General features: G+C 70.5%; 193 protein-coding genes, 4 tRNA genes, 1 pseudogene and 1 riboswitch (2 of these 199 running past the window's edge). Of the genes and pseudogenes, 69 read left to right on the top strand and 129 right to left on the bottom strand.

Annotation, left to right across the window (positions count from 1 at the left end; translation table 11 throughout):
* The 7 genes from BUQ68_RS05875 to BUQ68_RS23590 form a co-directional block, all read right to left on the bottom strand.
* Window positions 1-1,173, bottom strand: partial view of a glycosyltransferase family protein gene (locus BUQ68_RS05875; protein WP_139315159.1) — the 5' portion only. 399 nt of this gene lie to the left of the window's left edge; only the first 1,173 of its 1,572 coding nucleotides appear in the window; the start codon lies at window positions 1,171-1,173; its stop codon lies off the left edge, out of view.
* A 119-nt stretch (window positions 1,174-1,292) separates the two neighbouring features.
* On the bottom strand, window positions 1,293-3,047 hold the full coding sequence (locus BUQ68_RS05870; RefSeq protein WP_175577742.1) for a GMC oxidoreductase: 1,755 nt from the start codon (window positions 3,045-3,047) through the stop codon (window positions 1,293-1,295).
* A gap of 335 nt (window positions 3,048-3,382) precedes the next feature.
* A tRNA-Phe gene (locus tag BUQ68_RS05865) sits at window positions 3,383-3,458 on the bottom strand.
* Between the two features lie 161 nt (window positions 3,459-3,619).
* Window positions 3,620-3,814: a DNA gyrase inhibitor YacG gene (gene yacG / locus BUQ68_RS05860; protein WP_075214998.1), complete on the bottom strand. Its 195-nt coding sequence runs from the start codon at window positions 3,812-3,814 to the stop codon at window positions 3,620-3,622.
* Window positions 3,815-3,881: 67 nt separating this feature from the next.
* Entirely contained in the window at window positions 3,882-4,508 is a 627-nt protein-coding gene (locus BUQ68_RS05855; RefSeq protein ID WP_075214997.1) for a Maf family nucleotide pyrophosphatase, read from the bottom strand.
* An 82-nt stretch (window positions 4,509-4,590) separates the two neighbouring features.
* On the bottom strand, window positions 4,591-4,809 hold the full coding sequence (infA, locus tag BUQ68_RS05850) for a translation initiation factor IF-1 (protein ID WP_004432473.1): 219 nt from the start codon (window positions 4,807-4,809) through the stop codon (window positions 4,591-4,593).
* Window positions 4,810-5,017: 208 nt separating this feature from the next.
* Window positions 5,018-5,482 (bottom strand): hypothetical protein, encoded by a 465-nt coding sequence (locus BUQ68_RS23590; protein ID WP_210215588.1) that lies wholly within the window; start codon window positions 5,480-5,482, stop codon window positions 5,018-5,020.
* A gap of 84 nt (window positions 5,483-5,566) precedes the next feature.
* Between BUQ68_RS23590 and BUQ68_RS23585 the strand changes: the two genes are divergently transcribed.
* Genes BUQ68_RS23585 through BUQ68_RS05830 form a run of 3 tightly spaced genes read left to right on the top strand, consistent with a single transcriptional unit; the run spans window position 5,567 to window position 8,120 of the window.
* Window positions 5,567-6,073: a PepSY domain-containing protein gene (locus tag BUQ68_RS23585; RefSeq protein WP_075214996.1), complete on the top strand. Its 507-nt coding sequence runs from the start codon at window positions 5,567-5,569 to the stop codon at window positions 6,071-6,073.
* Window positions 6,073-6,747: a response regulator transcription factor gene (locus BUQ68_RS05835; RefSeq protein ID WP_075214995.1), complete on the top strand. Its 675-nt coding sequence runs from the start codon at window positions 6,073-6,075 to the stop codon at window positions 6,745-6,747. Before BUQ68_RS23585 ends, BUQ68_RS05835 begins: the two co-directional genes overlap by 1 nt.
* Window positions 6,744-8,120 (top strand): sensor histidine kinase, encoded by a 1,377-nt coding sequence (locus BUQ68_RS05830; protein WP_083656322.1) that lies wholly within the window; start codon window positions 6,744-6,746, stop codon window positions 8,118-8,120. Before BUQ68_RS05835 ends, BUQ68_RS05830 begins: the two co-directional genes overlap by 4 nt.
* Window positions 8,121-8,153: 33 nt before the next feature.
* Here BUQ68_RS05830 and BUQ68_RS05825 read toward each other — a convergent pair whose 3' ends face one another.
* The 4 genes from BUQ68_RS05825 to BUQ68_RS05810 form a co-directional block, all read right to left on the bottom strand.
* On the bottom strand, window positions 8,154-8,642 hold the full coding sequence (locus BUQ68_RS05825; protein WP_075214994.1) for an arsenate-mycothiol transferase ArsC: 489 nt from the start codon (window positions 8,640-8,642) through the stop codon (window positions 8,154-8,156).
* A gap of 5 nt (window positions 8,643-8,647) precedes the next feature.
* The gene (locus tag BUQ68_RS05820; protein ID WP_075214993.1) at window positions 8,648-9,130 is read right to left on the bottom strand and encodes a UPF0262 family protein; all 483 of its coding nucleotides are present in this window, start codon (window positions 9,128-9,130) and stop codon (window positions 8,648-8,650) included.
* Between the two features lie 418 nt (window positions 9,131-9,548).
* The gene (hisD, locus tag BUQ68_RS05815) at window positions 9,549-10,841 is read right to left on the bottom strand and encodes a histidinol dehydrogenase (protein ID WP_075214992.1); all 1,293 of its coding nucleotides are present in this window, start codon (window positions 10,839-10,841) and stop codon (window positions 9,549-9,551) included.
* Between the two features lie 159 nt (window positions 10,842-11,000).
* Window positions 11,001-11,447, bottom strand: coding sequence for an RbsD/FucU family protein (locus tag BUQ68_RS05810; RefSeq protein ID WP_075214991.1), 447 nt, complete (start codon window positions 11,445-11,447; stop codon window positions 11,001-11,003).
* Window positions 11,448-11,751: 304 nt separating this feature from the next.
* Between BUQ68_RS05810 and BUQ68_RS05805 the strand changes: the two genes are divergently transcribed.
* The 3 genes from BUQ68_RS05805 (at window position 11,752) to BUQ68_RS05795 (ending at window position 19,483) form a co-directional block, all read left to right on the top strand.
* Window positions 11,752-13,665 carry an autotransporter assembly complex protein TamA gene (locus BUQ68_RS05805; protein ID WP_139315158.1) on the top strand — a complete coding sequence of 638 codons (1,914 nt, stop codon included), beginning with the start codon at window positions 11,752-11,754 and terminating at the stop codon, window positions 13,663-13,665.
* A 16-nt stretch (window positions 13,666-13,681) separates the two neighbouring features.
* Complete coding sequence (locus BUQ68_RS05800; protein WP_075214990.1) at window positions 13,682-17,824, top strand: translocation/assembly module TamB domain-containing protein; 4,143 nt, start codon at window positions 13,682-13,684, stop codon at window positions 17,822-17,824.
* Window positions 17,825-18,058: 234 nt separating this feature from the next.
* Window positions 18,059-19,483: a thermonuclease family protein gene (locus tag BUQ68_RS05795; protein WP_075214989.1), complete on the top strand. Its 1,425-nt coding sequence runs from the start codon at window positions 18,059-18,061 to the stop codon at window positions 19,481-19,483.
* Window positions 19,484-19,655: 172 nt separating this feature from the next.
* Here the strand turns inward: BUQ68_RS05795 and BUQ68_RS05790 are convergent, their stop codons facing one another.
* The 3 genes from BUQ68_RS05790 to BUQ68_RS05780 form a co-directional block, all read right to left on the bottom strand.
* The gene (locus BUQ68_RS05790) at window positions 19,656-20,753 is read right to left on the bottom strand and encodes a porin (protein ID WP_139315156.1); all 1,098 of its coding nucleotides are present in this window, start codon (window positions 20,751-20,753) and stop codon (window positions 19,656-19,658) included.
* A gap of 280 nt (window positions 20,754-21,033) precedes the next feature.
* Window positions 21,034-21,423, bottom strand: a complete 390-nt coding sequence (locus BUQ68_RS05785; protein WP_083656319.1) for an ArsR/SmtB family transcription factor — start codon at window positions 21,421-21,423, stop codon at window positions 21,034-21,036.
* A 134-nt stretch (window positions 21,424-21,557) separates the two neighbouring features.
* Entirely contained in the window at window positions 21,558-22,301 is a 744-nt protein-coding gene (locus BUQ68_RS05780) for a winged helix-turn-helix domain-containing protein (RefSeq protein WP_075214987.1), read from the bottom strand.
* Window positions 22,302-22,750: 449 nt separating this feature from the next.
* Between BUQ68_RS05780 and BUQ68_RS05775 the strand changes: the two genes are divergently transcribed.
* Window positions 22,751-22,993 carry a DUF2188 domain-containing protein gene (locus BUQ68_RS05775; protein ID WP_075214986.1) on the top strand — a complete coding sequence of 81 codons (243 nt, stop codon included), beginning with the start codon at window positions 22,751-22,753 and terminating at the stop codon, window positions 22,991-22,993.
* Window positions 22,994-23,081: 88 nt separating this feature from the next.
* On the top strand, window positions 23,082-23,252 hold the full coding sequence (locus tag BUQ68_RS23580) for a hypothetical protein (protein WP_175577740.1): 171 nt from the start codon (window positions 23,082-23,084) through the stop codon (window positions 23,250-23,252).
* A gap of 282 nt (window positions 23,253-23,534) precedes the next feature.
* On the opposite strand, the gene BUQ68_RS05770 is transcribed toward BUQ68_RS23580, so the two are convergent.
* Window positions 23,535-23,609 (bottom strand) — tRNA-Thr (locus BUQ68_RS05770).
* A gap of 629 nt (window positions 23,610-24,238) precedes the next feature.
* Between BUQ68_RS05770 and murA the strand changes: the two genes are divergently transcribed.
* On the top strand, window positions 24,239-25,528 hold the full coding sequence (gene murA, locus BUQ68_RS05765; RefSeq protein ID WP_075214985.1) for a UDP-N-acetylglucosamine 1-carboxyvinyltransferase: 1,290 nt from the start codon (window positions 24,239-24,241) through the stop codon (window positions 25,526-25,528).
* 133 nt (window positions 25,529-25,661) lie between these two features.
* Window positions 25,662-26,099 carry a DUF2948 family protein gene (locus BUQ68_RS05760; RefSeq protein ID WP_075214984.1) on the top strand — a complete coding sequence of 146 codons (438 nt, stop codon included), beginning with the start codon at window positions 25,662-25,664 and terminating at the stop codon, window positions 26,097-26,099.
* 25 nt (window positions 26,100-26,124) lie between these two features.
* Here BUQ68_RS05760 and BUQ68_RS05755 read toward each other — a convergent pair whose 3' ends face one another.
* The 9 genes from BUQ68_RS05755 to BUQ68_RS05715 form a co-directional block, all read right to left on the bottom strand.
* A complete protein-coding gene (locus tag BUQ68_RS05755) occupies window positions 26,125-26,493 on the bottom strand; it encodes a DMT family protein (RefSeq protein WP_075214983.1) in 369 nt (122 codons plus the stop codon).
* A 492-nt stretch (window positions 26,494-26,985) separates the two neighbouring features.
* On the bottom strand, window positions 26,986-28,101 hold the full coding sequence (locus BUQ68_RS05750) for an FAD-binding oxidoreductase (protein ID WP_075214982.1): 1,116 nt from the start codon (window positions 28,099-28,101) through the stop codon (window positions 26,986-26,988).
* 161 nt (window positions 28,102-28,262) lie between these two features.
* On the bottom strand, window positions 28,263-29,519 hold the full coding sequence (locus BUQ68_RS05745; RefSeq protein WP_075214981.1) for an aromatic ring-hydroxylating oxygenase subunit alpha: 1,257 nt from the start codon (window positions 29,517-29,519) through the stop codon (window positions 28,263-28,265).
* A gap of 137 nt (window positions 29,520-29,656) precedes the next feature.
* Entirely contained in the window at window positions 29,657-30,733 is a 1,077-nt protein-coding gene (locus tag BUQ68_RS05740; protein ID WP_095407286.1) for a GlxA family transcriptional regulator, read from the bottom strand.
* A gap of 203 nt (window positions 30,734-30,936) precedes the next feature.
* Window positions 30,937-31,518 (bottom strand): sarcosine oxidase subunit gamma, encoded by a 582-nt coding sequence (locus BUQ68_RS05735; protein WP_075214980.1) that lies wholly within the window; start codon window positions 31,516-31,518, stop codon window positions 30,937-30,939.
* Window positions 31,511-34,513, bottom strand: a complete 3,003-nt coding sequence (locus tag BUQ68_RS05730; RefSeq protein ID WP_075214979.1) for a sarcosine oxidase subunit alpha family protein — start codon at window positions 34,511-34,513, stop codon at window positions 31,511-31,513. Before BUQ68_RS05730 ends, BUQ68_RS05735 begins: the two co-directional genes overlap by 8 nt.
* On the bottom strand, window positions 34,510-34,812 hold the full coding sequence (locus BUQ68_RS05725; RefSeq protein ID WP_075214978.1) for a sarcosine oxidase subunit delta: 303 nt from the start codon (window positions 34,810-34,812) through the stop codon (window positions 34,510-34,512). Before BUQ68_RS05725 ends, BUQ68_RS05730 begins: the two co-directional genes overlap by 4 nt.
* Before the next feature lie 222 nt (window positions 34,813-35,034).
* Window positions 35,035-36,288 carry a sarcosine oxidase subunit beta family protein gene (locus BUQ68_RS05720; RefSeq protein WP_075214977.1) on the bottom strand — a complete coding sequence of 418 codons (1,254 nt, stop codon included), beginning with the start codon at window positions 36,286-36,288 and terminating at the stop codon, window positions 35,035-35,037.
* Window positions 36,289-36,462: 174 nt separating this feature from the next.
* Complete coding sequence (locus BUQ68_RS05715; protein WP_139315155.1) at window positions 36,463-37,191, bottom strand: TetR/AcrR family transcriptional regulator; 729 nt, start codon at window positions 37,189-37,191, stop codon at window positions 36,463-36,465.
* 307 nt (window positions 37,192-37,498) lie between these two features.
* Between BUQ68_RS05715 and BUQ68_RS05710 the strand changes: the two are divergent.
* From BUQ68_RS05710 to BUQ68_RS23575, 3 genes and pseudogenes are all read left to right on the top strand, one after another.
* Window positions 37,499-38,665, top strand: a pseudogene (locus BUQ68_RS05710) (efflux RND transporter periplasmic adaptor subunit); the annotation flags it as partial.
* Window positions 38,666-38,913: 248 nt separating this feature from the next.
* Window positions 38,914-42,045: an efflux RND transporter permease subunit gene (locus BUQ68_RS05705; RefSeq protein WP_083656315.1), complete on the top strand. Its 3,132-nt coding sequence runs from the start codon at window positions 38,914-38,916 to the stop codon at window positions 42,043-42,045.
* 179 nt (window positions 42,046-42,224) lie between these two features.
* Complete coding sequence (locus BUQ68_RS23575) at window positions 42,225-44,174, top strand: GSCFA domain-containing protein (protein ID WP_175577739.1); 1,950 nt, start codon at window positions 42,225-42,227, stop codon at window positions 44,172-44,174.
* A 40-nt stretch (window positions 44,175-44,214) separates the two neighbouring features.
* Here BUQ68_RS23575 and BUQ68_RS05695 read toward each other — a convergent pair whose 3' ends face one another.
* The 5 genes from BUQ68_RS05695 to BUQ68_RS05675 form a co-directional block, all read right to left on the bottom strand.
* On the bottom strand, window positions 44,215-44,589 hold the full coding sequence (locus BUQ68_RS05695; protein ID WP_075214975.1) for a hypothetical protein: 375 nt from the start codon (window positions 44,587-44,589) through the stop codon (window positions 44,215-44,217).
* Between the two features lie 413 nt (window positions 44,590-45,002).
* Window positions 45,003-46,139 (bottom strand): osmoprotectant NAGGN system M42 family peptidase, encoded by a 1,137-nt coding sequence (locus BUQ68_RS05690; RefSeq protein ID WP_075214974.1) that lies wholly within the window; start codon window positions 46,137-46,139, stop codon window positions 45,003-45,005.
* 40 nt (window positions 46,140-46,179) lie between these two features.
* A complete protein-coding gene (gene ngg, locus BUQ68_RS05685; protein WP_083656314.1) occupies window positions 46,180-47,967 on the bottom strand; it encodes an N-acetylglutaminylglutamine synthetase in 1,788 nt (595 codons plus the stop codon).
* A gap of 51 nt (window positions 47,968-48,018) precedes the next feature.
* On the bottom strand, window positions 48,019-49,794 hold the full coding sequence (locus BUQ68_RS05680; protein ID WP_075214973.1) for an N-acetylglutaminylglutamine amidotransferase: 1,776 nt from the start codon (window positions 49,792-49,794) through the stop codon (window positions 48,019-48,021).
* Window positions 49,795-49,908: 114 nt separating this feature from the next.
* Window positions 49,909-50,403, bottom strand: coding sequence for a response regulator (locus tag BUQ68_RS05675; protein ID WP_210215587.1), 495 nt, complete (start codon window positions 50,401-50,403; stop codon window positions 49,909-49,911).
* A gap of 341 nt (window positions 50,404-50,744) precedes the next feature.
* Between BUQ68_RS05675 and hemA the strand changes: the two genes are divergently transcribed.
* The gene (gene hemA / locus BUQ68_RS05670) at window positions 50,745-52,025 is read left to right on the top strand and encodes a 5-aminolevulinate synthase (protein WP_075214971.1); all 1,281 of its coding nucleotides are present in this window, start codon (window positions 50,745-50,747) and stop codon (window positions 52,023-52,025) included.
* Window positions 52,026-52,088: 63 nt separating this feature from the next.
* Here hemA and BUQ68_RS05665 read toward each other — a convergent pair whose 3' ends face one another.
* The 7 genes from BUQ68_RS05665 to BUQ68_RS05635 form a co-directional block, all read right to left on the bottom strand.
* A complete protein-coding gene (locus BUQ68_RS05665) occupies window positions 52,089-52,385 on the bottom strand; it encodes a type II toxin-antitoxin system RelE/ParE family toxin (RefSeq protein WP_075214970.1) in 297 nt (98 codons plus the stop codon).
* Entirely contained in the window at window positions 52,382-52,636 is a 255-nt protein-coding gene (locus BUQ68_RS05660) for a type II toxin-antitoxin system ParD family antitoxin (RefSeq protein ID WP_075214969.1), read from the bottom strand. Before BUQ68_RS05660 ends, BUQ68_RS05665 begins: the two co-directional genes overlap by 4 nt.
* Window positions 52,637-52,768: 132 nt before the next feature.
* A complete protein-coding gene (ccoS, locus tag BUQ68_RS05655; RefSeq protein WP_075214968.1) occupies window positions 52,769-52,912 on the bottom strand; it encodes a cbb3-type cytochrome oxidase assembly protein CcoS in 144 nt (47 codons plus the stop codon).
* On the bottom strand, window positions 52,909-55,212 hold the full coding sequence (locus BUQ68_RS05650) for a heavy metal translocating P-type ATPase (RefSeq protein WP_075214967.1): 2,304 nt from the start codon (window positions 55,210-55,212) through the stop codon (window positions 52,909-52,911). The genes ccoS and BUQ68_RS05650 overlap by 4 nt, the downstream gene beginning before the upstream one ends.
* Window positions 55,213-55,338: 126 nt before the next feature.
* Window positions 55,339-55,842, bottom strand: a complete 504-nt coding sequence (locus BUQ68_RS05645; protein WP_075214966.1) for a FixH family protein — start codon at window positions 55,840-55,842, stop codon at window positions 55,339-55,341.
* A gap of 83 nt (window positions 55,843-55,925) precedes the next feature.
* Window positions 55,926-57,377, bottom strand: a complete 1,452-nt coding sequence (ccoG, locus tag BUQ68_RS05640; RefSeq protein WP_075214965.1) for a cytochrome c oxidase accessory protein CcoG — start codon at window positions 57,375-57,377, stop codon at window positions 55,926-55,928.
* Window positions 57,378-57,476: 99 nt separating this feature from the next.
* Window positions 57,477-58,121 carry a LysE family translocator gene (locus BUQ68_RS05635; protein ID WP_075214964.1) on the bottom strand — a complete coding sequence of 215 codons (645 nt, stop codon included), beginning with the start codon at window positions 58,119-58,121 and terminating at the stop codon, window positions 57,477-57,479.
* Between the two features lie 168 nt (window positions 58,122-58,289).
* Here BUQ68_RS05635 and BUQ68_RS05630 point away from each other — a divergent pair, with 168 nt between their 5' ends.
* Together BUQ68_RS05630 and BUQ68_RS05625 are read left to right on the top strand one after the other, a co-directional pair.
* Window positions 58,290-58,919, top strand: a complete 630-nt coding sequence (locus BUQ68_RS05630) for a glutathione S-transferase family protein (RefSeq protein ID WP_075214963.1) — start codon at window positions 58,290-58,292, stop codon at window positions 58,917-58,919.
* A gap of 111 nt (window positions 58,920-59,030) precedes the next feature.
* Entirely contained in the window at window positions 59,031-59,546 is a 516-nt protein-coding gene (locus tag BUQ68_RS05625; protein WP_083656313.1) for a DUF29 domain-containing protein, read from the top strand.
* Between the two features lie 8 nt (window positions 59,547-59,554).
* Here BUQ68_RS05625 and BUQ68_RS05620 read toward each other — a convergent pair whose 3' ends face one another.
* From BUQ68_RS05620 to BUQ68_RS05595, 6 genes are all read right to left on the bottom strand, one after another.
* Entirely contained in the window at window positions 59,555-59,926 is a 372-nt protein-coding gene (locus tag BUQ68_RS05620) for a bleomycin resistance protein (protein ID WP_075214961.1), read from the bottom strand.
* 112 nt (window positions 59,927-60,038) lie between these two features.
* Entirely contained in the window at window positions 60,039-60,908 is an 870-nt protein-coding gene (gene ccoP, locus BUQ68_RS05615) for a cytochrome-c oxidase, cbb3-type subunit III (RefSeq protein ID WP_075214960.1), read from the bottom strand.
* A 3-nt stretch (window positions 60,909-60,911) separates the two neighbouring features.
* Window positions 60,912-61,061, bottom strand: coding sequence for a cbb3-type cytochrome oxidase subunit 3 (locus BUQ68_RS05610; protein ID WP_075214959.1), 150 nt, complete (start codon window positions 61,059-61,061; stop codon window positions 60,912-60,914).
* Window positions 61,062-61,073: 12 nt separating this feature from the next.
* Entirely contained in the window at window positions 61,074-61,802 is a 729-nt protein-coding gene (gene ccoO / locus BUQ68_RS05605) for a cytochrome-c oxidase, cbb3-type subunit II (RefSeq protein ID WP_075214958.1), read from the bottom strand.
* 14 nt (window positions 61,803-61,816) lie between these two features.
* The gene (ccoN, locus tag BUQ68_RS05600; protein WP_075214957.1) at window positions 61,817-63,445 is read right to left on the bottom strand and encodes a cytochrome-c oxidase, cbb3-type subunit I; all 1,629 of its coding nucleotides are present in this window, start codon (window positions 63,443-63,445) and stop codon (window positions 61,817-61,819) included.
* Window positions 63,446-63,718: 273 nt separating this feature from the next.
* The gene (locus BUQ68_RS05595; RefSeq protein WP_083656312.1) at window positions 63,719-64,855 is read right to left on the bottom strand and encodes an AbrB family transcriptional regulator; all 1,137 of its coding nucleotides are present in this window, start codon (window positions 64,853-64,855) and stop codon (window positions 63,719-63,721) included.
* 135 nt (window positions 64,856-64,990) lie between these two features.
* On the opposite strand from BUQ68_RS05595, the gene hemN reads away from it, so the two are divergent.
* Window positions 64,991-66,355 carry an oxygen-independent coproporphyrinogen III oxidase gene (gene hemN / locus BUQ68_RS05590; RefSeq protein WP_075214956.1) on the top strand — a complete coding sequence of 455 codons (1,365 nt, stop codon included), beginning with the start codon at window positions 64,991-64,993 and terminating at the stop codon, window positions 66,353-66,355.
* A 215-nt stretch (window positions 66,356-66,570) separates the two neighbouring features.
* Here hemN and BUQ68_RS05585 read toward each other — a convergent pair whose 3' ends face one another.
* From BUQ68_RS05585 to mscL, 6 genes are all read right to left on the bottom strand, one after another.
* On the bottom strand, window positions 66,571-67,305 hold the full coding sequence (locus BUQ68_RS05585; RefSeq protein WP_083656340.1) for a Crp/Fnr family transcriptional regulator: 735 nt from the start codon (window positions 67,303-67,305) through the stop codon (window positions 66,571-66,573).
* Between the two features lie 397 nt (window positions 67,306-67,702).
* Window positions 67,703-68,044, bottom strand: a complete 342-nt coding sequence (locus BUQ68_RS05580) for a response regulator (protein WP_210215586.1) — start codon at window positions 68,042-68,044, stop codon at window positions 67,703-67,705.
* Window positions 68,045-68,118: 74 nt separating this feature from the next.
* Complete coding sequence (locus BUQ68_RS05575; protein WP_075214955.1) at window positions 68,119-68,745, bottom strand: response regulator transcription factor; 627 nt, start codon at window positions 68,743-68,745, stop codon at window positions 68,119-68,121.
* 2 nt (window positions 68,746-68,747) lie between these two features.
* The gene (locus BUQ68_RS05570) at window positions 68,748-69,935 is read right to left on the bottom strand and encodes a two-component system sensor histidine kinase NtrB (protein ID WP_075214954.1); all 1,188 of its coding nucleotides are present in this window, start codon (window positions 69,933-69,935) and stop codon (window positions 68,748-68,750) included.
* 56 nt (window positions 69,936-69,991) lie between these two features.
* A complete protein-coding gene (locus BUQ68_RS05565) occupies window positions 69,992-71,203 on the bottom strand; it encodes a pyridoxal phosphate-dependent aminotransferase (RefSeq protein WP_075214953.1) in 1,212 nt (403 codons plus the stop codon).
* An 89-nt stretch (window positions 71,204-71,292) separates the two neighbouring features.
* The gene (mscL, locus tag BUQ68_RS05560) at window positions 71,293-71,706 is read right to left on the bottom strand and encodes a large conductance mechanosensitive channel protein MscL (RefSeq protein ID WP_075214952.1); all 414 of its coding nucleotides are present in this window, start codon (window positions 71,704-71,706) and stop codon (window positions 71,293-71,295) included.
* A 265-nt stretch (window positions 71,707-71,971) separates the two neighbouring features.
* On the opposite strand from mscL, the gene BUQ68_RS05555 reads away from it, so the two are divergent.
* Window positions 71,972-75,484 carry a hybrid sensor histidine kinase/response regulator gene (locus BUQ68_RS05555; RefSeq protein ID WP_075214951.1) on the top strand — a complete coding sequence of 1,171 codons (3,513 nt, stop codon included), beginning with the start codon at window positions 71,972-71,974 and terminating at the stop codon, window positions 75,482-75,484.
* A 433-nt stretch (window positions 75,485-75,917) separates the two neighbouring features.
* On the opposite strand, the gene BUQ68_RS05550 is transcribed toward BUQ68_RS05555, so the two are convergent.
* The 6 genes from BUQ68_RS05550 to BUQ68_RS05525 form a co-directional block, all read right to left on the bottom strand.
* The gene (locus BUQ68_RS05550) at window positions 75,918-76,583 is read right to left on the bottom strand and encodes a response regulator (RefSeq protein WP_075214950.1); all 666 of its coding nucleotides are present in this window, start codon (window positions 76,581-76,583) and stop codon (window positions 75,918-75,920) included.
* 251 nt (window positions 76,584-76,834) lie between these two features.
* The gene (locus BUQ68_RS05545; protein ID WP_075214949.1) at window positions 76,835-77,377 is read right to left on the bottom strand and encodes a hypothetical protein; all 543 of its coding nucleotides are present in this window, start codon (window positions 77,375-77,377) and stop codon (window positions 76,835-76,837) included.
* A 157-nt stretch (window positions 77,378-77,534) separates the two neighbouring features.
* On the bottom strand, window positions 77,535-79,745 hold the full coding sequence (locus tag BUQ68_RS05540; RefSeq protein WP_075214948.1) for a 3-hydroxyacyl-CoA dehydrogenase NAD-binding domain-containing protein: 2,211 nt from the start codon (window positions 79,743-79,745) through the stop codon (window positions 77,535-77,537).
* A 238-nt stretch (window positions 79,746-79,983) separates the two neighbouring features.
* On the bottom strand, window positions 79,984-81,192 hold the full coding sequence (locus tag BUQ68_RS05535; RefSeq protein ID WP_075214947.1) for an acetyl-CoA C-acetyltransferase: 1,209 nt from the start codon (window positions 81,190-81,192) through the stop codon (window positions 79,984-79,986).
* A 284-nt stretch (window positions 81,193-81,476) separates the two neighbouring features.
* Window positions 81,477-83,270, bottom strand: a complete 1,794-nt coding sequence (locus tag BUQ68_RS05530) for an acyl-CoA dehydrogenase C-terminal domain-containing protein (protein WP_075214946.1) — start codon at window positions 83,268-83,270, stop codon at window positions 81,477-81,479.
* Between the two features lie 135 nt (window positions 83,271-83,405).
* Complete coding sequence (locus BUQ68_RS05525) at window positions 83,406-83,789, bottom strand: MerR family transcriptional regulator (RefSeq protein ID WP_095407294.1); 384 nt, start codon at window positions 83,787-83,789, stop codon at window positions 83,406-83,408.
* Between the two features lie 607 nt (window positions 83,790-84,396).
* Here BUQ68_RS05525 and BUQ68_RS05520 point away from each other — a divergent pair.
* The 3 genes from BUQ68_RS05520 to BUQ68_RS05510 all read left to right on the top strand — a co-directional run bounded on the left by BUQ68_RS05520 (window position 84,397) and on the right by BUQ68_RS05510 (window position 90,452).
* On the top strand, window positions 84,397-88,476 hold the full coding sequence (locus BUQ68_RS05520) for a peptidoglycan-binding protein (RefSeq protein WP_075214944.1): 4,080 nt from the start codon (window positions 84,397-84,399) through the stop codon (window positions 88,474-88,476).
* A 255-nt stretch (window positions 88,477-88,731) separates the two neighbouring features.
* On the top strand, window positions 88,732-89,661 hold the full coding sequence (locus BUQ68_RS05515; protein WP_075214943.1) for a sulfite exporter TauE/SafE family protein: 930 nt from the start codon (window positions 88,732-88,734) through the stop codon (window positions 89,659-89,661).
* Entirely contained in the window at window positions 89,658-90,452 is a 795-nt protein-coding gene (locus tag BUQ68_RS05510; protein WP_075214942.1) for a TIGR02186 family protein, read from the top strand. Before BUQ68_RS05515 ends, BUQ68_RS05510 begins: the two co-directional genes overlap by 4 nt.
* A 20-nt stretch (window positions 90,453-90,472) precedes the next feature.
* Here BUQ68_RS05510 and pdeM read toward each other — a convergent pair whose 3' ends face one another.
* Window positions 90,473-91,192 (bottom strand): ligase-associated DNA damage response endonuclease PdeM, encoded by a 720-nt coding sequence (pdeM, locus tag BUQ68_RS05505; protein ID WP_245293169.1) that lies wholly within the window; start codon window positions 91,190-91,192, stop codon window positions 90,473-90,475.
* Window positions 91,193-91,416: 224 nt separating this feature from the next.
* Between pdeM and BUQ68_RS05500 the strand changes: the two genes are divergently transcribed.
* Window positions 91,417-92,610 (top strand): pilus assembly protein TadG-related protein, encoded by a 1,194-nt coding sequence (locus BUQ68_RS05500; RefSeq protein WP_075214941.1) that lies wholly within the window; start codon window positions 91,417-91,419, stop codon window positions 92,608-92,610.
* 38 nt (window positions 92,611-92,648) lie between these two features.
* Here the strand turns inward: BUQ68_RS05500 and BUQ68_RS05495 are convergent, their stop codons facing one another.
* From BUQ68_RS05495 to BUQ68_RS05485, 3 genes are all read right to left on the bottom strand, one after another.
* Window positions 92,649-95,150: a ligase-associated DNA damage response DEXH box helicase gene (locus BUQ68_RS05495; protein WP_075214940.1), complete on the bottom strand. Its 2,502-nt coding sequence runs from the start codon at window positions 95,148-95,150 to the stop codon at window positions 92,649-92,651.
* Window positions 95,151-95,231: 81 nt separating this feature from the next.
* Complete coding sequence (locus tag BUQ68_RS05490; RefSeq protein ID WP_075214939.1) at window positions 95,232-96,230, bottom strand: class I SAM-dependent DNA methyltransferase; 999 nt, start codon at window positions 96,228-96,230, stop codon at window positions 95,232-95,234.
* 223 nt (window positions 96,231-96,453) lie between these two features.
* Window positions 96,454-96,867 carry a tellurite resistance TerB family protein gene (locus tag BUQ68_RS05485; protein WP_075214938.1) on the bottom strand — a complete coding sequence of 138 codons (414 nt, stop codon included), beginning with the start codon at window positions 96,865-96,867 and terminating at the stop codon, window positions 96,454-96,456.
* A gap of 194 nt (window positions 96,868-97,061) precedes the next feature.
* On the opposite strand from BUQ68_RS05485, the gene BUQ68_RS05480 reads away from it, so the two are divergent.
* A complete protein-coding gene (locus BUQ68_RS05480; RefSeq protein ID WP_075214937.1) occupies window positions 97,062-98,726 on the top strand; it encodes a lysine--tRNA ligase in 1,665 nt (554 codons plus the stop codon).
* A gap of 435 nt (window positions 98,727-99,161) precedes the next feature.
* Here BUQ68_RS05480 and BUQ68_RS05475 read toward each other — a convergent pair whose 3' ends face one another.
* Together BUQ68_RS05475 and BUQ68_RS23025 are read right to left on the bottom strand one after the other, a co-directional pair.
* A complete protein-coding gene (locus BUQ68_RS05475) occupies window positions 99,162-99,920 on the bottom strand; it encodes a thermonuclease family protein (protein WP_075214936.1) in 759 nt (252 codons plus the stop codon).
* Window positions 99,920-100,576: a helix-turn-helix transcriptional regulator gene (locus BUQ68_RS23025; RefSeq protein WP_075214935.1), complete on the bottom strand. Its 657-nt coding sequence runs from the start codon at window positions 100,574-100,576 to the stop codon at window positions 99,920-99,922. The genes BUQ68_RS05475 and BUQ68_RS23025 overlap by 1 nt, the downstream gene beginning before the upstream one ends.
* 299 nt (window positions 100,577-100,875) lie before the next feature.
* Between BUQ68_RS23025 and BUQ68_RS05465 the strand changes: the two genes are divergently transcribed.
* Window positions 100,876-101,226 (top strand): DUF952 domain-containing protein, encoded by a 351-nt coding sequence (locus BUQ68_RS05465; protein ID WP_075214934.1) that lies wholly within the window; start codon window positions 100,876-100,878, stop codon window positions 101,224-101,226.
* Window positions 101,223-102,320 (top strand): quinone-dependent dihydroorotate dehydrogenase, encoded by a 1,098-nt coding sequence (locus tag BUQ68_RS05460; protein WP_075214933.1) that lies wholly within the window; start codon window positions 101,223-101,225, stop codon window positions 102,318-102,320. Before BUQ68_RS05465 ends, BUQ68_RS05460 begins: the two co-directional genes overlap by 4 nt.
* Window positions 102,321-102,429: 109 nt before the next feature.
* Here the strand turns inward: BUQ68_RS05460 and BUQ68_RS05455 are convergent, their stop codons facing one another.
* Window positions 102,430-103,035, bottom strand: coding sequence for a c-type cytochrome (locus BUQ68_RS05455; RefSeq protein WP_075214932.1), 606 nt, complete (start codon window positions 103,033-103,035; stop codon window positions 102,430-102,432).
* A gap of 242 nt (window positions 103,036-103,277) precedes the next feature.
* Here BUQ68_RS05455 and BUQ68_RS05450 point away from each other — a divergent pair, with 242 nt between their 5' ends.
* Window positions 103,278-104,039, top strand: a complete 762-nt coding sequence (locus tag BUQ68_RS05450) for a 3-deoxy-manno-octulosonate cytidylyltransferase (RefSeq protein WP_075214931.1) — start codon at window positions 103,278-103,280, stop codon at window positions 104,037-104,039.
* Window positions 104,040-104,160: 121 nt separating this feature from the next.
* The gene (locus BUQ68_RS05445) at window positions 104,161-105,051 is read left to right on the top strand and encodes a prephenate dehydratase (protein ID WP_245293168.1); all 891 of its coding nucleotides are present in this window, start codon (window positions 104,161-104,163) and stop codon (window positions 105,049-105,051) included.
* Between the two features lie 26 nt (window positions 105,052-105,077).
* Here BUQ68_RS05445 and nudC read toward each other — a convergent pair whose 3' ends face one another.
* Genes nudC through BUQ68_RS05430 form a run of 3 tightly spaced genes read right to left on the bottom strand, consistent with a single transcriptional unit; the run spans window position 105,078 to window position 107,899 of the window.
* Window positions 105,078-106,031: an NAD(+) diphosphatase gene (gene nudC / locus BUQ68_RS05440; RefSeq protein WP_083656310.1), complete on the bottom strand. Its 954-nt coding sequence runs from the start codon at window positions 106,029-106,031 to the stop codon at window positions 105,078-105,080.
* 45 nt (window positions 106,032-106,076) lie between these two features.
* Window positions 106,077-106,529, bottom strand: a complete 453-nt coding sequence (locus tag BUQ68_RS05435) for an HIT domain-containing protein (RefSeq protein ID WP_075214929.1) — start codon at window positions 106,527-106,529, stop codon at window positions 106,077-106,079.
* A gap of 47 nt (window positions 106,530-106,576) precedes the next feature.
* Window positions 106,577-107,899: an MATE family efflux transporter gene (locus BUQ68_RS05430; protein WP_075214928.1), complete on the bottom strand. Its 1,323-nt coding sequence runs from the start codon at window positions 107,897-107,899 to the stop codon at window positions 106,577-106,579.
* Window positions 107,900-108,040: 141 nt separating this feature from the next.
* On the opposite strand from BUQ68_RS05430, the gene BUQ68_RS05425 reads away from it, so the two are divergent.
* A complete protein-coding gene (locus BUQ68_RS05425; RefSeq protein ID WP_075214927.1) occupies window positions 108,041-108,940 on the top strand; it encodes a histone deacetylase family protein in 900 nt (299 codons plus the stop codon).
* Between the two features lie 23 nt (window positions 108,941-108,963).
* On the opposite strand, the gene BUQ68_RS05420 is transcribed toward BUQ68_RS05425, so the two are convergent.
* Window positions 108,964-109,230: a DUF6460 domain-containing protein gene (locus tag BUQ68_RS05420; protein WP_075214926.1), complete on the bottom strand. Its 267-nt coding sequence runs from the start codon at window positions 109,228-109,230 to the stop codon at window positions 108,964-108,966.
* A 130-nt stretch (window positions 109,231-109,360) separates the two neighbouring features.
* The gene (gene apaG, locus BUQ68_RS05415; protein ID WP_075214925.1) at window positions 109,361-109,753 is read right to left on the bottom strand and encodes a Co2+/Mg2+ efflux protein ApaG; all 393 of its coding nucleotides are present in this window, start codon (window positions 109,751-109,753) and stop codon (window positions 109,361-109,363) included.
* Between the two features lie 178 nt (window positions 109,754-109,931).
* On the opposite strand from apaG, the gene BUQ68_RS05410 reads away from it, so the two are divergent.
* Window positions 109,932-110,537, top strand: a complete 606-nt coding sequence (locus BUQ68_RS05410) for a CDP-alcohol phosphatidyltransferase family protein (RefSeq protein ID WP_075214924.1) — start codon at window positions 109,932-109,934, stop codon at window positions 110,535-110,537.
* Between the two features lie 12 nt (window positions 110,538-110,549).
* Here the strand turns inward: BUQ68_RS05410 and BUQ68_RS05405 are convergent, their stop codons facing one another.
* Window positions 110,550-111,761 (bottom strand): O-succinylhomoserine sulfhydrylase, encoded by a 1,212-nt coding sequence (locus tag BUQ68_RS05405; RefSeq protein ID WP_075214923.1) that lies wholly within the window; start codon window positions 111,759-111,761, stop codon window positions 110,550-110,552.
* Between the two features lie 92 nt (window positions 111,762-111,853).
* Window positions 111,854-111,933: riboswitch (SAM riboswitch) on the bottom strand.
* 374 nt (window positions 111,934-112,307) lie between these two features.
* Here BUQ68_RS05405 and BUQ68_RS05400 point away from each other — a divergent pair.
* The 3 genes from BUQ68_RS05400 to trhA all read left to right on the top strand — a co-directional run bounded on the left by BUQ68_RS05400 (window position 112,308) and on the right by trhA (window position 113,815).
* The gene (locus BUQ68_RS05400; RefSeq protein ID WP_075214922.1) at window positions 112,308-112,517 is read left to right on the top strand and encodes a cold-shock protein; all 210 of its coding nucleotides are present in this window, start codon (window positions 112,308-112,310) and stop codon (window positions 112,515-112,517) included.
* Window positions 112,518-112,613: 96 nt separating this feature from the next.
* Window positions 112,614-112,829, top strand: coding sequence for a hypothetical protein (locus BUQ68_RS05395; protein ID WP_075214921.1), 216 nt, complete (start codon window positions 112,614-112,616; stop codon window positions 112,827-112,829).
* Window positions 112,830-113,164: 335 nt separating this feature from the next.
* Window positions 113,165-113,815, top strand: a complete 651-nt coding sequence (gene trhA / locus BUQ68_RS05390; RefSeq protein ID WP_075214920.1) for a PAQR family membrane homeostasis protein TrhA — start codon at window positions 113,165-113,167, stop codon at window positions 113,813-113,815.
* A gap of 143 nt (window positions 113,816-113,958) precedes the next feature.
* Here the strand turns inward: trhA and BUQ68_RS05385 are convergent, their stop codons facing one another.
* Entirely contained in the window at window positions 113,959-114,321 is a 363-nt protein-coding gene (locus BUQ68_RS05385; protein ID WP_075214919.1) for a hypothetical protein, read from the bottom strand.
* Between the two features lie 421 nt (window positions 114,322-114,742).
* Window positions 114,743-116,386, bottom strand: a complete 1,644-nt coding sequence (locus BUQ68_RS05380; RefSeq protein ID WP_075214918.1) for a cisplatin damage response ATP-dependent DNA ligase — start codon at window positions 116,384-116,386, stop codon at window positions 114,743-114,745.
* A gap of 108 nt (window positions 116,387-116,494) precedes the next feature.
* Between BUQ68_RS05380 and BUQ68_RS05375 the strand changes: the two genes are divergently transcribed.
* Complete coding sequence (locus tag BUQ68_RS05375; protein ID WP_175577738.1) at window positions 116,495-117,010, top strand: GNAT family N-acetyltransferase; 516 nt, start codon at window positions 116,495-116,497, stop codon at window positions 117,008-117,010.
* Window positions 117,011-117,132: 122 nt separating this feature from the next.
* Here the strand turns inward: BUQ68_RS05375 and BUQ68_RS05370 are convergent, their stop codons facing one another.
* Window positions 117,133-118,170, bottom strand: coding sequence for a ligase-associated DNA damage response exonuclease (locus tag BUQ68_RS05370; protein WP_075214916.1), 1,038 nt, complete (start codon window positions 118,168-118,170; stop codon window positions 117,133-117,135).
* Between the two features lie 164 nt (window positions 118,171-118,334).
* Here BUQ68_RS05370 and BUQ68_RS05365 point away from each other — a divergent pair, with 164 nt between their 5' ends.
* A complete protein-coding gene (locus tag BUQ68_RS05365; protein ID WP_075215120.1) occupies window positions 118,335-119,486 on the top strand; it encodes a 2'-deoxycytidine 5'-triphosphate deaminase in 1,152 nt (383 codons plus the stop codon).
* A 79-nt stretch (window positions 119,487-119,565) separates the two neighbouring features.
* Window positions 119,566-119,639 (top strand) — tRNA-Gly (locus tag BUQ68_RS05360).
* A 36-nt stretch (window positions 119,640-119,675) separates the two neighbouring features.
* Here BUQ68_RS05360 and BUQ68_RS05355 read toward each other — a convergent pair.
* A complete protein-coding gene (locus BUQ68_RS05355; RefSeq protein WP_175577737.1) occupies window positions 119,676-121,385 on the bottom strand; it encodes a glycosyltransferase in 1,710 nt (569 codons plus the stop codon).
* A 303-nt stretch (window positions 121,386-121,688) separates the two neighbouring features.
* Here BUQ68_RS05355 and BUQ68_RS05350 point away from each other — a divergent pair, with 303 nt between their 5' ends.
* Window positions 121,689-122,474 carry a transporter substrate-binding domain-containing protein gene (locus tag BUQ68_RS05350; RefSeq protein WP_175577736.1) on the top strand — a complete coding sequence of 262 codons (786 nt, stop codon included), beginning with the start codon at window positions 121,689-121,691 and terminating at the stop codon, window positions 122,472-122,474.
* 192 nt (window positions 122,475-122,666) lie between these two features.
* Here the strand turns inward: BUQ68_RS05350 and phnN are convergent, their stop codons facing one another.
* From phnN to phnG, 10 genes are all read right to left on the bottom strand, one after another.
* Window positions 122,667-123,221, bottom strand: coding sequence for a phosphonate metabolism protein/1,5-bisphosphokinase (PRPP-forming) PhnN (gene phnN / locus BUQ68_RS05345; protein WP_075214913.1), 555 nt, complete (start codon window positions 123,219-123,221; stop codon window positions 122,667-122,669).
* Entirely contained in the window at window positions 123,218-124,357 is a 1,140-nt protein-coding gene (locus BUQ68_RS05340; RefSeq protein WP_075214912.1) for an alpha-D-ribose 1-methylphosphonate 5-triphosphate diphosphatase, read from the bottom strand. The genes phnN and BUQ68_RS05340 overlap by 4 nt, the downstream gene beginning before the upstream one ends.
* A gap of 55 nt (window positions 124,358-124,412) precedes the next feature.
* Complete coding sequence (locus tag BUQ68_RS05335; RefSeq protein WP_075214911.1) at window positions 124,413-125,099, bottom strand: DUF1045 domain-containing protein; 687 nt, start codon at window positions 125,097-125,099, stop codon at window positions 124,413-124,415.
* Window positions 125,100-125,204: 105 nt separating this feature from the next.
* Window positions 125,205-125,864 (bottom strand): DapH/DapD/GlmU-related protein, encoded by a 660-nt coding sequence (locus tag BUQ68_RS05330; protein ID WP_075214910.1) that lies wholly within the window; start codon window positions 125,862-125,864, stop codon window positions 125,205-125,207.
* A 58-nt stretch (window positions 125,865-125,922) separates the two neighbouring features.
* Window positions 125,923-126,621: a phosphonate C-P lyase system protein PhnL gene (phnL, locus tag BUQ68_RS05325; RefSeq protein WP_075214909.1), complete on the bottom strand. Its 699-nt coding sequence runs from the start codon at window positions 126,619-126,621 to the stop codon at window positions 125,923-125,925.
* Window positions 126,622-126,631: 10 nt separating this feature from the next.
* Window positions 126,632-127,423 (bottom strand): phosphonate C-P lyase system protein PhnK, encoded by a 792-nt coding sequence (gene phnK / locus BUQ68_RS05320; protein WP_075215119.1) that lies wholly within the window; start codon window positions 127,421-127,423, stop codon window positions 126,632-126,634.
* 14 nt (window positions 127,424-127,437) lie between these two features.
* Window positions 127,438-128,298, bottom strand: coding sequence for an alpha-D-ribose 1-methylphosphonate 5-phosphate C-P-lyase PhnJ (locus BUQ68_RS05315; RefSeq protein WP_075215118.1), 861 nt, complete (start codon window positions 128,296-128,298; stop codon window positions 127,438-127,440).
* Between the two features lie 245 nt (window positions 128,299-128,543).
* The gene (locus BUQ68_RS05310; RefSeq protein WP_075214908.1) at window positions 128,544-129,626 is read right to left on the bottom strand and encodes a carbon-phosphorus lyase complex subunit; all 1,083 of its coding nucleotides are present in this window, start codon (window positions 129,624-129,626) and stop codon (window positions 128,544-128,546) included.
* A gap of 4 nt (window positions 129,627-129,630) precedes the next feature.
* Window positions 129,631-130,245 (bottom strand): phosphonate C-P lyase system protein PhnH, encoded by a 615-nt coding sequence (phnH, locus tag BUQ68_RS05305; protein WP_075214907.1) that lies wholly within the window; start codon window positions 130,243-130,245, stop codon window positions 129,631-129,633.
* A complete protein-coding gene (gene phnG, locus BUQ68_RS05300; protein WP_075214906.1) occupies window positions 130,245-130,712 on the bottom strand; it encodes a phosphonate C-P lyase system protein PhnG in 468 nt (155 codons plus the stop codon). Before phnG ends, phnH begins: the two co-directional genes overlap by 1 nt.
* Before the next feature lie 546 nt (window positions 130,713-131,258).
* Between phnG and phnF the strand changes: the two genes are divergently transcribed.
* Together phnF and BUQ68_RS05290 are read left to right on the top strand one after the other, a co-directional pair.
* On the top strand, window positions 131,259-132,062 hold the full coding sequence (gene phnF, locus BUQ68_RS05295; RefSeq protein WP_075214905.1) for a phosphonate metabolism transcriptional regulator PhnF: 804 nt from the start codon (window positions 131,259-131,261) through the stop codon (window positions 132,060-132,062).
* Between the two features lie 123 nt (window positions 132,063-132,185).
* Complete coding sequence (locus BUQ68_RS05290) at window positions 132,186-133,127, top strand: 2-hydroxyacid dehydrogenase (protein WP_075214904.1); 942 nt, start codon at window positions 132,186-132,188, stop codon at window positions 133,125-133,127.
* A gap of 141 nt (window positions 133,128-133,268) precedes the next feature.
* On the opposite strand, the gene wrbA is transcribed toward BUQ68_RS05290, so the two are convergent.
* On the bottom strand, window positions 133,269-133,868 hold the full coding sequence (wrbA, locus tag BUQ68_RS05285) for an NAD(P)H:quinone oxidoreductase (RefSeq protein ID WP_075214903.1): 600 nt from the start codon (window positions 133,866-133,868) through the stop codon (window positions 133,269-133,271).
* Between the two features lie 409 nt (window positions 133,869-134,277).
* Between wrbA and BUQ68_RS05280 the strand changes: the two genes are divergently transcribed.
* Both BUQ68_RS05280 and BUQ68_RS05275 read left to right on the top strand, forming a co-directional pair.
* Window positions 134,278-135,330, top strand: coding sequence for a sugar phosphate isomerase/epimerase family protein (locus tag BUQ68_RS05280; RefSeq protein WP_075215117.1), 1,053 nt, complete (start codon window positions 134,278-134,280; stop codon window positions 135,328-135,330).
* 32 nt (window positions 135,331-135,362) lie between these two features.
* The gene (locus BUQ68_RS05275) at window positions 135,363-136,535 is read left to right on the top strand and encodes a Gfo/Idh/MocA family protein (protein ID WP_075214902.1); all 1,173 of its coding nucleotides are present in this window, start codon (window positions 135,363-135,365) and stop codon (window positions 136,533-136,535) included.
* Between the two features lie 161 nt (window positions 136,536-136,696).
* Here BUQ68_RS05275 and betB read toward each other — a convergent pair whose 3' ends face one another.
* The 4 genes from betB to BUQ68_RS05255 all read right to left on the bottom strand — a co-directional run bounded on the left by betB (window position 136,697) and on the right by BUQ68_RS05255 (window position 141,726).
* The gene (gene betB / locus BUQ68_RS05270; protein ID WP_075214901.1) at window positions 136,697-138,160 is read right to left on the bottom strand and encodes a betaine-aldehyde dehydrogenase; all 1,464 of its coding nucleotides are present in this window, start codon (window positions 138,158-138,160) and stop codon (window positions 136,697-136,699) included.
* Between the two features lie 305 nt (window positions 138,161-138,465).
* Complete coding sequence (gene choV / locus BUQ68_RS05265) at window positions 138,466-139,536, bottom strand: choline ABC transporter ATP-binding protein (RefSeq protein WP_075214900.1); 1,071 nt, start codon at window positions 139,534-139,536, stop codon at window positions 138,466-138,468.
* Window positions 139,533-140,588: a choline ABC transporter permease subunit gene (gene choW, locus BUQ68_RS05260; protein WP_245293167.1), complete on the bottom strand. Its 1,056-nt coding sequence runs from the start codon at window positions 140,586-140,588 to the stop codon at window positions 139,533-139,535. Before choW ends, choV begins: the two co-directional genes overlap by 4 nt.
* Before the next feature lie 196 nt (window positions 140,589-140,784).
* Window positions 140,785-141,726: a choline ABC transporter substrate-binding protein gene (locus tag BUQ68_RS05255; protein ID WP_075214899.1), complete on the bottom strand. Its 942-nt coding sequence runs from the start codon at window positions 141,724-141,726 to the stop codon at window positions 140,785-140,787.
* A 384-nt stretch (window positions 141,727-142,110) separates the two neighbouring features.
* Between BUQ68_RS05255 and betI the strand changes: the two genes are divergently transcribed.
* From betI to BUQ68_RS05240, 3 genes are all read left to right on the top strand, one after another.
* Entirely contained in the window at window positions 142,111-142,695 is a 585-nt protein-coding gene (gene betI, locus BUQ68_RS05250) for a transcriptional regulator BetI (protein WP_075214898.1), read from the top strand.
* Window positions 142,688-144,343: a choline dehydrogenase gene (gene betA / locus BUQ68_RS05245; protein WP_075214897.1), complete on the top strand. Its 1,656-nt coding sequence runs from the start codon at window positions 142,688-142,690 to the stop codon at window positions 144,341-144,343. Before betI ends, betA begins: the two co-directional genes overlap by 8 nt.
* A 150-nt stretch (window positions 144,344-144,493) precedes the next feature.
* On the top strand, window positions 144,494-145,891 hold the full coding sequence (locus tag BUQ68_RS05240; RefSeq protein WP_075214896.1) for an MFS transporter: 1,398 nt from the start codon (window positions 144,494-144,496) through the stop codon (window positions 145,889-145,891).
* Window positions 145,892-146,002: 111 nt separating this feature from the next.
* Here the strand turns inward: BUQ68_RS05240 and BUQ68_RS05235 are convergent, their stop codons facing one another.
* The 12 genes from BUQ68_RS05235 to rpmH form a co-directional block, all read right to left on the bottom strand.
* The gene (locus BUQ68_RS05235) at window positions 146,003-146,596 is read right to left on the bottom strand and encodes a hypothetical protein (protein WP_075214895.1); all 594 of its coding nucleotides are present in this window, start codon (window positions 146,594-146,596) and stop codon (window positions 146,003-146,005) included.
* A 5-nt stretch (window positions 146,597-146,601) separates the two neighbouring features.
* Window positions 146,602-147,804 carry a succinyl-diaminopimelate desuccinylase gene (dapE, locus tag BUQ68_RS05230; RefSeq protein ID WP_075214894.1) on the bottom strand — a complete coding sequence of 401 codons (1,203 nt, stop codon included), beginning with the start codon at window positions 147,802-147,804 and terminating at the stop codon, window positions 146,602-146,604.
* 109 nt (window positions 147,805-147,913) lie between these two features.
* Window positions 147,914-148,771, bottom strand: coding sequence for a 2,3,4,5-tetrahydropyridine-2,6-dicarboxylate N-succinyltransferase (gene dapD, locus BUQ68_RS05225; protein WP_075214893.1), 858 nt, complete (start codon window positions 148,769-148,771; stop codon window positions 147,914-147,916).
* A gap of 486 nt (window positions 148,772-149,257) precedes the next feature.
* A complete protein-coding gene (locus BUQ68_RS05220) occupies window positions 149,258-149,959 on the bottom strand; it encodes a pyrimidine 5'-nucleotidase (RefSeq protein WP_075215116.1) in 702 nt (233 codons plus the stop codon).
* A gap of 213 nt (window positions 149,960-150,172) precedes the next feature.
* Window positions 150,173-151,045: an acetylglutamate kinase gene (argB, locus tag BUQ68_RS05215; RefSeq protein WP_075215115.1), complete on the bottom strand. Its 873-nt coding sequence runs from the start codon at window positions 151,043-151,045 to the stop codon at window positions 150,173-150,175.
* A 198-nt stretch (window positions 151,046-151,243) separates the two neighbouring features.
* Window positions 151,244-152,509 (bottom strand): peptide antibiotic transporter SbmA, encoded by a 1,266-nt coding sequence (sbmA, locus tag BUQ68_RS05210; protein WP_075214892.1) that lies wholly within the window; start codon window positions 152,507-152,509, stop codon window positions 151,244-151,246.
* 720 nt (window positions 152,510-153,229) lie between these two features.
* On the bottom strand, window positions 153,230-154,819 hold the full coding sequence (locus BUQ68_RS05205; protein ID WP_075214891.1) for a gamma-glutamyltransferase family protein: 1,590 nt from the start codon (window positions 154,817-154,819) through the stop codon (window positions 153,230-153,232).
* Window positions 154,820-154,839: 20 nt separating this feature from the next.
* Window positions 154,840-155,679 (bottom strand): sulfite exporter TauE/SafE family protein, encoded by an 840-nt coding sequence (locus tag BUQ68_RS05200; protein ID WP_075214890.1) that lies wholly within the window; start codon window positions 155,677-155,679, stop codon window positions 154,840-154,842.
* Window positions 155,680-155,787: 108 nt separating this feature from the next.
* Window positions 155,788-156,396, bottom strand: coding sequence for a ribosome biogenesis GTP-binding protein YihA/YsxC (gene yihA / locus BUQ68_RS05195; RefSeq protein ID WP_280949694.1), 609 nt, complete (start codon window positions 156,394-156,396; stop codon window positions 155,788-155,790).
* A 74-nt stretch (window positions 156,397-156,470) separates the two neighbouring features.
* A complete protein-coding gene (gene yidC / locus BUQ68_RS05190) occupies window positions 156,471-158,294 on the bottom strand; it encodes a membrane protein insertase YidC (RefSeq protein ID WP_075214889.1) in 1,824 nt (607 codons plus the stop codon).
* Window positions 158,287-158,856, bottom strand: a complete 570-nt coding sequence (gene rnpA, locus BUQ68_RS24525) for a ribonuclease P protein component (protein ID WP_083656338.1) — start codon at window positions 158,854-158,856, stop codon at window positions 158,287-158,289. Before rnpA ends, yidC begins: the two co-directional genes overlap by 8 nt.
* Before the next feature lie 70 nt (window positions 158,857-158,926).
* A complete protein-coding gene (rpmH, locus tag BUQ68_RS05180) occupies window positions 158,927-159,061 on the bottom strand; it encodes a 50S ribosomal protein L34 (RefSeq protein WP_075214887.1) in 135 nt (44 codons plus the stop codon).
* A gap of 435 nt (window positions 159,062-159,496) precedes the next feature.
* Between rpmH and BUQ68_RS05175 the strand changes: the two genes are divergently transcribed.
* The 5 genes from BUQ68_RS05175 (at window position 159,497) to BUQ68_RS05155 (ending at window position 165,241) form a co-directional block, all read left to right on the top strand.
* Entirely contained in the window at window positions 159,497-160,372 is an 876-nt protein-coding gene (locus tag BUQ68_RS05175; protein ID WP_083656307.1) for a TVP38/TMEM64 family protein, read from the top strand.
* A complete protein-coding gene (locus tag BUQ68_RS05170; protein WP_075214886.1) occupies window positions 160,372-161,844 on the top strand; it encodes a dihydrolipoyl dehydrogenase family protein in 1,473 nt (490 codons plus the stop codon). Before BUQ68_RS05175 ends, BUQ68_RS05170 begins: the two co-directional genes overlap by 1 nt.
* Before the next feature lie 46 nt (window positions 161,845-161,890).
* Window positions 161,891-163,408: a sensor histidine kinase gene (locus BUQ68_RS05165; RefSeq protein ID WP_083656306.1), complete on the top strand. Its 1,518-nt coding sequence runs from the start codon at window positions 161,891-161,893 to the stop codon at window positions 163,406-163,408.
* A 227-nt stretch (window positions 163,409-163,635) separates the two neighbouring features.
* Window positions 163,636-163,712, top strand: a tRNA-Arg gene (locus BUQ68_RS05160).
* Between the two features lie 443 nt (window positions 163,713-164,155).
* Entirely contained in the window at window positions 164,156-165,241 is a 1,086-nt protein-coding gene (locus BUQ68_RS05155) for a MerR family transcriptional regulator (protein ID WP_075214885.1), read from the top strand.
* A 356-nt stretch (window positions 165,242-165,597) separates the two neighbouring features.
* Here the strand turns inward: BUQ68_RS05155 and BUQ68_RS05150 are convergent, their stop codons facing one another.
* Entirely contained in the window at window positions 165,598-166,068 is a 471-nt protein-coding gene (locus BUQ68_RS05150; RefSeq protein ID WP_075214884.1) for a RidA family protein, read from the bottom strand.
* Between the two features lie 85 nt (window positions 166,069-166,153).
* Between BUQ68_RS05150 and BUQ68_RS05145 the strand changes: the two genes are divergently transcribed.
* Window positions 166,154-166,873, top strand: coding sequence for a helix-turn-helix transcriptional regulator (locus BUQ68_RS05145; RefSeq protein ID WP_075214883.1), 720 nt, complete (start codon window positions 166,154-166,156; stop codon window positions 166,871-166,873).
* 152 nt (window positions 166,874-167,025) lie between these two features.
* Here BUQ68_RS05145 and BUQ68_RS05140 read toward each other — a convergent pair whose 3' ends face one another.
* Both BUQ68_RS05140 and BUQ68_RS05135 read right to left on the bottom strand, forming a co-directional pair.
* Window positions 167,026-168,729, bottom strand: a complete 1,704-nt coding sequence (locus tag BUQ68_RS05140) for a diguanylate cyclase (protein WP_083656305.1) — start codon at window positions 168,727-168,729, stop codon at window positions 167,026-167,028.
* A 204-nt stretch (window positions 168,730-168,933) separates the two neighbouring features.
* Window positions 168,934-169,659 carry a DUF4386 family protein gene (locus tag BUQ68_RS05135; protein ID WP_075214881.1) on the bottom strand — a complete coding sequence of 242 codons (726 nt, stop codon included), beginning with the start codon at window positions 169,657-169,659 and terminating at the stop codon, window positions 168,934-168,936.
* 220 nt (window positions 169,660-169,879) lie between these two features.
* Between BUQ68_RS05135 and BUQ68_RS05130 the strand changes: the two genes are divergently transcribed.
* The 3 genes from BUQ68_RS05130 (at window position 169,880) to BUQ68_RS05120 (ending at window position 172,209) form a co-directional block, all read left to right on the top strand.
* Window positions 169,880-170,548 carry a TetR/AcrR family transcriptional regulator gene (locus BUQ68_RS05130; RefSeq protein WP_075214880.1) on the top strand — a complete coding sequence of 223 codons (669 nt, stop codon included), beginning with the start codon at window positions 169,880-169,882 and terminating at the stop codon, window positions 170,546-170,548.
* A gap of 180 nt (window positions 170,549-170,728) precedes the next feature.
* The gene (locus BUQ68_RS05125; protein ID WP_075214879.1) at window positions 170,729-171,223 is read left to right on the top strand and encodes a hypothetical protein; all 495 of its coding nucleotides are present in this window, start codon (window positions 170,729-170,731) and stop codon (window positions 171,221-171,223) included.
* 275 nt (window positions 171,224-171,498) lie between these two features.
* Window positions 171,499-172,209: a L,D-transpeptidase gene (locus BUQ68_RS05120; protein ID WP_075214878.1), complete on the top strand. Its 711-nt coding sequence runs from the start codon at window positions 171,499-171,501 to the stop codon at window positions 172,207-172,209.
* Between the two features lie 104 nt (window positions 172,210-172,313).
* Here BUQ68_RS05120 and BUQ68_RS05115 read toward each other — a convergent pair whose 3' ends face one another.
* On the bottom strand, window positions 172,314-173,192 hold the full coding sequence (locus BUQ68_RS05115; protein ID WP_245293178.1) for an alpha/beta fold hydrolase: 879 nt from the start codon (window positions 173,190-173,192) through the stop codon (window positions 172,314-172,316).
* Window positions 173,193-173,348: 156 nt separating this feature from the next.
* On the opposite strand from BUQ68_RS05115, the gene BUQ68_RS05110 reads away from it, so the two are divergent.
* From BUQ68_RS05110 to BUQ68_RS05100, 3 genes are all read left to right on the top strand, one after another.
* Window positions 173,349-174,320 (top strand): GlxA family transcriptional regulator, encoded by a 972-nt coding sequence (locus BUQ68_RS05110; protein WP_075214877.1) that lies wholly within the window; start codon window positions 173,349-173,351, stop codon window positions 174,318-174,320.
* 227 nt (window positions 174,321-174,547) lie between these two features.
* Window positions 174,548-174,688, top strand: coding sequence for a DUF1127 domain-containing protein (locus BUQ68_RS05105; protein WP_083656304.1), 141 nt, complete (start codon window positions 174,548-174,550; stop codon window positions 174,686-174,688).
* 149 nt (window positions 174,689-174,837) lie between these two features.
* Window positions 174,838-176,748, top strand: coding sequence for a PAS domain-containing sensor histidine kinase (locus tag BUQ68_RS05100; protein WP_075214876.1), 1,911 nt, complete (start codon window positions 174,838-174,840; stop codon window positions 176,746-176,748).
* 139 nt (window positions 176,749-176,887) lie between these two features.
* Here BUQ68_RS05100 and BUQ68_RS05095 read toward each other — a convergent pair whose 3' ends face one another.
* Complete coding sequence (locus BUQ68_RS05095; protein ID WP_175577733.1) at window positions 176,888-177,589, bottom strand: response regulator transcription factor; 702 nt, start codon at window positions 177,587-177,589, stop codon at window positions 176,888-176,890.
* Window positions 177,590-177,672: 83 nt separating this feature from the next.
* On the opposite strand from BUQ68_RS05095, the gene BUQ68_RS05090 reads away from it, so the two are divergent.
* Both BUQ68_RS05090 and BUQ68_RS05085 read left to right on the top strand, forming a co-directional pair.
* The gene (locus BUQ68_RS05090) at window positions 177,673-178,422 is read left to right on the top strand and encodes a response regulator (RefSeq protein ID WP_245293166.1); all 750 of its coding nucleotides are present in this window, start codon (window positions 177,673-177,675) and stop codon (window positions 178,420-178,422) included.
* Between the two features lie 114 nt (window positions 178,423-178,536).
* Window positions 178,537-178,953 carry a globin family protein gene (locus BUQ68_RS05085; RefSeq protein WP_075214874.1) on the top strand — a complete coding sequence of 139 codons (417 nt, stop codon included), beginning with the start codon at window positions 178,537-178,539 and terminating at the stop codon, window positions 178,951-178,953.
* Between the two features lie 83 nt (window positions 178,954-179,036).
* On the opposite strand, the gene BUQ68_RS05080 is transcribed toward BUQ68_RS05085, so the two are convergent.
* Both BUQ68_RS05080 and BUQ68_RS05075 read right to left on the bottom strand, forming a co-directional pair.
* The gene (locus BUQ68_RS05080) at window positions 179,037-179,675 is read right to left on the bottom strand and encodes an FMN-binding negative transcriptional regulator (protein WP_075214873.1); all 639 of its coding nucleotides are present in this window, start codon (window positions 179,673-179,675) and stop codon (window positions 179,037-179,039) included.
* 163 nt (window positions 179,676-179,838) lie between these two features.
* The gene (locus BUQ68_RS05075) at window positions 179,839-181,074 is read right to left on the bottom strand and encodes a helix-turn-helix transcriptional regulator (protein ID WP_075214872.1); all 1,236 of its coding nucleotides are present in this window, start codon (window positions 181,072-181,074) and stop codon (window positions 179,839-179,841) included.
* A gap of 211 nt (window positions 181,075-181,285) precedes the next feature.
* Here BUQ68_RS05075 and BUQ68_RS05070 point away from each other — a divergent pair, with 211 nt between their 5' ends.
* The gene (locus BUQ68_RS05070) at window positions 181,286-182,698 is read left to right on the top strand and encodes a S8 family serine peptidase (RefSeq protein ID WP_075214871.1); all 1,413 of its coding nucleotides are present in this window, start codon (window positions 181,286-181,288) and stop codon (window positions 182,696-182,698) included.
* A 77-nt stretch (window positions 182,699-182,775) separates the two neighbouring features.
* Entirely contained in the window at window positions 182,776-183,015 is a 240-nt protein-coding gene (locus BUQ68_RS05065; RefSeq protein ID WP_075214870.1) for a hypothetical protein, read from the top strand.
* A 36-nt stretch (window positions 183,016-183,051) separates the two neighbouring features.
* Here BUQ68_RS05065 and BUQ68_RS05060 read toward each other — a convergent pair whose 3' ends face one another.
* The 13 genes from BUQ68_RS05060 to BUQ68_RS05000 form a co-directional block, all read right to left on the bottom strand.
* Complete coding sequence (locus BUQ68_RS05060; protein ID WP_075214869.1) at window positions 183,052-184,374, bottom strand: trypsin-like serine peptidase; 1,323 nt, start codon at window positions 184,372-184,374, stop codon at window positions 183,052-183,054.
* On the bottom strand, window positions 184,371-186,680 hold the full coding sequence (locus BUQ68_RS05055; protein WP_075214868.1) for a S8 family serine peptidase: 2,310 nt from the start codon (window positions 186,678-186,680) through the stop codon (window positions 184,371-184,373). The genes BUQ68_RS05060 and BUQ68_RS05055 overlap by 4 nt, the downstream gene beginning before the upstream one ends.
* Before the next feature lie 11 nt (window positions 186,681-186,691).
* Window positions 186,692-187,798 (bottom strand): zinc metalloprotease, encoded by a 1,107-nt coding sequence (locus tag BUQ68_RS05050; protein ID WP_075214867.1) that lies wholly within the window; start codon window positions 187,796-187,798, stop codon window positions 186,692-186,694.
* A gap of 81 nt (window positions 187,799-187,879) precedes the next feature.
* Window positions 187,880-189,790: a di-heme-cytochrome C peroxidase gene (locus BUQ68_RS05045; RefSeq protein ID WP_139315154.1), complete on the bottom strand. Its 1,911-nt coding sequence runs from the start codon at window positions 189,788-189,790 to the stop codon at window positions 187,880-187,882.
* Window positions 189,791-190,113: 323 nt separating this feature from the next.
* A complete protein-coding gene (locus BUQ68_RS05040; protein WP_075214865.1) occupies window positions 190,114-192,246 on the bottom strand; it encodes a 3'-5' exonuclease in 2,133 nt (710 codons plus the stop codon).
* The gene (locus BUQ68_RS05035) at window positions 192,239-192,670 is read right to left on the bottom strand and encodes a response regulator (RefSeq protein WP_075214864.1); all 432 of its coding nucleotides are present in this window, start codon (window positions 192,668-192,670) and stop codon (window positions 192,239-192,241) included. The genes BUQ68_RS05040 and BUQ68_RS05035 overlap by 8 nt, the downstream gene beginning before the upstream one ends.
* Before the next feature lie 111 nt (window positions 192,671-192,781).
* A complete protein-coding gene (locus BUQ68_RS05030; protein ID WP_075214863.1) occupies window positions 192,782-193,327 on the bottom strand; it encodes a hypothetical protein in 546 nt (181 codons plus the stop codon).
* 105 nt (window positions 193,328-193,432) lie between these two features.
* Complete coding sequence (locus BUQ68_RS05025) at window positions 193,433-195,313, bottom strand: DUF294 nucleotidyltransferase-like domain-containing protein (protein WP_075214862.1); 1,881 nt, start codon at window positions 195,311-195,313, stop codon at window positions 193,433-193,435.
* Between the two features lie 119 nt (window positions 195,314-195,432).
* Complete coding sequence (locus BUQ68_RS05020) at window positions 195,433-197,208, bottom strand: sodium:solute symporter family protein (RefSeq protein ID WP_075214861.1); 1,776 nt, start codon at window positions 197,206-197,208, stop codon at window positions 195,433-195,435.
* Window positions 197,209-197,226: 18 nt separating this feature from the next.
* Window positions 197,227-197,514: a DUF4212 domain-containing protein gene (locus BUQ68_RS05015; protein WP_075214860.1), complete on the bottom strand. Its 288-nt coding sequence runs from the start codon at window positions 197,512-197,514 to the stop codon at window positions 197,227-197,229.
* Between the two features lie 330 nt (window positions 197,515-197,844).
* Window positions 197,845-200,412, bottom strand: a complete 2,568-nt coding sequence (locus tag BUQ68_RS05010; RefSeq protein ID WP_075214859.1) for a membrane-bound PQQ-dependent dehydrogenase, glucose/quinate/shikimate family — start codon at window positions 200,410-200,412, stop codon at window positions 197,845-197,847.
* Between the two features lie 194 nt (window positions 200,413-200,606).
* Entirely contained in the window at window positions 200,607-201,224 is a 618-nt protein-coding gene (locus BUQ68_RS05005) for a TetR/AcrR family transcriptional regulator (protein ID WP_075214858.1), read from the bottom strand.
* A complete protein-coding gene (locus tag BUQ68_RS05000; protein WP_075214857.1) occupies window positions 201,196-202,017 on the bottom strand; it encodes an SDR family NAD(P)-dependent oxidoreductase in 822 nt (273 codons plus the stop codon). Before BUQ68_RS05000 ends, BUQ68_RS05005 begins: the two co-directional genes overlap by 29 nt.
* Window positions 202,018-202,171: 154 nt before the next feature.
* On the opposite strand from BUQ68_RS05000, the gene BUQ68_RS23965 reads away from it, so the two are divergent.
* The gene (locus BUQ68_RS23965) at window positions 202,172-202,591 is read left to right on the top strand and encodes a hypothetical protein (protein WP_075214856.1); all 420 of its coding nucleotides are present in this window, start codon (window positions 202,172-202,174) and stop codon (window positions 202,589-202,591) included.
* Between the two features lie 32 nt (window positions 202,592-202,623).
* Here the strand turns inward: BUQ68_RS23965 and BUQ68_RS04990 are convergent, their stop codons facing one another.
* The 4 genes from BUQ68_RS04990 to BUQ68_RS04975 all read right to left on the bottom strand — a co-directional run bounded on the left by BUQ68_RS04990 (window position 202,624) and on the right by BUQ68_RS04975 (window position 207,002).
* Window positions 202,624-202,944, bottom strand: a complete 321-nt coding sequence (locus BUQ68_RS04990; protein WP_075214855.1) for a hypothetical protein — start codon at window positions 202,942-202,944, stop codon at window positions 202,624-202,626.
* A 133-nt stretch (window positions 202,945-203,077) separates the two neighbouring features.
* Window positions 203,078-204,943, bottom strand: a complete 1,866-nt coding sequence (gene recQ / locus BUQ68_RS04985) for a DNA helicase RecQ (RefSeq protein WP_075214854.1) — start codon at window positions 204,941-204,943, stop codon at window positions 203,078-203,080.
* Between the two features lie 232 nt (window positions 204,944-205,175).
* Entirely contained in the window at window positions 205,176-205,877 is a 702-nt protein-coding gene (locus BUQ68_RS04980) for a sulfite oxidase-like oxidoreductase (protein WP_075214853.1), read from the bottom strand.
* A gap of 117 nt (window positions 205,878-205,994) precedes the next feature.
* Window positions 205,995-207,002 (bottom strand): LLM class flavin-dependent oxidoreductase, encoded by a 1,008-nt coding sequence (locus BUQ68_RS04975; RefSeq protein WP_075214852.1) that lies wholly within the window; start codon window positions 207,000-207,002, stop codon window positions 205,995-205,997.
* 303 nt (window positions 207,003-207,305) lie between these two features.
* Here BUQ68_RS04975 and BUQ68_RS04970 point away from each other — a divergent pair, with 303 nt between their 5' ends.
* From BUQ68_RS04970 to BUQ68_RS04960, 3 genes are all read left to right on the top strand, one after another.
* On the top strand, window positions 207,306-207,896 hold the full coding sequence (locus BUQ68_RS04970; protein ID WP_075214851.1) for a TetR/AcrR family transcriptional regulator: 591 nt from the start codon (window positions 207,306-207,308) through the stop codon (window positions 207,894-207,896).
* Window positions 207,897-207,997: 101 nt separating this feature from the next.
* Window positions 207,998-208,777, top strand: a complete 780-nt coding sequence (locus BUQ68_RS04965) for an SDR family NAD(P)-dependent oxidoreductase (protein WP_075214850.1) — start codon at window positions 207,998-208,000, stop codon at window positions 208,775-208,777.
* Window positions 208,778-208,939: 162 nt separating this feature from the next.
* On the top strand, window positions 208,940-211,045 hold the full coding sequence (locus tag BUQ68_RS04960) for an elongation factor G (protein WP_083656302.1): 2,106 nt from the start codon (window positions 208,940-208,942) through the stop codon (window positions 211,043-211,045).
* 100 nt (window positions 211,046-211,145) lie between these two features.
* On the opposite strand, the gene BUQ68_RS04955 is transcribed toward BUQ68_RS04960, so the two are convergent.
* Window positions 211,146-211,862 carry a phosphatase PAP2 family protein gene (locus tag BUQ68_RS04955; protein ID WP_075214849.1) on the bottom strand — a complete coding sequence of 239 codons (717 nt, stop codon included), beginning with the start codon at window positions 211,860-211,862 and terminating at the stop codon, window positions 211,146-211,148.
* A gap of 159 nt (window positions 211,863-212,021) precedes the next feature.
* On the opposite strand from BUQ68_RS04955, the gene BUQ68_RS04950 reads away from it, so the two are divergent.
* From BUQ68_RS04950 to BUQ68_RS04935, 4 genes are read left to right on the top strand one after another with little or no spacing between them, the layout of a single operon-like run.
* Window positions 212,022-213,629, top strand: coding sequence for a carboxyl transferase domain-containing protein (locus BUQ68_RS04950; protein WP_075214848.1), 1,608 nt, complete (start codon window positions 212,022-212,024; stop codon window positions 213,627-213,629).
* The gene (locus tag BUQ68_RS04945; RefSeq protein ID WP_075214847.1) at window positions 213,626-214,399 is read left to right on the top strand and encodes an enoyl-CoA hydratase-related protein; all 774 of its coding nucleotides are present in this window, start codon (window positions 213,626-213,628) and stop codon (window positions 214,397-214,399) included. The genes BUQ68_RS04950 and BUQ68_RS04945 overlap by 4 nt, the downstream gene beginning before the upstream one ends.
* Window positions 214,400-214,402: 3 nt before the next feature.
* Complete coding sequence (locus BUQ68_RS04940; protein ID WP_075214846.1) at window positions 214,403-216,388, top strand: acetyl/propionyl/methylcrotonyl-CoA carboxylase subunit alpha; 1,986 nt, start codon at window positions 214,403-214,405, stop codon at window positions 216,386-216,388.
* Complete coding sequence (locus tag BUQ68_RS04935) at window positions 216,385-217,281, top strand: hydroxymethylglutaryl-CoA lyase (protein WP_075214845.1); 897 nt, start codon at window positions 216,385-216,387, stop codon at window positions 217,279-217,281. The genes BUQ68_RS04940 and BUQ68_RS04935 overlap by 4 nt, the downstream gene beginning before the upstream one ends.
* A 19-nt stretch (window positions 217,282-217,300) precedes the next feature.
* Here the strand turns inward: BUQ68_RS04935 and BUQ68_RS04930 are convergent, their stop codons facing one another.
* From BUQ68_RS04930 to BUQ68_RS04905, 6 genes are all read right to left on the bottom strand, one after another.
* Window positions 217,301-220,783 carry an indolepyruvate ferredoxin oxidoreductase family protein gene (locus BUQ68_RS04930; protein ID WP_075214844.1) on the bottom strand — a complete coding sequence of 1,161 codons (3,483 nt, stop codon included), beginning with the start codon at window positions 220,781-220,783 and terminating at the stop codon, window positions 217,301-217,303.
* 118 nt (window positions 220,784-220,901) lie between these two features.
* Window positions 220,902-222,068 carry an isovaleryl-CoA dehydrogenase gene (locus BUQ68_RS04925; protein ID WP_075214843.1) on the bottom strand — a complete coding sequence of 389 codons (1,167 nt, stop codon included), beginning with the start codon at window positions 222,066-222,068 and terminating at the stop codon, window positions 220,902-220,904.
* Between the two features lie 146 nt (window positions 222,069-222,214).
* Window positions 222,215-223,147, bottom strand: coding sequence for a phosphatidate cytidylyltransferase (locus BUQ68_RS04920; RefSeq protein ID WP_075214842.1), 933 nt, complete (start codon window positions 223,145-223,147; stop codon window positions 222,215-222,217).
* On the bottom strand, window positions 223,144-223,833 hold the full coding sequence (locus BUQ68_RS04915; RefSeq protein WP_075214841.1) for a lysophospholipid acyltransferase family protein: 690 nt from the start codon (window positions 223,831-223,833) through the stop codon (window positions 223,144-223,146). The genes BUQ68_RS04920 and BUQ68_RS04915 overlap by 4 nt, the downstream gene beginning before the upstream one ends.
* Entirely contained in the window at window positions 223,830-224,438 is a 609-nt protein-coding gene (locus BUQ68_RS04910; RefSeq protein ID WP_075214840.1) for a CDP-alcohol phosphatidyltransferase family protein, read from the bottom strand. The genes BUQ68_RS04915 and BUQ68_RS04910 overlap by 4 nt, the downstream gene beginning before the upstream one ends.
* A gap of 168 nt (window positions 224,439-224,606) precedes the next feature.
* A complete protein-coding gene (locus BUQ68_RS04905) occupies window positions 224,607-224,906 on the bottom strand; it encodes a hypothetical protein (RefSeq protein ID WP_075214839.1) in 300 nt (99 codons plus the stop codon).
* Window positions 224,907-225,068: 162 nt separating this feature from the next.
* Here BUQ68_RS04905 and BUQ68_RS04900 point away from each other — a divergent pair, with 162 nt between their 5' ends.
* Entirely contained in the window at window positions 225,069-225,851 is a 783-nt protein-coding gene (locus BUQ68_RS04900) for a response regulator (protein ID WP_075214838.1), read from the top strand.
* Window positions 225,848-226,452, top strand: partial view of a hybrid sensor histidine kinase/response regulator gene (locus BUQ68_RS04895; protein WP_083656301.1) — the start only. It continues 1,486 nt past the right edge of the window; the window shows 605 of its 2,091 coding nt (coding positions 1-605); the start codon lies at window positions 225,848-225,850; its stop codon lies off the right edge, out of view. Before BUQ68_RS04900 ends, BUQ68_RS04895 begins: the two co-directional genes overlap by 4 nt.

The following is a 226,452-nucleotide window of genomic DNA, read 5'->3' as shown; positions in this document are numbered from 1 at the left end:
GTCCGGATCGTTGAACGTGATGTCCTCCGTGGAGAGGGCGACGTCGTCGCTGCCCATCACGGCGGACAGGCTGGCGACCGGATAGGGCCGCCAGCTCAGCACCGGCAGCCGCCGCATGGCCGCCTCCAGCATTGATGTCTGCGACGCGAACGGGGTGCTGTCCACATAGAGGTCGGCGGCGGCCATGTAGGGGGCGAGATCGACCTGCACGCCGAGCGCCCGCATCCGCCCGCCGAACGGTCGGAGACGGTCGGCGAGCACCGGATCGTCCGCCGCCGGCCCGACCAGGAGCATGTGGACGTCCGGGTCGGCGTCGAACAGCGGCCGGTGCAGCGTGAAGAAGCAGGCGTGGGCGTTCGGCTTCAGCTTTCCCGCCGACGCCACCGTCAGGGTGATCCGGGCGGAGGCGGGCAGGCCCAGCCGCTCGCGCGCCTGCGCCTTCGTCATCGTGGGCGCCGGCGCCTCCGCCGGCAGGGGGAGCGGCAGGAGCACGTCCCGCTCCGCCGCGAAGCCGCGCCGGGCCCGGCAGAGGCGGCTGCCGGATTCGCGAAAGTTGATCACCGCGTCGCTGATCGCCTCGCCGAGCCAAAAGACGTGATCTGCATGATTGAAGAAGGCGATCGGCGGACGCTCCGTCCAGCCCGCGAACGCAAGGCTGGGCACCACGTCGTGCGGATGGATGTGGAGCACCACGAGCAGTGCGTCCGAAGCGAGCGCGCGGAGCTGTCGCGCCATCCCGAACAGGCTGCTCGACCCGCTGAGCACCGACAGCCGGCCGCCCGAGGCGGCGACGGAGGCGGCGAGCGCGTCCGGCACGGGCGTCAGCTGATGGGTCATCGCCACATGGTGGACGTGATCCACATCCGCGTCGACCCAGCGCTGGAGCGCCTTGGTGTGCCCGCCGATCCGATAGGCCTCCGTCACCACATGCAGGATCGACGGCTTCCGGCCGAGCGGCCCTGGAGCCTTTCGGACGGGGTTCTGCCGTTGAACCAGCCAGGCCGACACAGCCCCGAGCACCGCCTCGGCGCGTGGCGACTGGAACAAGCCGGGGTGCCGGGTGGTCGCCGCATTGGCGGCCATCCGCACCCGGACGGCAGCGCCGAGCCGGTCGCGCCGTTTCAGCCGCGCTTCCGCATCGTCGAGAAGCACGGCAAACCGGTCGTCGGCCAATCCGGGCGCCCCGGATAGCCCCACGCCCGCCGCCACGGGTGTCTCATCGGCAGGCGGGGGCGGAGCATCGATCGATGTCACAGGTGCGGACTCGGGGTCGGCCGGTGGAACGGCGTGTCTCAATCATCAGAAAACGGTCGAGGCAGCCCCGCGTCGAGATGGGATTTAGGCGAATATGACGTCTGCGGGTCTGCCCGCTGTCCGTCGGTCGTCGCTTCTATTGCCTTTCCAGCATCTTCTGTCAGGTCCCTTCTATAAAGCCGCCGCAACCGATCGGCAATGCGAAGGGAGATCGCCACGACGGTCAACGTGGGATTGGCATAGCCACCGGTGGGAAACACACTGCTGCTCGCGATGTAGAGGTTGTCGGTTCCGTGCACGCGGCAATTCGTGTCGACCACGCCGTCCCGTGCGGATCGGCTCATCCGCGTGAGCCCCATCCAATGGCCCGTGGTCGAACTGACGACGCTCGGCCCGGCGCCATCTTTGTGGATGGCGAATGTCCCGAGACCCGCTCCGGCCAGAGCGTCGGCGAAGATCTGCTGCCCTCGCATGATCTTGTCCTGATCGCTCTGGTGCCATTGCCAGTCGATCGTGAGCCGGCGCAGTCCCGTCGCGTCGCGTTCGGACCCCAGCATGACCCTGTTGTCGCGATGCGGCGCCTGTTCGGCGACATGGAGGATCTGAAAGCGATCGAAGCGTGCCCGTTGTCGCGCCGGCAGCTTCGACCAGCCGCCGCGCGCCAGGTTCGCCGTGGGCGAGACCACGCGGCTGAACAGCCGGCGCGCAATGCCGTCGATCCCGACGGCACCGGCCACCAGATCCCAAGCGGCCGGCAGGCGCCGGTCTCGAATGGCCCCGCGCAGGCGGATGGCCGCCTGGAAGCCTGCGACCTGCCGGGCGTTCATGGTTTCCGACACCTGCCAGCCGTTCCGGCGCGGCAGGAAGATCATGCTCATGTTGAGGAGAGATTCGCGGCGGAGCGCCGCGTCGGACAGCTTGAGATGCCCCATGACCGGCGCGGCACCGATCGTCCGTAGATCGTAGAGGGCCATTCGGTCGATCAGCTTGCGGTCCGACGGGAAGAATTCGCCGCCGTTCAGCAGTGGATGATCGATGAAGTACCGCCCCACGTTCTCGGCGGCAGGGCCGATCGACAGGCTCGCATCGGCGATGGAGGAGAGCAGAAGCTGGGTGCTTCCGAGGCCGCCCCCGGCAAGAATGAACTGATCCGCGACGATGCGCCGTTTGCGGCCATCCCGGTCCACCGCAACGGCCGACCGCACGCGGGTGTCACCAGACGGGGTCTCCAGCGACGTGACCGTATGATGCGTCAGGATGCGAACGTCCTCGGACTTCTCCAGGGTCGCCCGATGATCGTTCGTGAACACTTGACCGTCCCCGAACATGTACATGGCGGTGTCGACCGAGCCATCGGCGACAGGAAGGTCGGGCGTGTCCGGGCCGGACCAGGGCTCCAAATCGAAGGAATCCGACGGCAGACCGAAGATCCTGGGGGCTTGCCTGTAGAAGGCGTTGAGGTCTGAAAAGTTGATGGGCCAGCCGGTATCGGCGAGCCCCGGCCTCGGCTCGAAATCGGCCGGCGTCAGAGGTGCCAGTCGGACGCCGCGATAACTTCGGCCCGTATCGACGAGCCATGCGTTGGCATTCCCGCCGAATTGGCGCGTGTTGTACGCGCAGTCCACGGTTCCGAACCGCAGACCGGTTTCGGTGCGGCCGATCTCCTGGGCTTGAGGGTCGTACAGGGTGCCGCCGGTTTCGACCAGGATGATCTTCAGGCCACACCCGATCAGGTGCAAGGCGCACGCAATGGCCGCAGGCCCTGCGCCGACGATGCAGATATCGGCGAACAAGGCCTCCAAGGCCGCAATCGCTAGCGTTACCATCCGCGGACCGATCCTGGCCAATGTGTAGTTTCAACGAACTGTATCAAACCCCAGACCGTTGAGAAACATTCCTCGCCCCCCCGGAGCACCCAGGCCCGGTTCGAAGGATCCACATTGCTTTCCGCCCAGTAAACGAGCGCACGCGTTTGCCAGATGTGTAATCAAGCTGGCACCGCGGCACTCAAATGATTTACCGGTGCCGTAAACGCCACCTGGAAACTCTAAACGCCTCGCAGAACGCGCGCGAAACTACGCTCTTTCAACGAGGTCAGCACTGGGTTTGACTGTTTTGGAGGCTGAAGTGGTGCCCGGGGGCGGAATCGAACCACCGACACTGCGATTTTCAGTCGCATGCTCTACCAACTGAGCTACCCGGGCGCCGGACCTGTGCGGGGTTTGGTGGGCCCGCCGGCGAACGAGGGGCCTTATAGAAGGCCCCGCCGGGCCTGTCCAGAGGCTTCGATCATGAAAACGTCACGGCTCGTCAAGGGGATCGGGCGGGGCGCGGCGGACGGCGGCCGGGGGGCGGCGGCGGGACGTCAGCGCGGGTCGTCGTCGTCGTCGCCGGGGCCGTCGTCGGCGGCGGACGGAATGGCGTAGGCGCCGCTCAGCCAGCGGTGGAGGTCCACGTCGCGGCAGCGCTTGGAACAGAAGGGCCGGAAGGCCGGCTCGGTGGGCTTGCCGCAGGTGGGGCATTTGCCGCCGATCCGGACGGGCACGGGGTCGTTGGTCATGGGCAAGACCTTTCGGGATGCCGCTTCGGGGGCGCCGGCTGGCTCAAACCCGGTGCGCCGGAGCCGTTCAGACGTCCACGCCCGCGGGCCAGGTGGCCTGGACCGGGTAGCCGGCGCTGTCGAGGAGGGCGGTGGTCTCGAAGAGGGGCAGGCCCACCACCGCGTGGTAGGAGCCGATCAGGCGCACCACGAAGGCGCCGGCGCGGCCCTGGATGGCGTAGCCGCCGGCCTTGCCCTGCCATTCGCCGCTCGCCAGATAGGCGTCCATCTCGGCGGTGGACAGGCGCTTGAAGCGCACGCGGGTGTCGACCAGCTTCTCGCGGACGCCGCGCGGGCCGACGAGGCAGACGGCGGTGAACACCCGGTGGGTGCGCCCGGAGAGGAGCGCCAGGCAGTCCTCCGCCTCGGCGAAGGTCTCCGCCTTCGGCAGGATGCGGCGGCCGACGCTCACCACCGTGTCGGCGGCAAGGACGAGCAGGGGCGCGCCGGAGGGATCCGGCTCGGCCCGGTTGGCGGCGACCTCGGCCTTGGTACGGGCGAGGCGCCGTGCGAGCGAGCGGGGCAGTTCGCGCTTGTCGGGGGATTCGTCGATGTCGGCCGGCATCAGCCGGTCCGGCGCGATGCCGACCTGGGCCAGCAGGCTGACGCGCCGCGGGCTGCCGGAGGCGAGCACCAGGAGAGGACGGTCGGTCATCGGACGCCTTGCGAGCCCGCACCGCGCGGAGGCGGCGGTGTCCGCCGAACGGTGCGCCGCATGGGCGCGCCCCTTCGGCCGGTCACTTGAAGCGGTAGGTGATGCGGCCCTTGGTGAGGTCGTACGGGGTCATCTCGACAAGAACCTTGTCGCCTGCCAGCACGCGGATGCGGTTCTTGCGCATGCGGCCGGCCGTGTGCGCGATGATCTCGTGCTCATTCTCGAGCTTCACCCGGAAGGTGGCGTTCGGCAGCAGTTCGGTGACGATGCCCGGAAATTCCAGGACTTCTTCCTTGGTCATGCGGTGTTCGATCCGATCGGGGACATGAAGTGTGGGCGGATAACTATCCGATCGGCGCGCGGAAGGAAACAGCGAGCATGCTGCCGTCTGGACCCGGCCGTCGTCATGCCCGCCGGACGCGGGACGCCCGGGTCTCGGCGGCTCGTGGCCGCACCCCGGCCCGCCGTGCCGGCACCGTCGAAGGCCGGCCGGCGGGCGCGGGCGGACGTCAGAGGTCGATCGAGCGGAAGGGGCTCATGAGGATGGGCAGGAGGCCGTCGTCGCGGCCGACGCGGCGGTCGTCGTCGTCATCGTCGCGGTCGTCGTCGTCATAGCGATCGTCGTCGTAGCGATCGTCGTCCCGGTCGTCGTCGTCGCGATCGTCGTCGTCGTCGCGGTCACGGCTGTCGTCATCGTCGTCGCGGTCGCCGCCGCGATCGTCCCCGTCGTCGTCATCGCCGTCGTCGTCGCCATCATCGTCGCCGTCGTCGTCGACGAGGAGGACGCGGGCGAGCGGGTCGCCGGCGACGATCGCGGCGGTGACTTCGGTGCCGGAGACGAACGGCGCGGCGGCGCGCGGCGCGGCGGGCATCGCCTGGACCGATCCGGCAAGGACCAGGACGGCGGCGGACGTGAGCAGAAGCGTCTTCATGGCGAGCGTTTCCCTTTCGGTTTCGGCCACGGCTGCGGCCATGAACCCGTTCTAGCGAGCGTTCCCCCTTGCCATCCTGACGGGGCTCGTCAGGTTGTTGTCAGGTTTCCCGCTCTAGGCTCAGCCATGCTTCTCATCACTCGCGTCCGCCCGCTCCTCATCGCCTGCCTGCTGGCGCTCGCGCTCGCGTGCACCGCCGCCGGCCCCACACCGGCGTTCGCGGACGACGACGGCGGCTCGGACTCGTCGGACGGGGACGACGGGGGGGATGACGATGGGGACGATGACGACGGAGATGATGACGACGACGGGGATGACGATGACGACCGTGGCGGCGACGATGACGGGGGCGACGGGGGCGGGCGGGACGGGGGCGAGCGGTCGGGCGGCTGGCGGGCGCTGTCGCAGGACGAGGCGCGCGCCGCGGTCGCCCGGGGGGACCTCGTTCCGCTGACGCGCATCCTCGGAACGGTGGCGGCGGCCCGGCCGGGCCAGGTGGTCTCGGTCGACCTTCTCGGGCACCGGGACGGGATGCGCATCTACGACATCGTGGTGGTCACCCGCGGCAACGACTTCTACCGGGTGCTGGTGGACGCGCGCCGCAACCGGATCCTGGAGACGAGGCGACGCTGATGCGCATCCTGGTGGTGGAGGACGAGGCGGCGATCGCCGAGGCGGTGGCCTCGGCCCTGAGGGCGGCCGGCTACGTGGTGGATTGGGCGCGCGACGGCGAGACCGCCTGGTTCCGCGCCGACACGGAGGACTATGACGGGGTGGTGCTGGACCTCGGCCTGCCGAAGCTCGACGGGCTGTCGGTGCTGCGCCGGCTGCGCGGCGGCGGGTCCGCCGTGCCCGTGGTGGTGCTCACCGCACGCGGCAACTGGATGGAACGGGTGGAGGGGATCGACGCGGGTGCGGACGACTATCTGCCGAAGCCCTTCCAGGTGGAGGAACTGCTCGCCCGCCTCGGCGCCGTGCTCCGGCGCACCAAGGGTTACGCCTCCCCGCTGATCGAGGTGGGCCGCCTGACCCTGGAGACGCGCCGGCGGATCGCCGTGGTGGACGGCCGGCAGGTGGAGCTTTCGGCGCTGGAGTTCCGGCTGGTGCGCTATCTCGCCCACAACCGCGGCCGGGTGGTGAGCCAGGGCGAGTTGGCCGAGCACGTCTACGAGAGCGACCGGGAGCCGGACAGCAACGCCCTGGAGGTGCTGATCGGCCGGCTGCGCCGCAAGATCGGCGCGGACCTGATCGCCACCCGGCGCGGCCAGGGCTACATCATGGACGCGGTCGCGGGGGACAAGGGGTGAAGCGGCCGGCCTTCGGGACTCTCCTCGACGCCCGCTCCCTGAAGGTCCGCCTGATGGTGCTGGCGGCCCTGTCGATCGGGCTGGTGCTGGCGGCCTCCGGCGTGCTTCTCACCTACCTCTTCGAGCAGCATATCCAGCGCCGGGTCGCGGCCGAACTGGAGGTGCGCTGGAACGAGATCGCCGGCGCCCTCACCCTCGACGCGGCGGACCGGATGACGCTTTCCCGCGAGCCGGCGGACCCGCTCTACCGGCAGCCCGGATCCGGCACCTACTGGCAGATCGACGCGCCGGGCCAGCCGCCCCTTCGCTCCCGCTCGCTCTGGGACGAGGCTCTGGCGCTGCCGGCGGACATGGGGATGGAGGCCGAGGCCGAGGCGGTGGCGGTGGAGGGCCCGGAGGCGGGCTCGGCGCTCTACGCGCTCGTCCGGCCGGTGCGGCTGATCGGCGCCGGCGGCCCGGTGCCGGCCCGCCTCGCCGTGGCGGTGGACCAGCGGGAGATCGCGGCGCTGTCGGAGGACTACGCGGCCGACCTGATGCGCGGGCTCCTGGTGATCGCGGCGGTGCTCCTGGTCGTGGCGCTCCTCCAGGCGCTGCTCGGGCTCGCGCCCCTGACGGCGCTCCGCCGCTCGGTGGCGGCGATCCGGGCCGGCACCCGGGCGCGCATGGGCGGCGGCTTCGTGACGGAGATCCAGCCGCTCGCCGACGACCTCGACCGGCTGCTCGACTGGCGCGACCAGGCGGTGGAGCGGGCGCGCGACCGGGCCGGCGCCCTCGCCCACGGCTTCAAGACGCCGCTCACCATCCTGTCGCTGGAGGCGCGCAAGCTGGACGCCGCCGGAGAGAGCACCCACGCGGCGGTGCTGCGCGACCAGGTGGAGGCCATGCGCCGGGTGGTGGAACGCGAGCTGGCGCGGGCGCGGATCCGCGGCGGCCAGGGCGGCACGGCGCTCGGCGGCGGTCCGGCCACGGCGCTCGCGCCGCTGGTGGCCGGCCTCGTGGCGACCATCCGCCGCCTGCCGCACGCGGACGCCATCGCCTTCGAGGTGGCGGTGCCGCCGGGGCTCGGTGTGCGGGCGGACCGCAACGACCTCGGCGAGGTGATCGGCAACCTCCTCGACAATGCCCGCAAGTTCGCGGACGGCACGGTCCGGGTGACGGCCGTTGCGGTCGACGGGGCCGTGACGGTGAGCGTGGAGGACGACGGGCCCGGCTTCGGCGCCCCGGCCGGCGACGGGCGCAACGACGACGGCTCCGGCCTTGGCCTTGCGATCGTGGAGGACGTGCTCGCCGCCTACGGGGCGAGCCTCAGCCGGGAGCGGCGGGACGGCTTCACCCGGCTCGCCTTCACGCTGCCGGCGGCCCCGGCGGGATAGAGGCGGACCGGCGCGGGGACCGGCGCCGGGGGGTCATTCGTGGTCCGGGTCCTTGGGTCCGGGCTTGTCGCCGATGCCGATCATGGGCTTCCAGTCGAGCCGTTCCTTGATGCGCTTCTCAAGGGTGTCGCGGACGGTCCGATAGGCGGCGAGGATCTGCTCGCGCGAGCCGCCGGTGAGGGTCGGGTCGGCGGTCGGCCAGTATTCGGCGTCGAGGCTGTAGTAGCGCGTGAGTTCCAGCGCCTTGTGGTGCGCCTCCGGGGCGAGCGAGATCACGAGGTCAAAGCTCGTGTCCTCCAGCTCCTCGAAGGTGTGCGGCTTGTGGCGGCGGATATCGAGGCCGATCTCGTCCATGACGGCGACGGCGAACGGGTCCGGGTCGCCGCGGCGCACGCCGGCGGAACGGACATAGATCTGGTTGGGGAAGAGATGGCGCGCGATAGCGGCCGCCATCGGCGAGCGCACGGCATTGAACGAGCAGGCGAACAGGACGGCGCCGGGGCGGGTCCGCTCCTCCGACACGCCGGTCAGCCTTTCCAGTGCAGCACGCTGATCAGCGTGAACAGGCGGCGGGCGGTGTCCATGTCGACCGAGATCTTGCCGGTGAGCCGCTCCATGAGCAGGCGCGAGCCCTCGTTGTGGAGGCCCCGCCGGCCCATGTCGATCGCCTCGATATGGCTGGGACTGGCCGTGCGGATCGCCTGGTAATAGCTGTCGCAGATCATGAAATAGTCCTTCACGACCCGCCGGAACGGCGTCAGCGACAGGATGTGGGTGATGACCGCGCCGCCGTCCGGGGTGGTCACCTCGAACACCAGCTTGCGGTCCACGATGGCAAGCCTCAAGGCGAACGTCTCCGGCCCGTGACCCTCGGGCTCGAACACGTTCTCCTCCAGGAGATCGTAGATGGCGACTTTGCGCTCGTGTTCAACGTCCGCCGAGGACCGCCCGATGCTGTCCTCGTCGAGCACCACGGACACGAGCTTGCCGCGCGGCGTCTTCTGTCTCACGTAGCCCCTCGCCTCCCCTCGCGGCACCGCCCCCCGGACGCCGCCCCGCTTACAGGCGAGTGGTCTAGCACGCGGGGGGTTAAGGCGCGATGGCGCGCGTGGACACGGGGCGCGGGCGCGAGTCCAAAGGATGACGGGGGGAGCGCGAGTGGGTCCCGTCCTGCGTCGACGTGCTGTCGGCTCGGCGCGGTTACCCGCCAGCGGTAGGTCGTCATCCCGGCGAAAGCCGGGATCCAGCCGACGGCGGGCGGGTCTGTGCCGGCGCGGATGATGGCGCCGACCGTTGGATCCCGGCCTTCGCCGGGATGACGGTGGCTGGAGGGATGACGGGTGGCTGGAGGGATGACGGGTGGCTGGAGGGTTGACGGGGGCTGGAGGGTTGACGGTGGCTGGAGGGTTGACGGTTCGGTCTACCGCCTCAGAGGTTGAGGCGGATGGCGACGCTGCGGGCGTGGGCGCCGAGGCCTTCGGCTTCGGCGAGGGCGATGGCGGCTGGGCCGAGGGCGCGGAGCTGGTCGGGGCCGCACTTCAGGAGGGAGGTGCGCTTCATGAAGTCGAGCACGCCGAGCCCGGAGGAGAAGCGGGCCGAGCGGGCGGTGGGCAGCACGTGGTTGGAGCCGCCCACATAGTCGCCGATCACCTCCGGCGTGTGGCGGCCGATGAAGATGGCGCCGGCGTTGCGCACCCGCGCCACCATGGGTTCCGGGTCGGCGACGGCGATCTCCAGGTGCTCGGCGGCGATGCGGTCGACGAGCGGAATGCAGCCGGCGAGATCGCGGACGAGGATGACCGCGCCGTAGTCGCGCCAGGAGGCGCGGGCGGTCTCGGCGCGCGGCAGCACGGCGAGCTGGCGTTCCACCGCCGCCTCCACGGCGTCGGCGAAGGCGGCGTCGTCGGTGATCAGGATGCTCTGGGCGGCGGTGTCGTGCTCGGCCTGGGCGAGGAGGTCGGCGGCGAGCCAGTCCGGATCGTTGTCCCGGTCGGCGACGATCAGCACCTCCGACGGGCCGGCGATCATGTCGATGCCGACGGTGCCGAACACCCGCCGCTTGGCGGCCGCCACATAGGCGTTGCCGGGGCCGACGATCTTGGCGACCGGCCGGATGGTCTCGGTGCCGTAGGCGAGCGCCGCGACGGCCTGGGCGCCGCCGACCCGGTAGATCTCGTCCACCCCGGCAAGGCGGGCGGCGACGAGCACCAGCGGGTTGAGATTCCCGTCCGGCGTCGGCACCACCATGACCACGCGGTCGACGCCGGCGACCTTGGCCGGCACGGCGTTCATCAGCACCGACGACGGATAGCTCGCCGTGCCGCCCGGCACGTAGAGGCCGACCGCCTCGATGGCGGTCCAGCGGGCGCCGAGTTCGACGCCGATCGGGTCGACGTAGCGGCTGTCGGCGGGCTTCTGGCGGGCGTGGTGCGCCTCGATCCGGTCGCGGGCGAGCGTCAGCGCCTCCAAGGTGGCCGGATCAACGCCGGCGACGGCCGCGTCCACCTCGGCGGCGGAGATGCGCAGGCCGAGGGCCGCGGCGTCGAACCGGTCGAGGGTGGCGGTCCAGGCGACGAGGGCGGCGTCGCCCTTGGCCTTGACGTCGTCCAGGATGGCGCGGACGCGCTGGTCCACGTCCTCGGAGACTTCCCGCTTGGTGGTCAGGAAGGCGGCGAAACGGGCTTCGAAATCGGCTTCGCGGTCGTCGAGACGGATCGCCACCGGCGGTACTCCCAAAGGTCGGGCGCTCGGGCCCGAAACAGGTGCGCAACAGGCTCGAGGCGGGCGGCGGAAGAGCGGCCGCCCGTCGTCATCGCCCCTTCTAGCGCAGGCGGCGGCGGGACGGAACGGCGTCGACGCCGCGCTGCCAGCGGCAAAGGATCAGGTGAAGATCACGCCTTTCTTCAGGATGAAGCAGCCGTAGGGGCGGGTCTCGCCGGTCTGCACCACCGCATAGGTCTCGCGCGCGGCGTCGTAGAAGGCGAATCGCTCGATCGAGCCGAGCGTCACCGGCCGGCCTTCCGCCGCCGCGGCGAGACCGGCGACCTCCTGGTGGACCTCCAGCACCGTGTCGGGCTCGCCGACCACCTGCATGTGGCGGATCGGCGCGTCCACGAAGGTGTCGAGCGGAAAGAGCGACAGGATGGCCTCCATCACCGGGCCGGTCTGGGCCATGGGAAGCTCGACCAGCTGGCCGGTGACCGTGTGGGCGGCCACCGAGGCGGCGGGGAAGTTGCGGTCGGCGACCACCAGTTCGTCGCCATGGCCCATGGCGGCGATGATGCGCAGGAGGTCGGGCGTGAGGAGGGGGGAAAGGCCCTTCAGCATGGTGCGGTGTTCCGTTCTGTCTGCGGCCCTTGCGGCGCTCCGTTGGCGTGCCGGAGGGGCAAGGAAAGGGTGGGTGTGCCGGATCGGCACGATTCGGCACGGCGGCCGGTCCGGTCGCCTCCGGGGCACAGGATTAGCGCCGCCGCGGACGCGGTCCAGCCTCCGTCGTCGGGACAGGTACCGTTTATAAATTGTTTCGCGTAGGATCCGGCCAGGGGGCAGCTCCACGACGAGTAACAAGGGTACGGGAGCGCAGATGCGGCAAGGCAGGGACCGTTGGCCGGCGCCAGGACGCCGGAGGTTGATGCATGGCGGGACCGCCAAGGCGTTGACCGGGATCATGATGGTGGCGGCAGGCAGTGCCGCGCTGGGGTCGGCGACGCCGGCCGCGGCCTTCGAGATCTTCGGATTCCGCTTCTTCGAGGACGATCCGGAGCCGCTATCGCCGGACGCGCAACCCTATGCGGTGGACGTGACCGTGGCGGTGGAGGACGAGGATCTGGCCGAACGGCTGCGGACCTCGTCGCTGCTCTACGCCGAGCGGGACCAGGACCCGCCGCCCTCGACGGCCTCCTTCCTGTCGCGCGTTCGGGCCGAGTACGGCCGCATCGTCGCCGGCCTCTACGCGGAAGGGTATTACGGCGGCACGGTGGAGATCACCGTGGACGGCCGCGATCCGGAGACCATCGACCCGGACGCCGGCCTGCCCAATCCGGCGCCGGTCGCCATCCGCATCGACCCCGGCCCGCGCTTCGCCTTCGGGCGGGTGGCGTTGGACGGGCGCGCGCCGCCGACCACCGACCCGAAGGACCAGCCGGAGCAGACGCCCGAATCGCTCGGCCTGATCCCGGGCGCTCTCGCGCGCTCGGGCATCGTGCTCTCCTCCGAATCGGCCCTCGTGGACGCCTGGCGCGAGCAGGGCTACCCGAAGGCGCGCATCGCCAACCGCGACGCCATCGCCGACCACCCGATGAACACGCTGGACGTCCGCATCGCGGTGGAGAGCGGTCCGCGCGCGGTCTACGGGCCGGTGGGCGTGACCGGCACGGCCCGCATGGATCCGGCCTTCGTCGCCTACATGACCAACCTCAAGGAAGGCGAGGAGTACGACCCGGACGACATCGAGAAGGCGCAGAAGCAGCTTCGCCGGCTCGGCGTCTTCTCCTCGGCGCGGATCGTGGAGGGCGACACCGTGGGTCCGGACGGCCGGCTGCCGCTGACCGCCAACGTGGCCGAGCGGCCGCTGCGGGTGATCGGCGGCGGCGCGAGCTATTCGACCGTGGACGGCGCCGGCCTGGAAGCCTACTGGGAGCACCGCAACCTGTTCGGCCAGGCGGAGAAGTTCCGCCTGGACGGGCGCGTCGGCGGCATCGCGTCGGCCGACCCGGAGGACTTCTCCTATCAGGCCGCCGCCACCTTCCTGAAGCCCGGCGTGCTGACGCCGCTGACCGACCTGACGGCGGAGCTCTTGGCCAAGCGCGAGCCGCTAGACGCCTACACGGAGACGAGCGTCCGGGCGCGCGTCGGCCTGGCGCACGAGTTCTTCGAGGGGCTGACCGGTACGATCGCGGCGAACGTCGAGGTGGCTGAGATCGAGGACGAGCTCGACACCCGCCAGTTCGTGCTGGCGAGCCTGCCGGGCACGCTGACCTATGACGGGCGCGACGACGAGTTCAACCCGACCACCGGCTTTCGGGCGACCCTCGGGCTGGAGCCCTTCTACGAGTTCAACTACGGCAATCCGGGCCTTGTGGCGGACCTGGAAGGCTCCGCCTACCTGTCGGTGACCGGCGACGACACGTTGGTGATCGCCGCCCGCGCGGCCGTCGGCAGCGTGATCGGGCCGCCGCGGGACGAGATCCCAGCGAGCCGCTTGTTCTTCGTCGGCGGCGGCGGGTCGGTGCGCGGCTACGAGTACCGGTCCGTCGGGCCGGAGGTGAACGGCGAGACCGTCGGCGGCCGCTCCTATGTGGAGGCGTCGCTGGAGGTGCGGGCGAAAGTGACCGAGTCGATCGGCATCGTGCCCTTCGTGGACGTGGGCAGTGCCTTCGCATCGGCGCTGCCGGACTTTTCCGAGGACCTGAAGGTCGGCGCCGGCATCGGCGTGCGCTACGACACCGGCATCGGGCCGATCCGGGTGGACGCGGCGGTGCCGCTGAACCCGGACGACGACGACCCGGCGTTCGCCGTCTACATCGGCCTCGGCCAATCCTTCTGAGCGTGGGAGCGCTTTCATGACCATCCTCAGCCGCCTCGGCACGCTCGCCATCCTGCTGGTCGCCGCCCTCGTGGGCGCCGTCTTCCTCACCACCGCCGGCGCCCAGGAGGACGCCGAGGCGGAGAAGAGCCGCTTCGTGCGCTTCGTGGAGGACCAGATCTCCACGCCGGACCGGCGCATCTCCATCGGGCCGATCGACGGGGTGCTCTCCTCCGACGCGCGCATCGCCTACATCGCGGTCTCCGACCCGCAAGGCGAGTGGCTGCGGATCGAGAACGTGCACCTGGTGTGGAGTCGGCTGGCGCTGCTGCGCGGGCGTCTCGACATCGACCTCCTTGAGGCGGACCGGATCGTGCTCAGCCGCACGCCGGCCGCCGACGAGACGCCGGATCCGGCTGCAGGCGCCGGCTTCCAGGTGCCGACACTGCCGGTGGAGGTGGTGATCGACCGGCTGGCGGTGCCGCAGGTGGAACTCGGCGCGCCGGTGCTCGGCGAGGCGACGACCCTCTCGGTGGACGGCGCCATCGCGCTGGAAGGCGGCGCGCTCGACACCAACCTCGCCATCGTGCGGCAGGACGGGCCGGGCGGGCGCTTCGCGCTGGACGCCGCCTACGCCAACGAGAGCACCGTGCTCGAGCTCGACTTCAGCCTGGACGAGCCGGCCGGCGGGGTGGTGGCGACCCTCCTTGCCATTCCGGAGCGCCCGGCGCTCGCCTTCCGCATCGCCGGCTCCGGTCCGCTCGACGCGTTTTCGGCCGACATCACGCTCGCGGCGAACGGCGAGCAGTTGATCGCCGGCCGCACCACGCTTGCCGGCGTCGAGGGCGGCACGCGGCTCGTCACCGACATCCAGGGCCAGCTCGCCCCGCTGGTGCCGGCGGCCTACCAGGACTATGTGCGCGGCGCCTCCACGCTCGCCATCGATGCGGTGCGGGCGGAGACGGGCGCGGTGGAGCTTTCGCGCCTCGATCTTGCGTCGGGCGTCCTCAGCTTCGCGGCGAACGGCGCGCTCGCGCCCGACGGCTTTCCGACGCGCCTCGCCGTCACCGGGCGGGTGGGCGAGGAGAACGGCGAGACGGTGATCATCCCCGGCGCGGCCGGGCAGATCGCCAACGGCCGCTTCGACGTCTCCTTCGGCGGAACCGACGAGGCCTGGTCGGCCGTGTTCGACGTGGCGGGCTTCCGCAGCGGCGGCTTCACGGCCGGGCAGGCCCTGGTGGAGGCGCGCGGCACGGCCCGCAACCTGCAGGATCCGGCAGCCCGGTCGCTGACCTTCGACGTGACCGGCGGCCTTCGGGAGATCACCGCGGAGGACCCGGCGATCGCCCGGGCGGTGGGCGAGGCGGTCGACATCGCCGCGCGAGGGTCCTGGGCGGCCGGTGAAGTCGTCACGCTGGAGACGGCGCGCGTCGCCAACCCGAACGCGACCGCCACGGTGACCGGCACGGCCGACGCGGACAGCTTCGACGGCCGCTACACCCTGGAGGCGGCGGACCTTTCGGCCTTTTCCGGGGTCGCCGGCCAGGATCTCGCGGGCGGCACAACCCTTGCGGCGACCGGCTCCATCGCGCTCGTCGGCGGCGGCTTCGACCTCCAACTCGACGGCACAGGCCGGGACCTTGCGGTCGGCATACCGGCGGCGGACGCGCTGCTGGCCGGTGAGACGGTGGTGGGCGGCGGCGTGGTGCGCGACACGGCCGGCCTTCGCTTCGACAACCTCCGCGTCGCCAACCGGCAGGCGGAGATCCACCTCGACGGCGCCTACGACTATGCCGCCGCCGACCTGCACCTGACCGCCCGTGTGGCCAACCTCGGCCTCGTGGCCGAGGGCGTGACCGGGCCGGCGGCGCTCGACGCCCGGCTGACCGGCTCCGGCCTCGCGCCCGACTTGCAGGCGGTGGTGTTCGCCGACGCGCTCGACCTTGCCGGCACGCCGCTGACCGACGCCGAGGCGCGCTTCGAGGGCACGCTCGAGGGCGCGCTCCTCAACGGCGACCTGACGGTGGTCGGCCGTCTCGCCGACGTGGCGATCGACGTCACCGCCGGGATCGCCAGCCTGCAGGACGGCACCCGCCGGCTTCAGGACCTGGTGGCGACGGCCGGCGAGACCCGCGCGACCGGCACGGTGACCCTGCAGCCGGACGGCCTTGCCACCGGCGAGGTGTCCGTGGTGTCGCCGGACGTGTCGGTCATCGCGCCGCTCGCGCTTCTCGACGCCTCCGGCGCGGTGGACGCCGCCGTGACGCTCACGGCGGACACCGGCGAGCAGAACGCCGTTGTCCGATCGACCGCCCGTGAGTTGATCGTGGAGACGGTGCGGATCGGATCCGCCACCGTGGACGCGACGCTGGAGGATCTTCTGGACCGACCGGTGGTGGCCGGGCGCGCCGAGGCGTCCGCCATCCGCGTCGCGGGCGTGACCATCGAAACGGTGACCGCCACGGCGAGCCGGGCAGCCGACGGCGAGGCCTTCACGGTGGACGCCGCCGCCCGGCTGAACGGCGGCCGGGTCACCGTGGCCGGCACCGTGGGCGAGGCGCTGCAGTTGCGGGCCGAGCTCGCGTCCCTGCCCGTGTCGCTCGCCAACGCCTTTGCGCCCGACCTCGAGGCCGAAGGCGCTCTCTCCGGCACGGCGGACGTGACCGGGACGTTCGCGGCGCCGGTGGTGGCCTTCCGGGCAACCGGCTCCGGCCTCAGCGCCGCGCCGCTCCGCTCCGCCGGCGTGCCGCCGCTGACGCTTGCGGCCGACGGTCGTTTCGCCGACCAGACCGTGACGTTCGACGCGACGGTGGGCGGCGGCGGCGGCATCGACCTGACGGCGACCGGGACCGTGCCGCTCCAGGGCGCCGGCCTCAGCATCACGGCCAACGGCACCGCGCCGCTCGGCCTTGCCAACACGCTGCTCGCCGAGCGCGGGACGCGGGTGACCGGGACGGCACGGATCGACGTCGCCGTCACGGGCAGCGTGGCGGCGCCGGCGATCGCCGGCACGGTGACGGTGGACGACGCCAGCCTCATCGATCCGGAGACGCAGAACCGGCTCACCGGCCTCGACGCCACCGTGCGCTTCACCGGCGAGGAGGCCGTGATCGAGCGCCTTTCGGCGGCGACGCCGCGGGGCGGCGCGATCACCGGGACCGGCCGCATCGGCCTTGGCGGCGATCAGCCGGTGGACATCGCCCTGACCCTCGCCAACGCGCACTATTCGGTCGGCGACCTCGTCTCCGGCGAGGCGAGCGGGACCGTGTCGCTAACGGGCGCGCTCGGCGGGGCGGCGACCCTCGGCGGGCGCATCGTGCTCAACCGGACGGAGGTGACGGTGCCGGAGACCCTGCCGGGCTCGGCGACACTCCTCGACGTGCGGCACCGACTGCCGCCGCCGAACGTGCGCCGCACCCTGGAGCGGGCGCGGTTGACGACCGAGACGCGCCGGGCGGGCGCTCAGGCGACCGGCGGTGGCGGCATCCGGCTGGATCTCACGGTGGACGCGCCGGCCCGCATCTTCGTGCGCGGCCGCGGTCTCGACGCGGAGCTCGGCGGCAGCGTGCGGCTGACCGGGCCGGTCAACGCCATCGAACCGGTGGGCAGCTTCACCATGCGGCGCGGGCGGCTGGACGTGATCGGCCAGCGCATCACCTTCGACCGGGGCGAGATCACGCTCGTGGGCGACCTCGATCCGCTGATCGACTTCTCAGCCACCACGCGGACCAACCAGATCAGCGTGACGGCCTCGGTGACGGGCCAGGTGTCGGATCCGCAGATCTTGCTCTCCTCCAGCCCGGAGCTGCCGCAGGACGAAATCCTCGCCCAGTTCCTGTTCGGCCGGTCGCTGGACGAGCTGTCCCCCTTCCAGATCGCCCGGCTCGCGGCGGCTGTGGCCCAGCTCTCCGGCGGCGGGTCCGGACCGGATCTCCTCGGCCAGTTGCGCGCCTCAACCGGTCTCGACGACCTCGACGTGGTGACGGACGAATCGGGCAACGCGGCCGTCCAGGCCGGCCGCTACATCGGCGAGAACATCTACGTGGGGGTGACCGCCGGTGCCGGCGGCCAGACACGCCTGTCGGTGAACCTCGACATCACTGACGAGGTGAAGGCGCGGGCCGAGGTGGGCGCCGATGCCGGGTCGCGGGTCGGCGTCTACTACGAGAAGGAGTACTGACGCCAAGGCGACCGCTCGTTTGCGGCCCGGCAAGTCAGGTGACTCGCGCTTCGGTTGCGGCGTTCTCGGCATCTTTTACGGCAGAGTTGCCGGTGCCGATGGACCATGCAGGGTCTTTTGCATTAAATGGAGCGTGCTGAATTATTTATGCGTGCGAGTGCCGGCCGGCGCATGCGGCTGGATGGGGGTTGGGTGATGGCACGGTATGGAAGCGGACCGATCCTGGGGCCTCTGGTGGCCGGCCTGACCGTGACGGTCGGCGGCATTGCGGCGGTCGCCGTCCTGCTGGACGTCCCGGTGACCGCCGAGACCGGCCCGGCGGACGGGCTCGCGCGCCCGCAGCCAACCCTTCAGGCGATGATCGACCCTGGCGCCGTGGCGACCCCGAATACCGCGACCGATGCGTCCGAAGCGGATGCCGCGTCCGCCGTGGAAGCCAAGCCGGTGAAGCTGCGGCCCGCCGGCCCGCTCGCGAGCGACCGCCCGGTGCGCCAGATCATGCCGCTCGGCAGCGGGGCCGACCATGGCGTGGTGGTGGCCGACCCGCGGGTTCCGCGTCCGCCGTCGGCCGATACGCCCCCTCCCCCGCCGCCGAGCGCGCCCGCCGTCGTGGAGGCCCAAACGCCCGCGATCGCCGCTGCGTCGTCTTCCGCTGCCGAACAGACCGACGCCGGACAGGCCCCCGACGAATTGGCGGCCGTGGCGACCGACGACAGTCCCGTGCCGCGGCCCCGGCCGCCTGAGGCCGAGCCGGTCGAGGTGGCGACCGCGGAACCGCCGCCGGCCGAGACGGATGCCGCCGAGGCGACCGACGACGCGGCGCCGCGGATCGAGGACTTGATCGAGGCCGCCCACGCGGTTGCCGCCGAGGCTCCGAAGCCGGCGGCCGACCTTGCCCCGGCGGACGTCGCGCTTGCCGGTGCGTCCATCAGCACGCTGGCGACGAGCCTCTCCGCGCCGACCGCGGACAGCGGATCGACGCTTGCGGCGGCATCGCCGCAGCCGCTCGTGCCACCGCGCCCCGTTGAGGAGGCGCCGGCGCCTGTTCCGGCAGCGGCAGCGCCGCCAGCGGCGGCTCCCGCCGAATCGCCTGCCGCGCCCGTGGAGGTCGCCGCCGTGGCGCCGCCCGAACCGGCCGCCGCGCCGGTGCCGCCGCCCCCCACGCAGGCCGAGCTCGCGCCGCCGGTGCCGGTGGAGAACGGCCAGACCTTCGCCCGCGTCGTGGTCCGCGACGCCCGTACACTGTTCGCCACGACGAACACGGGGGCCGTCACCTACAGCCTTCAATACGTGAAAGCGCCCGAGTTCTCCGAGACCTGCAAGTCCGGCGACACCGTCTGGCGCTGCGGCGCGTTCGCCCGCGCGGCGCTCTCGTCGCGAATCGGGCAGACGGAGGTGACCTGCGGCAAGGCCGGCGGGTCGTCCATCACCCCCGGCCGGATTTCGGCCGTGTGCGTTTCCGGCGGCGTCGACATGGCGCTCTGGCTGGTGAACGAGGGCCTGGCCGTCCCGGCGGACGGCGCGCCGGAGGCCTACCGCGATGCCGCCGCGAACGCCCGCAAGGCGGGCCGCGGCCTCTGGGGCGACACGGCCCCGGCCGGTGCCGCCACGGTAAAGGGCATCTCCACCGCCGCCGCCTTCCAGGTGCCGGCCGAGTAGCGGCCGGGATCCTTTTCCCGTGGCGATGACCCGCGCCCCGCCAGCGCCTCGCTTCGGGCGGGCGCGTATCTCCGTGCGCGTGAGTCCCGGCTAGCTGAAGACCGAATCCTCGTCGCAAACGAAAAAGGCCCGGCTTGCGCCGGGCCTTCTCGTCGGTCAGACCGGAAGGGTCTTACCAGGTGCGGGACAGCTGGATGATGGCGGTGACGTCTTCGTCGTCGCCGTCTTCGTCGCTGTCGCTGTAGGACACTTCGCCGGTGAGGACGAGGCCGGAGACGACGGTGTAGTCGACGCCGATGTTCGCGCCGATATCGTCTTCAGAGTCGTCTTCGATGTCGTAGCGGATACCGGCATAGATGGTGGCCGCGTCGGAGACCGCGAAGGACGCAGCGGCGCCGAGGATGAAGGCCTCGACCGCGCCGGTGTCGACGTAGGCGGCGCTCAGGCGAGCGTCGAAGCCGTCGGCGATGGTCAGGTCGCCGGTCAGCTTTGCGCCGAAGGCGTCGTCGGTGTCCTGCGGAGCGTAGAAGACCGAGAGGTCGACGCTGCCCCAGGGCTGGCCGGCGATGCCGATGGCGGCCTGGATCTCCAGGTCCTCTTCATCGTCGGCGGTCACGCGCAGGTCTTCGTCGGTCTGAGTGAGGAGCGAGGCACCGGCGTAGAAGCCGCCGCCCAGATCGTCGGCGAGCACCGTGATCTGGATGGTGTCGTCGAAGCCGCCCTGGGCGAAGTCGTTGATACCATACAGGATGTCGGCGTTGTAGAGATCGCCGGCGAGGCCGACGGTCAGGTAGCCGAGCTGGATGAAGGCGTTTTCCACGTTGGTGGTGCGGCCGTCACCGGCGCCCAGGCGGAAGAACGACCGCAGCTGGCCGTACTCGGTCATGGTGCGGGCGTCGAAGTCGACACGGCCGTCAGCGCGGAACTGGACGGTCTCGTCTTCGAAGTCAGCCGTGACGCGGAAGCGCACGCGGCCGGAGATGTCCAGGCAGGTCTCGGTGCCCGGGATGTAGAAGAAGCCCTTGCCGAAGGTGTCGCACACCTTCACGTAGTCGACGGCCGCAGGAACCGGTTCACCCGGCAGGTCCGCGGCCTGAGCGCCCGAAACGGCCATCAGGCCAGCGGCGGTGCCCAGTAGAATAGCCCTAAGCGTCATCGTCGAAGTCTCCAGTTTTCGGCAGCCGTCTCGAGCATCACCAAGTTTTTGAGCGACTCGATCGGACAAGATCTGCGCCGCACGTTCCGAACGGCCTTTATTCGCGTCGGTCACCTGATCTCAAGAACTGATGCCGTGCGATCGACAAGGGCATATTCTGTCGGACAACCAAATCTATCAATGAAAACGAATGTAAAGGAATGTAAAGCGACTTATCTTGTTGCTGCAATACAACACAGGCGCCGGGCGGGTCGGAATCGTTAAAAGCTTTTTACTTTTAAGACGATGCACGAGGAGACGAAAAACGCCGGCGAGACGGTTGGACGTCTGCCGGCGCGCGCGTCCGCCCGGCGAGGACGGACGGCTAGACCTGTGGGGACGATGTGGGGCGGACTCAGCCGGCGAGCGCGGCCGAACTGTCGGCGGCGGCGGGCACGGCCGGCAGGGCGGCCGGGGGCAGAACGCCGAAGCTCTGGCCGATCTGGGCGTAGAGATCCTGCAGCTTCGGCCGGTTGAGCCGGTAGCGAATGATTCGGCCCTCGCGGCGGGATTTCACCAGCCCCTGCTTCTTCAGAACGGCGAGCTGCTGGGAGACGTTCGGTTGGCTCACGCCGGTCGCGTCGCAGATCTCCGTGACGCTGAGATCCTGGTCCGCCAGAAGCTCGATGATGAAGATCCGCTTGTCCGCAGTGAAGGCCTTCAGGGCCGTGCTGAGAAAGCGGGACCGGCGCTCCATGCGGCGCAGATCCGTCTTGTTCAGGCTCTTGGCGGCGCAGACCGACATCGCTTTCAAATCCTCGCGGGTCACGGGCGGCCGCAGCGGCCACGGTCATTGCGGGTCAGGGGCGGCACCCGACGGCTTTGGAGCCCTTGCGCGGTCGCAAGTCGCTCAGGGCCTTTCAAGAGGTTCGGTGCCGGTCAGCCGGCGGCTTCCACATGGTCGACGAGCCCCGCCGCCTCCGCCTCGGCCACCAGCCGCACCCCGCCGAGACGGGACGAGTCGATGCGCACCGCCAGTCCGGCATCGCGCAGCTTGCGGCGAATGTTGGAGATGTGGACGTCGATCCGCCGGTCGTACTTGTCGTAGGGCTTGCGGAACACGTACTCGGAGATCTCGTCCTTGCCGACGGCCTGTCCCGGGCGATCGGAGAGGAGCACCAGGATGCGCGTCTCGGCTTCCGTCAGGCGGACGCCCCGGTCGGCCGACATGTGGATCTGCCGCCGAGCCGGATCGAACACCGTGTCGGCGATCCGAACCGGCCGGCTGCCGCTGCGGGCCCGCTCCAGGAAGTAGGCGCACTGGAGGCAGAGATGGTGGTAGTCCACCGGGCGGACGAAGACGACCGCCGCGCCCTTCCGATAGAGGTCGTCGACCGCCTCCGGATCGGCCTCCGCCAGAACCACGATGGTGCGCCGGACCGCCGCGCAGCGATTGAACGCCTGGTAGCCGCCACAGCCCCCATCGGACTTCAGCCCGCCGAGCACGATGAGGTCGGCATCGAGGGCGCTGTCGGGGACAGGTGCGACCAGCGGATTGATCAGCGACACCGTGATGCCGCGTGCCGCCAGCATGTCGGAGAGAATTCGGTAGTCGCCGTCCTCCGACAGGATCAGCACGTCCGGGGTGTCACGGGTCGCGGTGTTCAGCACGGTGTGCGTCAATCTCGCTCGTTCGGGACGGTCGGCACGGGGACGACAGACGGATCCGGAGCGAGTCCAACGCCGCCCCCACGACGTTTTAGATCACGAAAAAATTATATGTACGGCGCGAGATGTATGTCAAACCTTACGATGTAAAGAGGCGTGAAGACAGCACCGCAGGACAGTTTTTCCATAAGGGAAACCCACAGGTTTTCCAGGCACATAAGCGAGTATGTGGCCGCCGGAATTGTGGGCCGGACCGTTGCGGCCCCACAGCGGCGATCTCACGCGAACGTGAGACAATCCGGCAAGAGGATGTCATCTTCGGCGTGGGTGTCGGCGGTGCGGCGAAACACCGGTCCGGAGCGCTCGGAACAGGTTCGCGCGCCCTGCCGTTGACCCGCCGACCGGGGGGACAAACCCTTCAGTCCACGAATCGAATCGACAAGAACGACAGGGAGAGACGGACCATGGCCGACCTTCACTACCATGTGGTGGAACACATGGGCGGCTGGGCCTATCGGCTCGGCGACAGCTTCTCGGAGACCTTCGACACGCGCGACGACGCCTTCCAGGCAGCCAAGGCGGCAGCGGCGCACCAGCACGCGCCCGGCGACGACACCGCGATTCTCTACCAGGATGCCGATGGCCGCTGGAAGCGCGAATGGGCGCGCGGCGATGATCGGCCGGACCCGGACGTGGTCCTGGACTAAGACGGACCGAGGCGGCCGGACGCGGGCGGAACGGCTGCGGCGGACCGCCCGTTTCCCGGGGGGCGAGATCGAACGAGGAGGCCCGCTGATGTCCGACACCCCCACCCCGCCCTCTGCCGGAGACGAGGCCACGCCCGGCACGCCCGGCACCGGCGAGAACGTCTGCCCGGACTGTCGCGGCAGCGGCCGTCTGAATGAGGCCCCCTGCCCGACCTGCGACGGAACGGGCGTCGTCACGGAAGGCATCGGCGGCGGCTGACGCCGCCGCCCGGTCAGCCCCGGCCCGTGGAGGTACAGCCGACGCGATGCTCGCGATCCGCCGGACACGCGGGCGCGCGTCGCGGCTCGGTGAGCCGCACCAAAGTCATAAGTCCTGCATGGCGACGCGCCGGGACCGCCTCTCGCCGCCTTGAAGGGTGAAGCTTCCGTGTCGGCAAACCATAGCCGTCCGGCCCAAAGGCAGGACATGCCGGAGCAAGACAACGTCCGGAAAACGGGCCCTGAGACTTTCAGAACCGGAACGAGAAAAAGCGGGGGAAAATGGTGCTGCCAGAGAGGATTGAACTCTCGACCTCTCCCTTACCAAGGGAGTGCTCTACCACTGAGCTACGGCAGCGCCGGACGCGACGGCCTTCAAGCCGGTCGTCGTTTGCGGGTGCACCTCTGCCATAGTTCGACAGGGCGTGCAAGCCCTCCTTGGCCGGTTTCGACGCACCCCCTTCGAGGTGCAGTGTGGCGTCGCTGCACCGCACGGGCGGCGTTCGGCCGGGGAACGGGGGTTTTGGCCTTGCGGGTCCGCCCGAACGGCGCCAATGGTGGCGCGAACGATCGGGTGACAGTCGGATGACGGATGGCTCTTCGCACGCCGGTTCCGAGCGCGACCGCCGGTTGGCGGAGGCGCTGAGGGCTAATCTGCGCCGTCGGAAGGCCCAGGCGAAGAGCCGGCGCGCCGGTGATGCGGATGGCCGGGCCGGGCTCGCCGCACCTGAAACCGGGTGGTCGGCGGATCGTCCGGCCTCCGACGCCGAAAAACCAGCGACGCCGGTGGACGCGCCCGCCTTGCAAGCGCCAGAATCAGCGGATGATTCGGGGGACCGAAACGGGGATTGAGCGGCCCGAACGCGGGTCAGGCGGTCGGGACAGGCGGCCGAGGGCGCCACGGATGTCGCGGGCTCCCGACGATGCCGCCGCCGAGGGCCGCCTCTGACGATTTTAGCCGGCCGTGGCCGGCAGACGGGGATACGCATGGACAAGATCAGGATCGTCGGCGGCAACGCGCTCACCGGCACCATTCCCATCTCGGGCGCCAAGAACGCGGCGCTGCCGCTGATGATCGCCAGTCTCCTGACCGACGAGACCCTGACGCTGGAGAACGTGCCGCGGCTGGCGGACGTGAACCTGCTCACCCGCATCCTGGTGAACCACGGCGTCGACTATGCCCTCAACGGCAAGCGCGCCGGCGAGGACGCGCTCACCGGCCAGACCGTCAGCCTGACGGCCCGGTCGATCACCGACACCACGGCGCCCTACGACCTCGTCTCCAAGATGCGGGCGAGCTTCTGGGTGATCGGTCCGCTGCTCGCCCGCATGCACGGCTGCCGAGTTTCCCTGCCGGGCGGCTGCGCCATCGGCACCCGGCCGGTGGACCTCTTCCTGATGGGCCTTGCCGACCTCGGCGCCGACATCGAGGTGGACGCCGGCTACGTGGTGGCCAAGGCGCCGAACGGCCTCAAGGGCGGCCGCGTGGTGTTCCCGAAGGTGTCCGTCGGCGCCACCCACACGCTGATGATGGCCGCCACCCTCGCCCGCGGCGAGACGGTGCTGGAGAACGCCGCCCGCGAGCCGGAGGTCGTGGACCTTGCCCGCTGCCTGACCGCCATGGGCGCCCGGATCGAGGGCGCCGGCACCTCCACCATCCGCATCGACGGCGTCGACCGCCTGCGCGGCGCCCGCCACCGGGTGGTGTCGGACCGCATCGAGGCGGGCACCTACGCCATGGCGGTGGCGATGACGGGGGGCGACGTGCTCCTGGAGGGCGCCGAGGCGGACCTTCTCGCCGGCCCGCTCGACACGCTCCGCCAGGTGGGCGCTGAGATCAGCCAGACCAACCGCGGCATCCGGGTGAAGCGCAACGGCCACGGCATCCACGCCGCCGACGTGGAGACGCAGCCGTTCCCGGGCTTTCCGACCGACCTGCAGGCGCAGTTCATGGCGCTGATGACCCGCGCCAAGGGCACGTCGCGGATCACCGAGACCATCTTCGAGAACCGCTTCATGCACGTGCAGGAGCTCGCCCGCTTCGGTGCCCGCATCCACCTGGACGGCCAGGTTGCGACGGTGGAGGGCGTGGAGCGGCTGACCGGCGCGCCGGTGATGGCGACGGACCTTCGCGCGTCCGTGTCGCTCGTCATCGCGGGATTGGCGGCGGAAGGCGAGACCATCGTCAACCGCGTCTACCACCTCGACCGCGGCTTCGAGCGGCTGGAGGAGAAGATCGGCCGGTGCGGCGCGGTGGTGGAGCGCATCAGCGGCTGAGCGGGCCGCACGCTCTTCGGCCGGCGGTCGCGCACCGCCGGAACCCAAGATGTTCCAACCGGTTGCGCCAGCGGCACCCGCACCTTATCTGCGGGCAGTCGCTCAATGACGCTCCTGCCGGAGGACCCTTGCCGTGTCCGAGTTCCTGAAGCTTGCCGCCCTCGACGAAGAGGACCTGAAGGTCGTGTCCGCCCACGTGCAGGACGCGGTGCTGCGGATCGGTGACGTGGACTACCGGCCGAAGGAGAAGCGCGTCCTCGTGCAGTTGAACCGCTTCGTCTGGGAGAAGCTGGACGAGACGGCGAAGACCTTCGAGCGGCGGCGCGCCTGCCTGCACTTTGCCCGCGTCGAGGCCGTGAAGGCGACGCGCATCCGCCAGGACGCCAAGGACGCGGTGCTGGAACTCCTCACCATCCGCTTCGAGCCGGGCGAGACGCCCGCCGGTCACGTCCACCTGGAGTTCGCCGGCGGCGGCTGCATCCGCCTCGACGTGGAGTGCATCGAGATGAGCCTCACCGACCTCGGCGCCGCCTGGGCCACCGCCAGCGTGCCGGCGCACCAGCTGGACTGAGCGTCCGCTCCACCGGCGGGGCGGGTCAGTGCCCCGCGCCGATCGGCCCGCGGAAGATGAAGGCGGCGCCGGCGGCAATGAGGGCGAAGCCGATGGCGTGGTTCCAGGTGAAGCTCTCCTTCAGGTAGATGACCGAGAAGGCCACGAAGACCGTCAGGGTGATGACCTCCTGGATGGTCTTCAACTCCGCCGCCGAATAGACCCCGTAGCCGATGCGATTGGCCGGCACGGCGAGGCAATACTCCACGAACGCGATCCCCCACGAGGCGAGCACCACGAGCCAGAGCGGCTTGTCAGTGAATTTCAGGTGCCCGTACCAGGCGAGCGTCATGAAGACGTTGGACGCCACGAGGAGGAGGATGGGCAGGATCTGCGGGGACAGGAGAGCGGGCATGGAATCGGGTGTCCGGTGATGAGGGCCGGCTGGTTGTAGCGGGGGCATGGCGGAAAGGGGATGGGGGAGGAAGCCTCGTCACGTCATTCGTGGATGCGTTCGCGGGTCCGGTGGCAGGTGTGTCCGGCTTCAAGATTCGCGCCTCCCCTTCCTCCGGGGCGTCACCCCCGGCGAAAGCCGGGGCCCAGCGACGATGGGATCGTCTCGGCGGCGCGGGGGCGGATGGGACGGTTGGATCCCGGCGTTCGCCGGGATGACGGTTGGCGGATGAGGGGATGGGCCGTCTTTCGTGGCCGCCGCGCCCCGCCCGCATGCCACGCCCCGGCTTTCCCCAAGGCGTCACCCCGGCGGAAGCCGGGGCCCAGCCGACGATGGGATCGTCTCGGAGGCGCGGGGGTGGACGGGACGGTTGGATCCCGGCGTGCGTCGGGATGACGGTTGGCGGGGCGGAGGAGTTTGGAGGCGGAGGCGTCCACTCCCCAATCCCTGTGCTCAGCGGTCGATGACGAGGTCGCTGGTCGGCTTGGAGCAGCAGGGGAGGATCATGCCGGCGTCGATTTCGCGCTGGCGGATGCCGCCCTTGTGGGACATCTCCACCGTGCCGGAGACGAGCTTCGACTTGCAGGTGCCGCAAAGCCCGGCCGTGCAGGAGGCCGGCAGGCGGATGCCGGCCTCGCGGGCGGTGGCGAGCACGAACTGGTCGGCGCGCACCGTCACGGTCTGGCCGATCTTCTGGAAGGTCACCTGATAGGACGGCACCGTCGCGGGCGTCGCCTCGGCGGCGATCACCGCCTCGGCCACGGCCGGCTGCTCGGCCGACAGGGTGGCGAAGTCGAAGCTCTCCTGGTGCCAGGCCGCCTCCGGCAGGCCGAGACCGGCGAGCACGCCCCGCGCCGCCTTCATGAACGGATCCGGCCCGCAGCAATAGACCTGCCGGGTCGCGGCGTCCGGCACCACAAGGCGGAGGTAGTCGGCGGAGAGGCGGCCGAGCGGACCGGCCCAGCCCGGCTCACCGTCGGCGCGCTCGGGCAGGTGAACCACCCGGAAGCCCGGCAGGCGGGCGGCGATCAGGTCGAGTTCGGTCCGGAAGATGATGTCCTTGGGCGTACGCGCGGCGTGGAGGAAGACCACGTCCACCGGCCGGCCGAGGTCCGCGAAGGCCCGGCTCATGGCCATCAGGGGCGTGATGCCGGAGCCGCCGGAGAGGAACAGATACCTCTCCGCCGGAGCCGCCTCGGCGCAGGTGAATTCGCCCATGGGGCCGACGGCGCGCACGATCATGCCCGGCTTCAGCGTGTCGTGCAGATGGTTCGACACCGGGCCACCGGGCACCCGCTTGACGGTGATCGACACCGTGTGCGGGCGGAGCGGCGAGGAGGCGAGCGTGTAGCAGCGGTTCACCGTCTCGCCGCCGATCTCCACGTCGAAGGTCAGGAACTGGCCGGGCTTGTAGGCGAAGCGGCGCGGCTCCGGCGCGGCGAAGACAAAGGTCTTGACGTCGTGCGTCTCGTCGATCGCGGCGACGCAGACGAGGCGGTCGTCGACCTCCGCGTCCCAGACGGGAAGGTCGGCGGCAAGGTGCGGGACGAGGTCGACGGGGGTTGCCATGCGGGGGGGCGGACTCGGGGGCGGGAGAAGAGGATGGGAGGCGGACTTGGGCATCGGCCGGCGCGGCCAAGCCCTCTCCCCCTTGGGAAGGAAGAGGGCCAGCCGGCCGATCGATGGCGCCGGCGGTCGGACGGCGGACCGGGAGGGCGCTCGCCGCTGCCTCAGCCCAGGTAAGCGGAGAGGCGGCCGGTGTACCAGGCGGCGAACTTCTCCACCAAGCCTTCCGTGAAGGGCGAATAGGGGCCGGGCTCGTAGGCGGGGCTGCGGACGCCGGAATGCTGGATGCCGACGAGGTCGCCGTCCTGCGCGTTGGTGGCGATCCACACCTCGGTGAGGCGCTGAAGGTCGTAGTCGACGCCCTCCACCGCGTCCTTGTGGACCAGCCACTTGGTGCGGAGCAGCGTGCGGTCCGGCGACAGCGGGATCACCGAGAAGGTGACGATGTGGTCGGCCATGAAATGGTGCCAGCTGTTCGGCTGGGTCCAGAAGGAGAGGCCGCCCATCTTCGGGTTGGTGAGCGTGCCGAGCAGCTTCTTCGAGGCCGCTTTGGTGTCCATGGTCTGGCTCTCGCCGGCCCGGTCGATGGGCAGGCGCTCGGTGCGGAAGCCCGTCACGCGGTCGGCCAGGTGCTCGATCTCCTTCGACGGGAAGCCGGAGCCCTCCCATTCGCCGTGGAGGTCGGTGACCATGCAGGCGTAGCGGTCCGCCTCCTTGGCCTTGGCGGCGTCCATGGAGTCCGGCGCGAAGCCGAAGCCGTATTCGAACAACGGCACGGTCAATTCCGGATGATTGCCCGCGCAGTGATAGCACTCGCGGTTGTTCTCCATGGTGATCTTCCAGTTGCCTTCCTCGATGAGGTCGGTCTGGTGGGCCACCTTGGTGTCGCGGATGGCATGCGGGGCGAGATAGGGGCCCATGGCGGCGGCCATCTCGTCGATGTCGGTCGGCGGGTTGTCGGCGAGGCAGATGAAGAGCAGTCCCTCCACCGACTTCACGTGCACGGGCTTCAGGCCGTGGCAGGCGGTGTCGAAGTCCGGGCCCATGTGCTCGGCGTGGAGGAGCGGGCCGTCCAGGTCGTAGGTCCAGGCGTGGTACTTGCAGACGAGCTTGCCGACCGTGGTCTTCGAGTCGTGCACCAGCCGGGCGCCCCGGTGGCGGCAGACGTTGTGGAAGGCGCGGATCACGCCGTCGTCGCCGCGCACGATGAGGATGGAGGCGCGGTCGATGTCGACCACCATGACGTCGCCCTCGAAGGGCACGTCGGGCTCGACGCCCACGTAGATCCAGTGCCGGAAGAAGATCGCCTCGATGTCGAGGTCGAAGATTTCGGCGCTGGTGTAGAAGGGCGCCTCCAGGCTGTAGCCGGGGCGGCGGCGGGCGAGGAGGGCGCGCGGGGATTCGGGGCTGCGGTCGAGCATCAGACGGGTCTCCCGCCGGGGCCTCGCAACGGAGGGGCCGGCGCATCCAAGGCATTTGCGCACGACGGCCGGACGGCGACTTGTCGGAATGCGACATGGCTGTCGCGTTCCTTCCGACATGCCGCGCCGGCCAAGGGCTATTCGAACAGGCGTGTGCCCGCCATCTCCATGCCGAACCGGCCTGCGGCGACCGCGATGGCGGTCTCGTCCTCGCCGGCCATGGGCGGCTTGCCCTTCAGCCGGATGTCGGACGGGGTCACGCCGTGCAGCGCCTTGAAGTGGCGCGAGAAGTGGGCGCAGTCGGAGAACCCGGCTTCGAGCGCGATATCGGTGACGGAGCGCTCGGTGTTGTCCAGGAGCCAGCGGGCGTACTTCAGCCGGAGCGACCGGTAGAAGGCCGCCGGCCGCATGCCGAGCACCGCCTGGAACAGCCGCTCCAGCTGGCGGGTGGAGAGCTGCAGCCGCGTGGCGATGTCGGCGATCAGCAGCGGATCGGCCAGATGCTGCTCCATCAGGAGCAACGCGCGGCGCACGCGCTCGTCCGCGATGGTGTCGGCGAGCGGCGGGTGCGGCTGGGCGGCGGTGCCCGGGCGAGCCTGCTCCAGCACCATGATCTGGCGGCTCTTCTGGGCGACGGCGCGGCCGAGCGAGCGCTCCACCACGTAGGAGGCGAGATCCGCCACGGATCCGCCGCCGGGGCAGGTGATGCGGTCGCCGTCCACCACGAACAGCCGGTCCGCGACCGGGTGGTGGTGCGGGAACTCGTTGAGGAAGTCCTGGTAGTGGTACCAGTTCACGCAGATCCGCCGCCCGGTCATCAGCCCGGCGCGGGCGAGGATGAAGGATCCGGTGCAGAGGCCCACCAGCGTGACGCCGGCCCGCGCGGCCTGGCGCAGGTAGTCCATGGTGGCGTCGTCCACCTGCTTGCCGGCGTGCAGGATGCCGCCGACGACGCAGATGTAGTCGAACCGCTTCGGATCGATGAAGCCGGACGTGCGCGATACCGAGACACCGCACGAGGCGCGCACCGGGTCGGGCCGGGAGCCCATGATGGTCCACTGGCAGTTGATCGGCCGCGACAGGTCGCCCTCGTCGGCGGCAAGCCGAAGCTGGTCCACGAAGAGCGAGAAGGCCGAGAGCGTGAAGTTCTCCGCCAGGATGAAACCGACACTCAACCGCGGCCGTCCCGGCGGCACGGCGGGTCCGGTGGGCATGCGCTGACGTCCATCGCGCATCTGCATGAAAACCTCCCGATCCGGCCCGGCGAAGGTCGCGCACCCCCGTGTTTTGTTGTTCGCGCGCATCCTGCGGCCGACACCGCTTCACTGATGATACCGACAGTTCACTCCCAAGATAGTCTTTTTATGGGCGCGGTTCGTCTATCCGGCAAAGAAACCCTGAAGACGTCAGCAGTCCCTTATTCGAACTCGCGGCGGGCCTCGTTCAGGAAGCCGACGACCCACTCGGCAAAGGTGCGCCAGCATTCCAGCCGGAAGCTTTCCGGGCCGGTGCGCCACAGCACCACCTCCACCTTGCCGAGAATAGTGCGGCTGACCGTGCCGACAGGGAAGGCGGAAAGAGACAAGTCGCGCGGGCAGCCGTGGTTGAGCACATAGGCGGCGCGCGGTCCGGAGACCGTCAGCGCCACGTTGCGATGGCTGACGTCCACGATGGCGTGCGGCACGCCCGCGAGCGCCTGCTCCAGGGTCGGGGCGAGCGTGGCGGCCTCCGCCTCGGGAGCGATCACCAGCCACTCGTCCGGACCGAGCCAGAAGGCGGCGCGGCCGCCGCCCTCGGCGGACTGGCAGACGCCGGTGGGCAGAGGGAAGCCGAGCGCGGCGGCGGCGGCCTCGGCGACCCCCGGCCGGCCGCGGACGGCAAGGCGGGTGGCCGGCGGCAGCGGCTCCAGGGCGCAGGCCGCCGCGGCCTTGGAGGCCAGCGGCAGGCCGTCGAAGACGGAGCGGCGGAGCGCCGGCTCCTTCAGGGCGATGTCAGCCATTGAGCCGCGCTCCTTCCTGGTCGTAGAAGACGGGCGCCACCACCTTGGCGGCGATCACCCGGTCCGGCATCGGGATGTAGATCGTCTCGCCCATGCGCGCCCGGCCGCCCTTCACCATGGCGAGGGCGATGGAGCGGTCGAGGGTGGGGCTCTCGTAGGCCGAGGTCACATGGCCGATCATGCGGGCCGGCACCTCGAACACCGGGTCCGCGACGATCTGGGCGCCCTCCTCCAGCACGGTCGCCGGATCCTCGGTGAGGAGGCCGACCAGCTGCTTGCGGTCCGCCGCCCCCATGGCGGGCCGGGCCAGGGCGCGCTTTCCGACGAAGTCGGGCTTAGCCTTGCCGATCGCCCAGCCGAGGCCGACGTCGTCCGGCCCGGCCGTGCCGTCTGTCTCCTGGCCGACGATGATGTAGCCCTTCTCGGCCCGGGCCACGTGCATGGCCTCGGTGCCGTAGGGGGTGATGCCGTAGGCCTGCCCGGCCTCGTACACCGCCTGCCACACGGCGGCGCCATGGTCGGCCGGCACGTTGATCTCGTAGCCGAGCTCGCCCGTGAAGGAGACCCGGAAGAGCCGCGCCGGCACGCCGCAGACCCGGCATTCCACCACGCTCATGTGCGGCAAGGCGGCGTCGGAGAGGTCGACGCCCTCCACGAGCGCCGCGATCACGTCGCGCGCCTTCGGCCCCTGCACGGCGGTCACGGCCCACTGCTCTGTGATCGAGGTCAGCCACACCGCAAGGTGCGGGAACTCGGTCTGGAGGTAGTCCTCCATGTGGTTGAGGACGCGCGGAGCGCCGCCGGTGGTGGTCGTCACGTGGAAGCGGTCGGCGGCGAGCCGGCCGATCACGCCGTCGTCCATTACGAAGCCGTCCTCACGCAGCATCACGCCGTAGCGGCAGCGGCCGACGCCGAGCTTCGCCCAGGCGTTGGTGTAGAGCATTTCCATGAAGGCGGCCGCGTCCGGCCCGACCACCTCGATCTTGCCGAGGGTGGAGGCATCGAACATGCCGACCGAGGACCGCATGGCCTTCACCTCGCGGCGGACGGCGGCGTGCTGGTCCTCGCCGGGGCGCGGATACCACCAGGCGCGCTTCCACTGGCCGACATTCTCGAACGGCGCACCCTTCTCCACCGCGAAGCTGTGGCTCGGGGTCTTGCGCACCGGATCGAACAGGTCGCCCCGCGAGGCGCCGGCGAACGAGCCGAAGGTGACGGGCGTGTAGGGCGCCCGGAAGGTGGTGAGGCCGATCTGCGGGATCGGCGCCTTGATCGCCTCGGATACGATGCCGAGGGCGTTCATGTTGGACGTCTTGCCCTGGTCGGTCGCCATGCCGGTGGTGGTGTAGCGCTTCACGTGCTCGATGGAGCGCAGGCCCTCGCGGGTGGCGAGCTTCAGGTCCTTGGCGGTGACGTCGTTCTGGAAGTCCACGAAGGCCTTCACGGCCGACGGGTTGCGGCTGTGCGGCACGGCGCCGAGATGGCCGCCGGTCACCGGGTGGGTGCCGTCGACCGGGAAGGCGCGGCTCGCCGGGGCGCGGACGCGAGTGGCGCGCGCGGCGCTCTCGCCGGCCGCGTAGCCGTCGGCGAGAACGGCGGCAAGGTCGAACACGCCGTTGCAGCCGCCGGCGGAGCGCTCCTTCTCCACCGAGACGGACGGTACGTAGGCCTGAAGGCCCTCGTCGAAGCGCAGCTTGCCGCGCGACTGGGAGAAGAGATGCACGGTCGGCGTCCAGCCGCCCGACATCAGGAGCGCGTCGCAGGCGACCGGTTCCGGCGCGTGGGCGCCGCCCCGGCCGTCGAGTCGGGAGAGATGGGCGACGCGAACCCGCAGGCGGCCGCGGGTTCCAGTGACGGCGGTGCCGGCCTCCACCCGGATGCCGGCGGCGCGCACTGCGTCCACCAGCGGGCCGATCGGCATCGGCCGGAGGTCCGCCACGACGGCGACGTCGATGCCGTGCGCCTTCAGGTCCAGCGCCGTGCGGTAGGCGCTGTCGCAGGCGGTGGCGATCACCACGCGCTTGCCGACCGAGGCGGCCCAGCGGTTGGCGTAGGCGCGGGCGGCGTCGGCGAGGAGAATGCCCGGCCGGTCGTTCTCCGGGAAGACGAGCGGGCGCTCGATGGCGCCGGTGGCGAGCACCACCTCGCCGGCGCGCACCTGCCAGAGCCGCTCGCGCGGCAGCTTCGGGTCCGGGTTGGCGTAGTGATCGGTAACGCGTTCCAGGAGACCCAGCATGTTGTGCGGATAGTAGCCGAAGGCGGTGGTGCGGGTGAGCACCTGGACGCCCTTGGCCTCCAGCGCCGCCAGCGTCTCGGCCACCCAGGCCGCGGCGGGGCGGCCCTCGATGGTGGCGGTCACGTCGTGGAGGAGGGATCCGCCGACCTCCGGCTGCTCGTCGGCGAGCATCACCCGCCGGCCGCTCTCGGCGGCGGCAAGGGCGGCCGCGAGGCCGGCCGGTCCGGCGCCGACCACGAGCACGTCCACGTGGGCGTAGACCTGGGTGTAGCGGTCCGCGTCCGGCGCGGTCGGCGCCTTGCCGAGGCCCGCCATGGACCGGATCTTCGGCTCGTAGACCGTCTTCCAGAAGGACTTCGGCCACATGAAGGTCTTGTAGTAGAAGCCCGCCGGCAGAAAGCGGGAGAAAAGGTCGTTCACCGCGCCCGCGTCGAAGCGCAGCGACGGCCAGCGATTCTGGCTCTCCGCCACCAGGCCGTCGTGGAGTTCGACGACGGGCGCGCGGAGGTTGGGGGTGTAGCGGTCCTGGCTCGCGCCGACGCCGACGAGGGCGTTCGGCTCGTCCGGCCCGGCGGTGAGGAAGCCGCGCGGCCGGTGGTACTTGAACGAGCGGCCCATCAGGTGGACGCCGCCGGCGATCAGCGCCGAGGCGAGGGTGTCGCCTTCAAAGCCGGTGTAGGCGGCGCCGTCGAAGGTGAAGCGGAGCGGCTTCGACCGGTCGATCCGGCCGCCGGTGGCGAGGCGGAAGGGCGCGCTCATCGGACGGCTTCCTTCTTGAGGGCGTCGAGGTCCGGCCGGGGCTCGCCGGCCTTGTAGGTGGTCACGAAAAAGTCCGACACGGTGTCGCGCACCGCGTTGAAGAAGCGCCCGCAGCCGTGCACGTGGCGCCAGCGCTCCACGGTGAGACCCTTCGGGTTGGTGCGCATGTAGAGCCGGTCGGCGACCGTCTGGTCGTCGAGCGCCTCCGTGGCGGCCGGCCGGGCCACGTGCCCCTCGCCGCCATAGCGGAATTCGAGCTCCGGGCGGTCGCCGCAGATGGGACAGCGGATGATCAGCATGGGCGGGCTCCGGGGGATGGGGCAGTGGCGTGAGAACGGGCGAAGGTGGCGGTGGCACCCCTCACCCCAACCCTCTCCCACAAGGGGAGAGGGGGCGCCGGAACGGCCGGCAACGCGAGACGGTCAGCGGCTCGCAAGCCGTTGGCCGCCCCCTCTCCCCTTGTGGGAGAGGGTTGGGGAGAGGGGGGAACCGCCGCGTTGAATGTCACCATCCCCTCCCCCTCAATGCGCCACCGCCGCCGCGGCCGCCTCGTCGATGAGGGTGCCGTCGCGGAAGCGGTCGAGGGTGAACGGGGCGTTGATGCGGTGGGGCTCGCCGGTGGCGATGGTGTGGGCGAACACGTTGCCGGAGCCGGGGGTCGCCTTGAAGCCGCCGGTGCCCCAGCCGCAGTTGACGAAGAGGCCGGGCACCGCCGTCTTCGACAGGATGGGCGAGCGGTCCGGCGTCACGTCGACGATGCCGCCCCAGTTGCGCAGCATGCGCATGCGCCGGAACATGGGGAAGAGCTCGCAGATGGCGTCGAGCGTGTGCTCGGTGATGTGGAGCGCGCCGCGCTGGGAATAGCTGGTGTAGGCGTCGGTGCCGGCGCCGATGACGAGCTCGCCCTTGTCGGACTGGGAGATGTAGGCGTGGATGGTGTTGGACATCACCACGCAGGTGAAGGTGGGCTTCACCGGCTCCGACACCAACGCCTGCAGCGGATAGGATTCCAGCGGCATGCGCACGTCGGCCATGGACATGACCACGGACGTGTGGCCGGCGGCGACCACGCCGACCTTGCGGGTCTTCACCGTGCCCTTGGTGGTCTCCACCGCCTCGATGGCGCCGGTGGCGTCGCGGCGGATGGCGGTGACCTCGCAGTTCTGGATGATGTCGACGCCCATGGCGTCGGCCGCCCGGGCATAGCCCCAGGCGACGGCGTCGTGGCGCGCGGTTCCGCCGCGCCGCTGCAGGGCGCCGCCCATGATCGGATAGCGGATGTTGTCGGAAATGTTCAGCTCGGGGCAGAAGGCCTTGCAGGCCTCCGGGTCCAGCCATTCGTTGTCGACGCCGTTCAGCCGGTTGGCGTGGATGTGGCGCTTGGCGGATTGCACGTCGTGCACCGTGTGGGCGAGCATCATCACGCCGCGCGCCGAGTACATGACGTTGTAGTTGAGCGCCTGGGAGAGGTCGTCCCAGAGCTTCACCGCGTGGTCGTAGAGGGCGGCGCTCTCGTCGAAGAGATAGTTGGAACGGATGATGGTGGTGTTGCGGCCGGTGTTGCCGCCACCGATCCAGCCCTTCTCCAGCACCGCCACGTTGGTGATGCCGTGCTCCTTGGCCAGATAATAGGCCGTGGCGAGCCCGTGCCCGCCGCCGCCGATGATCACCACGTCGTAGGCCGGCTTCAGCGCCGGCTGGCGCCAGAGAGGCTCCCAGCTCTGGTGACCGCCGAAGGCTCTGCGCAGGAGCTGGAGGGCCGAATAGGTCTGCATGGCGGGACCACCGTCGCTGTCGGATACGTGCGGTGGATCATTCGCCCGAAAGCCGGGAAACCGAAAGCAGGGAGACGGCGGCAGGGTTGAACGTTTGCGACAGGGATGTCGGGTCGGTGCGGCCGACGCCGCTGCCGGCGCGTCCGCGCCATCCGGGCGCCGCCTGAAACGGCCCTATTCGGCGTCCCTCCAAGCCTCGCCGGTCCCCGCCGGAACGCAGGCGCCGAGGAGGTCCTCCAGCCGCTGCAGCACCGCCGCGCGCTCGTCGCCGGTCAGCGGGTTGGTTTCGAACAGGTCGGCGGTCTTCATGCCCTCCACCGCCAGGAAGGCGATCAGCGAGAGGCACGGGTCGCCGGCGGTCCGGAACCGGTCCGCCAGCGCGCGGTTGCGGGCGCGGAGCGGATCGAGAAGGTCCGGGTTCTCGGCGATGGCGGCGAGGAAGCCGGACGGCGGCCGGGCCTTGCAGGTGAGATCGGCGGCGGCCGCGGCCACGAAGGCGCAGGCTGCCCGGTTCGGCGCATCGCCGAGGGCGGCCTCCGCGTCGGCGCGGCGGATGTCCAGTTCGATGATGTGGCTGGCGACAAGGGCCTTCAGGAGATCGGTCTTGGTGGGGAAATTGTAGAGCAGACCGCCCTTGGAGATGCCGGCGCGCTCCGCGACCGCCTCCAGCGACAGGTGGGACGCACCGACTTCGCCGATGAGATCCACCGCCGCCGCCACGATGCGATCGCGCGAGGACGGCCGCCCGCGGCCCTTCGCCGGTGCCGGGGCCGTGGCGACATCCTCCGCGGTCGTCGCCGCGCCGGCCGAAGCCCGCGCACGCGCCTTGCCGCGCGTCCGGGTGTCGCCGCCCGCCAGGGAGTCGACGGAACCGGCCGCCTGAGCGTCAGCGGAAAGGTCCACCACAGCGTCAGCGGGAGCGCCCGCTTGAGCGTCAGCGGAACCGGTGACGGCGCCCGCACGTTTCTGTTCACCGCGAATTGAAGCCAACAGGGTTTCCTAAACTGATTTTGCTTATGCAATCTGCAGGAACGCAGATTGACAGAACCGTCCGGACGGTACAGTTATTACCCCACAAGCGCAAGCCCCGGCCGGACCTCCCCCAAGGTCCCGTCCGGCGGCGGCGCGCTTCCATTGTCGTCCTCGGGGTTTGTCGTCCCGAAGGATTCCTCCGGCCGCGCGCCGTCACGGGCGCGTACGGGACATACGCATGATCAAACGTTTCATCATCGCCATCGTGCTGCTCGCCATCGTCAGCGGCGGCATCGTCGGCTTCAATATGTTTCGCGCCCAGATGATCGGCGACTTCTTCGCCAATATGCCGCAGCAGACCATCACGGTTTCGACCATGACGGTGGAGCCGGTCCGCTGGGAGCCGGGCATCGAGGCCGTCGGCACGGTCGTCGCCCGCAACGGCGTCGACGTGGCCAGCCAGACGAGCGGCGTCGTGGACGAGATCCTCTTCGGCGCCAACGATCGGGTGGAAGCCGGCCAGGTGCTGGTGCGCATCCAGTCGGACGTGGAACAGGCCGAGCTGATCGCCGCCCGCGCCGCCGTGAACCGCGACCAGCAGAGCCTGGACCGGGCGCGCGCGCTCGCCAACCGGGGCGTCAACTCGACCGCCACGCTCGAAGAGGCGCAGGCCCAGCTCGACACCTCCCGCTCCACGCTGGAGCGGCTTCAGGCCGTCCTCAACCAGAAGGACATCAAGGCGCCGTTCGCCGGCACCATGGGCATCCCGCGCATCGACATCGGCGAGTACATCTCCGCCGGCTCGGTGATCGCGACCCTCCAGGACCTCGACACCATGAAGGTGGACTTCACGGTGCCGGAGCAGCAGCTGCCGTCCATCTCCATCGGCCAGCCGGCGGTGTTCGGCCTCACCCAGGCCAACCTCAACTATGCCGGCGAGATCACCGGCATCGACCCGAAGATCGACCCGGCGTCGCGGCTCGTCTCCGTGCAGGCGCAGGTGGACAATTCCGACGGGCGGCTGCGGCCGGGCCAGTTCATCAACGTGCGCGTCCAGCTGCCGGCCGAAGACAACGTCATCGCCCTGCCCCAGTCGGCGGTGGTGATCTCGCTCTACGGCTCCTACGTCTACGTGGTGCGCGAGGAGGCCCCGAAGCCGGCGGCCGAGGCGAGCGGTGCGGCTGGCGCGGCTGATGCCGGTGCGACCGGCGCCGCGAATGCCAACGAGGCGGCCGGTGAGGCCAAGCCCGTCGCCCGCCAGGTGTTCGTCACCACCGGCCGGCGCAACGGCGGCCAGATCGAGGTGACCAGCGGCGTGGAGCCGGGCCTCCAGGTAATCACCGCCGGCCAGAACCGCCTTTCGAGCGGCAGCCCGGTGGTCGTCGACAACACCATCGACCCGTCCAAGCCCGGCCAGACCCAGGTGACGGCGCCCGGCGCGGAGCCGGCGGCGACCGATCCGGCCGCGACCGGCACCGAAGCCTCGGCCGCCGGCACGGCCGGCCCGGGCAGCGGCGCGCCCGGCACCGCCAACGGGGCGGCCTCCGGCACGCCCGGTTCGGAGGGCACCGGCGGCGCTTCGGCCGCCGGGACTGCCACCGGCCAGACCGGTACGGGCAGCACGTCCGCCGCCGGCAGCGGGAGCTAAGCGCCATGAACTTCTCGGAAATCTTCATCCGTCGGCCGGTGCTGTCGATCGTCCTCAGCCTGTTGATCCTGCTTGTCGGGATCCAGGGCATCCTCAACATGTCCATCCGGCAGTATCCGGAGGTGGAAGAGACGGTGATCACCGTCACCACCATCTATCCGGGCGCCTCGCCGGACCTCATGCAGGGCTTCATCACGACGCCGGTCGCCAAGTCGGTGTCGTCGGCGGAAGGCGTCGACTACGTCACGTCGTCGAGCCGGCAGGGCCAGTCCACCGTGTCGGTGCACATGCGCCTCAACACCAATCCGGACGCCGCCCTCACGGAAGTCACCGCGAAGGTTCAGCAGGTGCGCGGCACCTTGCCGACCGAGGCGGAGGATCCGGTGATCGTCAAGGGCACCGGGCAGCAGTTCGCGCTCATGTACCTGGCCATCCAGTCGGAGAACATGAACGCCCGCGAGATCACCGAATTCATCAACCGGGTGATCCAGCCGCGCCTTTCCACGGTGGAGGGCGTCGCCGACGCCCAGATCCTCGGCGGCCAGGAGTTCGCCATGCGGGTCTGGATCGACCCGGTGCGGCTCGCCTCCCGCGAGGTGACGGCCAACGAGGTGCTGGCCGCCATCCAGGCGTCCAACTTCCTGTCGGCCCCCGGCAAGACCAAGAACGAGTACGTCGCCTACCAGATCGAGACCGAGACGACGCTGCAGTCGCCGGAGGCGTTCGGCGCCCTGCCGATCCGCTCCAACGGCGACGAGGTGGTGCGCCTGCGCGATGTCGCCACGGTGGAGCTCGGCGCCGAGAATTCGGAAGTCTACGTCCGCTTCAACGGCCTGCAGGGCGTCTTCATCGGCGTCTTCCCAACCCCGTCGGCAAATCCGCTCGACACCGCCGCCGCGGTGGCGGCCGAACTGCCGGCGATCCAGGAGACGCTGCCGCAGGGCACCAACATCTCGCTCGTCTACGACAGCACCGAAGCCATCTCGGCCTCGATCGAGGAGGTGTTCAAGACCATCGCCGAGGCGGTGCTCATCGTCATCGGCGTGATCCTGCTCTTCCTCGGGTCGTTCCGCTCGGTGGTGATCCCCATCGTCACCATCCCGCTGTCGCTGATCGGCGTCTGCTTCCTCCTCTACGGCCTCGACTATTCGCTGAACACGCTGACGCTGCTCGCCATGGTGCTGGCCATCGGCCTTGTGGTGGATGACGCCATCGTGGTGGTGGAGAACATCCACCGGCACATCGAGGAGGGCATGAAGCCCCTCTCCGCCGCCATCACCGGCATGCGGGAGATCTTCGGCCCGGTGGTCGCCATGACCATCACGCTGGCGGCGGTCTACGCGCCGATCGGCTTCACCCAGGGCCTCACCGGCTCGCTCTTCCGCGAGTTCGCCTTCACGCTCGCCGGCGCGGTGATCATCTCCGGCTTCGTGGCGGTGACCCTCTCGCCGATGATGTCGGCGCGGCTCCTGAAGCACGGCAACGCCTCCTGGTTCCAGCGCACGGTGGACCGCACCTTCGACCGGCTCGCCAACTGGTACGGCCGCCGGCTGGACGGCTCCCTCCTCTACCGGCCGGTGACTCTCCTGGTGGTCGCCGTCCTTCTCGGCACGTCGGTCTTCCTCTTCCTCAACACGTCGTCCGAACTGGCGCCGGAGGAGGATTCGGGGGCCGTGTTCAGCCTCGTGACCGGGCCGCAGTACGCGACCGCCGAGTACACCGCCATGTACGCCCGGCAGATCGACGATCTCGCCAAGAACGTGCCCGAGCTGGAGGCCCGCTTCCAGATCGTCGGCGGCGACAGCGCCAACTCCGGCTTCGCCGGCTTCGTGATGAAGCCGTGGGGCGAGCGCGAGCGCAGCCAGCAGGAGATCCAGCAGGAGCTCCAGGGCATCGTCAACACGTCGGCCGGCCTGCAGGCCTTCGTGTTCGCCCTGCCGTCCCTGCCGGGCTCCGGCGGCGGCCTGCCGGTGCAGGTGGTGCTGCAGTCGACCAACGAGGCCGAGCGCGTCTACGAACTCGCCGAGGAGATCAAGAACCGGGCGACGGAGAGCGGCCTCTTCATCGTGGTGCAGAACTCCCTGTCGTTCGAGACACCCACCGTGCGCCTCGTGATCGACCGGGACCGCGCCGCCGCCCTCGGCGTCACGGTGTCGGAGATCGGCTCCACGCTGAACATCCTGGTCGGCGAGGGGTCCGTGTCGAAGTTCGACCGGGACGCGAGGGCCTACGACATCATCCCGCAGGTGCCGCAGCAGTATCGGCTCAACCCGGAAAGCCTCGGCGACTTCTTCGTCCGCAGCCAGTCGGGTTCCATGGTGCCGCTGTCGGCGGTGGTGCGCATCTCCACGGAGGCGTCGGCGCCGGCGATCGAGCAGTTCAACCAGCTGAACTCCTCGACCCTGTCGGCCCTGCCGCGGCCGGGCGTCACCACCGGTGCGGCGCTCCAGGAGATCCAGCGGATCGCCACGGAGGTGATGCCGGACGGCTACTTCCTGGAGTACGCCGGCCAGTCGCGCCTGGAGGTGGAGGCGGGCAACACCCTGCTCGTCGCCTTCGGCCTTGCGGTGCTGATCATCTACCTGGTGCTCGCCGCCCAGTTCGAGAGCTTCCGCGACCCCTTCATCATCCTGATGTCGGTGCCGCTGTCGGTGTTCGGCGCCATGGTGCCGCTCAACCTCGGGCTCGGGACGCTGAACATCTACACCCAGGTGGGTCTCATCACCCTTGTCGGGCTGATCACCAAGCACGGCATCCTGATGGTGGAGTTCGCCAACCAGCTCCGCGAGGAACGCGGCTACACCCGCCGCGAAGCCATCGTGGAATCGGCCCGGGTGCGCCTGCGGCCCATCCTGATGACCACCGCCGCCATGGTGCTCGGCGTCGTCCCGCTGATCCTCGCCGACGGTGCCGGTGCTGCCGCCCGCTACTCCATCGGCCTCGTCATCGCCACCGGCATGTCGGTCGGAACGCTGTTCACCCTCTTCGTGGTGCCGATGTTCTACACCTACATCTCCGAGAGCGACGAGCGCCATGCCGCCAAGGAGGCCCGCAAGGCCGCCGCGGAGGGCCGCGTGGACGACGGCCACGCCCCCGAGGGCCACGGCACCCACGGCCAGCCCATGCCGGCCGAGTGACCGCCGGCAGGACCTGATCGACATCAGACGCAAGCGGCGCGGGAGAAATCCCGCGCCGTATCCGTTGCGCGGGTCTCACGGCTTGCTGGAAAGCGATCAGGAATTTAGATCTATGAACGTATTCGGCATTCGATCCGGCAGCGAGCCCGCGGCCCGGCGAAAGCGCCGCGAGGATGGACATGTCGAGGATCTACGTCATCGGTAACTGCCAGGCGGGTGTCCTTGCCGACGTGGTCCGCATCATGCGTCCGGAGGCGACGGTGGAGGCGATCGCCGGGTCGAAGAGTTTCAACCTGCTCGCCGAGATCGCCCGTCCCGGGCCGGACGACATGTTCTTCCTCCAAGGCAGGAAGTCGAACTACGAACGCTTCCTGATGGACAACCTCGACGGGTTCGCCGCCTTCCCCAACAAGGTACGCTACCCGAAGCTCTTCTTCACGGCCTTCCACCCGGACTTCGTCTTCGCCAACGCGGGCGAGGTGCGCGTCGCCTCCGCCATCGGCGGCATCACGTCGGCCATCGCCCTGTTCGCCTGGCAGAACGGCTTCACGGTCGACCAGACGGTGAAGCTGTTCCGGGGCGAGACCTACGACGCCCTCGGCTATTTCGACCACTGGGACCCGTCCGCGGAGCACCTTCTGGCGTCCGCCGCGACGCTCGGCCTTTCGCTGGAGGACGAGATCCGCCAGTGGCGCGCGACCGGCTGCTTCCTGCACTGCCCGAACCATCCCAAGCCCATCGTCATGGCCGGCATGGCGCGCCAGATGTTCAAAACGCTCGGCTGGACGCCGGCCGTCGCCTATCCGGAGTATGTCGCCCAGGATCACCTGGTGAAGAACCTGGTCTGGCCGCTCTATCCGGAGATCGGTGAGCGGTTCGGCCTGCCGGGCCACATGATCTTCAAGATGCCGGACGGCAAGGTGACGAAGGAGAACCGGGGCCTCCTGCCCCTGGATACCTTCATCGAGAAGAGCTTCGCCCTGATGGAGCCGCTGCACGACCGGGCGATCCAGTGCGACCGGTTGGGCGATCCGCGCCTTCGCGTTCTCCTGAAGATGCGCGACGGCGGCGGCAAGCCTCCGGCTGGCGACAACCCCTACCGGGGCATCAAGGACCACCAACGCTGGAAGACGGCCGTCGCCAATCCGCCGGCGGATGCGGTCGATCCGGTCGTGCGGACCGGCTTCACGCTCGGTCGTGACACCCGGGTGGCGACGGCGGGCAGTTGCTTCGCCCAGCACATCGCCCGGGCCCTCAAGGGCAGCGGCTACAGCTATTTCAACGCCGAGCGCAGCGACGGCCTCGCCGAGGCGGAGGCGCTCGCGCGCAATTTCGGCATCTTCTCGGCGCGCTACGGCAACATCTACACCGCCCGGCAGCTCGTGCAGCTGTTCGACCGCTCGGAAGGCACCTTCGTGCCCGCCGAGCCGGCTTGGCTGCGCCGCGACGGCCGTTATGTGGATCCCTTCCGCCCGCAGGTGGAGCCGGACGGCTTTGCCACCGAGGCGGACGTCGCGGCCGCGCGCGACCGGCATCTGGCGATCGTCCGCCGCCTCTGGCGGGAGCTGGAGGTGTTCGTGTTCACGCTGGGTCTCACCGAGGCCTGGTGCTCGACGGTGGACGGGGCGGTGTTTCCCCTGGCGCCCGGCGTCGCCGGCGGCGCGTTCGATCCGGCTGTCCATGCCTTCCACAACTTCACCGCCGCGGAAGTGGAGGCGGACCTGCTGGTCTTCGTGGCGAAGCTGTGGACGGTCAATCCGGCGGCGAGGATCATCCTCACCGTGTCACCGGTGCCGCTGATCGCCACCTACGAGGACCGGCACGCCCTCACTTCCACGACCTACAGCAAGGCCGTGCTGCGGGTCGCCGCCGATGCGGTGGCCGCGCGGGAGCCGGGCGTCGATTATTTTCCGTCCTACGAGATCGTGACCGGCGCCCACGCGCGCGGCGCCTATTTCGAGAGCGACCTGCGCTCGGTCACCGACGCGGGCGTCGACCACGTGATGCGGACCTTCCTGCGGCACTACGGGGAAGCACCGGACCTCTCGGGCATCCGGCGCGAACAGGCGCAGAACCAGGACATCGTGTGCGACGAGGAGATGATCGAGCAGTCGCTCTTCGCACGCTGAAGGCCGAGTGGTCGCTCGACCGCCAGTGGGCGTCGGTTCGTCAGAGCGCGGCGAAGTCCGCCTTGGCGAGAGCGGCTTCGGTGAGGCGGGCACCAAGGGGGCGGACGCTGCCGGCGCCGGTGCCGCAGGCGATCGAATGGCCGGCGGTGACCTCCGCGGTCTCGGCCGCGCCGAGCGTCACGTCGACGATGTCGGTGACCCCGGGACGGGCCTCGCCGATCACCATCATGACCGCACAGAGCCCCGCCGACGCGAAGGCGACGTCCGCCACCCCGTCCGGCAGGACGGCGGCCGGGATCGGCTGGGCGGCCGGCGGCAGGAAGGACGTGCCGCCGATGGACGCGATGCCGGCGGCGGTCGAAAAGACGAAAATTCCGGCAGCCGCAAGGGCCGCCACACGCGGTGCGACGATCATGGCTCAGGTTCCGGGGGTTGGCACCCGGCTCCGCTCAAAGGCGTTGAAAACGAACGGCGATGGAAACGGCTGGACGTAAGAACAGGCTACGAAGAATGTCTTGCTCGATGCTTATCATCATCTCACAAACATGCGGCTTTGCCAGCCACCAAAAGGATGACTGGTTAACTTGGCGGTTCAAGTAAATGACAGATGAGCGCGGATCCGACCGTGCTGTCTCGGTGGATGCGACGGGATGGCGCGCACACCGAAAGGTAAAGCGAGCGCCCTGCCCCGGGACAGGCGGGTGAACGCACCGCCAACGCCGAAGGGTGGCTGCATTCCTGGCCGACCGAAGGCCGTCCACGGCGAGAGCAGCGCCAGCCAGACAGCGCGCGACAGCTGCCCACGCTCCCGAAGGAACGCCGTACAGCCTAGATGCGCACCGTGGCGTCGGCTTCGTCGGTCGGCTGCGAGGTGAAGCCGCGGGCGCCGCCGATGGGTTCGGCGTCGCGAGGGATCTCGACCGGGCTCGACACGTAGGCGGTGATGAGTTCGGCCACGGAGCGGAGCGCGTGCATGTGCGTGCGCTCCCAGCCGTGCGAGGCGTCGACCCCGAAGGTGATCAGCGCCGTGCGGACGTCCGCGCCCGCCTCCACCGCCGAGGCACTGTCGGAGCGGTAGTAGCGGAACACGTCCGTCTGGTGGCGGATGTCCTCCTCCACGCAGAGCCGGATCAGCTTGCGGGTCAGGTGGTAGTCGAACGGGCCGGTCTGGTCGGCGACCGCCACCGTGACGCCGAACTCCTCGGAGGACTGGCCGGGTGCCACCGTGCCGTTGTCGATCGCCACCAGCGAGGCGATGTCGTGGGTGAGCACCGACGAGCCGCCGACGCCCACCTCCTCGGAAATGGAGAAGAGGAAGAAGGTATCGACCGCCGGGGCCACCCCGCCGGTCTTCAGGGCCAGCATGGCGGCCAACATCGCCGCTACACCGGCCTTGTCGTCCAGATGTCGCGACGCGATGTAGCCGTTCGGCACGAACTCCGGCTGCGGGTCGATGGCCACGAAGTCGCCGACCGCGATGCCGAGCCGCTTCAGGTCGCCCGGGCCGCGGCAGAGCGCGTCCACCCGCAGTTCCACGTGCGACCAGCCGACCGGCGCCGTGTCCACCGCTTCGTTGAAGGTGTGGCCCGACGCCTTCAGCGGCAGGATGGTGCCCCGGTAGCTGCCCTTGTCGGTGAAGAGCGTGGTGCGGGCGCCTTCGGCGAACCGGGCCGACCAGTGGCCGATCGGAACCAGCTCCAGCCGCCCGTTCTCCTTCAGCTGCTTCACCTGCGCGCCGAGCGTGTCCACGTGGCCGATTACGGCGCGCGCGCCCCGATGGGTCTCGCCCTTCAGGGTCGCCCGGATGGCGCCCCGGCGGGTGACCTCCACCGGATAGCCGAGGGTCTCGATCTCGGCGGAAACCCAGCGGACCACCTGGTCGGTGTAGCCGCTGGGGCTCGGGATGGCGAGGAGGTCGGCGAGGCGGTCGCGGAGGTAACCGGTGTCGATGGCGAGGCGCGGCATTGGAGGGTGGTCGTCCAGGCGAGGGAAACGGGGCGGCGTATCAGCCGTTGCGGGCACGCTGCTGCACATTGCGCACCGGCGCCGGCACGGTCTGCGGGAAGAGAAGGTCGACGAAGCGCTCCGCCGTCGGCTGCGGCTCGTGGTTGGCCAGCCCCGGCCGCTCGTTCGCCTCCACGAAGGCATAGAAGGGCTTGTCCGGCGCCTCCACCAGGAAGTCGATGCCGGCGACCGGGATCGGGATCGCCCGCGCGGCCTTCACCGCCGCCTCCACCAGCACCGGGTGCACGATGTCGGTGACGTCGTGGATGGTGCCGCCGGTGTGGAGGTTCGCGGTCCGGCGGACCACCACCTCGCGGCCCTCCGGCAGGACGTCGTCGAGGCCGAAGCCGGCCTTCTCCACGCAGCGCCCGGTCTCGCCGTCGAGCGGGATGTGCGATTCGCCCCCGGTGGCTGCCGCGCGGCGGCGGCTCTGCGCCTCGATCAGCGCCCGCACGGTCGACTTGCCGTCGCCGATCACGCGGGGCGGGCGGCGAAGGGCGGCGGCCACCACCTTGTAGTCGATCACCACCAGGCGAAGATCCTCGCCGGTCACGCATTCCTCGATGAGCACCCGGTCGCAGACGGTGCGGGCGACCCGCACCGCCTCCTCCAGCTGGTCCGGCGTCTCCACGCCGACCGCGATGCCGCGGCCCTGCTCGCCGCGGGCGGGCTTGACCACCACGCTGCCGACCCGGTCGAGGAAGGCGGCACGCTCGGCCGGGTCGTCGGTTTCGGTCTGGGCGGGCACATGAAGCCCGGCCCGCTCCATCACCCGGCGGGTGACGGCCTTGTCGTCGCAGATCGACATGGCGACCGCCGAGGTGAGCTCCGACAGGCTCTCGCGGCAGTGGATCGACCGGCCGCCGTAGTGCAGGCGGAAGAAGCCGCCTTCGGCGTCGGTCACCTCCACGGCGATGCCGCGCCGGCGCGCCTCGTCGATGATGATGCGCGCGTAGGGGTTCAGCGCCGCGTCCGGCATCGGCCCCACATAGAGGCGCTCGTTGAAGGAGTTGCGACGCTTCAGGGTGTAGAGGGGCACCCGGCGGAAGCCGATCTTCTCGTAGAGGGCGATCGCCTCGGCGTTGTTGTGCAGCACCGAGAGATCCATGTAGGCGGCGCCCAGCGCCTTGAACCGGCCGGCGAGATGATGGACGAGCGCGGCGCCAATGCCAGGCACCGTCGCCTGCGGATCCACCGCCAGGCACCAGAGCGACGACCCCGTCTCCCGGTCTCCGAACGCCTGCACGTGGTCGACGCCCATCACGGTCCCGACCACCGCCCCGGAGGCGGCATCCTCGGCGAGAAGCACGCGGACGACCCGGCTCTCCTTGGTGCGCTCGAACCAGTCGGGCGGGATCTGCACCATGCCGCGGGCGGCGTAGATCCGGTTCACCTCGATGGCGTCCTCCCGGTTGGCCACCGGCCGGATGGCGAAGCCGCGGACCGACTTGCGGCTGCCCCGGTAGGTGGGCAGGTCCAGCCGGAAGGTGTGGGACGGATCCAGGAACAGCTCCTGCGGGGCCGCGGCGAGCGCCACGTGGGGGTCGCGGATGTAGAAGGCGATGTCGCGCCGGTCCGGACCCTCCTCCTCCATAGCGGCGGCAAGCACGGCGGGATCGTCGAAGGTCTGGCCGAACAGGAGCCGGCCCCAGCCGCAATCCACCACCGCGTTGTGGCCGGTCTCGCCGCCGCCCTCTCCCTCGCCGATCGGCGGCAGGAAGGACTGGGCGCGCAACCGCCGGAAGCGGTGGGCGACGGCTCCGCGTCCGCGGGAAACGAGGCTGGTCATCGTCTTGGGTCTCCAGGTCGGTCGTCGGCGGCGGCGTGGGATCGCCAGGGCTCAGCCGGCAAGCTGCGTCTGCAGCCAGAGTTCCAGGGTGGCGACCTGCCAGAGGGAGGAGCCGCCGAGCGGCGTGATGGCGCTTTTCGGGTCGGCGAGGAGGGCGTCCACCGCGCCTTTGCGGAAGAGGCCCCGCTCGCGCGCCGCGCGGGAGTGGAGCGCGTCGCGGACCATCTCCAGCACCGGGCCTTCGATGTATTTCAGCGCCGGCACGGGGAAATAGCCCTTCGGCCGGTCGATGACCTCGCGCGGGATGACCTTGCGGCCGACCGCCTTCAGCACCTTCTTGCCGCCGTCGCCGAGCTTGGCCGAACCCGGGATGCGGGCCGCGAGTTCCACGAGCTCGTGGTCGAGGAAGGGCACGCGGGCCTCCAGCGACGACGCCATGGTCATGTTGTCGACCCGCTTCACCGGGTCGTCGACCAGCATGACCGTGCTGTCGATGTGGAGCGCCTTGTCCACCGGATCAGGGCTGTCCACAGCCGCCATGTGACGAGCGACGAAGGCGGCGGCCTCCGGGTCGGCGAGCATGCCCGGTTCGAGCAGGGCCTCCAGATCCGCGCGGCTCCGGTCGCCGAACACGCCCATGTAGTCGGACGCGACGGCGTTGGAGCCTGCGAGCTTCGGATACCAGTGGTAGCCGGCGAACACCTCGTCCGCCCCCTGCCCGCTCTGCACCACGGTCACGTGCCGGGCGACCTCGCGGGAGAGGAGGAAGAAGCCCACGTTGTCGTAGGAGACCATCGGCTCCGACATGGCGCGGAACACGTCCGGCAGCGCGCCGAGGAGGTCGGACGAGGGCACGAAGATCTTGGTGTGGTCGGTGCCGTAGTGGCGGGCGATGAGGTCCGACCACTTGAACTCGTCGCCCTCGAAATCGTCCACGGTCTCGAAGCCGACGGAGAAGGTCTTCAGGCCCTGCTGGCCCGCTTCGGCGAGGAGGCCGACGATCAGGCTGGAATCGAGCCCGCCGGAGAGGAGCACGCCGACCGGCACATCCGCCACCATGCGCCGGTCCACCGCCTTGCGGAGGGCGGCGAGCACCAGCTCCTCCCACTCCGCTTGCGGACGGCGCACGTCCGCTTCGGTGCGGGCGAAGGAGAGCCGCCAGTAGGTGTGGTCCTCCACCCGGCCGTCGCGCTCGTAGACGCGGACCGTCGCCGGCGGCAGCTTCCGCACGCCCTTCAGCATGGTGTAGGGCGGCGGCACCACCGCATGGAAGGTCATGTAGAACTCGAGCGCCACCGGATCGATGTTCGTGTCCACCTCGCCGGCGGCCACCAGGGCGGGCAGCGTGGAGGCGAAGCGCAGGCGGCCCGGCGTCTCGGCGAGATAGAGCGGCTTGATGCCGAACCGGTCGCGGACGAGCGCGACGCGCCCGGTCTCGCGCTCGTGGATGGCGAAGGCGAACATGCCGTGGAAATGCTTCGGCGCGTCGATGCCCCAGGCTGCCCAGGCCTTCAGGATCACCTCCGTGTCGCCGCCGGTCACGAACCGGTGGCCGAGGCCTTCCAGTTCGGCGCGCAGCTCACGATAGTTGTAGATGCAGCCGTTGAACGCGATGGTGAGGCCGAGTTCGGCGTCCTGCATCGGCTGGGCCGAGCGCTCGCTGAGGTCGATGATGGAGAGCCGCCGATGGCCGAAGGCGACGCGCCCGTGGGCGATGACGCCGGTCCCGTCGGGGCCGCGCTCTACCATGCACGCACCCATGCGCGCGAGAGCCGCGACATCGGCGTCGCGACCGTCGAAGGTCACCTCTCCGGACAATCCACACATTGCGCTTCGCCGTCTCCATGGTTCGGGAACACATGGGACGGAATGCCCGGGCGGCGTGATGGTTCCCACAAAGCTGAAGCTTGATCCGCCGTGAAACGGGCGTTCGCGGCGCCGTCAGGCGGCGTTCGTCTCGCCGGGCTTCACCTGCCAGATGTTCTGGCGGTTGCGGATCTCGCGCGGGGCGGGGCCGAAATAGGTGGGCGTCTTCACGAAGTCGCGCGGCGACAGGATGACGCTCTGGATCCGCTGGTAGAGCGACTTGGCCGAGATCGGCTTGCAGAGAAGCTCGTGGATGCCGAGCCGGCGCGCTTCGATGATGCGGCTGCGCTCGGTGTGGCCGGTCACCATGATGATGGGGATGTAGGCGAACGGGTTCGACGGCGAGCGGATCATGCGCACCATGTCGGCGCCGTCCAGGATGGGCATCACCCAGTCGAGGATGAGGATGTCCGGATTGGCCCGGTCCATGGCCTCCAGGCCCGACGCCCCGTCTTCCGCCTCCACGATGCGGCGCGCGCCGAACCCCTGCAGCATGGTGCGCAGGATGGTTCGCATGTAGGCGCTATCTTCCACGACCAGGAAGGTCAGGGACGACAGATCGAGTTGCACGGGCAACGCTCCTTGACTGGCCTTGAACCCTGCCATCCAATCGTGAACATCGGGTTAGGTCGAAGCGTCCTGCGGCTGCGGCGGATTGCGTCGATGCGCCGAACCGTGACGGATATGACGAGGCTGCTAACCGTTTGGTCATAGGTGGCAGTTGACAGTCGGCTCCTGCGGCCCGTAGACGCGGTTTGGTTGACGCCGATCAAGGCGGGCGTATGTAAAGTCTGGTTCTCTGCGGTTTCCGGCGTGCCAATGGGTCTCGCGCGTCGGCGTTCAAAACGACTTTCGACAGCGGACCGGGGCCTGTATAAGTACGGGCGCGACCGGGGGGTACGGATCGGATCATGGATTACACCACATTCTTCCAAGACGCGGTGCGGGCCCTCAAGGACGAGAAGCGCTACCGCGTCTTCGCCGACCTGGAGCGCATTGCCGGCCGCTTTCCCCACGCCCACTGGCACCACGGCGACGAGACCCGCGACATCGTCGTGTGGTGCTCCAACGATTATCTGGGCATGGGTCAGCACCCGACCGTGATCGGCGCCATGACCGAGACGGCCGCCCGCATGGGCGCCGGCGCCGGCGGCACCCGCAACATCTCCGGCACCAACCACCCGCTGGTGCAGTTGGAAGCCGAGCTTGCCGACCTGCACGGCAAAGAGGCGGCGCTCGTCTTCACCTCCGGCTACGTCTCCAACGAGGCGGCCATCTCCACCATCGCCCGCCTGCTGCCGGACTGCCTGATCCTCTCCGACCAGCTCAACCACGCCTCCATGATCCACGGCGTGCGCTCCTCCGGCGCCGCCAAGCAGGTCTGGCGCCACAACGACCTCGGCCACCTGGAGGATCTCCTCAAGGCAGCGGGTCATGAGCGCGCCAAGCTGATCGTGTTCGAGAGCGTCTATTCGATGGACGGCGACGTGGCGCCGATCGAGCGCATCGCCGACCTCGCCGACAAGTACAACGCCTACACCTATATCGACGAGGTGCACGCGGTCGGCATGTACGGCCCGCGCGGCGCCGGCATCTGCGAGCGCGACGGCGTGATGGACCGCATCGACGTCATCGAGGGCACCCTCGCCAAGGCCTACGGCACCATGGGCGGTTACATCGCCGGTACCTCGGCTCTCGTCGACGCGGTGCGCTCCTACGCGCCCGGCTTCATCTTCACCACCGCCCTGCCGCCCGGCCTCTGCGCCGCCGCCGCCGCCTCCATTCGCCATCTGAAGGCGAGCCAGGCCGAGCGCGAGGCGCACCAGCGCCAGGCCGGCCGCACCAAGGCCGTTCTCGCCGCCGCCGGCCTGCCGGTGATGCCGAGCGAGACCCACATCGTGCCGGTGCTCGTCGGCAATCCGGACCTCTGCAAGCAGGCGTCCGACATCCTTCTGGAAAAGCACGGCATCTACATCCAGCCGATCAACTATCCGACGGTGCCGCGCGGCACCGAGCGGCTGCGCATCACGCCGACGCCCTACCACCACGACGGCCTCGTCGACCATCTGGCCGAAGCCCTGGTGGACGTGTGGCAGACCCTCGGCCTGCCCCTCAACACCCCGCAGACCGTGGCCGACGAGGACGACGGCGTGGTAATCCGCCGCCAGATCTTCCGCGCGGCGGGCGGCTGAGCGCGTCACACGCGTGACCGAGGAAAAGGCGCCCACTGTGGCGCCTTTTTTCGTTGGGACGGTTCATGTAATAACGCCGCGAAGCCTGCGTCGGGCACCGTGAATGACCCGGATTATGTCGACGCCCTTTTGCGTCGGAACATAGTAGATCAGGTATTCGCCAACGGGATGGTACCGCACGCGTCGCCCGAGCCGCGGCTGTTCAGGGCCAATTCGTGGATGAGCCGCGATTATCTGGAAGCACGTGTTGATCTTGTCGACAAATTGGGTCGCAGCGATTGGATCATCGGCTGCGATCCAGTCCCAGATCGCGTCGAGATCGCGGTTCGCACTTCGGCGGACCCTGACGCTGCTGGTCATTCCGCAGCGGATCGACCTTCAAGACGTGCGTGAGCACGTTTCAAAAAAGCCTCCTGATCCCATTCCCCATCATCTTCGCTCGCCTCGCCCTCGGCGATTAGGCGACGAAGTTCGGTCAAGTCCGGATCGGCGTCAGCTAGAGCCCCGAGAGCGGCAGCGACGACCGCTTCCACGGTGGGATGCTGGCCGCTCTCGACAAAATGGCGCGCAATGTCCTCCGAGAGATCATCAAGGGTTACGGTGCGGGCCATCGGCGGCTCCCGTCCAGGTTGGCATTCTCAATGCTAGCGCGGCAGCGGCGCGGCAACAAGGCGACTGCACCAAATGGACACCGGGAAAGTGACGAGCACGCTGGTCGACGCGGCCAGTCCCCTCCTCCTCCCTCACAGATCGTCGTCCTGGATCGCCCGCCAGGCGGCGCCGTCCAGGTCCTCGTACTGGTTGGTGCGCAACGACCAGAGGAAGCCCACGAGGCCGAGGAGGCCGAGGGTGAGGGCGATGGGGACGAGGTAGAGGAGGATGCTCATCGACGGGATCCTTCGGTGAGGGCCGGCGCCGGGCACGCAGCCGGGGCGGCGGGGCGGATCTCCGGCGGCTTGGCGATGCGGCGGAGGCGGAGGGCGTTCAGCGTCACGATCAGCGACGAGCCCGACATGGCGAGCGCGGCGACGAGCGGCGTCACGTGGCCGGCGACGGCGATCGGCACCGCGAACGCGTTGTAGACGACCGCGATCCAGAGGTTCTGCGCCATCAGCGCCCGCGCCGCCCGCGCCACCTCCAGGGCGACCCGGACCGGCGCCAGCCGCTCGCCGAGGAAGACCGCGTCGGCGGCCGCCTGGGCGAGATGGGCGCCGCTCACCGGCGAGAGGGACACATGGGCGGCGGCGAGCGACGGCGCGTCGTTGAGGCCGTCGCCCACCATCAGCACCGTGCGGCCCTCCGCCTTCAGCGCCTCCAGGCGGGCGATCTTCGCCGCCGGGGTCACCTCGGCCAGATAGCGCTCCACGTGGAGCACGCGGGCGACCTCCGCCACAGCCTCCGACCGGTCGCCGGAGAGGATCTCCACGGCGCAGCCGAGCTTGCGGAGTGCCGCAACCGTCAGCACCGCGTCGGCGCGCAGCGTCTGGGCGAGGGCGAACACCACCGGCTCGGCGGTGCCCTCCCGATAGGCGATGAAGGACGCGGTGGGGTTGAGGCTGCGGGCCATCAGGCGGCGGGCCTGGGAGACGGCGCAGAAATCCAGGCTGCCGAGCCGCACGGCGCGCCCGTCGACCTCCGCCTCCACACCCTCGCCCGGGTGCTCGACGACCCGCTCGGCGGGCTTCACCGCGCCGCCGGCCTTGGCGAGCGCACGGGCGAGCGGATGGCGGCTCGCCAGCGCCACGGTGGCGGCCCGGCGGAACACGTCCTTGTCCACCACGTCGGGTCCGACGAGGGTGGGTTCCGGCGTCGTCAGCGTGCCGGTCTTGTCGAACACCACCGTGTCCACCGAGGCGAGCCGCTCGATGGCGTCGCCGGCGTTGAGGAGCACGCCGTTGCGGAAGAGGCGCCCGGCCGCCACCACCTGCACTGCCGGAATGGCGAGCGCGAGGGCGCACGGGCAGGTGATGATGAGCACCGCGATGGCGATCACGAGGCTGTCGTTCCACGGCAGGCCGGCGAGCATCCAGCCGACAAAGGTGAGCGCCGCGGCCGAATGGACGACGGGCGCGTAGAGCCGGGCCGCCCGGTCCGCCAGCCGCAGCCGGGCCGACTTGGCGCTCTCCGCCTCCCCGATCAGCCGCTCGATCTCGGCCACCAGCGTGCCTTCGGCGGCGGCGGTGACGTCCACCACCAGGCTGCCGAAGCCGTTCACCGTGCCGGCGTGCACCATGTCGCCGGGCGTCACCTTGGCGGGCAACGTCTCGCCGGTGACGAGGCTGGTGTCGATCTCCGAGGCACCGGTCTCCACCCGGCCGTCCACCGGCACCTTCTCGCCGGGGCGCACCAGCACCCGGTCGCCCGGGCGGATGCGCGACAGCGGCAGTTCCACGAGGCTGCCGTCCGGCTCGATCCGCACGGCGCTGTCGGCCTTGAGGACGGCGAGCGTCTCCGCCTCGATGGCGGTGCGCCGGCGCATGGCCTCGTCCAGATAGCGGCCGAGCAGCAGGAAGAAGAGCAGCATCAGCGCCGAATCGAAGAAGGCTTCGGTTTGGTGGGTGAGCGTGTTGACGATGGAGAGCGCCATGGCGAGCGTCACCCCGATGGCGATCGGCACGTCCATGTTCACCGCGCGCCGGCGGATCGCCTGGAAGGCGCTGCCGTAGAAGGGCGCGCCCGCGTAGGCGACGCACGGGATGGCGATCAGCGCCGACATGAAATGGAAGAAGTCGCGCGTCTCCGGCGTGATGTCGGTGACGTTGCCCGACCAGACGGAGACCGACATCAGCATCACGTTCATGGCGCCGAAGCCGGCGACGCCGAGGCAGCGCAGGAGCCGCCGGCTCTCGTCGGACGGGCGCGCCAGGCCGGCCGGGTCGAACGGCCGCGCCGGATAGTGGATCGCCTCCATGCGGGCCAGGATGGCGTCCGGGTTCGCCGCGGACGGGTCGTAGATCACCGCCACGCGCCGGTTGGCGAGGTTGACGCGCGCGCCGTGGACGCCCGGCATCCGGATCAGCCCGCGCTCGATGTCGCCCATGCAGGCCGCGCAGGTGATGCCCTCCACGGCGAGCGTCAGCCGGCGCCGGCCGTCCGGCTCGGCGGTGGTGAAGGCCTCCCAGTCGCGGCGCGGGGCGGCGACCGTGGCGGCGGCAGCGAGGACGGGCGGGGTGGCGAGCGTCGACATCGACCTTCGGGCCTTCTCAAGCAGGGTTCGGGACCAGGGCTCGGCGAGGGTGGCATGAAGGCCCCGGACGGTGCCCGGGGCCGATGATGCGGGCCGGCGGTCGCGCCGTCGGCGGTATGCGCTGGATCAGGGCGCCAGGAAGACGGGGTTGCGGCTGCGGAACAGGCGCTCGCCGTCGCGGCTTGCCTCCAGCACCAGGAGCCAGCGGCCGGACCCGACCTCCGGAACCGTGGCCGCGTAGGACCCGCCGGCGACTTCGGCGAGGGCGATCTGCCGGTCGTGGTTGGAGGCGGTCGGGTGCTGCATCTCGGCGGTGACCGTGAGGCCGCGCTCCGGCCGGCCGTCGGCGCCGAGGAACGTGGCGGTCACGGCCGCGCCGCCGTCGGCCGCCAGAGCCTTCACGTCCACCGACCAGTGCCGGGCGGTCTGCGCCCGGGCGGCGTCCACCTCGGCGGCATACTGCTGGCCGGCCTTGTACGAACTCGCGACCTCCAACCCGGGGAAGGAGGTGAGCGCATAGTAGATCAGGACCGCGTTGGCCGCGAAGATGACGGCGAAGAAGCCCACCATCCAGGCCAGCATGCGGGCGCCGGTGAAAGGTCGATCGGCGGAGACGGTGCGAGCGGACATGAGAAGGGTCTTTCCAGGCGAAGGGAACGGGACGGGGCCGGTCGGCGCGCCCCTTTCCAAGGAGCGCGCCGACCGCCGTTTCGTCAGGGCAGCTTGAAGAAGTCGCGCGCGGTGGCGGTGGCGCCGCTGGCGATGTCGACGATGCGGAAGGTCACCGTGGTGGAGTCCTCCGTCACGCTGCCGGACGGCACCGCCAGGTGCACCCGCACCTCGCGGGTGGTGTCCGGCGGTACGGAGACGAGCGGCGCGCCGTTGACCCGCTCCTCAACGCCCACCGCGTCGATCACCGACCCGTTCGGCAGGCCTTCCACCGCCAAGGTGAAGGAGCGCGGCTCCGTCCGCTTGTTGAAGAGGCGCACCGTGTAGCCGTTGCGCACGCCGCCGTCGGAGAGGCGCACCGCGATCGGGTTGCGGTCGTGCAGCACGTTCACGTCCTCGAACGACCGGGTGGCGAGACCGTAGAGCATCACCGCGCCGACCAGCGCCATCACGGCCACGTAGAGCACCGTGCGCGGCCGAACGATGCGGTAGATCGGCGGCTTGCCGGCTTCGCGCCGGGCGGTGTTCATGTCGGTGTCGTAGCCGATGAGGCCCGGCTCGCGGCCGACCTTCTCCATCATGGTGTCGCAGGCGTCGATGCAGAGGCCGCACTGGATGCAGCCGAGCTGGCTGCCGTCGCGGATGTCGACGCCGGTCGGGCAGGCGTGCACGCAGGCGAAGCAGTCGATGCAGTCGCCCGCCTTCTCGCCGGCGGTCCGCATCTTCTCCGCGTGCTTCACGGAGGTGCGCGGCTCGCCCCGGTCGGCCCGGTAGGTGACGTTGAGCGCCCATTCGTCCGTCAGCGCCGCCTGGATGCGCGGCCAGGGGCACATGTAGAGGCAGACCTGCTCGCGCATGTGGCCGGCGAGCGTGTAGGTGGTGAAGGTCAGGATGCCGATCCAAACGTAGACGGCCAGCGGCGCGGTGCCGATCATCATCTGCCAGACGAGCGTCGGCGCGTCGGCGAAGTAGAGCACCCAGGCGCCGCCGGTCCACCAGGCGATGAAGAGCCAGCCGGCGTGCTTTGCGGTGCGGCGGACGGCCTTGTCGACGCTCCACGGCGCCTTGTCGAGGAGGATGCGGTCGCGCCGGTCGCCTTCTGTGACCCGCTCCACCCAGAGGAAGAGGTCCGTCCACACCGTCTGCGGGCAGAGGTAGCCGCACCAGACGCGTCCGGCGACGGCGTTCATCAGGAAGAGCGTGACGGCCGCCAGCACCAGGAGCCCGGTGATGTAGTAGACCTCCTGCGGCCAGATCTCGATGAAGAAGAAATAGGCGCGGCGGCCTTCAAGGTCGATCAGAACGGCCTGATCGGGCGCGTTCGGTCCGCGGTCCCAGCGCACGAACGGCAGAAAATAGTAGATGCCGAGCGTGATGAAGAGCACCGCCCACTTGATCGTGCGCAGGCGCCCGTGCACCGCCGCCGGATAGATCTTCTTCGCCGACGCATAGAGGACGTCGCCCGAAGCTTCGGCCTCCTTGTTGTGGACCGTCATGTCACCAGCACTCCTCGTCGCGGACCGAGGCATTTCCGTCCACCCCGGCCCGCAGGATGGCACTTTGACCGGTCTCGGCGGACGCGGCATTGATTCTGGTCAAGGGCCGGGCGGTGCGGTCCGGCTTTCCAGGACGAGCGCGATGGCGGCGACGACGAAGAGCACGCCGGCAATACGCGCGGACCAGGTGATGAGTCCTGGCCGGGTGGCCATCGCCGACCCGGCTCTCGCGGCACCGATCGCGACTGCGCCGTAGACGCCGACCTGGACGACGGCCGTGAGCAGGCCGAGCACGATCGCCTGACGCCAGATCGGTCCGAACGCGGGCTGGAGAAACTGCGGATAGACGGAAAACACGAAGAGATAGGCCTTCGGGTTCAAGAGGCAGGTCGTCAGGCCCTGGACGAAGACCACGCTTGGCCGGCGAAGTGCGACCCGGCCGACCGGTCCGAGGGTGATGGTGCTGCGGACGAGGGAGATGCCGATCCAGGCCATGTAGGCGGCGCCCGCGTAGAGCACGATCGGCAGGAGCGCCGGCATCCAGCGGGCGAGCACGCCGACGCCCATCGCGCCGAAAGCGGTATGCACGGCGCCCCCGGCCGTGATCCCTCCGGTGGCGGCGAAGCCCAGACGACGTCCGCCGGTGATCGCATTCGCCATAACGAATACCATGTCCATGCCGGGGATCACGATGATCCCGAGCAACAGCACGAAGAAGAGGGCAAGCGTGTCGGTGTAGGTCATTGGGGTCTCCGCACCCTCCGGATCGCCGGTCCGACCGGACCGACGCGAGGCGTTCAGCAGATCATCCCGTGCAGCTGACAGAAGAAGTCAGCAGTCTGCAGCGCCACGCTCGACCGTCCCGACCCGCTCTGTCATCCTCCCGGTCCAAGTATCCTGAGGAGGGATCCGATGACCGACACGCTCGTGCTCTACACCAACCCCATGTCGCGCGGCCGGATCGCCCGCTGGATGCTGGAGGAGACCGGGGTGGACTACCGGACGGAGATCGTGCCCTTCGGTCCGCCCATGAAGACGGACGCCTACCGGGCCACCAACCCGCTCGGCAAGGTGCCGGCGATCGTGCACGGCGACGCCGTGGTGACCGAGTGCGCGGCCATCTGCGCCTATCTGGCGGACGCCTTTCCGGACGCCGGCCTCGCGCCGGCGCCGTCGGCCCGCGCGGACTACTACCGCTGGCTCTTCTTCGCGGCGGGCCCCTTGGAGCAGGCCATCGTCAACCGCGCCCTCGGCGTCGAGGTGCCGCCGGAAAGGCGCGGCATGGTGGGATACGGCAGCTTCGCCACCATGATGGACACGCTGGAGATGGCCGTGACCCGCCACGCCTTCGTGGCGGGCGACCGGTTCAGCGCCGCCGACGTCTACGTGGGCTCGCACATCCTCTGGGGCCTCGGCTTCGGCAGCATCGAAGCGCGCCCGGCGTTCGAGGCCTACGGGGCGCGCATGAAGGAGCGGCCGGCACACCAGAGGGCCACCGCCCTCGACGACGCGGCGACGACCGCCGCCGCACCGCCGTCCTGAGCGGATCGACCGGCGCCGCCATGGCGTATCTGCCCACGGAAGGACCGACGGCGGAGCAGTCCTGCGCCGACGTCGGTGGGAACAAGGCTTGCAGGCAGCCCATCAAGCCGTATGATTCCGGCATCGCCTGGAGGGTGCATGTCCCGATCGGCTTCCTATGACGATGATGTCTTTCTCTGGAGCGCGGAACAGGCGCGTCTGATCCGCGCGCTCAAGGCGGGCCGGCGCGACCTTCCCAATGCTCTCGACCTGGACAACATCGCCGAGGAGATCGAATCCGTGGGTCGATCCGACCTGCATACGGTCCAGAGCCTCCTCGTCCAGATCTTCGCCCACCTGATCAAACTTGCCGATCGCGGCCTCGGCCATGGATCCGCCGAACACTGGTCCGCCGAGATCCTGGCCTTGCAGCGTCAGATCCATCGGCGCTGCACACCCGGGATGCGGCAGCACATCGATCTTCAGGCCCTTTGGCAGGACGCCAGAGAGGACGCGGCCCAGCTTGCGGACCTTGCCGGTGCGCCCGAGCCCGCGTCAGGCGAGACCTGTCCCTTCTCGCTCGACGACATGCGGGATACGGCGTTCTCGATCCGCGCCGCCGTGGACCGGATCCGGCCGCCGGCCTGAGCGGATCGTCAGCTTTCACCCTCAAGCGGGATCCGGCCGAACCGAAGCAGGTTGCCGTGCGGGTCGTGGATGGTGAATTCCTTCATGTCCCACGGCCGGACGGTGAAGGCGCTCAACCGCGGCACGCCGCGGGCGGCGAACTCCGCGTGGAGCGTGTCCACCGCGCCGCCGCGGATGTAGACGGCGGTCCGCTCGCAGAGCGACCGGTCGTCGGTCTTCCAGAAGTGGAGCTCGATGGGATCGCGGCGGACGATCAGATAGGCGTCGTCCGCGTAAACCGTCTGGTCGAACCCGAGTTTGCCGCCGTAGAAGGCGTGCGTCTCGGCAAGATCGAGGGACGGCAGGATCGGGAGGACTTCGGGATCGGGCCTGGTCGTCACGCGATGGTCTCCGCCTCGCCGAACGATGAGACCGCCGGCGGGCGAACTATGGAAAGAAAGGCGGCGGGGCACAACCCCGCCGCCTTCCCAATGCTTCAGGTCCCGTCCGTGGTCAGGCGCCGCCGCCGAGGGCGTGCACGTAGACGGCGAGCGACTTGATGGTGACCGGGTCGAGACGCCCCGCCCAGGCCGGCATCACGCCGCGCCGGGCATTGGTGATAGTCTCCACCACCGTCGCCTCGTCCGAGCCGTAGAGCCAGATGGCGTCGGCAAGGTTGGGCGCGCCCATTTCCTGCATGCCCTCGCCCTTCTCGCCGTGGCAACTGGCGCAGTTCTCCACGAAGAGCGTCTCGCCGGCGGCAAGATCCGCCCCTTCGGGCGCCGGCAGGCCGGAGAGCGACAGCACATAGGCGGCGACCGTCTTGATCTGGTCGCGTTCCAAGAGCCCGTCCCGCCCGAAGGCCGGCATGTCGGAGATGCGCGTCTCCTCATGGGTGGATCGGATGCCGACCCGCAGCGTCTCGTGGATGGTGTCGAGCGAACCGCCCCACAGCCAGTCGTCGTCCTGCAGGTTCGGGTAGCCCTTGGCACCGGTCGCGCCCGAGCCGTGGCACGGGGCGCAGTTGTCGCCGAAGGCCGCCTTGCCGTTCGCCATGGCGAACTCCAGGAGCTTCGGGTCGTTCTGGATCGTCTCCAGCGGCGCGTCCAGGAGACCCTGGCCGGCGGCGATCCGGGTCGCGGCACCCTCGGCGACGGCGTTGAGCGCCGCTTCCCGCTGGGAGTAGCCGAGCAGGCCGGTGGTGTAGCCGGTCAGCGTCGGCCACGCCGGATAGAGCAGGAAGTAGCCGAACGACCAGACGATGCAGATGTAGAAGAGATAGAGCCACCACTTCGGCAGCGGATTGTTCAGTTCCTTGATGCCGTCCCACTCGTGACCGGTGGTGGTCACGCCGGAGACGTGATCGACGTCGTGCTGAGCCATGGCTCAATCCTCCCGGAGCGGGATGTGCGCGGCCTGGTCGAAGGTGGCTTTGGCCCGGGGCCGCAGCGCGTAGACGAGGACGGCGAGGAAGAGAAGAAAGAAGTAGACGAGCCCGCCCTGTTGGGCGACGGCGGCGATGGTTTCGTAGGACATCCTCGTCTCCCCTCAGCGCAGGTTGGCTTTGTTGTCGTAGACGGTGAAGTCCACGAACGTGCCGAGGTGCTGGAGATAGGCGACCAGCGCGTCCATCTCGGTGACCTTCGAGGGATCGCCGTCGAAGTCGCGCACCACGGACTTCGGATAGCGCTCCAGGAAGGCGTCCACGTCGCCGTCCGGGTCGAGCTGCGCATGGAGGTCCAGGCGCGCGTTGACCACGTGCTCTTCCGTGTAGGGCACGCCCTCCATGCTGAGCACCTTCAGGTCGTCCGCGATGCGATCGGCCTTCAGTTCGGTCATCAGGAAGGGGTAGCCCGGCATGATGGAGGCCGGCACCACCTGGCGCGGGTCCACCAGATGGGCCACGTGCCATTCGTCGGAATACTTGCCGCCGACGCGGGCAAGATCCGGACCCGTGCGCTTGGAGCCCCACTGGAAGGGCCGGTCGTACTGGCTCTCCGCGGCGAGGGAGAAGTGGCCGTAGCGCTCGATCTCGTCGCGCATGGGCCGCACCATCTGGCTGTGGCAGAGGTAGCAGCCCTCGCGGACGTATATGTTGCGGCCGGCCAGTTCCAGCGGGGTGTAGGGCCTGACGCCCTCCACCGTCTCGATGGTGCTCTTCAGGTAGAAGAGCGGGACGATCTCCACGAGGCCGCCGATGGCGACCACCACGAGGACGCCCACGGTGAGAAGAATGGAGTTCTTCTCGAAGACTGCGTGCTTGTCGAACAGGGACATGGGTCTTGCCTCCGTCACTCGGCCGGAGCCAGCGACACCCGGCCACCGGCGGCTTCTTCAGCCTCGCCGAAGCGGATGGTCATGTAGATGTTGTAGGCCATGATCAGCCCGCCCAAGAGGAAGAGCACGCCGCCGAGAGCCCGGATGAGGTAGTAGGGATGCATCGCCTCCACGGTCTCGATGAACGAGTACTGGAGGAAGCCGAGCTCGGTGTAGGCGCGCCACATCAGGCCCTGCATGATGCCCGCCACCCACATCGCCGAGATGTAGAGGACGATGCCGAGGGTCGACACCCAGAAGTGCCAGTCGACGAGCTTCAGCGAGTAGAGCTGCTTGCGGTTCCAGAGCCACGGCACGAGGCAGTAGATGGCGCCGAAGGAGATGTAGGCGACCCAGCCGAGCGCGCCGGAATGCACGTGGCCGATGGTCCAGTCGGTGTAGTGGCTGAGGCTGTTGACCGCCTTCACGGACATCAGCGGGCCTTCGAAGGTGGACATGCCGTAGAAGGCGATGGACACCACCATCATGCGCAGGACCGGGTCGGTTCTGAGCTTGTCCCAGGCGCCCGAGAGCGTCATCAGGCCGTTGATCATGCCGCCCCAGGAGGGCATCCACAGCATGATCGAGAAGGTCATGCCGAGGGTGGAGGCCCATTCCGGCAGTGCCGTGTAGTGCAGATGGTGCGGACCTGCCCAGATGTAGAGGAAGATCAGCGCCCAGAAGTGCACGATCGACAGGCGGTAGGAGTAGACCGGCCGGTTCGCCTGCTTCGGCACGAAGTAGTACATGATGGCGAGGAAACCGGCGGTCAGGAAGAAGCCGACCGCGTTGTGGCCGTACCACCACTGCACCATGGCGTCCTGGACGCCCGCCCAGACGATGTACGACTTGATGCCGTAGATCGACACCGGAATGGTGGCGTTGTTGACGACATGCAGCATGGCGATGGTGACGATGAAGGCGAGGTAGAACCAGTTCGCCACGTAGATGTGCGGCTCCTTGCGCTTCCAGAGCGTCGCCAGGAAGGCCAGGAGATAGACCACCCAGACGATGGTCAGCCACAGGTCCGCATACCACTCCGGCTCGGCGTATTCCTTGCCCTGGGTGGCGCCGAACAGGTAGCCCGTGCCGGCGATCACGATGAAGGCGTTGTAGCCGAGGATGATGAACCAGGGCGTGATCTTGCCCGGCATGCGCGCCCGGCAGGTGCGCTGCACCACGTAGAAGGACGTGGCGAGGAGCACGTTGCCGCCGAAGGCGAAGATCACCGCGGAGGTGTGCAGCGGCCGCAGCCGGCCGAACGTGGTCCACGGCAGGTCGAGGTTCAGCGCCGGATAGGCCAGCTGGGTGGCGATGATGACGCCGACCAGGAAGCCCGCAATGCCCCAGAAGAGCGCCGCGATCGTGCCGAACTTCACCGGGCCGAAGTTGTAGTTCGGCTTGCCGTCGATCTCCTGCGGGGCCAGTGCGCCCTTGTCGTCCAGGTAGCTCTTGACGATGAAGAACACACCGGCGGCCGAGAACACGGCGCCGAGAAAGGCGTGAAAGCCCATCACAGGGTCCACCGCCTTGCCGGCGATCAGCAGGCAGACGAAGGATAGAAGCCCCAGGAAGACGGCATATCCGCCTTCCTCGAGCGACATGAGAGGCGTGGACCTCTGCGCTGTCATGATTGTCGCCCCTTTTATCTTAAGGTCGAAACGAACGATCCCACCGGGCGGAAGACCCGGTTGTTCGACGGTGACCCTAGGCAGGCGCGGATCGGCAGGCCTTGACTCAAATCAACGGCCGCGGCGGCGTTGGTTTGAAGCCCTCGTTTTTCAAGGGTTTGAGGGCGCGCCTTCGCATTCCTACAGACCCGGTCGGTCGGGCGTGTGGGCTTGCCGTGCGTGGAGGATGCGGAGGACGCGGAGGGTTCAGACGCTGCGGGCGCTGCGCTGGTCCCAGTCGGCGCCGAGCACGAAGCGGGCGAACAGCGGCACCACCACCGTCATGGCGACGAAGCGGGCGAGATGGTGGGCCGCCACGAAGGCCGGGTCGACGCCGAGCACGAAGGCGAGGATCACCATCGCCTCCAGCCCGCCCGGCGCGAAGGCGATCAGCACCTGGCCGAGGCCGAGGCCGGCGAGTTCGGCGACGAGGATCGCGCCGGCGAGCGAAGCGGCGAACGCCACCGCGAAGGAACCGACGCCGATGGCGATGGTGCTGATCACGAGGCGAAGCGACGTGCCGGCGAAGCGAAGGCCGAGGAAGGCGCCGAGCGCCACGAAAGCCGGCAATTGAACGGCCGCCGGCAGTTGCCCCTCCACAAGCCCGATCCCGTGCAGGAGGCTGCTCGCCACGAAGGCGCCGATGAGAACGCCGGCGGGGATGCGGGCAAGCACCGCGAGCGCCGAGCCGACGACCCCTCCGACCGCGAGGAGGACAAGCGACATGAGGTCATCCGTCACCGCCCCGTCGAGCGGCGCGCCGGTCGGCGCCTCGAACGAGGTGACCAGCACCGGCAGCACGGCCACCAGCATGAAGAGCCGCATGGACTGGGAGAGCGCCACCTTGCGCATGTCCGCGTTGCTCACCTCGGCGGTGGCGAGCGTCATGGTGAGCGCGCCCGGGATGGCGGCGAAATAGGCGGTCGCCGGATCCCAGCCCGCCACTTTCCTCAGGAAGCCGTAGCTGGCGAGCGTCACCGCCGCGACCGTGCCGGCGAGCCCGATCAGGCTGATCGGCCAGGCGCTCATCTGGTCGAGGATGTCGGGTGTGACGCCGGCGCCCATGGAGACGCCGAGGATCATGTAGACGAGGTCGCGGAGCCGGTTCGGCACCGTGGCGTCCAACCCGGCGAGCGCGGCGGCGCCGGTGAACACCATGGCGCCGGAAAGCCAGGCGGCCGGCAGGCCGAGCGCCGCGAAGACCGCCCCGCCAAGCGCTCCGAGGACGAACAGGAGGGCGAGCGCGCCCGGCGACTTGGGATCGATCCGCGACAGCGGTGCCCTCCCGCCGTTGGCCTTGGCGTGCAACGGGGTCCGGTCCGACGTCTCGTCAGGCGGCGTCATCGGCGGCCACCCGGGCCGGCGGCGGAAACGTGCGGGCGGTTGGATACTTCGGCCGGCGGTCGCCGCGTGCGTCGAGGACGACGGATTTGACCTTCATCAAAGCGGACCGTCTGGAAACCGACGATCCTCCGCTTCATGAACGCACCTGTCATCACGTCCGTCTCGCTCTCAGAGCTCGCGCGCCGCACCGTGCCACGGTACACCTCGTATCCGACGGCACCCCACTTCTCAACGCAAGTGGACGCGGAAATCCATGCCGCATGGCTGATGCGCGCCGGGAGCCGGGACGATGCCGTGTCACTTTATGTGCACGTGCCCTTCTGCCGGTCGATCTGCCACTATTGCGGCTGCACCACCAAGGCCTCCCGCAAGGACGCGCCGATCCGCGCCTACGCGGAGACGCTGCGCCGGGAGATCGCGCTCGTGGCCGAGTTCACCGGCCCGGTGGCGGTGTCGCATATCCACTGGGGCGGCGGGACGCCGAACCTCCTGCCGGCCGACTGCTTCGAGGACGTGGTGGAGGATATCCACCGCCATTTCCGGGTGCGCGACGACGTGGAGCACGCCATCGAGCTCGACCCCCGCCATGTCAGCCGCGAAGGCGCCCGCCGCCTGATGGCCGCCGGCGTCACCCGCGCCAGCCTCGGCGTCCAGGATCTCGACCCCGGCGTGCAGGCCGCAATCGGCCGGCTGCAGCCGCTGGAGGTGGTGGAAGCCGCCTATGTGGCGCTTCGCACCGCCGGCATCCACGACATCAACTTCGACCTGATGTACGGCCTGCCCGGCCAAACCCTGGAGACCATCCGGGCCACCGCCATGAACGCCGCCGGTCTCGCCCCGAGCCGCATCGCGCTCTTCGGCTATGCGCACGTGCCCTGGTTCAAGGCCAATCAGGCGCTGATCGACGAGGCGCTGCTGCCGAACACGGAGGCGCGCATCGACCTTGCCCGGGTGGCGCGGGAGACCATCGACGCCTTCGGCTACGAGGCGATCGGCATCGACCATTTCGCCCGGCCGGACGACCCGCTGACCCTTGCCCGCGACGCCGGCACGCTCCGCCGCAACTTCCAGGGCTACACCACCGATGCGGCCGAGACCCTGATCGGGTTCGGCGCCTCCTCCATCGGCCGGACTCCGGAGGGCTATGCCCAGAACGCGCCCGACACCGCTTCCTGGACCCGGGCCATCGAGGCCGGGCATCTGGCCACCGTGCGCGGCCGGGCCTTCGCGGGCGACGACCTGATGCGCGGCCGGGTGATCGAGGCGCTGCTCTCCCTCTTCCAGGTGGACCTTGCGGCGATTGCCGCCGGGTTCGGCGCCGAGCCGACCGCGTTCACCGCCGACCTTCAGACGCTGCGGCCGCTCGCCGATGCGGGCTGGGTCACGATCGACGGCTGGACCGTTCGCATCGACCGCCAGCCGACCGAGATCGCCCGCGTGGTGGCGAGCGCCTTCGACGCCTACCTCGGCCACGGCGGCCGCCATTCGGTGGCGGTCTGACCGCGGACCGTCCAGGCCCGCGCAGCCGTGTCGATCCACGGCTGTCAGCCATGGTGGTTCCAGAAAACAAAATGCGCTCCAACCCGGACTTGAGACCCACGGGCGGAGCGCAAGGCGGCCTCTCCGAGGAGGCGGCGGACCACGTGGGAGGAGGAGCGTGGTCCGGGGAAGGGAGACGCCGAAGCCCTTGGCGGGGATCCGGCCGGGCGGAAAACTCAGTGCATCCCGGTCAGTTTGCAGACGCGGCAGACGCTCGCCATATGGATGTGGTCGTTCCTCTCGATGGAGATGATGCCGCGCCGCTTCATGTCGGAGAGCACCCGGCTCACGGTCTCGATGGTGAGGCCCAGATAGTCGGCGATCTCCTGGCGGGTCATGCGCAGCACCACGGTCTGGTCGTCATGACCGACCGCCGGGCCGACGCAGCCGACCACGCCGCGCTTCGGCACGAAGCGCATCAGGAAGCTCGCGACTCGCTCCTGGGCGGACTTGCGGCCGAGGAGGACGGTGTGGGAGTGCAGCGATTCGATCCGCGTCATCAGGCAGCGGTTGACGTGGGTCTGCAGGGCGCCCGAGCCCTCGATGTCGCGGCGGTCGAGCACGCGAACCTCGGCGGCGGTGAGGGTCTCGGCGGAACAGTCGTGCAGGCCCGTCATGGAGAGGCCGAACAGGTCGCCCGCGCTGACGATGTCCACCACCTGGCGGCGACCGTCGTTGATCAGCCGGTAGAGCATCACCTGGCCGGACACCACCTCGTAGATGTGGTTGGCGGCGTCGTCTTCGTGGAACAGGATCTCGTGCGCGCCCAGCGTCTCCAACCGGGCGCGGGAGGATGCCAGGAACTCGGTCCAGGCGGTATCGGGCGGAAGAGGCCGCCGGCGCGTTCCGGCGTAACGGCCGGTGCCCAGCTGGCGCGGTGTATCCGCGACCTCGACGGCCGCGGCAGTCATCTTCGGATCCAGATACATTATCCCTCCTCGGAGCCATGGAAGCGGCCCGCTCGTGGAGCCGAACCGACCGACCCGCCCCGTCCGTCCACGGGATTTGCGGTTCCGCGTCGCCCGGCCGATCGGCCAGGGGGGACGCCGAGGCGGCTTCAAGGTCCGTCCGACCTGGCGCCGCGTCTTGAGGTTCTGCTCTGGGAAGGACGTTAACCGGTAGCTGGAGAACCGGAAATTCGGACCCGTACGTAAGACGGTTTGCGTAAGCACTTGCCCTCGGATGACCGTCAACCTCGTTGTAAGTATTTACTGAATCGAGATTGTGGTTAGCCGCGCACGCGCACGGGACGACCTGTCGCCAAAGCCCATGGCAGCAGGTGCGCCGTGCCGACGGTTCATTCGCACCTCAACCGGCGATCGCCTCGAACCAGTCGGCCGCAGGAGGCTTGCGGAGCACCGGCACCGGGTTCAGGCCGCGCATCTCCCGTTCGATCACCCGGGAGGACTTGCCCGAGATGGCGACGAGGCGCGGCGGGTCGGCCCTGTCGCCGAGGTGGCGGAGCAGGGCAGCACCGCTCATGCCGGGCAGGCCGAGGTCGATCACCACCGTGTCGTCGCCGTTCGGCGGGCCCGCCTTCAGGAAGGCCTCCGCCGATCCGTAGGCGCGGACGTCGAACCCCGCCGCGGCGAGCAGCCCTTTGAGGGCATCCGCCACCGAGGGATCGTCTTCTACGATGAAGTAAGTCACGACGCGCTCCGAACCGCGGCCGTCCGAGGGAGGAGGCCACGCTCCTGCAAGATGCGCCTTTACGAGCCGCGCCGTTATCCGTTTTCGCCCGTATTAGCAGTCAGCACGATCCGCACCAGGTCGGCTGCGTTGCGCGCGCCGAGTTTTTCCATGATGCGGGCGCGGTGGACCTCGATCGTCCGCGGAGAAATGCCGAGCCGCCGACCGGCTTCCTTGTTGGAGGCGCCGGCAGTGATCTCCTTCAGCACGTCCTGCTCGCGGGGCGTCAAGAGATCCGATCCGGGAAACTGCGGATGCGCTTCGGTCTTGCCGGCGCGGGCGGCGGCGGCCGCGATCGCGTCCCGCACCCGGGTCACCACCGTGTCGGCATCGAACGGCTTCTCGATAAAGTCGATGGCGCCGAGCTTGATGGCGCTCACCGCCATCGGGATGTCGCCCTGGCCGGAGATCACGAACACGGGCGCCGGAAAGGTGCCGACGTCGAGGGCCTTCAGAACGTCGAGGCCCGAGCGACCCGGCATGTGCACATCAAGGAGCACGCAGGCCGGTTTCTCGCCCCGCACGGCTTCCAGAAAGTCGTCCCCGTTCTCGAAGGAGCGCGCTTGGAAGCCCTCGAGATCGAACACGACGGTCAGCGCATCCCGGATCGACGCATCGTCGTCCACGATGTAGATGGTGTCCGTCGTCGTCGCATCATCCATGATCAACCGTCCCCTGGGTTCGTCGCCTGGTCGTGCCGATCGCCGGTCGGCAGGCTGAGGGTGAAGATCGCACCCCGGCCGTCGCCCCCCGGCACTACGCTGAGGTCCCCGCCGTGGTTCTGCGCGATGGACCTTGAGATGGCGAGCCCAAGGCCCATGCCGGTCTTCTTGGTGGTCGAGAAGGTGCGGAAGAGCGTCGCCGCGGTTTCGGCCGAGATGCCGGCGCCGCTGTCCTCCACCTCTACCACCGCCGCGCGGTCGGTGTCCTTCACCCGAACCTCGACCCACTTGTCGGCGCTGTCCTTGGCCACCTCCACGGCGTTCCGCAGGAGGTTGAGCACGATCTGCTGGATCTGGATCGGGTCGGCCTCCACCTCCACCGCCCCGGCGGGAACCACCCGGCGGATGGTCACGGTGGACCCCTGCGCCACGAAGGCGGTGAGGTCGATCGCCTCCTCCACCACGTCCACGAGGTCGATGCGGCTGCGTTCCGGATCGCGCTTCTCCACCATCTGGCGCATCCGCTGGATGATGCCGCCGGCCCGCTCGGCCTCGTTCAGCGCCTTTTCCATGATGGTGCGGATCTGCTCCGGCCGCAGCGGCTTGCCGCTGTCGACCCGTGTCTGGCGCATCACCGCCTGGAGATAGAGCATCAGCGCCGTCAGCGGCTGGTTGAGCTCGTGCGCCATGGCGGCGCCCATCTCGTCCATGGCGGAGAGGCGCGTCATGTGCATGATCTGCGCCTGCAGCTGCGACAGGCGTTGCTCGGTCTGCTTGCGCGGCCGGAGGTCGCGCAGGATGCCGATGAACTGACGGCCCTCGGTGGTGGGCGCCTCGCCGACGGAAAGCTCCACCGGGAAGATGGTGCCGTCGGAATGCATGCCGGCCACCTCGCGGCCGATGCCGATGATCTTGCGCTCGCCGGTTTTGCGATAGTGGCTGATGTAGCGATCGTGCTCCACTGCATAGCTCGGCGGCATGATCATCTTGACGTTCTGGCCGATCACCTCGGCGGCCGTGTGGCCGAACATCTGCTCGCAGCTCTTGTTGAACGCCAGGATGGTGCCGCGTTCGTCGATCACCACGATCCCGTCCGCCGCCGTGTCGAGCACGCTGGCGAACCGGGCCTCGGATACGGGCGCGCGCTCGGGCTGCGGGTCGATGTCGGACGAAGGCGCGCCGGTGTGCATGAGGCGGGGCGTGGTCCCTGGCGGTTGGCTCGACACGTCGGTAAGCGGCGCCGGCATCATAGCATTTGTTTCGAGCCGTCCAACCAATGCTTCAGGCGGTCGGCCGCCAATCGCAGGCGTTCCTCGCCGCGGGCAACGCAGATCCGCATGTAGCCCGCGCCAGCGCCGCCGAAGGCCGTGCCCGGCGCGATGCCGACGTTCGCCTCGTCGACGAGGCGAAGGCCGAGACGGCGGGTGTCAGGCTCGCCGTCGATGGCGAAGAACAGGTAGAAGGCCCCGTCGGGCCGGGCGAAGCGCACCCGCCCGGTGGACGCGAGCGTGTCGGCCACCAGGTTGACGCCGCGCCGCGCCCGCTCCACCTGGTGGGCGACGAAGCTTTCCCCCTGGCCGAGCGCCGCGATTCCGGCGCGCTGCATGAAGACGGCGGTTCCGGACGAGGAATACTGGATCAGGTTCACGAAGGTGCCGACCAGCGTCGGGGGAAGCTCCAGCCAGCCGATGCGCCATCCGGTCATCGCCCAGTTCTTGGAGAAGGTGTTCACGAACACCACCCGGTCGGTCTCGTCGATGATCTCGTGGAAGGACGGCGCCATCGGGCCGTCGGCGCCATAGTAGAAGCGGCCGTAGATCTCGTCGGCGACGATCCAGAAGCCGTGCTTGCGGGAGAGGTCGAGCAGCGCCTTCAGCGTCGCCCGGTCGGCGGTCCAGCCGGTCGGGTTGGACGGCGAGTTGACGAAGAGGAGCTTCGTGCGCGGCGTCACCGCCGCCTCCAGCCGGTCGAGGTCCAGCACCCAGCCGTCGTTGCCGAGGCTCATCGGCACCTCCACCGGGGTGGCGCCGCGCACCCGCGTGGCCCCGTCGAAGTTCGGCCAGGCCGGGGTCGGGATCAGCACCTCGTCGCCCGGGCCGGTGAAGGCCGCGACGGCGAGCTGGATCGCATGCATGCCGCCGTTCGTCACCACGAATCGATCCGGCGAGAAGGGCTTGCCGAAGAGCCCGCCATACATCCGGTCGTGATAGGCGGCGAGCGCCTGGCGCAGGTCGTCGATGCCGGTCTGCTTGGTGTAGAAAGTTTCGCCCGCGGCGAGCGAACGGGTGGCGGCGTCCGCCACGAAGGGCGGCGTCGGTAGGTCGCCCTCGCCGGCCCAGAGCGGCACGATGCCGGGCTTGTCGAACCCGTGGACCATCACCTCCACGATGCCGCTTGGCGGCGCCGCCAGCGCCTCCTTGGAGAGAGCGGCTTCGAAACGCGGGGAAAGGGTCGTCAAGGGGCGTCTCCCGTTGTGTGCATCGCCCCTTGTGATAGCCGGGCGCGGCGCAAAGGCATAGCCCCGCGCCACCCCCGCACTTCGTCAGTTCAGCGTCGCGCCAGAAGGTCGCGGATCTCCGTCAAGAGCGCCACGTCCGGCGGCGTCGGCGTCGCCTCGGGGGCGGCCGCCTGCTTGCGCTTCAGCCGGTTCATGCCCTTCACCACCATGAAGAGCACGAAGGCGATGATCAGGAAGTTGATCGTCAAGGTGATGAAATTGCCGTAGGCGACCGTCGCGCCGGCCTTGCGGGCGGCGTCCAGGTTGTTCTCCACCGGGGCGCCGGCGAGCTGCACGTAGAGATTGGTGAAATCGATGCCGCCGGTGATCACGCCGATGACCGGCATCAGCAGGTCCGCCACGATCGAGTTCACGAGGCCGCCGAAGGCCCCGCCGATGATGACGCCGATGGCGAGGTCCACCATGTTGCCCCGAAGGGCGAATTCACGAAATTCGTTGAGCATGTCCCATGCCTTGCAGGAGACGGCCTGGCCCCGTGCCGCGCCGTACGGCGGGAAGACTGCCCGGCATAACTCCAAACGCAAGCATATGATTAACGCGATGTATAAGCGAAACGATGGGAGGTCGCAGGGGCTCGGCCGCCTCGGCCGTCCTCATCCGTCTTCTCGCGCATGGACAAGCGACGGCCGCCTGTGCGTTGATCCGTCCCATAAGAACAAGCCGGCCGGGTGACGCCCGCGCCCAGCCGGTGGGAGGAACGAGGGCACCATGCTGCAGAGCTCGGTGATCATCACGGTCGCGCTCGCCTACATCGGGCTACTGTTCCTGGTGGCGAGCCTCGGCGACCGGCGTCAGCGCCGCCTGAAGGCGGGCCGCGGCCGGCCGACCATCTATGCCCTGTCGCTCGGCGTCTACTGTACGTCCTGGACCTTCTTCGGCTCGGTCGGCCTCGCCTCCACCAGCGGCTTCGACTTCGTGACCATCTACATCGGTCCGATCGCGGTGTTCGCCCTCGGCTATCCGCTGCTCCGGCGGGTCGTGCAACTGGCCAAGGCCGAGCGCATCACCTCGATCGCCGACTTCCTCGGTGCCCGCTACGGCAAGAGCCAGGCGGTGGCCGCCACCGTGGCCCTCATCGCCATGGTGGCGACCATTCCCTACATCGCGCTGCAGCTGAAAGCCGTGTCGAGTTCGGTGTCGGCGCTCATCAGCATGGACCGGACCGCCCCGCTGGAGGCCATTCCGGTGGTGGGCGACCTTTCGCTCCTCACCGCGCTCTTCATGGCGGCCTTCGCCATCCTGTTCGGCACCCGCCACATCGACGCCACCGAGCACCAGGAAGGCCTGATGCTGGCGGTGGCGCTGGAATCGGCCGTCAAGCTCGTCTGCATGGTGCTCGTCGGTCTTTACGTCACCTACGGCCTCCACGACGGCCCGGCGGACCTCTGGGCGACGGCCGAAGCCTTTGGCGTCTCCGCCCCCTTCCGCACCGAGATGAACGGCGGCAGCCTCGTCGCGCAGACGCTCCTGTCGCTCTTCGCCATCCTCCTCCTGCCGCGCATGTTCCACGTGGCCGTGGTGGAGAACAACGCCGCCTCCGAGCTGCGCCGCTCGGTGTGGATGTTTCCGCTCTACCTGATCGTCATCAACCTCTTCGTGGTGCCGATCGCCCTCGCGGGCCTCATCGCCTTCGGCCCCTCCGTCAGCGGCGACCTCTTCGTGCTCGCCCTGCCGATGCACGCGGGCAACGGCTTCATGACGCTCGCCGCCTTCATCGGCGGCCTGTCGGCGGCGACCGCCATGGTGATCGTCGCCTGCGTGGCGCTCTCCATCATGATCTCCAACGACCTCGTCATCCCCTTCCTGCTCCGCCAGCGCCCGGACGAGGCGCTCACCCGCGCCGACATGGGGCGCGTGCTTCTCCTGGTGCGGCGGGTCGCCATCCTGGTGGTGATGCTCGGCGGCTACGCCTACTTCCGGATCGCCGGCAATTCGGCGGCGCTCGCCACCATCGGCTTCCTGTCCTTCGCCGCCATCGCCCAGCTGGCGCCGGCCTTCCTGCTCGGCCTGATCTGGCGGCGGGCCACGGCGCGCGGCGCCATCGCCGGCATGGCGGCGGGCTTCGGCCTCTGGGTCTACACCCTCCTCGTCCCGGCCCTCGCCGACGCCGGCCTCGTCGACACCACGCTCCTTGAAAGCGGCCTCTTCGGCATGACGATGCTGCGGCCGGAATCGCTCTTCAACATCACCTTCGAGCCCTTCACCCACGGGGTGTTCTGGAGCCTGACGGTGAACGCCATCACTACGGTGTTCGTCTCCCTCACCCGAGAGCCGACGCCGATCGAGCGCGTGCAGGCCGCGATCTTCGTGCCGAGCGCCTTCTCGCCCGCCCCGTCCTACCGGCTCTGGCGCACCGCCGTCACCGTGGACGACCTGCGCACCACCGTCGCCCGCTACATCGGCGAGGAGCGGTCGCAGCGCTCGTTCAGTCGCTACGCGCGCGAGAACATGACCACCCTGGAGCCGTTGAAGCCGGCCGGCATCGACCTCGTCCGCTTCGCCGAGCAGCTGCTCGCGAGCGCCATCGGCGCCGCGTCCGCCCGGCTGGTGCTGACGCTTCTCCTGAAGCGGCGCGATCCCTCCACCAAGGCGGCCATGAAGCTTCTCGACGATGCGTCCGAGGCGATCCAGTATTCCCGCGACCTGATGCAGACCGCCCTCGACCAGGTGGCCCAGGGCATCGGCGTGTTCGACAAGGACCTGCGGCTGATCTGCTGGAACCGGCGCTTCCGCGACCTTCTCGACCTGCCGGCCGAGTTCGGCCAGGTCGGCACCGCCCTCGTGGAGATCCTGCGCTACAACGCCGAGCGCGGCCTGTTCGGCCCCGGCCTGCCCCAGGCCATCGTGGACGACCGGCTCGACCGCTTCGTGCGCCGCCTCGCCACCGTGCAGGAGACCCTGCAGCCGTCCGGCACCGTCCTGGAGGTGCGCTCCTCGCCCATGCCGGACGGCGGCATCGTGCTCACCGCCACCGACATCACCGAACGGGTGGAGGGCGAGCGCGCCCTTGCCCGCGCCAACGAGAGCCTGGAGCGGCGGGTGCGCGAGCGCACCGAGGCGCTGACCGCCGCCAACGAGGCCCTCGCCCTCGCAAAATCCGCCGCCGACGAGGCCAATCTCGGCAAGACGCGCTTCCTCGCCGCCGCCAGCCACGACATCCTGCAGCCGCTGAACGCCGCCCGCCTCTACACCACCACCCTGGTGGAGCGCGCCGCGCCGCTGCCGCTTTCAAGCCTTGCCAGCAACATCGACGCCTCGCTGGAGAGCGTGGAGGAGATCCTCGGCGCCGTCCTCGACATCTCGCGCCTGGACACCGGCGCCCTCAAGCCGGAGATCACCCTGTTCCGGATCGACGAGATCCTGAAGCCGCTCGCCCGCGAGTTCGAGCCGCTCGCCCGCGACAAGGGCCTCGACCTTCGCGTGGTGGCGTCGAGCGCCACGGTCCGCTCCGACCGGCGACTGCTGCGCCGCGTTCTGCAGAACCTCATCTCCAATGCCATCAAGTATACCGAGCACGGCCGGGTGCTGGTCGGCTGCCGGCGCCGCGACGGGCGGCTCGTCGTCACCGTCCGGGACACCGGCATCGGCATTCCGCTCTCCCAGCAGCAGGTCATCTTCGAGGAGTTCCACCGGCTCGACGCCGGCGCCCGGGTGGCGCGCGGCCTCGGGCTCGGCCTCTCCATCGTGGAGCGCATCGCCCGGGTGCTCGGCCACGAGGTGACGGTCACCTCCGCCGCCGGCGCCGGCGCGTGCTTCACCGTGGACCTGCCCCAGGCGCCCGCCGTGCCGCTCGCAGCTCCGCGCGATGAGCAGATCCGTCCGCCGCCGACCGACCTCGCCGGCCTCCACGTGGTCTGCATCGACAACGAGCCGCGCATCCTCGACGGCATGCGCGCGCTCCTGGAGGGCTGGGGCTGCCGGGTCACCTGTGCGCCCGGCCCCAAGGAGGCGGCGCTGGCCCTCAAGGACGAGAAGGAGCCGCCGGGTCTCTTCCTGGTGGACTACCATTTGGACGAGGGCACCGGCGTCGAGGCGGTCGTGCGGCTGCGCTGGCGCTTCGGCGAGACCATCCCGGCCGCCCTCATCACCGCCAACCGCTCCCCAGGCCTCAAGACCGAGGCCGCCGGCAAGGACATCGCCGTTCTCTTCAAACCCGTCAAACCCGCCGCCCTCCGCGCCCTCCTCGCCCAACACCAGGCCATGCGCGCCGCCGCGGAATGACGGGCGGGACGGGGACGGGGGAAGGTATGGCGGGGAGATGCGGCCGTGCGGGCGGCGAGAAACGCGACGCGCACAAGATGCCAGTGCCAAAGGTGAGCCGTCATCCCGGCGAAAGCCGGGATCCAGCCGACGGCGGGACCATCGCGCCGACGCAGCCCATGGCGCAGACGGTTGGATCCCGGCGTCCGCCGGGATGACGGCTGCGGGTGGATAGGGGCTGGTGGATAGGAACCGCGCCCCATTCCCCCACCCTCCTCCGTCGTCATGGTCCGCGAAGGCGGACCACCCACGCATTGAGGGCGTCAGGAAAGCGTGGCTGGTCCGCTTTCGCGGACCATGACGAGGAAGGGGGGTAGAGGTGCGCGAAAACGGGCAAAGGCAGGACAGGGCTTGCCACCAACCCGGCCCACCAAGCCCCCTCCCTCAGCCCCCTTCACCCCGTCGGGCTCAGCGCCTGCCACTGCCCCGTCTCGATGCGCGAGGCGGTGATCACCGCCTGGGTGCGGCTTTCCACCCCGAGCTTCTGTAGGATGGCCGACACGTGGGCCTTCACGGTCGCTTCCGACACCGAGAGCTCGTAGGCGATCTGCTTGTTGAGGAGGCCTTCCGACAGCATCATCAGCACTCGCACCTGCTGCGGTGTGAGGGACGCGAGGCGCGCCGTAACGTCGGAGTTCTCGTCGCGGCTGCCGACGTCCACGTCCGGCGGCGTCCAGACGCCGCCCTCGATCACCCGCGCGATGGCGCCGCGGATGGTCTCGATGGCGAGCGACTTCGGGATGAAGCCCGAGGCGCCGATCTCCATGCAGCGGCGGATGGCGACCGGATCCTCGTTGGCCGAGACCACGATCACCGGCACCGACGGGAACTGGGCCCTGAGGAAGAGGAGCCCGGAGAAGCCCCGGACGCCCGGCATGTTGAGGTCGAGGAGGACCAGGTCCACATCCTCGTCCTCGGCCAGCGCCGCCGACATCTCGTCGACCGACCCGGTTTCCAGGATGACGACCCCGTCGAACATCCCTTCGAGCGCCTGCCTCAAGGCGCCGCGGAACAGCGGGTGGTCGTCGGCGATCAGGAATCGATAGCGAGCGTGCTCCATTGGATCCATCCCCCCTCGGAAATGACGGGAGCCTTCTCGCACCAAGGGCGGCGACACGGCCCGCGGATCCTTCAGGAGACGCACGGTGGGCGGCAGCCGATCACGGTGACCTGTGCTCTTCCGTTCTCGTGAAACCTTACCGACACCGACAGGGGCACATCAAGCACCACCATCCGTATGTCCTATGAACATATAGATGATATCTTGCTTGTCACCCATACGGAGCTTTACGGCCTCGTCCGCCAATCGGGTCAGGTTCGACCCGGTGATTCATACTCCTGTTTCAGCTCCTCAACGAGCCCGAAGAAACGCCGCATCGCTTCGCCGGAAAAGTCCAGGAAGCGGTCGAGTTCCTTCTCCTCGTCGGGGCCGAACCAAGGCTCCGCCTTCGGGGCGACGCCGGCGGAGCGCTCCAGCTCCGCAACGCGGGCCTCCAGCCGGCGCCTGTCCGCCTGCAGCCGCTCGATCTCCTCCTCGTAGGCGGTCCGGTCGTCCGGCACCAGCGTGCAGGTCCAGCGGTCGTTGCGGTCGCCGCAGAGCGAGACCTGGCCGGTACGCCGGTCGATCTTCAGGTGGTCGCCCGTGGCCGGCACGAAGGCGAAGCCGTCCTCCTCGCCGACGGTGGTGGACGGGGTGGTGGCAGTCCCTTCCAGGGTGCCGCCAGTCCGGGGCGGCGGGGCCGGCGCGTCGAACCGCTCCGCCGGAGCCTGCTGGGCGCCGGCGACGGGAATGGCGATGGCCGCTGCGAGACCGGCGAAGAGACCGGCGGCCAGGATCAGGGGGCGGGCGGGCATGGGACGCCTCCATGGAGTTGAATGCGCACTGTCGCACATCATAACGGCGATCGGGTGGCGGACCATAGGCCCACCGCCGTCACGGCCGCCCGGATCGCACGGACAAGGGCGCCGGCTTGCCGCCGACGCCCTCCCCGAACCCGCATGCCGCTGACGGTCAGGCGGCCGCCTTTTCGCCCCGTTCCGGCGCGAAGCGGCCGTAGAAGGTCTCGCCGCGTTCGGCCATGTCGCGCAGAAGCGCAGGCGCGGCGAAGCGCGGGCCGTGCTTCTCGGCAAGATCGTCCACCAGGGCGACGAAGGCCTTGGCGCCCATGCCGTCGATCCACGACAGCGTGCCGCCGGTGAAGGGCGCGAAGCCGAAGCCGAGGATGGAGCCGACGTCCGCCTCGCGCACGTCCGTCACCACACCCTCCTCCACACAGCGCGCCGCCTCCAGCGCCTGCACGGCAAGCAGCCGGTGCTTCAATTCGGCCACGTCGAACGCCTCGGCGGGCTTGGCCGGGCCGACGATCTCCGAAATCCCCTTCCAGAGGGTCTTCTTGCCGCCCTCCGGGTAATCGTAGAAGCCCATGCCGTTCTTGCGGCCGAGCCGGCCGCGTTCCACAACCATGCCGTGAAGCAGCCTATCCTGCGCCGGGTGGACGGCGGCCTCGCCGAGGTCCTTTTTGGCCGCCTGGACGATCTTCCAGGCCAGGTCCACCGCCACCTCGTCGTTGAGCGACAGGGGGCCGACCGGCATGCCGGCAAGGCGCGCCACCGTCTCCACCATGGCCGGGGGCACGCCCTCGGTCAGCATCAGGTGGCTTTCCAGCATGTAGTTGGTCACGCACCGGTTGGCGTAGAAGCCGCGCGAGTCGTTGACGACGATCGGCGTCTTCTTGATCGCTTTCACGAAGTCGAGGGCGAGCGCCACAGCCTTGTCGCCGGTGTTGCGGCCGCGGATCACCTCCACCAGCATCATCTTGTCGACCGGCGAGAAGAAGTGGATGCCGACGAAGTCCTCCGCGCGGTGCCAGGACGGGGCGAGCGAGGAGATCGGCAAGGTGGAGGTGTTGGAGGCGAACACCGTTCCTTCGGGCAGCACCGCCTTCACACGCGCCATCGCTTCGGTCTTCACCGCCCGGTCCTCGAACACGGCCTCGACCACCAGATCGCAGCCGGCGAGCGCCGCATAGTCGGCCGTGGCGGTGATGCGGGCAAGGAGCGCGTCCTTCTCCGCCGCCGTCGCCCGGCCCTTCTTCACCCGGTCGGAGATCAGCTTGTCGGAATGGGCGCGGCCCTTGTCGGCGCTCTCCTGGTCGCGGTCCACCAGCACCACGTCGAGGCCGGCGGCGGCGGAGACGTAGGCGATACCCGCCCCCATGAAGCCGGCGCCGATGACGCCGACGCGCGTGAGCGTCGACTTCGGCACAGCGGCCGGCCGGCGGGCGCCCTTGTTCAGCTCCTGCATGGAGACGAACAGGGAGCGGATCATGGCCGCCGCCTCCTTGGTGGTCAGAACGTGGGCGAAGTGCCGGGCCTCCACGCGGAGCGCGAGATCCATCGGCAGTTGCAGGCCCTCGAAGCAGACGGTCAGGATGGCGCGCGCGGCCGGGTAGTTGTCGTGGGTCTCGCGTCGATAGATGGCGTTCGCCGCCGGCCAGAACTGGAAGCCCTGGGGCGAATAGGGCTTGGCGGCCTTGAAGCCGTCCTTGTCCCACGGCTTCTTCGGGTCGAGCCCGTCGCGGATCATCGTCTTGGCGGCCTCCAGAAGGCCCTCCGCCGGCACCACCTTGTCGACCAGCTTCATGGCGAGCGCCTTCTTCGGGCTCAGCGTCTGGCCCTGCAGCAGCATGGTGAGGCCCGCCTGCGGGTCGGTCATGCGCATCACCCGCTGGGTGCCGCCGGCACCGGGGAAGATGCCCACCTTCACCTCCGGCAGCGCCAGCTTCACGCTCTCCGCGTCCGCCACCACGCGGGCGTGGCAGGCGAGCGCCAGCTCGAACGCGCCGCCCATGCAGGTGCCGTTGACGGCCGCCACCCACGGCTTGCCGCCGGTCTCCAGCCGCCGATAAAGGCGCGACATCAGCGATGCCTTGTCGAGAAGCTCGGCCGCCGCGCCCTCCGGATCGCGGGCGCGCATGCCATGGAAGGCGGCGAGCAGCCCCTCCAGCATCTTGAGGTCCGCCCCGCCGGAAAAACTGCCGGCCTTGCCGGAGGTCACCACCGCGCCCTTGACCGCGTCGTCCGAAATCACGCGGTCGATGATCCGTCCAAGCTCGTCCATCACCGCCATGGTGAAGACGTTCATGGACTTCTCCGGGCTGTCCCAGGTGACCGTCAGGATGCCGTCGCCGTCGAGATCGGTGGTGAAGTGGATGTCGCTCATGCTCGTCGTCTCCTCCCTGTGGCGCGGGAGCCGAAGGGCTCGACCGGCCGGAATTCCGGTTATCTCAGGTGCGCGAACGGGCGCCGCCCTTCCTCGTCATGGTCCGCGCAGGCGGACCACCCACGCATCGTAAGCGCGGTGCCAATGCCTGGGTGGTCCGGCTGAACCGGACCATGACGAGCGCGGCGCAACACCCCCGTCATCGCCCACTTCCAGCGCACAACCCGCGCGTCTGCCCTCACACCCGCTCGATGATCGTCGCCGTGCCCATACCCGCCCCGATGCAGAGCGTGACGAGCGCGGTGTTGAGGTCGCGCCGCTCCAGTTCGTCCAGCACCGTGCCGAGGATCATGGCGCCGGTCGCGCCAAGCGGATGGCCGAGCGCGATGGCGCCGCCGGCGACGTTCACCTTGCCGTGGTCGAGGTCGAACGCCTGCAGGTAGCGCAGCACCACCGCGGCGAAGGCCTCGTTCACCTCGAAGAGGTCGATGTCGGCGACCGTCATACCGGCGCGCTTCAGCACCTTCTCGGTCACGTCCACCGGGCCGGTGAGCATCAGCGCCGGGTCGGAGCCGATGTTGGCGAAGGCACGGATGCGGGCCCGCGGCTTCAGCCCCGCCGCCGATCCGGCCGCCTCGGAGCCGATCAGCACCGCCGCCGCCCCGTCCACGATGCCCGAGGAATTACCCGCGTGGTGCACGTGCTCCACCCGCTCCACGTCCGGATGGGCCTGCACGGCCACCGCGTCGAAGCCGCCCATCTCGCCCATGATGGCGAACGAGGGCTTCAGCGCGCCGAGGCTCTGCATGTCCGTGCCGGGTCGCATGTGCTCGTCGCGGGCAAGGATGGTGAGGCCGTTGACGTCCTTTACCGGTACCACCGAGCGGGCGAAGGCGCCCGCCTCCCAGCTCGCCGCCGCCCGGCGCTGGCTCTCCACCGCGTAGGCGTCCACGTCGTCGCGGGAGAAGCCGTACTTGGTGGCGATCAGGTCGGCCGAAACGCCCTGCGGCATGAAGTAGGCGGGCAGCGCCACCGCCGGATCCACCGGCCAGGCGCCGCCGGCCGAGCCGATGCCGACCCGGCTCATGGATTCCACGCCGCCGGCCACCACCATGTCGTGCTGGCCGGCCATGATCTGGCCGGCGCCGAAGTTCACCGCGTCGAGCCCGGAGGCGCAGAAGCGGTTGATCTGGATGCCCGGCACGTGGTCGCCATAGTCGGCGGCGAACACCGCCGCGCGGGCGACGTCGCCGCCCGCCTCGCCGACCGGATCGACGCAGCCGAGCACCACGTCGTCGACGTGGCGCGTGTCCAGCCCGTTCCGATCACGCAGGGCCTCCAGCGCCGCCGCGGCAAGCCGGACCGTCGACACCTCGTGCAGCGATCCGTCCACCTTGCCCCGCCCCCGGGGCGTGCGGACATGATCGTAGATGAAAGCCTCGGCCATGGTCGTCCTCCACTGCGCCGCGCTGGTGGCGGCATCGTCTTGTTTCTCTGCGTCGGGCGGGGGCGCGAGAGCGCTCTTCGCGGTCGGCGACGGAGCCGACACCCCTCTCTCCCACTCTCTCCCTCAAGGGGAGAGAGGGCTCGTCGGTGGTTCAGGCCGGAACTGGCGGGCCGATGTATCCTCACCCTCTCCCCGTACTCCACGCAAACCCTCTCCCCTTGAGGGAGAGGGTAGGGTGAGGGGTGGAACCTCCGCCGCTGGCCGCCCGTCGTCTCAACATCCCCTCAGAACGCCTCCGCCGGCAGCGCCATCACGGCCTCGCTGCCCGCCTGGATGCGGGCGAGGTGCGCCCCTGTCTCCGGCATCACGCGCTCCATGAAGAAGCGCGCGGTCACCCGCTTGGCCTCCAGGAAGGCCGGGTCGCCGTCGCCGGCCGCCAGCTTGGCCTTCGCCGCCGCGGCCATGCGCAGCCACATGGCACCCATCACCACGAGGCCCATCAGGTGCATGTAGTCGGTGGAGCCGGCGCCGGCGTTGTCTGGGTTCTTCAGGCCGTTCATCATGAACCACATGGTGGCCTTCTGCAGGTCGTCCATGCCGGCCTTGAGGCCCTTGGCGAGCGGCGCGAGATCCGGATCCGGCCCATGCGCGGCCACGAGTTCGGCGCAGTCCTTGAAGAAGGCCGTGATCGCCCGGCCGCCGTCCTTCGGCAGCTTGCGGCCGACGAGGTCGAGGGCCTGGATGCCGTTGGCGCCCTCGTAGATCATGGCGATCCGGGCGTCGCGGACGAACTGCTCCATGCCCCACTCGGCCACGTAGCCGTGGCCGCCGAACATCTGCTGGGCCATCACGGCACACTCGAAGCCCTTGTCGGTGAGCACGCCCTTCACCACCGGCGTCATCAGGCCGAGATAGTCGTCCGCCGCCTGCCGCTCCGCCGGGTCGGCCGAGCGGTGGGCGAGGTCGGACATCAGCGCCGTGTGGAGCATCAGCGCCCGGCCGGCCTCGTTGATCGCCCGGATGGTCAGCAGCGTGCGGCGCACGTCCGGATGCACGATGATCGGGTCCGCCGCCCGCTCCGGCGCCTTCGGGCCGGTGAGGGAGCGGCCCTGGATGCGGTCCTTGGCGTAGGCGGCGGCATTCTGGTAGGCCACCTCGCCCTGGCTGAGGCCCTGCACGCCGACGCCGAGGCGCGCCTCGTTCATCATCGTGAACATGGCCTTCAGGCCCTTGTGTTCCTCGCCCACCAGCCAGCCGGTCGCCCCGTCGTAGTTCATCACGCAGGTAGCGTTGCCGTGGATGCCCATCTTCTCCTCCAGCGACCCGCAGGATACGGCGTTCGCCGCGCCGGGCTCGCCGGCCGCGTCCGGGATGCGCTTCGGCACCACGAAGAGCGAGATGCCCTTCACGCCCTCCGGCGCGCCCTCGATGCGGGCGAGCACCAGGTGGACGATGTTGTCGGTGAGGTCGTGTTCGCCGGCGGAGATGAAGATCTTGGTGCCGGTGATGGCGTAGCTGCCGTCGCCGTTCGGCACCGCCTTGGTGCGCAGGAGACCGAGGTCCGTGCCGCAGTGCGGCTCGGTGAGGTTCATGGTGCCGGTCCAGGTGCCGGCGATCATCTTCGGCAGATAGACCGCCTTCTGCTCGTCGGTGCCGTGCAGCGTGATGGCCGCGATGGCGCCTTGGGTCAGGCCCGGGTACATGCCGAACGCCATGTTGGCGGACGACACATACTCGCTCACCGCGGCCGCCAGCGTGTACGGCAGGCCCTGGCCGCCGAAAGCCGGGTCCGCCGCCAGCCCCGTCCAGCCCGCGCCCGCATAGGTCTCGTAGGCGGCCTTGAAGCCCTTCGGCGTCGACACCCGGCCGTCGTCGTGGCGCACGCAGCCGTCCCGGTCACCCACTCGGTTCAACGGCTGCAGCACCTCGGCGGCGAACTTGCCCGCCTCGGTCAAGATGGCTTCCACCACGTCCGGGGAGGCGTCGGCGAAGCCAGGCAGGTTGGCGTGCCGTTCCATCCCGAACACGTCGTTGAGAAGGAACAGCGTGTCTTCCACCGGGGCGCGGTAGCTCGGCATGGTGCGGGTCTCCCTGGCATCGTCATGGCCGGGGCGGCGCTCGTCCCGCCCCGTTCGTTGGCATGAGGACCACTAGACCTTACGTTTGCGTAAAGGTCAACTCCCTTCGACGTGATCGGGCCCGCCGTACACCCGTCACCGCTGGCCGGCCGCCTCCTTCTCCTTCAGAAGCCCGGACACCACCGAGGTTGTCCGCCGCAGCTCGGTCAGCGCCTGCTCGATGTCCTTCTTCTGCTGCTCCAGCACGGCGATCTGCTCGTTGAAGCGGCCGAGCGCCACGCGCAACTGCGTCACCTGCCCGTCGCGGAGGTCGTAAAGGTCGAGCATGTCCTTGATCTCGGTCAGCGAGAAGCCGACCCGCTTGCCCATCAGGACGAGTTTCAGCCGCGCCCGGTCGCGCCGCGAATAGAGCCGGTTCAGCCCGTCGCGCTTGGGGTTGAGGAGGTTCTTGTCCTCGTAGAAGCGCAGCGTGCGGAGCGTCACACCGAACTCGCGGGCAAGATCGCCGATGGTGAACATGCCGGACTTGGACGCGTCGCCGTCGTCCGAATCGAAGTCGTCCACGTCGATGTCCGAGGACTGGGCATAGGCGGCGGATTGGTCGATCGCCATGAGGTCTGGTCCTGTCTCTGCTATTCTGTGCGCGGGCGATCCCCGCGGGAGTTCATATGCGCGGGCAAAGCCCGCGAGAGAGGGTTCCTGTGCGCGGAAGGCATGGCCCTACGCCGCCACCTTCCGTCAACGTCAGGTGCAAGATGACATCGCCTTGCCGCCGCGGCAACTCTCCCCGGGGCGGAAACGCGACGCGATAGTCGCCGCAACCCCGCCCGCCCGGCTTGTTTCGGGTGCGCGCGCGATCCCCGACACCCCGCATGAAACCGTCCCGTGACGTCGCGCCCGCCCTGGCCCGGCTGCCACAAGGCGTTCGAAAAAGACAGAATTTCAGCACATGTATGAAGTGCGCGACCCGGATTCCGACGCTCCGTTAACCGGCTGTTTACCGTATCCGCAGAGATTCGAATGCATCAGCCACGGAAGGTGAGACTCTGTTCACGTCCCTCTTCCGGAGGCGGAGGTGCCGCGGCTCTGCTCGCTGGCGGCGCTCCGACGGATGGGAGAGGCAGGCATGACATCGCGATCCGCTTCGCGCCAGGCACACGCATTCGGTGGCGGGCGGGACGACGACACGCTGCCGGGGCTCTCGGCCGGTCCGGAACGGGTCGACTTCGGCGCGGGCGAGCGGACGACTGGTGCCGTGGAGGTGGGCCGTGGCGAACGGGGCGACGAGCAGATCGGCCGTATCCTTCAATCTCTCGACAAGCTGGGGGCCCGCATCAAGGCCATGTCGGCCGAACCGGCGGATGCCGTCCGCAGCCATGATCCCGGTGGCGAGGTGGTGTCCATGAGCGAACCCCAGAGCGCCCCGCGCGGCCCGGTCCCCGAGCGGCGCCAGCGCGTCAATCCTTCGCTGGAGCTGCAGCGCGCCGTGGAGCAGATCGTGCGCAAGCGCGACGCCATCGACCGCGCCGCCGCGCCCGCCCGTCCCGAACCGGCCCCGCGCGCCCGTCTGCCGGACCCCGGCCCTGCCGCCGCCACCCTGCCGCCCGTGGCCGCCCATCCAGCCGATTCAGCCGCCCTCGACGGCATGCGCGAGGAGATCCGCGCCCTTCGCGCCGCCATGGCGGACCTTGCTCCCGCGGCCCCGCTCGCCCGGCTGGAAGGGCTCTACGACAGCATCGTCGCCAAGCTCGACGGCATGCAGGACCTGATCGGCGATCCGCGCGTGCTCACCCACATGATCGACAGCCTCGCGGAGGTGCGCCGCACCCTTGCCGACGCCCCGAAGGCCGGCGACGTGCGCGCCCTCGCCACCGAGGTCGAAGCCCTTGCCGCCAAGCTGGAAGGCCTCTCCGGCACCGGCACCGGTACCGGCCGCGAGGCCCTTGAGGAACTGGAATACCACCTCGCCCAGCTCGCCACCGCCGTCGTCGACCTCGACGTGCGCGGCGCCGTCAACCAGGTTGAGGATCGTCTCGCCGACGTGCTCGGCCGAATCGCCGCTGTGGAGGGCCGGCTGCCGGACGGCGGCACGCTCGAAGAACTCGCCCGCGGCCTCGACCGCCAAGGCACCGCCCTCGCCCAAGTCCAGCAGAAGGTGGAGCAGATCCCCCGCGTCGCCTTCGCGGTGGAGCGCCAGTCGGCGGCCTTCGACGAGATGGCCGGCACGCTCGCCATCCTGCCGCGGCTTTCCGACGAGGTGTCCGACATCCGCCAGGCGGTGGCCGACGGAGCCGCCCGCACCGGCGAGGGCACGGCCGCCGTCCTGGAGCGCTTCGACGCTCTCAACCGCCGCCTCGACGAAGCCGGCCCCGTTCTCGACCCGGAGGTCGTTGCCGGTATCGGCCAGCGGCTCGACGATCTCGCCGGCCATCTCGCCCGCCTCGACGGCCCTGCCGACACCGCCGCGCTTGCCCAGATCGAGGGTCGACTCGGCGAGCTCGCCGACACGATCGACCGGCGCCTCGCCGCCCTCTCCGGCGACCTCGACGCTCGCCTCGCCCACCAGTTCACCGCCGCCGTCGAGCGCATCGAAGCGGAGGTCTCCCGCAACGCCGACGGCGACCGCCTCGCCGGAATCGAGACGGCCATCGGCCGGCTGGCCGACAGCCTCGGCGCGGGTCCGATCGCCGACGTGGAAAGCCTCGTCGACGAAATCGCGCGCCTTCGCGCCGAGCTGACCGACCTGCCGGCGGTGTCGATGGTCGGCGTGGAGGCGGAGATCCGCACCCTCGCCAACCGCGTCGATGCGCTCGCCCGCCCGTCCGCCGACGCCCGCGCCTTCGAGCGTCTGGAGACCCGCCTCGCCGACATGATGGCGCGGCTCGACGACCGCCCGAACGGTCTCGACGGGATGGCCGACGCCCTCGGCCGCATCGAGGCCGCTCTCGGCCGTACCGCCGAGGCAGCCCCGGCTGGACGCTCGGCCGGCGAGCTTGACGCCGTCCGCCAGACCGCCGACGCCCTCGACCAGTTGAAGACCGACCTCGGCGGCTTCCTCGGCGAGTTGCAGGCCGCCGGCCGCCGCGACCGCGACCTTCTCGCCTCCATGAACGAGACGCTGGAGCGCCTCGTTGCCGCCAGCCGCCAGCCCGCGCCAGTCGTGATGCCGACCGCCGCCGTGACGCCGGTGGCGGCCCACACGGTCGCACCGATCTCCGTCTCGCCGGCCGCTCCCGCCCCGTCCGCCCCCGTCTTCGCACCGCGTGCGGCCGACGAACCGAACGCGGACCCCGCCGTCTATCCGCTCGGGGAGGACGACCTCCAGCCGACCCCCGGCGTGGCCAATCCGGACAGCTTCGAGAGCACCCTCGGCCTTGTCCGCCGCGCCGCGCCGGAGCAGCGCCCGATCGCCGTCGACATGGACTCGCCCCTCGACCGAATGCCGCCGCCGGCCGAATCCCGCGCGTCGTCGCGCCTCGACGCGGCGCCGGAGCCGCAGAGCTGGGACGAGATCGAGCGCACGCTCGCCGAAACCCTCGGCCGCCGCGGTGGCCGTCGCACCGTCGACCGGCCCCACGAGCCGATCGCCGTCGAGGCCGTGCTCCCCGACGAGGCGGAACCCGCGGAGCCGCTGGCCGACGCGGACCGTCCGCTGGAGCCCGGCTCGGGCAAGCCGTCGGCGCCGCCGCGCGCCGCCGCGCCCGCCGCCGACGAGGCCGCCCGGCCGAAGGCCGAGCCGTCGAAGGCCGATTTCATCGCCGCCGCCCGCCGCGCCGCCCAGGCGGCGACGCCGCCCCGCCCCGAACCGGCGGGCCCCCGTCCGGTTGCCGGCATGCCCGAGACGGGCGAACGCGCCGGCGGTCTCGTCGGCGTCCTCAAGACGCATCGGCGCAAGCTGCTGATCGCCGCCGCCGGCCTCGTCGCGGTGGTGATCGCGGCGCGCCTCGTGGTCGGCTTCCTCTCCGATGCGCCGGAGGTGGCGCCGGTCGACGTGTCCGCGCCGCTCGACGACGTCGGCACCGGCGATCCGATGGTCGATCTCTCCACCGCCGCCAAGGCCGAGCTCGCCGAGCTTGCCGCGGGCGCGGGCGAGACGCTTCCGACGCCCGAAGGCACGCCGCCCGCCGTCGCGCCCATTCCGCCGGCCGCCATGCCGGATTCGGTTGCCGTGCAGCCGGCCCCGCTCGGCCCGGCCGGCAGCTTCGACCGCACCGCGTCGACGGAGCCGTCCGCTTCTGCCACCGATCCGGCGCCCGCAGCCGAAACCGCCGCCATCGACCCGCCGCCGGCCGCCGACGAGATCGTCGACGTGGAGGCGGCCGCGACGCCGTCGCCGGTCGCCGCCGTGCCCCTGCCGCCGGAGGCCGTCGGCTCGCTGGCGCTCCGCCAGGCGGCCGCCGGGGGCAATCCGGTGGCCCAGTTCGAGGTGGGCGCCCGCTACACGGACGGCCGCGGCGTCGCCCAGGATCTTGCCGAGGCCGCAGTCTGGTACGAGCGCGCCGCCGCCTCCGGTCTGGCGCCGGCCCAGTACCGGCTCGGCAGCCTCTATGAGAAGGGCCAGGGCGTCGCCCGCGACGTCAAGACGGCGGAACGCTGGTACCGCAGCGCCGCCGAGGCGGGCAACGCCAAGGCCATGCACAACCTCGCCGTCCTCAACGCCGAGGGCAGCCTCGGCGCGCCCGACTACACCGCCGCCGCCCGCTGGTTCGAGGCCGCCGCCGATCTCGGCGTGCGCGACAGCCAGTACAACCTCGGCATCCTCTATGCCCGCGGCCTCGGCGTCGCCCGCGACCTCACCGCCTCCTACAAGTGGTTCGCCATCGCGGCGACCGCCGGCGACGTGGACGCCGCCAAGAAGCGCGACGACGTCGCCCAGGTGCTCGACAAGGACAGTCTCGCCCGCTCGCGGCTGGCGGTTGAGACCTGGTCGGCCCGTACGCCCGACCCGCAAGCCAACGAGATCCGGATCGAGGACAGCACCTGGAGCCAGGTGCCGGAAAACACCGCCTCCGTCACCACGGCGGATCCGATCGCCACCGCCCAGCGCCTCCTCGCCGCCCGCGGCTACAACGTCGGCCCCGCCGACGGCAAGCTCGGCCAGCGCACCCGCGACGCGGTGACGGCCTTCCAGGCCTCCAAGGGCTTGCCGGCCACCGGCGTCATCGACACCACGCTTCTCCGCGCCCTCGCCGAGCAGGAGATCTGATGCGACCGGTCGGGCGGATCCGCCCGGCCGGCCACGCCCACTCCCCCGTCGCCGCGCGACGGAAAGCCAGCCACGGCGTGAAAAGCGGACCCGTGATTGCCGCAATCTATGGCTAGGTCGGGACGGCCGCGCTTCCAACCGCGCCGGACGACCGGGCGTTTTGCCCGGATGCAACACTTGATCCATCGTTTTCGGGCATGGTGACGGCTCTTCCGGTCGGCACCCCTGCCAGGCATCGCGCGCGAGTCCGCCTTCGTGGAACTCTATCTGCCCATCGCCGAACTCCCGATGAACGTCTTCATGCTGGTCGGCATGGGGGCGGCGGTGGGCTTCCTGTCCGGCATGTTCGGCGTCGGCGGCGGATTTCTTCTCACGCCGCTCCTCATCTTCTCCGGCATTCCGCCGGCGGTGGCGGTCGCCACCGTGTCGAGCCAGATCGTCGCCTCGTCCACGTCCGGCGCCCTGTCCTATTTCCGCCGCAAGGCGGTGGACGTGAAGCTCGGCAGCTATCTCCTGGTGTCCGGCGTCTTCGGCTCGTATCTCGGCGTCATGGCCTTCACGCGCCTGCGCGAACTCGGCCAGCTCGACCTTGTCATCGCGCTCTCCTACGTCACCCTCCTCAGCACCATCGGCGCCCTGATGCTCACCGAGGCGCTCCGCGCCATCGCGGCCCAGCGCTCCGGCAAGCCGCTGCCGGTCAAGCGCCCGTCTACCCAAGGGTGGATGCAGCGGCTGCCGCTGAAGGTGCGCTTCTCCCGGTCCAAGCTGGTGGTCTCGGCCATCCCGGTCGCCTGCCTCGGCCTGATCATCGGCTTCCTCGGCGCCCTCCTCGGCATCGGCGGCGGCTTCATCATGGTGCCGGCGCTCATCTACCTTTTGAAGGTGCCGACCGCCATCGTGATCGGCACCACCTTGATGCAGACCCTCGGGTCCATGGCCTTCGCCACCATCGCCCAGGCCTCCACCAACCAGACCGTGGACGTGGTGCTCGGCCTCTGCCTGATGATCGGCGGCGTGATCGGCGCCCAATTCGGCGCGGAGGTCGGCCAGAAGCTGCGCGGCGAGACCCTCCGGGCGCTGCTCGGCCTCCTCGTCCTCTCCGTCGGTCTGCGCTTCGCCGTCGATCTGGTGCTGACGCCGGACGACCTCTACTCCCTCTCCTTCCCGACCGGAGAGCAGCTGTGAGGTGCGGGGTCGCGGCCCTCGCGGGCCCGTTCGCCCTTCTCCTCCTGCTCGCGGCGGCCCTCGTGTCCACCGGCCCGGCCGCGCGCGCCTACGAGCTCGTCACCGCCCTCTCCAACGACCGGGTGTCGATCACCTCCAACTTCACCGGCGCCAACGTGGTCGTGTTCGGCACCATCGAGCGCGACTCCCAGTCGGTGTCCCGCCCGTCCGGGTTCGACGTGGTGGTGACGCTTGCGGGTCCGCTCACCTCCATGGTCACCCGGCGCAAGGACCGCACCTTCGGTGTCTGGATCAACGCGGAATCTCAGCGCATGCGGCTGGTGCCCTCCTTCATGGCGATCCGCTCCGACCATGCGCTTGAGGAGATCGCCCAGGACAGCCTCAGGGCGCGCCTGGGGCTCGGGCTCGACATGCTGCCCATCAACGCCCAGACGTCGCTGTCGCCGCCCGCCCGCAATCCGTTCGAGTCCGCCTTCGTGCGACTGATGGAGGAGAGCGGCCTCTACAGCCAGATCGACGGGAGCGTGGAATTCCTCAGCGCCCAGCTGTTCCGCGCCACCATCGCGCTGCCGGCCAACGTGCCGGTCGGCGTCTACACGGCGCGGGTCTATCTCTTCAGCGACGGCGCGCTCCTCCACAGCACCGAGGACGAACTCGTCATCGGCAAGGTGGGCTTCGAGCAGTACATGACCACCTACGCGCACCGCCACGGCCTGCTCTACGGCATCGGCACGGTGCTGATCGCCTGCCTTACCGGCTGGCTTGCCGGCATCCTGTTCCGCCGCGACTGATTGGTCGTGCGCCGCGGAAATCAGTCCGGCAACAGGCTTGCGCCGCGCACCGGATAGACGCGCTCCTCGCCGATCATCCAGGCGATCAGCCGCGACCGTTCGAACAACCCCAGATAAGCCCGGTCGAGCACGTTGAGCCCGCCCGTGTAGGCGCCGAATGCCGGCAGGATGCAGCGCTCCCCGTCGGTGGCGAAGGCGCGCCGCCGAAGCGACCGGCCGCGCACGCCCACCCGGGCGCACGGATGCAGATGGCCCGCCACCTCGCCGGGCTCGCCGCCGACGGACGGCTCGTGACGGAACACCACCGGCCCGATCGCCACCAGGTCGCAGGCGCTGCCGCCGAGCAGCTTCGGCGGCTCCGGGTCGTGGTTGCCCGTCACCCACAGCCAGTCGGCCGACCGGGTCAGCGCGCGGATCCGCTCCCCATCGCCCGCCATCAGCCGGCCTTCCGCCGTCCGGTCGTGGAAGCTGTCGCCAAGGGCGATCACCCGGCGGGGCGCCAGCCGCCGCACCACCGCCTCCAGCGCCGTCACGGTCGCGCGGGTGTCGTAGGGCGGCAGGAAGTGGCCGCGGGTCGCCGCGGACGAGCCCTTCTCCAGGTGGAGGTCGGCCACCACCAGCGTCTCCTCCGCCGGCCAGAACAGAGCCCCGGACGCGTCGAGGCGCACGGCCGCGCCGGCGAGGCGCACGAGGCCGTCACGGGTCAGCACGGGCAGGTCCTCGGCCAGGAGGGCGGTCAACGATGAAGTCTCTCCGGCTGTTAGGCGTGGCCTCGAACCGAGGTCCGCAAAGGGCGCCAGCCGCCTTTGAATCAGGTTCCCGCCGATTCGGGAATCCCGTAGCCGGTCACAATCGGTCGCAGTTTTCGCGTATAAGTTGCTGCACTTTAGCAAGTTGCGTTAGCTTCGTGTTCTCATTTGTATGCGAGGTTCGTTAAATGACAAATTTTGTGCGGGACGCTCTCATGGCTCTTGGTCGGCTAAAGGCGGCAGTCAATGACCGTACTGGCGGAATCGCGCCGTTTTTCGCCCTCCTGCTCGTCCCGCTCCTCGGCAGCCTCGGCGCGGCGATCGACTATGGCGCCGCGGTCGGCGTCCGCGACCGGATGCAGGAGGCGTTGGACATCGCCGTCCTGGAAGGCGCCCGCGTGGCGAAGGGTGGCGCCGGCACGGACACCGTCCGCGGCAAGGCCGAGACATCCTTCGACCAGAACATCGTGGGCGTGGGGCTCACCGACATCACCCGCTCGTTCACACCCAGCAGCGGCCTCGTCGCCGGCGTGGCGACCGCCACCCAGGACACCAGCTTCATCGGAATCCTCGGCATCGAGACCATCGACATCCAGGTCACCGCCCAGGCCGCCTACTCCGGCAGCGGCCCCTGCATCTACATCATGGCGGCCACCGCCTCCCAGGCGCTCCTCATGAACGGCGGCGCCCACGTGACCGCCAAGGGCTGCGAGGTGCACGTCCACTCCACCGGCAATCCGGCCGCAATGTTCAACTCCAACACCACCCTCGACACCGCCAAGACCTGCATCAAGAGCACCAAGATCACCAAGAACGGCGGCACGCAGACCAATCTCAGCACCGGCTGCGCCGCCGCCGCCAACCCCTACGCGGGAACGATCCCGGCCCCCAGTTCAGCCACCTGCACCTACAACGGCACCAACTACAACGGCGGCACCATCACGCTCTGGCCCGGCGTCTACTGCGGCGGCATCAACTTCAACGGCACCAGCGACATCACCCTGCAGCCCGGCACCTACGTCATCAAGAACGGCGACTGGAACGTCAACGGCGGCAAGATGCGCGGCGACGGCGTCACCATCTATTATGCCGGCACGGCGAAGATCCAGTTCAACAGCGGCATGGACATCGACCTGAAGGCGCCGACCTCCGGCACCTACAAGGACATCCTGTTCGCCGAGAACGAGGCGAACAGCCTGTCGTCCCTGGTGTTCAACTCCTCCATCCGCGAGCGCTTCCAGGGCATCATGCACCTGCCGCGGCGAAACGTGACCTTCAACGCCAAGTCCGACGTGCAGGGCGAGAAGTTCGTGCTCGTGGTCAACACGCTCATCCTCAACACGGTCACCTGGTCGCTCTCGCCGATGAGCGGCGGCGGTGGCGGCGACGGGGTCTATCTCGCCCACTGACGGCCCGACCCGGCAGGCGCGGCTTCGCACCGGCCCGCTCAGCCCATCGCCTCGGCGATCAGATCGTCGGCCGCCTCGCGCAGCAGCGCCTCCTCGCCCTCGCCGCCCGCCACGCGCTCGCGGCCGATCTCCAGCATCACCGGCACGGCGAGCGGCGAGATCACGTCGAGCCGCTTGTGGACGATCTGGCCCTTGATGCGGGCGAGCATCTGGGAAAGCCGCGCGATGTCGAGGAGGCCCCCCGCCGCGTCCGCCCAGGTCGCCCGCATCAGGATGTGGTCGGGCTCGTGGGCGCGCAGCACGTCGTAGATGAGGTCGGTGGAGACCGTCACCTGCCGGCCCGACTTCTCCTCCCCCGGATGCTTCTTCTCCACGAGGCCGGAAATGAGCGCGCAGGCCCGGAACGTGCGCTTCAACAGGTAGCTGTCGGCCATCCAGGCGTCGAGGTCGTCGCCCAGCATGTCCTCGTCGAACAGCGCCCGCACGCTTGGCCGGCCCAGGGCGAACAGGTGGCCGAGGTCCTCCAGGCCCCACACGGCCACGCAATAATCCGTCGCCACGAAGCCGAGCGGCTTGGCGCCCATCCGGTCGAGGCGGCGGGTGAGCAGCATGCCCAGGGTCTGGTGGGCGAGCCGCCCCTCGAACGGATAGGCCACCATGTAGTGCCGGTTCGACCGCGGGAAGGTCTCCACCAGGAGTTCCTCCCGCTTCGGGATCACCGACTTCAACTGCTGGATCGCCAGCCATTCGGCCACCTGGGTCGGCAGCGTCTTCCAGGCCTCCGGGTCGCCCAGCATCCGCCGCACCCCGTCGGCCAGGAAAGTGGAGAGCGGGAACTTGCCGCCCGCATAGACCGGGATCTTCGCCTCGTTGGTCTTCGAGCGCGAGACGATCACCTCGTTCTCGCGGATGCCCTCGTAGCGCAGCACCTCCCCGGCGAAGAGGAAGGTGTCGCCGGGGCTCATGGTCTCGCAGAAATACTCCTCGATCTCGCCGAGCACCCGCCCGCCCATCACCGGGCCGGTGCCGCGCGCCTTGCCGCCGAGCCGCACCTTCAGAAGCGGCGCCTCGATGATGGTGCCAACGTTGAGCCGGTACTGCTGGGCGTGGCGCGGGTGGGTCAGACGCCACGTGCCGTCCGCCGTCTGGCGGATCTTGGCATAACGCTCGTAGGCCCGGAGCGCGTAGCCGCCGGTCGCCACGAAATCCACCACCCGGTCGAACGTCTCCCGGTCGAGGTCGCGGTAAGGGTAGGCCGAGACGACCTCCAAGTGGAAGTCCTCCGCCCGGAACGGCCCCGCCACCGCCCGGCCGAGCACGTGCTGGGCGAGCACGTCGAGCGCCCCCGGCCGGATCGGCGGCGTGTCCTGGGCGCCGAGATAGTTGGCGTCGAGCGCCGCCTTGCACTCCATCACCTCGAACCGGTTGGCCGGCACCAGCACGGCCCGCGATGGCTCGTCCATTCGGTGGTTGGCGCGGCCGATCCGCTGGGCGAGCCGGCTCGCCCCCTTGGGCGCCCCCACGTGGACCACGAGATCCACGTCGCCCCAGTCGATGCCGAGGTCGAGCGTGGAGGTGCACACCACCGCCCGCAGGCTCCCCGCCGCCATGGCGGCCTCCACCTTGCGCCGGCGCGAGGCGTCGAGCGAGCCGTGGTGGAGGGCGATCGGCAGGGCGTCGTCGTTGTGGGTCCAGAGTTCGGCGAACAGCATCTCCGCCTGGGAGCGGGTGTTGACGAAGATGAGCGTCATCGTGTGGGCGGCGATCTCGCGCATCACCTCGCCGATGGCGTAGCGCGCCGAATGCCCGGCCCAGGGCACCCGCTCGTCCGTTTCCAGGATGCGGATCTCCGGCCGCGCCCCGCCCGCCACCGTGACGAGATCGGCAAGCACCGTCGGCGCCCCCGGCGCCTGCGGCACCAGCCAGGCGCGGAGGTCATCCGGCTCCGCCACAGTCGCCGACAGGCCCACCGTGCGGATCGCCGGCGCGATGGCCCGGAGCCGGGCGAGGCCGAGCGACAGGAGGTCGCCGCGCTTGGAGGTGACGAGCGCGTGCAATTCGTCGAACACCACCGTCTTCAGGTCCTCGAAGAAGGTCTCGTGGTCGTTGCCGGCGATCAGCAACGCCAGCTGCTCCGGCGTCGTTAGCAGGATGTCCGGCGGCGCCAGCTTCTGGCGCTGGCGCTTGTGGGAGGGCGTGTCGCCGGTCCGCGTCTCCACCGTGATCGGCAGCCCCATTTCGGCGACCGGCCGCTCCAGGTTGCGCTCGATGTCGACCGCGAGCGCCTTTAGCGGCGAGATGTAGAGCGTGTGGATGCCGCGCCGCCGGGTTCCCGGCTTGTGCCGGCCGCGCGCGGCGATCTCCACCAGCGACGGCAGGAAGCCCGCGAGCGTCTTGCCGGCGCCGGTCGGCGCGATCAGGAGGGTCGAGCGCCCGGCGCGCGCATGGTCGAGCAGCGCCAGCTGGTGCGGCCGGGGGCTCCAGCCGCGGGCGGCGAACCAGTCGAGAAACCGGGGCGGCAAGGGATCGGAAACGGACATCGGCCCGGACCATAGGCCGTCGACGCCCGCCGCTCCAGCCTTCATCGCGCGCGCGCTCAACCCGAACGCCCCTCCCCCACCTCAGCCGGCGACGGCCCCGACCCCATCACCGGTGACGATCACCTTCTCCGCCGCCAGCCCCGGCGCCGCGACCATCCCGCGCCGTCCGAGCACCACCAGAAACCCCTCCATCGGCGCGCCCCGGTCCTCGCGCAGCGTCTCGCGGCGAAAGGCCAGCACGGCGAACCCCGTCGCCTCCGCAAGCCCTCGCAGGTAGGTCTCCCCGTGGGCATAGCGCAGGCTTTCCCGCAGCACCACGTCGCCCGTGTCGGCGGCCTCCACCGAGAAGGCGAACAGGCCGTCCGGCGAGAGCCGGCCGGCAACCGCCGAAAACACCGCCTCAAGCGTGCCCACGTAGACGAACACGTCCGCCGCCGTGACGAGGTCAAGCGGCGTTGTTTCCGCGCCGAGATGCGCCGTCACGTCGCCGACCGCCAGACCGTCGTACAGCGCCTTCTCCGCCGCCTTCGCCACCATCTCCGGCGAGAGGTCGACGCCGGAAAGGTGCGCCGTCCGGGCGCGCAGCACCGCGCCCATGAGGCCGGTGCCGCAGCCGAGGTCGAGTGCCCGTCCGAACGCGGGCGCCCCTTCCCCCGCCGGCCGCACCTCGGCGATGAGCGCGCCCAGGCGCCACGGCACCTGGTACTTCAGCGTCTCCACGAGCGCCGCCTCGAACCGGTCCGCGTAGTCGTCGAAGAGGCCGCGCACATAGGCCTCCGGCGGCGTCTCCGGCACCGGCGCCCGGCCGAGCGCGGCCAGGCGCAGCGCCGCGCCGAAGAGATCGTCAGGATCCGCCGCGAGCGCCGCCGTGAGCGCCTCGGCCGCGCCCGCGCCGTCGCCCTTGGCCGTCCGCGCGTCGGCAAGGCCGATCAGCGCCGGCAGCCAACCGGGCGCGCGCTCCAGGGTCTGTTCGTAAAGGTCCGCCGCGGCGCCGTGATCCCCCTCGGCGGCATAGGCGCGGGCATAGGCATAGCGACGGTCGGCCAGAAGGTCGCCGGAGGAGAGCGCTTGGGGTGACAAGGAGGACTCGGAAAACGGAAGCCGATGACGGCGAGCGTGATGCGCCGGCCGACGCTGAACTTCAAGCGGAATCGGCACGAGGTCCGATCCGCGCCACCGCCGGCGCCGCGCGCCTCGACCCCGGCGACGGGTGCGCACCCGCGCCGCATGCCTGATCGCCGCCGCCGGCCGTCTAGCGACGGCGCTTTCCGATCCCGACCGGCAATCGCCGGCGCCGCGCCGCTCAGGCTTGGCGGCGGTAGCGCACCCGCGCCGAATGCTCGATCGCCGCCACGGCGAGCTTCGGCAGCTCGAACCGGTCCTCCAGCATCTGCAGGAACACGAGTTCCTCCTGCCGCACGAGCAGGTCCACCGCCGCCACCTCCACCGCGAGCGCATAGGCGGTCTCGCGAAGGCGTGGCGGGATGGCTTCCGCAACAAGGTCGAGGATCTCGTCCAGCCCGCCCTCGTGGCCGAGATTGCCGACGCAGAGCTCCACCGTACGGGCGAGCGGCCCCTCGTAGGCCTGGAACACCGGCAGGGTCGTCACCAGCCCCCCCAGCTTCTCCATCTCGGCCTCGGTCATGGCATGATCCGCCGCCGAGGTGGTCACCATCACCCAGATCAGCGCGTCCTCGGTGCTCAGCTTGGCGGCCATGGCCGGTCCCGTCCCTTCATTGCAATCGTCGCCCATGTGGGACGGATCGAGGCGAAGCGCAAGCGGGGCGATAGGATTTCGGGTGGCGGCCCTGATGCCCTCCCCCTCCGCCGTTGACGCCGCCCGCCCCCCTTCCTACTGTCGCGCGCCCGCGAAACCCGCGGCTGACCCGAACCCCAAGGCCTTGTTTTCCGATGACCACCTCCGCCGATCCCGTCACCCTTTCCGATCCCGCGCTCCTCGCCGCGGCCGGCCGCTCCAAGGCCTGGCCGTTCGAGGAGGCGAAGAAGATCGTGGCGCGGCTGGAGAAACGCGGCCATCCGGAAAAGGGCGTCATCTTCGAGACCGGCTACGGCCCGTCGGGCCTGCCGCACATCGGCACCTTCGGCGAGGTGGCGCGCACCACCATGGTGCGCCACGCCTTCCGCGTGCTCACCGAGGACCGCATCCCGACGCGACTGCTCTGCTTCTCCGACGACATGGACGGCATGCGCAAGGTGCCGGACAACGTGCCCAACGCGGCGATGCTGCGCGCCCACCTCGGTAAGCCGCTCACCCGCGTGCCCAACCCCTACGACACCGAATGGCCGAGCTTCGGCGACAACAACAACGCCAAGCTGCGCTCCTTCCTGGACACCTTCGGCTTCGACTACGAGTTCATGTCGGCCACCGAGGAGTACGCCAAGGGCACGCTCGACGAGAAGTTGCTCGTCATGCTGGAGCGCTACGACGCCGTGATGGCCATCATGCTGCCGACGCTGCGCGACGAGCGGCGGCGCACCTATTCGCCCTTCCTGCCCGTACACCCGAAGACAGGCGTCGTCATGCAGGTGCCCATCGAGGAGCGCAACGTCGGCCGCGGCACCATCGTGTGGACCGACCCGGACACCGGCGAGCGGTTCGAGACGCCGGTCACCGGCGGCCACGCCAAGGCGCAGTGGAAGCCCGACTGGGCGCTCCGCTGGGCGGCGCTCGGCGTCGATTACGAGATGAGCGGCAAGGATCACATCGACAACGTCAAGACGTCGTCGAAGATCTGCGAAGTGCTCGGCGGCACGCCGCCCGACGGCTTCAACTACGAGCTCTTCCTCGACGAGAACGGCGAGAAGATCTCCAAGTCCAAGGGCAACGGCCTGACCATCGACGAATGGCTCGCCTACGCGTCGCCGGAAAGCCTGGCGCTCTACATGTTCCAGAAGCCGAAGACCGCCAAGCGGCTGTTCTTCGACGTCATCCCGCGCGCGGTCGACGAGTATTTCGCCTTCCTGGACAAGTACCCGGTCCAGGACCCGGACACGAAGCTGCAGAACCCGGTCTGGCACATCCACGCCGGCGCGCCGCCGTCGGAAGGCACGCCGGTCGGCTTCTCCATGCTGTTGAACCTGGTCTCGGCCAGCCACGCCCACACCAAGGCGGCGCTCTGGGGCTACATCTCCCGCCACAGCCCGGGCCTGACGCCGGAGACCAACCCCAAGCTCGACGAGCTCGCCGGCTACGCCATCCGCTACTACGAGGACCGGGTGAAGCCGTCGAAGGTGTTCCGCACCCCCGACGACACCGAGCGCAAGGCCCTCGCCGCCCTGCGCGACGCGCTTTCGGCCCTGCCGAAGGACGCGCCGGCCGAGACCATCCAGGACGCCGTGCTGTCGGTCGCCCGCACGTTCGAGCGCTACCAGGATGCCTCCAAGAAGAGCCCGGACGGTGGCCCCGGCGTCAGCCTCGACTGGTTCGCGGCCCTCTACCAGATCCTGCTCGGCCAGGAGAAGGGCCCCCGCTTCGGCTCCTTCGTCGCCCTCTACGGCCTCGACGAGACCGCCGCCATGATCGACGCGGCGCTGGAGGGGCGGCTGACGGTTTGATCGGAATAGGCGTCCCGGCACTCGCCGGGACGCCGCCCTGACCAGCGCGCGAGCCGGCCTCGCGGGGGGATCGCGCGCTGCCCCTTGGCGCCCGCTAAGCTCGTCCCCCACCCCGCTCGTCATGGTCCGCGCAGGCGGACCACCCACGCATTCCCACCCCCACCAGACCGACCATGCCTGGCTGGTCCGCCTGCGCGGACCATGACGAGCGTGGGCGCATGGCCTGGCGAACGCGTTGCGCGACCGGCGTCCTCTCAGACCGTCATCCCGGCGAACGCCGGGATCCAACCGACAGCGCCCCAATCGCAACGGCGAGGATGACTCCGCCGTCGGCTGGGCCCCGGCTTTCGCCAAGGTGACGGTTGGGGGTAATCGCCAATCCCTTTCGGATCGCGGGTCGAGCTCCACCGACCCCCGCCTTTGTCCCCTCACCCCCTACCCCGCGATCACCCCCAGCGGCGCGCTGCCGAAACGCCCGCGCTTCTTCTCGCGGGCCGTCGCCTGCAGGGGGGCGAGGTCGATGAGGCTTCCGTCCGGGTCGGCCCAGCCGTTCTCCACCAGCCAGGTGGCGAGGTCGCGACTGCCGACCATGCAGCGCGCGACCGGCGCGCGCGGGTCGGTGGCGTCCACCGTGGTGCAGCCGACCGATCGGCCGCCGATCAGGCGCGCGAGCTCCGCACGGGCCTTGGCGCCGCAGCGCCAGATCTGGCCATCGGCGTCCGTGCAGGTGGCGTCGAAACCCGGCACCGTGATGCCGGCGATGGCCACCACCAGGGCGTCGGAGCCCTTCACCGCGCGGAAATGGCCGGCGTCCAGCACCACCACGCGGGCGTAGCGGTCCGCCGGCTGGTCGGTGGCCTTGGCGGTCACGCGCGGTGCCGGCTTCACCCGCATCAGCGGTCCGGTCACGGCCGGCCCCGGCGTCACGCCCACCGGCGTCACGTCGCGCACGGCCGCCAGCGTCTCGGCGACGACCACCGGCGCGTCCCCGTCCGCGGCCACGCCGTCGCCGGCCTCCGCCGGGCGGAGTTCGCCGTTGGCGCTGGCGTCGGCCACGAAGCCGGGCAGCGAATCAAGATCGGGCGGCGCCAGCGTCAGCCACACGAGGCCGAGCATCAGCGCGGTCACCGCCGGCCCGCCGAGTAGCGGCAGGGTCCAGGTCTTCAGAAAAGAGCGCTTCGGCTTCCGACGCATCACTGGCTGACCCACAGGATGCGCAACAGGGAAGCGACGGCCGAACGTTCCACGATCCGTTCCTCTGCGTGGCCCGGCACCTCCAGGTGCAGGGCGGTTTCCGTCACGGACGCCACCTCCCCGACGAGGTCGGCGCCATCCGTCATGCGAACGAGCACCCGGTCACCCGGCATCGGCCCGTCCACCCGCACGACGATCAGCTGGTCGCGGCTCCGATAGAGCGGTCCGGCTGCCGCCGCCGGCACCGGGACAACGTGCGGCATGGCGTCCGGATCCACCGAAAGAGCCGGCGCCGCGGCGGCCGCCCCTCGGATAGTTAACGTTCCATCCCCCGCGTGGCCGTCCGCCGATCCGGCTCCGCCGTCGTCGGCGAACCCCATCGGCGGCGTCTTTGCGGCGGCGCTCGCCGGTCCCGATCGACTCTCCACCGCGATCGCCATGGCGCTGAACTCCTGCAGCGGCGTGTTGGTGGCCTCCAGCACCTTGGCGAGCGATTCGGTGGACGGCCAGCGTTGTCGGCCGTCCACGGCGGTGCGCTTGGATCGGTTGAACGTGGTCGGATCGAGGCCGGCGCGGCGCGCAAGGCCTGACGGCGTCAGTCCGTTCCGGGCTGCCAACCAGTCGATCAGTCCCCAGATCTGGGTATGCGTGAGCATCGTCCATCCATTCCAGCATGCCCCCGGGCCGCAACTCATTGATCCCCCGCGACTCATAGTTTGGAGAACATATCATTGCGAATCTCTGCTGTCGGTCACGATCCGTCGAGCCGGCGCGCCGGCCGGGCGCGCGCAAAGACCAAGACTGTGCACCCTGCCGCCCCGGCGCGGCGGCGGCGGCGCTTGTGCTTGGCCGCCCGCGCCGCTACTCGTCTTAATCGTCGCGCCTTGCGTCGGGCGCTTCGGGCCGTGCGGGCGCCGACCCGACGAGACACCACCCACCGGACAGGGACCATCCGTTGCACGCCCTCATATACAAGATCGCCCCGCGCCCGCTCTTTGCGGCGGCCGAACGCGACGGCCGCTTCACGGGCGCGCCGGTCGATCTCGCCGACGGCTACATCCACTTCTCCACCGCCGAGCAGGTGGCCGAGACCGCCGCCCGCCACTTCGCCGGCCAGACCGACCTGGTGCTCGTCGCCGTCCGCACCGCCGGCCTCGGCGCGGCGCTCGTCTACGAGCCGTCCCGCGGCGGCGCGCTCTTCCCGCATCTCTACGGCCCGCTCGACCTTGCCCACGTGGCCTGGGTAAAGCCGCTCCCGCTTGAAGGCGGCGTCCACCGCTTCCCGCCCCTGGAGGAGGGTCCGTGAGCGTTCCGGCCTTCCTCGGCGGCCTCGGCGCGGCTGCGCTCCGCCGCCTCGACCCGGAAACGGCCCACGGCCTCGCCATCCGGGCGCTCGCCCGCGGCCTCGTCCCTCCGGTGACGCACGAGCCCGATCCGAAGCTGGCGGTGCCCTTCTTCGACATGGTGCTGCCGACGCCGATCGGCATGGCGGCCGGTTTCGACAAGAACGCCGAGGTGCCGGACGCGCTCCTGTCCCTCGGCTTCGGCTTCGTGGAGGTCGGCACCATCACGCCGCGCGCCCAGGCCGGCAATCCGCGCCCGCGCATCTTCCGCCTGCCGGAGGACGGCGCGGTGATCAACCGGCTCGGTTTCAACAACGAGGGCCACGGCCCTCCGCTCCGCCGGCTCGCCGGGCGGGTGGGCCGGCCGGGCGTCGTCGGCGTCAACGTCGGCGCCAACAAGGACAGCGACGACCGGGCCGCCGACTATGTGGCCGGCATCGCGGCCTTCGCCGACTGCGCCGCCTATTTCACCATCAACGTGTCGTCGCCCAACACGCCGGGCCTGCGCGACCTGCAGGCCCGCGACGCGCTCGACGACCTGCTCGCCCGCGTTCTGGAGGCTCGCGACACCCTCGCGGACTCCGGCCGGCGCCGGGTTCCGGTGCTCCTGAAGATCGCGCCCGACCTCACCGAGTCGGGGCTCGACGACGTGGCGACGGTGTCGCTCGGGCGCGCCGTGGACGGGCTGGTGATCTCCAACACCACCCTTTCCCGCGCGGGCCTCGCCAGCCCGATCGCGCACGAGACCGGCGGCCTCTCCGGCCGGCCGCTGTTCCGGCGGTCCACCGCGGTGCTCGCCAAGATGCGCCAGCGGGTCGGGCCGGCGCTCCCCATCCTCGGCGTCGGCGGTGTGGCCACCGCCGCGGAGGCCGCCGAGAAGATGGCCGCCGGGGCGACCGCCGTGCAGCTCTACACCGCCTTCATCTACGGCGGATCCGGCCTGCCGGCGGCGATCGCCCGCGACCTTGCGCGCTTCGTGGAGCGTTCGGGCCACGCCTCCGTCACCGCCCTCACCGGCACCCGCACCGCCGAATGGGCCGCCCGCCCGCTCGACTGACGACAGCCGGACGCACGCTCGATTCGAACGCAAAACGCCGGCCCCGAGGGGCCGGCGTTTTACATCGTACGGTCGGTGGCCGATCGCCTGCGCGATCGATCGGACGCCATCAGGGCGTCGGCGCCGGGGCGTCCGGGGGCGTCTCGCCCGGAATCTCGGCGGCGGGCGCCTCGGAGGCGGCCGGCAGCGGCACCGGGTTGTCGGAAAGGCTCTGCAGATAGGCGATCAGGTCCGCCCGGTCCTCGGGCTTGCGCAGGCCGGCGTAGCCCATCTTGGTGCCGGGCACCACTTCCTTCGGGTTGGCGAGGAACGCGTCCAGCTGCTCGAAGTCCCACACGTGCGTGTTGCCGTATTCCACCATGGCGCCCGAATAGCTGTAGCCCTCGTGGGTGCCGGGCTTGCGGTTCACCGTCTCCCAAAGGTTCGGGCCGGTCTTGTTCGGGCCGCCCTTCTCGAAGTCGTGGCAGGAGGCGCAGCCTCTGGAGACCTTCAAGCCGTTCTCCACGGTCGCCGAGGCGAGGCGGACGGCGATCGGCTCCACGGCCGCGACTTCCGCTTCGCCGCCGGCGGCTTCGCCCTCGGCGACCGCCACGTCGAAGCCCGGCGTTTCCGGCGCTTCGCTGCTGTAGATCACGTCGGCGAGCAGGCCCGTGCCCATCGCAAACACCATCGAACCGAGGATGGCGGCGGCTACCTTGTTGAATTCGAGGGACATTCGTCAGCTCCGAAGGGGTGACTTCCGGGGCGTTCCCGGTCGATGCGGACCGGTCGCCCGGACCGCGCCGCCTTGGCTGCCGCACACAAAGGAGGGGTGCGCGCGGACGCCGGGCGTCGCGGTCAAAATCGGCCGGAAACTACAAACTTTCCCGACGTCCTGTCCATACGTATAACGCAGGCTCGGTTGATACTTTCAGTCGACGCCTCCCGCCCTGCGACCCCTCCCGGAATCCCGATCCGATGCCCGCCGCCACCGCCGCCCCGACCCCGTCCAACGCCCTCGTGCTCGTTCCGGCCCGCATGGGATCCACCCGCCTGCCCGGTAAGCCGCTGGCGGACATCGCCGGCGCGCCCATGATCGTCCACGTCTGGCGGCGCGCGGTGGAGGCTGGCATCGGCGATGTGGTGGTCGCCTGCGACGACGAGGCGGTCGCCCGCGTGGTCACCGACGCCGGGGGGCGCGCGGTCATGACGCGCCCCGACCACCCGAGCGGGTCCGACCGCATCTTCGAGGCCATCGGCCATGTGGACCCGGACGGCGCCCACGACGTGATCGTCAACGTCCAGGGCGACCTGCCGACCATCGCGCCCGGCGCCATCCGGGCCTGCTTCGCCCCGCTCGAAGATCCGGCGGTGGACGTCGCCACCCTCGCGGCCCTCATCGAGGCGGCGGACGAGCGGGTGAACCCGAACGTCGTCAAGGTGGTGGGCACCATGCTCGCCCCGGATCGCCTGCGCGCCCTCTACTTCACCCGCGCCACCGCGCCCTGGGGCGACGGCCCGCTCTACCACCACATCGGCCTCTACGCCTACCGCCGGTCGGCGCTTCAGCGCTTCGTCACCCTGCCGCCCTCGCCGCTGGAGGTGCGCGAGCGGCTGGAACAGCTCCGCCTTCTGGAGGCCGGCATGCGTATCGACGTGGCGCTCGTCGACGACGTGCCGCTCGGCGTCGACACGCCGGAGGACCTCCACCGCGCCGCCCGCCTCCTCGCCGCCCGCTGAGCCCGGCGGGGGCCGCCATCAACGTCGGGTTTCCAGCCGCGCGGAACCGGACTAGAAGCACCCAGATCCACACACCGGCCGCCGCGCGGCCGGCACCATTCGCATGAAGGACGTTTCACCCGTGTCCGAGCCGAAGTCCTTGACCATCGCCTTCCAGGGCGAACGTGGCGCCAACTCCCATATCGCGTGCCTGGACGTCTATCCGCAGTCCACGCCGCTCCCCTGCGCCACTTTCGAGGACTGCTTCTCGGCCATGCAGTCGGGCGCCGCCGACCTTGCCATGATCCCGATCGAGAACTCCCTCGCCGGGCGGGTGGCGGACATCCACCACCTGCTACCGTCATCGGGGCTCCACATCGTCGGCGAATACTTCCTCCCCATCCGCTTCCAGCTGATGGCCCCGCGCGGCGCCAGCCTCGACACCATCCGCACGGTGGAGAGCCACGTGCACGCCCTCGGCCAGTGCCGGCGCATTATTCGCGAGCGCAAGCTCGTCGCCCGGGTGGCGGGCGACACCGCCGGCGCCGCGCGCCTCGTCGCCGAGGCGGGCGACCTCAGCCGCGCGGCCCTCGCGCCCCGCTTCGCCGCCGAGATCTACGGCCTCGACATCCTCGCCGAGGACGTGGAGGACGCCGCCCACAACACCACCCGCTTCGTCATCCTGTCGCGCGAGCCCGCCGTGACCCGGCCGGACAACGGGCCGGTGATCACCACCTTCGTGTTCCGGGTGCGCAACATCGCGGCGGCGCTCTACAAGGCGCTCGGGGGCTTCGCCACCAACGGCGTCAACATGACGAAGCTGGAGAGCTACCAGCTGGAGGGCCAGTTCTACGCCTCCCAGTTCTACGCGGACGTGGAAGGACACCCGGAGCAAACCGGCCTGCGCTTCGCGCTGGAGGAGCTCGCCTTCTTCAGCCACGAGGTGCGCATCCTCGGCGCCTACCCGGCCCACCCCTTCCGCGAGAAGATCCGCGAGCCGGACGCCGACAAGGGCCTCCGGCCGGCCGAATAGCCGGTCCGGCCGGCCGAGTAGGCCGCTTAGCCTTCCAGCCAGTCCTCGACCAACAGCCGGGCGATCGCCGTCCGCGGCGGGGTGAATAGCCCGTCCTTGTGGGTGCCGGCCACCATGGCGGCTACCTCCTCGCGGTCGAACCAGCGGCAATCTTCCAGCTCGTCCGTGTCCATGGTGATGGCGGTGGTCTCCGCCGCCGCCTCGCAGCCGATCATCAGCGACGAGGGAAACGGCCAGGGCTGGGACGACCGGTAGGTCACCCGGCCGACGCGCACGCCGGATTCTTCGAAGGTTTCCCGGCGCACCGCGTCCTCGATGGTCTCGCCCGGCTCCAGGAAGCCGGCGAGGCAGGAATAGCTGCCCGGCTTGAATCGCGGCTGCCGGCCGAGCAGGCAGCGCGACCCGTCGGTCACCAGCATGATCACCACCGGGTCGGTGCGCGGGAAATGCTGGGCGCCGCAGTGGGCGCAGTCGCGCCGGTAGCCGGCCGCCGACGGCACCGTCGCCCGGCCGCAGTTGGCGCAGAAGCCGTGCCGCTCGTGCCACACCAGCAGCGACCGGGCCTGGGCGACGGCGCCGAAGAGATCGGCCGTCACCAGCCCCTCCAGGGCCAGACTGCGGAGGTCCGTCAGCGTCAGCCCGTCCTCCGGATCCGCCGGCAGCGTGGCGGCGAAGCGCGGCGCGCCGTCCGGCATCCAGCCGAGGAGCACGCCCTCGTGCAGGTCCGCCCCCAGCCGCTTGGCACGGAGGAGATCGAACAGCGCCGGCTCCGCCGTCGTCGGGTCGAGCACGATGCGCTCGCCGACGAAGAGGAAGCTGCCGGCCCGCACGTCCGCGAGCGCCTCCGCCAGCACCGCCGGATCGCCCCGCTTCTCCGACCGCCGCTCGATCGGATTGACCGCGAACGCGTTCCGGCTGGACCGGTCCCCCGCCCCCCCGGGCCGGCTGCTCGTCTCGTCAGTCCTGGAAGTCGTCGTCATCGTGCCCGCCTCGCCATCGCGAACCACTCCCGTCCCGTCTCGGCTTCAAAGATCCACCGGCTTCAACCCGTCGCCGAGCCGCGCCGCCAGCCGCTCCGCGATATCTCGCGCCGAACTGTCCGAGTAGGGCCGCGCCGGCACCTTTCCCCATACGGGGCCGGGCCATGCCGGATCGGTCTCGAACCGCGCGATCACGTGCACGTGCAGCTGCCGCACCATGTTGCCGAGGGCCGCCACGTTGAGCTTCACCGGGCTCACCGCCGCCTTCAGCGCCTCCGACACCGCCGTCACCTCGTCGAGAAGGGCGATCCGGTCGTCGCGGGACAGGTCGATCAGTTCCACGAGCCCGGCGCGGCGCGGCACCAGCACGAGCCACGGATAGTTGGCGTCGTCCATCAGGAGGAGCCGCGACAGGCCGAGGTCTCCGAGCACCCGCGTGTCCGCCGCAAGGCGAGGGTCGAGCGCGAAGTCAGGCGTCGTGGCGGCGGCCGGGTCCATGGGCGGGCTCCTCAGGCAATGGGCGCGATCGGCGCCGGATCTTCAGTCTAGGCTGGAAAGGTTCGGGCGGAGAGCGGTTTCAGGCGCCACGACAGGGTGATCCCCCGGGCGCCCAGGAAGACCAGCAACGCCAGCCACAGGCCGTGGTTTCCAAGCACCGGGATCGCGACGGCAAGCACCAGAAGATAGACCACCACGGAGGCGAGCATCATGTTGCGCATCTCCCGCGACCAGGTGGCGCCGATGTAGACCCCGTCCATCTGGAAGGCCAGCACGCCGGCGAGCGGCGTCAGTGCCGCCCACGGAAGGAAGGCCCGGGCGGCCTCGCGCACGTCGGGCGCGGTGGTCATGATGTCGATGAAGACGCCGCCGAAGGCCATCAGCAGGCCCGCGGCGACGGCGGCGAACACGAAGCCCCAGGCGATCGTCAGGCGCACCGCCGCCACGAACACATCCCGCCGTCGCGCGCCGACGGCCCGCCCGGCCAGCTGCTCCGCCGCGTTGGCGAGACCGTCGAGGAAGTAGCCGCCGATCAGGAAGAAGTTCATCAGGAGAGCGTTCGCCGCCAGCGTCACGTCGCCGAAGCCGGCGCTGGTGCGGGTGAAGAGCGCGAAGGCGAAGAGGAGCGCGAAGGAGCGCACCATGATGTCGCCGTTGACGGCGATCATGGCGCCGAACCCGGCCCGCCGGAACACGTCCGGCACCGCCGCGGCAAGCCCCTTGCGGCCGATCGCCAGGCACACCGCCACGCCGACCACGCAGGCGACCACCTCCCCGGCGAGCGTCCCGTAGGCGACGCCCTCCACCCCCCAGCCGAGCCCGAGGCCTAGCCAGATCGAGCCGGCGATGTTGATGCCGTTGAGGAGCGTCTGGAGTGCGAGCCCGAGCCCCGCCCGCCCGAGCCCCAGCACCCACCCGAGGATGGCGTAGTTGGCGAGCGCGAACGGCGCCGACAAGATGCGGATGCCGTAGTAGGTCGACGCCGCCTCGGCGACCGCCGCGCTCGGCTCCAGGAAGGCGAGCGCCCCGGCAAGGACCGGCACCGACAGGATGACGAGCGCCACGCCGAGCCCCACCGCCAGAACGAGGGCGCGGAGAAGCACCAGCGCCTGCGCGGGCTTGTCGTCGGCCCCGAGCGCCTGGGCGGTGAGACCCGTGGTGCCGGAGCGCAGGAAGTTGAAGGTGGAGAAGATCACGTCGAAGACGATCGCCCCGACCGCGATGCCGCCGAGGAGCGCCGCCTCGCCGAGCTGTCCCACCACCGCCGTATCCACCGCCCCGACGATCGGCGTCGTCATGAAGGCGAGGGTCATCGGCACCGCGATCCGGAACACGGTGAGGCTGTCGACGCGAAACGCGGGGGCGGTCATGGGGCGATGGGCATCCTGAAGAAAGCGCCTGGAGCCCTACCCCGCCACAGCCGCCCCTGTCCATCGGAAGCTGGCGATTCATGGCGACCGCCGGCCGCGCTCCCTTGCCAACCCCGCCGCCCGTGCCATCTTCTGCCGTCCATGCTGCCGATCGTCCACCACCCCGCCTATCAGGCCGACATCCCGGCCGACCACCGCTTCCCCATGGGCAAGTTCCGCCGGCTGGCCGAGGTGCTGATGGAGGAGCGCCTCGTCGCGCCCGGCGGCTTTCACGTGCCGGAGCCCGCCCCGGCCGCCTGGCTCGCGCTCGCCCATGAGGCGCCCTACGTGGAGGCCGTGCTCGGCGGCATGGTGGCGCCGGCCGTCGCTCGCGAGATCGGCTTTCCGATGACGGAGAGCGTCGCCCTTCGCGCCCGCTGCGCCACCGCGGGCACGGTGCTCGCCGCCCGGCTGGCGCTCGCCCATGGCCTTGCCCTCAACACCGCCGGCGGCAGCCATCACGCCCGGCGCGCGCACGGGGCCGGCTTCTGCGTCTTCAACGACGTGGCGGTGGCCGCCCGGGTGCTCCTCGCCGAAGGACAGGCGGCGCGGGTGCTGGTGATCGACCTCGACGTCCACCAGGGCGACGGCACCGCCGACATCTTCGCCGGCGACGACCGGGTGGTGACCTTCTCGGCCCACGCGGAGAAGAACTATCCCGTCCGCAAGGTGCCATCCACCGTCGACGTGGCTCTCCCGGACGGCCTAGGCGACAGCGGTTATCTCGCCATGCTGGACGACCACCTGGACACGCTGATCGACCGTGCCGCGCCGGACCTCGTCTTCTACAACGCCGGCGTCGATCCGCACGCCGACGACCGGCTCGGCCGCCTCGCCCTCACCGACCGCGGGCTGGAGGCCCGCGACGCCCGGGTGATCGAGGCGGTGCGCGGCCGCGGCCTTCCGCTCGCCGGCGTCATCGGCGGCGGCTACGACACGGACGTGGACCGGCTCGCCCGCCGGCACGCCACCCTGCACCGGGTGGCGGCCCGTTTCGCCTGACGGTTTTCCAACCGGCAGGAAGCTCAGCCGCGGCCGGCGCGGAGCAGCCGGCTGATCAGGAAGATGGGCACCACGATGACGGCGCCGAGCAGAAGGTAGTGCAGCGCCTTCTCGATGGTCTCGAACCCGGTCGCCCACACGTCCTGCACGAAGCGGATCGCGCTGTTGACGAGGTCGAGCGGTTCAAGGCCGATCGCCGCCATCACCACGCCCACCAGGAAGGAGAGGAAGATCAGGCGGACGAGGACGCGGAGCGGGCTGTCGCCGAGAAAACGGGAAAGGGTGGTCATGAAGGCTCCAATAGGGCCGGACCGTCCTTGGGGCGGACGACCGGCAGGCGAGCGAAAGGTGGGGTGCCGCGCGCCGGCCGCAAGCGCCCGCCGGCGAGCCGGGCGGACCGCGGCCCGTTCCCCGTCGCGGTCAGTTCAGCACGCGGGCGATGTCCGGCAGGTCGAGCGAGAACGTCGGCACGGTCACGTCGAACAGTTCGCCTGCGTCCGTGACCATGCGGTAGGTGCCCTCCATGATGCCGCTCGGCGTCGGCAGCGGGCACCCGCTGGTGTAGGCGTAGTCGGCGCCCGGCGGGATGATCGGCTGCTCGCCCACCACCCCCTGGCCGGCCACCTCCCGGCGCGTGCCGTGGGCGTCGGTGATCAGCCACCGCCGCGACAGCAGTTGCACGGTGGTGCGGGACCGGTTTTCGATCTCCACCCGGTAGGACCACACCCAGCGCAATTCGTCCGGATTGGACTCATGGGGCAGGTAGTCCGGATGCACGGTCACGACGATGCCGCGGGTCTCCGCACGGAACATGGCTACATCTCCGCTCGTCCGTCCTCGTCGCCACATAGTCCATCGCAACGCATCCGGCAACAAGGGTGTGAGGCGGCTCATCGCCCAACCGTGATCGGCCCGGCGTTCCGCGGTTCGGCGGCTTCGGCTATGAAGAGCCCTGCCCGCCTTCCCCGACCCACCGGCTCCCGCCCGCGCCATGCTCGACGCCGCCCTCCGCCGCCTGATCGACCCGCCGCTCGACCGGGCCGGCCGCTGGCTTTCCGCGCGCGGCATCGGGGCGGACGCGATCACGCTCGCCGGCTTCGCGCTCGGCGTCGCGGCGGCGGCGGCCATCGCCGTCGGATACCCGCTCGTCGCCGTCCTTCTGATCGCCCTCAACCGGATCGCCGACGGGCTCGACGGCGCCGTCGCCCGCGCCACCGCCAGGACCGATCGCGGCGGCTATCTCGACATCACCCTCGATTTTACCGTCTACGCCCTGGTGCCGCTCGCCTTCGCGGTCGCCGACCCGGCCCGAAACGCGCTCGCCGCCGCCGCTCTCCTTGCCGCCTTCTACGTCAACGGCGCCGCTTTCCTCGCCTTCGCCGCGATGGCGGAAAAGCGCGGGCTCTCCACCCGCGCCCAGGGCGAGAAGTCGCTCTACTATCTGGCGGGTCTTGCCGAAGGGGCGGAGACCATCGCGGTCTTCGCCCTCATGTGCCTCTGGCCAGCCGGCTTTCCGCTGCTCGCCACGGCCTTCGCCGCGCTGACGGCGGCCAGCGCCGCCGCCCGCATCGTCGTCGGCGCCCGCACGCTGCGCTGACCCGTCGGCGCGCTATTCCGCCGCCGCCCGCGCCGCGGACGCATCGAGCGCCGCCGTCAGGTCGGCGATCAGGTCGTCCACGTGCTCCAGCCCGACCGACAGGCGCAAAAGCCCGGCGTTGATGCCGAGCTCCTGGCGCGCGTCCTCGCTGAGGCGCTGGTGGGTGGTGGTCGACGGGTGGGTGATCAGGCTCTTAGCGTCGCCGAGGTTGTTGGAGATCTTCACGATCCGAAGCGCGTTAGCGGTCCGGAAGGCCGCCGGCTTGCCGCCCTTCACTTCGAACGCCACCAGGGTGGAGCCGCGCTGCATCTGGCGGGCGATGATGTCCGCCTGCGGATGATCCGGATCGCCCGGATAGATCACCTTCGCTACCGCCGGATGCGCCTTCAGCGCCCGGGCGATCGCTTCCGCCGTGGCGGTCTGCCGCTCCACCCGCACCGACAGGGTCTCCAGTCCCTTCAGAAGCACCCAGGCGTTGAACGGGCTGATCGACGGGCCGGTCTGGCGAATGAAGACCTGCAGGTGCTTGTCCAGGAAGTCCTTGGAACAAAGCACCACGCCGCCGAGGCAGCGGCCCTGGCCGTCGATGTGCTTGGTCGCCGAATAGACCACCACGTCCGCCCCGAGCGTCAGCGGCTTCTGCCAGATCGGCGTGGCGAACACGTTGTCGACCACCAGCCGCGCGCCGGCCGCGTGGGCGATCGCCGCCACCGCCTCGATGTCCACCACTTCCAGCGTCGGGTTGGTCGGGCTCTCCAGGAAGAACACCTTCGTCTCCGGCCGCGCCGCCGCCTTCCAGGCGTCGAGGTCGCGGCCGTCCACCAGCGTGCAGGCGATGCCGAAGCGCGGGCAGAGGTCCTCCACCACGTAGCGGCAGGAGCCGAACAACGCCTTGGCGGCCACCACATGGTCGCCGGCGGACAGTTGGCAGAGCATGGCCGCCGTCACCGCCGCCATGCCGGTCGCCGTGGCGCGCGCCACCTCGGCGCCCTCCATAAGCGCCATGCGCTCCTCGAACATGGTCACGGTCGGGTTGGAGAAGCGCGAATATTGGTAGCCCGGCTCCAGGTTCAGGAAGCGCGCCTCGGCCTGCTCGGCGCTGTCATAGACATAGCCCTGGGTGAGGAAGAGCGCCTCGGACGTCTCGCCGAAGGGCGAGCGGAGCGTGCCGCCGTGGACGAGGGCGGTGTCGGGGTGCCAGCGTTGGTTGGAGTCGGCGGTCATCGGTCGTCCCTAGCGTGTAGGCGTCGTCATCGGGTGGGATCGAAATACAAAAAAACCCCGGCGGGCCAGATGAAGGCCGAGCCGGGGTCGCAATGACGTCCGTCCCGGCCTTTTAGCATCCTTGTTTAACGTGGCGGCAAGCCGGCCGGCTCAAAAAACCACGGGTATCTGGCATCGATAGTCCGGAAAAGCGTAGCCGTCAACCCAACCGCCGCGGCGTTTCCAAGGGCCGGGCCGGACCCGCCGGGCCCTCGTGTCGCTTTTTTTGACCCCCGTCGTGAAGGCCTCAAAGCGGCGGATCTCCGCGGTTGCCGGATGCCCCCACACGGCAGCGCCAAGGCCCCTCGGCCGGATTTCGCTGGCAACGGCCTTGTTCTTACGGGCAAACCAGCCCATATTGGCGTCATCGATTTGGCCAGACGATCGGCCTGTTCGCCCTATCGGGGCGACCGTTCTGAACGACCCTCCAAAATCGGCATCCACGTGCGGGCCGCGTCAAACCGGTCTCGTGCATTCTATTGAACGTTCTATCCGAAAGGGATCGTCATGAACGTCGGTACTGTCAAGTGGTTCAACGCGACCAAGGGCTTCGGTTTCATCCAGCCGGACAACGGCGGCCCGGACGTGTTCGTCCACATCTCCGCCGTCGAGCGCTCGGGCCTCACCGGCCTCGGCGAAGGCCAGCGCGTCAGCTTCGAAGTCGTCAAGGACCGTCGCACCGGCAAGTCCGCTGCTGACAACCTGAAGGCCGCCTGAACGGCGCCTGATGACTTTTTGCGGCGCCAAGGCGTCGCAGCGACACCCCGCGGCGGCGATGCCGCCGTGGGGCAATAAGAAAGACCAAGGAAAATAATGAAGTTCGAATATATGCCCGCGTCCGTCCGAGAGACGACGGAGGGCCCGCGGTTCCGGATCGGCCGTCTCACGGTCACCGAACAGAGCGGCAAGCGGGACGTGACGTCCCTGATCGACGCCAGCTACGACTATGCATCGCCGCGGGAACTCCGCTGGCATCTGGCCGATCGCTTTCGTCTCCCCGCCAAGCACGTCCTCCTCCAGGCGGCCTGACCGCCCGCCGGCCCGTCCCGACCTGTCTCCGACAGTGTCCCTGACAGGCCGGCCCCACCGTCCCGGCCGCCTCCCTCGCAGCCCCCGGTCTCACCGGCGGCGCGCGCGGAGGGCGGCCTTCGTTTCTTGTCCGCTGGCGCCGGATCGCCTCCACCGCTCGGCCGACACCCGCCTTCCCTCCCCCCACTATTTCTCGAAGGTGCCGTTGCGGCACCCCCCAACGGCGGCTTGAGCCCCTCGGGCGGATCAGGCACGCTTGACGGCGTGGGCGTCGTCGGGCCGGGCAAAGCCGGATCCGACGTCGGGGGGGCGCGACGGGCAGGAGCCGACCGCCGATGATGGACTGGACCTACACCCGGGGCGAGCGCATCGCCGACGCGGTGGTGCACGCGATCGGCCTCGGGCTCGCCACCATCGGGGCCGCCCTCCTTCTCGCGCACACGACGACAACCGGCGGCGTATCGGACACGGTGGTCGCCGGCATCTACATCACCGGCCTCATCGCCGCGCTCAGCGCGTCCTTCCTCTACAACCACTGGCCGGTGTCGCCGCTGAAGTGGATCTTCCGGCGCTTCGACCACTCGGCCATCTTCCTGCTGATCGCCGCCACCTACACGCCCTTCCTGGCGCAGTTGCCCTATGGACCCGTGTCGGTGTCGCTGGCGGTCGGCGTCTGGGGCGCGGCGCTCGCCGGCATCGCCCTCAAGGTCGGCCTGCCCGGCCGTTACGACCGGCTGACCATCCTTCTCTATCTCGCCACCGGCTGGAGCGGCATCCTGGCCCTTCCATCGCTGGCCGAAGCCCTGCCGGAGCTCACCTTGGCTCTCATCATCGCCGGTGGCGTCGTCTACTCGGCCGGCGTGATCTTCCACGTGTGGGAGAGCCTGAAATTCCAGAACGCCATCTGGCATGGCTTCGTGGTCACCGGCGCCGGCATCCACTACTGGGCGGTGTTCCACTGCCTGGTGGTCGAACGCACCGCCTGAGGCATACCGAACCGGGTTCCCCTGAAACGACGGAAGGGCGCCGACCGCAACTCCGGTCGGCGCCCTTTCGGCATGTCGGCCCGCAGGGAACGAGCGGGACGAACGGGCTCCTGGAAGCCACCCTCACGGGCGGCGTCAGCGGCTCAGAGGCGGCTGATGCTCTCCACGTAGCGGTCGCGGGTGGAGTTGGCCGGATCCCAGGACGGCGTCACGGCGAGGACGCCGCTGTCGTTGGTGGAGATCGCCGAGCCGGCGTTCGAGACGGCATTCGCACGGGCCTCGACTTCGCGGTCACGGCTGGAGTTGGCCGGATCCCAGGACGGGGTGACGGCGAGGACACCGCTGTCGTTGGTGGAGATCGCCGAGCCGCTCGTCGGGGCGGAATTGGCGAGGCTCTCAACGTAATTGTCGCGGGTGGAGTTCGCCGGATCCCACGGAGCCGCGAAGGCAGCCGAAGAAACCGTAAGAGCACCGATCAGGGTGGCAGCGAAAAAGCTCTTGGTCATGATTGATCTCCATTTGAAATCGCACGAACATCCGAAAACCATGGAGCGTTGTGCGGTGGTTCGACTTGGCTTTTCTTGTCCGGATGCGATTGTTCCGCGTCCGATGAGCCAGAGATAGATCTTGTTTTCTGAATGCAAAAGGTGCCTGTCGCTGAACTATCCGTGACGGTTTTCGTGAACGCTCACAAACGGTTCGCCCCGTCTTCACGGCGCCGCGACCGCCTCCGTGAGCGGCCTGAAGCCCCGTCCGGCAAGCGGTCATCTGCGCCAATGGCTTGGCTTCAGCGCACGCTTCACGGGCCGGACCGCGGCGGGACGGCCCACCGCTCTCCGCCGTCGGTTGCGTGATCGATGGGCCGCAGCCTTTCACGCGTGTGTGACACGCCTTGGCCCTTGGCGCGGCCCGAACGGGTTTGCCGGATCACCCCTCCGGCAGGAGCGCCAGCAAGGTCTGAAGCGTGTCCGCCTCGGCCGGCCGCTTGTCCCAGCGCAAGCGCGCCACCCGGGGAAAGCGCATGGCGACGCCGGACTTGTGCCGGGTCGAGCGGTTCAGCCCCTCGAACGCAACCTCGATGACGAGGCCCGTCTCCGCCGTGTGCGTCACCTCCCGCACCGGCCCGAACCGGTTGACCGTGTTGGTGCGCACGAACTTGTCGATGGTCTTCAGTTCCTCGTCGGTAAAGCCGAAGTAGGCCTTGCCCACCGGCACCAGTTCGCGCCCGTCCGCCGCCTCGCGCCAGACCCCGAAGGTGTAGTCCGAATAGAAGGACGAGCGCTTGCCGTGGCCGCGCTGGGCATACATCAGCACCGCGTCCACGTTGAAGGGGTCTCGCTTCCACTTGAACCACTCGCCCTTCGGCCGGCCGGGCACGTAAGGGGCGAGCGCGCGCTTGATCATCACCCCTTCCACCGCGTCCGCGTCACCGCCCGCCCCGTGCGTCGCCGGGTCGGCCCGGGCGGCCGCAAGCTCGTCCCAGCTGGCGAACGGGATCATGGGCGAGAGATCGATCAGCGGGTCGCCGAGCCGGGCGACGAACGCCTCCAGCCGGGCGCGTCGTTCATCGAACGGCAACGCCCGCAGGTCCTCGCCGCCCTCCGCCAGAAGGTCGTAGGCCCGGATCGCCGCCGGCATGTCGGCGAGAAGCTTCGGCGTAACGGTCTTCCGGTTCAGCCGCTGCTGCAGCGTGGCGAACGGCTGCACCCGCCCGTCGATCACCACCAGGAGTTCGCCGTCGATCGCCCCGTCGAACGCCAGCCGCTCCAGAAGGTCTGGAAATGTCTGGGAGATGTCGTCGCCGGAGCGCGAGAAGAGCCGTGCCACCGGCCGCCCGTCCTCGCCAAGGCCGGCCGCCGCCTGCACGCGGATGCCGTCCCACTTCCATTCGGCCCGGAACAGCGCCGGGTCGTTTCCCTCCACGTCGCGCTCCTCCAGGGCGTGCGCCAGCATGGGAGGCCGGAACGGCGCCGGGTCCACCGACGACGGCCGCGCGCCGCGCCCCTCGATCCAGGCGAACAGATCGCCGTAGGGCGGCTCCAGCCCGTGCCAGACCTCCTCTACCTCGTCCGGTTCGCGCCCGCCGAGCCGGGCGAGCGCCGTCTTGGCGAGCCGGGCGGAGACGCCGATCCGGAGCGCCCCGGTGATCAGCTTCAGGAGCGCGAACCGCCCTGCCTCGTCCAGCCGGTCGAGCCAGCCGGCGATCAGGCGCGGGATCTCCAGCCGCGACGCCGCGCGCAGCGTCTCCACCACCTCGGCGATCCCCGGCGGCGGCAGATTGGACCGCGCGCCCGGCCCCGGCCCCGGCCACATCAGCGCCACCGTCTCGGAGAGATCGCCTACGTAGTCGTAGGAGAGCGCGAACAGCACCGGGTCGGTCCGCTCGGCGATCAGCGCGCGGACGAGGTTCGGCTTGGCGTGCGGAAAGTCCAGCCCGCCCGTCAGCGCCGCCAGCGCGTACCCCCGATCCGGATCCGGCGCCTCCGCCAGATAGGCCCGGACAAGCGCGATCTTGGCATTGCGGCGGGGCTCGTAGGCGAGCCGGTCGACAAGGGCGGCGAAGCGGTTCATGACACCGCAACGTAGCGCCGGCTAGGCTGGTTGCCGAGGGGGTGCGCGCCCGCACCGGCCGATCCTCCACCGTGCATGCCGTCCACCCGTTTCGCCGAAGGTCGTCCGATGTCCGTGCCCACCGTTCGCCCTGCCGTGCCTGCCGACCAGCCCGCCCTGGAGGCCATGCTTCGCGAGATCTACGCCTACTTCGGCTCGCTGGAGGACGACGCCTTGCCGGAACCGGCGCTGATCGCCGCGTCGGCGCAAGACATGTCCGCGATGACGGCCGTCTCGTTCGGACCGAACCGCTTCTGCGACTGTCTGATCGCGACCGACGACACCGGTCCGGTCGGCTACCTCGCCCACCATCGGGGCCTCTTCGAAGGCCGCGGCGCCCTCTTCGTCGCCGGCCTCTTCGTCCGACGCGCCGTGCGCGGCGCCGGCATCGGCTCCGCCTTGATGGCCGAAGCCGAGGCGATCGCCCGCAGCTCTGGCGCTACCGCGCTGGTGTGGACCGTCTGGCACCGCAACGCCGCCGCGATCGGCTTCTACCATCGCCTCGGCGCGCGCCTCTACGTGGACGACCTCGTCATGTGGAAGACGGTCGACAAGACACCCCAATCCTCCACCACCCCAGGCTGAGCCCAGCCGCCCCGCGCTCACTCCGTCTCGCCGAGTTCCCGCTTCATGGCCTCGAGGGCAGCACTCCAGACGTCATTGTCGGCTCCGACGAACACGGCTTCGCCTTGACCCATTGCCATAACTCACAGCCCTTCCGACTCCGTCGCCGCGCCTTCCCCTTCCTCCTCGTCCCCATAGCCGATCAGGTTCAGCGGCCGGCCGCGGATGCCGTTCTCGCCGCACCAGTGCACCAGCGCGTCCTCCTGGCCGTGGGTCACCCACACCTCCTCGGCCTCGGTGTCGAGAATGGTTTCGCAGAGGTCGTCCCAGTCGGAGTGGTCGGAGATGATCAGCGGCAGCTCCGCCCCCCGCTGCCGGGCGCGCGCCCGCACCCGCATCCAGCCGGACGCGAAGGCCGTCACCGGGTCGGCGAAGCGGCGGGCCCAGAGGTCCTTGGTGGCGGACGGCGGGCAGAGCACGATCCGGCCTTCCAGGTCCTTCTTCGCCCGTCCGGCGACGCCCTCCAGCGGCCCGAGGTCGATGCCCTGCTCGCCGTAGAAGCGGCAGAGCCGGTCGAGCCCGCCGTGGATCAGGATGGGCGCATCATACCCCGCCGCGCGGATCTCGGCGATCACGCGCTGCGCCTTGCCGAGCGCGTAGGCCCCGACCAGGTGCGTGCGCTCTGGGAACAGCCGGTGGCTGTCGAGCAGCTTTACCACCTCGCCGGCCGCCGCCGGGTGGCGGAACACCGGCAGCGCGAAGGTCGCCTCGGTGATGAAGGCGTGGCAGCGCACCGGCTCGAACGCCGTCGCCGTTGGATCCGCCTGGCGCTTGTAGTCGCCCGAGACCACCAGCCGGAACCCCTTCCACTCGATCAGGATCTGCGCAGAGCCGAGCACGTGCCCGGCCGGATAGACAGTCACGTCCACCGCCCCCACCCGCACCGTCTCGCCGTAATCGATCGGCTGGCGCGCCTCTGTGAAGCCCTCGCCGTAGCGCACCGCCATGATGGCCAGCGTCTCCGGCGTTGCCAGCACCGCCCGGTGGCCGGCACGCGCATGGTCCGAATGGCCGTGGGTGATCACCGCCCGCGCCACCGGTCGCACGGGGTCGACGTGAAAGCCGCCCGGCGGGCAGTAGAGGCCGGCGGCGTCGAGGGTGAGGAGATCTTCGGCGCGCATGAGGGTGAACGTAGGGCGGACGCGACGTTGCCGGTAGGGCAGATCGGTCGCGGCCCGTGACGAAGACGCCTGGATTGTCTATGACCACACCAAAGACCGGCCTCCCGGCGATCGGGACGGCCGAACGGTCCGCCTTGGTGGACCCAGACGATCGGGCGGACGCCATGACGAGACCTGATACCGGCACCGAGCCGGCCCTTCGCAGCCACACCGGTCTCGTCACGGCCGGCCGCAGCGCCACGGGCATCCTGCCGGCCCACCGCATCGACGACCTGATCGGCCGCCAGTCGATCCAGTCCTCCCACCCCTACGACGCCGACCAGGTGCAGCCGGCGAGCCTCGACCTGCGGCTCGGCCCGGTCGCCCATCGGCTGCGGGCGAGCTTCCTGCCCGGCCCGCACGCGCGCGTCACCGACAAGCTCGACCGCCTGAAGCTCCACACCATCGACCTCACCGACGGCGCGGTGCTGGAGACCGGCTGCGTCTACCTGGTGCCCGTCCTGGAACGGCTCGCCCTGCCGCACGACGTGGCCGCCTCGGCCAACCCGAAGAGCTCCACCGGCCGGCTCGACGTGTTCACCCGCGTCATCACCGACCACGGCGCCGCCTTCGACACCATCGCGCCCGGATACCGCGGCCCGCTCTTCGTAGAGATTTCCCCGCGCACCTTCCCGGTGCTCGTCCGCCTCGGCTCGCGCCTTACCCAGGTCCGCTTCCGCTGCGGCGATGCGCGCCTTTCCGACGAGGACCTCGCCGTCCTCCACGCCGAGACGCCCCTCGTCGACACCGACCCCGCCGTCTTCGAGAACGGCCTCACCCTCTCCATCGACCTGATGCGCGAGGGTCCCGGCTCCCTCGTCGGCTACCGGGCCAAGCGCCATTCCGCCGTCATCGACATGGACGCCAAGGCGGCCCATGACGTGCTCGACTTCTGGGAGCCCATCCGCCAGCGCGGCGAGCCCTCGCTCGTACTCGACCCGGACGAGTTCTACATCCTCGTCTCCCGCGAGGCCGTGCACGTGCCGCCCATGACCGCCGCCGAGATGGTGGCGATCGACCCGCTGGTGGGCGAGTTCCGCGTCCACTATGCCGGCTTCTTCGACCCCGGCTTCGGCCACGCGCCGGCCGGCGGCGGCGGGGCGCGCGCGGTCCTGGAAGTGCGCAGCCACGAGGTGCCCTTCATCCTCGACCATGGCCAGACCATCGGCCGCCTCGTCTACGAGCGCATGCTGGAGCCGCCCCAGACCCTCTACGGCCAGGGCATCGGCTCCCACTACCAGGCCCAGGGCCTCAAGCTCTCCAAGCACTTCCGCTGAAAGCACCGCCGCCGACCCCGTGTGCCCGCGCCGATCCGGCTTGACAGCCGACCCCCGGTCTTGCGATGGATGACGCGTCGCGGGTGTAGTTCAATGGTAGAACGGCAGCTTCCCAAGCTGCATACGAGGGTTCGATTCCCTTCACCCGCTCCACCCGCCTCGCCACCCCCGAACGCCTGCCCCGCCCGGTCACGCCTTCTCGACGGGCCGCGACCGATGCGTCGTCTTCGCCCAATAGTGCGGCTTGAAGATCAGCTCGAACAGCGCCTTCCAGGCGGCGATCGACACCAGCATCCACTGCACCGGCAGGGCGAAAGTCCACGGTAGGAGGTCCGGCCGGCCGATCGCCCGCACGGCACGCCGGGCAATCACGAAGGCCGCCCCGTAGCCGACCAGGATGGCGAAGCCCGCAAGGCCGAGGAGCACGGCGCCGATCGCGCCGCCGAGGTCCGGCACCGGCTTCACGCCGGCAAGATGCAGCCCGTAGGCCACCATGCCGAGCGGATGCACCAGCGGCGCCATCACCTGAGTGAAGGCCGTCGCGTGGAAAAGCGCCGCCGCCTTGAAGCCGCATTCGCGGACAAGGTCGCCGGGCCGGCGGCTGTGCACCAGCCAGGTGATCATCCAGCCCTTCAGCCAGCGCGTGCGTTGGGGCAGCCAGTCGGCGAACCGGTCCGGCGACTCCTCCCGCGTGTGGGACGCCAGCACGTCGCTCCGGAAGCCGAACCGCTGCAGCCGGATGCCGAGATCCGCGTCCTCGGTGACGTTGTAGGGATCCCACCCCCGGCAGACGAGCAGCGCCTTCCGCTTGATGTGGTTGGAGGTGCCGCCGAGCGGCAGCGGCGCCCCCTGGCGGGCGAGCCAGGGCAGCATGCCGGAGAAGAGGGCCGCGTAGTCGATGGCGAACAGCTTCTGGATCAGCCGGTCGTCGCCGTCGATCCGCAGTTCCCCCTGCACGCAGGCGACGGACGGCCCGCCACCCACCAGGTGCGCCGCCGCCTTCAGCAACTGGTCGGGCGCCGGCCGGTCCTCCGCGTCGAACACCGCGACGAGATCGCCGCGCGCGAAGGCAAGCCCGTAGGCGAGCGCCCGCGGCTTGGTGCGCGGCCGTCCCGGCGGCACCACCAGAATGTCCACATGCGGTGCCGTGAAGCCGGCCTCCGCGGCCGCCCGGGTCTCCGCGTCGTCCGCCTCCAGCAGCACCAGCACCTCCAGCCGGTCGCGCGGATAGGCGAGCCGGTCGAGCGCCGCCGCTAGGGTCGGCACCATGCCGGCCTCCCGGTAGAGGCACACCATCACCGTGTAGAAGGGCAATGCCGCCGGCGGCAACGGCGGAGCGGCCTCCGGCGCCGCCACCGGCCGCATGTTGACGGCCACCATCAGCCGCAGACCCGCCGTCACGTGGAAGACCAGCGCCGAGGTCACGAAGATCGCCCAGGGCAGGACACTCGGCCCGCTCACAAGACCATAGGCGAGCGCCAAGATCCCGATGGAGAGCGCGGTCCGAAACGCTATGGATGGCGCGGTGCTCGCGGAGAGCTGCGGCTCCTCCCGGGCGAGAATCCCGCGCACCCGCGCTTCCGTTCGAACGGCCACCGCCGCGCGAAGCGCCGTCCGCAGCCGGCGCGGCGTCGTCACCGCCAGTGCATCCGGCCAGCCGTTCCGGCCCTCGCCACCCGCCAGATCGTCCAGATGCCGCGCCAGTTGGGTCGGCGGCGGCGCCAGCACGGTCAGCACCGCGCCGTCCGGCAGGCGAAGCCGCGCGGCGCCGACCCGCGCCGCGGCGTGGGCGGTCAGCCCGTCGCGGGAGACCGGTTCGGCGCTCGCCGGAAGGAGGATGAAGCGCGCGCCCACCTCTGCGCACGCCGCCGCATAGGCGAGGTCGTCCGATCGCGGCACGGAGTCGGGCCCGTCCGTGCCGACCCTTGCCCCGTTCGCGCACCCACCGGCCGGCGGCACCATCCCGCGGTCCGCCCCGCCCGCGCCGACGCCATTCAATTCGGGCCCGCTTTGCTCTACCGTCGTCATGACCCTCGTACACCGGTGGTCGGACACGCATGGAGAGGCGTTCGCCGCCGTCGGCGGACGGCGGGCGTGGATGAGCCGAAAGGCCATCAGGATGAGAGGAGCGCACCGGATATGCAGCGGCGCCGACGCCCGTTTTATCGATCATTGATTTTTTTATCAATGATTTTTTCTATTTTGGCGAGCAATGCGGTTGCGGAAGGCCACGCCGTTGACGCTCTGCCGCGCTTCCTCGCCGAGGCGCCGGCCGCCGACGTCGCCAAGCCGCCGGCGATCCGCTTCGTCACCACGGACGACTTCCCGCCCTTCAACTTCCTCGACGGCTCCGGCCGGCTCGGCGGCTACAACGTGGAACTCGCCCGTGCGCTCTGCGCGCGCCTCGCCGTGCCCTGCACCGTCCAGGTCCGGCCCTTTCCGCTCCTGGTCGACGCGCTTCTGACCAATGCCGCCGACGCCGTGATCGCCGGCCTCAAGGACACCGGCGATCTCCGCACCTACGTCATCCATTCGGAAAGCTACCTGCGGCTGCCCGCGCGCTTCGTCATGCGCCGCGACGCGGTGCGCCCGGCCACGCCGGAGGGCCTCCGCGGTGCCACCGTCGCCGTGCGGGCCGGCACGCGAACCCGGGATTTCCTGGCGGACTTCTTCATCAACACCCGCCTGCGCGAGACCGCCTCCGACGCCGAGGCGCTCGACCTTTTGGCTGCCGGCACGGTGGACGCCGTGTTCGCCAGCGGCCTCGGCGCCTCCTTCTGGCTCGCCGGCCCGGAATCGCGCCAGTGCTGCCGCTTCGCGGACGGCGCCTTCACCGAACCCGCCTACATGGGCAAGGGCCTCACCATCGCGGTCGCCAAGGAGAACATCGGCCTCAAACGCCTGATCGACTCCACCCTCCGCAGCCTGGAAGCCGACGGCACCCTCGCCGACCTCCACCTGAAGTTTTTTCCTGTGGGGCTTTACTGAGCGGGCGCCGACCCATGGTCAGGTCGGTTCAAAAAAACGCGTAGGTGGTCCGCCTCCGCGGACCATGACGGCGGAACGTGAGGTGTATGGGCCGCGTGTTCGGAAGCGCAGGCGCTCCAACCCCTCCATCGTCATGGTCCGCGAAGGCGGACCACCCACGCTTTCCACCCTCAACCCGACCGCCCCGTCCCCTCAAAGCCCCCGCAGCACCCCCACCGCCGCGTCCACCGCCGCCTCCAGCGCCCCGCCGTTGTCGATCGACACCACGTCCGGCCCGGTCACGCCCGCATCGCCGCGGGCGAGGCGGGCTTCGATCTCCGCGTCGCTCTCGCGTCCCCGGGCCTTCAGCCGGGCGGCCAGCACGGCCGGCGGGGCGGTGATCTCCAGCACCCGAAAACGGGGGAAGCGGGCGCGGGCGGCGGGAAGGACCGCGCGGGAGAGGTTGGCGATCACCACGGCGCCGTCGTCCGCCATCCGGCCGTAGGCGGCCGGGATGCCATAGCCGAGGCCGTGGGCCTGCCAGGAGAGCACGTAGGCGCCGCCGGCCGCGGCGGCGGCAAAGCCCGCCGGGTCCAGGCAGTCGTGGTCCTCGCCGCCGTTCGGGTCGCGCGTGACCACCCGGCGCACGAACACGAAGCGGGCCTCGTCCGTCAGCCGGTCGCGCACCCGGCCCATCACCGTGTCCTTGCCGGCGCCGGAGGGACCGACGACGGCCACGAAGGCGCCGGGCCGCCGGTCGGTGGTCATGACACCCGCCGCCCCTCGCGCCAGACGGAGCGCACCAGCGGCACCTCGTGGTCGAGGTTCACCTGCACGAGGTCGGCCCGCCGGCCCGCCTCGATCACGCCCCGGTCGGTGAGGCCGGCGGCCTCGGCCGGGTTGCGGGTGATGGTGGCGATCGCCTCCGGCACGCCGACTCCCGGCACGTCGTCCGCCACCATGAAGGCGGCGTGGAGGAGCGAGAAGGGCACGTAGTCCGACGACAGGATGTCGAGAAGGCCGTGCTCCATCAGCGTGCGGGCGGCGATGTTGCCCGAGTGGGAGCCGCCGCGCACCACGTTCGGCGCGCCCATGAGAATCTTGAGGCCCCCGTCGCGGGCGGCCCTGGCGGCCTCCATGGTGGTCGGGAACTCGGCGATGGTCACCCCGTGGGCGAGGCTCTCGGCCACGTGGGCGGCGGTGGCGTCGTCGTGGCTGGCGAGCACGATGCCGGCGGCGCGGCAGCGCTCGGCGATCTCCATCCGATGCGGGTCGGAGAACTGCGCCGCCTGCCCGACGCGCCGGTCGATCATGGCGAGGAAGGCCTCGTCCGACATGCCGGTCTTGCCCTGGTAGTAGATCCGGTAGTGGTCGAGCGAGGTGAACTGGCGCTGGCCGGGCGTGTGGTCCATCAACGAGGCGAGCTTCACCCGGCTGTCCGTCTCGAACAGGCGAAACACCTCCAGGGTGTCCGGCGCCGCCACTTCGCAGCGCAGGTGGATGAAGTGGTCGGCCCGGAGCCGGTCGCCCGCGACGCCGGCCTCGATGGCGTCGGCGAGCCGGCGCATGTCCTCGCCGGTGAGTTCCGCGTCATAGTCCATGCCGACCCGAAGGGCGTCGAACACGGTGGTGATGCCGGAGGCCGCCACCTGGGCGTCGTGCGCCTGCACGGAGGCGAGAGGGTTCCAGCGCACCTTGGGGCGCGGCGCGTAGTGGTTCTCCAGGTGATCGGTGTGGAGTTCCACGATGCCGGGGATCAGCCAGTCGCCCTCGAGGTCGGCGCCGCCGGCGGCGCGCCCTTCGGCGACTTCGGAGATCCGCCCGTCGCGGATGACGACGGTGCCGTCGATCACGCGGTCGGCGAGAACGACGCGGGCGTTGGTGAAGACGGTTTCGGCGGCCATCGGACGGTCTTTCAGGGACGGATCGGGAGGAAGAGAGCGAAACGAGACGTGGGGATCAGCCGCCCTCGAACAGGCGGAAGCGCTCCACAGTGAAGGGCCCGCCGCCCGGCGGCTCCACGAAGAGCGCCAGCCGGTCGAACAGAATGGGCGCGTCGAGGAGCGGGGCGAACATCGCTTCGGCACCGGCCAGGAGCGCGTCACCCTCCGGCCCGTGCACCCGCTGGGAGAGGGTCATGTGGAAGCGGAAGGTGTCGAAGACGTACGGATAGCCCCAGGCCATCAGGTGCGCCTCCTGGCGCGGCGTCAGCCCGGCCTTCCGGCGCTTCTCCACCTCGGCCACAGTCTGCGGGCGGCGGAACGGCTCGAAGGCGGTGACGCAGTCGTCGGCGAGTGCCTGCAGGGCCTCCGACGGCCCGTCCGGTACAATGGCGATGAAGCCCTCGATCCGGCGGACGGCAAGCCGCGCCTCAAACGGCGCGCGGGCGGCCGCGAAGGCGTCGAAGGCGGCCGTGAGGTCGGCCTCGCGGGTGCCGGGCTTCAGCGCGAACGGCGGCTTCAAGGTGGCGTGGAAGCCGTAGCGGCGCGGATCGGTGGTCAGAAGCCGCTGCGTCTCCGGGTCGATCCCCGCCACCGGGGGCTGCTCCAGCGCCGCCCCCGCGACCGCGTCGCGGCCAAGCCAGCGCGCCCCCGCCTTGGCGAGCGGCGTCTCCGGCGCGGGCGCGAAATAGACGGCGTAGCGCATGTATCTCCCCTGGTCCCTTTCGGCGTCGGACCGGCCCCTGGTTATCCGCTTCGCCCGCCGGCCGGAAGGGCCGTTCGCGTCGAAGGGCCGTGCCGGCACCGTCTCCTAGGCTGCCGTCGTGTCGCCACCGTGACGGTCGGCGCCAGCTGGATCGTACCGGTCGCAGAAGCCCGCCACGTCCGTGCCCCGGAAGTCGGCGAGCCGCTCAAGCACCGTCTCCACCGGCCAGTCCCACCAGGCGATCCGCGCCATCCGCGCCGCGATCGCCCGGGAGAACCGCTCGCGGATCGGCTTGGCCGGCACGCCGCCCACCACCGTGTAGGGCGCCACGTCACGGCTCACCACCGCGCCGGCGGCGAGCACCGCCCCGTCGCCCACGGTCACGCCCGGCAACACCGTCACCGCGTGGCCGATCCAGACGTCGTGGCCGATGGTCACCCGCGCCGCCCGCCGGTCGGCGAAGAAGCCGTGGTCGCGCGTCAGCGTGGTGTCGTAATACTCCGGCGTATAGGTCAGGCGATGCTGCGTCGGCCGGTCCATCGGGTGGTTGGGCGCGCCGATCCGCACCCGGTCGGCGATGGCGCAATACTTGCCGATGGTGGCATCCGCCACGTCGCAGAGCTCGCCGAGATAGCTCATGTCGCCGACGGTGGCGTAGGAGACACTGGAGCTCGCAAGGATCTCGCAGCGCGCGCCGATCACCGCCTCGCGCAGGCGCACGCTCGGGTGGACGAAGGTTTCCGCCAGCTTGGCCGTCGATGTCATGGGGCGTCTCCCTCAGGCCTTCGCGGCCTTGTTTCTCAGGTCGCCGCGGCCTTCTTTTTCAGGCCGCCGCGCGGAAGGCCATCACGTCCACCACTCGGTCCGCCACCGCGGCCCGCACCTCCTCGTCGTGGAAGATGCCGAGCATGGCCACACCCTGTTTCTTCTTCTCGCGGATGAGGTCCACCACCACCGCCCGGTTGGCGGCGTCAAGGGAGGCGGTCGGCTCGTCGAGGAGGAGCACCGGATGATCCGTCACGAAGCCGCGGGCAACGTTCACCCGCTGCTGCTCGCCGCCGGAGAAGGTGGCCGGCGGCAGCGTGTAGAGCCGCTCCGGCACGTTCAGCCGGGCGAGCAGCTCGCGGGCCCGCGACCGCGCCAGCGCCCGGTCGATGCCCCTCGCCACCAGCGGCTCGGCCACCACGTCGAGAGCCGAGACGCGCGGCACGACGCGGAGGAACTGGCTCACATAGCCGATGGTGGTCTGACGCAGCCGCACGATGCGGCGCGGGTCGGCGCTCGCCACGTCGACGAGGCGCTCCCCGTCGCGCACCAGGATCTGGCCGCCGTCGGCGCCGTAATTGCCGTAGACCATCTTCAGGATCGAGCTCTTGCCCGCCCCCGAAGGTCCGCCGAGGACGACGCATTCGCCCGCGTCGACGGAGAAGTCGACGCCCTGCACGACGGGCAGCTGCACGCCGCCCTGAAGGTGCATCACGAAGGACTTGGAGAGACCGGAGACGACGATGCGCGTGGCCATGGTTCTGTCCTCAGACCTGCAGGATGGAGGAGACGAGGAGCTGGGTGTAGGGCTCGCGCGGATCGTCCAGCACCCGGTCGGTCAGACCGTGCTCGATCACCGTGCCGTCCTTCATCACCAGCATGCGGTCCGACAGCAGCCGGGCGACGGCAAGGTCGTGGGTCACCACCACGGCGGCGAGGCCGAGGTCGGCAACGAGCTGGCGCAAAAGATCGAGGAGACGCGCTTGAACCGACACGTCGAGGCCGCCGGTCGGCTCGTCCATGAAGACGAGGCGCGGCCGCGTGACCAGGTTGCGGGCGATCTGCAGCCGCTGGCGCATACCGCCGGAGAAGGACCGCGGCTCGTCGTCGATCCGGTCGGCGGCGATCTCCACCCGGGCGAGCCAGTCGAGCGCCGTCGCCCGGATGGTGCCGTAGTGCCGGTCGCCGATGGCCATCAGCCGCTCGCCCACGTTGGCGCCGGCCGAGACGGTCATGCGCAGCCCTTCGGCCGGGTTCTGGTGCACGAAGCCCCAGTCGGTGCGGGCGAGCAGCCGCCGCTCCGCCTCGGTGAGGCCGAAGAGGCTCCTGAGCCGGCCGTCCCGCATGCGGAACTCCACCGAGCCGGCGGTCGGCGTCAGCCGGCCGGCGAGGCAGTTGAGGAGCGTGGTCTTGCCCGACCCGCTCTCGCCCACCACGGCCACCACCTCGCCCGGATAGACGTCGAGGCTCACGTCCCGGCAGCCGAGCCGGGCGCCGTAGTAGTGCGACAGGCGCGACACCTTGAGGAGCGGGCGCTCCGTCTCGGCGTCCGGCAGCATGGCGACGGCGGACATCAAAGAGCCTCCCCGGACAGCGCGCCCCGGTGCCCGGCGGCGCGGCGCTCCTCGCAATGGTCGGTGTCGGAGCAGACGAACATGCGCCCGCCCCGGTCGTCGAGAATCACCTCGTCCAGGTAGACGCCCTCGGCGGCGCAGAGCGCGCAGGGCTGGCTGAAGCTCTGGATGCGGAAGGGATGGTCCTCGAAGTCGAGGCTGACCACGTCCGTGTGCGGCGGCACCGCGTAGATGCGCTTCTCGCGGCCCGCGCCGAAGAGCTGCAGCGCCTTGGAGCGGTGCATTTTCGGGTTGTCGAACTTCGGCGTCGGCGACGGATCCATGATGTAGCGCCCCTCCACCTTCACCGGGTAGGCGAAGGTGGTGGCGATATGGCCGTGCCGGGCAATGTCCTCGTAGAGCTTCACGTGCATGAGGCCATACTCCTCCAGCCCGTGCAGCTTGCGCGTCTCGGTCTCGCGCGGTTCCAGGTAGCGCAGCGGCTCCGGGATCGGCACCTGGTAGACCAGGATCTGGTGCGCCTCCAGGGTCCGCTCCGGGATGCGGTGGCGGGTCTGGATCACCGTCGCCTCGCCGGTCCGGGTGGTGGTGGCGACGCCCGCGGTCTTCTGGAAGAAGCCGCGGATCGCCACCGCGTTGGTGGTGTCGTCCGCCCCCTGGTCGATCACCTTCAGCACATCATCCGGCCCGATCACCGCCGCCGTCACCTGCACGCCACCGGTGCCCCAGCCGTAGGGCATGGGCATCTCGCGGGAGGCGAACGGCACCTGATAGCCCGGAATGGCAATCCCTTTCAGGATCGCCCGGCGGATCATCCGCTTGGTCTGCTCGTCGAGGTAGGCGAAGGAGTAGGTCGGCAGGGTGGCGTCGTCGTCGAGGACGGCGCCGAGCGCCCCCTCGCGCGGAGGTTCCCCCCCACTCCCACTCTCCCCCTCGAGGGGGGAGAGGGCTCCGTCGAGGTCGGCCGTCTCGGACCCGCCCTCTCCCAACCCGCCAACCGGCCCTCTCCCCCCTTGAGGGGGAGAGTTGGAGAGGGGGGTGAACCCCGCCGCCGGGTCACTCACAACCACCCGGGGCAGCCCCGCCTCGTTGACGTCCACATCCATCATTCCGCGGCCTCCTGCAGGGCGGCGATCTCCGCGCGCATGCGGCGGATCAGGTCCAGTTCGGCCTGGAAGTCCACGTAGTGGGGCAGCTTCAGGTGCTCCACGAACCCGGTGGACTGCACGTTGTCCGCGTGAGAGAGCACGAACTCCTCGTCCTGGGCAGGCGCCACCCGGTCCTCGCCGAGTTCGCCCGCCCGGAGCGCCCGGTCGACCAGCGACATGGCCATGGCCTTGCGCTCCTGGTGGCCGAACACGAGGCCGTAGCCGCGGGTGAAGGCGGGCGGCACCTTGGCGGAGCCCTTGAACTGGGTCACCATCTGGCACTCGGTCACCGTGATGCGGCCGATCGCGACGGAAAAGCCGAGTTCCGGCACGTCGATCTCCACCTCCACCTCGCCGAGCCGGATCTCGCCGACGAACGGGTGGGTGCGGCCGTAGCCGCGCTGGGTGGAGTATCCGAGCGCCAGGAGAAAGCCCTCGTCGCCGCGGGCGAGCGCCTGCAGGCGAAGGTCCCGGTCGGCCGGAAAGCTCAGCGGCTCCCGCGTCAGGTCGCCCACCGGCACGTCCGCCTCTGCCGGATCGGGCTCGATCAGCCCCTCGTCGTTGAGAAGATCCGTCACCCGCGGCATGGCGCCGGTCGTCTCGTCGCGCCGCGCCGGGTCCGGCAGGTCCGGATCGCCGGCGAGCAGCGGATCGAGCAGGCGGTGGGTGTAGTCGAAGGTCGGCCCCAGACACTGGCCGCCCGGCAGGTCCTTAAAGGTGGCCGAGATGCGCCGACGCACCCGCATGGTCGCCGTCTCCACCGGATGGGAGAAGCCGAAGCGCGGCAGCGTGGTGCGGTAGGCGCGAAGGAGGAAGATGGCCTCGATCAGGTCGCCGCGCGCCTGCTTGACGGCGAGAGCGGCAAGGTCCCGGTCGTAGAGCGATCCCTCGGCCATCACCCGGTCGACCGCGAGCGACAGCTGCTCGGCGATCTGCGCCAGCGTGAGCGAGGGCACCTGACGGTCGCCCCGGCGCGTGTGGGCGAGCAGGCGATGGGCGGCGGCGATCGCCTGTTCGCCTCCCTTGACGGCAACATACATGGCGTCACTCCGTGGGGGCGAGGCGGGTGGAGCGGGGCAGGCCGGCCACAAGGCCGCCCGCGACGAAGACCACGTCCACCCCGCGCGGGAAGAGCGCCCGGTTGGCGGCCCACTGGTCTTGGAAGCCGGCCCGCTCGGGTAGCGCGCGGAAGCGGCGGGGCGCCTCGAAGCCCGGGCCGGTCAGAAGCGGCGCGCTGGGGTCCGTGTCGAACCGGTCGACGGCGATCACCAGCGTGGTGGAGCGATCCGGATACTCAGCCGTGCCTTGGGCGAAGGCGGCGAGCGGCGGCAGCCGCAGCGGATCCACCACCAGGGCGAAGGCCGCGTCCATCGGCTCCGCCGCCACCGGCGCCCCGGTGTGGAAGGCGAGCCAGGCGCGCACCGGCTGAGAGGCGGCGAGCGCCGGGTCGAGCCAGACCGGCGTGTCCGGGTCGAGGAGGGTCAGCGCCACCGCGCCGAGGCCGGGCGGCAGCGGCGCCGGCGGCGCGGCCTCCACCGGCAGCGGCAGCGGGCGCGCCGGTTCGGCGAGCGCTGCCATCAGCACGCGGAACACCGCCTGGGTCTGGAACACCGGGCGGGCGAATCCGCCTTCCAGGGCTTCCGCCGTGACAGCCGCCATCAGTCGTCTCCCCGCACAAGGGTGAAGAAGTCCACCCGCGTCGCCGCGGTTTCGGCCTCCACGGCCGCGTCGTCCTCGGCCAGGCGCCGGCGCGCCGGGGCGATCACGGCGGCCTCCACCAGCGGGCGGGTGTCCGGCCGCTGCCAGAGCGCGTCGAACACCGCCACCAGACGCGCCTGCACCCGGTCGCGGCCGAGCACGTGGCCGGTGCCAATGGTGCCGTCGCCGAGCTTCACCGTGCAGCGGGTCACAGTGGTCTCGCCGAGGTTGAACGGCCGTCCGCCGCCGCCCATGCGGCCGCGCACCATGACGAGGCCGGTCTCCGGCGCGCGCATCTCGTAGACGTCCGGCTTGTCGGCAAGCCCGGTCCAGGCGTCGGCAAGCTGGGCGCGGCTCATGCGGGCGAGCACCGCCAGCGCGGCGCGCCGCGCGTCCGTCTCGCCCGGTGGATCCATGGCCATGCTCATGCGGCAGCCTCCGTTCCTGTCGCGTCCCGTCCCGGACGCGCGTCGATTGGTCTATACATCTATACCACTCGACATACACCTTGGATACCCCGTCCCGGTGACATCCGAATGACGGGGTCCGACTCACCCGAGAAAGGGTGGATGGTCCGGCTGAACACTGAACCGGACCATGACGAGGGCGCGCGCCGACGGCGAAGTCTGGACAGCCAACCTCAATCCAGGTCGTCACCCCGGCGAAAGCCGGGGCCCAACCGTCATCTGCTCCAGCCGCGACGGTCCAACTCTCCCGCCGTCGGCTGGATTTCGGCTTTCGCCGGGATGACGGCGAGGCCCGCTCTCGCGCGCATCCAGGACGATCCCGACCGCTCCCGACCCTCCCGCCCGCCGTCAGGGCCGGTTCCGCCGGACCATCCACGCATTTGCGACCCCTCACCCCGCGCATCGCCACGCCACCATCACCGCCCGGCCCGCGGGTGATTATGACAAATTGCTATGCAAGAGTGACGGCCACACTTTCGAATCGAACCATGGGGACACGACGGCGCGATGACGGACGGAATGGAGCGCGGCGGGGGTATTGCGCTCTGGCGGCAGATCGCGGAGCTGATCCGCAGCGAGATCGCGGCTGGCACCCACGGACCTGGCGAACGGCTGCCGCCGGAGGCGGACCTTGCCGCCCGGTTCGGCGTCAACCGGCACACGCTCCGGCGCGCCATGGCGGTGCTCGCCGAGGAGAACGTGGTGCGCATCGACCAAGGCCGCGGCACCTTCGTCCAGTCCGGCCGCCTAAGCTACCCGATCCGCCGCCGCACCCGCTTCTCCGAGATCGTCTCAGCCCAGGCGCGCGAGCCATCCGGCCGTATGATCGGCCACCGGCTGGAGCCCGCCGACGAGCGGGTCGCCGAGCGGCTGAAGGTGCCGGCCGGCACGCCGCTCCACCGGGTGGAGACCCTGTCGGTCGCCGACGGCGTGCCCATCTCGCTTGCCGATCACTGGATCCCGGCGGACCGCTTCCCCCGTCTCGTGGAGGTCTACGCGGAGACCGGCTCCTTCACCAAGGTGCTGGCCGCCCACGGCGTCACCGACTACACCCGCCGGTCCACCCGCGTCTCGGCCCGCGTCGCCGAGCCGGCGGAGGCTCAGCGGCTCGGCCTTGCGGCCGGGGCGGCGGTGCTCGTCACCGAGAACATCGACGTGGACGCCGCCGGCCTGCCGGTGCAGACCTCCGTCACGCTCTTCGCCGGCGACCGCATCGAACTGGTGATCGACCAGGCCGGTGATCAAGGCACGGAGCAGGGTGCGGACTTGGCCACCGAGCCCGAACCGCCTCCTGCCGCCGACCCCGCCTAGGCATCGCCGGATCCCGGGTCATGCATCCGGCCGAACCGGCTTGAGCCGACCCCGCGCATGGGGCAAGGTCGCGCCTTCCCGTCAAGGACCGGTCGCGGTCGAGACATCCAAGGAGCGTGGCGTATGACGATCGTGGTGGCGACCGCGGGCTGGTCCCCGACCGAGTGGATCGACGGCCTCCATGCCATCGATCCGGCGCGCGACGTGGTCGCGCCCGAGGCGATGACCGATCCGGCGGCGGTGGACTACGCCCTCGTCTGGAAGCCCGAGCCCGGCTATCTGGCCGGCCTGCCGAACCTCAAGGTGATCTTCTCCCTCGGCGCCGGCGTCGACCATCTGACCTCCGACCCGGCCCTGCCGGACCTGCCGGTGGTGCGCATCGTCGACCCGGACCTCACCCGCCGCATGACCGAGTGGGTGGTGCTGCAGGTGCTGCTCCACCACCGCCAGCAGCGCGCCTACGACGCCCAGCAGCAGGCGAAGACCTGGAAGTCGCTGCGCCAATGGTCGGCGGCGGAGGTGCGCGTCGGCATCATGGGCCTCGGCGTGCTCGGCCTCGACGCCGCCCGCGCGCTCGCGTCCTTCGGCTTCCCGCTCGCCGCCTGGAGCCGCTCGCCGAAGACCGAGCCCGGCATCGACTGCTATTCCGGCGAGGCGGGCTTGGCTCCCTTCCTCGCCCGCACCGACATCCTGGTGGTGCTCCTGCCCCTTACCGACGACACCCGCGGCATCCTCGACGCCCGCCTCGTCGACGGGCTCGCCAAGGACGGCCCGCTCGGCGGCCCGGTGATCGTCAACGCCGGCCGCGGCGGCCTGCAGGTGGAGGACGACCTCGTCGCCGCCCTCAACGACGGCCGCCTCGCTGGCGCCAGCCTCGACGTGTTCGTCACCGAGCCGCTGCCGGCGACGAGCCCGCTCTGGCACGCCCCCAACCTCACCCTCACCCCGCACGTGGCCGCCGAAAGCGACCCGCGCGCGCTCTGCCGCTACGTGCTCGGCCAGATCCAGGCATTCGAGCGCGGCGAGCCCTTGCAGAACCTCGTCGACCGCACCCGCGGCTACTGACACCAAGCCCGAAACAGCAACGGGCGCGCCCCTCGGTCGAGGGACGCGCCCGCCTTGTCCGGCCGGTGGGGGGCGACTCAGCCGAACAGCTTGGAAGCCCCGTTCGGCGTCAGCCGAACAGCTTGGCAGCCCCGTTCGGCGTCAGCCGAACAGCTTGGCAGCAATGTCGGCGACAAACTTGCCCTGGAAGCGGGCGCCGTCGAGCTCGTTCGCGCTCGGCTGACGCGAGCCGTCGCCGCCGGCGAGCGTGCTGGCGCCGTAGGGCGAACCGCCGGTGATCTCGTCCATCCGCATCTGCCCGGCGAACGCGTAGGGAAGGCCGGCGATCAGCATGCCGTGGTGCAGGAGCACCGTGTGCATGGAGGTCAGCGTGGTCTCCTGGCCGCCGTGCTGGGTGGCCGTGGAGGTGAAGGCCGCGCCCACCTTGCCTACCAGCTTGCCCTGCGCCCAGAGCGCGCCGGTCTGGTCGAGGAAATTCTTCATCTGGGCGGCCATGTTGCCGTAGCGGGTCGGCGAGCCGATGATGATAGCGTCGTAGTGTTCGAGCTCGTTCGGGGTGGCGATCGGGGCCACCTGCTCGGTCTTGTAGTGGGCGGCGGCGGCGACGTCCGGCGGCGCCAGCTCGGGCACGCGCTTCACGTCCACGGTGGCGCCGGTCGAACGGGCGCCTTCGGCCACCGCGTTCGCCATCTGCTCCACATGCCCCCAGGTCGAATAATAGAGTACCAGAACCTTGGCCATCGGAAGTCCCATCCTCGGTCGTCGCGGGTGGAGGCGCCGGTTCGGCGGCCTCGTCAGCCCCACATATGCACTTCTCCGAACGCCTCCGGGCGCCCCTGAACAGACTGTTGCCGAAACCCTGAACAGTGGCGGCGGAACGCGGCCGCATCCGCGTTTCCGGGTGAACCGGCTCGCGCCCGCACGGGTTCCCCGCCGCTATCGGTAAGGGTCCCCGAAAGCGATGGCACGACGCGCGCGCGGCCGATTGGACCCCCTTGCGGCGGCTTGTCTGAAACGGCCGGATCTGCCATCGTTCGCTTCAATGTAATCGGTTACTTCAGCCGTTACCCCCCTGCCGGGGCATCGGCGCGAGAGCCGCAAGTCAAGGGCGCCGCCAGACGGACGCCCACCGGGAGGAGGCGCGATGACCATGAAGACCATCAAGGGGCCGGCGATTTTTCTCGCCCAGTTTGCCGGCGACAAGCCGCCGTTCAATTCGCTCGACGCCATCTGCGGCTGGGCCGCCGGTCTCGGCTTCAAGGGCGTGCAGATCCCCTCGTGGGACGCCCGCCTGTTCGACCTCAAGAAGGCGTCCGAATCGAAGACCTATTGCGACGAGATCGCCGGCGTGGTCGCCCGCCACGGCATGGTCATCACGGAGCTTTCCACTCACCTGCAGGGCCAGCTCGTCGCCGTCCACCCGGCCTATGACGCCGCCTTCGACGGCTTCGCGGCGCCGGAGGTGCGCGGCAACCCGGCCGCCCGCCAGGCCTGGGCGGTGGACCAGGTGAAGCGCGCCGCCGTCGCCTCACGCCACCTCGGCCTCAACGCCCATGCCACCTTCTCCGGCGCGCTCGCCTGGCCCTATGTCTACCCCTGGCCGCAGCGCCCCGCCGGCCTGGTGGAGACCGCCTTCGACGAACTCGCCGCCCGCTGGCGGCCCATCCTCGACGTCTTCGAGGAGAACGGCGTCGACGTCGCTTACGAGATCCACCCGGGCGAGGACCTCCACGACGGCGCCACCTTCGAGATGTTCCTGGAGCGCGTCGGCAACCACCCGCGCGCCAACATGCTCTACGACCCGTCGCACTATGTGCTGCAGGCGCTCGACTATGTGGCGAACATCGACATCTACCACGCGCGCATCAAGGCCTTCCACGTGAAGGACGCTGAGCTCAACCCCACCGGCCGCATCGGCGTCTACGGCGGCTACCAGAGCTGGGCCGACCGGGCCGGTCGCTTCCGCTCGCCGGGCGACGGGCAGGTGGACTTCGGCGCCATCTTCTCCAAGCTCACCCGCTACGGCTTCGAGGGCTGGGCGGTGCTGGAATGGGAGTGCGCCCTGAAGCACCCGGAGGACGGCGCCCGCGAGGGGGCGGACTTCATCAAGCGCCACATCATCCGCGTCACCGAGCACGCCTTCGACGACTTCGCCGGCGCCGGCACGGACGAGGCCGCCAACCGTCGCATGCTCGGGCTCTGAGCGCCCAGACCCGCCTGCCAAGGAGCATACCCATGAGCACCGACCAGAGCCCGTCCGATACGGGTCCCATCCGCCTCGGCATGGTAGGCGGCGGCCAGGGTGCCTTCATCGGCGCCGTCCACCGCATCGCCGCCCGCCTCGACGGGGACTTCCAGCTCGTCGCCGGCGCGCTGTCGTCCGATCCGGAGCGCGCGCGCCTCTCCGCCCTCGACCTCGGCCTCTCGCCGGAGCGGGCCTACACGTCTTACGAGGGCATGGCGCGGGTGGAGAGCCGGCTGAAGGACGGCATCGAGGCCGTCGCCATAGTGACACCCAACCACATGCACTTCCCGGCCGCCAAGACCTTCCTGGAGGCCGGCATCCACGTCATCTGCGACAAGCCGCTGACCGCCACCATGGACAACGCGGTGGCCCTGGTCGACGTGGCGAAGGCGTCCGGCAAGCTCTTCATCCTCACCCACAACTACACCGGCTATCCGATGGTGCGGCAGGCCCGCGCCATGGTGGCCGAGGGCCTGATCGGCCGCGTGCGCGTGATCCAGGCGGAATACGCCCAAGGCTGGCTCGCCACCAAGGTGGAGGACGAGGGCTCCAAGCAGGCTGCCTGGCGGGTGGACCCGGCGAAGTCCGGCGCCGGCGGCTGCATCGGCGACATCGGCACCCACGCCTACAACCTCGCCGCCTTCGTCACCGGCCTGGAGCTGGAAGCCGTCGCCGCCGACCTCACCACCTTCGTGGAGGGCCGCCGGCTCGACGACAACGTGGCCATCCTCACCCGCTGGTCCGATGGTGCCCGCGGCATGCTGTGGGCGAGCCAGGTGGCCGTCGGCAACGAGAACGCCCTCAGTCTGCGGGTCTACGGCGACAAGGGCGGGCTTGAGTGGCGCCAGGAAGACCCGAACCAGCTCTGGTACACGCCGCTCGGCGCGGAGAAGCGCCTCATCACCCGCGGCGGCGCCGGCGCCGGCCCGGCCGCCGCCCGCGTCACCCGCACGCCCTTCGGTCACCCGGAAGGCTATCTGGAAGGCTTCGCCAACATCTACCAGGAAGCCGCCCGCGCCATCCGCGCCGCCCGCACCGGCGCCGCCCCAGGCGAGGAGGTGATCTACCCCACCGTCGAGGACGGCCTCAAAGGCATGCGCTTCATCGACGCCTCCGTCCGCTCCTCCGCCGCCGGCGGCGCCTGGACGGCAGTGGAGCGGTAAGACGCGGGACCGACGAAGGGTTGGCCGGTCCGGCCTTCGCGGACCATGACGATCGAAGCGGGGGCGGAGAAGCGAAGGCCTGTCCAGCGACTTCGGCGTCGCGGAAGACAGGCCTTGTCCGCTCCAAGCGGATCGCGAAATTGTTGGAGGCGCCCCTCCCCTCAGTACGGCGCTTCCACGTCCCCCATCGCCACGTAGACGCTCTTCACCTGCGTGTAGGCGTCGAGCGCGGCGCGGCCGTTTTCGCGGCCGAGGCCGGATTGCTTCATGCCGCCGAAGGGCATTTCGACGGGGGTGAGGTTGTAGGTGTTGATCCAAGTGGTGCCGGCCTTCAGGGCGGCGATCACCCGGTGGGCGCGGGTGAGGTCGGCGGTGAAGACGCCGGCGGCGAGGCCGAAGGGGGTGTCGTTGGCGCGGGCGATCACCTCGTCCTCGGTGTCGAAGTCGAGGACGGCCATCACCGGGCCGAAGATCTCCTCGCGGGCGATGCGCATGGTGTCGGTCACGTCGGCGAAGACGGTGGGCTCCACCCAGGCGCCGGCCTCGAAACCCTGCAGCTTCGGCACGCCGCCGCCGACTAGGAGGCGCGCGCCCTCGGCTTTGCCGATCTCCAGGTAGGAGAGGACCTTCTCCCGGTGGACGTGGCTGACGAGCGGGCCGAGGTGGGTCTCCTCGTCGAGCGGGTCGCCGAGGCGGATGGCCTTGGTGCGGGCGACGAGGCGGTCGAGGAAGCGGTCCTTCAGGCCCTTCTGGACGAAGACGCGGGTGCCGTTGGAGCAGATCTGCCCGGTGGAATAGAAGTTGGCCAGCATGGCGGCCGAGACCGCGTTCTCCAGATGGGCGTCGTCGAAGACGACCAGCGGTGACTTGCCGCCGAGCTCCAGCGTTACGTGCTTCAGCGTCTCGGCGGCGTCGGCCATCACCTTGCGGCCGGTATCGCTCTCGCCCGTGAGCGACACCTTGGCGATGCCCGGGTGGCGGACGAGCAGGCGGCCTGTGTCGCCATAGCCCTGGACCACGTTGTAGACGCCGTCCGGCAGGCCCGCCTCCTTCAGGATCTCGGCAAGCTTCAGCGCCGAAAGCGGCGTCGTTTCGGCCGGCTTGAAGATGACCGCGTTGCCGGCTGCGAGCGCCGGGGCGGCCTTCCAGCAGGCGATCTGGATCGGGTAGTTCCACGCCCCGATGGCGGCGACGACGCCGAGCGGCTCACGCCGCGTGTAGACGAAGGCCGTTCCGAGGTCGACCGTGGTGCCTTCCACCGACGCGGCGAGGCCGCCGAAATACTCCAGGCAGTCGGCGCCCGAGGCGGCGTCGGCGACGAGGGTTTCCTGCAGGGCCTTGCCGGTGTCGAGGGTCTCCAGGACGGAGAGTTCGCGATTGCGCGCGCGGAGGATGTCGGCGGCCCGGCGCAGGATCCGGCCCCGCTCGCGCCCGGGCAGACGCGCCCATGCGGCCTGCGCGCGCGTGGCCGCGGCAACGGCGGCGTCGACGGTTGCGGCCGTGGCGGCGGTGAGGCGGGCGATCGGCTCGCCGGTGGCGGGGTAGCGGGAGACGATCTCGGCGCCGGCGGGATCGTCCACGTAGGCGCCGTCGATGAAGTGGGAGGCGGGGGGCTGGGCGCGCATTCGGGCGGTCCTTGGGGGGGTATGGGTGTGGGTGGTGCGAGCGGGGTGGTGGGGTGGAGGTTCTCCCCTCTCCCACAAGGGGAGAGGAGACGGCGGGCGTTGGCGGTTCACCCCTCTCCCCAACCCTCTCCCTCAAGGGGAGAGGGGGTGCGTCGAGGATGGGGAGACGGGGGCGCCTGATCCTCTGTCGGGCCCCCTCCACCCTGGTGGGGGAGGGTTGGGGAGAGGGGGGAGTCACGGGCACAACGGCCGATGCTCCTCCTCAGAACTTGCGGGCGCGACGGTGGAAAGCGACACCGTCCCCTCTACTTCCTCAGGATCCCGCGCAGGATGTCCTCGTCGTCGATGGTGCCGACGAGGGTGCCGGCGTCTTCCACCAGAAGGGCCTGGCCGGTGGTGAGGCGGGCGGCCATGACGGCCTTGATGGGGAGGGTGGCGGGGGCGATCGCCGGGCGGCCGGCGAAGATGCGGTCGTCGGGCAGGCGCGGGGTGTCGGCGGGGGCGATGAGGCCAGCGGCGGGGCGCATCACGTCGGCGGCGCGGAGCACGTTCAAGGGGTTCATGTGGGCGACGAACTCGGCCACGTAGGGCGTGGCGGGCTTCAGCATGATCTCCTGCGGCGTGCCCACCTGGATGACCCGGCCGCCCGCCATGATGACGATGCGGTTGCCGAGCTTCATGGCCTCGTCGAGGTCGTGGCTGACGAAGAGGATGGTGCGCTTCAGGTTGCGCTGGAACTCCAGGAGTTCGTCCTGCAGCTTGTCGCGGATCAGGGGGTCGAGGGCGGAGAAGGGTTCGTCCATCAGGAGGATGGGCGCTTCCGTCGCGAAGGCGCGGGCGAGGCCGACGCGCTGCTGCATGCCCCCGGAAAGTTCGCGCACCTGCTTGTCGGCCCAGTTGGTGAGATGGACGAGGTCGAGCTGGGCCTTCACGCGCTTCTCGGTGACGGCCTTGTCGACGCCGGCAAGCTCCAGGCCGAGGGCGACGTTCTCCGCTACCGTGCGCCAGGGCAGGAGGCCGAACTGCTGGAACACCATGGCGACGCGGCTGCGGCGCACACGGCGGAGCGTGGCGGCGTCGCAGGTGGAGACGTCCACCCGGCCGTCGCCGTCGGCGACCTCCACGCTGCCGCGCGAGACCGTGTTGAGACCGTTCACCGCCCGGATGAGGGTGGACTTGCCGGAGCCGGACAGCCCCATGAGGACGACGATCTCGCCCTCGGAGACGTCGAACGAGGCGTTCATGACGCCGACGATCTGGCCGGTCTCCCGGTTGATGTCGGCGACCGGGCGGCCGGCGTCGATCAGCGGGAAGGCCTTGGCCGGCTCGGACCCGAAGACGATGTCGACGGCCTTGAAGGAGACGGCGGTGGTCATCGGCCGGCCCCCTTGGCGCCGCCGGCGCGCTGGTCGGCCCGGCAGAGCCGGTCGAGCACGATGGCGATCAGCACGATGGCGAGCCCCGCGGTGAAGCCCATGGCGATGTTGACCGAGTTGAGCGCCCGAAGGACCGGCACGCCGAGGCCGTCGGCGCCGACAAGGGCGGCGATCACCACCATGGAGAGGGAGAGCATGATGGTCTGGGTGAGACCGGCGAGAATCTGCGGCAGGGCGTAGGGGATCTCCACCTTGACGAGCCGCTGCCAGGGGGTGGCGCCGAAGCTGTCGGCGGCCTCCACGAGGGCCGTCGGCGTGGAGGCGACGCCGAGCTGGGTGAGGCGGATCGGCGCCGGCAGGGCGAAGATCACCGTGGCGATGAGGCCCGGCACCATGCCGAGGCCGAACAGGATGAGCGCCGGGATGAGATAGACGAAGGTCGGGATGGTCTGCATCAGGTCGAGCACCGGCCGGAGCGCGGAGGCGAGCCAGGGCCGGCGGGCGGAGGCGATGCCGATGGGCACGCCGATGGCCATGCAGACGAAGGCGGAGGCGAGCACCAGGGCGAGCGTCTCGGTCGTCTCGTCCCAGTAGCCCTGGTTGCCGATGAAGAGGAGCGAGCCGACCGTAAAGGCCGCGAGCGGGAGCGAGCGGTGGAGCGCGTGGGCGAGCGCGCCGGCAAAGGCGATCACCAGGAAGGGCGTGAAGGAGGCGGCGGCGTCCTCCACGGCCTCCGGCCAGGCGGCGACCGCGCCGGCGCCCGGCACGAGGCCGACGATCATCTGGGCGACGAGGAGCGCGACGGCGGCGACGGCGAGCCGGGCCGCGACCGGCGGTCGGCTGCGGGCGAGGACGAGGGCCAGGACGGCGACGAGGATGGCGAGGGCGACCAACGGGCCGGACACCTGGAGGACGGCCAGGATGGCGTCGATCACCGCCTCCAGGCCGACCGCGATGGTGTCGAAGAGGCCGCTGGCGTTCGTGGTGAGCCAGTCGACGAGGGCCTTCGCCCAGGGGCCGACGGGGATCTTGATGGCGCTGAGATACTCCATCGGCGGATGGTTCTCCCGGGGAGGATCAGGGTCGGCGGGACCGGCGGAAGGCGGGCGGGCGGGAGCGAGCGGCAGGCGGGATCGGCACGCTCGATCCGGCTTCGGAAGGCGACCGTCCGGCCATGAGGGACCATCCGCGGCGGCCGCGGATGGTCCGGACCGGGGGCGGCGCGGACGGGGTCCGCGCCGGGGCGGGTCAGCCGCCGATCTCGGCCTTCACGGCCGCGAGGGCGTCGCCGCCGTCGAGCGTGGTGACGCCGGCGAGCCAGGGCTCCACGGCGGCGGGGTTCTTGGCGAGCCAGGCCTTGGCGGCCGCGTTCGGCTCGGCGCCCTCGTCCAGGATGGCGCCCATGATCTCGTTCTCCATCTCCAGCGAGAAGACGAGCTGCGAGACGAACTTGCCGACGTTCGGGCACTCGGCCACAAAGCCCTTGCGCACGTTGGTGTAGATGGTGGCGCCGCCGTAGTCCGGGCCGAAGCTGTCGTCGCCGCCGGCCAGATAGGCGATCGGGAAGTTGGCGTTCATCGGATGCGGCGCCCAGCCGAGGAAGACGATGGGCTCCTCCGCCTTCACGGCGCGGGCCACCTGGGCGAGCATGCCCTGCTCGGAGCTCTCCACCAGTTCGAAGCCGTCGAGGCCGTGCTTCTTCTCCTCCAGGAGGCCGAGGATCAGGCGGTTGCCGTCGTTGCCGGGCTCGATGCCGTAGATCTTGCCGTCGAGCTGGTCCTTGAACTTCACGATGTCGTCGAAGGTCTTCAGGCCGGCGTCGAAGGCGTACTGCGGCACGGCGAGGGTGTACTTGGCGCCGGTCAGGTTGGCGCCGAGCACCTCCACGGTGCCCTTCTCCACGTAGGGGGCGCGGTCGGCCTCCATGGAGGGCTGCCAGTTGCCGAGGAAGACGTCGATGTCCTTGTTCTCCAGCGACGCGTAGGTGACCGGCACGGAGAGCACCTTGACCTCCGGCGTGTAGCCCATCGCGTCCAGAACCACCGAGGCGACGGCGGTGGTGGCGGTGATGTCGGTCCAGCCGACGTCGGAGAAGCGCACGGTGTGGCAGGCTTCCGGATCGGCGGCGAGCGCGGGCGCCGCGCCGAGGAGGAGCGCCAAAGCGGCGACGGCGGATTTGGTTTTGTACATGTGTGACTCCCTGTTCCCACGTCGATGGCGGACGCCCGTCCCAGCAGAGACGCGCCCTTTGCGGCCCCCTCGAAGACCAAAGCCACCCGCCCTTATGGCTGGGCGGTGCGGTGGTGCGCGCTGGGCGGAAGGGGCGAAAAGGGTCGTCGCGACCGCTCCGCCCGCCCCGCCCAAGCGCCATTCGGTTCTCTTCGTGACGTCATCCAAACACCGTACGTGGCTCTACGCAAGTTTTTGTTGATTGATGGCTCAATCAAAAATACGCTTTCCCCACACCGACCCGCCCGGTGTCGGAAACGGCGGTCTGCGGCGGCGGATGGGTGCAAACGGCGGCGGCGGCGCGATACCCCTCCCGTCGTCCGCGCCAGGCAAGGACAGCATGCGATGCCCAAGATCGGGATGGAGCCGGTGCGCCGGCGGGCGCTCATCACGGCTGCGATCGAGGCCATCCACGACCGTGGCATGGCGGGGCTGACCATGGGCGACATCGCCAAGCGGGCGGGCGTCTCCTCGGCGCTGGCGCACCACTATTTCGGCTCCAAGGACCACCTCTTGATCGCCACCATGCGCCATCTGCTCGACGAGCTCGGCGAGGAGTTCCGCCGAAGGCTCGCCGAGGCGAACACCCCGGAGGCGCGCATCGACGCCATCATCGAGGGCAATTTCGCGCCCTGCCAGTTCCAGCCGACGGTGATCTCCGCCTGGCTCGCCTTCTACATGCAGGCCCAGCACGACGCGGAGGCCATGCGGCTCTTGAAGGTCTACCTCAGGCGGCTGGAGTCCAACCTCGTCGCCGGCCTCGGCGCCATGCTGCCGCCGGCGGTCGCCCGCGACACGGCGCGCGGGGCGGCCGCCATGATCGACGGGCTGTGGCTGCGCGCGGCGCTAAAGGCCACCGACGTTCCGGCGGAGGAGGCGATCCGCCTCGTCCGTGACTATGTCTCCTCCACGGTGAAGCGCCATGCTTGAAGCGGATTTCGTGATCGTCGGCTCCGGATCGGCGGGGAGCGCCCTTGCGGCGCGCCTGTCGGAGGACGGCAAGGCCAGCGTGCTGGTGCTGGAATTCGGCGGCACCGACGCCGGCCCCTTCATCCAGATGCCGGCCGCCCTTTCCTATCCGATGAACATGCCGATCTACGACTGGGGCTTCCAGGCCGAGCCGGAGCCGGCGCTCGGCGGGCGGGCGCTGGCGACGCCGCGCGGCAAGGTGATCGGCGGGTCCTCGTCGATCAACGGCATGGTCTATGTGCGCGGCCACGCCCGCGACTTCGACACCTGGGAGGCGATGGGCGCGCGGGGCTGGGGCTTTGCCGACGTGCTGCCCTACTTCCAGCGGATGGAGACCGCCCACGGCGGCGACGAGGGCTGGCGCGGCACCAAGGGCCCCGTGCACGTGACGCGCGGCACCCGCCGGAATCCGCTCTACAAGGCCTTCGTGGACGCTGGCGTGGAGATCGGCTTCGCCCCGACCGACGACTACAACGGCTTCCGCCAGGAGGGCTTCGGCCCGATGGAGATGACCGTCTGGAAGGGCAAGCGCTGGTCGGCGGCGGACGCCTACCTGAAGCCGGCGCTGAAGCGGGAGAACGTGGCGCTGAGCACCCGTACCTTCGCCCGTCGCATCCTGTTCGAAGGCAAGCGCGCGGTCGGCGTGGAGGTGGAGCGCGGCGGCCGGATCGAGGTGGTGCGCGCCCGCCGCGAGGTGATCCTGGCGGCGTCCTCGATCAACTCGCCGAAGCTGCTCCTCCTTTCCGGCATCGGCCCGGCGGAGGAATTGAAGCGGCACGGCATCGCGGTGCTGGCCGATCGGCAGGGCGTGGGCAGGAACCTGCAGGACCACCTGGAGTGCTACATCCAGCAGGAGGCGACCCAGCCGATCACCCTCAACGGGCACCTGAACCTCTTCGCCAAGGGGCGGATCGGCCTGGAATGGCTGCTCACCCGCAAGGGCCTCGGCGCGACCAACCACTTCGAGGCCTGCGCCTTCGTGCGCTCCAAGGCCGGCGTCGATTATCCGGACATCCAGTTCCACTTCCTGCCGGCGGCCATCCGCTACGACGGCAAGGCCCCGTCGGCCGGCCACGGCTTCCAGGTGCACGTGGGGCCGATGCGGTCGACGTCGCGCGGGGCGGTGACGCTGAAGAGCCACGACCCGCGCCAGAAGCCGGTGATCCGCTTCAACTACATGTCGACGGACGAGGACTGGGCGGACTTCCGGACCGCCATCCGGATGGCCCGCGAGGTGTTCGCCGCCAAGGCCTTCGCGCCCTACCGGGGCCGCGAGATCGCGCCGGGCGACGCCGCCCAGTCGGACGAGGCGATCGACGACTTCGTGCGTGAGCACGTGGAGAGCGCCTACCACCCGTGCGGCACCTGCCGCATGGGCGCCCCGGACGACCCGGGCGCGGTGGTGGACCCGACCGGGAGGGTGATCGGCGTGGAGGGCCTCCGGGTCGCCGACAGCTCCATCTTCCCGCAGATCACCAACGGCAACCTCAACGCGCCCTCCATGATGGCCGGCGAGAAGATCGCCGACCACGTGCTCGGCCGCGCGCCCCTGCCCCGCGCCAACCACGAACCATGGATCCACCCGCGCTGGCAGACCGAGCAGCGCTGAAGCCGGAAAAGCCGGACCAAGCTTGAGCTGTTGCGGCTTGACGGGGCCGCGCCGAACGATCACCGCTGATGCGCCGCCCCGGCAGACGGGCGGGCGACGCGGTCCCGGTCTACCGGGGCGGCGCCGACGGTGACGGGAGGCGGGCGCACAATGGCGGAGGTGGAAGCGGGCCGGTGGGCCGAACTGGCGTCGCCGCGCCACCTGTCGGCGACGGTGACGCTCTGCCTTGGCGTGGTGCTGTTCGCCTTCAACGAATTCATCGTCACCACCGCCATGCCGTCGGCCGTGGCGGAGGTCGGCGGGGTGGAACTGATCTCCTGGTCGCTCACCGTTCACCTGGTGCTCTCCATCGTGGGCGGCGCCGCTGCGGCGGTGGTGAAGATCCGCTTCGGCGCCCGGTCGGCGCTGGTCGGCGGCGCCCTCGTCTTCCTGGCCGGCTCGGTGGGCGTGGCGGCGGCGGGCGACATGCCGACTATCCTCCTCGGCCGCGCCGTGCAGGGCTTCGGCGACGGGCTGATCGCGGCGCTCTGCTACACCCTGATCCCGGACCTTTTTCCATCCCGGCTGATGCCGAAGGTGTTCGGCGCCGAGGCGCTGATGTGGGCGCTGGCGGCCTTCGGCGGTCCGGTGCTCGCCGGCCTTCTCACCGAGTGGATCTCCTGGCGGGCGGCGTTTCTCGCCAACGTGCCGATGGCGGTCGTCTTCATCCTGCTGGTGCTCTCCGTGGTGCCGCGGACGACCGGGGACGCGGGCGTGCGTGCGGTGCCGCTAGTGCGGCTGATCGGGATCGGCTGCGGCATCATGCTGGTGTCGGTGGCGGCGATCGTTGCCGGGGCGTTGCCGGCCGCCGCGCTCGTGGCGGCGGCGCTCGCCCTCCTCGCCCTGATGGTGCGCCGCGACCGGACGAGCGCGGTGCCGCTCTTTCCCGCCGACGCCTTCACGGCGCGCCCGCCGGTCGGACCGGGGCTCTGGGTGGTGCTCCTGATGCCGGTGGCCCAGGCCTTTGTGGCGGTCTACCTGGTGATCAGCCTGCAGGCGGTGTGGGGCTACGGCCCGCTCGCCGCCGGCCTCTTCGGCGGCGCCATGGCGCTCTCCTGGAGCGCGGTCGCCCTCGTCGTGGCGACGGTTTCGGCGGGCACCTGGCAGCGGACGGCGATCCGGCTCGGCCCGGTGGTCCAGACCGCGGGCCTTGCCCTGGTGGCGACGGGCTTCGCGACCGACCAGCCGCTTGCCGTGTTCGCCGGCCAGATGGCGGCGGGCGCCGGTTTCGGCGTGAGTTGGGCCTTCCTCAGCCAGACCGTGATGGACGGGGCCGGCGACAAGGACCGGGCGCGGGCCTCCGCCCTCCTGCCGACCCTCCATTCGGCCGGCTACGCCCTCGGCGGCGCCATGGCGGGCCTCACCGCCAACTCGCTCGGCTACGCGGGTGCCACGACGCCGGAGGCCGTGCGGGCGATCTGCCAGGTGCTGTTCGCCACCGCGCTCGTCTTCTCCGCCGCATCCATCCCGATGGCCTGGCGTGTGGCCGGCAGCCGGGCGCCGGACTGACAGGCGGCGCGCCGGTGACACCAGGCTCTTTACGGCCCGACCGGCCGACGTCCGTCCGGGCTTGCCTGCGCTCGTAACGTCCCGACAGGTCAGGACTTTACGAGCTTGGTATCAGAGACCGCTGATGCCCGTGACCAGGGTGCGAATGGCGAGCCCGCTGACGTAATCGAGGGCGACGAGGCCGATGGAGAAGCCGACCGGGCCGGCGATGGCGATGCGGGTGACCATGTACTGGTAGCGGAGCACCACGCCGAGGGCGAAAAGGCCGAAGAAGGACGTGGCTTCCGGCCCGATCAGGCCGAGCACGTGAAGAAGGCTCGGGATGGTGATGGGCACCACGGCGACGAGGCTCGACCAGTTGAGCGCCACCACCAGCGGCACGTAGCGCCGGGTGAGGCCGAGCGGCCGGGCGAGGAGCGCGAGCACGATCGGGTAGTCGACCCAGTCGAGCGCGACAGCCGCCAGCCGGGATAGAACGAACGGGCCGGCCGGGAAGGTCTCGTCCGACATAGGCGTCTGGCTGAGGATGAACAGCCGTTCCGAGGCGATCAGGATGCCGACGGCCGGCAACAGGAGCAGGATGACGGCAAAGGAGCGCCAGAAGCCGTCGAACGTGACGTCGAGTTGCCGAAGCCCCGCCGGATCGCCGCGGAACAGCGCCCAGGCGGCGGAGGTGGAGCGGGCGATCTCGTCGGAGGACAGCATGGGGGTCAGCGGACCTCGAAATACCGGTTGAGGAAAACGCGGTAGATGCGGGCGAGTGCATGGAGGTCGGCTGTCGCCACACGCTCGTCGACCTGGTGCATGGTCTGGCCGACAAGACCGAACTCCACCACCGGGCAATGGTTCTTGATGAAGCGCGCGTCCGAGGTGCCGCCGCCGGTGGAGAGCGCCGGCCGCCGCCCGGTGACCGCCTCCACGGCGTCCGACAGGCCGTCGATCAGGTCGGGCGAATGGGTGAGGAAGACGTCCGACACGGTGGTCTCGAAGGCGATTTCGAAGGCCGGCGGCGGCGCGTCCGGCGCGCGGAGCAGCGTTCCGGCGGCGGCGGCCTGGGCGCGGCGGGTGATTTCGGCCTTGAGGGTGTCGGCGGTCCACAGGTCGTTGTGGCGCACGTTGAAGGCGACGCGGACGGACGCCGGAATGACGTTGAAGGCCGGGTTGCCGGTCTCCACCGCCACGACCTCCAGGTTGGACGGCTGGAAGCGCTCCGTGCCGGCGTCGAGCGGCGGATCCATCAGGGCGGCGAGGAAGGCCGGCAGGGCGCGGAGCGGGTTGTCGGCAAGGTGCGGATAGGCCACGTGGCCCTGGGTGCCGCGGATGGTGAGGACGCCGGAGAGCGAGCCGCGCCGGCCGACCTTGATGGCGTCGCCGAGCCGCTCCGGGTTGGTGGGCTCGCCGACGATGCAAGCGGAGAAGCGCTCGCCGCGGGCGGCCGCCCAGTCGAGGAGCTTCACCGTGCCGTTGACCGCGGGACCCTCCTCGTCGCCGGTGATGAGGAAGGAGAGGCGGCCGCCGAAGCCCGGACCGCGCTCGGCGACGAAGTCGAGGGCGGCGGCGGCGAAGGCCGCGATGCCGCCCTTCATGTCGACCGCGCCGCGCCCGTAGAGGACGCCGTCCGCCACGGTGCCGGCGAACGGGTCGTGGGTCCAGCGGGCGGTGTCGCCGGGCGGCACCACGTCGGTGTGGCCGGCGAACACCAGATGCCGGTTGCCGGTGCCGACGGCGGCGAAGAGGTTCTCCACGTCGGGCGTGCCGGGGGCGGTGAAGACCGGGCGCTCCACGGCAAAGCCCGCCGGGGCGAGCAGCCGCTCCAGGGTGGCGAGCGCGCCGCCTTCCTGCGGCGTGACGGACGGGCAGCGGAGGAGGTCGCGCGCGATGGCGACCGGGTCGGCGGGGGGCGTGACGGTCATGGTGTCCCGGTGTAGCGCCGGGATGGAGCAAGGGTCAATCCAGGAGACCCGGAAGTCCGGCCGGCGGAGGCGACCGGTGAGGGCCGCCGCTGCCGGCGCGCGTCCGGGATCAGTCGCGCAGGAGTTCGTTGATGGAGGTCTTGGAGCGGGTCTGCTCGTCCACGCGCTTGACGATGACGGCGCAGTAGAGGCCCGGGCCGGCGGCGCCGTTCGGCAGCGGCTTGCCGGGCAGCGTGCCGGAGACCACCACCGAATAGGGCGGCACGCGGCCGACGAAGACCTCGCCGGTGGCCCGGTCGATGATCTTCGTCGAAGCACCGATGTAGACGCCCATGGAGAGCACCGAGCCGCGGCCGACCACCACGCCCTCGACCACCTCGGAACGGGCGCCGATGAAGCAGTCGTCCTCGATGATGGTCGGGCCGGCCTGCATGGGCTCCAAGACGCCGCCGATGCCGACGCCGCCGGAGAGGTGCACGTTCTTGCCGATCTGGGCGCACGAGCCGACCGTCACCCAGGTGTCCACCATGGTGCCGCTGTCCACATGGGCGCCGAGGTTCACGAAAGACGGCATCAGGATGACGTTCGGCGCGATGTAGGCGGAGCGGCGCACCACGGCGCCCGGCACGGCGCGAAAGCCCGCGGCCTCGAAGGCGGCGGCGTCCATGCCGTCGAACTTCGACGGCACCTTGTCCCACCAGGAGGCGCCGCCGGGCGCACCGGAGATCAGCCCCATGGGGGTGAGCCGGAAGGAGAGGAGCACGGCCTTCTTCAGGAACTGGTTGACCACCCAGTCGTCGCCGACCTTCTCGGCGACCCGCGCCTTGCCGCTGTCGAGGAGCGCCAGCGCGGTCTCCACCGCCCCGCGGACGGGGCCTTTCGTCTCCACGCCGATCGACGCCCGGTCCTCCCAGGCGGCCTCCAGGGTGGCGGCGAGATCGGCATATGTGCTGGCGGCGCTGGTCATGGCGGGGTCCCCGAAGTGCCCTGAAGGAATGCGGGCCGGACCGTAGTGAAAAGCGCGCGCGGATGCAACGCGGCGGGTTGGTCGGAGGGTGGATGGGGGTGGGGCGCCAGGAAGCTGGTCGCGAGATCCTCCGTCATCGTCATGGTCCGCGCAGGCGGACCACCCACGCATAAGGGGGAATGCGGGGGCGCTGATCGAGAAATCGCGTGCTACGGCCAAAGCGTGGGTGGTCCGCCTTCGCGGACCATGACGATCGCGCATGAGGGCAGCCGATCGTGCCCGCGGGCAACCGCGCGGCGAGCCGCTCCCTTCGCTCACGCCCGTCATCCCGGCGCACGCCGGGATCCAACCGACTGCCGCATCATCCGTCCGGTCGCAGGTCCACCGCTGTCGGCTGGATCCCGACTTTCGTCGGGATGACGGTGGAGGGTGCAGACAATGGCGCGGGCTGGGGCGAGCGGCGACGGACGTGCGCGCGCCCTCCCCTCACGCCTCCAGAGCGCCGACGACGGCGGTGACGAAGCCGGGGAGGTTGTCGGTGACGAATTCCACGTGGGGCTCGTCGTCGCCCTCCAGCTCCCAGGCCTCGCGGAACACCTCGCGGGTGCCCTGCGGGACGACGAGGACGGTGCGCATGCCGAGGGCATGCGGGACCTTCAGGTTGCGCGACAGGTCCTCGAACATGGCGGCGCGGGCGGGGGAGACGCCGGTTGCCTGGATGAAGAGGTCGTAGGCCTCCCGGTTGGGCTTCGGCAGGAGGCCGGCGGAGACGATGTCGAAGATGTCGTCGAAGTGGGCGGCGACGCCGAGGCGGGCGGCGGTCTTCTCCGCGTGGGCGCGCGAGCCGTTGGTGAAAATGAACTTCTTGCCGGGCAGCCGGGTGAGCGCGGCTTCGAGCGCCGGGTCCGGCGTCAGCACCGAGTGGTCGATGTCGTGCACGTAGTCGAGGAAGTCGTCCGGCGCGATGCCGCGTTCCTGCATCAGGCCGCGCAACGTCGTGCCGTAGCGCCGGTAGTAGTCCTTCTGGACCGTGTTGGCGGCCTCCGGCGAGATGTCGAGGAGCTTCGCCACGAAGTCGCGGATCCGGACGTCTACCTGGGCGAACAGGTTGCTGTGGGCCGGATAGAGCGTGTTGTCGAGGTCGAACACCCAGGCTTCGACGCCCTTGAAGGTGCGCAGGTCGTGCAGATGGACGTGGCGGCCCTCCGGGGTCGGCGGGCGGGCGGCGGGCGCGGCGTCTGACACGGGGAGCGGTTCCTCAATCTCCTGCGGGAGAGGAGTATATAGGCACGACCGTGAACAAAGGAACCGCGTGCCCGCCGACGGCGGGGATTTCCATCCCGGCCGGCGGAACGGCGCGCCCCGGCGGACGGGGCGGCGCGTCGGGTCCGGCGGCTTCGCTCAGCGGGTGATGAGCGTGCCGGCGCCGGTCCAGGTGAAGATCTCCAGGAGCACCGAGTGGGCCGTCTTGCCGTTGACGATCACCACCCCTTCGACGCCGCGGGCGAGCGCGTCGATGCAGGTCTCCACCTTTGGGATCATGCCGCCGGAGATGGTGCCGTCGGCGATCAGGGCGCGGGCGTCGGCGACCGATAGCTCCTTGATCAGCCGGCCGCTCTTGTCGAGAACGCCGGGCACGTCGGTGAGGAAAAGGAGCCGGGTGGCGCCGAGCGCGCCCGCGATGGCGCCGGCGAAGGTGTCGGCGTTGACGTTGTAGGTCTCGCCGTCCTCGCCCTGGCTGACCGGGGCGATCACCGGGATCAGTTCGTCCTGCACCACCATGTGGAGCACGGCCGGGTTGACGGTCTTCGGCTCGCCGACGAAGCCGAGGTCGAGGATCTTCTCGATGTTGCTGTCCGGGTCGCGCATGGTGCGGGTCGCCTTCTCGGCGATCACCATGTTGCCGTCCTTGCCGCAGAGGCCGATGGCATGGCCGCCCTCCGCGTTGATGGCCGCCACGATGCCCTTGTTGATGGAGCCGGCGAGGACCATCTCGACGATCTCCACCGTGGCCTTGTCGGTGACGCGAAGGCCGGCCTGGAACTCGGACTTGATGCCGAGCTTCTGCAGCATGGCGCCGATCTGCGGCCCGCCGCCGTGCACCACGATGGGCTTCATGCCCGACTGCTTCAGAAGCACGATGTCGCGGGCGAAGGCGCGCGACAGGGCCTCGTCGCCCATGGCGTGGCCGCCGTACTTCACCACGATGGTCTTGTCGTCGTAGCGCTGCATGAAGGGCAGCGCCTCGGAGATGATGCGGGCGCGGGAGACCATGGCCTCCTCGCTGAGCGCGGCATCGGGGGCCTCCGCGCTGAGCGCGGGATCGGGCTCGCCGGTCGTGGTCATGGGTCGGACGCCTTCGGGCATGGGGATGCGGGGTCGGCGGCCCGTATAGCGGATAAGCGGCCCCGCCTCAATGCAGGAGACGGGGCGAGCCTTCCAAGGGCTCAGCGGTCCGTGCCCGCCCTGCCCTCAGTCGAGCACGGCCTCGCCAGCCGCCTGGCGCTTCAGATACTCCTGGTCGATCTCCGGCAGCGGCTCGTGGTGGATGGCCGCCTCGAAAGCGCGCAGGCGCTTGTAGACGGAGAGAAGCTCCACGATCGTCGTCCAGGAGGTGACCAGATACTGGAAAGATGAGCGGACCTGACCGAAGGCGCGGATGATCTGCTGCATGGTGCCGAGCGTGATCACCCCCGCCACGATGGTGGGGCCGAGAAGCACGAAGGCGATGATCGCGTCGGTCTGCAGGTAGGCGTAGCGGGCGACGTTGAAGTAGAGATAGTGGAAGTAGAGCCGGTAGTAGTTGCGCCGCACGGCGCCGAACAGCTCCTGGATGGTGGGTGGGCGGGCGCGGTCGGCGTTGTCCTCGCCGTAGACGAGTTCCTTGCGATAGGCCGCCTCGGTGCGCTGGTTCTTGAACTCCAGGCCCGGCAGCTTGATGCCGACGACGGCGAGGAAGAAGGTGCCGAACAGCGACCAGAGGATCGCCGCCCAGACGAGCGGCTGCGGCACCGGGCCGATCAGCGGCAGTTCGGTGATGCTGGCCGAGAGGGTCATCAGGAGCGGCAGGAAGGCGATCAGCGTCATCACGCTGTCGAGGAGGTTGACGCCGAGCCCCTCCATAGTGAGGGAGAAGCGCATGGTGTCCTCCTGCACGCGCTGGGACGCGCCCTCCACGTGCCGGAGCCTCGACCAGTGGCTCATGTAGTAGTCGTTCATCGCCGTGCGCCAGCGGAAGATCCAGTGGCTGACGAAGAAGGCCGTCAGCACCGCGACCGTGATGGCGATGAGGGCGATCTCCAGGAAGGTGGAGACGCCGAGGTAGAACTCCGTGATCGTCACCGGCCGCGCCTTCGTGAGCGCCGCCTGGACGAGGTCGTAGAAGACGCCGAACCAGTTGTTGATGGCGACGCTCACCTGCACCTGGAAATAGGTGACGAACATTATGAGCGCGGAGCCGAGCACCGACCAGCGCCACCACGGATGCGGCGCATAGATCCGCCACGCCCCGGCGAAGATCAGAACGGCGACAGTGTAGTAGATGTAGAACCAGAGAAAGCCGTCCGACACGAACACCCAGACGCCAAGGGCGCCGGCGTCGAAATCTGGCGGATCGGCGAGGCCGATCAGCGCGCCGAGGTCGTCGCCGACCGTGTACCAGACCAGCATGGCCACGAAGGTCCAGGCCAGGAGCGAGAGGAAGAAGACCCGCGGCTGCGGAAAGAAGGACACGAACACGGGATGCGCGACTCCTGGTCAGCCGGACGCCGGATCCGCACGATCACCCGCCGCGCGCGGCGGGGTCGGGACGGTGGGAAAGGGATGGGCATGCGCGCCTCCGCGGCGGGGAAACCGCGCGGACAGCAGCGGCACCGTGCATGAGGGGGTCAGGCCGGTCAAGCGGGGGCGCGGGGTGGGAATCGGGAGTTCGGCTGTTGGGGAGGGCGGGGAGGATCCGGCCGGTCACGGTGCCATGCCCTGTGTGCCATCCACCGCCATCGTCTTGGTCCGCGTCAGGCGGACCAGCCACGCATCCCGGCGGTTGGTGGTGGGGAGAAAGCGTGGGTGGTCCGGCTGAACGGACCGTGACGAGGGACGCATGCGCTGCCCGACTTGGTGGAGGTCGTCACCCCGGCGAACGCCGGGGCCCAACCGTCCGCACCCTCACCCGCACCGGTTCCATCGCCCCCGCCGTCGGCTGGATCCCGGCGTCCGCCGGGATGACGGTCGCGCGCCGGAACCGCAACACCGCCTGCGCCCCCGAGGCCTATCCTACCCTCCTCCCCACTCTCCTCCATCGTCATGGTCCGCTTCTGGCGGACCAGCCACGCATTCCGTCGGTTGGTGGTGGGGAAAAAGCGGGGGTGGTCCGGCTGAACCGGACCATGACGAGGGAGGAGGCGGGGGGACCGGAAGGCGCCGGCCCATCCGACGGGACCGCCCCGTTCCCCCCTCCCCTCACCAGGCGGCGACGGCGCCGTCGCTGCGGGGGTCGGTGGCGCCTTCCAGGGTGCCGTCGGGATGGCGGACAAGGGCGCCGGCGTGGCCCATGGCGGAGGTGAAGGCGGGCAGGAGGTCGAGGTCGTGGCCGGCGGCGCGGAGAGCGTCGACGAGGGCCGGGTCGAAGCGGTCTTCCAGGACGAGGTTGGCCATGTCGTCGCCCCAGGTCTTGCCAAGCCGCCAGCGCGGCGCGGTGACGGCCTGCTGCAGGCCCATGCCGAAGCGGGCGTAGCGGGTGAAGACAGCCGCCTGGGTCTGCGGCTGGCCCTCGCCGCCCATGGTGCCGAAGACCATGTGGCGGCCGTCGTCGAACACCGCCATGGCCGGGTTGAGAGTGTGGAAGGGCTGGCGGCCGGGCGCGAGGCCGCGCGGACCGTCGCCGGCCAGCGAAAAGGCCGAGCCGCGGTTCTGCCAGATGATGCCGGTCTCCGGCAGCACGCAGCCGGAGCCGAACTCGTAGTAGATGGACTGGATGAAGGAGACCGAGCGACCCTCGCCGTCGATGACGCCCATCCAGACCGTATCGCCCTTCGCCGCCCCTTCCGGCCAGGGGGCGGCCTTCTCGCGGTTGATGCGCATGCCCCGCATGGCGAGCGCGCCGTCGGTGAGGAAGGCCTCCGGGTCAACGGTCATGACGCTCGGGCAGCCGATGTGGCTGTCGCGGACGAGGAAGGCCTGCTTGGTGGCCTCGATCAGACCGTGGATGTGGTCGAACCCCTCCCCTTCGGTGACGCCGAGCCGGTCGAACAGGGCGAGGATCATCAAGGAGGAGAGGCCCTGGGTGGGCGGGCGCTGGTTGTAGAGCCGGGCGCCCGTGATGGCGACGGTCAGCGGCTCCTGGCGGATCGCCTGATGGCGGGCGAGGTCGCTGGCCGTGATGGGCGAGCCGACGGCCTCCAGGTCCGCCGCGATGGCGCGGGCGAGCGGCCCCCGGTAGAAGCCGTCGAGACCGTCGCGGGCGAGCCGGCGCAGGGTCTCGGCCATGGCGGGCTGCTTCAGGACGGCGCCTTCGGCGGGCACGGCGCCGTCCGGCAGGTAGACGGCCGCGTAGCCGGGCTGGCCCTCCAGTTCCCCGCGCTTTTCGGCGGTGAGCTGGCTATGGGTGTCGGTGACGAGGATGCCGGTCTCCGCGTACCAGGCGGCAGGCTCCAGCAGCGCTTCCAGCGGCAGCGGGTCCTGCCAGTGGGCGGTGGCGGCGAGCGCCTCCATCCAGCCGGAGACGGTGCCGGCGATCGTGTTGGCGGCGAGCGGGCCGCGGGCCGGGATCGCCGAGAGACCGCGCGACCGGTAGAGCTCCGGCGTCACCGCCTCGCCGGCCCGGCCGGCGGCGTCGATGGAGATCGGGGCGTGGCCGGGCTCGGCGATCAGCCAGAAGCCGTCGCCGCCGATGTGGGTCATGTGCGGGTAGACGACGGCGAGCGTCGCCGCCACCGCGACGGCCGCCTCCACGGCGGTGCCGCCGGCCTTCAGGACGTCGAGCCCGGCCTGTGAGGCGAGGTGATGCGGCGCGGTGACCATGCCGCGGCGGGAACGGGGCGTCTGCAACATGGGGCGTGGTCTCCGGGGGATCAGCCGAGCGAGGAGGCCAGCATGCGCAGGCCGGTGAGGAAGAGGAAGACCGCGAAGGCGAGCCGGAGCCGGCCGGTCGGCAGCGCGTGGGCGGCGCGGGCGCCGTAGGGGGCGAGCGCCATCGACGTCGGCAGGATGAGCGCGAGGCCGAGAAGGTTCACGTAGCCGAACGAGAAGGGCGGCAGGTCCTCCGCGCCGAGGCCGCCGACCACGAAGCCGATGGTGCCCGGCACGCCGATGAGGAAGCCGATCGCCGCCGCGGTGCCGACCGCCCGGTGGATCGGGTAGTTGAAGAGCGTGAGGGTCGGCACCGACAAGGTGCCGCCGCCGATGCCCATCATGGCCGACACCATGCCGATGCCGGCGGCGATGACCTGTTCCACGACGCCGCGCGGCGGGTGGTCGGACACGCGCCAGTGCGGCTTGGAGAAGCCCATGTGGAAGGACACGATGAGCGCCACCGTGCCGAACACGGCGGTGAGCGCCAGGCCCTTGACCGAGGCGGCGAGCAGGGTGCCGGCGACGACGCCGAGGATGATGGCGACTGCCCAGCGCTTCAGCATGGGCACGTCCACCGCGCCCTTGCGCCAATGCGCCCGCATGGACATGGCCGACGTGGCGATGATGGTGGAGAGCGAGGTGCCGACCGCCACGTGCATCTTCACGTCCTCGTCCACCCCGAGGAGGGTGAAGACGTAGAAGAGAACCGGCACGATGACGATGCCGCCGCCGACGCCGAGGAGGCCGGCGACGAAGCCCGCAAGGGCGCCGGTGACGAGGAGGGAGGCGGCGAGGAGGACGATCTCGGTGAGATCGATCGAGGCGAGGACACTCTGCATAGGGCGTCCGTTACCCGGTTTCGTCCGACTTGGGAAGGCGGACGGACCTTCCGGCAGGAGCCGGACGCAGAGGGCGTCGACCGGTCGCGGCCGGGCGCCGGCGTTGGGTCAGGCGAGGATCGCCGCGATGGCGGCGCGCAGGTCGTCGAGGCCGGCGCCCTTCTCGCTCGACGTGGCGATCACCTCCGGATAGGCGGCCGGGCGCTTGCGGATGGCCTCGATGGTGGCGGCCAGCACCGTCGCGGTGCCGCCGGGCTTCAGCTTGTCGGTCTTGGTCAGCACCACCTGGTAGGACACGGCCGCCTTGTCGAGGAGGGTCATCACCTCCTCGTCGTTCTTCTTCACGCCGTGGCGGGCGTCGATGAGGACGTAGACCCGGCGGAGATTCGGGCGGCCGCGCAGATACGCGCGGATAAGGTCGTTCCAGACGTCCACCTTGTCCTTGGGGGCCTCCGCGTAGCCGTAGCCCGGCATGTCCACGAGGGCGAGACCGGCGTCGCGCTCGGGCACGAAGAGGTTGAGCTCCTGGGTGCGGCCGGGCGTGTTGGACGTGCGGGCGAGGCCGCTCTGACCGGTGAGGGCGTTGATGAGGCTCGACTTGCCGACGTTGGAGCGGCCCGCGAAGGCGACCTCCAGGCCGCCGGTGGCGAACGGCAGGTCGGCCACCGTCGCCATGCCGCGCACGAAGCGCCAGGGCCGCGCGAACAGGAGGCGGATCGCCTCCTGCCGGTCGGCGTCGACGGGGCTCGCGGGGGGCGGCCCCTCGGCGTCGGCGGGAGCGTTCACCGGGCTCACCCGCTCGCCGGCTTCTTGCGGGAGAAGGTGGTCTTGATGTTGTCCCAGAGTTCGATTTTCACGCCCTGGCGATGCATGATGTAGGACTGCTGCGCCACCGAGAGGGTGTTGTTCCAGGCCCAGTAGATCACGAGGCCGGCCGGGAAGGACGCCAGCATGAAGGTGAAGATGAGCGGCATCCAGGTGAACACCGCCGCCTGCGCCGGATCCGGCGGGGTCGGGTTCAGCTTCATCTGCACGAACATGGTGATGCCCATGATGATGGGCCACACGCCGACCATCAGGAACAGCGGCGGATCCCACGGGATGAGGCCGAACAGGTTGAACAGCGAGGTCGGATCCGGAGCGCTCAGGTCGTTGATCCAGCCGAAGAAGGGCGCGTGCCGCATCTCGATGGTGACGAACAGCACCTTGTAGAGCGCGAAGAACACCGGGATCTGCACCAGGATGGGAAGACAGCCGGCCAGCGGGTTGATCTTCTCCCGCTTGTACAGCTCCATCATGGCCTGCTGCTGCTTCATCTTGTCGTCTTTGAAGCGATCGCGAAGCTCCAGCATCTCCGGCTGGATCTTCTTCATGTTGCTCATCGAGACGTAGGACTTGTTCGCGAGCGGGAAGAAGATGCCCTTGATCAGCACGGTGACGAGCAGGATGGCGACGCCGAAGTTGCCGACCAGCATGAAGAGGGTGTCGATGAGGTAGAACATGGGCTTGGTCAGGAAGTAGAACCAGCCCCAGTCGATCATCAGGTCGAAGTTGCGGATGCCGAGGTCCGACGCGTAGGCGTCGATGCGCTTGGTCTCCTTGGCGCCGGCGAAGAGGCGCACGTCGGTGGTGGCGGTGGCGCCCGGCGCGACGGTGAGCGGATCGCGCAGGTAGTCGGCCTGGTAGGCGTCCGCCGGGCCGGCGCGGGTATGGAGGAAGCGCGGCTGGAAGCTGCCCTCGCCGGCCGGGATGAGGGCGGTCGCCCAGTATTTGTCAGTGATGCCGAGCCAGCCGTCGGCGACCGGCGGCGGCTTGATGGCGCCGTCCTCGGCGAGCTCCGAATAGTCGACCTCGCGCAGGCCCTCCTCGCCGAAGACGCCGATGAGGCCCTCGTGGAGGATGTAGTTGCCGGCGACGCTCGGCGCGCCGTGGCGCATGACAAAGCCGTAGGGGTAGACGGTGGCGGCGGCGGAGCCGGCGTTCACCACCTCGTCCTTCACCTCGAACATGGAGTGGGTGTCGACCGAGATGGTGCGCCGGAAGGTGATGCCCTGGCCGTTGTCGAAGGTGAGGACGAGCGGCGTCTCGGGCGTCAGCGTGGCGCCGGCAGGCGCGGTCCAGACCGTTTCGGCGCCCGGCACCACGGTGGCGTCACCGGCCGGGGCGACGAAGCCGAACTCGGCGAAATAGGCGTCCGGCGCACCGGCGGGCGACAGGAGCGTGACGTTCGGCGACTCGCGGTCGACGCTGACCCGGTAGCCCTTGAGGCTGAGGTCGTCGATCCGGCCGCCCTTCAGGCTGACGCTGCCGAAGATTTCCGGGGTGTCGAGCGGCACGCGCGGGGCGGCGGCGAGCGCCTCGGCGCGGCTGGCGAAGGCGGCCGGACCGGTGGTCGCCACGGTTCCGGCCGCCGGGGTGCCGCCCGCCGCCGGCGCGCCGTCCGCCGTCGGCGCCACGCCCTGGGCGGCGCCCTGGGTGGCGGCCTCGTTGGCGAGGCGGGCCTGTTCGGCGATCCGGGCCTGCTCCAGCTGCGGGCCGGCGACGAAATACTGCCAGCCGATCAGCACGAGGGCCGACAGGACCACGGCCAGGATCATGTTGCGAGTGTCACCCATGGTGCGGTCTCTTCTGTTCGCGGCGCGAACGATGCTCGTCGGACCCGTCGCGCGGCCGGGACGCACTTCTGATGGCGCCGACCACATCGGCGACCAGTTCATCGAACGGCTGGTCGAGCGCGGCGCGGCGGCCGACCAGCACATAATCGGTCCCCGACCGCGCCGCCAGAGCCCCGTGCAGGCGCACGGCCTCCTTCAGGCGGCGGCGGATCCGGTTTCGCACCACGGCGTTGCCGATCTTCTTGGTGACGGTGAAGCCGAACCGGGCCGGCTGAGCCGCCCCGGACGGCAAGGCGCCCGCCCCGGCCCGGGGCTTCTCCGCCTCGACGGCGACGGCCGCCGGCTCAACGGAGAGCATGCTGCGCGCCGGGGCCGCGGGACCGCCGTTCGGGCGGTCGGTCGCGCGCGGATCCGACGCCCGGCCGTCCGGCGCGGACCCATCGGAGGCGCGCGCGTCGACCGGCGGGCGCTGCGGGGCGCTCTGCAGCAAAAAGCCGCGCCGGGGCGTGCGAGCACCCCGGGCGACCTCCAGATACTCTTTGCGCTTCGTCAACCTCAGCATGGTCTCGGTCGGCCGCCGGGCAGGCCTGCCCGCCGGCATCGGCCGGACCAGGCCGCCGCCCTTCGCCGGATCAGGCCGACAGGCGCTTGCGGCCGCGGGCGCGGCGACGGGCGATCACCTTGCGACCGCCGGTCGTCTCCATGCGGGCGCGGAAGCCGTGACGACGCTTGCGCACGAGCTTGGAGGGTTGGTAAGTCCGCTTCATGGCTGCTATCCGCCGGGAGGCGGTCCTTCCTGTCTGGTGGCGCGTCCATGCGGGCGCCCCGATGACGGGGGCAGCCGCGCCGGTCGCGCTCCTCGGTTGTCCGATGAACCCACGGGGTCCGATAACGCGGTGGTCGGTTGAACGTGGGTCGGTCCACGCGACCACGCGAGGCGAGCCCCGCGGGGGCGCCGACGCCGTACCCGATCGTTGCGGGCTTATACGGGAGGCGGTTCGGCCCGTCAACGGCGGCACGATCGGCGTGTCAGGCACGGTCGCACCCGGTCGGCGCCCGCTGAAGCGGCCGGGGCCGTCGCCGGGCCGGCCGCCCGCACGGCCGCTTCAAGTCGCCGTGACAGGGAACGCGAGGTGCTTGCCCGCACCGCGCCCGGCCGGCAAGGTCGATCCCATGACCAATCCATCCAGACGCGAAACGTCATGCTGATGACAGTGGGCTCCCCGCCCAGCTCCGGGCCCGGCCGAGGGCCGCAGAGTCGGCCGAGCGCCGGCGACGGCCTGCGCGACGGCGTCGGTTCGCCGGCTGGCGCGCGGCCGGCACCTCGGCGCAAGGCGGCGGCGATCGCCCGGCGCCTCGCCCCGCTGGCGATCCTGGCGGCGGTGGCCTTTGTCGGCTGGCGCATGGGCGCTCTCCACCATTTCACCGTGGAGGGTTTCCTGGAACGCCGGGAGGCGCTGGCCGCGGCCGTGGTCGACGACTATTGGCAGGCGCTCGGCGGCTTCGTCCTTCTTTATGTGGTCGTGGTGGCTCTGTCGGTGCCGGGCGCCCTCATTCTCACGCTCAGCGCCGGCTTCCTGTTCGGGCCCGTGGTCGGCGGCGCCGCGGCCGTGGCGGGCGCGACCGTCGGATCGACCCTTCTCTTCCTGATCGCCCGGACCGCCGTCGGCGACCTGATCCGTCTGCGGCTCGGCGGCCGGCTGGCCCCCTTCGCGGAGGGCTTTCGGCGCGACGCGTTCAACTATCTCCTGTTCCTCCGCCTCGCTCCGGTGGCACCCTTCTGGCTGGTCAACCTGGTGCCGGCCTTCCTCGGGGTGTCGCTCCGCACCTTCGTCGCCGCCACCGCCATCGGCATCGTGCCGGCCACCTTCGCCTTCGCGACGGTCGGCTCCGGGCTCGACAAGGTGCTGGCCGCCCAGGCGGAGGCCAAGGCGGACTGTCTGGCCGCCGGCACCTGCAAGCTGGATCTCGACGTGTCCGCCCTCGTCACCCCGCATCTCCTCGCCGCCCTGGCGGCGCTGGCGGTGATCGCCCTCGTTCCCATCGCGGTGCGGCGCTTCCGCAGGCAGGAGCCCTGATGAGCACGGTCGCCCTTTCTCAAGGTGCCGGCTCCGTCGCGATCGACGCGGCGGCGGTGCTTGAACCGGACCTCTGCGTCATCGGTGCCGGCTCGGCGGGCCTCAGCCTCACGGCCGCGGCGCGGGCGCTCGACCTTTCTGTGGTGCTGGTGGAGCGCCACCGGATGGGCGGCGACTGCCTCAACACGGGCTGCGTGCCCTCCAAGGCGCTGATCGCCGCCGCCCGGCACGCCCACGCCATCCGCACCGCCGCCGCCTTCGGGGTGACGGCGGGCGCGCCGGAGGTGGACGCCGCGGCGGTGCGCGCGCACGTGCGGTCGGTGATCGACGGCATCGCGCCGCACGATTCGGTCGCGCGCTTTGAACGGCTCGGCGCCACGGTGATCAGCGCCGAGGCCCGCTTCACCGGACCGGACACGCTGGTGGCCGGCGGACGGACGGTGAAGGCGAAGCGCTTCGTGGTCGCCACCGGGTCGCGGCCGCAGCTGCCGCCGGTGCCCGGCCTCGACCAGGTGCCGGTGCTGACCAACGAGAGCGTGTTCGACCTCGACGCCCTCCCCCGCCGGCTGGTGGTGATCGGCGGCGGGCCGATCGGCCTGGAGCTCGCCCAGGCCTTCCGCCGGCTCGGCGCGGCGGTGACGGTGCTGACCCGCGGCGAGATCCTCTCTCGCGACGACCGGGAGGCGGTGGCCGTGGTGCGGGCGCGGCTTCTCGCCGAGGGCGTGGACATCGTGGAACACGCCGTCGTGGACCGGGTGGCCACTGTTCCGGACGGCGCCACGGTGACCGTGACCGTCGGCGGCGCGACGCGGCAGGTGGCGGCGAGCCACATCCTGGTGGCGGCCGGCCGGGCGCCGGTGACGGACGGGCTCGGCCTTGAAGACGCGGGTGTCGAGACGACGCCCAAGGGCATCACGGTGACGCCGGCGCTGCGGACCACCAACTGGCGCATCTATGCGATCGGCGACGTGGCGGGCTCTTTCCAGTTCACCCACTGGGCGAGCCACCAGGCCGGCCAGGTGCTGCGCACCATCCTGACCCGCCTGCCCCAGAAGGAGGCGACCGGATCGGTGATCTGGGCCACCTACACGGACCCGGAGATCGCCCACGTGGGGCTTTCCGAAGCCGAGGCGCGGCGGCGCCACCGGACCGTGCGGGTGCTGCGCGCGCCCTATCTGGAGAACGACCGGGCCCGGACCGACCGGGACACGGAGGGGTTCGTCAAGATCATCACCGGGGCCGGCGGCCGCATTCTGGGCGCCGAACTGGTGGGTCCGGGCGCCGGGGAGACCGCGTCCCTCTTCGCGCTCGCCCTTGCCGGGCGGTTGAAGGTCTCCCATCTCGCCGGAATGATCGCGCCCTATCCGACGCTTGCGGAGGTGGCGAAACGAGCGGCTGTGACATCCTACGCGGATACGGCTAAACATCCGTTTGTGCGCCGCGTGATCCGGCTGCTCCGGGCCACCCTTTGAGCGCCCGGGGATGACGGGGGAGCGGCGAAGGCCGGGAGCGACGGGAATGAGCGAGGGCGCCGACACCACACAAGCCGCTCTGGCCGCGGGCGCCGCGGATCCGGCGCGCGCGGCCGACGGTGCGCCGGCGCTGACGAAGAAACCCCGCGGGCGGTTCGGCCTCTCCTCCAAGCTCCTGATCCTCACCGTGCTTTTCGTCATGCTGGGCGAGGTGCTGATCTACGTTCCGTCGATCGCCAATTTCCACAAGACCGAGATCGAGGACCGGCTGAAGACCGCCACCATCGCCGCCCGGGCGCTGACCACCACGGGGGCCGGCGATCTGCCGGCGGACCTGCAGTCGGGGCTTCTGCGCGATCTCGACGCCTACGCGCTCGCCGTGCGGGTCGGCGGCATGAAGCGGCTGCTCGCCATGTCGTCCATGCCGCCGCCGGTCGCCCGCGAGATCGACGTGGCCGCGCTCACCCCGTGGGACGCGATCCGGGAGGGCTTCGAGACCCTGCTCGTCGGCCACAACCGGACGATCCGGGCGCTCGGCCCCTATCAGGGCGACGGCGAAATCGAGGTGGTGTTCGCCGAGACCGGGCTGAAGAAGGCGATGCTCGCCTATTCGCGCAACATCCTCATCCTGTCGCTGGTGATCTCGGGCGTCTCCGCCATCCTGGTCTACGTGAGCCTGCGCCGGCTGTTCGTGCGGCCGATGCAGCGGCTCGGCGGCGCCGTCGCCCGCTGGGCGGCGGACCCGGAGGACCCCTCGCGCATCATCGTGCCGTCGGGCCGGCGCGACGAGATCGGCGAGGCGGAGGTGGAGCTTGCCGCCATGCAGCGCCACCTGCAGGACGTGCTGAAGCAGCAGCGGCGGCTCGCCGAGCTTGGCCTCGCGGTGTCCAAGATCAACCACGACCTGCGCAATCTGCTCGCCAGCGCGCAGCTGATGTCCGACCGGCTCGTCAGCCTGCCGGACCCGACGGTGCAGCGCTTCGCGCCGAAGCTGCTCGCCTCGCTGGACCGGGCGATCAGCTACTGTCAGGCGGTGCTCGCCTACGGCAAGGCCCAGGAGGCGCCGCCGGCCCGCCGGCTGATCGCGCTGCAGCGGCTGACCGCCGACGTCGGCGACGTCACGGGCGTCGCCAGCCACGCCACCATCGAGTGGGTGAACCACGTGGCGCCCGACCTGGAGGTGGACGCGGACCCGGATCAGCTGTTCCGCGTGCTCCTCAACCTCGTGCGCAACGCCGCCCAGGCGCTGGAGCAGAGCGGCGACGAGGCCCTTGTCAAGCGCCTGTCGGTCGCCGCCGAGCGCACCGGCGCGGTGGTGCGCATCACCGTGCGGGACACCGGCCCGGGCGTGCCCGCGCGGGTGCGCGAGACGCTGTTCAAGCCGTTCCAGAGCTCCACCCGCCGCGGCGGCACGGGGCTTGGCCTTGCCATCGCGGCCGAACTGGTTCGTGCCCACGGCGGCCACATCGCGCTCGCCGACGAGGCGCCGGGCGCGGTGTTCGAGATCGAGATCCCGGATCGCCCGGTGCCCCTCGGCGAGGTCCGCCGCTCCCGCGCGTCCTGAGGACGGGACGTTCGCCTTTCCGCGAAAATCGCGGCGCGGCCCGCCTGAGTTCTCGGCCCACCGTCTTGTTTCCGCTTACGTTTTTGCTTCGCCGCCAGCTCCTGCCCCGAGCACCGGAGGGTCATCAAAAAGCGCTTGCAATCCCCCCTACGACCGTCTAAACGTTCGGCCTCGCCGGGCAACACCCCGGCCCGCCCCACCGGCCTTCAGGCCGACGGCATCGGCAGGCGCCCGTAGCTCAGCTGGATAGAGCACCAGACTACGAATCTGGGGGTCAGAGGTTCGAATCCTTTCGGGCGCGCCATCTCTTTCAAGACAGGGCAACGACAACCCGGCCGGTCGCTGGTCCTTTGGTCTGATGTGCGCAATGGAGCGGCGTCACCAGCAACCGTTCTCCTGAACCGGACCGCACTCGGGCCGTCAGGAGGGGCGGTGCGGACCCTATGTCCCCATACGCTGTTCACGAAAGCCGCCGGTCGTCAGGCGAAAGGCTGGATCGCCGCCTACATGCTGACGTCCAGCCTCGCCGGTCGCATCCGTTGTGGTGTGAACCTGCGTTTGCGAGCGCGTGCCGGCGCATCTTCGTGACCAGCCGGGTCGCGTCCATCTGTCCGGCTGATGACCCGTCGAGCCATGATGTTGGCTGGCCGACCGCCTGCTGGCTTCTGACCGCCATCCCACCCGATTTCGCTTGAGCCGGACCCTGCGTCATAACCTATCCAGGGCCGTGACCGTGCTGGAGGGCTCATGCGGCAGAAGGATCCGGACCAGGAGACATGGCTGACCGCCGCGCAATGCGCGCGCCGGATCGGGCTGACTGTCCGCGCGTTGCGGGTCTACGAGAAGGCCGGTCTCGTGCGCCCTCGTCGGACGGGAAAGAACTGGCGGCTCTATGGGGCCGACGAGATCGCGCGTCTGAACGAGATCCTGACGCTGAAGCGGCTCGGGCTCAGCCTGAACCAGATCGCACGGCTGCTGGCCGGTCAGGCCACGGACCTGGATCGCATGCTTGCCATGCAGAACGCGACCATCCGGGAACAGCTCGGTCGCGTCCGGCGCAGCCTCACGGTCGTCGAAGCCCTGAGGGCGAAGCTCGCCGCAGGCGACCTGCTTTCCCTCGAGGACCTGCTGAAACTTACGGAGGACACGAACATGACCGACACCTCGTCCGACACCATCGCATGGCGCCGCTACGAACAGGCACGGCCGCGCACCGTGCGGGCGATCGATCCGGCTCTCTACGGCGACTATGGCGGGTTCTATCGTCTCGACATGCTCGCCTACGTCTTCACCGCGAGAGACGGTCGCCTGTTTTCGCGGCTGACCGGTCAGCCGGAGCTCGAGGTCTTTCCCGAAGACGTGGACCGCTTCTTCTACAAGGCGGTGCAGGCGCAGATCACCTTTACCCGCAACGACGACGGTGCCGTCTGCGGGCTGGTCCTCCACCAGAACGGCCACGAACAGGTCGCACCGCGCGTCGAGGAGAGCGTCGCGACGACTCTGGAAGCCACACTTGCCGAACGGGTCCGGGACCAGCGCCCGGCGGACCACGGCAAGGCCCTGCTGACGGACGTCATCGACCAGCACCAGCGCGGCGAGATCGACGGCGACCGTATGGTGCCACTCCTGGCCAGCGCGGCCCGCGAGCAGGCCGCCGTCATCCAGGCGGAACTGGAGCGCCTCGGGCCGCTTCGGGATCTGTCCTTCAAGGGCGTCAGCGCGGACGGCTGGGACGTCTACGACGTCAGCTTCGAGAACGGGAGCCAGGAGTGGAGCTTCGCGCTGGCCGCGGATGGCCGTCTCGGCGGCCTGCTGGTCCGGCCGTCGCTCTGACCGACGCGATCACCCATGCCCGGCGGGGCAGCCCACCCGAAGTTCACCGTCTTGAGCGGCCGGTGCCGCCGACGGGGTGGCGAAGGTCCGCCGAAACAGGGGCGACAGGGGCGGCGCGCGAGCGGCTTTGCCTACTTTCGCGGCGAAAATGACAAGGGCTGCGGCTCCTCATCGCTCAGCCACTCCGGCGCAGAGGCGAAGCCGGGTACACCACGCCGGTGCTGCGTCAGCTGGCCCATGAGGCGCCCGTTGCACCGGACATCAAGGGCGCGCGTCCTGCCTTTTGCGCGCAGAGCCGCAGACCGGGACGGCCGACCGGACGGATCTGCCGTCACGATCGGACTTCCCTCTTGGCGTCAGTCGAGGGCGACGACCGCCTCGACCTCGAAGAGCATCGGGTCGATCGCCAGTTTCGGCACTGAGATCAGCGTTTGCGCAGGCAGCGTCGGGGCGAACATCTGGACCACGGTTTCCGTGAGCACGCCCAGCTTCGACATGTCATGGTCGACGACGAACACGGTCAGCTTGACGACCTGATCCGGCCGGGCGCCGAGGGCTTCGAGGGCGAGCCCGAGATTGGCGTAGGCCTGCTTCACTTGAGTGGCGAAGTCGGGGGACAGCTCGCCCGTGCCGTCAAAGCCGCCCTGCCCGGACACGAATGCGATCCTCTTGCCTGCCGGAATGATGACGGCCGTGCTGTAACCCTTGGGGGTCGGATCACCGAGGCTCGGCGGGTTGACGATAGCGAGGTCATTGGCATGCGCGCCTGTTAAAAGTCCCATGAACAGCACTCCTCCGATCAGCAGATGTTGAAAGCTCGATGACATGATGTCGGTCTCCGACGATTGAGCCGAAGGAGCCTTAGGATCGAACGGTGCCAGAACCTGTCACCGTTTCTGCTATGGTTCCGCCGTGACCATCCGAACCCGCCACGATGCGATCATCCGCATCCTCAGACGCACCACGGTCGCGACCGTCGACACGCTGGCGGTCGAGGTCGGCGTGTCGCGCCGAACCGTTCTGCGGGACATCGGCGCCTTGCGCGATCAGGGCTTCGTCATTCTTTCCGAATGCGGGCCGGGAGGCGGCCTTCAGCTCGAGCCGCGCTCGGTGCAGACCGCTTCGCAGCTCTCCGTCGTCGAGGTGTTCGCCCTCTTGATCAGCGTGGCGACGATGCGCGACGCCCGGACCTTTCCGTTTTCCGATCTGGCCGACACCGGCCTCGCCAAGATCGAGCGCGCCCTGCCGCCGGAAAAGGTCCGCGATCTCCGTGCTCTCCTCGATTGCCTCCACGTCGGACGCTTGTCGCCCTTGCAGGACATCTCGGGCGTGGGTCCGGTCGATCCTGCCTTGCTCCCCGCCTTCGAGCTGGCGTTTCTCCAGCGGCGGCGGCTGCGCTTCGACTACGACGATGCGAAAGGCGTTCGAACCGAGCGCGAGGTCGAACCGCAGGCGATGCTGATCCTCCCGCCGCTCTGGTATCTCGTCGCGTGGGATCCGAGACGGACAGATTTCCGGCATTTCCGGATGGATCGGATCAGCGTGCCCTCGGTCGTGGAGGGCTCGACCTTCCGCAGAAGGCGGGTGCCGTTCGAAGACGACGTGTGCCCCTTTCGGGATCTGAAGGGATGATCCCACGGCGGCCGGTTTGGCCGTCTTCCGGTGTCCACGCGTTAGAGGTCACGCACCCGTGCGCCCACAAACCAAGCCGATGCCCGCAATGGGGCGCGCGCCGGTCAACCATGCCGGCCGTTCTCATTTGATCGGTACGATCCGCGCGACGGTCAGGCGGCGACGACCCGGTTTCGTCCGGCGGCCTTGGCCGCATAGAGGCGCTGGTCGGCGAGGGCGAGCGCCTTGTCGAACGGATCCGACGTCGGCCAAGGCGCGATGCCGAAGCTGATGGTGACGGCAAGGCCCGGCGCCACCGTCGACCAGTCCCATGCCTCGACCGCCCTGCGGACGGCTTCGAGCCGACGCGTGCCGATGCGTGCGTTGAACAGGATCACGAACTCTTCGCCGCCCCAGCGGACGGCGAGATCGCCGTTGCGAACCGATCGGGCCAGAATGCCCCCGACGACGGCCAGCACCTTGTCGCCGATTTGGTGCGAGAAGCGGTCGTTGACCGACTTGAAGTGGTCCACGTCGCCGATCGCGATCGCGTAGGTCTGAAGGCGCGGGTCGGCCCGCAGCGTCGCGATGCGATGCTCCAGCAGGCGCCGGTTGCCGAGCCCGGTCAGCGGATCCTCGTAGGCCGAGCGGGCAAGCTGTTCCCTTTCCGCGGCGAGCGAGGCGTTGGTGCGGGCGAGATGATCCGCCCGGTCCTCCGTTTCGCGCGCGCGTTCGGCGACCTCGTCGACCCGGGACGCCCGCTCTGCCATCTCGAACACGAGAGCGGTCTGGCGATCCCTGTGCCGGCGATCCTCCACGATGGACGTGCGGTAGGCGGCCGCTGCCCCCGCGTGATCGCCGGCGGCCGTGAGCACGTCACCCATGGCATGGTACCAGCCCGAAACCAGGGCGGTCGCGCTTGCCGGAAGCGTTTCCGGTTCGCACTTGGCCAGCAGCGCGCGCGCGAACGCGACGTCGCCGCGCGTCGCTTCGATGACCGCCCAGGCGAAGACGCTCTCCAACGACCAGGACAAGGCGGTGACGTCCTTGTTCGCCAGCGCAAGGACGCTGGATTTCAAGGCTGGATCCGGCTCACCGAGGAGGGCGAGACAGTGCCCGCGGGCGATCGTGAGATCGTTGCGGAGGAGGGGTACGTCGTCGATGACAACGGCGGCTTCGGCAATCCGCTGCAGCACTTGGTCCAGGTCTTCGACGCTGCACGTCCCGCTGTCCGACGTGTCTGTCGATGCGGCGGTCAGAATCGCGTTCGCATAGTAGATTCGCACGAATGCGATGCGAAACGGCGATTGCGCTTCAGGGTCGAGGCTGTCCAGGATCACGATCGCCCGCCGGTAGTCCTCGATCGTGGCGGCATATCTGCCGAGCGTGAAATGGATCTCCCCCACTTTCGTCGCCAAGATGTAGTGCGCATCCGCGGACAGCTCCAGCGGCAGGCTCTTCATCTGGCGAATCAAACCGACGGCGCGGTCGGCGCGATTGAGCGACGCATAGGCGAGGGCCAGCATGCCGATCAGCCGGATCGAGGCCGCGGGGTTGGTGGCGCGCGGGAGCCAGTCCAGGCCCTCCTCGCACCGGGTCACGAGGGTCGGCCAGTCATTGCTACAAGCGTGGCCGCGCGCTAAGGTTGCATAGAAGTCGATCACCAGATCGGCTTTGTCCGCCTTCCTTGCCAGCATAACCCCCAGTTCCGATAACCGGATGGATTCGGGGACGTTGTCGAGGTCCTCTTCCGCAGACGCCTGATCCAGCAGCGACCGAAGGCACAGAGCGGGCCGACCGTCGCTCGAGGCGTCGAGCCGGTCCATGACAGCGACCGATGGCGGGACAGTCGTGTCGGTTTCCATGGCGGGTGTCATGCCGGCTCTCTCAGCAGACCTTGTCTATATCATCGAGTCGGCAGCGGCTCCACGGTTATGTCTGTCAAATCTACCAGCCACTCGTTGACGCTGGATGAACCGAGAGGCTCGATCCTGAATGGCGCCCTTCGTCGTTGCCGCCGGAGCCGCTGCAGCGGCAGACGGCCCGACGCGCTACCTTCGGAATGGGACGATGGTGCCGCTTCAGTGCGCGGCGGCACCGCTGCGGCGGAGACCGGAGAGGCCGAGATGGCCGAGGCCGGTGAGAATCAGCCAGAGCGTCAGACCGAGAAAGCCCGCGATGGTGAAGAGCGAGAAGATGTCCCCGTCCGCGCCGAGGGCGAGCGCCAGCCCCTCGGTGGTGCCGATGGCGATGGTGATCGCCGTCGCAAAACCGATGCCGCCGGTGACGACGCGCCGCTGGCGCCACTGGATCGTTGCGAGCGTCAGCGCGAAGAACACCAGCAGCCACTGGCCGAGATGCTCGCCGACCGCCACGCCGCCATAGGCGTTGAGAATGTCGAAGGTGCCTTCGGCCGCCGATCGGGCGGCCGCATCGCCGGTCGCATGGGCGCGGGCAAGCCCGGGGATCACGAACACCCAGCGCCACAGGCCCATCGCCTGCGCCACGCCGGACGCCGCGCCGGTGATCGCCGCGGCGAGGGCGAGCCGTTCGGAGGCGGCGCGGTTCGCCGGGGCCAGCGAAAGTCCGATCGTCAGGGGCACGAGCAGGAGCGCCGCCCAGGCGAAGGCGTGCCAGGTCAGGATCAGTTCCGCGCCGCCGTCGGCAAAGCGGGCGAGCGCCTCGGCGGCCGGGCGGCGCAGGATGTCCGGGTAGTCGTAGATCGTGGCGAGATGGGCGTAGGGCAGGTTGAAGCCGATGGCCATGGCGATGGCCGAGAGGCCAAGGCCGGTGGAGCGGGTGGTCATGGAACGGGCTTTCACGGGAGGGGAGCGAGGGAAGCTTTCGGCTGGATCAGGCGCGGGGCGAAGGCGGCAAGCCGGCGGCCCGGTATGTCTCCTGTTGGTGACTTATTACGTCACCGACGAGTGACACGTCAAGTCACCGATCGGAGACTTTTGCGGACCCGCGTTGCGCCGAGCTCTTGCCTGGCCTATCACCTGCCGGTGACACCGTCGGAGGCTGGCCATGATCCGCAAGAACGCGCCCGAACCGGCGGCCACCGCTACGGCGGGAGAATCCCTCAAGCCGCGCACGCGGGACCGGAGCGCGACCGAGGCGCGGATCCTGGACGCGGCGCAGGCGATCCTGACGGAGACCGGCCCGGCCGGCTTCGGGGTCAACGCGGTGGCGCGGGCCGCCGGCACCGACAAGCAGCTGATCTATCGCTATTTCGGTGGGCTCGACGGCCTCCTGGAGGCGCTCGGCGACCGCATCGCCGTCTGGTGGCAGCAGGTGATGCGCGACGAGGCGCCCGGCCCGCCGCCGGCGGACTACGCGGCGCTGATCGAGCGCATGACCCTTCGCCTGCTCCATATCCTGCGGACCGAGCCCCTCGCTCTCCAGAGCGCCCTTTGGGAACTCACCGACACCTCCGGCCTCGTCCGCGCGTTGTCGGCCTCCCGGTCGCGCGCGCTCGGGGCCTGGATGGAGACGACGCGGGGCGATCTGAAGCCGCCCGAGGGGGTCGACGCTCCGGCCGTCAACGCGATGATCATCGCCGCACTGAGCTATCTCGTCCTGGCGAGCCGGACATCGGACACGGTGATCGGCCTGCCCACCGACCACCCCGAAACCTGGCGGCGGATCGAGGACGCCGTGACAAAGCTGGTCCGCACCGCCTACGGGAGCGGCTGACCGATGGTTTGTCAGCGCCGAGCCGAAGGACCGGACGCGCCCCGACGCTCGGATGCCGACAGCAAGCGGCCCGACGGGCGCACGGCCGTCGGGATACGGATCCGCGCGCACGTGGCATAAACCATCGTGTGCCAGGATGGGCGTTCAGCAGATTGGAGATCCGGAACGGAGGCGCCGCCCATGACAGACACCGCGTCCACACCAGACATCGCGTCCACACCGCGCGCCACCCTTGGCTGGCTCGGCTTTGCCGTCGGCGCCGCCGCGCTGGTGCTCACGCTGGTGATCGTCTGGGCTGGGCCGTTCGCCCCGCAGCGGAGCCCCGGTGTCGGCATCGGGGAGCTGGCCGCCGATATCGCCCGATCAGCCGCCCGCTCCGTGGCGGGGCAGCCGCAACCGGAGCCGGTGGTGCCCTCGCGGGACATCGACGATCACCTTCACGTGGCGGCTGGCGTCCTTGCGGGCTTTGCGATCGTGCTCGGGGTCGCGGCCTTCGTCCGCCATGAACGGAAGCGCGCCGCCCTGTCGGGGATCGCGCTCGGCGGACTGGCGATCGGCGTCCAACTCTTCACCTACGCGGTCATGCTGATTGTCGTCGGGCTGGTGATCGCGGCAGTCATCTACGCCATGCGCGACGTTTTCGGCGACGTTTTCGGCGGCCTCTTCGGCCCATGACGACGGTTCACCGGCAGGCGACGGACCGTCGACCGTGACCGGCTGCGCTCCGCCGGCGTGACCGTCCTGCCACAGAAGGCGACGGTTCTTGGCTGCCCGCCTGCCAAACAGGGATCCCGCGGGCGCGGGTTCGCGCGGCGGCTTTCGCGCGCACCGCGGCCGGTGACTTGCCAATCCGGCCATGGGACGGCAAGGTTGGCGCGGATCGGGAGGGCTGGTGCGCTCTGTCCCGACGGTGCGCCGGGCTCGTTGCAATGCATGGGAATGATCTGAATATGGCTATGGACGGTGAGATCGCCAACGCTGGCGAGATGGGCTTCGCGGGTCTGCCGGGGCATCGGCCCCAGGGGCTCAACCGCCGATCCTTCCTGATCGGATCCGCCGTCGGTGTGGGCGTGCTCGGGCTCGCCGGGTGCGCATCCAGCGACGCCCTCAGCCGCCGGGAAGCGGCCTTGCTCTACGGGCCGGTGCCCGACGACAAGTTTCCCATCCCGGCCATGGACATCAGCAAGGTCGACCCGAAGTATTTCCGCAAGACGGTTCGCTACGAGTCCAACGAAGCTCCGGGCACGATCATCGTCGATCCGGCCAACTACTATGTCTATCGGATCGAGGGCGGCGGGATGGCCACCCGGTACGGTGCCAACGTGGGCCGTCAGGGATTCCTGTGGAGCGGGAACGCCTATGTGGGCCGCAAGGCGGAATGGCCCACCTGGACCCCGCCGCGGGAGATGATCCAGCGCGAGCCGCGGGCGGCCAAGTACGCCGGCGGCATGCCGGGTGGCCCGGACAACCCGCTCGGCGCGCGCACGCTCTACCTCTACCAGGACGGCGTCTACACGCTCTACACCATCTACGGGTCGCGCTATCCCGAAACGATCGGCACCAACCTGACGAGCGGCTGCACCGGCCTCCTCACCCAGGATATGATCCACCTCTACGATCGCACGGCCGTCGACACCAAGGTGATCGTGCTGCCGTCGTAGGCGAGACCCCAGCCGACCACCCCGGTGAGGCTGGGCGGTCGGTGTTCGAAAGGCGCGGCGAAGGGGGCGGGACGGACCCACCCCCTTCGGGCTCGTGCGGGCGCTCAGGCGCGGATGAAGTCCAGAAGGTCCGGGTTGATCACGTCCGGATGGGTGGCGAAGAGCCCATGGGACAGGCCGGGATAGGTCTTCAGCGTGCCGTTCCGCAGCAAGGTGATCGCCTTGTGGGCCGAATTGGCGATCGGGACGATCTGGTCGTCTTCGCCGTGGATCACCAGGACCGGGATGGTCAGGGCCTTCAGGTCCTCGGTGAAGTCGGTTTCCGAGAAGGCCTTGATGCAGTCGTAGTGGGCCTTGGCGCCGCCCGCCATGCCCTGGCGCCACCAGTTGTCGATCAGACCCTGGCTGACGGTCGCGTCGTCCCGGTTGAAGCCGTAGAAGGGCCCGGTCGGGATGTCGCGGAAGAACTGCGCCCGGTTAGCGACGAGCGCCGCGCGGAACCCGTCGAACACGGTCAGCGGGATGCCGTCCGGGTTGGCGGCCGACTGCACCATCACCGGCGGCACGGCCCCGATGAGGACGGCCTTGGCGATGCGGCCGGCCTCGGCCCGGGCGGCGTAGCGGGCGACTTCACCGCCGCCGGTGGAGTGTCCGATGTGGACCGCGTTCCTGAGATCGAGCGCGCGGGCGAGTTCCACCACGTCGGCGGCGTAGGTGTCCATCTCGTTGCCGGTATCGGTCTGGTCGGACCGGCCGTGCCCGCGCCGGTCGTGGGCGATGACGCGATACCCCTTCTCCAGGAAGTAGAGCATCTGGTTGTCCCAGTCGTCGCCCGACAGCGGCCAGCCGTGGTGGAAGACGATGGGCTGGGCGTCCCGGGGGCCCCAATCCTTGTAGAACAGAGTGGTGCCGTCCTCGGTCTTGATCGTAGCCATGGTGAGGGTTCCTTGGAGTTGAACGCGTGACTTGGGGTTCGGCAGCATCAGGGCGGAGGCGAAGGCCGCCGTCGTGATCGGCATCCGTCCGGCCGGGGTCGACGGTCTCGATGGGCCCCGGCGTTTCGGTATGGACACGCTACGCGCCTTGCCGCAGGAAGGGACGTGGCGGAAACGCAAATATACGAGGCAAAACGGACACTGATGCGACAGGCTGACCTGGTGGCCGAAATCGGCCTGCTGATCTACCCGGACTGCCAGCTGGCGGCGATCCACGGGCTGACCGACCTCTTCCGCATCGCCGGCGAGTGGGCCGGTGAGGTGCCCCGCGCCATGCGCGTGTCGCACTGGCAGGCGACGGACGAAGGCGTCGGCTGCGTCTTCGACAGCCATCCGGGTGCGGACCACCGCCTGACCTATGTGATCGCCCCGCCCAGCATCGTCATGCCGGAGAAGATGGCACCGGCGCCGGTGGCCGCCACGTGGCTGCGCGCCCAGCATTCCGCGGGCGCCACCCTCTGTTCGGTGTGCGCGGGGGCCTTCGTCCTGGCGGAGACCGGGCTGATCGACGGTCGCCGCGCCACCACGCACTGGGCCTTCGCGCGGCAGCTGGCGGAGCGCTTCCCGAAGGTGAACCTCGACGAGAGCCACCTGGTGCTGGACGAGGGCGACATCATGACGGCCGGGGGCATCCTGGCCTGGGCGGACCTCGGCCTGACGCTGGTGGGCCGCCACCTCGGCCCGGCGACCATGCTGGCCACCGCGCGCTTCCTTCTTGTCGACCCGCCGCGCAAGGACCAGCGCCCGTTCGCCCAGTTCGTGCCGCGGTTCCACCATGGCGACGAGGCGATCCGGCATAGCCAGCATGTCATCCATGCGCATGCGGCGACGCTGCAGAGGGTGGCCGGCCTTGCGGACGCCGCCGGGATGACCGAGCGCACCTTCCTCAGGCGCTTCAGCGCCGCCACCGGGTTTACCCCGGTGGAGTATCTGCAGCAGGTTCGCATATCCAAGGCGCGCGAGGCGCTGGAGCGGACGCTGACGCCGGTGGACCGGATCGCCTGGGACGTGGGCTATTCCGATGCGGCCGCCTTCCGCAAGGTGTTCCAGAAGCTGACCGGCCTGCCGCCGGCCGCCTACCGCCAGCAGTTCGGCGTCGCGGTGGACGGATCGTAAAGCGCTTTCCGGCCGGCCGGACCCGGCCGGTCCGCAGGCAACCGGTTCGCGCCGAAAGCCTTCACGCCCGTCCGGCTGCGGTCTTTCCTTCGAAACACATCCCCCGCCGCCGCGACACACGGGCGGAACAGTCTCAGCCGAAAAGTCCCTCCGTCGGCACCGGACCTGACCGGGCCGACCGCCGCCGCCCCCTCGGGCGCCGCCGCGTCACCAGTGAGGGACCTGCCATGAAGACCGTTCGCACCGTCATCAAGTACATCCGTCGCCAGATCGCCGCCAATCACCTGGCGGAGATGGACGACCGCCTGCTCAAGGACATCGGCATCAGCCGTGGCGAGATCGAACGGGCGGTGCGGAGCGGCCGCTGAGCGACCAGCGGCATGCGTCCGCAGCTCCGCCCCTTTCGCCCGAGGCCTGTCGCTTCCCCCTCGAAGCGGCAGGCCTTTTCGCGACATCCCTCGCGCCCCGCCCCGATCGCCGGTACTGTCCATTGGCATCCGTTCGGGAAAGTCGGCGCATGGAACAATCGATCATCTCGACCATGGAACGGGACGCCATCCTTGCCGCCGTGCTCCGGGCCTCGCTCGACTGCGTGATCGTGATCGACGAGCATGGGCATATTCTTGAATTCAACGATGCCGCCGAGGACGTCTTCGGCTGGCCGCGCGACCAGGTCATCGGTCGGCAGATGGGCGACCTCATCGTGCCGCCGCGCCTGCGCGAGGCGCACCGCGCCGGGATGGCGCGCTACCTGCACGAAGGCAATTCAAGGCTCCTGGGGCGCCGCATCGAGATCTTCGCCCAGCGCGCCGACGGCACGGAGTTTCCCGTCGAGCTCGCGATCACGGAGACCCGGGTGTCGGGCCGCCGCCTGTTCGCCGCCAGCATGCGCGATCTGACGGAGCGACGGGCCGCGGAGGCGGCGTTGCGCAACTCCGAGCAGCGGCTCGCCGGCTTCATGGAAAACGCGCCCATCGGCATGTATCTGAAGGACGGCGAAGGCCGCTTCGTGATGGCCAATCCGGAGATGGCCCATGTGTTCGGGCGCCCCGTCGACGACCTGATCGGGCGCCGCTCCGAGGAGATGCTCGGGCCGGAGGAAGGCGCCATGATCCGCGCCAACGACGACCTCGTCCGCAGCACGCGGCGGGCGCTGTCGATCGAGGAGCACCTTCCCGGCCTCGATCGCTATGCCTGGACCCTGGTGGTCCGCTTTCCCATCGAGATCGCGCCCGGCGAACCGGTCTACATCGGCGGCTTCGACATCGACATCACGTCGATCAAGCGCGCCGAGGCGGCGGTGGCGGAGGCGCGCGCGGCGGTCCACCAGAACGAGAAGCTGACGGCGCTCGGCCTTCTTCTCGCCGGCGTCGCCCACGAGCTCAACAACCCGCTCGCCATCCTGGTCGGGCAGTCGACCCTCCTGTCCGAGGACGTGGAGGGGACGCCGCTCGCCGACCGGGCGGCCAAGATCGGCCGGGCCGCGGAGCGCTGCGCCCGGATTGTCAAGACCTTCCTGTCGATCGCCCGGCAGAAGCCGCCGTCGCGGACCGTGGTGGACCTGCAGCAGACGGTCACCCAAGTGGTGGAGCTGCTCGGCTACGCGCTTCGCACCGCCGAGATCGAGGTCGTGGTCAACGGTGCCCGGTCGCCGGCTCTGGTGGACGGCGACCCGGACCAGTTGCACCAGGTGCTGGTGAACCTCCTCGTCAACGCCCAGCAGGCCCTCGCCACCCAGCCGCAGCCCCGCCGGATCGAGATCGGCTTCGACCGCCGGGACGGCATGGTGCTCGTGACCATCGCGGACAACGGGCCGGGCATTCCCCCGGAGGTGCGGGCCCGCATCTTCGAGCCCTTCTTCACCACCAAGGCGGCCGGCCAGGGCACCGGGATCGGGCTCTCCTACAGCTTCGGCACCATCGCGGCCCACGGCGGGAAGCTGGAGCTCCTGCCCGGATCGGACGGCGCCGTGTTCCGGATCGCCCTGCCGGCGGCGTCCGGCGATCGCGCCGTCCGAGCTCCGGACGCGGCCAAGGCGCCGGCGCCGCACCTCGGCGGACACCGCGTGCTGGTTGTCGACGACGAAGCGGATGTGGCCGGCACCATCGTGGGCATCCTCGGGCGGCTCTCCGCCGACGTCCATCACGTGCGGTCGGCAGAGGCGGCGTTCGAGGCCCTGAAGGCGCGCGCGTTCGACGCTGTGGTGTGCGGCTTGCGCCTGCCCGGAATGGACGGCGCGACCTTCCTGGAGACCCTCAAGGCGCATCATCCGGCGATGGCCGACCGCATCGGCTTCATCACCGGCGACACCCTCGGGCCGATGACCCTCGCCTTCCTGGCGAGCAGCGGCCGGCCGGTGCTGACCAAGCCGTTCTCGCGCGAACAGCTGGCCGACGTGGTCGGCCGGCTGGTCGCCGCCGGCACCTGAGGCCGCAAGACCGGGCTCGGGCCGGGATCAAAGGGCGCCGCGACGCCGCGGCGGGACATTTGCGAAACAAACGCCGGTGAGGCTCGTGCGAACGTCGCCCGAGCGGGCACGCCGCCCCAGACCTAGTGGTCACCCCGTGTCAGCCGACGGTCTCGTCGCCCGGCGGCGCCGGACGGGCGGTCGGCAGGAAGGGATCGAACCGGTAGCCATGGCCGCGTATGGTGCTGATCCGTTCGGTGTTGAGCTTGCGCCGCAGCCGCGACACCCGGTTGTCGATCGCCCTGTCGAACACGTCCTCCTCATCGCCCGGGGCGGTGTCGATGAGGAATTGGCGGGTCAGGACCACGCCGGGATGGTCCGCCAGCACCCGCAGGAGCGCGGTCTCGCCCGGTTTCAGCCGATCGATGGCCTTGCCGTCGCGGAGCACGAACTGGTTGGTGAGGTCGACGGTGACCGTCTCCAGGAGCACGAGGCGCCGGCTGGCGCCCTTGTAGCGGGCGAGCAGGCCGGACGCGCGCGCGCCGATCTCGCGGAGCGTGGTCGGTTTCGTCAGGTAGTCGTCGGCGCCCACCTCGAGCGCAACGATCCGCTCGGTCGCGTCGTCAAGCCCGGAGATCACCAGGATCGGAAACGTCTTCTCGGTCGCGATGCGTGCGAGGACGGAGTTGCCGTGCTCGCCCGGCAGGTTCAGGTCGAGGATGACGAGATCCGGCGGGCCGAGATCGCGCGCGAGATCGTCGAAGGCCCGGGCGGACGCGGCCGCGTGGACGTCGTAGCCGAACGCCGACAGATACTCGACGTAGGTATCGGCCAGATCCTTCTCGTCTTCGACAACGAACACGATCGCACGGGCTGGCATATGGTCAACCATGACGAATTGCGGGCGCAAAGGCCTGTCGGCAATGTCGCAAGGAGGAGTGCGCCATGTCAACGATCCCGTCCCCCGAGGACGCCGAGGGGATGCCGGTCCAGACGATCGGCATCGCGGACGACGAGGACGACCTGCGCGAGACGGTCGCCGAATATCTGACCCGCCGCGGCTTCCGGGTCGTGCAGGCTGCTGACGCGGCCGGGTTTCGCGAGCTCTGCGCACAGGAGCACCTGGACCTTGCCATCCTGGACATCCGCATGCCGCACGAGGACGGGCTGTCGCTCGCCCGGTGGCTGCGGGAGCGCTCCGCGATCGGCATCATCTTCGCAACCGCCGCCGACGAGCCGATCGACCGAGTCGTCGGGCTGGAGATCGGCGCCGACGACTACCTGACCAAGCCCTACGAGATGCGCGAACTGCTCGCCCGGGTGCGGTGCATCCTGCGGCGCACGGCCAGCGCCGCGCCGGTGGCGGCCGAGCGCGCGGCAAAACCGGTGGAGGTCATCGCCTTCCAGGGCTTCCAGGCGGACCTGTCGGCGCGCCGCCTGGTCGATCCGTCGGGGCGAACGGTGGATCTCACCGCGGGCGAGTTCGACCTTCTCGCCGTTCTGGCGCAGCGGCCGCGACGCACGCTCTCGCGCGAGCAGATCTCCACGCTCCTCGATCTCGGCGGGATCGAGGTGGGGCGCGGCATCGACATCCGGATCGCGCGCCTGCGCAAGAAGATCGAGGACCGGCCGGATGCCCCGCGCCTGCTGCGCACCGTGCACGGTCAGGGCTATGTGTTCACGCCGGAGGGCTAGATCATTTTCTCTTGGGCGCTCCGCGTCGCCCGTCGAAACACGCCGCGACAAAGGCCGGAAACGTGGCGGCCTGAGGATCGCTCCTGGGAATGAACGACACCAGGGAGAGATATCATGTCGCCGGACCAGATCGAACGGGTTCAATCGAGCTTCGAGGGTCTGAAGCCCTTCGCGCCGCAGGTGGCGCGGGTCTTCTACGCGCATCTGTTCGCCGCCGCGCCCCAGTTACGGTCGATGTTCCACGGCGACATGGACGAACAGGGCCGCAAGCTGATGGCCGTGCTGTCGCTGGCGGTGGCGGGTCTCGATGATCTGCCGTCCCTCCTGCCGGCCGTGCGGGCCCTCGGGGCGCGGCACGTCGGCTACGGGGTGAGGCCGGATCACTACGGCATCGTCGGCACGGCCCTGTTGCGGACGCTGGAGGATGGCCTTGGCGACGCCTTCACGCCCGACATGCGGCAGGCCTGGGCCCTCGCCTACGCGACTCTTGCCGGCGCCATGGTCCAGGAGAGCCACGCCGCGGTCGCCTGAGCGGCCGGCGTCGACGCGGTGGCTGACCCGGGAAAGCTCCTCCTTTTGGTCCGGACACACGCCTTCCGGGGCGGCGATCGACGTCAGCCGTCCTTGGCGTCGGCGGCGGCGTGCATGGCGCGGGCGAGGTCCTCTTCGCCCTTCGCTTCAAGCGCCGCTGCGGCGCCGCGGATGTCGCGCACCTCCTTGTTCTGGCTGAGCTTCGCCTTGCCGACCAGGCGCGTGATGTCGATCTCCAGCGCCACGATGGCCTTCACCATGGCATCCAGATAGTCGCGCGGCGCGTCGCCCATCTTCCAGGGCACGGGCTGACCGGCTTCGTGGCGGTGGGTGAGCCGCGCCACGTTCCGCCGGACCAGACGCTCATCGTCCTGGACCGTCACGGTGCCGTGCGCATGGGCGACGATGTAGTTCCAGGTCGGCACCTGCCGGTGAGCCTCGTGCTTGCTCGGATACCAGGTCGGCGACACGTAGGCCTCGACGGACCGGAACACCACCAGGACCTCGTCGCCGGTTGCGATCTCCTGCCAGACCGGGTTGTTGCGCGCCACGTGGCAGCGAAGCGTGCCGTGCGGACCCGCCGTCCGGTCGAGATCGAACGGGATGTGGTTGGCATCGAGCCCGCCGGTCCCGTGGGTGACGAGGATGCCGAGCGGGTGGCGTTCGATCAGGGCGTGGAGAACGTCCTGGCTGGGTTCTTCGAAATGCGCGGGAACGTACACGGGAGGGCCTCTCCGGCGGGAAAGCGACGGCGTTGGAAGAGACTAGCGCAGCCCCGCCGGCCGCGACACGAGGCCCGGGCCGGATCGGCAATCGGCCGCACCCTGCATCGAACGAAAAAGGAACTTGCGACCCTGACGGGGCGACCACGGGCGGACGGGGACGTCAGGTCGCGGCGCTGCCGCGCTTCTCCGCCGCCGCCTCGCGACCGGTTGCCGCCACCCCGGCCATGTCGACCTCGTCGGCCACCAGCGAGAAGCTGATGTTGGTGGCGAGCCGGATGGCCTGGACCCGGTTGGCGGTCTGCGTCTTGGAGAGGATGGACTTGACCTGCGTGTTCACGGTCTCCACCGAGGTGGAGCGGCGGTCGGAGATCTCGTTGTTGGTGAGGCCCTCGGCCATCATCTGGAACACGCCGGATTCCGCGGCCGTCAGGGCGAACTGGCGCGCCATCAGGGCGGTGTCGATGCTAAAGGCCTGGCTGGTGTCGAGGCTGTAGACGATGTGGCCCTTCAGCTTCGGCTCGCCGAGATCCTCCGCCATGCGCAGCGGCGTGATCTCCAGGCAGAGGGCGTGCTCGCGGCCCTCCAGGCTGCAGAGGATGGCCTCCTTGCGCGGGCGGGCGCCGAACCGGCCGTGGCCGGACAGCGTCTCGGTCAGGTCCGCGGCCCTGCGGGCGCTCGCCTCCGGCACCACGACGAGCTTGCCGCGCGGCGAGCGCCGGTAGACGCCGTAGGTCTCGATCTGGCGCTCGAACTCGGTGTTGGCGAGGACGATCTCGCCGTGGGCGTTGACGATGCAGATGCCGACCCGGAGCCGGTCCAGCGAATGGAGGATCGCGGTCTGGCGTGCCGCCAGCACCGCCATCGGCCGCGCCACGTCGAGCGCCTTGGCGATGTGGGGCAGCACCCGGGCGATCCGCTCGCGCACCTCCGGCGTGCTCGGGTCCGTGTCGGGCGCGAACTGGAGGGCAAAGCGGTCGCGGGTGACGTGGTCCTTGTTGAGGAGCCCGCCCATCCGGTAGCGGATGCCGTAGCGCAGCATCTCCGCCACGTTGGCGCGGGCAAGAAGCGCCGCCTCGGACGGCGCCAGCACGCTGTCGTCGATGAGATCGATGCCGTCCGACTGGCGCGAGCAGCGGGCGAACTCGTCCTGGTCGGCGAGCTCCTGGGCCATGTGCCGGGCGAGATAGCCGTCCACCAGCGCCCGGTCGTAGCGGTCGGAGAAGTAGGGCGCGCGGATGCGGCGGCGGCCGTCCTCCTCCAACAGCTCGAACAGAAAGGCGCCCCGGGCGCCCACATGCGCGGCCACGGCCGTCAGAACGGTCGGCCACCGGTCGGGGTTGACAGCCGTTTCGTAGATGCTGCCGATCAGATGGTCGAGCTGCTGTTGGATATGCATCACCGCATGCCATTTGGGTCCGGCAAGACTATTCGACCTCATAAGAAAGGTGAAGCCCGATCCCCCATGATGGTGATGAGACCGTAGCCGCCCGACCTCTATCGATGAGGCAGTCGAGACGAACCCCTGGCGGGCGTCGAACGACGAGGAAGCACCGCCCCTTCCCTTCGGACAGGGTCGCGTTCTGCTTCCGCTTCACTGGGAGGTTGTGATGAACTCCTTCGACATGACGGACGAGCCGGCCCCGGACTTCACCGGGCGGTACCTGATGGTGGGAACGCCGCACGACGCCAAGGGCACGCTCTCGGCGCTGGCCGACCGGGCCGGGCTGAAGCTGGCGAGCTCGCTGGACTTCGGCGACCAGGGCATAGACGCGGACGCGCTCGGGAGCGGCGACGGCATCTATCTGAACGAGATCGGCGTCACCATCCTGAACGCCGTGGACGCGGAGCAGTTGTCCCGGGTGGCGGCGTCCGACGACGGCGGCGGGGCGATGCTGGAGCCGGAGCGCGTGGTGCACGCCCTGCCGGACTTCGGGGCCTATCTCCGCGGCTACCGCGACGCGGTGAACAACGTCACCGACATCTACGAAGGCATGGCCGGCGAGGCCGCCGAGGGGGAGCCGTCGCCCCTGGAGGCGCTCGCCACCGGCAGCACCTGGGGCCTTCAGAAGACCCGCACCGTGGCGCGCTTTCCCTACATGCAGGTGTCGACCGGCGCCGGCATCCGGGTCGCGGTGCTCGACACCGGCTTCGACCTCGCCCACCCGGACTTCGCCGGCCGGACGGTGGTCGCCCGCAGCTTCATCGCCAACGAGGCGGTGCAGGACCTCAACGGCCACGGCACCCACTGCATCGGCACCGCCTGCGGGCCGAAGGAACCGTCGGATCCGGGGGTCGACCGCTACGGCGTGGCGTTCGCCGCCGACATCTATGTGGGCAAGGTGCTGAGCAACGCCGGCAGCGGCAGTGACGGCGGCATCCTCGCCGGCATCAACTGGGCGATCGCCAACCGTTGCCAGGTGATCAGCATGTCGCTCGGCGCCCGGGCGCTCGGGGCCGGCTTCTCGGCGGTCTACGAGAACGCCGCGGTGGCGGCCCTCAACGCCGGCTGCCTGATCATCGCGGCGGCCGGCAACGACCACGGCGCGCCGGTGAGCCATCCGGCCAACTGCCCGTCCATCATGGCGGTGGGCGCGGTGGACGATCGCCTGGTGAAGGCGCCCTTCTCCAACGTCACCCACTTTCCACCCCAGGGCCGGGTGGACATCGTGGGGCCGGGCGTCGCCGTGTTCTCGTCGCTGCCCGTGGGTCGCGGCCGCTACGGCAGCCTGTCGGGCACCTCGATGGCGACGCCGCACGTGGCCGGCATCGCGGCGCTCTACGCCCAGAACAACCCGCAGATGCGCGGCGCGGCGCTCTGGCAGCGGCTGATCTCCACTGCCCGGCCGCTCAGCGACGAGGCCGCCACCCACGTGGGCGCGGGTCTCGTGCAGGCGCCGGTGGTGAACATCGGCGGACTGCCGCGACCCTTCCCCCGGCCGATCCCGCGGCCCTTCCCGCTGCCGATCCGCCGCCCGACGGAGACCGCGTCCGGCAAGGGCCGGCGGAAGACCGAGGCCTGAGACCCGGCCGAAGCGTCAACGCGCCATCCGCCCGGCCGCTCCAGTGGCCGGGCGCACCCGATCCTGGAGACCTTTCGATGCCCGACAGCATGCCCCCTTCAGCCCGCCGTTTCCTCTGCATCGTCGAGCCCGGGGCCGACCTCGGCGCCGTCGCCGGCCGGATCGCCGCCCAGGGCCTCGTGGTGGAGGAGACGCTCGACCTTCTCGGCACCCTGGTGGTGTCCGGCGACGGCGCCGACCGCCGCCTTCGCGCCATGCCGGAGGTGCTGAGCGTGGAGGAGGAGCGCACCGCCTTCACGCAAGGCGGGGGCCGGTAGCCCGCCGATCGGCCCACGGACGATCGTCCGACCGACTCAGGGTCCGACCGGGGCCGCCGGCGCTGCGGGCGCCGGGTTGTTGTCGACCGGGGCCGTCGGAGCAGCTTCCGGAACCGCCGGGACCGCGGTCGCCCCGGTGATCTCGGCGTGGAGCGACGGATCCGCCGCGGCGATCGCGTCGACGAGGTCGGCGATGCGGACCGCGAAGTTGCCCGGCCCGCGCGCCGGGTCGACGCCCTGGTGGTGCAGGCCGACGAGGCGGCCGGCGGCGTCGAACACCGGGCCGCCCGAACTGCCGCGTTCGGTGGTGCAGAGGTGGCTGAATTCGCTCGTCCGCGAAGGATCCGACCAGCCGGGCACGGCCGCCGCCGCGACCGAGCAGGCGCGGGTGACCGACTTCGCCTCGCAGGCCGGATGGTGGAACACCTGGAGCTCGGCGCCCGAGGCCGGCTCGCCGGGCGCGCCGAGCGACAGCGGCCGCAGCGGCGGCGTCAGCGCCGGGCCGTCGGAGAGGCGGGCGAGACGCAGGACGGCGGCGTCGAGATGCTTGTCCACGTAGGCGACCGTCTGGCAGCCGTACTCGCGGCCGACCGGGTCCCCGTCATAGGAGAGGTCCACGATGCCGCTGCGGCAGGCGCGGGGCTTCGGGCCCGTGGTCCAGTAGGCGCCGTCCGGCATGCCGGCGGCCGCGCCGCAGTGCCAGTTTGTGAGGAAGAGATCCCGTGTCAGGCGCACGCCGCTGCAGCACCAGTTCACCGTCCGCTGGCCGTCCGGCGTCGGGCCGGACCCGATGAAGAGGCCGAGGTGGTCGGCGAGATCGTGGAGCCGGCGCAGCCGATCGGTGGGCGGCTGCAGGGCGGAGAGACGCTCCACCTGGCTGTTCGGCATCGCCGAATAAAAGGTCCTCTGGGCCCGGTCCGGCATGTAGAGCGCCTCCGGCACCTCCGCGACGGCGGTCGGCGAGGCGGTCTCGAACTGCACGCGCGGCGCGGCCGAGGGCAGCCGCACGGTCCAGCAGCCGTTCACGTCCTCGCAGGCCGTCTCGCGCTCATCGAACGTGGAGAGAACCTGGCCGCCGGTCGCCCGGATCACCACGGTCCAGGGCGCGCGGTCCGGGTTGGTGACCTTCAACCTCAGACGGTAATAGCGCGGCGCGTCGAGGGACGGCTTGGTGATCGAGACCGCCTTCCGCGTGGCGTCCAAGCGGGTGTCGAGCGGCTTGAAGTTGACGCCGAACTCCGTGCCGCCGCCAAGGTCGTCCGCCGGGTCGGCCGACGCCGGCGAGGCGGCGGACAGGAGGGCGGCGAGGACGAGGCCGGCGCCGCGGCCCGCGCCGGATGGGCGATGGCGCCTCGTCATTCGCAGAGCTCGAGGGCGTCGCATGCGGCAATCTCCTGGCGTCCGGCGCTGTCCTGACTGAGGAAGAGGTCCTCCAGCCGGTTGGCCGCGACGGCACATTGGGCGCCGGAGGCCTCCGTCACGGCGGCGAGCCGCGCGTCCGGCGTCTTCGGCCAGCGTGGCGGCTCCCGGTGCACGATCCGGCGGCTGAGGAAGGACGTGCTGCCGCCGACCGGATCGCTCACGGACTGGCGCACCAGCGCGCCGTCGACCGCCGTCAGCCGCTGGGTTCCGGGCAGTTCGATGAAGCCGCCGCCGCCCGAATCCCCCGCCTCGGCGCTGACGCCGCCGGTGCACCAGCCGTCGAAGGCGACCGGGCGAACGTCAGTTTCGGCGAGCTTCAGCCAGTCCTTGCGCGGGTCCAGCATGGAGACGGCCGGGTCGACCACGCCGCCCACCACGGTGCGGACGATCTCCGCGTCGTGGGTCGGCCGGGAGGCCAGGATGATGCGCGCCTTCAGGTTTTCCGGCTGGTCCAGGTAGGTGGCGGGGTGGCAGGCGGCCATGCGCGCCGCGAGCCCCGCCACGAAGGCCGCCGCCGAGGAGGTGCCGCCGACCGTGGAGGCGATCTCGGTCTCCGACACGTAGGTCGGCACCGACACGCCGCCCGGCGCCAGCACGCTGACGAAGATGTTGCCCGGCTTGCCGCGGTTGGAGTTGGGCCAGAGCCGCGCCTCGGGCGAGGCGCAGTTCGCGCAGGCGCCCACCACCAGCACGTTGTCGTCGTCGCCGAGGTTCTGCGGGGCGAGCGGCCGCTCCCAGTCGATCTCCAGGCCTTCCACCGGTTCGCCCTCTTCGTCGTCCACCTGCTGGCCGGCCGCCGCCACCAGCAGGAAGGTGCGCGTCAGCACCTCGCGCACGAGGGGATCGAGCAGGCGGGCGTCGTCGTCCGCGAGCGCGGTGTCGAAGGCGCGGGCGCCCGCGTTCCACCGCCAGTAGAGCTTGGCCGCCCGCAGCTCCCGCGGCGACAGGTCGACCTTCGGAAAGGGGATCAGGGGCTTGAACTCGCTGGCGATCAGGAACACCCGCGGGATGCGGATCTCGGACACCTGATCCGTCGCCTCGATGAAGGACTTGATCTCCCGGTTGCTGGTCCCCGGCTGGAACACGAAGGAGCGGATCCGGGCCTCCGGCGCGAGACCCGCGAAGCCGTAGTCGTTGGGGCGGGCCGCCACGATGCTGGCGAGGAGCGTGCCGTGGTCCGTGTCGATTTGGAACGGTCGCGGGGTGCAGGCGGCCGCCGGCGCCGGCGCGCTCTCGGCCGGATCGTCTGAGAAGGACGCCAGGAGGTCCGGGTGGACCTTGATCTGCTGGTCCATGATGGCGACCTCCGGCCGCACGGCGCCGCTGCCGGTGCAGCCGGCCACGTGATCGGTCGCATAGAGGCTGCCGAGCATGTCGGCGTAGAGGCCTTCCGGTCGCGGCGCCGGCCCGGCCCCGCCGCCGCACCAGTGCTTGAAGTGGATGTCCGCCGGATAGGCGTTGTAGCGCCGGGGCTCCTCGCCCGGCGTGGTCGGCTCCACCGAGATGAAGAGGTTCGGGCCGTTGAGTTCGAGACCGAGGTAGCTGGCCGCAAGGCTGGCGTCCTCGTCCGCCACGTCGAACGTCCAGGTGTAGCGCTTCAGAGTGAGCGCATCGATCTGCGGCGCGCCCTCGGCGACCCCGCTCTTGGCCAGCACGTCGGATTCCACCCCGAGGATGCTCGGCGACCAGCCGAGGCTGCGGGTGCGCTGCTCGATCTGCTTGGCCTCGTCCGGCCGGCTCTGGTTGTAGAGGCGGACGATGGCGGATTCGGCCGTCCTGACGTCCGGCAGGTAGATACCGCCCGTGCTGGTGACCCGGTCCGGGTCGATCTCCCGGCCCTTCCGGCGGCTGTAACCGGCGACCGCCTCGAGGAGGTCGCGGGTGCAGAAGACGGACGGCACGGACAGTTCGCTCGCCAGCACGCCGCAGAGCCCGACGGTCTCCGCCGGCAGGTGGAACCTCGCCGGCAGGAGGTCCGACTCCGGGCCGAAGGCGGCGATGACCTTCGCCATCTCCTGCCCGACGAGGCCACCCTCGAACTCGATCGTTACCGTGGCGGCGGGCCGGGCGGCCGGCGCCGCCTCCACCGGCTTGCCGACCGGCAGCGGCGGGCGCGACTCGGCCGCCGTCGACGGGGCGGCCGCGAGGGCTGCGAGGGCCAGGGCGGCGAATGCGACGCGCACACGGGCGAGCAGGCGGACGATCCGGACGGCGGGCGGAATGGCGCGGTCAGGCTGTCGCATCGGGCCCTCCCTCACGGCGTCACGCCGGACCCGTAGTGGATCCGGTGGCCTTCGCGGTCGGCGTCCGAGAAAGCGAGGTCCCGGCTGCCGCCGCCGCCGCAGAAATAGTGCATCACCGACTTCGGATCGTAGGGCGTCAGCGCCTGCCAGGTGCCGTCCTCGCCGGCGCAGCCGATCACCGCGTCGATGTGCTCGTGCCGGTAGCCGAGCACATGGCCGAGCTCGTGCCGGAGGACGCCCCGCCCGGTGAGCGCGCCGGTCAGCTGGAAGTAGCGCGGGAAGATGCGCAGGATCCGCTCCTCGCGCGTGTCGGTCGGAAAGAAGGCCGAGGCGATGATGGGGACCTCGGCGCGCTCGTGGACGACGATGAAGCGAAGCGCGTCCGCGGCGCTGAGGCTCATCACCTCCGACCAGAGGCCGATGCCGTCGTGTTCCGGACGGTGCTCGAAGGCGATGCCGCAGGGCGGGCAGAGAGCGGCCCAGTCGGCGGCGGCCGCCGCCATGTCGGCGACGACGGCCGCGTAGGTCGCCTCGTCCGGGAAGGAGGCGCGCAGCACCGCGTAGCGAAGGGTGCGCTCCGGCGGCGGCCAGCGGGACGGCAGGCCGTCGACCACGTCCGCCTTGAGCTCCAGGTCCGGCGGCGCGCCCGGGTCGGCGTCCGCCCGGCGGAGGTCGTGGAAGCGCTGCAGGCGCCAGGTGTCCACGTCGTCCGCGTCGGCGAGCAGATCGCCTTCCAGGACGAAGAGGTCGCGCGGCGGTCCGAAGGCGGTGCTGAACACCGGCAATCGGGCGCGGAACGCATCGCCGGCGCTGGCGCTGAAGGTGTCGGCGACCGCCGCCTCGACCACCGACCGGAAGGCCGTGACCGGATCCTGAGACGCTTCGCCGGACGTGGCCATCCCCGCGTCAGCGGGCGAAGGACCGTCCGCCGTCGTGGTCGTCACCGGCGTCAAATCCGTCGCGAGCGCCGGAAGCGGGACGGCGAGCGCGGCGAGGAGGAGGGCCTGGACCGCGTGGCGCAGGACGCTGCGCGCGACGACGTTCGCCGGACACCGGACCGCGGGACGGGCGAGGGCGTGGTCGAGGTCCGGCCTCCTCTCTTCACCATGGATCAGCATGCTGGATCGCCTCCCACGACGACACGCGTTCTCCGGCACCCCAGCCCCCGCCCGCACCGGGCGAGGGTCCGGCGGCATCGGTCAGAGCGTCTTCAGATACTCCACGAGGTCCATCCGCTCGACGTCGGTCAGGGCGCCGTTTCCGTAGTCGTGGCCGGCGTTGGAGTTGCCCGGAATGGGCTCGCCGGTCGCCGCGTCCCGCACCCGGAACACGAAGCTGCCGCCGGGGGCTTCCGCATCGGACCGGTAGCCGACCTTGACCGGGTCGAAGGCGATCGAGCCGACGGTGAACACCTCCGGCCGCAGCGGTCCCTCGGGGGCCGGGGCGGGTGCGCCGGTCGGGGCGCGGTTGCGCACGCCGGCGGGCAGCAGGAGGTCGTAGAGCGTCGGCACGGAGCCATTGTGGAGGTAGGGCGCGGTGGCCCAGATCCCGTTGAGCGGCCGCGCCTTGTAGGCCAGGATGGCGTGCTCGGTGGTCAGGCACTGCTCCGCCTGCCGCTTCTTGGCGACGTCCGTGACGCCCGGCAGGTAGTCCACCGCGTCCGGCAGCGCGAAGGCGACGCTCGACCGGCCGCGGCCGCCCGGGAAGACGTCGTCGAACAGGGTGCCGACCAGTTCGTCCACGTTGCCGACCACGCTTCCCACCACCGCGTTCACCAGCATGTCGCGGGTGAAGGCCGTCTCGGGAATGCGCTCGCCCTGGAAGGCGAACACCTTCTGGCCTTCGAAATTGCCCGCCTTGGAGCGGTGCAGGAAAGTGTTGCAGGCCAGGAAGACGTCGGTGTCCACCTTGTCGAGCGGCGTCATCTGCTCCTTCGCCGGGCTGGTGAGATCGTCGAAGGCGAGCGGCTTGTGGCAGCTCTCGCAGCCGAAGCGGGTGAAGAGGTCGCGGCCGCGCGCGGCGCGCTCCCAGTCGATCGGCGGCAGCAGGTCCTCCGGCCAGCGGGGGGACTTCAGTCCAGCGAGCCGGCGCTCCAGGTGGATCAGGTTGGCGACCCGCACGCTCGACGGATAGCCGCGGTAGGCCTTGCCGCGGTCGGTCTCGATGTGGGCGAACACGCCGATCACCTCCGAGGCGTTGCGCACCAGCGAGCCGATGTCGGTGACGTTGCCGAAGAGATCAATCTGAAGGATGTTGTTGGCGATGCCGTTCCACTGGATCTTCGCCTGCTGCGACGTGTTCCAGATGTGCGGATAGCTCGCCGGCGCATCGGCCAGGATGTCGGTCGGCTGCTCGACGCCGAGAACGGTGAGGCTCACCTTGTTGAGGATGTGGCCCTGGGCGTCCAGGCGGCCATGGCCGTAGCGCACCGGCGCGGCGTTCTTGGCCGCGAGGCGCTTCTGCCAGACGATCTGCTCGGTCAGTTGCGCCTCCAGGGCCGCACGGCTCTCCACCGTCAGGCCGGACTTCAGCACGGACCGGGCGAACCGGTCGAACCGGGCGCGGTCGTCCACGGTGGCGACGAGCGCTGCGAGGAGATCCTCCTCCAGTGCCTGGAAGTCGGCGAGGGTCGGCGCGCCGTCGACCCGGAGCCGCTTGTCGCCATAGGCGATCTCGGCGGTGTGGCAGGCCGAGCAGTTCATGCCGACCCAGGGCTTGCGCATGGTGAGCGCGTCGCACGTCGCCGGGAAGGTGTCGCACATGAGATCGGCGGCGCGGGTCTTGTCGAGATCCACCACGAAGCCGACCGGCAGGCCGTCCGGGTTGGCGTCGGTCGCCGGTCGCGGCAGATAGCCAAGCCGCCGCACGTTCGCCTCCGACAGGAAGGGTTCGGCCGGCGCCGCACCGGCGTCCGCCCGCTCCAGCGCCAGCATCCAGCCGAGCGGCAGAAGCCGGGAGCCTTGCGTCTCCCCATACCAGAACGTGCGGTCGGCGTCGGTCCAGCCTTGGTCGAGCCGGCAGACGGATCCGGAGCAGATCGCCCCGGCACTCTCGGCCGCGGCCGAACCAATCAGTAGAATGCTAAGTAAAACAGATCCGATCAAAGACATGGATGATCGAACGATCCGGGCGTCCGGCATTTCCGCCTCCTCCCCTGCAGTCCAAGACCCTGGACCTTGGCCGGAGGATGCGGCCGACATCCATCCCTGTCCATCCCCAATCCTGGGGATGCGCTGGCGTGACATGGAAAGCGGTTGACGAAATCCGCGACCGATCAGATCCGGACGGCGCGCCTTATCGGTCGTGACGCCGAAAACCCGTTTTGCGACAAGCCGTTCACAACCAGAGGGTCAATCTTCGAGACCTGAGTAAAGGCTTAATGGGCAGGGCCGATCCGTCTTGAGGGGCGTCCCACCGTGCGGCGCGCCTCGCCTCACGTGTAGGCCTTCTGCGCCCGGCGGATCGCCACCTGCGCCTCCGACACCCGCACCGCGTCGGCGAGGGTGACCACGCCGGAGGCCTCCAGGAGGTCGAAGAGGGCGAGAAGCACGAGCGCGGTGGCCCGGCTGTCGCCGATCGCCGTGTGGCGCTCCTCATCCGGGATGGTGATGTCGAAACGGGTGGCGAGGGCGTCGAGCGTCAGGCTCTCGGTCGGCCCGAACAGGGCCGCGGCAAGGAGCACCGTGTCGAGCACCGGCGGCTCGAAGGCAAGGCCGAGGCGGGCCGCATGGCGGTTGAGGAAACTCATGTCGAAGGCGGCGTTGTGGGCGCAGAGCACCGCCTCGCCCGTGAAGGCGTGGAAGCGCGGCAGCACCCGGTCGATCGGATCGGCGCCGCGCACCCGGTCGTCGGTGATGCCGTGGACCCACGTGGAGGCGGGCGGAATGGACCGCTTCGGGTCCACGTAGCTGTCGAACACCTCGCCGCGCACCACCCGGCCATTGACGATGCGAACGCCGGCGATCTGCACGATCTCGTCGCCGCCGGACGGCTCCAGCCCCGTCGTCTCCGTGTCGAACACCACGATGGTGAGCGCCTTCAACGGCGTGTCGGCCCGGCGGGGGCTGCCCTCCGGCGCGGAGAGGTCGAAATCATAGACGAGCGGGCGCTCCGGCAGCCGGGCCGCCCGGTCGTCGTGCGCCGGGGCGAGCGCCAGCGGCAGGCGAAGGACGGCGCTGCCCTCCGGGGCGGCGAGGCACCAGAGGTCCGTCTTGTGGCGGCTGAGCACGTCCCGGCCGGTGATCGGCCCGAGCCCGTCGTCGAGCCGCTCGTCGAGCCAGACGGCCAGCACGTCGAGCGGCACCGGATCGCCGGTCCAGGCGAGGTCTACGTGGGCGTGGTGCTCGCCGCGCCGGGTGGCGAGGGTGAAGCGCTCCGTGCGGGCGAACACCGCGATGCGGTTCAACATCCGGTCGAGGAGGTCCACCACCGAGGCGCTGTCGCAGCGCAACCAGAGACTGAGCCCGTCGAGGGTCACGGCGAGGTCGCGCTGCTCGGAGCGCCGGTCGCGGACGAGCGCCAGCAGGGTGGGCGACAGCACGTGGGTCATCGGCCAGGCGCCGGCGAGAAGGTCGTTCGCCGCCGCGTCCAGCTGGTCGAGGCGGGTCGCAAGCGCACCCGCCTCCGTCGGGAAGAGGGCGGCGAAGCGGTCCGCGTCCGGCGTGCCGGGCGGCAGGCGGGCGGCCAGCACCTCGCCGGCGAGCACGAGCGCCGCCACGCGCGAGCGGATGTCCTCAGTCACCTCCTGCAGCAGGCGGTCGCGCCAGACCCCGGCGGACAGCTCGTTGGTGATGTCGGCGACCGTCAGGATGTAGCCGGTCGGCGCCTTGCCGTCGCCGTCGAGGGTCAGCACCATGCGGCAGCGGAGCTGCCGGTTGCGTTCCAGCGTGTGGGTGACCACGAGGGCTGTGAGCCCCTCCGGGTGGTCGTGGTGGCGCCCGGCCTCGAACCGGTTGAGGAGCCGGCCGAGGGCATGGCGGATCGGCTGGGCCGCCACCAGGGCGAGGAGACTGCGGTCGATGCCGAGGTCGCCGGCCACCTGCATAAGCTGCAGCGCCTGCCGGTTGTAGAGGCGGATGCGGTGCTGGAGGGTGCAGATGACGAGCCCCTCTTCCAGATCCCGCAGCACGCTTTCCAGCCGTCCCCGCTGGCGGGCCGCGTCGGAGACGGCGGCGGCCACCGCCGCGTCCGTGCGGGCCCGCTGGGCGGCGATGGCCGCCACCGCCTCCCGGGCCGCGGGCGCGAGGACGCCGAGGTAGCGGCCGACCTTGGCATCCGGCGCGCCGCGGGCACCCGCGTGGACGGCCGCACGGATCTCCGTGGAGAGCACGCCGATCGGCCGCACCACGTTCTCGTCGAACTTCAGCCAGACCCAGGTGGTGAGAAGCAGGATCGGGAAGGCCGCGACGCCGAAGGCGAGCACCAGGTCGGCGACCGCCTCCGGCGGAGCGTGGCGGGCCGCCACCACGCCGGCGGCGGCAAGCGCCGCGACCGCGCCGGCCGCGATCAGGGCGAAGAAGAGGAAGACGCGGAGCCGGAGGCCCCACCGTTCGCCGGGATCAGCCATGATGGACCTCCCCGTCCGGCCGGGCGCTATTCGCCCCGCAGAGCCGCCGGACCCGGTCGAGGAGGTCCGCGCCGGCGAAGGGCTTGGTGAGGATGGCGGCGGCCCCGAGCGCGCCGGCCTTCTCCACCTCCACCGGAGCCGCCCGGCCGACGAGCAGGATCACCGGCAGATGCCGCGTCGCCGGGTCGGCGCGAAGCGCCTCCAGGAGCGGAAAGCCGCCGCCGTCGGCGAGCCGCGTGTCGACCACCGCGACGGCGGCCCCCACCGCGGCGGCAAGCGCCTCGGCGCGCGAGCCGGCCGGGCGGACGACGAAGCCGGCGTCGGCGAGGAGGGCCGTGAGGGCCGCGTCGAGCGGGGCCTCGGCGGCCAGGAGGACGGCCGGTGCCGTCCGGTCCGATGCGGACGTGAGGCTGGGTGCGGACATGCGCTCCGGCTCCCGTGGCGGTCGCGGATCGGAGGGCGGCGGGTCCGGGCGACCGGGCGGCCCCCGCTGCCGTGCCGGTGTCCCACCGGCGGGGTGACGGCGTCGGGACGGCTAGCCGGTCGGCGCCGGCAGGGGCGCGCAGGCGGCGGCGAGCATGGGGTCGTCGGCCGGCAGGGCCTCCCAGTCCACCCCTTGCGGCGTGCCGTCCGCGGCGAAGCGGACGCCCTCGTGCGCGTCGGCCCGGCGGTTGCCGGCGCAATCGAAGAACTGGGGCGCCTTCAGGGTCGGCTGGAAGCGCGTGACGAGCAGGAGATCGACGAGCACCAGATCCGGCACGTCCGGATTGCGCCGGGCGGACGCGCGGTCGATCACCTGGAAGCGCTCGTGGACGGGCAGCACGTAGGTCCAGGGGCGGAGGGGGCTGGTGGCGCTGAACCGGCCGACGACCACGTGGGTCGGCGGCAGGTCGCCCGCCGTGCGGCTGAACCAGGTGGCGTCGTTGTAGACCTGGAAGGCGATCATGGAGGCGCCGATCGCGGTCGGGAAGATCCACTTCGGCAAGGTGAGCTTGAACGTCTTCGTCACGGCGTAGAGCATCAGCCCCACGGTGATGCCGATGAGCAGCGTCCCGAGCGTGTTGAAGAGCGTGAAGGGCATCGCGTTCCGTTTCCCCCTGCCCGCCGGAGGGCGGGCGTGTATTTTTTGCGCCGGTCCGGCGATCCTGTGCGCCCGCCCGGCGGGCGGATGCTGTCCTTTAGCCGCTCAGGAGAGCCCGCGCACCTGGGCAAGCGACGACTGCAGCGCCTTCACCACCGCGAAGGCATCCCGCAGGTGCCCCCGTTCCAGCGCCGACAGCCGGGCCGGCGCCACATAGTTGTCCGGCTTGCCGCCGGCCCGGATCTGCACCGACTGGTGCTCGATGCGGATGTCGGAGATGAGGTCGAAGGCGTCGATCAGGTCGTCCGCCGCGGTGGTGCTGAGCGAGCCGGCCGCCTTGGCGGCGGCGAGCCGCTCGCGGGTGTTGACCACTTCCAGGCCCGCGTCGAGCGCATAGATGCGGGCGAGATCGACGATCGGCACGATGCCGGAGTGCTTCAGGTCGATGGTGTCCTTGTGGTCGCCGCTTCGGATGAGGGCGAGCCCGCGGAAGAGGCCGAGCGGCGGCGTGTGCTTCAGCGAGTTGGCGATCATGTGGGCGCGGAAGATGGAGTTGGCGCGCGCAAGGTCGAGGGTCTGGCGCTGCAGGCCGGCGAACAGCGACGCGGTGCCGTGGATGGGCCGCAGATCGAACATCACCGAGGCGAGCATCTGCGCCATCGGGTCCGGCCGGGCGATCCAGCGGGCGAAGTAGCCGCGCCAGACCGACACCGGCTGCCGCCACTGCGGGTTCGTCGCCATCATGTCGCCCGGACAGTAGACATAGCCGGCCGCGTGGAGCCCGTCGGAGACGAAGCGCGCGAAGGCCTCGAACCAGGCGCCGTGGGCGGCCGGGTCGTAGCTGTCGTCGAGGATGAGGCAGTTGTCCTGGTCGGAGGCGCCGGTCTGCTCGCGCCGGCCCTGCGACCCGCAGGCGAGCCAGAGATAGGGCACCGGCGCGGGCCCGAGCGCGGCCTCGGCGAGGCCGATCAGCCGGCGGGTAAGCGCGTCCGTCACGCTCGTCACCACGGCGGCCACGTGGTGGGCGTCGACCCCGGCGCCGACGAACTGGGCGATCAGCCGCGGCACCCGGGCGGCGATCGCCGGCAGCGCCTCCTTGGTCCGCGCGCGGGCGATGTCGCCGATCACGTGGACGGCGCTCTCCGACTGGCGGCGGACGAGGTCCGTGCGGGTGATGATCCCGACCGGCCGGCCCGCCACGGTCACCGGCAGGTGGCCGATGCGCCGCTCGCTCATGGCCACCATGGCGTCGTGGAGGACGGCGTTGGGCGGGAAGGTCATCGGGTCGGCCGTCATCACGGCGCCGACCGGCGTCTCCGGCGAAAGGCCCGGCGCCACCACCCGGTGGGCGAGGTCGCCGGTGGTCAGGAGCCCGGCGAGAGCCGGCCCGTCGGTGACGAGCACGCAGGAGATGGAGCGCGCGCCCATGGCGGCGGCAGCCTCGCGCACGGTCGCCTCGCGCGGGATGGTGACCGGATCGGGCGTCATCACGGAGCCGAGGAGGGCGGTGAAGAGCGTCCCGGCGGGCGCCGGACCGGCGTCGGCCGGCCGTCGGCGGAGGGGGCCGCGGCCGCGCTGGAACACCTCCCGGTAGGCCGGCTCGGCGGCGACGAGCTGCAGGAAGGGCGCGGCGTCGAGGACGAGGGCCGTCACCGGGGCGGTCGCCACCGCATGGCCGACCGCGGCCGTCTCGTCGAGGATGGAATCGGCGCCAAGGATGCCGCCGACGGCGATGTCCTGCAGCCGCTCGCCCGACGGCGCGGTGACCACCACGGCGCCCGCGACGATCACCAGCACGCGGGCGACCGCGTCGCCGTCCGTCTGCAGCGTGGCGCCGGCCGCGTAACGGGCCGGGGTCATGGCGTCGACGAGGTCGGCCAGAAGACCGGCCGGAAGGAGATCGAGCGGGTGGTGCCGCGCCAGGATGGCGATCGGGTCGCCGCCGGTCGGCTCGGCCGCTGCGGCTGTGGTGGCGGTCGGGTCCATGTCTGCCCCCCCGGAAAGCGGCCCGGCGGCGCGTTTTCGGGCGCCGCGGGACACGAAAAAGGGGCGGGCCTCCGTGCCGGAAACCCGCCCCTCCGTTTGATCAGAGCGTCAGGCGGGGCTCAGTGCCCCGTGGCCGCGCCGGCGCCGCGCGGAATGCGCACCGATTCCACCAGGTCCTGGATGTGCTTCGGCGGGGCTTCGGTCGCGTTGGAGACGACATAGGCCACGGCGAAGTTCACGATCGCGCCCACAGTGCCGAAGGAGGCCGGCGAGATGCCGAACAGCCAGTTGGCGGCGTCGTTCGGCAGGAGGTTGGTGCCCGGCAGGAAGAACATGCCGAGGTAGGTGAACACGTAGCCGACCGTGATGATCAGGCCCGCCAGCATGCCGGCGATGGCACCGGTGCTGTTCACGCGCTTGGAGAAGATGCCCATCATCAGCACCGGGAAGATGGACGCCGCCGCGAGACCGAAGGCGAGCGCCACCGTCTGGGCCGCGAACCCTGGCGGGTTGAGGCCGAGGTAGGTGGCGAGCGCGATCGCTCCCGCCATGGAGATGCGGGCCGCCAGGAGCTCCCCGCTTTCCGAGATGCGCGGGTTGATCACGCTCTTGATCAGGTCGTGGCTGATCGCCGACGCGATGGCGAGCAGGAGACCGGCCGCCGTGGAGAGCGCCGCCGCAAGACCGCCCGCCGCCACGAGAGCGACGACCCAGCCCGGCAGGTTGGCGATTTCCGGGTTAGCCAGCACCAGGATGTCGTTGTTCACGGTCAGCTCGTTGCCGGCCCAGCCGTAGGTCTGGGCGGTTTCGTTGAAGGCCGCGTTCTTGTCGTTGTAGTACTGGATGCGGCCGTCACCGTTCTTGTCCTCGAAGGTGATGAGACCGGTCTGCTCCCAGTTCTTGATCCACTGCGGGCGCTCTTCGTAGGGAAGCGCGCTTTCCACGGTCGAGATCGGGCCGCGGTAGATGGTGTCGATCACGTTGAGGCGGGCCATGGCGCCGACCGCCGGAGCGACCAGGTAGAGCAGCGCGATGAAGACCAGCGCCCAGCCGGCCGACCAGCGGGCGTCCGAGACCTTCGGCACCGTGAAGAAGCGGATGATGACGTGCGGCAGGCCCGCGGTGCCGATCATCAGCGACATGGTGAAGAGGGTCATGTTGAGCAGCGAGCCGCTCTGGGACGTGTAGGCGGAGAAGCCGAGGTCGGTCACCAGCTGGTCGAGCTGCATCAGCAGCGGCTGGCCCGAGGCGGTGTGCTCGGAGAAGAGGCCGAGCGGAGGCACCGGGTTGCCGGTGAGGTTCAGCGAGATGAAGATCGCCGGGATGGTGTAGGCGGTGATGAGCACCACATACTGGGCCACCTGGGTGTAGGTGATGCCCTTCATGCCGCCGAGCACCGCGTAGAAGAACACCACGCCCGAGCCGATGAAGAGGCCGGTTGTGGCGTCCGTCTCCAGGAAGCGGGCGAACGTCACGCCGACGCCCGTCATCTGGCCGATGACGTAGGTCACCGAGATGACGATCAGGCAGACCACAGCCACCACGCGCGCGGTCTGCGAGTAGAACCGGTCGCCGATGAATTCCGGCACCGTGAACTTCCCGAACTTGCGCAGGTAGGGGGCGAGCAGCATGGCGAGCAACACGTAGCCGCCGGTCCAGCCCATCAGGTAGGTGGAGTTGTTGTAGCCGACGGTGGCGATGAGGCCGGCCATCGAAATGAAGGACGCGGCCGACATCCAGTCGGCGGCGGTGGCCATGCCGTTCATGACCGGCGGCACGCCGCCGCCCGCCACGTAGAATTCACCCGTCGATCCGGCCCGGGCGTAGATCGCGATGCCGAAGTACAGCGCGAAGGACAGGCCGACGACGATGTAGTTGAGAATTGTTTGATCCATGATGCACTCCCCCCTCAATCATTTCTCGTCGACGTTGTACTGACGATCGAGCGCGTTCATCCGCCAGGCGTAGAAGAAGATCAGCACCAGGAAGACCAGGATCGAGCCTTGCTGGGCGAACCAGAAGCCGAGGTCGGTGCCGCCGATCTTGATGCCGGAGACCAGCGGGCGCAGCAGGATGCCGAACCCGAAGGACGCGAGCGCCCAGATGACGAGGCAGAGTTTCACGAGATTGAGATTGGCCTGCCAGTAGGCGACGCCCTCCGCCGCCGTGTGGACATTCGCCCGTGTCGTTTCCGATGACATGGTGTCTCCTCCGGTTATTCACCGGCGGCTCCCTCCCGAAGCCGCCGCGTACCGTCGTCGAAGACCGGAAACGGCCTGATCGCGCGGCTCCTCAACCGCACGACGACGCGCCCCCTCCGGCCCCTTCCGACCCCGTTCGCCTGCCTTTGCTTGAGCCTTGGCATGCGCGACGGGCATGATACGGATCGCCGGACGTTACTGTCGGACGCGGTTTATAGACACCTAGACGATGCAGTTAGAACGAAAGTCTAAGACCCCTGTGGATGGCCGAAATCCGCCGGCTGCCGGGCGAGCGGCCGGGCCGGGCGGGGTCCGCAGGATGCCGTACCCTCAGCGCGGCAGCGCGTAGGCGATCACGCTGTCGCCGGCCTTGGTGCCGAGCGAGCCGTGCCCGCCGGCGACCACCAGGAGATATTGGCGGCCATCGGCGCCGAGGTAGCTCATCGGCGTCGCCTGGCCGCCGGCCGGCAGCCGCGCCTGCCAGATCTCGTCGCCGGTCGTCACATCGTAGCCGCGCACGTAGTCGTCGAGCGTGCCGCTGAGGAAGGCGACGCCGCCGGCGGTGATCACCGGGCCGCCGAGGTCCGGCACGCCGAGCGGCAGCGGGATCGGCACCGGGGTGAGGTCGCGGGTGGTGCCGTTCTTGTGCCGGTAGAGGATCTCGCCGGTGGTGAGGTCGGCGGCGGCCACATAGCCCCAGGGCGGCGCCTGGCAGGGGATGCCGAGCGGCGACAGGAAAGGCCCGAGTTCCACCGCGTATGGCGCGCCGAGGTTCTCGTTGAGGGCCGGCAGCGCGCCCTGCGGCGGCGATCCGTCCTGGACGATGAGGGAGGTGTCGCCGCTGCGCGGCACCAGCTTCGAGGTGAAGGCCAGATAGGCGGGCGTGCCGAACACGATCTGCCGCAGCGGGTCCACCGCGACGCCGCCCCAGTTGAAGACGCCGAAGTTGCCGGGGTAGACGAGCGAGCCTTCCAGCGACGGCGGCGTGTAGCGCCCTTCGTAGCGCAGCTGCTTCAGCCGGATGCGGCAGGCCAGCTGGTCGAACGGGGTGGCGCCCCACATGTCGGCGCCGGTGAGCGGCGGCGGGTCGAAGGAGAGCGCCGACACCGGCTGGGTCGGTGCCGTGAAGTCGCCCTCCACGGCACCCTGCGGCGCCGGCACCTCCGTCACCGGCAGCACCGGCTCGCCCGTCCGCCGGTCGAGCACGAAGAGATCGCCCTGCTTGGTCGGCTGGACGAGCGCCGGCACGGTCTCGCCGCCGATGGTGAGGTCGATGAGGCTCGGCTGGGACGGCACGTCATAGTCCCAGAGGTCGTGGTGCACGGTCTGGTAGACCCAGCGCGGCGCGCCGGTGACCAGGTCGAGCGCCACCACGGACGAGCTGAACCGCTCCACCGCTTCGCTCCGGTTGCCGCCGAACTGGTCCGGCGGCTCGTTGCCGAGCGGCACGTAGACGAGCCCGAGCGCCTCGTCGACGCTGGAGATGGACCAGCTGTTGGGCGAGTTCGGCGTGTAGGTCTCGCCCGGCGCCAGCGGCGCGGTCGCCTCCGGGCGGCCGCTGTCGAAGTTCCAGAGGAGCGCGCCGGTGTTCACGTCATAGGCCCGGATCACGCCGGACGGCTCGGCGGTGGACACGTTGTCGAGCACCGTGCCGCCAACGATGATCCGGTCGGCCGTCACCACCACCGGCGAGGTGGAGTAGTAGCCGCCGGGCTTAAGGAAAGGCATGTTCATCCAGAGGTTGATCTGCCCCCGGTTGGCGAAGTCGAGGCAGACGCCCCCGGTCTCCGGGTCGAGGGCGATCAGCCGGCCGTCGGCGGTCGGCATGAAGAGCCTGGCGCCGCACCGGTCCACCGTCCGCTCGGCGTTTTCGGCGCGCGGCAGGCCGAGGGTCTCGGTGAGGTCCTCCGCCGTCCCGGCCGGCACCGGCCCGCCGGCGGCGGGGGCCGCGACGGCGCCGGTGGCGGGTGCCGGACCCGCCGCCCCATTGTCCGCCGCGGGTGCCGCGGCGGTTGCCGGCGGCGGACCGCCGACCGGCCCGGGGTGGTAGGAGAGCCCCCGGCAAGTGAGGTGCTGGAGGGCGAGTTCGCCGCGGATCTCCGGGTCGAAGCGCCAGATTTCCGCGCCGGTGTCGGCGTCGAGCGCGATCACCGCCTGGTGCGGGGTGCAAAGGAAGAGCCGGTCGCCGATCTTCAGCGGGGTGACCTGGAAGGTGGTCTCGGTGGGATCGCCGGGGCCGCGGATGTCGCCGGTGTTGTACTCCCAGACCTTCTCCAGATCGCCCACGTTGGCGGGGGTGATCTGGTCGAGCGGCGACCAGCGCTGGCCGAAGCCGGTGCGCCCGTAGGCGTGCCATTCGCCGGGCGGAATGGTAGCGGCGTCGGTTGCCGGCGCGGGACCGCGCGGGGCCGGCGCGACGCCGGTCACCTGGTGCGGATCGGCAAGCAGCGAGACGGCGGCCGTGCCGAAGGACACCACCAGGGCGAGCGTCAGCGCCAGACCGGGTCCGCGAACGGCGGACGGCGGTCGCGGGTCGCCGATGCGTCCGGACGCCTCGGATCGTCGCACCAGCCCGCGGCGCACCGCCGGCAGCAGCATGAGAAGGCCGAGGATCACCACCAGGTCGCCTCGCGGCGCCAGTTGCCACCAGTCGAGCCCCACCTCGGTGACGGCCCAGCCGAGGGTGCCGAGCAGAACCACCGCGTGGACGACCAGCGCCGCCGGGTTGCGGCGCGATAGGAGCACCGCGACCACGAGGAGGCCGGCGCCGGCAAGGGCGTAGTACCAGGAGCCGCCGAGAGCGATCAGCCAAAGGCCGCCGCCGAGAAGCCCCAGGCCGCTGAGGCCGGTGAAGGCGGCGAGGATGAGCGGCCCGCGGTCGCGCCGTGTGTCTGCCATGGTTCCATCCCCGGCTCGGCTGAAAGGGCGCGCGGGCGACGGCTTCGGGCCGCCGCATCTCCGCGCGTCGGCGGCCGTTGCTGACGGCCGCCCTCGGGTTTGGAACGGGGACACGGGCCAACGGTTCCCGGTGTGAAGCGCAGGCGCTCCGGCCCGTTTCAACGACGGGTGGCCGGTCGTGATCCCGACCGGGCTCAGGTCACCGGCCGGAGAGCGAGACCGAGCCGCCCCATCACGTGCCGCATGATGGGCGCCGCCTCCGGGCGCGGCCCGTCGCCGGCGGGGCCGGAGAGCTTCTTCACCTGCAGGATGCCGGCTAGTCCGTGGAGGCAGGACCAGACGAAGAGCGCGTCGCCGGTGGGGTCGGCCGGACCGGCGTTGACCGGGCGGAGCGCCATGGTGGCGATCCGGTCGCGCAGGAGGTCGAAGGCGTACTGCGCCTTTTCCATCATGGCCGGGTGACGGCCGGGATCGGGCAGCGGCGTGCCGAACATCAGCCGGTATTGGAGCGGATGGCCGAGGGCGTAGTCCATGTAGGCGCGGCCCATGGCCTCCAGGTCGTCGAACGGATCGGCGACGGCCGGCCGCGCCTCCAGGTGGCGGGCGAAATCCTCGTAGGCGCGCGCGATGACCTCGGCGAGGATGTGGTCCCGGCTCTCGAAATGCTTGTAGGGCGCCTGGTGCGAGACGCCGAGCCGGCGCGACACCTCGCGCAGGCTGAGCTTCTCCACCCCCTCGTCGGCGATGATGACGAGCGCCTCGCGGACGCAGGCCTCCTTCAGGTCAGGCGGTCTCTTGTCTGTGTTGGCCATCGGCTCCGGCAGTCATGCCCTTCATGATATGCCCCATGATGGTGGAGCGGAGTGGGCGCGGCAACATGCCGATCCCCCAGCCGAGCAGCCGCGACAGCGGCCCCGGACGTGTGAACCGGCGGCGGCCGAGCGCCTTGAGCGTTTCCCGCGCCACCGTCCGGGCGTCGTCCGTCGCCCCCATGGCCATCCGCGCCCGGTCGGCGAAGCCGGTGCGCACCGGGCCGGGCGCCACCGCCAGAACCGCGATGCCTGAGCGGGCGAGATCGGGCGCCAGGCCCTCCGCCAGCGTCTGGACGAACGCCTTGGTGGCCGCGTAGGTGGCCGAATAGGGCACGCCCTGGAAGGCCACGATGGAAGAAAAGAGCACCAGCCCGCCCTGCCCGCGCGCCGCCATCCGGCCGCCGAACAGGTGACAGACGTCGAGCACCGCCCGGCAGTTGACCGCCAGCATGTCGGCGTCCGACGCGGGATCGGCGTCGAGAAAGCGCCCGGCGCTGCCGTAGCCGGCGGCGGCCACCACCAGGCCGACGTCGAGGCTCTCGGTCGCCGCCGCCAGCGTCCAGAGCGCGTCCGGCGCGGCGAGGTCGAGGGCGAGCACCCGCACGTCCACACCCTGGGTCGCCCGGATCTCGGCCGCAAGCGCGTCGAGCACGGCCTGCCGGCGGGCGACGACCACGAGGTTCTGGCCGCGCGCGGCGAGATCGAGCGCGATCGCCCGACCGATGCCGTCGCTGGCGCCGGTCACCACCGCGTAGGCGCCGAAGCGGGTCGTCCATCCGGGATCCGTCGTCATGCACCAGCCTCCGGCCGTGCCCCGGTCCGCTTCGGCGGAAGGAGCCAGTTGACAGCGTCAACCAAACCATGAAGAGTTGACGCTGTCAACCGTCCCCTGGGCAGCCGGCCGCCGTCGCGGCCCATGGCCGGCGGGTCCGGCAGGAGGGCATCGGATGGTCTACGTTTCGGTCACGGGATTGCGGCTGCGCTCGATCTGGGTCTGGCCGCGGTTCGCCTGGCACGCGGTGCGGTCCATGCGGCAGGCGCAGGCCGCCAAGGGCAACCTCTTCGCCGACGCGCGGCGGATCGACGGCGTCCACCACACGCTCACGGTCTGGACGTCGCGCGACGCCATGCGGGCCTATCTGGTGGCGGGCGCCCACCTTGAGGCGATGAAGGCCTTCGGGGACATCGGCGAGGGCACCACCGCCGGCTATACGGCCGACGGTGTGCCGACCTGGGGGGCGGCACTCGCCGTGCTGGAGGCCGACGGACGGCCGGCCGGCCGCAGCCCCCGCGGTCCGCAGGCGGAGCGCGCGGACACGGCGCCTCCGGATCAGGGTCCGCGTCCGGGAGCCGCCGGCGCCCGCTGAGCGCGCGGCGGCCCGAGGGCGTCGACAGACGATCAGGCGATGAAATCCTCGTCGTCCCCGAGCGCCCGGTCCTCCGCCTGCTGGCGGACCGCCTCCTCCAGGTCGCTGAGGCCGTCCTCGGTCTCGTCGTAGCCGGACGTCTCGTCGATGGCCGTGGTTTCGCTTGCCGGATGGGCGCTGACGTCCATCTGGAGCGCATCGTCGTCCATCAATGTGCCCGGAACCCGGTCGGCCGGGTCGAGCCCGCTGTCGGCCGCCTCGGCGCGCACCAGCGCCTCGTCGGACGGATCGAGTTCGGTCTCATTGGCATAGGGGCTGTCTTCGCCCGGGTTCAGGGTCTGGCGTCCGGCCATGGTGGCGTCCTCGTGTCGGCGCGCCGGCCGGAACGGCCGGACGCTGGGGTCGACAGGGACAACGGCCGGACGGGGCGGAGGTTGCGCGGCCGGCATCGTGCCGGCCATTCCGCCCGGCCTCGCCGCGCGGGGATCAATCCGCCCCCGTCTCCAGGCGCCAGCGCTCCACGGCCTCCAGGAAGATCGCGCCGTAGCGGCGCAGCTTCTCCGCGCCGACGCCGCTGACGGCCGCCATGTCGTCGAGGCTTCGCGGCTTGGCCGCCACCATGGCCCAGAGCGCCGCGTCGCCGAACACGATGTAAGACGGCACCTGCTGCTCGCGGGCGAGCGCGGTGCGACAGGCGCGCAGCCGGTCGAACAGGTCCTGGTCGGGCGAGGCCACCGTCTCCGGCCGCAGGTCGGCGCCCTTGCCGCGGCGGCGGGGCGTCGGCGCGGCGGCCTTGCGCAGCGTCACCGCCGCCTCGCCCTTGAGGAGCGCGCGCGCCGGCTCCAGCACCACCAGCGCCCCGAAGGCGTCGTGGTTGACGCCGACGAAGCCGGCCGACACCAGCTGGCGCAGCACCGACTGCCAGGCCTTGGCGTCGAGCTCGGCGCCGACCCCGAAGGTCTTGATCTCGTCATGGCGGAGTTGCGCCACCTTGTCGGTCCGCTTGCCCCGGAGCACGTCGATCACGTGGCCGGCGCCGAACCGCTGGCCGGTGCGCAGAATGGCCGAGAGCAGCTTCTGCGCCGCCTCGGTGCCATCCCACTGGGCGACGGGGGTGAGGCAGGTGTCGCAGTTCATGCACGGCGCCGGATAGGTCTCGCCGAAATGGCGCAGGATGGCCTGGCGGCGGCAGTCGCAGGTCTCGCAGACGGCGATCAGCGCGTCGAGCTTGCCGCGCTCGATCCGCTTCACCGCGTCGGGCGCGTTGCCCTCGTCGATCATGCGCCGGCGGGTCACCACGTCGCCCATGCCGAACACCATGAAGGCGTCCGAGGGCAGGCCGTCGCGGCCGGCGCGACCGGTCTCCTGGTAGTAGGCCTCGATGCTCGACGGCAGGTCCAGGTGCGCCACATAGCGGACGTCCGGCTTGTCGATGCCCATGCCGAAGGCCACCGTGGCGACGAGGCAGAGCCCCTCCTCCTTCAGGAAGGCATCCTGGTTGGCGGCCCGGACCGACCGGTCGAGGCCCGCGTGATAGGGCAGCGCCCGGATGCCCTTGCCGGAGAGCCATTCCGCGGTCTCTTCCACGGACTTCCGCGACAGCCGGTAGACGATGCCGCTGGCGCCCCGGTGGTTGGCCAGGAAGTCGAGGAGCTGGCGGCGCGGCTCGTCCCGCTCGGCGATGGTGTAGCGGATGTTCGGCCGGTCGAAGGAGGAGAGGAAGATCCGCGCGCCCTCGAGCCTCAGCGAGCGGACGATGTCCTCCTGGGTGCGCGGGTCGGCCGTCGCCGTGAGGGCGATCCGCGGCACGAGAGGGAAGCGCTCGGCGAGGAGGCCGAGCCCGGCATACTCGGGGCGGAAGTCGTGGCCCCACTGGCTGACGCAGTGCGCCTCGTCGATGGCGAAGAGCGCGATCGGCCCGCCGTCGAGGAAGTCGAGGAAGTTCGGGTTGAGGAGCCGCTCCGGCGTCACGTAGAGAAGATCGAGCCGGCCGGCGCGGGCCTCGTCGCGCACGGTGCGGGCCTCCTCCGGGTCGAGCGCGGAGTGGAGCGCGGCCGCCTTGACGCCGGCCTGGCGCAGGCCCGCCACCTGGTCGTGCATCAGCGCCACCAGCGGCGACACCACGATGCCGACGCCCTCCCGGGCGATCGCCGGGATCTGGAAGCAGAGCGACTTGCCCTTGCCGGTCGGGAAGAGCACCAGCGCGTCGCCGCCCGCCGTCACATGGGCGACCACGTCCTCCTGCTGCGGCCGGAAGGACGCAAAGCCGAACACCGCCTTCAGGACGTCCCGCGGATCCCGCGTCCCCGTCGCCGCGGCGGCAGGCAGGCGAACGGCATCGGCAGCGGTCATGAGCGGGCCTTCGGCTATCGGGAGACGGCCGATTGGTAGGGCGCCCGGCACGGCGATGCAAGCACGAGCGCGGGCGAGCGGAAAATCGGAGGCATCGGCCGATACCGCGATTGCCGAGGAAGGAAAGCGTGGGTGGTCCGCCTGCGCGGACCATGACGGTGGCGCAGGAACCAATGGCCGTCATGGTCCGCGCAGGCGGACCACCCACGCATACCCTAACGCCCCCAACCCCTCAGATCCCCGGATCCTCGTCCCCGCCGTCGTCGCTGTAGCGCTGTTCCTGCCACGGGTCGCCGCGGTTGTGGTAGCCGCGGACCTCCCAGAATCCCGGGTGGTCGTCGCCGACGAACTGGATGCGGCTGACCCACTTGGCGCTCTTCCAGAGGTAGAGGTGCGGGATGATCAGCCGCACCGGGCCACCGTGGGCGGTCGTCAGCGGCTTGCCGTCGAACGTGTGGGCGAGGAGCGCGTCGGCGGCGGCGAAGTCCTTCAGGGTGACGTTGGTCGTGTAGCCGTCGTAGGAGTGCAGGATCACGTGGCGCGCATCCGCGGTCGGCCGGACCGCGTCGAGCAGGTCGGTGGTGAGCACGCCGTCGAAGCGGTTGTCGTAGCGCGACCAGGTGGTGACGCAGTGGATGTCGGTGACGACGGTCGACTGCGGCAGCGCCTTGAAGGTCTCGAATGTCCAGTGGCCGCGCGTCTCCACGGCGCCGTCCGCGTCGAGCATCCAGCGGTGGAGCGGCACCTCCGGTTGCAGCCCGAGGTCGAGCACCGGCCAGTCGCGCACCAGGTGCTGGCCGGGCGGCAGGCGCTCGCTCTCCGGCCGCGCCGGGCGGCCGGTGATGAACTTCCGCTCCTCCGCCCAGCGCTGCTTGGTGGTGGTGAGCTTGGTGTCGGGCGGCAGGCCGCCGGCCGGATCGTCCGATGCCGACATCGCGCGGATCTCCTCCTCTGGCGGCCGTCCTTGCCGATGGACGGGCCGGCCCCTTCGTCGAAAAAACAGTCCGCCGCCGCGCGCCGGCCGTCAAGCGCAGCGGCCCCGCCGGCGCGCTCAGGCGGCCGACCGCTCCAGGCCGAGGCCCGCCGCCACGCCGGCGAGGATCTCGTAGGAGGCAAGACGGGCGCCGTGGTCGTGGATGGCGGAAGCCACCATCACCTCGTCGGCGCCGGTCTCGTCGAGGAAGGCCTGGAGCCCGCGCCGCACGGTCTCGGGTCCGCCCACGATCGCGTAGCGCAGCATGCCGGACGCGTGGGCCTTCTCGCGCGGCGTCCAGTAGGCCTCGATGTCGTCGATGGGTGGCTGCAGCCGGCCCCGCGTGCCGCGGATGAGGTTGGTGAAGCTCTGCTGGGCGGAGGTGAACAGCCGGCGCGCCTGCGCGTCGGTCGGCGCCGCCACCACGTTCACGCCCGCCATGGCGTGCGGCCGCTCGGCCTGGTCGGACGGCCGGAAGCCGGACCGGTAGACCCGGAGCGCCTGGAGCAGCGCCTCCGGGGCGAAGTGGGAGGCGAAGGCGTAGGGCAACCCCAGCAGCGCCGCGAGCTGCGCGCCGAACAGGCTGGAGCCGAGGATCCAGAGCGGCACCTTGGTGCCGGCGCCCGGCACGGCGATCAACGCCTGGTCGGGCTGCGGGTCGGCGAGGAGCGCCTTCAACTCCATCACGTCCTCCGGGAAGCGGTCGGCCGACGCCGGATCGCGGCGGAGCGCCCGGAGGGTCCGCTGGTCGGTGCCGGGCGCGCGGCCGAGCCCGAGGTCGATGCGGCCGGGGAAGAGCTCGGCGAGCGTGCCGAACTGCTCGGCGACGACGAGAGGGGCGTGATTCGGCAGCATGATGCCGCCCGCCCCCACTCGGATGGTGGAGGTGCCCGCCGCCACGTGGCCGATGACGACTGCGGTGGCGGCGCTGGCGATCCCCACCATGCCGTGGTGCTCGGCCAGCCAGAACCGCCGATAGCCCCAGGCTTCCGCATGGCGGGCGAGGTCGCGGCTGTTGCGGAGGGCGTCGGCCGGCGTGGCGCCTTCCGGCACGGGGGCGAGGTCGAGGACGGAAAGGGCGGCCATGGGCAAGCGTCCGGTCTGTTGGGAAACGATGGTCCGTTGAGGTCGGTGCCGGCGCCCCTGCACGCAAGGGTCGACACGCCCTTGTGACCGCGACCGCAGGGTCGGGCGAGGACGATCTCTGATGCCGCGATGCTGCGCCCGTCCGCCCTTTGTGGTCAACCCGTCGATCGCGGGCACTACGGCAGGTCCGCATCCGCAGACGGTTCGGCACGCGCGCATCGGCGCCCTTGCGCGGCGCGGCGGGATGGTGAAACAAACGACCGTTCGCCGCCTTGGGGGCCGCGACGGCGCGGGAGGTCACGGGTGGCGCGGACGAGCGGGTCCAACGGGGAGCGGACGGCGGCCCAGATCCGGGAGGCCGGCGTGCGGCTGATCCACCGGCACGGCTTCGAGGCCATGAGCCTGCGCCAGCTCGCCGCCGAGGTCGGCCTGCAGCCGGGCTCGCTCTACAACCATTTCGAGAACAAGCAGGCGCTCCTCTTCGAGATCGTCCGCACCCACATGGAGGAATTGCTCGCCCGCCTTGGCGAAGCGCTCGCCGGGCGCACCGATCCGGTGGAGCGGCTCAAGGCCTTCGCGGCCTTTCACCTCGCCTACCACATGACGCGGCAGCGGCTCGTCTACATCGCCAATAGCGAACTCCGCAGCCTGGAGCCGGACAACCGTGCCGCCGTCGTGGCGCTCCGCGGCCGCTACGAGGACACGGTGGTGGCCATCCTCGCCGACGGTGTCGCGGCCGGCGTCTTCCGCATCGCCGACGTGCGCGTCGCCGCCTACGCCATCATCGCCATGCTGACCGGCGTCTGCGACTGGTACCGCCCGGACGGCCGGCTCGGCCAGGACGAGATCACCCGGCTCTACGTGGACCTCGCCCTGAAGGGCGTCTCCGGCTGAGGGGCGGCGATTCCGTCCGGCCGGAAAGCGGACTAGGATCCGGCCCTCACGCACGAACCGCCGCCGCTCCGACCGGCGGCATGCTGACCCGGAGACCCCGCATGATCGACTTCACCGGCAAGGTGGCCCTCGTCACCGGCACCACCGGCATCGGCCGCGCCGCCGCGCTCCGCCTTGCCGGCCTCGGCGCCAAGGTCCTCGCCGTCGGCATCGACCGGGACGGCAACGGCGCCCTGGCGGCGGACGGCGCGCGGCACGGCCTCGTCGTCCGCCCGGCGGACGTGGCGGATCCGGACCAGGTGTCGGCCGCCGTCGCCGAGGCGGTGGACCGGTTCGGCGGTCTCGACGTGATCGTCAACGCCGCCGCCGTCCACCCCTATGGCGACGCGGTGACGACGTCGCCGGAAACCTTCGCCCGCTGCCTTGCGGTGAACGTCGGCTCCATCCACCTCACCGCCCACTTCGGCGTGCCGCACATGCGCCGGCGCGGCGGCGGCGCGATCGTGAACCTCTCCAGCGTGCAGGGACACGCCTGCCAGCCGGACGTCGCCGCGTATGTGGCGTCCAAGGGCGCCATCCACGCGCTCACCCGCGCCATGGCGCTCGATTTCGCGGCGGACCGCATCCGCGTGGTGTCGGTCAGCCCCGGCTCGGTGCGCACGCCCATCCTGGCGCTCGCCGCCCGCACCTTCGACGGCGAGGCCGCCGACGTGGACGCGGTGTTCGCCCGCTTCGGCGCTGCCCATCCGATCGGCCGCATCGGCGAGCCGGAGGAGATCGCCGACCTCATCGCCTACCTCGCCTCCGACCGGGCCGGCTTCATCACCGGGTCGGACCACGTGATCGACGGCGGCCTGACCGCCGGCATCGGCGTGCGGTAGCCGGCTCCGGCCGCGTGCCGTCGGCGCGCGCCTTCACCGGTTTTCCCTTGCGCTCCCCCGTGTCGAGGAGGACCATCCGTCGTGCACCCGCCCGGCGGGCGACGATCCCGCCGTCCGTCCGGACGAGACGCAGAGAACAAAATGCGTACGGGAGAAAGCACCATGGGAGACGACGGCGGAAGAGGTCCTGGCCCCCACGGCGAAGCCGAAACGCTTCGCGCAGGGGGCATTCGGCCCCGCGACGGGGCCCGTTCGATCGCACTGGTCGGTCCGTTCGGCAGCGGCAAGACCACCCTTCTGGAAGCCATTCTGGCCCGCACCGGCGCGCTCACGCGCCAGGGCAGCGTGACGGCCGGAACCACGGTCGGCGACGCCGCGCCGGAGGCGCGCGCCCACGGCATGAGCGTGGAGCTCAACGTGGCCGAGACCCGCTTCATGGGCGACGACTACGTCTTTCTCGACTGCCCCGGCTCGGCCGAATTCCTCGCCGAGGCGGACGCGGTGCTGCCGGCCGTCGACTGCGCGGTGGTGGTCTGCGAGGCGGATCCGCGCCGGCTCGCCTCGGTCCAGCTCATCCTGAAGCGGCTCGCCGACGCGCGCGTCCCCTATCTCCTCTTCCTCAACAAGATCGACCGCGGCGACGTCGGTGTGCGCGACACCCTCGCCATGCTGCAGCCGGCCTCGCCGGTGCCGCTGGTGCTCCGCCAGATCCCGCTCCGCGACAACGGCCGGCCGGTCGGCTTCATCGATCTGGCGCTGGAGCGCGCCTTCGTGTGGCGCGAGCACGCCCCGAGCGAGATGATCCCGCTCACGGACGACGCCCGGGCGGCGGAGGTCGGCGCCCGCTTCGCCATGCTGGAGCGGCTCGCCGACTATGACGACGACCTGATGGAAAGCCTGATCGCCGACCTGGAGCCACCGCGCGACCGGGTGTTCGAGGACCTGCGCGCCGAACTCGCGGCCGGCCTGATCTCGCCCGTCTTCATCGGCTCGGCGGAGCGCGGCAACGGCATCCTCCGCCTGATGAAGGCGCTCCGCCACGAGGCGCCCGGCCTGGCCGTGCTGACCGCGCGCACCGGCGTCGCCCCCGGCGCCGAGCCGCTGGTGCGGGTGGTGAAGACACTGCACGGCGGCCACGGCGGCAAGCTCTCGCTCGTCCGCGTGCTCGCCGGCACCATCGAGGACGGCACCGTGCTGACCGGACCGGACGGCGTGTCCGACCGGGTGTCCGGCATCTACCGGCTCACCGGCCGGGACGCCGTCAAGCGCGAGGCCGCCGGCCCCGGCGACACGGTGGCGCTCGGCAAGCTGGAGCACGCCCGCACCGGCGACCTGCTCACCGGCGGCCGCGTCCTCGTGGCGGCGCCCGCCCTCGCCCGTCCGGCGCCCGTGATGGCACTCGCCGTCCGGGCCTTGGAACGGCGCGACGAGGTGAAGCTCTCCGCGGCGCTCGCCCGCGCCGCCGAGGAGGATCCGGGCCTTGCCGTGGAGACCGACCCGGACCTCGGCGAGACGCTGCTCCACGGCCAGGGCGAGATGCACCTGCGCGTGGCGCTCGAACGGCTACAGAGCCGCTACGGGCTGAACGTCGCCAGCCAGCCGCCCTCGGTCGCCTACCGGGAGACGATCCGCGGCGCCGTCACCCAGCCCGGCCGGCACAAGAAGCAGTCGGGCGGCCACGGCCAGTTCGGCGACGTGGTGCTGGAGATCGCGCCCCTGCCGCGCGGCAGCGGCAACCGCTTCGCCGAGCGCATCACCGGCGGCGCGGTGCCGCGCCAGTACATCCCGGGCGTCGAGACCGGCGTCATGGACAGCCTGAAGCGCGGGCCGCTCGGCTTTCCGGTGGTGGACGTCGCCGTGACCCTCACGGACGGCAGCTATCACACGGTGGACAGTTCCGACCAGGCCTTCCAGGCGGCCGCCCGCATCGCCATGCGGGACGGGCTCGCCGCCTGCCGGCCGGTGCTGCTGGAGCCGATCGAACGTGTGGAGATCCATTGCCCATCCGAGGCGACGGCGCGGGTGAACGCCATCGTGGCGTCGCGCCGGGGCCAGATCCTCGGCTTCGACGCCCGCGCCGGCTGGCCCGGCTGGGACGTGGTGGAGGCCTTGATGCCGGCGTCGGAGACCGGCGACCTCATCGTCGACCTCCGCTCCGCCACCCAGGGCGTCGCCGGATTCGCCCGACGGTTCGACCACCTGAAGGAGCTGGACGGCCGGGCGGCGGAGACCATCGTCAGCCGCCGTGGCGGCTCCCGGGCGGCCTGAGGCGTCCCGATCCCCCCGGCTGCCGTGCGGCCGGGGGATCGGCAGACCAAGCCGCAACGCGCGCGAAGGTCGAACGAGCCCGACCTTCGCGCGCCCGGTGTCAGACCGCCGCGTCGGTCCGCCGCGTGAGGCGGGAGGCCACCAGCCAGCAGGCCATGGCCCAGACCGCCCCGGCGCACCAGCCGGCCGCCACGTCGGTCGGATAGTGCACCCCGAGATAGACCCGGCTGACGCCGATCAGGAGCGTCAGCGTCACCGCCACGGCGAGGATGTAGCCGCGCACGGCGAGCACTGGTTGGGTGCGGGCGAGCAGCGCCCCGAGCGTCAGGTAGGTGGCGGCCGACAGCATGGCGTGGCCGCTCGGAAAGCTGAGGCTGTGCACGTTGACGAGATGATCGACGAGGTCCGGCCGCGGGCGGGCGAAGACGTTCTTCAGGAGGCTGCTGAGGATCTGCCCGCCCGCGACCGAGGCGAGCACCAGGGCCGCCGCCGCGTAGCTGCGGGCGATCAGGAGATAGCCGACCACCGCCACGGTGACGAGAAAGAGCGCGGTGGCGCTGCCGAGGCTGGTGATGTCGGCGAACATCACCTCCAGCCACCAGGGTCCGATCGCCTGCCCGGGATCGTCCGGCACCCGCAGCGCCATCAGCACCGCCTCGTCGAAACTCCGCGTCTCTCCTTCCACCACCTCCTCGGCAAGGGCGATGAATCCGTAGACGCCGCCGGAAAGAAGGATGAGGGCGGCCAGGAGCTTGAATTCCGGAAGCTTCCAGGCGGGCAGCCAGGCGAGGCGGCGGCGAAGGGCGGTTTCGGGCATGGGCGGTTCGGTCTCCTTGGTCGGCCCGAAGTGGCGTCTCGCCAGACGACGGTCAACCCCACCGTTAAGTTCCGATCGGAAAGGATCGCCGGCCGACACGCGGGCCGCGTCTTGACCCTCACAAGAAACGAACGTACGTTCGTTAAACGGGAGGAGCTCATGGCGGTGATCGAGGATCAGGTGGACCGGCGCGGCGACGCCTTTCGGGCGAACCGGGAGGCGGTGGCCGAGAAGGTGGCGGACCTCAAGGCCCGGGTCGCCAGGGCGGCGGAAGGTGGCGGGCCGGCCGCCCAGGCCCGGCATGCGGCGCGCGGCAAGCTGCCGCCGCGCGAGCGGGTGCGCCTCCTTCTCGACCGGGGCACGCCCTTCCTGGAGCTCAGCCAGCTCGCCGCCAACGGCCTCTACGACGACCAGGTGCCGGCGGCGGGCCTCGTCACCGGGATCGGCCGCGTCATGGGCCGGGAATGCATGGTGGTCGCCAACGACGCCACCGTGAAGGGCGGCACCTACTATCCGATGACCGTGAAGAAGCACCTGAGGGCCCAGGAGATCGCCGCCAAGGCGCACCTGCCCTGCATCTATCTGGTGGACAGCGGCGGCGCAAACCTTCCGAACCAGGACGAGGTCTTCCCCGACCGCGACCATTTCGGCCGCATCTTCTACAATCAGGCGACCCTCTCGGCGCGCGGCATCCCGCAGGTTGCCGTGGTGATGGGCTCGTGCACCGCCGGTGGCGCCTACGTGCCGGCGATGGCCGACCAGTCCATCATGGTCCGCAACCAGGCGACCATCTTCCTCGGCGGCCCGCCCCTGGTGAAGGCCGCGACCGGCGAGGTGGTGACGGCGGAGGAGCTCGGCGGCGCCGACCTCCACACCCGCACGTCCGGCGTCGCCGACCTCCTCGCCGAGGACGACGCCCACGCGCTCGGCCTCGCCCGCCGGGTGATCGCCGGCCTCAACCGGGTGAAGCCCGCCGGACCGGCCGTCCGCGCCCCGCGCCCGCCCGCCCTCGACCCGGACGACCTCTACGGCCTCGTGCCGGCCGACCCGAAGAAGCCGCTCGACATCCGCCAGGTGATCGGCCGCATCGTCGACGGCTCTGACTTCGACGCCTTCAAGCCGCTCTACGGCCCGACGCTCGTCTGCGGCTTCGCCCACATCTGGGGCTATCCGGTCGGCATCGTGGCCAACGACGGCATCCTCTTCTCCGAGAGTGCCCAGAAGGGCGCCCATTTCGTCGAACTCTGCGCCCAGCGCGGCATCCCGCTCCTCTTCCTGCAGAACATCACCGGCTTCATGGTCGGGCGGAAGTACGAGGCAGGCGGCATCGCCAAGGACGGCGCCAAGATGGTGACGGCGGTCGCCTGCGCGGCCGTGCCGAAGATCACCGTCATCGTCGGCAACTCGTTCGGCGCCGGCAACTACGGCATGTGCGGGCGCGCCTTCGATCCGGACTTTCTCTTCCTGTGGCCGAACGCCCGCATCTCGGTGATGGGCGGCGATCAGGCGGCCAACGTGCTCGCCCAGGTGAAGCGCGAGCAGGTGGAGGCGCGCGGCGGCGTCTTCTCCGCCGCCGAGGAGGAGGCCCTGAAGGCGCCGATCCGGGCGAAGTTCGACACCGAGGGCCACGCCTACCACGCCACCGCCCGGATCTGGGACGACGGGGTGATCGACCCGGCCGACACGCGCCTCGTCGTCGCCCTGTCGCTCTCCGCCGCCCTCAACGCACCGCCGAGGGAGACGCGCTTCGGCGTGTTCCGCATGTGAACGTCCGGACCGAAACCCACGGCCCCGTCGGCCGCCTCGTGATCGACCGGCCGGCGGTGGCGAACGCCTTCGACGGGCCGACCGTCGCAGCCCTCCACGCCGGCCTCGACACCCTCCTCGCCGACCCGGCCGTGCGGGTGATCGTCCTTTCCAGCACCGGCCGCGTCTTCTCCGCCGGGGCGGATCTTGCCTGGATGCGCCGCATGGCGGAGGCCGGTCCGGAAGAGAACCACGCCGACGCCGCGGCGCTGGCAGCCCTGCTCGCCGCCGTGGACCGGTCGCCGAAACCGGTGGTCGCCCGGATCCAGGGCGCCTCCATGGCGGGCGCCACCGGCCTCGTCGCCGCGTCCGACGTGGCGATCGCGTCGGACGCCGCCGTCTTCGCCGTCACCGAGGTGCGGCTCGGCCTCATCCCGGCGGTGATCGCGCCCTATCTCGTCCGCGCCATGGGCGTGCGCCAGGTGCGCCGGCTGGCGCTCACCGCCGAGCGCTTCGACGCGGCGACGGCCGCCGCCGTCGGCCTCGTCCACGCGGCCGTTCCGGCAGATGCGCTCGACGCCCGCGTCGAGGCCGTTGTGGCCGACCTCCTGAAGGCGAGCCCCGCCGCCCTTGCCGCCGCCAAGGCCCTCTTCCGCGCGGTCGAGACCCTTCCGGACGACGCGCTCGTCGCCGAAACCGCCCGGCGGATCGCCGAGCGGCGCGCGAGCGCGGACGCCCGCGAGGGCCTTGCCGCCTTCCTCGCCAAGCGCACGCCCGACTGGAGCCTCTGACCCATGCGGCCGATCCGCACCCTCCTTGTGGCCAACCGGGGCGAGATCGCCGTCCGCGTGATGGCGACCGCCCGGCGGATGGGCATCCGCACCGTCGCGGTCTTCTCCGACGCGGACGCGGACGCGCTCCATGTGCGGAGCGCCGACGTCGCCGTCCGCCTCGGCCCGGCCCCCGCGCGGGAGAGCTATCTGGCCGCCGACCGCATCCTCGACGCCGCGCGCCGCACCGGCGCCGACGCCGTCCATCCCGGCTACGGCTTCCTCTCCGAGAACGCCGCCTTCGCCGAGGCGGTGGAGGCGGCCGGCCTCGTCTTCGTCGGCCCGCCGGCCGCCGCCATCCGGGCGATGGGATCGAAGAGCGCCGCCAAGGCCCTGATGGCGAAGGCCGGCGTGCCGCTGGTGCCCGGCTATCACGGCGACGACCAGGACCCGCGCCGGCTTGCCGAGGCGGCCGGCGCGATCGGCTACCCGGTCCTCATCAAGGCCTCGGCCGGCGGCGGCGGCAAGGGCATGAAGTTGGTGACGGCGCCCGCCGCCTTCCCCGACGCGCTCGCCTCCGCCCGGCGCGAGGCGGCGGCCGCCTTCGGCGACGACCGGGTGCTGGTGGAGCGCTATCTCACCTGCCCGCGCCACATCGAGGTGCAGGTGTTCGCCGACGCCCACGGCAACACGGTGCATCTCTTCGAGCGCGACTGCTCCGTGCAGCGCCGGCACCAGAAGGTGATCGAGGAGGCGCCCGCGCCCGGCGTCTCGCCAGCCCGCCGGGCCGAGATGGGCGCGGCGGCCGTCGCGGCGGCCCGCGCCGTCGGCTACCGGGGTGCCGGCACGGTGGAGTTCATCGCCGAGGGCGACGGCTTCTACTTCATGGAGATGAACACCCGCCTCCAGGTGGAGCACCCGGTCACCGAGGCGATCACCGGCCTGGACCTCGTCGAGTGGCAGATCCGGGTCGCCCGCGGCGAACCGCTGCCGCTCGCCCAGTCGGCGCTCGCCATCCGCGGCCACGCGGTGGAGGCCCGGCTCTACGCGGAGGATCCGGCCAAGGGCTTCCTGCCGCAGACCGGCCGGCTCGACGCCCTCGCCTTCCCGCCCGGCGTGCGGGTGGACACGGGCGTTGAACCCGGCGACACGGTCTCGCACCACTACGACCCGATGATCGCCAAGCTGATCGCCCACGGGCCGACCCGCGCCGACGCCCTCTCGGCGCTTGCCGGCGCGCTCGACGCCACCCGCGTCGTCGGCCTTGCCACCAACCGGGCGCTCCTCGCCCGCATCCTCCGCCACCCGGTCTTCGAGGCCGCCACCCACGACACCGGCTTCATCGAGCGGGAGGCCGACACCCTCCTCGCCCCCGACGCTCCGGCCAGCGCGGACGAGGCGGCGCTCGCCGCCCTCGCGCTCCTTGCCGCCGAATCCACCGCACGGCCCACCGACGCCGCCGACCCGTGGTCGCCGTTCGCGACCGCCGGCGCCTTCACGCCCAACCTGCCGGCGGTGGAGACCGTGACGCTGGAGGCCGGCGGCACCAGGCGCCACGTCCGGGTCGAGACCGCCGGCGGCCGGCGCGTGGTCTCCGTCGACGGCGATCCGCCGCGGGCGGCCGCCGCCACGCTGAAAGGCCCCCGCCTGGGGGCCCGCCTCGGCGATCTCCGCCTCACCGCGGATGTCGAGATCCGGGACGGCGCCGTGCATCTCGCCGCCGGATCGCGCCACCTGTCCTTCCAGGTGATCGACCCGTACGCCGGGCCGCACGCCGGCGCCGAAGCCGACCATCGGCTCGTCGCCCCCATGCCGGGCGCGGTGATCGCCGTCGCGGTGGCGGCGGGCGACCGGGTGGAGAAGGGCACGGCGCTCGTCGTCGTGGAGGCCATGAAGATGGAGCACGTGGTCCGCGCGCCGCACGCCGGGATCGTCGCCCGGGTCACCGTGGCGGTCGGCGACGCCGTCGCCGAAGGCACCGAGCTCGTCGTGCTGGACGACGCCCCATGACCGCGCCCGCCGTCACCGTCGTGGAGGTCGGCCCGCGCGACGGGCTGCAGAACGAGCCCGCCCCGGTCACCGTCGACGACCGCGTCCGCCTCGTGGAGGACCTTGCCGCCGCCGGCCTTGCCCGCATCGAGGTCGGCAGCTTCGTGTCGCCCCGCTGGGTGCCGCAGATGGCCGGCACCGCCGACGTGCTCACCCGCGTACCGCCTCGCCCCGGCCTCACGCGCGCCGTCCTGGTGCCGAACGAGACGGGCCTTGCCGCCGCGCTCCAGGCCGGGGCCGACGAGATCGCCGTGTTCGCCGCCGCGTCGGAAACCTTCTCGCGGAAGAACACCAACGGCTCGATCGCCGAGGTGCTCGCCCGCTTCGAGCCGGTCGCGGCCGGTGCGAGGGCGGCCGGCGTGCCCCTTCGCGGCTACGTCTCCTGCGTCCTCGGCTGCCCCTACGAGGGCGCCGTGCCGGTCGCCGCCGTCGTCCACGTGGCGGAGCGGCTGGTGGCCCTCGGCTGCCGGGAGGTCTCGCTCGGCGACACCATCGGCGTCGGCACGCCGGGCGCGGCGCGCGCCATGACGGCCGCCGTCGTCGCCGCCATCGGCGCTTCCCGCGTCGCGCTCCACTTCCACGACACCTATGGGCAGGCGCTCGCCAACGTCTACGCCTGCCTGGACCTCGGCATCACCGTCGTCGACAGCGCCGTCGCCGGCCTCGGCGGCTGCCCCTATGCCAAGGGCGCCAGCGGCAACCTCGCCACCGAGGATCTCGTCACCATGCTGGAAGGTCTCGGCCTTGAGACCGGCGTCGACCTCGACGCGGTGATCCGCGCCGGCGACCGCATCAGCCAGATCCTCGGCCGGCCGACCGGGTCGAAGACCGCGCGGGCGCGCCTCGGCCGCTAACGCGACCGCTGAGGCCGCGCTACTCCGCCGCCACCCGCACCGGCGCGTCCGACCGCGTGAGCCGGCCGACAAGCTCCGCGTGGCGACGCTCCGCCCGGTCCGCGTTCGCCCGCTTCACCGGGCCGAAGCCACGCACCGACTGGGGCAGCGCGGCGAGATCCACCGCCGCGTCCAGCGTCTCGGGCGTGAGCCGGCTCTCGATCAGGGCGAGGTCCGCCTCGAAGGCGGCGATCATCGCCCGCTCGTGGCGCCGCTCCGCCGTCCAGCCGAACGGGTCGAGCGCGGTGCTGCGGAGCACCCGGCCCTTCGCGAGCAGGCGGAACACCGGCAGCATCCACGGCCCGAACGTCATCTTCCGCGGCCGGCCCGTCGCCGGATCCGTCCGGGCGAGAAGCGGCGGCGAAAGATGGAAGCGGATCCGGCTCGCCGGCCCGCGCTCGAACGTGTGGTCGAGCGATTTGAGGAAGGCCCCGTCGGCGAAGAGCCGGGCCACCTCGTACTCGTCCTTGTAGGCCATCAGCTTGAAGAGGCTCTTGGCCGCCTCGCGGGAGAGCCGCTCGCCGCCCGTCCGCGCCCCCTCCACCTGACGCAGCGCCGCGATGCGGCGCCGGTAGCGGTCCGCCCAGGCGGCGTTCTGGTAGGCGGCGAGGAAGGCGGCGCGGGCCTCGACCAGGTCATCCAGCGTCTCCGCCTCGCGCGGATCGGTCTCCTCCGCCACCGGCAGCGGCAGGGCGGACGGGTCGTGGGCGATCAGCCGGCCCCAGCGGAAGGCGGCCACGTTGGCGGCCACCGCCTCGCCGTTCATGGCGATCGCCTGCTCGATGGACCCGGGCGACACCGGCAGGAGGCCCATCTGGGCCGCGACGCCCAGCATCAGCACGTTCGCCTCGATGGATGTGCCGAGGAGGCTGGTGGCGACGGCGGTGGCGTCGAGGAAGCGGGTCGTCCGCGCCGTGCCCTCGATCGCGTCCCGGATCCGCCCGATCGGCAGCGCGTGATCCGGGTTGCGGGTGAAGTCGCCCGGCATCACCTCGTGGGTGTTGACGAGGAAGTGGGTGCGGCCCGCGTCGGCCGCCGCCAGGATCTTCCGCGATCCGGCCACCACGATGTCGAAGCCGAGCACCAGGTCGGCGGCGCCGGCCGACACCCGGATCGCCTTGATGGCGTCCGGCGTGCGGGCGAAGCGCAGGTGGCTCACCACAGCGCCGCCCTTCTGGGCAAGGCCCGCCATGTCGATGATGCCGACGCCCTTGCCCTCGATGTGGGCGGCCATGCCGAGCACCGCGCCCGCCGTCACGATGCCGGTGCCGCCGATGCCGGTCATCACCACGTTCCAGGTGCCCGCCGGGTCCACCACCGCCGGCGCCGGCAGCGCCGCCACGAGGGCGTCGAGGTCGCTGCCGGCGCCGCTGCCGGCGTGCTTGCGCGGCTCGGCGTTCTCCACCGTCACGAAGGACGGGCAGAAGCCCTTGAGGCAGGAATAGTCCTTGTTGCAGCTCGACTGGTCGATCTGCCGCTTGCGGCCGAAGGCGGTCTCCCTCGGCTGGATCGACACGCAGTTTGACTGGGTGCCGCAGTCGCCGCAGCCCTCGCAGACCCGTTCGTTGATGAAGACGCGGACCTTCGGGTCCGGATAGGTGCCGCGCTTGCGCCGGCGCCGCTTCTCGGCCGCGCAGGTCTGGTCGTAGAGAAGGATGGTGACGCCGTCGATCTCCGCAAGCTCGCCCTGCACCGCCATCAGGTCGTCGCGCGGCCGGATCTCCGTGTGCGCCGGCCAGCGGATGCCGGCCGGATACTTGGCCGGGTCGTCCGCCACCACCACCAGCCGCCTCACCCCGAGCGCCGCCACCTGGCGGGCGAGCGCGTCGGCGGTGAGGTTGCCCTCGTGGGCCTGGCCGCCCGTCATCGCCACCGCGTCGTTGTAGAGGATCTTGAAGGTGATCGTGGTGCCAGCCGCCACCGCGGCCCTGACCGCCTGCACGCCCGAATGGTTGAAGGTGCCGTCGCCGAGGTTCTGGAACACGTGCCGGCGCCTGGAGAAGAGGCTCTCGCCGATCCAGCTCGCCCCTTCGCCGCCCATGGCGGTGATGCCCTCCGTGCCACGCTCCATCCACTGAACCATGTAGTGGCAGCCGATGCCGGCGATGCCGCGCGCGCCCTCCGGCACCACCGTGGAGGTGTTGTGCGGACAGCCGGAGCAGAAGTGCGGCACCCGTTGGCCGATGTCCGGCGTCGCCCCGGCCCGCGCCTCCACGGCCTTCAATCGATTGAGCCGCGCGGCGATCCGCTCGGTCGGGCGCAGCCGCTGCAGCCGTTCGCCGAGCGCGATGGCGATGGCGTTCGGGTCGAGCGCGCCCTTGACCGGGAAGAGCCATTCGCCCGCCTCGTCCTTCTTGCCGATGCAGACCGGCATGGCGGGCAGGCCGAACAGCTCCTCGCGGAACTGCACCTCGATCAGCGAGCGCTTCTCCTCCACCACCATCACCAGATGGAGCCCCTCGGCGAAGCGGGCGAGCTCCGCGCGCGACAGCGGCCACGGGCACGCGACCTTCAGTATGCGGATGCCGAGCGCGTCGGCGCCTTCAAGGTCGAGCCCCAGTTCCTCCAGCGCCTGCAGGGTGTCCAGATAGGACTTGCCCACGGTCAGGATGCCGAGCACCGGGTCGCGCCCGCCGGTGGTCACCGTGCGGTTGAGGCCGTTCGCCTTCACGAAGGCCAGGATCGCATCCCGCTTCAGGTCGTGCACCCGCGCCTCCTGGGCGAGCGGCGTGTCGCCGAGGCGGATGTTGAGCCCGCCGGGCGGCAGCGCGAAGTCGTCCGGTGTGCGGATGGCGAGCCCGGCGAACGACCCGTCGATGGAGCCGGTGGACTCGATGTTGTCCTTCACGCCCTTCATGGCCACCCAGGTGCCGGTGTAGCGGCTCATGGCCCAGCCGTAGAGGCCGTATTCGATCAGCTCGTGCACCCCGGCCGGGTGCAGGATGGGGATCATCAGGTCGACGAAGTGGAACTCCGACTGGTGCGCCGTCGACGAGCTCTCCGCGTTGTGGTCGTCGCCCATCAGGGCGAGCACGCCGCCGTGGCGCGACGTGCCGGCGAAGTTGGCGTGGCGGAACACGTCGCCGCACCGGTCGACGCCCGGCCCCTTGCCGTACCAGAGGCCGAATACCCCGTCGAAGCGGCCCTCGCCCCGGAGCTCCGCCTGCTGGGTGCCCCAGACCGCCGTGGCGGCCAGTTCCTCGTTGATGCCGAGGGAGAAGACGATGTCGTTCTCCGCCAGATGCGTCTTCGCCCGGCGGAACTGGCCGTCGATGCCGCCGAGCGGCGAGCCCGGATAGCCGGTGACGAAACCCGCGGTGTTGAGGCCGCGGCGCCGGTCCATCTCCTTCTGGGCGAGGCAGAGGCGCACGATCGCCTGGGCGCCGGAGACGAACACCCGGTCCTCGGAAAGGTCGTACTTGTCGTCGAGGGAAGGCCGCCTCGGCCCGGATCCGTCAGCCATGGGGTTTCCTCCGGTAAACCCGCCCCGGCGTCTCGGTGGCCGTTCTTGCCGCGGCCGGCCGTGGGCGGTCTCGATCGATCTCGATCAGGCACGGTCGGCCCCCGCAATCGGGGCGCCGTCAGGCCGTGCGGGCGAACAGCTCCCGTCCGATCAACATGCGGCGGATCTCGCTCGTTCCGGCGCCGATCTCGTAGAGCTTGGCGTCGCGCAGCAGCCGCCCGGTCGCGTAGTCGTTGATGTAGCCGTTGCCGCCGAGAAGCTGGATGGCGTCGAGCGCCATCTTCGTTCCCGCCTCGGCGGCGTAGAGGATGGCGCCGGCCGCGTCCTCGCGGGTGACGGCGCCCCGGTCGCAGGCCCTCGCCACGCTGTACACATAGGCGCGCGCCGCGTTCAGCGACACGTACATGTCGGCGAGCTTGGCCTGCACGAGCTGGAAGGTGCCGATCGGCGCGCCGAACTGCCGCCGCTCGTGCACATAGGGCAGCACCACGTCGAGCGCCGCCTGCATCAGGCCGAGCGGCCCGCCGGCGAGCACCGCCCGCTCGTAGTCGAGCCCGGACATCAGCACCTTGACGCCGCCGTTCACCGGCCCGAGCACGTTCTCCTCCGGCACGGCGCAGCCGTCGAACACCAGTTCGCCGGTCTCCGAGCCGCGCATGCCAAGCTTGTCGAGCTTCTGGGCGACCGAGAAGCCCGCCATGCCGCGTTCCACCAGGAAGGCCGTGATGCCCTTCGGCCCGGCCGCCGGATCGGTCTTGGCATAGACCACCAGCACGTCGGCGGACGGGCCGTTGGTGATCCACATCTTGGTGCCGTGGAGCACATATTCATCGCCGCGCTTCTCGGCCTTCAGCGCCATCGCCACCACGTCGGAGCCGGCCCCCGCCTCCGACATGGCGAGCGCGCCGAGGTGCTGGCCGCCGATCAGCTTCGGCAGGAAGCGGCGCTTCTGCGCGTCCGTCCCCCAGCGGCGGATCTGGTTGACGCAGAGGTTGGAATGGGCGCCGTAGGAGAGGCCGACCGAGCCGGACGCCCGCGACACCTCCTCCATCGCCACCACGTGCTCCAGATAGCCGAGCCCGGCGCCGCCCCACTCCTCCTCCACGGTGATGCCGTGCAGCCCGAGCGCCCCCATGGCGGGCCAGATTTCCCGCGGGAAGCGGTCCTCCCGGTCGATGTCCGCGGCGAGCGGCGCGATCGTGTCGGCCGCGAAGGCGCGCACGCTGTCGCGCAGCATGTCGGCGGTCTCGCCGAGGCCGAAGTCGAGCCCGGTCTGAAGGGCCATCAGCGTCCTCCCGAAGGTCGCCGGCGGCGCCTCTTCCGGGTGCCGTCCGTTCCAACGAGTGTCCAGCCGATTCCGCTCGGAATCAATCGATCGTTCGTTTTTATTTCAGGGTCATTCCCGACCGAAAATGTCGCCGGACGACCGTTTCACGATCCATAACGTACCAGATGGAAGAAGATGGGCGCGGCGAAGACCACGCTGTCCAGCCGGTCCAGCATGCCGCCGTGCCCCTCGATCATCCGACCCCAGTCCTTGACGCCCCGGTCGCGCTTGATGGCCGACATGACGAGCCCGCCGAAGAAGCCCATCAGCGTGATGACGAGCGCCATGAAGGCCGCCTCCAGGGGCGAGAAGGGCGTGATCCACCAGAGGCCCGCACCGATGGCGACCGCGCTCGCCACGCCGCCCACCAGCCCCTCCCAGGTCTTCGACGGCGACAGGCTCGGCGCCACCTTGCGCCGGCCGAGGAGCTTGCCCCACACGTACTGCAGCACGTCGCTGATCTGCACGACGATCACCAGGAAGGCGATCAGCAGGAGTTCGCGCCCGTCGAAGCCGGCGATCTCCAGGGTGAGGAGCGCCGGCACGTGGCTGAGGCAGAAGACGCAGATCATCAGCCCCCACTGGATCTCCGCCACCCGTTCCATGAAGTCGCGGGTGTCGCCGCGCACCGCCACCACGATGGGCAGGAGCAGGAAGACCCAGACCGGCACGAAGATGGAGTAGAGCCCGTACCACTCGATCCAGATCAGGTAGTACTGCACCGGCAGCACCACGAAGAAGCTGAGGCTGAGCGCCAGATGGTCGGTTCGCCGGGTGTCCGTGAGGGTCAGGAACTCCCGGAGCGCCGCGAAGGACGCGAAGGCGAAGAGCAGGATCACCCCTGCCTTGCCGGCAAGGAAGGCGAGCCCGATCGCCGCCACCATCACCCACCAGGCCTTGATGCGGGCGTTGAGGTTCTCGATCGCCGGGTTGGGCGTGTCGCCGGCCCGCCAGGCGAGCACCGCCCCGATGAGCGAGGCGACCACGAGCACGGCGCCGATGCCGGCAAAGAGGGTGAGCGTCGGATCATCCGTCATGGGGTGTTGGCCGGCCGGGTCGGAGAGAGGGTCGGGCGCGCGGCGCGGGCCGCCGTCGCCGGCGGGGCGAGTGCCAGCAGCGCCGCCTCGGCCCGGGCGAGGAAGGCCGCCTTGGTCTCGCCCGGCTCCAGCCGGAGCGGCGCGCCGAAGGTCACCGTGCAGAGAAGCGGCACGGGGAGGAACGCGCCCTTCGGCATCACCCGGTTGAGGTTCTCGATCCACACCGGCACCAGGTCCGCATCCGGGCGCTGGGCCGCCACATGGAAGAGCCCCGCCTTGAAGGGCAGGAGCGGCGCCTCGGTCATGTTGCGCGTGCCCTCCGGAAAGAGGATGAGCGACGACCCGTCGTCGACGGCGGCGGTCATCCGCCCGACCGGATCGGCGCTGCGGGCGGCGCGGCCGCGCTCGATCAGCACCGCGTCGAACACGTCGCGGCCGAGGAAGCGGCGCACGCGGTCCTTCTGCCAGTAGTCCGCGCCGGCCACCGGCCGGGTGCGGCGGCGAAGGGCCGGCGGCAGCACGGTCCAGATCAGCACGAAGTCGCCGTGGCTGGCGTGGTTGGCGAAGTAGACCCGCGGGCCCGGCGCCGGCAGCACGCCGACCCAGTTGGGCCGGACGCCGGTGACCACGCGGGCGAAGGCCGTGACCGCCACGGCCGCCACCTTGGCGACGAGCCGGCGCGTCATCGGCCGCCCCCCTCGGCAAGGCCCGCCCGCACCCGCCGCACGACGGTGGCGACGAGGCCGAGGGCGATCAGCGGCATCAGGAGGCCCGCCCAGTCGGCGAGCGGCAGACCGAGGCCGATCCAGAGGGCGAGCGCCCCGAACATGAGCGCCCGGTCGCTCTTGCCCACCGGCCCGTCGTAGCGCCGCGACGCGCCGACCGTCTGGCCGAGCACGCCGGCCACCTCGGTGATCACGGCCAGCACCGCGACCGCCGCCACCCACGCCCCGTCGAACACCGCGACGGTGGCGAAGGGCAGGACCAGCGCGGCGTCGGAAATGACGTCGCCGAGTTCGTTGAGATAGGCGCCGAGCCGGCTCTTCTGCCCGAACTCGCGCGCCAGCATGCCGTCGATGGCGTTGAGCGCCATCCTCAGAAACAGCCACACCGGCAACGCCAGAAAGGCGGCCGGGGCTGGCTGGACGAGGGTGACGGCCAACCCCACGGCGACGGAACCGGCCGCCGCTAGGAGGGTGATCTGGTTGGCCGTCACCCCGCCGGACGCAAGACGCCCCACGATCGGACGCAAGAGATCCTGGAACCGAGGCTTCAAGGCGTAGAGCGTCATGAAGGAAGAAATCCTTTGCGGGCCGGGCAGCGGCCCAGAACGATGCAAGAAGAATTATGTCTCGGCAGAACCATGCCTTGGAAAAAAGAAGGATGCGTTGAAAAGGCGATCGTCATCAAAGACCCGCGAGGCCGCCGCGCGGCGGTCTCGCCTGGCGGTGACCGCCGGTCAGCCGCCCGAAAGCGCGACCAGCGCGGAAGCGTCGTCGCCGATGCGCGTCTCCACCGTGACGAAGCGCACGTCGGCGACCGGGCGGCCGTCCGCCGCGGTCAGGCAGACGCCCGGGCGGTAGGGCCAGGGCGCCGTGCGGCACACCGACCGCTCCACCGGCCGGTCGCCGCGCGGGCTGACGCCGACGACGGGCGCCGGGTCGGGAGTTGCCGGCGAGACCGGCATCATGCCGCCGACGAGGGTGCCGATGGCGACGATGGAGACCGCAATGGCCAGTTGGCGAAACAAGGAGCGCATGGCTGAAATCCGTTGCCTGAAGAAAGGATGCGTCCTTCTAGGCGCGCCAGGTTTCAGCTGTTTGCCGAATGGGGGACTGTTCTGTTTCAATTGTTTCAATGAAAGGGGACAAAGCCGCGGACACTTGATAGCATGCGCGCCGCATCGAACAGGATTGGCGGCATGAGGGCCGAGACGCCGGCAAGGGCTGATGACGGGGCGGCGGCGCGCGCGGCCGGCGACGCCGCGTCCGTGCACGTGCTCGTGGTGGACGACGACCCGGACGTGCGCGACCTCGTCCGCGACTATCTCCTCCGCCACGGGTTCGCCGTCACCACCGCCGACGGCGCCCTCGCCATGCGGGCCGTGCTCGCCGTCCGCCCGGTGCACGTGGTGATCCTCGACCTGAAGATGCCCGGCGAGGACGGCCTCAGCATCGCCCGGTCGCTGCGCCAGTCCGGTCCGATCGGCATCATCATGCTGACCGCCAGCGCCGAGACCGTCGACCGGGTGGTGGGCCTGGAGCTCGGCGCCGACGACTACATGGCCAAGCCCTTCGACCCGCGCGAGCTGCTCGCGCGGCTGCGCAGCCTCGTCCGGCGGCTCGCGGTCGCCGACGGCGGGGCGCCGCAGGCCCGGCACGGCCAGGAGGTGCGGTTCGGCCGCCTCGTCCTCAACCTGGAGGCCCAGCGGCTCTACACCCTCGCCGGTGAGGAGGTGCCGCTGACCGCCATGGAGTTCGACCTCCTGAAGGCGTTCGCCGAGCGGCCGAACCGGGTGCTCAGCCGCGACCTTCTCCTCACCATCGCGCACAACCGCGACGCGGAGGCGTTCGACCGCTCCATCGACATCCGCATCATGCGCCTGCGCCGCAAGATCGAGGACGACCCGGAGAAGCCGCGGGTGATCCGCACCGTGCGCGGCGCCGGCTACCTGTTCGATCCGGCCGCCGCGGGGGCCGCATGAACACCAGCGCGGGCCTGCCGCCCCCCGCCCGTCCCGGCCCGGCCGGCGAGGGCGGCGACGACACGCTCGCCGCCGGCATCGCCGACGTGGTGCGGCTCCTGCGCTCCAGCCGGTCTTGGACCGCCCGCATGGACGAGGTGCTTGCCGGGCTCGGGCGGCGGCTGAAGGTCAGCCGGGTGTATCTCTTCCAGATCCACGAGCTGCCCGGCGCCGGCCTCGGCCAGACCTGCCGGTTCGACTGGGCGGCGCCCGGCCTCGCCCCGCTCTCCAGCGACCCGCGCAACGTGGACGAGGCCGTGTCGGTCGACCCGGTGTTCGCCGACTGGACGGCCCGGCGCCGGCGCGGCGAGACCATCATGGGCCACACCCGCGACCTCACCGGATATCTGCGCGCCGATTTCGAGCATCAGCGCATCCTCTCCTTCCTCTCCATCCCCATCATGGTCAACGGCGCCTGGTGGGGCCACATCGGTTTCGACGACTGCGAGCGCGAGCGCGTCTGGACCGCCGGCGAACGCTCCGTCCTCGACAGCGTCGCCTACCTGATCGGCAGCGCCATCGAGCTCTCCGGCTCCAGCCTGGTGATGAGCGAGGCGAGCCG

The sequence above is a fragment of the Mongoliimonas terrestris genome (assembly GCF_001927285.1).
Classification (GTDB): Bacteria; Pseudomonadota; Alphaproteobacteria; order Rhizobiales; family Pleomorphomonadaceae; genus Chthonobacter; species Chthonobacter terrestris.
Note: the sequence above shows the minus strand (reverse complement) of the source record. Positions and strands in the feature narration are given on the sequence as shown.

Excerpts from the sequence above, each read along its gene's own strand:
- yacG (WP_075214998.1), bottom strand. The coding sequence starts at position 3,814 with ATGACCAACGACCCCGTGCCCGTCCGGATCGGCGGCAAATGCCCCACC.
- BUQ68_RS05855 (WP_075214997.1), bottom strand. The coding sequence starts at position 4,508 with ATGACCGACCGTCCTCTCCTGGTGCTCGCCTCCGGCAGCCCGCGGCGC.
- infA (WP_004432473.1), bottom strand. The coding sequence starts at position 4,809 with ATGACCAAGGAAGAAGTCCTGGAATTTCCGGGCATCGTCACCGAACTG.
- BUQ68_RS23590 (WP_210215588.1), bottom strand. The coding sequence starts at position 5,482 with ATGGCCGCAGCCGTGGCCGAAACCGAAAGGGAAACGCTCGCCATGAAG.
- BUQ68_RS23585 (WP_075214996.1), top strand. The coding sequence starts at position 5,567 with ATGCTTCTCATCACTCGCGTCCGCCCGCTCCTCATCGCCTGCCTGCTG.
- BUQ68_RS05835 (WP_075214995.1), top strand. The coding sequence starts at position 6,073 with ATGCGCATCCTGGTGGTGGAGGACGAGGCGGCGATCGCCGAGGCGGTG.
- BUQ68_RS05810 (WP_075214991.1), bottom strand. The coding sequence starts at position 11,447 with ATGCTGAAGGGCCTTTCCCCCCTCCTCACGCCCGACCTCCTGCGCATC.
- BUQ68_RS05805 (WP_139315158.1), top strand. The coding sequence starts at position 11,752 with ATGCATGGCGGGACCGCCAAGGCGTTGACCGGGATCATGATGGTGGCG.
- BUQ68_RS05800 (WP_075214990.1), top strand. The coding sequence starts at position 13,682 with ATGACCATCCTCAGCCGCCTCGGCACGCTCGCCATCCTGCTGGTCGCC.
- BUQ68_RS05785 (WP_083656319.1), bottom strand. The coding sequence starts at position 21,423 with ATGTCGGTCTGCGCCGCCAAGAGCCTGAACAAGACGGATCTGCGCCGC.
- BUQ68_RS05775 (WP_075214986.1), top strand. The coding sequence starts at position 22,751 with ATGGCCGACCTTCACTACCATGTGGTGGAACACATGGGCGGCTGGGCC.
- BUQ68_RS23580 (WP_175577740.1), top strand. The coding sequence starts at position 23,082 with ATGTCCGACACCCCCACCCCGCCCTCTGCCGGAGACGAGGCCACGCCC.
- murA (WP_075214985.1), top strand. The coding sequence starts at position 24,239 with ATGGACAAGATCAGGATCGTCGGCGGCAACGCGCTCACCGGCACCATT.
- BUQ68_RS05755 (WP_075214983.1), bottom strand. The coding sequence starts at position 26,493 with ATGCCCGCTCTCCTGTCCCCGCAGATCCTGCCCATCCTCCTCCTCGTG.
- BUQ68_RS05750 (WP_075214982.1), bottom strand. The coding sequence starts at position 28,101 with ATGGCAACCCCCGTCGACCTCGTCCCGCACCTTGCCGCCGACCTTCCC.
- BUQ68_RS05745 (WP_075214981.1), bottom strand. The coding sequence starts at position 29,519 with ATGCTCGACCGCAGCCCCGAATCCCCGCGCGCCCTCCTCGCCCGCCGC.
- BUQ68_RS05740 (WP_095407286.1), bottom strand. The coding sequence starts at position 30,733 with ATGCCCACCGGACCCGCCGTGCCGCCGGGACGGCCGCGGTTGAGTGTC.
- BUQ68_RS05735 (WP_075214980.1), bottom strand. The coding sequence starts at position 31,518 with ATGGCTGACATCGCCCTGAAGGAGCCGGCGCTCCGCCGCTCCGTCTTC.
- BUQ68_RS05730 (WP_075214979.1), bottom strand. The coding sequence starts at position 34,513 with ATGAGCGCGCCCTTCCGCCTCGCCACCGGCGGCCGGATCGACCGGTCG.
- BUQ68_RS05725 (WP_075214978.1), bottom strand. The coding sequence starts at position 34,812 with ATGCTGATCATCCGCTGTCCCATCTGCGGCGACCGCCCGGAGCTCGAA.
- BUQ68_RS05720 (WP_075214977.1), bottom strand. The coding sequence starts at position 36,288 with ATGCAGACCTATTCGGCCCTCCAGCTCCTGCGCAGAGCCTTCGGCGGT.
- BUQ68_RS05705 (WP_083656315.1), top strand. The coding sequence starts at position 38,914 with ATGAACTTCTCGGAAATCTTCATCCGTCGGCCGGTGCTGTCGATCGTC.
- BUQ68_RS23575 (WP_175577739.1), top strand. The coding sequence starts at position 42,225 with ATGTCGAGGATCTACGTCATCGGTAACTGCCAGGCGGGTGTCCTTGCC.
- BUQ68_RS05695 (WP_075214975.1), bottom strand. The coding sequence starts at position 44,589 with ATGATCGTCGCACCGCGTGTGGCGGCCCTTGCGGCTGCCGGAATTTTC.
- BUQ68_RS05690 (WP_075214974.1), bottom strand. The coding sequence starts at position 46,139 with ATGCCGCGCCTCGCCATCGACACCGGTTACCTCCGCGACCGCCTCGCC.
- ngg (WP_083656314.1), bottom strand. The coding sequence starts at position 47,967 with ATGACCAGCCTCGTTTCCCGCGGACGCGGAGCCGTCGCCCACCGCTTC.
- BUQ68_RS05680 (WP_075214973.1), bottom strand. The coding sequence starts at position 49,794 with ATGTGTGGATTGTCCGGAGAGGTGACCTTCGACGGTCGCGACGCCGAT.
- hemA (WP_075214971.1), top strand. The coding sequence starts at position 50,745 with ATGGATTACACCACATTCTTCCAAGACGCGGTGCGGGCCCTCAAGGAC.
- BUQ68_RS05665 (WP_075214970.1), bottom strand. The coding sequence starts at position 52,385 with ATGACCAGCAGCGTCAGGGTCCGCCGAAGTGCGAACCGCGATCTCGAC.
- BUQ68_RS05660 (WP_075214969.1), bottom strand. The coding sequence starts at position 52,636 with ATGGCCCGCACCGTAACCCTTGATGATCTCTCGGAGGACATTGCGCGC.
- ccoS (WP_075214968.1), bottom strand. The coding sequence starts at position 52,912 with ATGAGCATCCTCCTCTACCTCGTCCCCATCGCCCTCACCCTCGGCCTC.
- BUQ68_RS05650 (WP_075214967.1), bottom strand. The coding sequence starts at position 55,212 with ATGTCGACGCTCGCCACCCCGCCCGTCCTCGCTGCCGCCGCCACGGTC.
- BUQ68_RS05645 (WP_075214966.1), bottom strand. The coding sequence starts at position 55,842 with ATGTCCGCTCGCACCGTCTCCGCCGATCGACCTTTCACCGGCGCCCGC.
- ccoG (WP_075214965.1), bottom strand. The coding sequence starts at position 57,377 with ATGACGGTCCACAACAAGGAGGCCGAAGCTTCGGGCGACGTCCTCTAT.
- BUQ68_RS05635 (WP_075214964.1), bottom strand. The coding sequence starts at position 58,121 with ATGACCTACACCGACACGCTTGCCCTCTTCTTCGTGCTGTTGCTCGGG.
- BUQ68_RS05630 (WP_075214963.1), top strand. The coding sequence starts at position 58,290 with ATGACCGACACGCTCGTGCTCTACACCAACCCCATGTCGCGCGGCCGG.
- BUQ68_RS05625 (WP_083656313.1), top strand. The coding sequence starts at position 59,031 with ATGATTCCGGCATCGCCTGGAGGGTGCATGTCCCGATCGGCTTCCTAT.
- ccoP (WP_075214960.1), bottom strand. The coding sequence starts at position 60,908 with ATGGCTCAGCACGACGTCGATCACGTCTCCGGCGTGACCACCACCGGT.
- BUQ68_RS05610 (WP_075214959.1), bottom strand. The coding sequence starts at position 61,061 with ATGTCCTACGAAACCATCGCCGCCGTCGCCCAACAGGGCGGGCTCGTC.
- ccoO (WP_075214958.1), bottom strand. The coding sequence starts at position 61,802 with ATGTCCCTGTTCGACAAGCACGCAGTCTTCGAGAAGAACTCCATTCTT.
- ccoN (WP_075214957.1), bottom strand. The coding sequence starts at position 63,445 with ATGTCGCTCGAGGAAGGCGGATATGCCGTCTTCCTGGGGCTTCTATCC.
- BUQ68_RS05595 (WP_083656312.1), bottom strand. The coding sequence starts at position 64,855 with ATGACGCCGCCTGACGAGACGTCGGACCGGACCCCGTTGCACGCCAAG.
- hemN (WP_075214956.1), top strand. The coding sequence starts at position 64,991 with ATGAACGCACCTGTCATCACGTCCGTCTCGCTCTCAGAGCTCGCGCGC.
- BUQ68_RS05585 (WP_083656340.1), bottom strand. The coding sequence starts at position 67,305 with ATGACTGCCGCGGCCGTCGAGGTCGCGGATACACCGCGCCAGCTGGGC.
- BUQ68_RS05575 (WP_075214955.1), bottom strand. The coding sequence starts at position 68,745 with ATGGATGATGCGACGACGACGGACACCATCTACATCGTGGACGACGAT.
- BUQ68_RS05570 (WP_075214954.1), bottom strand. The coding sequence starts at position 69,935 with ATGCACACCGGCGCGCCTTCGTCCGACATCGACCCGCAGCCCGAGCGC.
- mscL (WP_075214952.1), bottom strand. The coding sequence starts at position 71,706 with ATGCTCAACGAATTTCGTGAATTCGCCCTTCGGGGCAACATGGTGGAC.
- BUQ68_RS05555 (WP_075214951.1), top strand. The coding sequence starts at position 71,972 with ATGCTGCAGAGCTCGGTGATCATCACGGTCGCGCTCGCCTACATCGGG.
- BUQ68_RS05550 (WP_075214950.1), bottom strand. The coding sequence starts at position 76,583 with ATGGAGCACGCTCGCTATCGATTCCTGATCGCCGACGACCACCCGCTG.
- BUQ68_RS05545 (WP_075214949.1), bottom strand. The coding sequence starts at position 77,377 with ATGCCCGCCCGCCCCCTGATCCTGGCCGCCGGTCTCTTCGCCGGTCTC.
- BUQ68_RS05540 (WP_075214948.1), bottom strand. The coding sequence starts at position 79,745 with ATGAGCGACATCCACTTCACCACCGATCTCGACGGCGACGGCATCCTG.
- BUQ68_RS05535 (WP_075214947.1), bottom strand. The coding sequence starts at position 81,192 with ATGGCCGAGGCTTTCATCTACGATCATGTCCGCACGCCCCGGGGGCGG.
- BUQ68_RS05530 (WP_075214946.1), bottom strand. The coding sequence starts at position 83,270 with ATGCCGAGCTACCGCGCCCCGGTGGAAGACACGCTGTTCCTTCTCAAC.
- BUQ68_RS05525 (WP_095407294.1), bottom strand. The coding sequence starts at position 83,789 with ATGTTCACCATCGGCGATCTTGCCCGCGAGTTCGGTGTGACGCTCCGC.
- BUQ68_RS05520 (WP_075214944.1), top strand. The coding sequence starts at position 84,397 with ATGACATCGCGATCCGCTTCGCGCCAGGCACACGCATTCGGTGGCGGG.
- BUQ68_RS05500 (WP_075214941.1), top strand. The coding sequence starts at position 91,417 with ATGGCTCTTGGTCGGCTAAAGGCGGCAGTCAATGACCGTACTGGCGGA.
- BUQ68_RS05495 (WP_075214940.1), bottom strand. The coding sequence starts at position 95,150 with ATGTCCGTTTCCGATCCCTTGCCGCCCCGGTTTCTCGACTGGTTCGCC.
- BUQ68_RS05485 (WP_075214938.1), bottom strand. The coding sequence starts at position 96,867 with ATGGCCGCCAAGCTGAGCACCGAGGACGCGCTGATCTGGGTGATGGTG.
- BUQ68_RS05480 (WP_075214937.1), top strand. The coding sequence starts at position 97,062 with ATGACCACCTCCGCCGATCCCGTCACCCTTTCCGATCCCGCGCTCCTC.
- BUQ68_RS05475 (WP_075214936.1), bottom strand. The coding sequence starts at position 99,920 with ATGCGTCGGAAGCCGAAGCGCTCTTTTCTGAAGACCTGGACCCTGCCG.
- BUQ68_RS23025 (WP_075214935.1), bottom strand. The coding sequence starts at position 100,576 with ATGCTCACGCATACCCAGATCTGGGGACTGATCGACTGGTTGGCAGCC.
- BUQ68_RS05455 (WP_075214932.1), bottom strand. The coding sequence starts at position 103,035 with ATGTCCCTCGAATTCAACAAGGTAGCCGCCGCCATCCTCGGTTCGATG.
- BUQ68_RS05450 (WP_075214931.1), top strand. The coding sequence starts at position 103,278 with ATGCCCGCCGCCACCGCCGCCCCGACCCCGTCCAACGCCCTCGTGCTC.
- nudC (WP_083656310.1), bottom strand. The coding sequence starts at position 106,031 with ATGACGACGACTTCCAGGACTGACGAGACGAGCAGCCGGCCCGGGGGG.
- BUQ68_RS05435 (WP_075214929.1), bottom strand. The coding sequence starts at position 106,529 with ATGGACCCGGCCGCCGCCACGACGCCTGACTTCGCGCTCGACCCTCGC.
- BUQ68_RS05430 (WP_075214928.1), bottom strand. The coding sequence starts at position 107,899 with ATGACCGCCCCCGCGTTTCGCGTCGACAGCCTCACCGTGTTCCGGATC.
- BUQ68_RS05425 (WP_075214927.1), top strand. The coding sequence starts at position 108,041 with ATGCTGCCGATCGTCCACCACCCCGCCTATCAGGCCGACATCCCGGCC.
- BUQ68_RS05420 (WP_075214926.1), bottom strand. The coding sequence starts at position 109,230 with ATGACCACCCTTTCCCGTTTTCTCGGCGACAGCCCGCTCCGCGTCCTC.
- apaG (WP_075214925.1), bottom strand. The coding sequence starts at position 109,753 with ATGTTCCGTGCGGAGACCCGCGGCATCGTCGTGACCGTGCATCCGGAC.
- BUQ68_RS05410 (WP_075214924.1), top strand. The coding sequence starts at position 109,932 with ATGCTCGACGCCGCCCTCCGCCGCCTGATCGACCCGCCGCTCGACCGG.
- BUQ68_RS05405 (WP_075214923.1), bottom strand. The coding sequence starts at position 111,761 with ATGACCGCCGACTCCAACCAACGCTGGCACCCCGACACCGCCCTCGTC.
- BUQ68_RS05400 (WP_075214922.1), top strand. The coding sequence starts at position 112,308 with ATGAACGTCGGTACTGTCAAGTGGTTCAACGCGACCAAGGGCTTCGGT.
- BUQ68_RS05395 (WP_075214921.1), top strand. The coding sequence starts at position 112,614 with ATGAAGTTCGAATATATGCCCGCGTCCGTCCGAGAGACGACGGAGGGC.
- trhA (WP_075214920.1), top strand. The coding sequence starts at position 113,165 with ATGATGGACTGGACCTACACCCGGGGCGAGCGCATCGCCGACGCGGTG.
- BUQ68_RS05385 (WP_075214919.1), bottom strand. The coding sequence starts at position 114,321 with ATGACCAAGAGCTTTTTCGCTGCCACCCTGATCGGTGCTCTTACGGTT.
- BUQ68_RS05380 (WP_075214918.1), bottom strand. The coding sequence starts at position 116,386 with ATGAACCGCTTCGCCGCCCTTGTCGACCGGCTCGCCTACGAGCCCCGC.
- BUQ68_RS05375 (WP_175577738.1), top strand. The coding sequence starts at position 116,495 with ATGTCCGTGCCCACCGTTCGCCCTGCCGTGCCTGCCGACCAGCCCGCC.
- BUQ68_RS05370 (WP_075214916.1), bottom strand. The coding sequence starts at position 118,170 with ATGCGCGCCGAAGATCTCCTCACCCTCGACGCCGCCGGCCTCTACTGC.
- BUQ68_RS05365 (WP_075215120.1), top strand. The coding sequence starts at position 118,335 with ATGACGAGACCTGATACCGGCACCGAGCCGGCCCTTCGCAGCCACACC.
- phnN (WP_075214913.1), bottom strand. The coding sequence starts at position 123,221 with ATGACCACCGACCGGCGGCCCGGCGCCTTCGTGGCCGTCGTCGGTCCC.
- BUQ68_RS05340 (WP_075214912.1), bottom strand. The coding sequence starts at position 124,357 with ATGGCCGCCGAAACCGTCTTCACCAACGCCCGCGTCGTTCTCGCCGAC.
- BUQ68_RS05335 (WP_075214911.1), bottom strand. The coding sequence starts at position 125,099 with ATGCGCTACGCCGTCTATTTCGCGCCCGCGCCGGAGACGCCGCTCGCC.
- BUQ68_RS05330 (WP_075214910.1), bottom strand. The coding sequence starts at position 125,864 with ATGACATCGACGGCCAAGCTGGCGGAAACCTTCGTCCACCCGAGCGTG.
- phnL (WP_075214909.1), bottom strand. The coding sequence starts at position 126,621 with ATGGCCACGCGCATCGTCGTCTCCGGTCTCTCCAAGTCCTTCGTGATG.
- phnK (WP_075215119.1), bottom strand. The coding sequence starts at position 127,423 with ATGCTGCCGGACGCCGAGACGGAGCGCCCGCTCCTCAAGGTGTCGCGC.
- BUQ68_RS05310 (WP_075214908.1), bottom strand. The coding sequence starts at position 129,626 with ATGTATGTTGCCGTCAAGGGAGGCGAACAGGCGATCGCCGCCGCCCAT.
- phnH (WP_075214907.1), bottom strand. The coding sequence starts at position 130,245 with ATGGCGGCTGTCACGGCGGAAGCCCTGGAAGGCGGATTCGCCCGCCCG.
- phnG (WP_075214906.1), bottom strand. The coding sequence starts at position 130,712 with ATGAGCATGGCCATGGATCCACCGGGCGAGACGGACGCGCGGCGCGCC.
- phnF (WP_075214905.1), top strand. The coding sequence starts at position 131,259 with ATGACGGACGGAATGGAGCGCGGCGGGGGTATTGCGCTCTGGCGGCAG.
- BUQ68_RS05290 (WP_075214904.1), top strand. The coding sequence starts at position 132,186 with ATGACGATCGTGGTGGCGACCGCGGGCTGGTCCCCGACCGAGTGGATC.
- wrbA (WP_075214903.1), bottom strand. The coding sequence starts at position 133,868 with ATGGCCAAGGTTCTGGTACTCTATTATTCGACCTGGGGGCATGTGGAG.
- BUQ68_RS05280 (WP_075215117.1), top strand. The coding sequence starts at position 134,278 with ATGAAGACCATCAAGGGGCCGGCGATTTTTCTCGCCCAGTTTGCCGGC.
- BUQ68_RS05275 (WP_075214902.1), top strand. The coding sequence starts at position 135,363 with ATGAGCACCGACCAGAGCCCGTCCGATACGGGTCCCATCCGCCTCGGC.
- betB (WP_075214901.1), bottom strand. The coding sequence starts at position 138,160 with ATGCGCGCCCAGCCCCCCGCCTCCCACTTCATCGACGGCGCCTACGTG.
- choV (WP_075214900.1), bottom strand. The coding sequence starts at position 139,536 with ATGACCACCGCCGTCTCCTTCAAGGCCGTCGACATCGTCTTCGGGTCC.
- choW (WP_245293167.1), bottom strand. The coding sequence starts at position 140,588 with ATGGAGTATCTCAGCGCCATCAAGATCCCCGTCGGCCCCTGGGCGAAG.
- BUQ68_RS05255 (WP_075214899.1), bottom strand. The coding sequence starts at position 141,726 with ATGTACAAAACCAAATCCGCCGTCGCCGCTTTGGCGCTCCTCCTCGGC.
- betI (WP_075214898.1), top strand. The coding sequence starts at position 142,111 with ATGCCCAAGATCGGGATGGAGCCGGTGCGCCGGCGGGCGCTCATCACG.
- betA (WP_075214897.1), top strand. The coding sequence starts at position 142,688 with ATGCTTGAAGCGGATTTCGTGATCGTCGGCTCCGGATCGGCGGGGAGC.
- BUQ68_RS05240 (WP_075214896.1), top strand. The coding sequence starts at position 144,494 with ATGGCGGAGGTGGAAGCGGGCCGGTGGGCCGAACTGGCGTCGCCGCGC.
- BUQ68_RS05235 (WP_075214895.1), bottom strand. The coding sequence starts at position 146,596 with ATGCTGTCCTCCGACGAGATCGCCCGCTCCACCTCCGCCGCCTGGGCG.
- dapE (WP_075214894.1), bottom strand. The coding sequence starts at position 147,804 with ATGACCGTCACGCCCCCCGCCGACCCGGTCGCCATCGCGCGCGACCTC.
- dapD (WP_075214893.1), bottom strand. The coding sequence starts at position 148,771 with ATGACCAGCGCCGCCAGCACATATGCCGATCTCGCCGCCACCCTGGAG.
- argB (WP_075215115.1), bottom strand. The coding sequence starts at position 151,045 with ATGGTCTCCCGCGCCCGCATCATCTCCGAGGCGCTGCCCTTCATGCAG.
- BUQ68_RS05205 (WP_075214891.1), bottom strand. The coding sequence starts at position 154,819 with ATGTTGCAGACGCCCCGTTCCCGCCGCGGCATGGTCACCGCGCCGCAT.
- BUQ68_RS05200 (WP_075214890.1), bottom strand. The coding sequence starts at position 155,679 with ATGCAGAGTGTCCTCGCCTCGATCGATCTCACCGAGATCGTCCTCCTC.
- yidC (WP_075214889.1), bottom strand. The coding sequence starts at position 158,294 with ATGGGTGACACTCGCAACATGATCCTGGCCGTGGTCCTGTCGGCCCTC.
- rnpA (WP_083656338.1), bottom strand. The coding sequence starts at position 158,856 with ATGCTGAGGTTGACGAAGCGCAAAGAGTATCTGGAGGTCGCCCGGGGT.
- rpmH (WP_075214887.1), bottom strand. The coding sequence starts at position 159,061 with ATGAAGCGGACTTACCAACCCTCCAAGCTCGTGCGCAAGCGTCGTCAC.
- BUQ68_RS05175 (WP_083656307.1), top strand. The coding sequence starts at position 159,497 with ATGCTGATGACAGTGGGCTCCCCGCCCAGCTCCGGGCCCGGCCGAGGG.
- BUQ68_RS05170 (WP_075214886.1), top strand. The coding sequence starts at position 160,372 with ATGAGCACGGTCGCCCTTTCTCAAGGTGCCGGCTCCGTCGCGATCGAC.
- BUQ68_RS05165 (WP_083656306.1), top strand. The coding sequence starts at position 161,891 with ATGAGCGAGGGCGCCGACACCACACAAGCCGCTCTGGCCGCGGGCGCC.
- BUQ68_RS05155 (WP_075214885.1), top strand. The coding sequence starts at position 164,156 with ATGCGGCAGAAGGATCCGGACCAGGAGACATGGCTGACCGCCGCGCAA.
- BUQ68_RS05150 (WP_075214884.1), bottom strand. The coding sequence starts at position 166,068 with ATGTCATCGAGCTTTCAACATCTGCTGATCGGAGGAGTGCTGTTCATG.
- BUQ68_RS05140 (WP_083656305.1), bottom strand. The coding sequence starts at position 168,729 with ATGACACCCGCCATGGAAACCGACACGACTGTCCCGCCATCGGTCGCT.
- BUQ68_RS05135 (WP_075214881.1), bottom strand. The coding sequence starts at position 169,659 with ATGACCACCCGCTCCACCGGCCTTGGCCTCTCGGCCATCGCCATGGCC.
- BUQ68_RS05130 (WP_075214880.1), top strand. The coding sequence starts at position 169,880 with ATGATCCGCAAGAACGCGCCCGAACCGGCGGCCACCGCTACGGCGGGA.
- BUQ68_RS05125 (WP_075214879.1), top strand. The coding sequence starts at position 170,729 with ATGACAGACACCGCGTCCACACCAGACATCGCGTCCACACCGCGCGCC.
- BUQ68_RS05120 (WP_075214878.1), top strand. The coding sequence starts at position 171,499 with ATGGCTATGGACGGTGAGATCGCCAACGCTGGCGAGATGGGCTTCGCG.
- BUQ68_RS05115 (WP_245293178.1), bottom strand. The coding sequence starts at position 173,192 with ATGCTGCCGAACCCCAAGTCACGCGTTCAACTCCAAGGAACCCTCACC.
- BUQ68_RS05110 (WP_075214877.1), top strand. The coding sequence starts at position 173,349 with ATGCGACAGGCTGACCTGGTGGCCGAAATCGGCCTGCTGATCTACCCG.
- BUQ68_RS05105 (WP_083656304.1), top strand. The coding sequence starts at position 174,548 with ATGAAGACCGTTCGCACCGTCATCAAGTACATCCGTCGCCAGATCGCC.
- BUQ68_RS05100 (WP_075214876.1), top strand. The coding sequence starts at position 174,838 with ATGGAACAATCGATCATCTCGACCATGGAACGGGACGCCATCCTTGCC.
- BUQ68_RS05090 (WP_245293166.1), top strand. The coding sequence starts at position 177,673 with ATGTCAACGATCCCGTCCCCCGAGGACGCCGAGGGGATGCCGGTCCAG.
- BUQ68_RS05085 (WP_075214874.1), top strand. The coding sequence starts at position 178,537 with ATGTCGCCGGACCAGATCGAACGGGTTCAATCGAGCTTCGAGGGTCTG.
- BUQ68_RS05075 (WP_075214872.1), bottom strand. The coding sequence starts at position 181,074 with ATGCATATCCAACAGCAGCTCGACCATCTGATCGGCAGCATCTACGAA.
- BUQ68_RS05070 (WP_075214871.1), top strand. The coding sequence starts at position 181,286 with ATGAACTCCTTCGACATGACGGACGAGCCGGCCCCGGACTTCACCGGG.
- BUQ68_RS05065 (WP_075214870.1), top strand. The coding sequence starts at position 182,776 with ATGCCCGACAGCATGCCCCCTTCAGCCCGCCGTTTCCTCTGCATCGTC.
- BUQ68_RS05060 (WP_075214869.1), bottom strand. The coding sequence starts at position 184,374 with ATGACGAGGCGCCATCGCCCATCCGGCGCGGGCCGCGGCGCCGGCCTC.
- BUQ68_RS05055 (WP_075214868.1), bottom strand. The coding sequence starts at position 186,680 with ATGCGACAGCCTGACCGCGCCATTCCGCCCGCCGTCCGGATCGTCCGC.
- BUQ68_RS05050 (WP_075214867.1), bottom strand. The coding sequence starts at position 187,798 with ATGCTGATCCATGGTGAAGAGAGGAGGCCGGACCTCGACCACGCCCTC.
- BUQ68_RS05045 (WP_139315154.1), bottom strand. The coding sequence starts at position 189,790 with ATGTCTTTGATCGGATCTGTTTTACTTAGCATTCTACTGATTGGTTCG.
- BUQ68_RS05040 (WP_075214865.1), bottom strand. The coding sequence starts at position 192,246 with ATGGCTGATCCCGGCGAACGGTGGGGCCTCCGGCTCCGCGTCTTCCTC.
- BUQ68_RS05035 (WP_075214864.1), bottom strand. The coding sequence starts at position 192,670 with ATGTCCGCACCCAGCCTCACGTCCGCATCGGACCGGACGGCACCGGCC.
- BUQ68_RS05030 (WP_075214863.1), bottom strand. The coding sequence starts at position 193,327 with ATGCCCTTCACGCTCTTCAACACGCTCGGGACGCTGCTCATCGGCATC.
- BUQ68_RS05025 (WP_075214862.1), bottom strand. The coding sequence starts at position 195,313 with ATGGACCCGACCGCCACCACAGCCGCAGCGGCCGAGCCGACCGGCGGC.
- BUQ68_RS05020 (WP_075214861.1), bottom strand. The coding sequence starts at position 197,208 with ATGGATCAAACAATTCTCAACTACATCGTCGTCGGCCTGTCCTTCGCG.
- BUQ68_RS05015 (WP_075214860.1), bottom strand. The coding sequence starts at position 197,514 with ATGTCATCGGAAACGACACGGGCGAATGTCCACACGGCGGCGGAGGGC.
- BUQ68_RS05010 (WP_075214859.1), bottom strand. The coding sequence starts at position 200,412 with ATGGCAGACACACGGCGCGACCGCGGGCCGCTCATCCTCGCCGCCTTC.
- BUQ68_RS05005 (WP_075214858.1), bottom strand. The coding sequence starts at position 201,224 with ATGGCCAACACAGACAAGAGACCGCCTGACCTGAAGGAGGCCTGCGTC.
- BUQ68_RS05000 (WP_075214857.1), bottom strand. The coding sequence starts at position 202,017 with ATGACGACGGATCCCGGATGGACGACCCGCTTCGGCGCCTACGCGGTG.
- BUQ68_RS23965 (WP_075214856.1), top strand. The coding sequence starts at position 202,172 with ATGGTCTACGTTTCGGTCACGGGATTGCGGCTGCGCTCGATCTGGGTC.
- BUQ68_RS04990 (WP_075214855.1), bottom strand. The coding sequence starts at position 202,944 with ATGGCCGGACGCCAGACCCTGAACCCGGGCGAAGACAGCCCCTATGCC.
- recQ (WP_075214854.1), bottom strand. The coding sequence starts at position 204,943 with ATGACCGCTGCCGATGCCGTTCGCCTGCCTGCCGCCGCGGCGACGGGG.
- BUQ68_RS04980 (WP_075214853.1), bottom strand. The coding sequence starts at position 205,877 with ATGTCGGCATCGGACGATCCGGCCGGCGGCCTGCCGCCCGACACCAAG.
- BUQ68_RS04975 (WP_075214852.1), bottom strand. The coding sequence starts at position 207,002 with ATGGCCGCCCTTTCCGTCCTCGACCTCGCCCCCGTGCCGGAAGGCGCC.
- BUQ68_RS04965 (WP_075214850.1), top strand. The coding sequence starts at position 207,998 with ATGATCGACTTCACCGGCAAGGTGGCCCTCGTCACCGGCACCACCGGC.
- BUQ68_RS04960 (WP_083656302.1), top strand. The coding sequence starts at position 208,940 with ATGGGAGACGACGGCGGAAGAGGTCCTGGCCCCCACGGCGAAGCCGAA.
- BUQ68_RS04955 (WP_075214849.1), bottom strand. The coding sequence starts at position 211,862 with ATGCCCGAAACCGCCCTTCGCCGCCGCCTCGCCTGGCTGCCCGCCTGG.
- BUQ68_RS04950 (WP_075214848.1), top strand. The coding sequence starts at position 212,022 with ATGGCGGTGATCGAGGATCAGGTGGACCGGCGCGGCGACGCCTTTCGG.
- BUQ68_RS04940 (WP_075214846.1), top strand. The coding sequence starts at position 214,403 with ATGCGGCCGATCCGCACCCTCCTTGTGGCCAACCGGGGCGAGATCGCC.
- BUQ68_RS04935 (WP_075214845.1), top strand. The coding sequence starts at position 216,385 with ATGACCGCGCCCGCCGTCACCGTCGTGGAGGTCGGCCCGCGCGACGGG.
- BUQ68_RS04930 (WP_075214844.1), bottom strand. The coding sequence starts at position 220,783 with ATGGCTGACGGATCCGGGCCGAGGCGGCCTTCCCTCGACGACAAGTAC.
- BUQ68_RS04925 (WP_075214843.1), bottom strand. The coding sequence starts at position 222,068 with ATGGCCCTTCAGACCGGGCTCGACTTCGGCCTCGGCGAGACCGCCGAC.
- BUQ68_RS04920 (WP_075214842.1), bottom strand. The coding sequence starts at position 223,147 with ATGACGGATGATCCGACGCTCACCCTCTTTGCCGGCATCGGCGCCGTG.
- BUQ68_RS04915 (WP_075214841.1), bottom strand. The coding sequence starts at position 223,833 with ATGACGCGCCGGCTCGTCGCCAAGGTGGCGGCCGTGGCGGTCACGGCC.
- BUQ68_RS04910 (WP_075214840.1), bottom strand. The coding sequence starts at position 224,438 with ATGACGCTCTACGCCTTGAAGCCTCGGTTCCAGGATCTCTTGCGTCCG.
- BUQ68_RS04905 (WP_075214839.1), bottom strand. The coding sequence starts at position 224,906 with ATGCGCTCCTTGTTTCGCCAACTGGCCATTGCGGTCTCCATCGTCGCC.
- BUQ68_RS04900 (WP_075214838.1), top strand. The coding sequence starts at position 225,069 with ATGAGGGCCGAGACGCCGGCAAGGGCTGATGACGGGGCGGCGGCGCGC.